This window comes from Angustibacter luteus (assembly GCF_039541115.1).
In the GTDB taxonomy this organism is placed as follows: Bacteria; Actinomycetota; Actinomycetes; order Actinomycetales; family Angustibacteraceae; genus Angustibacter; species Angustibacter luteus.
This window is the reverse complement of record NZ_BAABFP010000002.1, coordinates 113,305-342,089: the sequence shown is the minus strand read 5'-3', so window position 1 is coordinate 342,089 and position 228,785 is coordinate 113,305. Positions and strand designations below refer to the sequence as shown.

Annotated in this window: 212 protein-coding genes, 3 tRNA genes and 2 pseudogenes (2 of these 217 only partly in view); 162 read left to right on the top strand and 55 right to left on the bottom strand. The window is 72.3% G+C overall.

Going from position 1 to position 228,785, the window contains the following annotated elements:
• From ABEB17_RS01670 to ABEB17_RS01650, 5 genes are all read right to left on the bottom strand, one after another.
• Positions 1-1,135 carry the 5' portion of an ABC transporter ATP-binding protein gene (locus tag ABEB17_RS01670; RefSeq protein ID WP_345714810.1) on the bottom strand. The gene continues 917 nt to the left of window position 1, outside the view, so 1,135 of the gene's 2,052 nt are visible here — the first part of the coding sequence; its start codon is at positions 1,133-1,135; its stop codon lies beyond the left edge, outside the window.
• The gene (locus ABEB17_RS01665; protein ID WP_345714809.1) at positions 1,132-2,868 is read right to left on the bottom strand and encodes an ABC transporter ATP-binding protein; all 1,737 of its coding nucleotides are present in this window, start codon (positions 2,866-2,868) and stop codon (positions 1,132-1,134) included. The genes ABEB17_RS01670 and ABEB17_RS01665 overlap by 4 nt, the downstream gene beginning before the upstream one ends.
• Entirely contained in the window at positions 2,869-3,477 is a 609-nt protein-coding gene (locus ABEB17_RS01660; RefSeq protein WP_345714808.1) for a TetR/AcrR family transcriptional regulator, read from the bottom strand.
• 82 nt (positions 3,478-3,559) lie between these two features.
• Complete coding sequence (locus ABEB17_RS01655) at positions 3,560-4,597, bottom strand: HAMP domain-containing sensor histidine kinase (RefSeq protein WP_345714807.1); 1,038 nt, start codon at positions 4,595-4,597, stop codon at positions 3,560-3,562.
• Positions 4,594-5,358 (bottom strand): response regulator transcription factor, encoded by a 765-nt coding sequence (locus ABEB17_RS01650; protein ID WP_345714806.1) that lies wholly within the window; start codon positions 5,356-5,358, stop codon positions 4,594-4,596. Before ABEB17_RS01650 ends, ABEB17_RS01655 begins: the two co-directional genes overlap by 4 nt.
• Positions 5,359-5,403: 45 nt before the next feature.
• Here ABEB17_RS01650 and ABEB17_RS01645 point away from each other — a divergent pair, with 45 nt between their 5' ends.
• The 35 genes from ABEB17_RS01645 to ABEB17_RS01475 all read left to right on the top strand — a co-directional run bounded on the left by ABEB17_RS01645 (position 5,404) and on the right by ABEB17_RS01475 (position 40,929).
• A complete protein-coding gene (locus ABEB17_RS01645) occupies positions 5,404-6,855 on the top strand; it encodes a GuaB1 family IMP dehydrogenase-related protein (RefSeq protein WP_345714805.1) in 1,452 nt (483 codons plus the stop codon).
• 112 nt (positions 6,856-6,967) lie between these two features.
• The gene (locus ABEB17_RS01640) at positions 6,968-8,311 is read left to right on the top strand and encodes a hemolysin family protein (protein WP_345714804.1); all 1,344 of its coding nucleotides are present in this window, start codon (positions 6,968-6,970) and stop codon (positions 8,309-8,311) included.
• Entirely contained in the window at positions 8,308-9,345 is a 1,038-nt protein-coding gene (locus ABEB17_RS01635) for a hemolysin family protein (protein ID WP_345714803.1), read from the top strand. Before ABEB17_RS01640 ends, ABEB17_RS01635 begins: the two co-directional genes overlap by 4 nt.
• A gap of 269 nt (positions 9,346-9,614) precedes the next feature.
• A complete protein-coding gene (locus ABEB17_RS01630) occupies positions 9,615-10,754 on the top strand; it encodes a M15 family metallopeptidase (protein ID WP_345714802.1) in 1,140 nt (379 codons plus the stop codon).
• Positions 10,755-10,812: 58 nt separating this feature from the next.
• Positions 10,813-10,884 (top strand) — tRNA-Arg (locus tag ABEB17_RS01625).
• A 131-nt stretch (positions 10,885-11,015) separates the two neighbouring features.
• On the top strand, positions 11,016-11,453 hold the full coding sequence (locus tag ABEB17_RS01620; RefSeq protein ID WP_345714801.1) for a response regulator: 438 nt from the start codon (positions 11,016-11,018) through the stop codon (positions 11,451-11,453).
• Positions 11,454-11,500: 47 nt separating this feature from the next.
• Positions 11,501-13,147 carry an arginine--tRNA ligase gene (gene argS / locus ABEB17_RS01615; RefSeq protein ID WP_345714800.1) on the top strand — a complete coding sequence of 549 codons (1,647 nt, stop codon included), beginning with the start codon at positions 11,501-11,503 and terminating at the stop codon, positions 13,145-13,147.
• On the top strand, positions 13,147-14,568 hold the full coding sequence (gene lysA / locus ABEB17_RS01610; RefSeq protein WP_345714799.1) for a diaminopimelate decarboxylase: 1,422 nt from the start codon (positions 13,147-13,149) through the stop codon (positions 14,566-14,568). The genes argS and lysA overlap by 1 nt, the downstream gene beginning before the upstream one ends.
• A 73-nt stretch (positions 14,569-14,641) precedes the next feature.
• Positions 14,642-15,958 (top strand): homoserine dehydrogenase, encoded by a 1,317-nt coding sequence (locus tag ABEB17_RS01605; protein ID WP_345714798.1) that lies wholly within the window; start codon positions 14,642-14,644, stop codon positions 15,956-15,958.
• Positions 15,958-17,043: a threonine synthase gene (gene thrC / locus ABEB17_RS01600; protein ID WP_345714797.1), complete on the top strand. Its 1,086-nt coding sequence runs from the start codon at positions 15,958-15,960 to the stop codon at positions 17,041-17,043. The genes ABEB17_RS01605 and thrC overlap by 1 nt, the downstream gene beginning before the upstream one ends.
• 4 nt (positions 17,044-17,047) lie before the next feature.
• A complete protein-coding gene (gene thrB / locus ABEB17_RS01595) occupies positions 17,048-18,019 on the top strand; it encodes a homoserine kinase (protein WP_345714796.1) in 972 nt (323 codons plus the stop codon).
• A gap of 301 nt (positions 18,020-18,320) precedes the next feature.
• Positions 18,321-20,240 carry a transcription termination factor Rho gene (gene rho, locus ABEB17_RS01590; RefSeq protein WP_345714795.1) on the top strand — a complete coding sequence of 640 codons (1,920 nt, stop codon included), beginning with the start codon at positions 18,321-18,323 and terminating at the stop codon, positions 20,238-20,240.
• Between the two features lie 166 nt (positions 20,241-20,406).
• Positions 20,407-20,781 (top strand): response regulator transcription factor, encoded by a 375-nt coding sequence (locus tag ABEB17_RS01585; RefSeq protein ID WP_345714794.1) that lies wholly within the window; start codon positions 20,407-20,409, stop codon positions 20,779-20,781.
• Positions 20,778-21,935 carry a HEAT repeat domain-containing protein gene (locus tag ABEB17_RS01580; protein ID WP_345714793.1) on the top strand — a complete coding sequence of 386 codons (1,158 nt, stop codon included), beginning with the start codon at positions 20,778-20,780 and terminating at the stop codon, positions 21,933-21,935. Before ABEB17_RS01585 ends, ABEB17_RS01580 begins: the two co-directional genes overlap by 4 nt.
• Positions 21,932-23,419: a glycosyltransferase family 2 protein gene (locus ABEB17_RS01575; RefSeq protein ID WP_345714792.1), complete on the top strand. Its 1,488-nt coding sequence runs from the start codon at positions 21,932-21,934 to the stop codon at positions 23,417-23,419. The genes ABEB17_RS01580 and ABEB17_RS01575 overlap by 4 nt, the downstream gene beginning before the upstream one ends.
• Positions 23,416-25,512: a HAMP domain-containing sensor histidine kinase gene (locus ABEB17_RS01570; protein WP_345714791.1), complete on the top strand. Its 2,097-nt coding sequence runs from the start codon at positions 23,416-23,418 to the stop codon at positions 25,510-25,512. Before ABEB17_RS01575 ends, ABEB17_RS01570 begins: the two co-directional genes overlap by 4 nt.
• Before the next feature lie 146 nt (positions 25,513-25,658).
• Positions 25,659-25,886 carry a 50S ribosomal protein L31 gene (gene rpmE / locus ABEB17_RS01565; protein ID WP_345714790.1) on the top strand — a complete coding sequence of 76 codons (228 nt, stop codon included), beginning with the start codon at positions 25,659-25,661 and terminating at the stop codon, positions 25,884-25,886.
• Positions 25,887-25,981: 95 nt separating this feature from the next.
• A complete protein-coding gene (gene prfA, locus ABEB17_RS01560) occupies positions 25,982-27,058 on the top strand; it encodes a peptide chain release factor 1 (RefSeq protein WP_345714789.1) in 1,077 nt (358 codons plus the stop codon).
• On the top strand, positions 27,055-27,924 hold the full coding sequence (gene prmC / locus ABEB17_RS01555) for a peptide chain release factor N(5)-glutamine methyltransferase (RefSeq protein WP_345714788.1): 870 nt from the start codon (positions 27,055-27,057) through the stop codon (positions 27,922-27,924). Before prfA ends, prmC begins: the two co-directional genes overlap by 4 nt.
• 87 nt (positions 27,925-28,011) lie before the next feature.
• On the top strand, positions 28,012-28,680 hold the full coding sequence (locus ABEB17_RS01550; protein WP_425551675.1) for an L-threonylcarbamoyladenylate synthase: 669 nt from the start codon (positions 28,012-28,014) through the stop codon (positions 28,678-28,680).
• 63 nt (positions 28,681-28,743) lie between these two features.
• The gene (locus ABEB17_RS01545; protein WP_345714787.1) at positions 28,744-30,021 is read left to right on the top strand and encodes a serine hydroxymethyltransferase; all 1,278 of its coding nucleotides are present in this window, start codon (positions 28,744-28,746) and stop codon (positions 30,019-30,021) included.
• A 34-nt stretch (positions 30,022-30,055) separates the two neighbouring features.
• Entirely contained in the window at positions 30,056-31,192 is a 1,137-nt protein-coding gene (locus tag ABEB17_RS01540; RefSeq protein WP_345714786.1) for a glycosyltransferase family 4 protein, read from the top strand.
• Positions 31,193-31,276: 84 nt separating this feature from the next.
• Complete coding sequence (locus ABEB17_RS01535) at positions 31,277-31,663, top strand: hypothetical protein (protein WP_345714785.1); 387 nt, start codon at positions 31,277-31,279, stop codon at positions 31,661-31,663.
• 212 nt (positions 31,664-31,875) lie between these two features.
• Positions 31,876-32,340, top strand: coding sequence for a Cg1360 family ATP-synthase-associated protein (locus ABEB17_RS01530; RefSeq protein ID WP_345714784.1), 465 nt, complete (start codon positions 31,876-31,878; stop codon positions 32,338-32,340).
• A 24-nt stretch (positions 32,341-32,364) separates the two neighbouring features.
• Positions 32,365-32,601: a hypothetical protein gene (locus ABEB17_RS01525; RefSeq protein WP_345714783.1), complete on the top strand. Its 237-nt coding sequence runs from the start codon at positions 32,365-32,367 to the stop codon at positions 32,599-32,601.
• A 100-nt stretch (positions 32,602-32,701) separates the two neighbouring features.
• The gene (gene atpB / locus ABEB17_RS01520) at positions 32,702-33,490 is read left to right on the top strand and encodes a F0F1 ATP synthase subunit A (protein WP_345714782.1); all 789 of its coding nucleotides are present in this window, start codon (positions 32,702-32,704) and stop codon (positions 33,488-33,490) included.
• Positions 33,491-33,561: 71 nt separating this feature from the next.
• Positions 33,562-33,777: an ATP synthase F0 subunit C gene (gene atpE / locus ABEB17_RS01515; protein ID WP_378227076.1), complete on the top strand. Its 216-nt coding sequence runs from the start codon at positions 33,562-33,564 to the stop codon at positions 33,775-33,777.
• A gap of 29 nt (positions 33,778-33,806) precedes the next feature.
• Positions 33,807-34,409, top strand: coding sequence for a F0F1 ATP synthase subunit B (locus ABEB17_RS01510; RefSeq protein ID WP_345714781.1), 603 nt, complete (start codon positions 33,807-33,809; stop codon positions 34,407-34,409).
• Entirely contained in the window at positions 34,409-35,224 is an 816-nt protein-coding gene (locus ABEB17_RS01505) for a F0F1 ATP synthase subunit delta (RefSeq protein WP_345714780.1), read from the top strand. Before ABEB17_RS01510 ends, ABEB17_RS01505 begins: the two co-directional genes overlap by 1 nt.
• 76 nt (positions 35,225-35,300) lie before the next feature.
• On the top strand, positions 35,301-36,938 hold the full coding sequence (gene atpA / locus ABEB17_RS01500) for a F0F1 ATP synthase subunit alpha (RefSeq protein WP_345714779.1): 1,638 nt from the start codon (positions 35,301-35,303) through the stop codon (positions 36,936-36,938).
• Positions 36,939-36,941: 3 nt separating this feature from the next.
• Complete coding sequence (locus tag ABEB17_RS01495) at positions 36,942-37,850, top strand: F0F1 ATP synthase subunit gamma (protein WP_345714778.1); 909 nt, start codon at positions 36,942-36,944, stop codon at positions 37,848-37,850.
• 11 nt (positions 37,851-37,861) lie between these two features.
• On the top strand, positions 37,862-39,319 hold the full coding sequence (gene atpD / locus ABEB17_RS01490) for a F0F1 ATP synthase subunit beta (protein ID WP_345714777.1): 1,458 nt from the start codon (positions 37,862-37,864) through the stop codon (positions 39,317-39,319).
• A 182-nt stretch (positions 39,320-39,501) separates the two neighbouring features.
• Positions 39,502-40,119 (top strand): HIT family protein, encoded by a 618-nt coding sequence (locus tag ABEB17_RS01485; protein ID WP_345714776.1) that lies wholly within the window; start codon positions 39,502-39,504, stop codon positions 40,117-40,119.
• An 84-nt stretch (positions 40,120-40,203) separates the two neighbouring features.
• Complete coding sequence (locus tag ABEB17_RS01480; protein ID WP_345714775.1) at positions 40,204-40,473, top strand: F0F1 ATP synthase subunit epsilon; 270 nt, start codon at positions 40,204-40,206, stop codon at positions 40,471-40,473.
• Between the two features lie 12 nt (positions 40,474-40,485).
• Positions 40,486-40,929, top strand: a complete 444-nt coding sequence (locus ABEB17_RS01475) for a DUF2550 domain-containing protein (RefSeq protein WP_345714774.1) — start codon at positions 40,486-40,488, stop codon at positions 40,927-40,929.
• Positions 40,930-40,946: 17 nt separating this feature from the next.
• Here the strand turns inward: ABEB17_RS01475 and ABEB17_RS01470 are convergent, their stop codons facing one another.
• Positions 40,947-41,549, bottom strand: coding sequence for a cob(I)yrinic acid a,c-diamide adenosyltransferase (locus ABEB17_RS01470; protein WP_345714773.1), 603 nt, complete (start codon positions 41,547-41,549; stop codon positions 40,947-40,949).
• A 24-nt stretch (positions 41,550-41,573) separates the two neighbouring features.
• Between ABEB17_RS01470 and murA the strand changes: the two genes are divergently transcribed.
• On the top strand, positions 41,574-42,851 hold the full coding sequence (murA, locus tag ABEB17_RS01465; protein ID WP_345714772.1) for a UDP-N-acetylglucosamine 1-carboxyvinyltransferase: 1,278 nt from the start codon (positions 41,574-41,576) through the stop codon (positions 42,849-42,851).
• Positions 42,852-42,863: 12 nt separating this feature from the next.
• Here the strand turns inward: murA and ABEB17_RS01460 are convergent, their stop codons facing one another.
• A complete protein-coding gene (locus ABEB17_RS01460) occupies positions 42,864-43,271 on the bottom strand; it encodes a hypothetical protein (RefSeq protein ID WP_345714771.1) in 408 nt (135 codons plus the stop codon).
• Here ABEB17_RS01460 and ABEB17_RS01455 point away from each other — a divergent pair.
• The 5 genes from ABEB17_RS01455 to ABEB17_RS01435 all read left to right on the top strand — a co-directional run bounded on the left by ABEB17_RS01455 (position 43,270) and on the right by ABEB17_RS01435 (position 50,732).
• Positions 43,270-44,130, top strand: a complete 861-nt coding sequence (locus tag ABEB17_RS01455) for a 3-hydroxyacyl-CoA dehydrogenase family protein (RefSeq protein ID WP_345714770.1) — start codon at positions 43,270-43,272, stop codon at positions 44,128-44,130. The genes ABEB17_RS01460 and ABEB17_RS01455 overlap by 2 nt on opposite strands.
• 30 nt (positions 44,131-44,160) lie before the next feature.
• A complete protein-coding gene (locus ABEB17_RS01450; RefSeq protein ID WP_345714769.1) occupies positions 44,161-46,029 on the top strand; it encodes a Na+/H+ antiporter in 1,869 nt (622 codons plus the stop codon).
• Between the two features lie 7 nt (positions 46,030-46,036).
• Positions 46,037-46,855, top strand: a complete 819-nt coding sequence (locus ABEB17_RS01445) for a GNAT family N-acetyltransferase (protein ID WP_345714768.1) — start codon at positions 46,037-46,039, stop codon at positions 46,853-46,855.
• 295 nt (positions 46,856-47,150) lie between these two features.
• Positions 47,151-49,187, top strand: a complete 2,037-nt coding sequence (locus ABEB17_RS01440) for a methylmalonyl-CoA mutase family protein (RefSeq protein ID WP_345714767.1) — start codon at positions 47,151-47,153, stop codon at positions 49,185-49,187.
• A gap of 15 nt (positions 49,188-49,202) precedes the next feature.
• Positions 49,203-50,732: a helix-turn-helix domain-containing protein gene (locus tag ABEB17_RS01435; protein WP_345714766.1), complete on the top strand. Its 1,530-nt coding sequence runs from the start codon at positions 49,203-49,205 to the stop codon at positions 50,730-50,732.
• A gap of 16 nt (positions 50,733-50,748) precedes the next feature.
• On the opposite strand, the gene ABEB17_RS01430 is transcribed toward ABEB17_RS01435, so the two are convergent.
• Positions 50,749-51,900: a MalY/PatB family protein gene (locus tag ABEB17_RS01430; protein WP_345714765.1), complete on the bottom strand. Its 1,152-nt coding sequence runs from the start codon at positions 51,898-51,900 to the stop codon at positions 50,749-50,751.
• 44 nt (positions 51,901-51,944) lie between these two features.
• On the opposite strand from ABEB17_RS01430, the gene ABEB17_RS01425 reads away from it, so the two are divergent.
• Positions 51,945-53,354 carry a GNAT family N-acetyltransferase gene (locus ABEB17_RS01425; RefSeq protein WP_345714764.1) on the top strand — a complete coding sequence of 470 codons (1,410 nt, stop codon included), beginning with the start codon at positions 51,945-51,947 and terminating at the stop codon, positions 53,352-53,354.
• A complete protein-coding gene (locus ABEB17_RS01420; protein WP_345714763.1) occupies positions 53,351-53,809 on the top strand; it encodes a GNAT family N-acetyltransferase in 459 nt (152 codons plus the stop codon). Before ABEB17_RS01425 ends, ABEB17_RS01420 begins: the two co-directional genes overlap by 4 nt.
• A gap of 99 nt (positions 53,810-53,908) precedes the next feature.
• Here ABEB17_RS01420 and ABEB17_RS01415 read toward each other — a convergent pair whose 3' ends face one another.
• Entirely contained in the window at positions 53,909-54,811 is a 903-nt protein-coding gene (locus ABEB17_RS01415) for a patatin-like phospholipase family protein (protein ID WP_345714762.1), read from the bottom strand.
• Positions 54,812-54,822: 11 nt separating this feature from the next.
• The gene (locus ABEB17_RS01410; protein WP_345714761.1) at positions 54,823-55,878 is read right to left on the bottom strand and encodes a S1C family serine protease; all 1,056 of its coding nucleotides are present in this window, start codon (positions 55,876-55,878) and stop codon (positions 54,823-54,825) included.
• A gap of 108 nt (positions 55,879-55,986) precedes the next feature.
• On the opposite strand from ABEB17_RS01410, the gene ABEB17_RS01405 reads away from it, so the two are divergent.
• Positions 55,987-56,523: a hypothetical protein gene (locus tag ABEB17_RS01405; protein ID WP_345714760.1), complete on the top strand. Its 537-nt coding sequence runs from the start codon at positions 55,987-55,989 to the stop codon at positions 56,521-56,523.
• Here ABEB17_RS01405 and ABEB17_RS01400 read toward each other — a convergent pair.
• Positions 56,520-57,020: a DUF6328 family protein gene (locus ABEB17_RS01400; protein WP_345714759.1), complete on the bottom strand. Its 501-nt coding sequence runs from the start codon at positions 57,018-57,020 to the stop codon at positions 56,520-56,522. The genes ABEB17_RS01405 and ABEB17_RS01400 overlap by 4 nt on opposite strands.
• Before the next feature lie 87 nt (positions 57,021-57,107).
• Here ABEB17_RS01400 and ABEB17_RS01395 point away from each other — a divergent pair, with 87 nt between their 5' ends.
• Positions 57,108-57,560, top strand: a complete 453-nt coding sequence (locus ABEB17_RS01395) for a hypothetical protein (RefSeq protein ID WP_345714758.1) — start codon at positions 57,108-57,110, stop codon at positions 57,558-57,560.
• Positions 57,557-58,015, top strand: a complete 459-nt coding sequence (locus tag ABEB17_RS01390) for a hypothetical protein (RefSeq protein ID WP_345714757.1) — start codon at positions 57,557-57,559, stop codon at positions 58,013-58,015. The genes ABEB17_RS01395 and ABEB17_RS01390 overlap by 4 nt, the downstream gene beginning before the upstream one ends.
• Positions 58,016-58,044: 29 nt before the next feature.
• On the opposite strand, the gene ABEB17_RS01385 is transcribed toward ABEB17_RS01390, so the two are convergent.
• Both ABEB17_RS01385 and ABEB17_RS01380 read right to left on the bottom strand, forming a co-directional pair.
• Positions 58,045-59,076, bottom strand: coding sequence for a lactonase family protein (locus ABEB17_RS01385; protein ID WP_345714756.1), 1,032 nt, complete (start codon positions 59,074-59,076; stop codon positions 58,045-58,047).
• Positions 59,077-59,104: 28 nt separating this feature from the next.
• Positions 59,105-59,536 (bottom strand): organic hydroperoxide resistance protein, encoded by a 432-nt coding sequence (locus ABEB17_RS01380; RefSeq protein WP_345714755.1) that lies wholly within the window; start codon positions 59,534-59,536, stop codon positions 59,105-59,107.
• Between the two features lie 192 nt (positions 59,537-59,728).
• Here ABEB17_RS01380 and ABEB17_RS01375 point away from each other — a divergent pair, with 192 nt between their 5' ends.
• Together ABEB17_RS01375 and ABEB17_RS01370 are read left to right on the top strand one after the other, a co-directional pair.
• A complete protein-coding gene (locus ABEB17_RS01375) occupies positions 59,729-61,441 on the top strand; it encodes an ABC transporter ATP-binding protein (protein WP_345715767.1) in 1,713 nt (570 codons plus the stop codon).
• Positions 61,438-63,273, top strand: coding sequence for an ABC transporter ATP-binding protein (locus tag ABEB17_RS01370; protein ID WP_345714754.1), 1,836 nt, complete (start codon positions 61,438-61,440; stop codon positions 63,271-63,273). Before ABEB17_RS01375 ends, ABEB17_RS01370 begins: the two co-directional genes overlap by 4 nt.
• A gap of 28 nt (positions 63,274-63,301) precedes the next feature.
• Here ABEB17_RS01370 and nucS read toward each other — a convergent pair whose 3' ends face one another.
• Entirely contained in the window at positions 63,302-63,997 is a 696-nt protein-coding gene (gene nucS, locus ABEB17_RS01365; protein ID WP_345714753.1) for an endonuclease NucS, read from the bottom strand.
• A 154-nt stretch (positions 63,998-64,151) separates the two neighbouring features.
• Here nucS and ABEB17_RS01360 point away from each other — a divergent pair, with 154 nt between their 5' ends.
• Together ABEB17_RS01360 and ABEB17_RS01355 are read left to right on the top strand one after the other, a co-directional pair.
• The gene (locus ABEB17_RS01360) at positions 64,152-65,930 is read left to right on the top strand and encodes a 3-hydroxyacyl-CoA dehydrogenase family protein (protein ID WP_345714752.1); all 1,779 of its coding nucleotides are present in this window, start codon (positions 64,152-64,154) and stop codon (positions 65,928-65,930) included.
• A 52-nt stretch (positions 65,931-65,982) separates the two neighbouring features.
• Entirely contained in the window at positions 65,983-66,285 is a 303-nt protein-coding gene (locus tag ABEB17_RS01355) for a hypothetical protein (RefSeq protein ID WP_378227116.1), read from the top strand.
• A gap of 96 nt (positions 66,286-66,381) precedes the next feature.
• Here the strand turns inward: ABEB17_RS01355 and ABEB17_RS01350 are convergent, their stop codons facing one another.
• Entirely contained in the window at positions 66,382-66,762 is a 381-nt protein-coding gene (locus ABEB17_RS01350) for a DUF952 domain-containing protein (RefSeq protein ID WP_345714751.1), read from the bottom strand.
• Positions 66,763-66,800: 38 nt separating this feature from the next.
• Between ABEB17_RS01350 and ABEB17_RS01345 the strand changes: the two genes are divergently transcribed.
• Complete coding sequence (locus ABEB17_RS01345; RefSeq protein WP_345714750.1) at positions 66,801-67,574, top strand: alpha/beta hydrolase; 774 nt, start codon at positions 66,801-66,803, stop codon at positions 67,572-67,574.
• A gap of 63 nt (positions 67,575-67,637) precedes the next feature.
• Here the strand turns inward: ABEB17_RS01345 and ABEB17_RS01340 are convergent, their stop codons facing one another.
• The 3 genes from ABEB17_RS01340 to mce form a co-directional block, all read right to left on the bottom strand.
• On the bottom strand, positions 67,638-68,867 hold the full coding sequence (locus tag ABEB17_RS01340; protein ID WP_345714749.1) for an AI-2E family transporter: 1,230 nt from the start codon (positions 68,865-68,867) through the stop codon (positions 67,638-67,640).
• A 31-nt stretch (positions 68,868-68,898) separates the two neighbouring features.
• The gene (ccrA, locus tag ABEB17_RS01335) at positions 68,899-70,236 is read right to left on the bottom strand and encodes a crotonyl-CoA carboxylase/reductase (protein WP_345714748.1); all 1,338 of its coding nucleotides are present in this window, start codon (positions 70,234-70,236) and stop codon (positions 68,899-68,901) included.
• Positions 70,237-70,344: 108 nt separating this feature from the next.
• Positions 70,345-70,785, bottom strand: coding sequence for a methylmalonyl-CoA epimerase (mce, locus tag ABEB17_RS01330; RefSeq protein WP_345714747.1), 441 nt, complete (start codon positions 70,783-70,785; stop codon positions 70,345-70,347).
• Positions 70,786-70,932: 147 nt separating this feature from the next.
• Between mce and ABEB17_RS01325 the strand changes: the two genes are divergently transcribed.
• The 10 genes from ABEB17_RS01325 to ABEB17_RS01280 all read left to right on the top strand — a co-directional run bounded on the left by ABEB17_RS01325 (position 70,933) and on the right by ABEB17_RS01280 (position 84,085).
• Positions 70,933-72,144 carry an acetyl-CoA C-acetyltransferase gene (locus ABEB17_RS01325; protein ID WP_378227115.1) on the top strand — a complete coding sequence of 404 codons (1,212 nt, stop codon included), beginning with the start codon at positions 70,933-70,935 and terminating at the stop codon, positions 72,142-72,144.
• A 20-nt stretch (positions 72,145-72,164) separates the two neighbouring features.
• The gene (meaB, locus tag ABEB17_RS01320) at positions 72,165-73,145 is read left to right on the top strand and encodes a methylmalonyl Co-A mutase-associated GTPase MeaB (protein WP_345714746.1); all 981 of its coding nucleotides are present in this window, start codon (positions 72,165-72,167) and stop codon (positions 73,143-73,145) included.
• 94 nt (positions 73,146-73,239) lie between these two features.
• Positions 73,240-74,190 carry an ABC transporter ATP-binding protein gene (locus ABEB17_RS01315; RefSeq protein WP_345714745.1) on the top strand — a complete coding sequence of 317 codons (951 nt, stop codon included), beginning with the start codon at positions 73,240-73,242 and terminating at the stop codon, positions 74,188-74,190.
• Complete coding sequence (locus ABEB17_RS01310) at positions 74,187-75,314, top strand: ABC transporter permease (RefSeq protein WP_345714744.1); 1,128 nt, start codon at positions 74,187-74,189, stop codon at positions 75,312-75,314. The genes ABEB17_RS01315 and ABEB17_RS01310 overlap by 4 nt, the downstream gene beginning before the upstream one ends.
• A 10-nt stretch (positions 75,315-75,324) precedes the next feature.
• Entirely contained in the window at positions 75,325-75,630 is a 306-nt protein-coding gene (locus ABEB17_RS01305) for an MTH1187 family thiamine-binding protein (protein WP_345714743.1), read from the top strand.
• Positions 75,627-76,133 carry a GNAT family N-acetyltransferase gene (locus ABEB17_RS01300; protein ID WP_345714742.1) on the top strand — a complete coding sequence of 169 codons (507 nt, stop codon included), beginning with the start codon at positions 75,627-75,629 and terminating at the stop codon, positions 76,131-76,133. The genes ABEB17_RS01305 and ABEB17_RS01300 overlap by 4 nt, the downstream gene beginning before the upstream one ends.
• A gap of 96 nt (positions 76,134-76,229) precedes the next feature.
• Positions 76,230-79,328 (top strand): FtsX-like permease family protein, encoded by a 3,099-nt coding sequence (locus ABEB17_RS01295; protein WP_345714741.1) that lies wholly within the window; start codon positions 76,230-76,232, stop codon positions 79,326-79,328.
• Entirely contained in the window at positions 79,325-82,486 is a 3,162-nt protein-coding gene (locus ABEB17_RS01290) for an FtsX-like permease family protein (protein WP_345714740.1), read from the top strand. Before ABEB17_RS01295 ends, ABEB17_RS01290 begins: the two co-directional genes overlap by 4 nt.
• 22 nt (positions 82,487-82,508) lie before the next feature.
• A complete protein-coding gene (locus ABEB17_RS01285) occupies positions 82,509-83,357 on the top strand; it encodes an ABC transporter ATP-binding protein (RefSeq protein WP_345714739.1) in 849 nt (282 codons plus the stop codon).
• Positions 83,354-84,085: an ABC transporter ATP-binding protein gene (locus tag ABEB17_RS01280; protein ID WP_345714738.1), complete on the top strand. Its 732-nt coding sequence runs from the start codon at positions 83,354-83,356 to the stop codon at positions 84,083-84,085. The genes ABEB17_RS01285 and ABEB17_RS01280 overlap by 4 nt, the downstream gene beginning before the upstream one ends.
• A gap of 19 nt (positions 84,086-84,104) precedes the next feature.
• On the opposite strand, the gene ABEB17_RS01275 is transcribed toward ABEB17_RS01280, so the two are convergent.
• The gene (locus ABEB17_RS01275; protein WP_345714737.1) at positions 84,105-84,515 is read right to left on the bottom strand and encodes a hypothetical protein; all 411 of its coding nucleotides are present in this window, start codon (positions 84,513-84,515) and stop codon (positions 84,105-84,107) included.
• Between the two features lie 45 nt (positions 84,516-84,560).
• Here ABEB17_RS01275 and ABEB17_RS01270 point away from each other — a divergent pair, with 45 nt between their 5' ends.
• From ABEB17_RS01270 to ABEB17_RS01250, 5 genes are all read left to right on the top strand, one after another.
• Positions 84,561-85,067: a MarR family winged helix-turn-helix transcriptional regulator gene (locus ABEB17_RS01270; RefSeq protein WP_345714736.1), complete on the top strand. Its 507-nt coding sequence runs from the start codon at positions 84,561-84,563 to the stop codon at positions 85,065-85,067.
• Between the two features lie 77 nt (positions 85,068-85,144).
• A complete protein-coding gene (gene icmA / locus ABEB17_RS01265; RefSeq protein WP_345714735.1) occupies positions 85,145-86,842 on the top strand; it encodes a coenzyme B12-dependent isobutyryl-CoA mutase large subunit in 1,698 nt (565 codons plus the stop codon).
• Positions 86,843-86,985: 143 nt separating this feature from the next.
• Complete coding sequence (locus tag ABEB17_RS01260) at positions 86,986-87,717, top strand: hypothetical protein (RefSeq protein WP_345714734.1); 732 nt, start codon at positions 86,986-86,988, stop codon at positions 87,715-87,717.
• Positions 87,714-88,730 carry a DUF8094 domain-containing protein gene (locus ABEB17_RS01255; RefSeq protein ID WP_345714733.1) on the top strand — a complete coding sequence of 339 codons (1,017 nt, stop codon included), beginning with the start codon at positions 87,714-87,716 and terminating at the stop codon, positions 88,728-88,730. The genes ABEB17_RS01260 and ABEB17_RS01255 overlap by 4 nt, the downstream gene beginning before the upstream one ends.
• 22 nt (positions 88,731-88,752) lie before the next feature.
• The gene (locus ABEB17_RS01250; protein WP_345714732.1) at positions 88,753-89,742 is read left to right on the top strand and encodes a tetratricopeptide repeat protein; all 990 of its coding nucleotides are present in this window, start codon (positions 88,753-88,755) and stop codon (positions 89,740-89,742) included.
• Positions 89,743-89,832: 90 nt separating this feature from the next.
• Here the strand turns inward: ABEB17_RS01250 and pgm are convergent, their stop codons facing one another.
• The 5 genes from pgm to ABEB17_RS01225 all read right to left on the bottom strand — a co-directional run bounded on the left by pgm (position 89,833) and on the right by ABEB17_RS01225 (position 100,637).
• The gene (gene pgm, locus ABEB17_RS01245) at positions 89,833-91,482 is read right to left on the bottom strand and encodes a phosphoglucomutase (alpha-D-glucose-1,6-bisphosphate-dependent) (protein WP_345714731.1); all 1,650 of its coding nucleotides are present in this window, start codon (positions 91,480-91,482) and stop codon (positions 89,833-89,835) included.
• 43 nt (positions 91,483-91,525) lie between these two features.
• A complete protein-coding gene (locus ABEB17_RS01240; protein ID WP_345714730.1) occupies positions 91,526-93,139 on the bottom strand; it encodes a diguanylate cyclase domain-containing protein in 1,614 nt (537 codons plus the stop codon).
• Between the two features lie 61 nt (positions 93,140-93,200).
• Complete coding sequence (glgB, locus tag ABEB17_RS01235; protein WP_345714729.1) at positions 93,201-96,929, bottom strand: 1,4-alpha-glucan branching protein GlgB; 3,729 nt, start codon at positions 96,927-96,929, stop codon at positions 93,201-93,203.
• On the bottom strand, positions 96,922-98,649 hold the full coding sequence (gene treS / locus ABEB17_RS01230; RefSeq protein ID WP_345714728.1) for a maltose alpha-D-glucosyltransferase: 1,728 nt from the start codon (positions 98,647-98,649) through the stop codon (positions 96,922-96,924). Before treS ends, glgB begins: the two co-directional genes overlap by 8 nt.
• Entirely contained in the window at positions 98,649-100,637 is a 1,989-nt protein-coding gene (locus tag ABEB17_RS01225) for an alpha-1,4-glucan--maltose-1-phosphate maltosyltransferase (RefSeq protein ID WP_345714727.1), read from the bottom strand. The genes treS and ABEB17_RS01225 overlap by 1 nt, the downstream gene beginning before the upstream one ends.
• Positions 100,638-100,785: 148 nt before the next feature.
• Between ABEB17_RS01225 and glgP the strand changes: the two genes are divergently transcribed.
• Complete coding sequence (glgP, locus tag ABEB17_RS01220) at positions 100,786-103,371, top strand: alpha-glucan family phosphorylase (RefSeq protein WP_345714726.1); 2,586 nt, start codon at positions 100,786-100,788, stop codon at positions 103,369-103,371.
• Positions 103,372-103,458: 87 nt separating this feature from the next.
• Here glgP and glgX read toward each other — a convergent pair whose 3' ends face one another.
• Positions 103,459-105,600 carry a glycogen debranching protein GlgX gene (gene glgX / locus ABEB17_RS01215; protein WP_345714725.1) on the bottom strand — a complete coding sequence of 714 codons (2,142 nt, stop codon included), beginning with the start codon at positions 105,598-105,600 and terminating at the stop codon, positions 103,459-103,461.
• Positions 105,601-105,659: 59 nt separating this feature from the next.
• Between glgX and ABEB17_RS01210 the strand changes: the two genes are divergently transcribed.
• Positions 105,660-106,103, top strand: coding sequence for a nitroreductase family deazaflavin-dependent oxidoreductase (locus ABEB17_RS01210; RefSeq protein WP_345714724.1), 444 nt, complete (start codon positions 105,660-105,662; stop codon positions 106,101-106,103).
• Here the strand turns inward: ABEB17_RS01210 and ABEB17_RS01205 are convergent.
• Positions 106,100-107,338, bottom strand: coding sequence for a PrsW family glutamic-type intramembrane protease (locus ABEB17_RS01205; protein ID WP_345714723.1), 1,239 nt, complete (start codon positions 107,336-107,338; stop codon positions 106,100-106,102). The two genes, ABEB17_RS01210 and ABEB17_RS01205, sit on opposite strands and share 4 nt — an antisense overlap.
• Before the next feature lie 67 nt (positions 107,339-107,405).
• The gene (locus ABEB17_RS01200) at positions 107,406-108,371 is read right to left on the bottom strand and encodes a quinone oxidoreductase family protein (protein WP_345714722.1); all 966 of its coding nucleotides are present in this window, start codon (positions 108,369-108,371) and stop codon (positions 107,406-107,408) included.
• A 57-nt stretch (positions 108,372-108,428) separates the two neighbouring features.
• Here ABEB17_RS01200 and ABEB17_RS01195 point away from each other — a divergent pair, with 57 nt between their 5' ends.
• The 9 genes from ABEB17_RS01195 to ABEB17_RS01155 all read left to right on the top strand — a co-directional run bounded on the left by ABEB17_RS01195 (position 108,429) and on the right by ABEB17_RS01155 (position 115,968).
• Entirely contained in the window at positions 108,429-108,869 is a 441-nt protein-coding gene (locus ABEB17_RS01195) for a T3SS (YopN, CesT) and YbjN peptide-binding chaperone 1 (RefSeq protein WP_345714721.1), read from the top strand.
• Positions 108,870-108,930: 61 nt separating this feature from the next.
• On the top strand, positions 108,931-109,710 hold the full coding sequence (locus ABEB17_RS01190; protein WP_345714720.1) for an enoyl-CoA hydratase/isomerase family protein: 780 nt from the start codon (positions 108,931-108,933) through the stop codon (positions 109,708-109,710).
• Positions 109,710-110,669, top strand: coding sequence for a class I SAM-dependent methyltransferase (locus tag ABEB17_RS01185; protein WP_345714719.1), 960 nt, complete (start codon positions 109,710-109,712; stop codon positions 110,667-110,669). The genes ABEB17_RS01190 and ABEB17_RS01185 overlap by 1 nt, the downstream gene beginning before the upstream one ends.
• A 53-nt stretch (positions 110,670-110,722) precedes the next feature.
• Complete coding sequence (locus ABEB17_RS01180) at positions 110,723-111,421, top strand: acyltransferase (protein ID WP_378227119.1); 699 nt, start codon at positions 110,723-110,725, stop codon at positions 111,419-111,421.
• Positions 111,422-111,552: 131 nt separating this feature from the next.
• Positions 111,553-112,170: a DUF6318 family protein gene (locus tag ABEB17_RS01175; RefSeq protein WP_345714718.1), complete on the top strand. Its 618-nt coding sequence runs from the start codon at positions 111,553-111,555 to the stop codon at positions 112,168-112,170.
• A 437-nt stretch (positions 112,171-112,607) separates the two neighbouring features.
• Positions 112,608-113,096 carry a hypothetical protein gene (locus ABEB17_RS01170; protein WP_345714717.1) on the top strand — a complete coding sequence of 163 codons (489 nt, stop codon included), beginning with the start codon at positions 112,608-112,610 and terminating at the stop codon, positions 113,094-113,096.
• 140 nt (positions 113,097-113,236) lie between these two features.
• Complete coding sequence (locus tag ABEB17_RS01165) at positions 113,237-114,676, top strand: ferredoxin reductase family protein (protein WP_378227113.1); 1,440 nt, start codon at positions 113,237-113,239, stop codon at positions 114,674-114,676.
• Between the two features lie 39 nt (positions 114,677-114,715).
• Complete coding sequence (locus tag ABEB17_RS01160) at positions 114,716-115,186, top strand: FMN-binding protein (RefSeq protein WP_345714715.1); 471 nt, start codon at positions 114,716-114,718, stop codon at positions 115,184-115,186.
• A gap of 5 nt (positions 115,187-115,191) precedes the next feature.
• Positions 115,192-115,968, top strand: coding sequence for an FAD:protein FMN transferase (locus ABEB17_RS01155; protein ID WP_345715763.1), 777 nt, complete (start codon positions 115,192-115,194; stop codon positions 115,966-115,968).
• Positions 115,969-115,993: 25 nt separating this feature from the next.
• On the opposite strand, the gene ABEB17_RS01150 is transcribed toward ABEB17_RS01155, so the two are convergent.
• The 3 genes from ABEB17_RS01150 to ABEB17_RS01140 are packed head-to-tail and all read right to left on the bottom strand — an operon-like array spanning position 115,994 to position 119,527.
• Positions 115,994-117,193, bottom strand: coding sequence for a glycosyltransferase family 4 protein (locus tag ABEB17_RS01150; RefSeq protein ID WP_345714714.1), 1,200 nt, complete (start codon positions 117,191-117,193; stop codon positions 115,994-115,996).
• Between the two features lies 1 nt (position 117,194).
• Entirely contained in the window at positions 117,195-118,724 is a 1,530-nt protein-coding gene (locus tag ABEB17_RS01145; protein ID WP_345714713.1) for a 1,4-alpha-glucan branching protein domain-containing protein, read from the bottom strand.
• A gap of 8 nt (positions 118,725-118,732) precedes the next feature.
• Complete coding sequence (locus ABEB17_RS01140; RefSeq protein ID WP_345714712.1) at positions 118,733-119,527, bottom strand: class I SAM-dependent methyltransferase; 795 nt, start codon at positions 119,525-119,527, stop codon at positions 118,733-118,735.
• A gap of 205 nt (positions 119,528-119,732) precedes the next feature.
• Here ABEB17_RS01140 and ABEB17_RS01135 point away from each other — a divergent pair, with 205 nt between their 5' ends.
• The 12 genes from ABEB17_RS01135 to ABEB17_RS01080 all read left to right on the top strand — a co-directional run bounded on the left by ABEB17_RS01135 (position 119,733) and on the right by ABEB17_RS01080 (position 136,551).
• Positions 119,733-120,533, top strand: a complete 801-nt coding sequence (locus ABEB17_RS01135) for an electron transfer flavoprotein subunit beta/FixA family protein (RefSeq protein ID WP_345714711.1) — start codon at positions 119,733-119,735, stop codon at positions 120,531-120,533.
• A 37-nt stretch (positions 120,534-120,570) separates the two neighbouring features.
• The gene (locus tag ABEB17_RS01130; RefSeq protein WP_345714710.1) at positions 120,571-121,518 is read left to right on the top strand and encodes an electron transfer flavoprotein subunit alpha/FixB family protein; all 948 of its coding nucleotides are present in this window, start codon (positions 120,571-120,573) and stop codon (positions 121,516-121,518) included.
• Positions 121,519-121,637: 119 nt separating this feature from the next.
• Positions 121,638-122,834 carry a cysteine desulfurase family protein gene (locus ABEB17_RS01125; protein WP_345714709.1) on the top strand — a complete coding sequence of 399 codons (1,197 nt, stop codon included), beginning with the start codon at positions 121,638-121,640 and terminating at the stop codon, positions 122,832-122,834.
• On the top strand, positions 122,834-123,910 hold the full coding sequence (mnmA, locus tag ABEB17_RS01120; protein WP_345714707.1) for a tRNA 2-thiouridine(34) synthase MnmA: 1,077 nt from the start codon (positions 122,834-122,836) through the stop codon (positions 123,908-123,910). The genes ABEB17_RS01125 and mnmA overlap by 1 nt, the downstream gene beginning before the upstream one ends.
• The gene (locus tag ABEB17_RS01115) at positions 123,907-124,890 is read left to right on the top strand and encodes a uroporphyrinogen decarboxylase/cobalamine-independent methonine synthase family protein (RefSeq protein WP_345714706.1); all 984 of its coding nucleotides are present in this window, start codon (positions 123,907-123,909) and stop codon (positions 124,888-124,890) included. Before mnmA ends, ABEB17_RS01115 begins: the two co-directional genes overlap by 4 nt.
• Before the next feature lie 28 nt (positions 124,891-124,918).
• Positions 124,919-127,039 (top strand): NAD-dependent DNA ligase LigA, encoded by a 2,121-nt coding sequence (ligA, locus tag ABEB17_RS01110; RefSeq protein ID WP_345714705.1) that lies wholly within the window; start codon positions 124,919-124,921, stop codon positions 127,037-127,039.
• A 99-nt stretch (positions 127,040-127,138) separates the two neighbouring features.
• The gene (locus tag ABEB17_RS01105; protein WP_345714704.1) at positions 127,139-129,256 is read left to right on the top strand and encodes a putative bifunctional diguanylate cyclase/phosphodiesterase; all 2,118 of its coding nucleotides are present in this window, start codon (positions 127,139-127,141) and stop codon (positions 129,254-129,256) included.
• 10 nt (positions 129,257-129,266) lie between these two features.
• Positions 129,267-129,566, top strand: coding sequence for an Asp-tRNA(Asn)/Glu-tRNA(Gln) amidotransferase subunit GatC (gene gatC / locus ABEB17_RS01100; protein WP_345714703.1), 300 nt, complete (start codon positions 129,267-129,269; stop codon positions 129,564-129,566).
• Positions 129,566-131,089 carry an Asp-tRNA(Asn)/Glu-tRNA(Gln) amidotransferase subunit GatA gene (gene gatA, locus ABEB17_RS01095; protein ID WP_345714702.1) on the top strand — a complete coding sequence of 508 codons (1,524 nt, stop codon included), beginning with the start codon at positions 129,566-129,568 and terminating at the stop codon, positions 131,087-131,089. The genes gatC and gatA overlap by 1 nt, the downstream gene beginning before the upstream one ends.
• The gene (gene gatB / locus ABEB17_RS01090; protein ID WP_345714701.1) at positions 131,086-132,624 is read left to right on the top strand and encodes an Asp-tRNA(Asn)/Glu-tRNA(Gln) amidotransferase subunit GatB; all 1,539 of its coding nucleotides are present in this window, start codon (positions 131,086-131,088) and stop codon (positions 132,622-132,624) included. The genes gatA and gatB overlap by 4 nt, the downstream gene beginning before the upstream one ends.
• A 141-nt stretch (positions 132,625-132,765) precedes the next feature.
• Positions 132,766-135,027, top strand: a complete 2,262-nt coding sequence (locus ABEB17_RS01085; RefSeq protein ID WP_345714699.1) for a putative bifunctional diguanylate cyclase/phosphodiesterase — start codon at positions 132,766-132,768, stop codon at positions 135,025-135,027.
• Positions 135,028-135,036: 9 nt separating this feature from the next.
• Positions 135,037-136,551, top strand: a complete 1,515-nt coding sequence (locus tag ABEB17_RS01080; protein WP_345714698.1) for a hypothetical protein — start codon at positions 135,037-135,039, stop codon at positions 136,549-136,551.
• Positions 136,552-136,560: 9 nt separating this feature from the next.
• On the opposite strand, the gene ABEB17_RS01075 is transcribed toward ABEB17_RS01080, so the two are convergent.
• Positions 136,561-137,526 (bottom strand): PQQ-dependent sugar dehydrogenase, encoded by a 966-nt coding sequence (locus ABEB17_RS01075; RefSeq protein ID WP_345714697.1) that lies wholly within the window; start codon positions 137,524-137,526, stop codon positions 136,561-136,563.
• Between ABEB17_RS01075 and ABEB17_RS01070 the strand changes: the two genes are divergently transcribed.
• Genes ABEB17_RS01070 through ABEB17_RS01050 form a run of 5 tightly spaced genes read left to right on the top strand, consistent with a single transcriptional unit; the run spans position 137,519 to position 141,198 of the window.
• Positions 137,519-137,782, top strand: coding sequence for a hypothetical protein (locus tag ABEB17_RS01070; RefSeq protein WP_345714696.1), 264 nt, complete (start codon positions 137,519-137,521; stop codon positions 137,780-137,782). The genes ABEB17_RS01075 and ABEB17_RS01070 overlap by 8 nt on opposite strands.
• A 10-nt stretch (positions 137,783-137,792) precedes the next feature.
• Positions 137,793-138,779, top strand: a complete 987-nt coding sequence (locus tag ABEB17_RS01065) for a 2-hydroxyacid dehydrogenase (protein WP_345714695.1) — start codon at positions 137,793-137,795, stop codon at positions 138,777-138,779.
• Positions 138,776-139,879, top strand: a complete 1,104-nt coding sequence (locus ABEB17_RS01060; RefSeq protein WP_345714694.1) for a WD40/YVTN/BNR-like repeat-containing protein — start codon at positions 138,776-138,778, stop codon at positions 139,877-139,879. Before ABEB17_RS01065 ends, ABEB17_RS01060 begins: the two co-directional genes overlap by 4 nt.
• Positions 139,876-140,184, top strand: a complete 309-nt coding sequence (locus ABEB17_RS01055) for a MoaD/ThiS family protein (RefSeq protein WP_345714693.1) — start codon at positions 139,876-139,878, stop codon at positions 140,182-140,184. The genes ABEB17_RS01060 and ABEB17_RS01055 overlap by 4 nt, the downstream gene beginning before the upstream one ends.
• 24 nt (positions 140,185-140,208) lie before the next feature.
• Entirely contained in the window at positions 140,209-141,198 is a 990-nt protein-coding gene (locus ABEB17_RS01050) for an aldo/keto reductase (protein WP_345714692.1), read from the top strand.
• Between the two features lie 34 nt (positions 141,199-141,232).
• Here the strand turns inward: ABEB17_RS01050 and ABEB17_RS01045 are convergent, their stop codons facing one another.
• Positions 141,233-142,129 (bottom strand): endonuclease/exonuclease/phosphatase family protein, encoded by an 897-nt coding sequence (locus ABEB17_RS01045; protein WP_345715762.1) that lies wholly within the window; start codon positions 142,127-142,129, stop codon positions 141,233-141,235.
• A gap of 95 nt (positions 142,130-142,224) precedes the next feature.
• Positions 142,225-142,926 carry a M15 family metallopeptidase gene (locus ABEB17_RS01040; protein WP_345714691.1) on the bottom strand — a complete coding sequence of 234 codons (702 nt, stop codon included), beginning with the start codon at positions 142,924-142,926 and terminating at the stop codon, positions 142,225-142,227.
• An 87-nt stretch (positions 142,927-143,013) separates the two neighbouring features.
• Between ABEB17_RS01040 and ABEB17_RS01035 the strand changes: the two genes are divergently transcribed.
• From ABEB17_RS01035 to ABEB17_RS01005, 7 genes and pseudogenes are all read left to right on the top strand, one after another.
• Complete coding sequence (locus tag ABEB17_RS01035) at positions 143,014-143,709, top strand: response regulator transcription factor (protein WP_345714690.1); 696 nt, start codon at positions 143,014-143,016, stop codon at positions 143,707-143,709.
• Positions 143,702-144,808: a sensor histidine kinase gene (locus ABEB17_RS01030; protein WP_345714689.1), complete on the top strand. Its 1,107-nt coding sequence runs from the start codon at positions 143,702-143,704 to the stop codon at positions 144,806-144,808. The genes ABEB17_RS01035 and ABEB17_RS01030 overlap by 8 nt, the downstream gene beginning before the upstream one ends.
• 42 nt (positions 144,809-144,850) lie before the next feature.
• The gene (locus tag ABEB17_RS01025) at positions 144,851-145,321 is read left to right on the top strand and encodes a methyltransferase family protein (RefSeq protein ID WP_345714688.1); all 471 of its coding nucleotides are present in this window, start codon (positions 144,851-144,853) and stop codon (positions 145,319-145,321) included.
• Between the two features lie 69 nt (positions 145,322-145,390).
• Positions 145,391-146,035, top strand: coding sequence for a dihydrofolate reductase family protein (locus ABEB17_RS01020; RefSeq protein WP_345714687.1), 645 nt, complete (start codon positions 145,391-145,393; stop codon positions 146,033-146,035).
• A gap of 135 nt (positions 146,036-146,170) precedes the next feature.
• Complete coding sequence (locus ABEB17_RS01015; protein ID WP_345715760.1) at positions 146,171-146,761, top strand: carboxymuconolactone decarboxylase family protein; 591 nt, start codon at positions 146,171-146,173, stop codon at positions 146,759-146,761.
• Positions 146,758-147,635: pseudogene (locus ABEB17_RS01010) on the top strand (RNA polymerase sigma-70 factor). The gene ABEB17_RS01015 and the pseudogene ABEB17_RS01010 overlap by 4 nt, the downstream one beginning before the upstream one ends.
• Positions 147,636-147,740: 105 nt before the next feature.
• Complete coding sequence (locus ABEB17_RS01005) at positions 147,741-148,109, top strand: YciI family protein (RefSeq protein WP_345714686.1); 369 nt, start codon at positions 147,741-147,743, stop codon at positions 148,107-148,109.
• Positions 148,110-148,157: 48 nt separating this feature from the next.
• On the opposite strand, the gene ABEB17_RS01000 is transcribed toward ABEB17_RS01005, so the two are convergent.
• The 3 genes from ABEB17_RS01000 to ABEB17_RS00990 all read right to left on the bottom strand — a co-directional run bounded on the left by ABEB17_RS01000 (position 148,158) and on the right by ABEB17_RS00990 (position 152,186).
• On the bottom strand, positions 148,158-148,973 hold the full coding sequence (locus tag ABEB17_RS01000) for a PIG-L family deacetylase (protein WP_345715759.1): 816 nt from the start codon (positions 148,971-148,973) through the stop codon (positions 148,158-148,160).
• A 248-nt stretch (positions 148,974-149,221) separates the two neighbouring features.
• A complete protein-coding gene (locus ABEB17_RS00995; RefSeq protein WP_345714685.1) occupies positions 149,222-149,848 on the bottom strand; it encodes a dihydrofolate reductase family protein in 627 nt (208 codons plus the stop codon).
• Between the two features lie 190 nt (positions 149,849-150,038).
• Positions 150,039-152,186 carry an MMPL family transporter gene (locus ABEB17_RS00990; RefSeq protein ID WP_345714684.1) on the bottom strand — a complete coding sequence of 716 codons (2,148 nt, stop codon included), beginning with the start codon at positions 152,184-152,186 and terminating at the stop codon, positions 150,039-150,041.
• 182 nt (positions 152,187-152,368) lie between these two features.
• Here ABEB17_RS00990 and ABEB17_RS00985 point away from each other — a divergent pair, with 182 nt between their 5' ends.
• The 8 genes from ABEB17_RS00985 to ABEB17_RS00950 all read left to right on the top strand — a co-directional run bounded on the left by ABEB17_RS00985 (position 152,369) and on the right by ABEB17_RS00950 (position 164,608).
• Complete coding sequence (locus tag ABEB17_RS00985; RefSeq protein ID WP_345714683.1) at positions 152,369-153,226, top strand: MarR family winged helix-turn-helix transcriptional regulator; 858 nt, start codon at positions 152,369-152,371, stop codon at positions 153,224-153,226.
• A gap of 23 nt (positions 153,227-153,249) precedes the next feature.
• Positions 153,250-154,944 carry a dihydroxy-acid dehydratase gene (gene ilvD / locus ABEB17_RS00980; protein ID WP_345714682.1) on the top strand — a complete coding sequence of 565 codons (1,695 nt, stop codon included), beginning with the start codon at positions 153,250-153,252 and terminating at the stop codon, positions 154,942-154,944.
• 398 nt (positions 154,945-155,342) lie between these two features.
• Positions 155,343-157,103 (top strand): acetolactate synthase large subunit, encoded by a 1,761-nt coding sequence (locus tag ABEB17_RS00975; RefSeq protein ID WP_378227118.1) that lies wholly within the window; start codon positions 155,343-155,345, stop codon positions 157,101-157,103.
• A 1-nt stretch (position 157,104) separates the two neighbouring features.
• Positions 157,105-157,617: an acetolactate synthase small subunit gene (gene ilvN, locus ABEB17_RS00970; protein ID WP_345714680.1), complete on the top strand. Its 513-nt coding sequence runs from the start codon at positions 157,105-157,107 to the stop codon at positions 157,615-157,617.
• 76 nt (positions 157,618-157,693) lie between these two features.
• The gene (gene ilvC / locus ABEB17_RS00965) at positions 157,694-158,722 is read left to right on the top strand and encodes a ketol-acid reductoisomerase (RefSeq protein ID WP_345714679.1); all 1,029 of its coding nucleotides are present in this window, start codon (positions 157,694-157,696) and stop codon (positions 158,720-158,722) included.
• Positions 158,723-158,957: 235 nt separating this feature from the next.
• On the top strand, positions 158,958-159,056 hold the full coding sequence (locus tag ABEB17_RS00960) for a 3-isopropylmalate dehydrogenase (protein ID WP_345714678.1): 99 nt from the start codon (positions 158,958-158,960) through the stop codon (positions 159,054-159,056).
• A 245-nt stretch (positions 159,057-159,301) separates the two neighbouring features.
• Positions 159,302-163,417 carry a S8 family serine peptidase gene (locus tag ABEB17_RS00955; RefSeq protein WP_345715758.1) on the top strand — a complete coding sequence of 1,372 codons (4,116 nt, stop codon included), beginning with the start codon at positions 159,302-159,304 and terminating at the stop codon, positions 163,415-163,417.
• Positions 163,418-163,564: 147 nt separating this feature from the next.
• Complete coding sequence (locus ABEB17_RS00950) at positions 163,565-164,608, top strand: 3-isopropylmalate dehydrogenase (RefSeq protein ID WP_345714677.1); 1,044 nt, start codon at positions 163,565-163,567, stop codon at positions 164,606-164,608.
• A gap of 6 nt (positions 164,609-164,614) precedes the next feature.
• Here ABEB17_RS00950 and ABEB17_RS00945 read toward each other — a convergent pair whose 3' ends face one another.
• A complete protein-coding gene (locus tag ABEB17_RS00945; RefSeq protein WP_345714676.1) occupies positions 164,615-165,628 on the bottom strand; it encodes a GGDEF domain-containing protein in 1,014 nt (337 codons plus the stop codon).
• Positions 165,629-165,766: 138 nt separating this feature from the next.
• Here ABEB17_RS00945 and ABEB17_RS00940 point away from each other — a divergent pair, with 138 nt between their 5' ends.
• The 8 genes from ABEB17_RS00940 to cimA all read left to right on the top strand — a co-directional run bounded on the left by ABEB17_RS00940 (position 165,767) and on the right by cimA (position 175,309).
• Positions 165,767-166,855 carry a branched-chain amino acid aminotransferase gene (locus ABEB17_RS00940; RefSeq protein ID WP_345714675.1) on the top strand — a complete coding sequence of 363 codons (1,089 nt, stop codon included), beginning with the start codon at positions 165,767-165,769 and terminating at the stop codon, positions 166,853-166,855.
• Between the two features lie 123 nt (positions 166,856-166,978).
• Complete coding sequence (locus ABEB17_RS00935; protein ID WP_345714674.1) at positions 166,979-168,499, top strand: amino acid permease; 1,521 nt, start codon at positions 166,979-166,981, stop codon at positions 168,497-168,499.
• A 68-nt stretch (positions 168,500-168,567) separates the two neighbouring features.
• Positions 168,568-169,260, top strand: a complete 693-nt coding sequence (locus tag ABEB17_RS00930) for a FadR/GntR family transcriptional regulator (protein WP_425551677.1) — start codon at positions 168,568-168,570, stop codon at positions 169,258-169,260.
• Positions 169,261-169,282: 22 nt separating this feature from the next.
• Complete coding sequence (locus ABEB17_RS00925; protein WP_345714672.1) at positions 169,283-170,638, top strand: glutamine synthetase family protein; 1,356 nt, start codon at positions 169,283-169,285, stop codon at positions 170,636-170,638.
• 2 nt (positions 170,639-170,640) lie between these two features.
• Positions 170,641-172,029: an aldehyde dehydrogenase family protein gene (locus ABEB17_RS00920; RefSeq protein WP_345714670.1), complete on the top strand. Its 1,389-nt coding sequence runs from the start codon at positions 170,641-170,643 to the stop codon at positions 172,027-172,029.
• Positions 172,030-172,047: 18 nt separating this feature from the next.
• Positions 172,048-172,815 (top strand): 3-oxoacyl-ACP reductase, encoded by a 768-nt coding sequence (locus ABEB17_RS00915; RefSeq protein WP_345714669.1) that lies wholly within the window; start codon positions 172,048-172,050, stop codon positions 172,813-172,815.
• An 8-nt stretch (positions 172,816-172,823) separates the two neighbouring features.
• Complete coding sequence (locus tag ABEB17_RS00910; RefSeq protein ID WP_345714668.1) at positions 172,824-173,543, top strand: gamma-glutamyl-gamma-aminobutyrate hydrolase family protein; 720 nt, start codon at positions 172,824-172,826, stop codon at positions 173,541-173,543.
• Positions 173,544-173,719: 176 nt separating this feature from the next.
• Positions 173,720-175,309, top strand: a complete 1,590-nt coding sequence (gene cimA / locus ABEB17_RS00905; protein WP_345714667.1) for a citramalate synthase — start codon at positions 173,720-173,722, stop codon at positions 175,307-175,309.
• Between the two features lie 90 nt (positions 175,310-175,399).
• On the opposite strand, the gene aroQ is transcribed toward cimA, so the two are convergent.
• Positions 175,400-175,828, bottom strand: coding sequence for a type II 3-dehydroquinate dehydratase (gene aroQ / locus ABEB17_RS00900; RefSeq protein WP_345714666.1), 429 nt, complete (start codon positions 175,826-175,828; stop codon positions 175,400-175,402).
• A gap of 81 nt (positions 175,829-175,909) precedes the next feature.
• Between aroQ and ABEB17_RS00895 the strand changes: the two genes are divergently transcribed.
• Positions 175,910-176,296: a VOC family protein gene (locus tag ABEB17_RS00895; protein WP_345714665.1), complete on the top strand. Its 387-nt coding sequence runs from the start codon at positions 175,910-175,912 to the stop codon at positions 176,294-176,296.
• On the opposite strand, the gene ABEB17_RS00890 is transcribed toward ABEB17_RS00895, so the two are convergent.
• The 3 genes from ABEB17_RS00890 to ABEB17_RS00880 form a co-directional block, all read right to left on the bottom strand.
• Positions 176,293-176,646 carry a hypothetical protein gene (locus tag ABEB17_RS00890; RefSeq protein WP_345714664.1) on the bottom strand — a complete coding sequence of 118 codons (354 nt, stop codon included), beginning with the start codon at positions 176,644-176,646 and terminating at the stop codon, positions 176,293-176,295. The two genes, ABEB17_RS00895 and ABEB17_RS00890, sit on opposite strands and share 4 nt — an antisense overlap.
• A gap of 96 nt (positions 176,647-176,742) precedes the next feature.
• Positions 176,743-177,177 carry an NAD(+)--rifampin ADP-ribosyltransferase gene (arr, locus tag ABEB17_RS00885; RefSeq protein ID WP_345714663.1) on the bottom strand — a complete coding sequence of 145 codons (435 nt, stop codon included), beginning with the start codon at positions 177,175-177,177 and terminating at the stop codon, positions 176,743-176,745.
• A 107-nt stretch (positions 177,178-177,284) separates the two neighbouring features.
• On the bottom strand, positions 177,285-178,232 hold the full coding sequence (locus ABEB17_RS00880; RefSeq protein ID WP_378227109.1) for a 3-methyladenine DNA glycosylase: 948 nt from the start codon (positions 178,230-178,232) through the stop codon (positions 177,285-177,287).
• A gap of 39 nt (positions 178,233-178,271) precedes the next feature.
• On the opposite strand from ABEB17_RS00880, the gene ABEB17_RS00875 reads away from it, so the two are divergent.
• The 6 genes from ABEB17_RS00875 to ABEB17_RS00850 all read left to right on the top strand — a co-directional run bounded on the left by ABEB17_RS00875 (position 178,272) and on the right by ABEB17_RS00850 (position 182,961).
• Positions 178,272-179,051 carry a fumarylacetoacetate hydrolase family protein gene (locus tag ABEB17_RS00875; protein WP_345714662.1) on the top strand — a complete coding sequence of 260 codons (780 nt, stop codon included), beginning with the start codon at positions 178,272-178,274 and terminating at the stop codon, positions 179,049-179,051.
• 26 nt (positions 179,052-179,077) lie between these two features.
• Complete coding sequence (gene gltX, locus ABEB17_RS00870; RefSeq protein ID WP_345714661.1) at positions 179,078-180,550, top strand: glutamate--tRNA ligase; 1,473 nt, start codon at positions 179,078-179,080, stop codon at positions 180,548-180,550.
• The gene (locus tag ABEB17_RS00865; protein WP_345714660.1) at positions 180,547-181,326 is read left to right on the top strand and encodes an HAD family hydrolase; all 780 of its coding nucleotides are present in this window, start codon (positions 180,547-180,549) and stop codon (positions 181,324-181,326) included. The genes gltX and ABEB17_RS00865 overlap by 4 nt, the downstream gene beginning before the upstream one ends.
• A gap of 59 nt (positions 181,327-181,385) precedes the next feature.
• Positions 181,386-181,457: transfer RNA gene (locus ABEB17_RS00860), tRNA-Gln, on the top strand.
• A gap of 54 nt (positions 181,458-181,511) precedes the next feature.
• Positions 181,512-181,584, top strand: a tRNA-Glu gene (locus ABEB17_RS00855).
• 120 nt (positions 181,585-181,704) lie between these two features.
• On the top strand, positions 181,705-182,961 hold the full coding sequence (locus ABEB17_RS00850; RefSeq protein WP_345714659.1) for an MFS transporter: 1,257 nt from the start codon (positions 181,705-181,707) through the stop codon (positions 182,959-182,961).
• Here the strand turns inward: ABEB17_RS00850 and ABEB17_RS00845 are convergent.
• On the bottom strand, positions 182,933-183,577 hold the full coding sequence (locus tag ABEB17_RS00845; protein WP_345714658.1) for a MerR family transcriptional regulator: 645 nt from the start codon (positions 183,575-183,577) through the stop codon (positions 182,933-182,935). The genes ABEB17_RS00850 and ABEB17_RS00845 overlap by 29 nt on opposite strands.
• Positions 183,578-183,648: 71 nt before the next feature.
• On the opposite strand from ABEB17_RS00845, the pseudogene ABEB17_RS00840 reads away from it, so the two are divergent.
• Positions 183,649-184,141: pseudogene (locus ABEB17_RS00840) on the top strand (DUF4188 domain-containing protein).
• Positions 184,142-184,197: 56 nt separating this feature from the next.
• Here the strand turns inward: ABEB17_RS00840 and ABEB17_RS00835 are convergent.
• The gene (locus ABEB17_RS00835) at positions 184,198-184,914 is read right to left on the bottom strand and encodes an IclR family transcriptional regulator (RefSeq protein ID WP_345714657.1); all 717 of its coding nucleotides are present in this window, start codon (positions 184,912-184,914) and stop codon (positions 184,198-184,200) included.
• A 94-nt stretch (positions 184,915-185,008) separates the two neighbouring features.
• Here ABEB17_RS00835 and leuC point away from each other — a divergent pair, with 94 nt between their 5' ends.
• The 3 genes from leuC (at position 185,009) to ABEB17_RS00820 (ending at position 188,117) form a co-directional block, all read left to right on the top strand.
• Positions 185,009-186,403, top strand: a complete 1,395-nt coding sequence (gene leuC / locus ABEB17_RS00830) for a 3-isopropylmalate dehydratase large subunit (protein WP_345714656.1) — start codon at positions 185,009-185,011, stop codon at positions 186,401-186,403.
• Between the two features lie 14 nt (positions 186,404-186,417).
• Complete coding sequence (gene leuD / locus ABEB17_RS00825) at positions 186,418-187,011, top strand: 3-isopropylmalate dehydratase small subunit (RefSeq protein WP_345714655.1); 594 nt, start codon at positions 186,418-186,420, stop codon at positions 187,009-187,011.
• Between the two features lie 344 nt (positions 187,012-187,355).
• The gene (locus ABEB17_RS00820; RefSeq protein WP_345714654.1) at positions 187,356-188,117 is read left to right on the top strand and encodes an HU family DNA-binding protein; all 762 of its coding nucleotides are present in this window, start codon (positions 187,356-187,358) and stop codon (positions 188,115-188,117) included.
• A 75-nt stretch (positions 188,118-188,192) separates the two neighbouring features.
• Here the strand turns inward: ABEB17_RS00820 and ABEB17_RS00815 are convergent, their stop codons facing one another.
• From ABEB17_RS00815 to cofC, 4 genes are all read right to left on the bottom strand, one after another.
• On the bottom strand, positions 188,193-188,321 hold the full coding sequence (locus ABEB17_RS00815; RefSeq protein ID WP_345714653.1) for a hypothetical protein: 129 nt from the start codon (positions 188,319-188,321) through the stop codon (positions 188,193-188,195).
• A gap of 37 nt (positions 188,322-188,358) precedes the next feature.
• Positions 188,359-188,814, bottom strand: a complete 456-nt coding sequence (locus tag ABEB17_RS00810) for a DUF6325 family protein (RefSeq protein ID WP_345714652.1) — start codon at positions 188,812-188,814, stop codon at positions 188,359-188,361.
• Between the two features lie 125 nt (positions 188,815-188,939).
• The gene (locus ABEB17_RS00805) at positions 188,940-189,143 is read right to left on the bottom strand and encodes a cold-shock protein (RefSeq protein WP_345714651.1); all 204 of its coding nucleotides are present in this window, start codon (positions 189,141-189,143) and stop codon (positions 188,940-188,942) included.
• Positions 189,144-189,153: 10 nt separating this feature from the next.
• Entirely contained in the window at positions 189,154-189,885 is a 732-nt protein-coding gene (gene cofC, locus ABEB17_RS00800) for a 2-phospho-L-lactate guanylyltransferase (RefSeq protein ID WP_345714650.1), read from the bottom strand.
• A gap of 123 nt (positions 189,886-190,008) precedes the next feature.
• Here cofC and ABEB17_RS00795 point away from each other — a divergent pair, with 123 nt between their 5' ends.
• Positions 190,009-190,917 (top strand): lysophospholipid acyltransferase family protein, encoded by a 909-nt coding sequence (locus tag ABEB17_RS00795; protein ID WP_345714649.1) that lies wholly within the window; start codon positions 190,009-190,011, stop codon positions 190,915-190,917.
• Positions 190,914-191,915, top strand: coding sequence for an NAD(P)H-dependent glycerol-3-phosphate dehydrogenase (locus ABEB17_RS00790; RefSeq protein ID WP_345714648.1), 1,002 nt, complete (start codon positions 190,914-190,916; stop codon positions 191,913-191,915). Before ABEB17_RS00795 ends, ABEB17_RS00790 begins: the two co-directional genes overlap by 4 nt.
• Before the next feature lie 7 nt (positions 191,916-191,922).
• Here the strand turns inward: ABEB17_RS00790 and ABEB17_RS00785 are convergent, their stop codons facing one another.
• Positions 191,923-192,825 carry an alpha/beta fold hydrolase gene (locus tag ABEB17_RS00785; RefSeq protein ID WP_345714647.1) on the bottom strand — a complete coding sequence of 301 codons (903 nt, stop codon included), beginning with the start codon at positions 192,823-192,825 and terminating at the stop codon, positions 191,923-191,925.
• Entirely contained in the window at positions 192,822-193,961 is a 1,140-nt protein-coding gene (locus tag ABEB17_RS00780) for a trans-sulfuration enzyme family protein (RefSeq protein ID WP_345714646.1), read from the bottom strand. Before ABEB17_RS00780 ends, ABEB17_RS00785 begins: the two co-directional genes overlap by 4 nt.
• A gap of 44 nt (positions 193,962-194,005) precedes the next feature.
• Here ABEB17_RS00780 and ABEB17_RS00775 point away from each other — a divergent pair, with 44 nt between their 5' ends.
• Positions 194,006-195,160: a D-alanine--D-alanine ligase family protein gene (locus ABEB17_RS00775; RefSeq protein WP_345714645.1), complete on the top strand. Its 1,155-nt coding sequence runs from the start codon at positions 194,006-194,008 to the stop codon at positions 195,158-195,160.
• 1 nt (position 195,161) lies between these two features.
• Here ABEB17_RS00775 and ABEB17_RS00770 read toward each other — a convergent pair whose 3' ends face one another.
• Entirely contained in the window at positions 195,162-195,635 is a 474-nt protein-coding gene (locus tag ABEB17_RS00770) for a DUF3515 family protein (RefSeq protein WP_345714644.1), read from the bottom strand.
• On the bottom strand, positions 195,614-195,847 hold the full coding sequence (locus ABEB17_RS00765) for an Lrp/AsnC family transcriptional regulator (protein ID WP_345714643.1): 234 nt from the start codon (positions 195,845-195,847) through the stop codon (positions 195,614-195,616). The genes ABEB17_RS00770 and ABEB17_RS00765 overlap by 22 nt, the downstream gene beginning before the upstream one ends.
• Before the next feature lie 70 nt (positions 195,848-195,917).
• Here ABEB17_RS00765 and ABEB17_RS00760 point away from each other — a divergent pair, with 70 nt between their 5' ends.
• Positions 195,918-196,910, top strand: coding sequence for a thiamine-phosphate kinase (locus tag ABEB17_RS00760; protein ID WP_345714642.1), 993 nt, complete (start codon positions 195,918-195,920; stop codon positions 196,908-196,910).
• A gap of 198 nt (positions 196,911-197,108) precedes the next feature.
• On the opposite strand, the gene rpmB is transcribed toward ABEB17_RS00760, so the two are convergent.
• Positions 197,109-197,303: a 50S ribosomal protein L28 gene (rpmB, locus tag ABEB17_RS00755; protein WP_345714641.1), complete on the bottom strand. Its 195-nt coding sequence runs from the start codon at positions 197,301-197,303 to the stop codon at positions 197,109-197,111.
• A 181-nt stretch (positions 197,304-197,484) separates the two neighbouring features.
• Here rpmB and ABEB17_RS00750 point away from each other — a divergent pair, with 181 nt between their 5' ends.
• The 10 genes from ABEB17_RS00750 (at position 197,485) to ABEB17_RS00705 (ending at position 205,840) form a co-directional block, all read left to right on the top strand.
• The gene (locus ABEB17_RS00750; protein WP_345714640.1) at positions 197,485-199,089 is read left to right on the top strand and encodes a DAK2 domain-containing protein; all 1,605 of its coding nucleotides are present in this window, start codon (positions 197,485-197,487) and stop codon (positions 199,087-199,089) included.
• Positions 199,086-201,275 (top strand): ATP-dependent DNA helicase RecG, encoded by a 2,190-nt coding sequence (gene recG / locus ABEB17_RS00745; RefSeq protein WP_345714639.1) that lies wholly within the window; start codon positions 199,086-199,088, stop codon positions 201,273-201,275. The genes ABEB17_RS00750 and recG overlap by 4 nt, the downstream gene beginning before the upstream one ends.
• Positions 201,275-201,841 (top strand): 16S rRNA (guanine(966)-N(2))-methyltransferase RsmD, encoded by a 567-nt coding sequence (gene rsmD, locus ABEB17_RS00740; RefSeq protein ID WP_345714638.1) that lies wholly within the window; start codon positions 201,275-201,277, stop codon positions 201,839-201,841. Before recG ends, rsmD begins: the two co-directional genes overlap by 1 nt.
• A 9-nt stretch (positions 201,842-201,850) precedes the next feature.
• On the top strand, positions 201,851-202,372 hold the full coding sequence (gene coaD, locus ABEB17_RS00735; RefSeq protein ID WP_345714637.1) for a pantetheine-phosphate adenylyltransferase: 522 nt from the start codon (positions 201,851-201,853) through the stop codon (positions 202,370-202,372).
• Positions 202,373-202,388: 16 nt separating this feature from the next.
• Positions 202,389-203,045, top strand: coding sequence for a hypothetical protein (locus ABEB17_RS00730; protein WP_345714636.1), 657 nt, complete (start codon positions 202,389-202,391; stop codon positions 203,043-203,045).
• 55 nt (positions 203,046-203,100) lie between these two features.
• Positions 203,101-203,682: a YceD family protein gene (locus ABEB17_RS00725; protein WP_345715756.1), complete on the top strand. Its 582-nt coding sequence runs from the start codon at positions 203,101-203,103 to the stop codon at positions 203,680-203,682.
• Position 203,683: 1 nt separating this feature from the next.
• Entirely contained in the window at positions 203,684-203,878 is a 195-nt protein-coding gene (gene rpmF, locus ABEB17_RS00720) for a 50S ribosomal protein L32 (RefSeq protein ID WP_345714635.1), read from the top strand.
• 13 nt (positions 203,879-203,891) lie between these two features.
• Positions 203,892-204,599 (top strand): ribonuclease III, encoded by a 708-nt coding sequence (gene rnc, locus ABEB17_RS00715; protein ID WP_378227107.1) that lies wholly within the window; start codon positions 203,892-203,894, stop codon positions 204,597-204,599.
• Positions 204,592-205,503 carry a bifunctional DNA-formamidopyrimidine glycosylase/DNA-(apurinic or apyrimidinic site) lyase gene (gene mutM, locus ABEB17_RS00710; RefSeq protein ID WP_345714633.1) on the top strand — a complete coding sequence of 304 codons (912 nt, stop codon included), beginning with the start codon at positions 204,592-204,594 and terminating at the stop codon, positions 205,501-205,503. The genes rnc and mutM overlap by 8 nt, the downstream gene beginning before the upstream one ends.
• Positions 205,504-205,609: 106 nt before the next feature.
• On the top strand, positions 205,610-205,840 hold the full coding sequence (locus tag ABEB17_RS00705) for a hypothetical protein (protein ID WP_345714631.1): 231 nt from the start codon (positions 205,610-205,612) through the stop codon (positions 205,838-205,840).
• A gap of 14 nt (positions 205,841-205,854) precedes the next feature.
• Here the strand turns inward: ABEB17_RS00705 and ABEB17_RS00700 are convergent, their stop codons facing one another.
• On the bottom strand, positions 205,855-206,721 hold the full coding sequence (locus ABEB17_RS00700) for a GNAT family N-acetyltransferase (RefSeq protein WP_345714630.1): 867 nt from the start codon (positions 206,719-206,721) through the stop codon (positions 205,855-205,857).
• Positions 206,722-206,877: 156 nt separating this feature from the next.
• Between ABEB17_RS00700 and ABEB17_RS00695 the strand changes: the two genes are divergently transcribed.
• From ABEB17_RS00695 to ABEB17_RS00685, 3 genes are read left to right on the top strand one after another with little or no spacing between them, the layout of a single operon-like run.
• Entirely contained in the window at positions 206,878-207,153 is a 276-nt protein-coding gene (locus tag ABEB17_RS00695) for a hypothetical protein (protein ID WP_345714629.1), read from the top strand.
• Positions 207,153-208,520, top strand: coding sequence for a DUF4331 domain-containing protein (locus ABEB17_RS00690; RefSeq protein ID WP_345714628.1), 1,368 nt, complete (start codon positions 207,153-207,155; stop codon positions 208,518-208,520). Before ABEB17_RS00695 ends, ABEB17_RS00690 begins: the two co-directional genes overlap by 1 nt.
• Positions 208,517-208,834: a hypothetical protein gene (locus ABEB17_RS00685; protein ID WP_345714627.1), complete on the top strand. Its 318-nt coding sequence runs from the start codon at positions 208,517-208,519 to the stop codon at positions 208,832-208,834. The genes ABEB17_RS00690 and ABEB17_RS00685 overlap by 4 nt, the downstream gene beginning before the upstream one ends.
• 9 nt (positions 208,835-208,843) lie before the next feature.
• Here ABEB17_RS00685 and ABEB17_RS00680 read toward each other — a convergent pair whose 3' ends face one another.
• On the bottom strand, positions 208,844-209,044 hold the full coding sequence (locus ABEB17_RS00680; protein ID WP_345714626.1) for a hypothetical protein: 201 nt from the start codon (positions 209,042-209,044) through the stop codon (positions 208,844-208,846).
• A gap of 58 nt (positions 209,045-209,102) precedes the next feature.
• On the opposite strand from ABEB17_RS00680, the gene ABEB17_RS00675 reads away from it, so the two are divergent.
• The 8 genes from ABEB17_RS00675 (at position 209,103) to ffh (ending at position 220,684) form a co-directional block, all read left to right on the top strand.
• A complete protein-coding gene (locus ABEB17_RS00675; protein ID WP_345714625.1) occupies positions 209,103-209,396 on the top strand; it encodes an acylphosphatase in 294 nt (97 codons plus the stop codon).
• A 78-nt stretch (positions 209,397-209,474) separates the two neighbouring features.
• Complete coding sequence (gene smc / locus ABEB17_RS00670) at positions 209,475-213,065, top strand: chromosome segregation protein SMC (protein WP_345714624.1); 3,591 nt, start codon at positions 209,475-209,477, stop codon at positions 213,063-213,065.
• A gap of 86 nt (positions 213,066-213,151) precedes the next feature.
• The gene (locus tag ABEB17_RS00665) at positions 213,152-213,511 is read left to right on the top strand and encodes a hypothetical protein (protein ID WP_345714623.1); all 360 of its coding nucleotides are present in this window, start codon (positions 213,152-213,154) and stop codon (positions 213,509-213,511) included.
• A 102-nt stretch (positions 213,512-213,613) separates the two neighbouring features.
• On the top strand, positions 213,614-214,804 hold the full coding sequence (gene ftsY, locus ABEB17_RS00660) for a signal recognition particle-docking protein FtsY (RefSeq protein WP_345714622.1): 1,191 nt from the start codon (positions 213,614-213,616) through the stop codon (positions 214,802-214,804).
• A gap of 192 nt (positions 214,805-214,996) precedes the next feature.
• Entirely contained in the window at positions 214,997-216,358 is a 1,362-nt protein-coding gene (locus ABEB17_RS00655) for an ammonium transporter (RefSeq protein ID WP_345714621.1), read from the top strand.
• A complete protein-coding gene (locus ABEB17_RS00650; protein ID WP_345714620.1) occupies positions 216,355-216,693 on the top strand; it encodes a P-II family nitrogen regulator in 339 nt (112 codons plus the stop codon). Before ABEB17_RS00655 ends, ABEB17_RS00650 begins: the two co-directional genes overlap by 4 nt.
• Positions 216,694-216,721: 28 nt before the next feature.
• A complete protein-coding gene (locus tag ABEB17_RS00645; protein WP_345714619.1) occupies positions 216,722-219,070 on the top strand; it encodes a [protein-PII] uridylyltransferase in 2,349 nt (782 codons plus the stop codon).
• Between the two features lie 30 nt (positions 219,071-219,100).
• A complete protein-coding gene (ffh, locus tag ABEB17_RS00640) occupies positions 219,101-220,684 on the top strand; it encodes a signal recognition particle protein (protein WP_345714618.1) in 1,584 nt (527 codons plus the stop codon).
• A gap of 83 nt (positions 220,685-220,767) precedes the next feature.
• Here ffh and ABEB17_RS00635 read toward each other — a convergent pair whose 3' ends face one another.
• Positions 220,768-222,009 carry a glycoside hydrolase family 3 N-terminal domain-containing protein gene (locus tag ABEB17_RS00635; RefSeq protein ID WP_345714617.1) on the bottom strand — a complete coding sequence of 414 codons (1,242 nt, stop codon included), beginning with the start codon at positions 222,007-222,009 and terminating at the stop codon, positions 220,768-220,770.
• 69 nt (positions 222,010-222,078) lie between these two features.
• Between ABEB17_RS00635 and ABEB17_RS00630 the strand changes: the two genes are divergently transcribed.
• The 9 genes from ABEB17_RS00630 to lepB (ABEB17_RS00590) all read left to right on the top strand — a co-directional run.
• Entirely contained in the window at positions 222,079-223,167 is a 1,089-nt protein-coding gene (locus ABEB17_RS00630) for an amidohydrolase family protein (RefSeq protein ID WP_345714616.1), read from the top strand.
• Positions 223,161-224,285 (top strand): GNAT family N-acetyltransferase, encoded by a 1,125-nt coding sequence (locus tag ABEB17_RS00625; protein ID WP_345714615.1) that lies wholly within the window; start codon positions 223,161-223,163, stop codon positions 224,283-224,285. The genes ABEB17_RS00630 and ABEB17_RS00625 overlap by 7 nt, the downstream gene beginning before the upstream one ends.
• A 273-nt stretch (positions 224,286-224,558) precedes the next feature.
• Positions 224,559-225,104 carry a 30S ribosomal protein S16 gene (rpsP, locus tag ABEB17_RS00620; RefSeq protein WP_345715755.1) on the top strand — a complete coding sequence of 182 codons (546 nt, stop codon included), beginning with the start codon at positions 224,559-224,561 and terminating at the stop codon, positions 225,102-225,104.
• A 2-nt stretch (positions 225,105-225,106) separates the two neighbouring features.
• Entirely contained in the window at positions 225,107-225,349 is a 243-nt protein-coding gene (locus ABEB17_RS00615; protein WP_345714614.1) for an RNA-binding protein, read from the top strand.
• 100 nt (positions 225,350-225,449) lie between these two features.
• Positions 225,450-225,974, top strand: a complete 525-nt coding sequence (gene rimM, locus ABEB17_RS00610) for a ribosome maturation factor RimM (protein ID WP_345714613.1) — start codon at positions 225,450-225,452, stop codon at positions 225,972-225,974.
• Positions 225,974-226,738 (top strand): tRNA (guanosine(37)-N1)-methyltransferase TrmD, encoded by a 765-nt coding sequence (gene trmD / locus ABEB17_RS00605; RefSeq protein WP_378227105.1) that lies wholly within the window; start codon positions 225,974-225,976, stop codon positions 226,736-226,738. Before rimM ends, trmD begins: the two co-directional genes overlap by 1 nt.
• A gap of 143 nt (positions 226,739-226,881) precedes the next feature.
• A complete protein-coding gene (rplS, locus tag ABEB17_RS00600) occupies positions 226,882-227,241 on the top strand; it encodes a 50S ribosomal protein L19 (RefSeq protein WP_345714612.1) in 360 nt (119 codons plus the stop codon).
• Between the two features lie 166 nt (positions 227,242-227,407).
• Complete coding sequence (gene lepB / locus ABEB17_RS00595) at positions 227,408-228,181, top strand: signal peptidase I (RefSeq protein ID WP_345714611.1); 774 nt, start codon at positions 227,408-227,410, stop codon at positions 228,179-228,181.
• Positions 228,178-228,785, top strand: the 5' portion of a protein-coding gene (gene lepB, locus ABEB17_RS00590; protein ID WP_345714610.1) for a signal peptidase I. It continues 154 nt past the right edge of the window; only the first 608 of its 762 coding nucleotides appear in the window; its start codon is at positions 228,178-228,180; its stop codon lies off the right edge, out of view. The genes lepB (ABEB17_RS00595) and lepB (ABEB17_RS00590) overlap by 4 nt, the downstream gene beginning before the upstream one ends.

The window sequence follows — 228,785 nt, the reverse complement described above, 5'->3', positions numbered from 1 at the left end:
CCATCGAGGCCACCTGGGTCAGCGGCTGGGTGAACTGCCGCGAGTACTGGATGAACGCCTGCACGTCGCCCAGGCTCATTGCCCCGGTCGCGACCCGCAGGCCGCCGACGACGGCGATCACGACGTAGTTCAGGTTCCCGATGAACATCATCGTCGGCATGATGATGCCGGACACGAACTGCGCGCCGAAGCCCGCGTCGTGCAGCTCGGTGTTCTTGACCTCGAACTCCTGCTCGGTCTGCTCCTGCCGGCCGAACACCTTCACCAGGCTGTGGCCGGTGAACGTCTCCTCGACGATGCCGTTGAGCTCGCCCGTGCTCTTCCACTGCTGCAGGAAGTGCTTCTGGGAGCGCTTGCCGATGGCGGCGGTGACGACCATGGTGATCGGGATCGTGATCAGGGCGAGGACCGCCAGCAGGGGAGAGATCCAGATCATCATCGCCACCATCGCGACGACGGTGAGCAGCGAGGTCAGCAGCTGGCTGAGCGTCTGCTGCAGGCCCTGGGCGAGGTTGTCGATGTCGTTGGTGACCCGGCTGAGCAGCTCGCCGCGCGGCTGGTTGTCGAAGTAGGGCAGCGGCAGCCGGCCCAGCTTGTCCTCGACGTCGCTGCGCAACCGGTAGATCGTGCGGTTCACGGCGCCGGTCAGGATCCAGCCCTGCAGCCACTGCAGCACGGACGCCACGAGGTAGAGCGCCAGGACGAACAACAGCACCTGACCGAGCCGGTGGAAGTCGATGCCCTGGCCCGGCACGAGGTCCTTCATGTTGGCGACCAGGTCGGCGAAGGTGTCCTGGCCGTCGGCGCGCAGGCCGGCGACGACCTGGTCCTTGGTGGCTTCCTCGGGCAGCTGGCTGCCGATGGCTCCCGCGAAGATCAGGTCGGTCGCGTGGCCGAGGATCTTCGGGCCGATCGCGGACAGGCTCACGCTGCCGATAGCAAGGGCCAGCACCGCGGTGAGCGCGGCGCGCTGCGGGCCGAGCAGGCCGAGCAACCGCCGCGCCGAGGTGCCGAAGTCCTTCGACTTCTCGGTCGGGATACCCATCTGCATGCCGGGGCCGCGACGCGCCTGCAACCCGGGGCCGCGACGGGCCTCGGCGGCCTTCTCCTCCTCGGTCTTCACGCCCTCGCTCATGCCGCCACCTCCTGCGCGGCGCGCTGCGACTGCGCGATCTCCTGGTACGTCGGACAGGTCTGCATCAGCTCGTCGTGGGTGCCGGTGCCGACCACCCGCCCGTCCTCGAGGACGACGATCCGGTCGGCGTCGATGATCGTGGAGACCCGTTGGGCGACAACGATCACGGCCGCGTCCTGGGTCACCGGCCGCAGCGCGGCCCGCAGCCGTGCGTCGGTGGCCAGGTCGAGGGCCGAGAACGAGTCGTCGAACAGGTAGATGGACGGCTTGGCGACCAGGGCACGGGCAATGGCCAGACGCTGGCGCTGGCCGCCGGAGACGTTGGTCCCGCCTTGGGCGATGGCGGAGTCGAGGCCGTCCGGCATGGCCCGCACGAACCCGTCGGCCTGGGCGATCCGCAGGGCCGCCCAGAGGTCCTCGTCGCTCGCGTCGCGGTCGCCGTAGCGCAGGTTGCTCGCGATGGTCCCGGTGAACAGGTACGGCTTCTGCGGCACCAGCCCGATCCGGGACCACACGTCGGTGAGCGCTGCCCCCCGGACGTCGACACCGCCGATCCGCACGCTGCCGCCGGTCACGTCGTACAGCCGGGGGATCAGCGAGAGCAGGGTCGACTTCCCGGACCCGGTGCTGCCGATGATCGCCGTGGTGCTGCCGGGCTCGGCGACCAGCGAGATCCCTTGCAGCACAGCGTTCTGCGCGCCCGGGTAGTGGAACTCGACGTCGTCCAGCTCGACCCGGGTCGCGCCGTCCGGGATGGCGGTCGGGGTGGTCGGCGGGACGACCGTGGAGTCGGTCTCCAGCACCTCGGTGATGCGACCGGCCGACACCGACGCCCGCGGGATCATCATCGACATGAAGGTCGCCATCATCACCGACATCAGGATCTGCATCAGGTAGGACATGAACGCCGTCAGCTCGCCGATCTGCATGGCGCCGCTGGCCACCCGGTGGGAGCCGAACCACAGCACCGCGACGGTCGAGGCGTTGAAGGTCAGCATCACGATGGGGAAGACGAGGGCCATCAGCCGGCCGACGGCGACCGCGGTGCCGGTGTACTGGGTGTTGGCCTCGGCGAAGCGGGAGCGCTCGTGGTCCTCGCGGACGAACGCGCGGACGACCCGGATGCCGGTGATCTGCTCGCGCAGCACCCGGTTCACCCAGTCCACGGACTCCTGCATCAGCCGGAACTGCGGGATCATCCGGCGGATCACGAGGGCGACCGAGAGCCCGAGGAACGGGACGGCGACAGCGACCAGCCAGGACAGCCCGACGTCCTCGCGCAGGGCCATGAAGATGCCGCCGACCATCATGATCGGCGCCGAGACCATCATCGTGAAGCCCATGAAGGTCACGGTCTGCACCTGCGTGACGTCGTTGGTGCTGCGCGAGATCAGCGTCGGCGCCCCGAAGCGCGAGACCTCCTGCGCCGAGAAGGAGCCGACCCGGGAGAACACCGACGCCCGCAGGTCGCGGCCGAGGCCGGCGGCCGTCCGCGCGCCGAACCAGGTGGCGCAGATGGTGGCCACGATCTGCACCAGCGAGACCATCAGCATCATGCCGCCGGCCTTCAGGATGAACGCCGTGTCGCCCTTGGCCACCCCGTCGTCGATGATCTTGCCGTTGAGGCTGGGCAGGTACAGGGACGCCATGGTGGCGACCAGCTGCAGCAGCACGATCGCGGTCAGCCAGCGCCGGTAGGGCGCCAGGTAGGCGCGGGTGAGGTTGGCGAGCATTCAGTTCCCCCTCTTCAACAGGCCGTGCAGGGCGACGTCGACGATCTCCGTCGCCGTGGTCGTGGTCGGCTGCTGGTGCATGAACGGGTGCACGCTGGAGAGCGTGAGCATCCGCAGGACGGTCAGTGCCTGCGGCACCGGCACCCGCAGCGCCGAGCGGTCGGCACCGATGAGGTCCGTCATCTCGGCGTCGATGAGCTGGCTGTCCTCGCGTCGGCGCTCGGCGTAGTCGGACGACGGCCCGGCGGGCGAGGAGGGCATCGACTGCCCGCTGGTGCGCAGGGTGATCATCAGCGAGAACACCCCGCTCATGTGCGCCTGCAGCAGGTCGACCGCGGCGACGAGCCGCATCGCCAGCGGCAGTGCCCGGTCGACGTCGCGCAGCGCGGCGCGCAGCATCTCGCTGTCGAACGCCCGCTGGATGCAGTCTGCGATCAGCTCGTCCTTCGAGCCGTAGACGCGGAAGATCGTGCCCTCGGCGATGCCCGCCGCCTCGGCGATCTCACGGGTGCTGACGGCGGCGCCCTTGGCCCGCAGCAGCGGCAGCGTGGCCTCGATCAGCGCGGCGCGGCGCTGGTCGGGCGGCAGTGCGGGGGCGCGTGGACTCATGGACGAAGACAATAGATGAGTGAGCACTCACTCACAAGTGGATTTCATGCCTTAAGGCGCCCGCCGCGCTCGTCTCAGGGGGTCAGGCCACCTCGTCCAGGTCGCGCTGGGGCAGGGTCACCCGGATGTCGCAGCCGCGCTCGGACTCGGCGACCCGGATCGTGCCCTCGTGCAGGTCGATCACCCACCGGGCGATGGCCAGCCCGAGCCCGGTGCCGCCGTCCACCGCCGAGGCGCCGCCGCGGTGGAACCGGTCGAAGACGCGCCCGCGGTCGCGCGGGTCGATCCCGGGACCCTCGTCGATGACGTCCAGCTGGATCGCACCGGACGCCGCGCGGGCCCGGGCGACGACCCGGCCACCGGACGGGGAGTGCCGGGCGGCGTTGTCCAGCAGGTTCGCGAGCACCTGGTGCAGGCGGTCCCGGTCCGCCACCACGCTCAGGTCGGCCGGCTGCACGTCCACGACGTACTGCACGTCCCGTCCACCGAGCTCGGCCTCCTCGGTGCAGGTGGTGAAGAACCGCTGCAGCTCAACGGAAGCCAGGTGCAGCGGCACCGCGCCGGCCTCGACCCGGGACAGGTCCAGCAGCTGGGTGACCAGGTCGCCGAGGCGCTCGGTCTGGGCGAGTGCCGCCCGCAGCGTCGCGTCGTCCGGCGTGGTCACACCGTCCACCAGGTTCTCCAGCACCGCCCGCAGCGCGGACACCGGCGTGCGCAGCTCGTGGCTGACGTTCGCAACGAGCTCCTTGCGCTGTCGGTCGGCGTCGCCCAGGTCCTCGGCCATCCGGTTGAACGCCCGTCCCAGCTCGCCGACCTCGTCGTTGCTCGTCGCCCGGACCCGCCGGCTGTAGTCGCCGCGGGCCATCGCCTGCGCGGCCGCCGTCATCTCCCGCAGCGGCGAGGTCATGCCGCGGGCCAGCACCTGGGTCACGACGAGCGCGAAGAGCACCGACAGCGGCAGCGTGTACCGGGTGGCCAGCTCGTTGTGCAGCCCGGCCCAGACGAAGATCGCGGACGTCGAGCAGGTGGCCGCCACCAGGATGCCGAGCTTGATCTTGATGGAGCGGAACGAGTCCAGCGGCCTGAGGTCGCGGACCAGTGAGCCGGTGGTCGGTTTCACTCGTCCCCGTTCGGGTCACCGTTCGCGTCGCCGTTCGCGACACCGTCCGGCTCCACCGAGTAGCCGACCCCGTGCACCGTGCGGATCAGGCCAGGGCCGAGCTTGCGGCGCAGGGCCTTGATGTGGCTGTCGACGGTGCGGGTGCCGGACGCGTCGGCCCAGTCCCACACGTCGGCCAGCAGCGTCTCGCGGGTCAGCACCGTGCGGGGGCTGCTGGCCAGCCGGACGAGCAGGTCGAACTCGATCGGCGTCAGGTGCACCTCCTCGCCGTCCCGGCGCACCCGGCGCTCGGCGCGGTCGATCTCGACCGGGCCGAGCGTCAGGGACGACGGGCCCTCCTGGTGCGTGGCGAGGTGCTGGGCGCGGGTGACCCGGCGCAGCAGCGCGTTCACCCGGGCGACCAGCTCGCGCATCGAGAACGGCTTGGTCATGTAGTCGTCCGCGCCGACGCCCAGGCCGATCAGCATGTCGGTCTCGTCGTCCCGGGCGGTCAGCATCAGCACGGGCACCGGACGCTCCGCCTGCACCCGACGACAGACCTCCAGACCGTCGAACCCGGGCAGCATGACGTCGAGCACCATCGCGTCCGGTGGGTTGGACAGCGCCGCCTGCACCGCGGACGGACCGTCGCCGGCGACCTCGACCTCGTACCCCTCGGCCCGCAGCCGGTGCGCGACGGACAGGGCGATGGTGGGCTCGTCCTCGACCACGAGGACGCGTCGGGGCGCCGCGGGCGCGCCGACGGGCTGCTGTCCGCTCATGGCGCGACTCTACGACCACCGGTGCCTCGGGCCTATCGTGGTGGGGTGCGCTTCCTCCCCGGTCAGATCCCTCGCGGCGACCTCACCTACCACGACGTCTTCCTCGTCCCGAACCGCTCGGACGTGACCTCGCGACTGGACGTCGACCTGTCCAGCGGCGACGGCACCGGCACCACCATCCCGATCGTGGTCGCCAACATGACCGCGGTCGCCGGACGCCGGATGGCCGAGACCGTGGCCCGCCGCGGCGGCCTCGTCGTCATCCCGCAGGACATCCCGCTGCCCGTGCTGACCGAGGTGGTCGGCTGGGTGAAGGACCGCGACCCGGTGTTCGAGACCCCCCTCACGCTGACCGCCCGGGAGACCGTGCTGGACGCGCTGCACCTGATCCCCAAGCGCGCGCACGGCGCGGTCGTCGTGGTGGACGACTCCCGGCGTCCGATCGGGGTGGTCACCACCGAGGACTGCACCCGGGTCGACCGGTACACGGCGCTCGAGGACGTGATGTCCACCGAGCTCGTCGTGCTCGACGCCGCGGACCTGTCGGGCCCGGACGCGCTGCGCGCCGGGTTCGACGCCCTGCACGACGCCCGGCGCCGGTTCGCCCCGGTCGTCTCGGACGGCGTCCTGGTCGGGCTGCTGACCCGGACCGGCGCCCTGCGCTCCACCATCTACTCCCCGGCGCTGGACGACGCGGGTCGGCTGCGCATCGCCGCCGCGGTCGGCATCAACGGTGACGTCGGCGCCAAGGCCCGCGCGATCCTGGAGACCGGCGTCGACGCGCTCGTCGTGGACACCGCGCACGGCCACCAGGCCAAGATGCTCGAGGCGCTGAAGGCGGTGCGCTCGCTGGACCCGCAGGTCCCGGTCGTGGCCGGCAACGTCGTGACCGCCGAGGGCGTGCGCGACCTGGTCGCCGCCGGCGCGGACGTGGTCAAGGTCGGCGTCGGCCCGGGCGCCATGTGCACCACGCGCATGATGACGGCGGTCGGGCGACCCCAGTTCTCTGCCGTGCTGGACTGCTCCGCCGCGGCCCGCGAGCTCGGCAAGCACGTCTGGGCGGACGGCGGCGTGCGGCACCCGCGCGACGTCGCGCTGGCGCTCGCGGCCGGCGCCAGCCAGGTCATGGTGGGCTCGTGGTTCGCCGGCACCAACGAGAGCCCCGGCGACCTGATGTCGGACGCCCAGGGGCGGGAGTACAAGGAGAGCTTCGGCATGGCCTCGGCCCGCGCGGTGGCGGCCCGGACCCGCGAGGAGTCGGCGTTCGACCGGGCCCGCAAGGGACTGTTCGAGGAGGGCATCTCGAGCTCGCGGATGATGCTCGACCCCGCCCGCCCGGGGGTGGAGGACCTGCTCGACCAGATCACGTCCGGCGTGCGCAGCGCCTGCACCTACGTGGGCGCCCGGTCGCTGGAGGAGCTGCACGACAAGGCCGTGGTCGGGCTGCAGTCCAGCGCGGGCTACGACGAGGGACGACCCCTGCCGGCGGGCTGGTGAGCACCTCGCCGTCTACGCTCTCTGGGATGACGACCGTGCCGGACCAGCTGCCGGACGACCCGGACGACGAGCCTCACCATCCGGGAGCACGTGCTCCTCGGGTAGCTGCCTCGTGACCGAGTGGTTGCTGCTGCTGGCGGCCGTGGTGCTGACGATCGGCACCGCGGTGTTCGTCGCCGCCGAGTTCTCCCTGGTGACCCTCGACCGGTCCTTCGTCGAGCGCTCGGTCGCGGACGGCGACACCCGCTCGGTCGGCGTCCTCACCGCCCTGCGCAAGCTCTCGACCCAGCTGTCCGCGTGCCAGGTCGGCATCACGCTGACCACGCTGCTCGTCGGCTACCTCGCCGAACCGAGCATCGCCGCGCTCCTGCACGGTCCGCTCGAGGCGATCGGGTTGCCCGAGGGGGCGGTCGAGCCGGTGGCCGTGGGGATCGCCCTGGTGCTGGCGACCGGGTTCTCGATGGTGCTGGGCGAGCTCGTCCCCAAGAACCTGGCGATCGCCCGCCCGCTGGGCACGGCGCAGCTGATCGCCATGCCCATGCGGGTCTTCGCGCTGGTCGCCGGGCCGCTGATCACGGTGCTCAACGGCAGCGCCAACGCCCTGCTGCGGCGGGTCGGCGTCGAGCCCAAGGAGGAGCTGTCCAGCGCGCGCACGCCGCAGGAGCTCGCCTCGCTCGTGCGGCGCTCGGCCGAGGCCGGCACCCTGGACGCCTCGACCGCGCGGCTGCTCACCCGCTCGCTGGGCTTCGGTGAACGCACCGCGGAGGACGTGATGACGCCGCGGCTGCGCTGCGTCGTCGTCCAGCGCGAGGACTCGGCCGCCGACGTCGTCCGGCTCGCCCGCACGACCGGGCACTCGCGCTTCCCCGTGGTGGACGACGGGCTGGACGACGTCGTCGGCGTCGTGCACATCAAGCGGGCGGTCGCCGTGCCGCTCGAACGCCGGGCGGAGGTACCGGCCGCGGCGTTGATGTCCGAGCCCCTGATGGTGCCGGAGACGGTCCGGCTGGACCCCCTCCTCGGCCAGCTGCGCGAGCAGGGCCTGCAGCTGGCCGTCGTGGTGGACGAGTACGGCGGCACCTCCGGCGTGGTCACCCTCGAGGACGTCGTGGAGGAGATCGTCGGCGAGGTGGCCGACGAGCACGACCGCGGGCGGACGGCGGGGCGCCGGCTCTCCGACGGCTCCTGGGTGGTGCCGGGGCTGTGGCGGCCCGACGAGGTCCGTGACCGCATCGGCGCACCGGTGCCGGACGACGGTGCGTACGAGACCGTGGGCGGTTTCGTGATGGCCGCCGTCGGGCGCGTCCCGGACGTCGGTGACGTGGTCACGGTCGCGGGCTGGCGGCTGTCGGTCAGCCGGATGGACGGACGCCGGGTGGATCGCCTGCGGGTGATCCCGGCGCCGGCGGACTCGTCGTCCGACGAGGCGTCCGCGGACTCCGGGGGTGCTTCATGAGCTCCGGGACGGCGCTGCTGGTCGCGGTCGCCCTGCTGCTGGCCAACGCGTTCTTCGTCGGCGCCGAGTTCGCCGTCATGGCGGCCCGGCGCAGCCAGATCGAGGTGCTCGCGGCGGGGGGGTCGCGCCGGGCGCGCAGCACCTTGTGGGCCATGGAGCACGTGTCGGTGATGCTCGCCTGCGCCCAGCTCGGCGTGACCGTCTGCTCGTTGAGCCTGGGGGCGGTGGCCGAACCGGCGCTGGCGCACCTCATCGCCGAGCCGTTGGAGGCGCTGGGTGCCTCGCCGGCGGCCGTGCACACCGTGGCGTTCGCGATCTCGCTCGCGATCGTGGTGTACCTGCACGTGGTGATCGGCGAGATGGTGCCGAAGAACCTGGCCATCGCCGGGCCGGACCGCGCGGCCCTGGTGCTGGCGCCGCCGCTGGTCGCGCTCTCGCGCGCGCTGGCACCGGTGATCCGGCTGCTCAACGGCCTCGCCAACGGGTGCCTGCGGCTCGTGGGCGTCGAGCCGAAGGACGAGGTGACGTCGACGTTCACCGCCCAGGAGGTCTCCTCCATCGTCGCCGAGAGCCAGCGCGAGGGGCTGCTCGGGGACGCCCACGACCTGGTCACCGGTGCCCTGGAGTTCAGCCAGCGCTGCGCCCGGGACGTGGCGGTGCCGCTCGACGAGCTGGTCACCGTGAGTGGCGGTGCGACCCCCGCGGACGTGGAGCGGCTGGTTGCGCGCACCGGCTTCTCCCGGTTCGCGGTGGTGGACGGGTCCGGCGCCGTGGTCGGGTACCTGCACCTGAAGGACGTGCTGTACGCGGACGACGAGCGCTACGACCAGCCGGTGCCCGCGAAGCGGGTCCGTTCGCTGGTCACGGTCTCCTCCGCGGACGAGGTGGAGGACGTGCTCGCCACGATGCAGCGCTCGGGCGCGCACCTCGCCCGGGTCGTCGAGGACGACGAGGTCACCGGCGTGGTCTTCCTGGAGGACGTGCTGGAGGAGCTGGTGGGTGAGGTCCGGGACGAGACGCGCCGCCAGGCCTAGGTCATCTGGTTTCCATCACCAAGAGTGATGTGGTCTGCGTCACATTCCCTGCGAGTGCCCCTGTTGTGATTCACCCAAATCGCCTATGGTCGGTCGGGCGTCCCGGGCAGTTGTCCGCCCCGACAACCGCCTGGCCCCCTCCGGGTCCGTGGACGCGCTGCACCGCCGATCGATCCTGATGCAAGCCCTGATGCCCGACCCTGACACCTCGACCACTGACCAGTGGCGCGTCTCGACGCGTCCTGACGCCGACGAGCTGGAGTTCCCGCGTGCCCCCTGCCACTCGATCGACGACGGGTGACCGTCTGTTCGTCGACTGGACGTCGCAGGAGCCCGCGAGCGAGTACCGCGGACGGCGTCGCGCCCCGGGTGCAGCACCCGAGCCGACCCCGGAGACTGACCGGACGGCGGACGTCGAGGTCACCGACGTCATCGACCGGACGACGCTGGTGCACCCGGAGCCTTCCGCACCTGCCGCGCCGCAGTACCGGACCCGCGCCGAGGCGAAGGCGGCCCGGCTGGCGGAGGCGCGGCCGACCACCACGGTGCTGCCCGCGACACGCTCACGGCGCTCGGTCGCCGCACCGCCCGCCGCCCCGCAGCCAGCGTCGCGACCCTCACCCAACGTCCGGCGCGCGCCGCACAGCCGCGAGCAGCCGGCCCCGCGGACGTCTCGCCACCGCGGGCTCGCCGTGGTCGGCGCCCTGGCTGCCGTCGCCGGGCTCGGCGGTCTCGCGGTCGCCGCAGGAGCACTGCCCTCCGAGGCTGCCGGTCAGGCCGCCGCCTCGCTGGGTGCCACGACCTCGGCCTCCGGTGGCGTGCTGTCCGACAGCAGCCAGCTGAGCACCCAGCTGAGCACCCAGCAGTCGTCGTCCCGACTGGCCGGCGGGACGCTGGACAACGCGTTCCGGATGACCGCCGTCTCTCGCTCGCAGGAGCGCGGTGCCATTGCCGGCTGCAGCGGCAGGACGCCGACCCAGTCGTACTCGAACGGCCAGCTCCCGACGTCCATCCTGTGCGTGCTGCCGTGGGCGTCCCGGCACCGGCTGCGGGCCGACGCGGCGGTCCGGCTGATCCGGCTGAACGAGGTGTACCGCGGCACGTTCGGCGAGGACCTGTGCCTCACGGACTCCTACCGCTCGCTCGCCTCGCAATACAGCGTCGCCGCCCGCAAGCCGGGGCTGGCAGCGCGACCGGGCACCAGCGAGCACGGCTGGGGGCTGGCGATCGACGTCTGCGACGGTCCGGACCAGACCAGCAGCGCACGCCGCACCTGGTTCCTCGCGAACGCGCCGAAGTTCGGCTGGGACAACCCCGCGTGGGCCCGCCCGGGCACCGGCAGCCGGCCCGAGCCATGGCACTGGGAGTTCGTCGAGGGCGAGTCCAAGACGCAGTCCGGGCAGGACTAGCAGGGCAGCAGCCCGGTTCGGACTCGCTCGCGGTGGCTGGTAACCTCGTTGAGCCCGAGCCCCCGTAGCTCAGGGGATAGAGCACCGCCCTCCGGAGGCGGGGGCGCAGGTTCGAATCCTGCCGGGGGCGCTTTCAGATCGCGAGAAGGACCGACGTCCCGAGCCACCACCCGCGGCTCGGGATTCTGCATTTTGCCCCTCTCAGGACCGGGATGCTGCAACTCGCCTGGCTTGATCACGATGTCGGCCTAGTCTGAGGGAATGATGCAGCAGGGGAGGGGCCGGCGCAGGCGCTCGGTCAGCTCGCTGTCCTCCCCGCGGGTGCTGGTCTGCGACGACACCGACTCCGTGCGCTCGCTGATCGTGATGAACCTCGAGCTCGAGGGCTATGACGTCATGGAGGCGCACGACGGCCAGGAGGCGCTCGACCTGCTGAGCGACCCGACGAACGTGCTGCCGGACGTCGTCACGGTCGACGCGCTGATGCCCCGCCGGGACGGCTGGTGGACGGTCTCCATGATCCGCAGCGACCCGCGCCTGGAGCACCTCCCGGTCGTCATGGTGACCGCGTCCGTGCAGAGCCACCACCGGGCCCAGGCCGAGCAGGCCACGGTGGACGCCTTCATCGCCAAGCCCTTCGACCCCGACGAGCTCGTCGCCATCGTCGGCGTGCTGGCCTCCGCGGGCCGCGTGGGTTGAACCAGTGGGCTGAGTCAGCGGGCTGCGTGAGTCGGTAACCTTCCACGGTGACCCCCGAGCAGCTCTCCCTGGCCATCCGTGGTGTCCTGGCCGACGCCGTCACCTCCGGCGAGCTCAGTGCCGCCGTCCCCGACGAGGTCCGGGTGGAGCGCCCGCGTTCGCGTGAGCACGGCGACTGGTCGACGAACCTGGCGCTCCAGCTGGCCAAGGGGGCCGGGATCCCGCCGCGGCAGCTGGCCGAGGTGCTGGCCCGCCGGCTGCAGGAGGTCGAGGGCGTCCGCAAGGTCGACGTCGCCGGCCCCGGCTTCCTGAACATCTCGCTGGACGCCGGCGCCGCCGGTGAGCTGGCCCGCACCATCGTGGAGGCCGGGACCGCCTACGGCGAGAACACCACGCTCGCCGGTCACGTGGTGAACCTGGAGTTCGTGTCGGCGAACCCGACCGGTCCGCTGCACATCGGGCACACCCGGTGGGCGGCGCTCGGCGACTCCCTGCGCCGGCTGCTGGCCGCCAGCGGCGCGACGGTGACCAGCGAGTACTACGTCAACGACGCCGGTGCCCAGATGGAGAACTTCGCGGCGTCCGTGCTGGCCCGTGCGCGCGGCGAGGCGGTGCCCGAGAACGGCTACCCCGGCGAGTACGTCGACGGTCTCGCGAAGGTCGTGCTCGAGCAGCGGCCGGACCTGCTCGAGCTGCCCGACGACGAGGCGCTGGTCGTCGCCCGCGACCTGGGCTACCAGGCCCAGCTGGCCGAGATCCAGCAGGTGCTCGCCTCGTTCGACGTGCACTTCGACGTCTGGTTCAGCGAGCGCACGCTGCACGACGGCGGCGCGGTGGAGCAGGCCGTGGCCCGGCTGCGTGAGCAGGGGCACGTCTTCGACGCCGATGGTGCGGTGTGGCTGCGTACCACCGACTTCGGCGACGACCGGGACCGGGTGATGGTCCGGCAGGACGGCGTGCCGACCTACTTCGCCGCGGACGCGGCGTACTACCTCAGCAAGAAGGACCGCGGCTTCCCCGAGAAGGTCTACATGCTCGGCGCGGACCACCACGGCTACGTCGGGCGGCTCAAGGCCATCGCGGCCTGCGCCGGTGACGACCCGAGCGTCAACATCGAGGTGCTGATCGGCCAGCTGATCAACCTCAACGGCGCGAAGCTGTCCAAGCGCGCCGGGAACATGATCGAGATGCGCGACCTGATCGACTGGATCGGCAGCGACGCCGTCCGGTACTCCCTGGCCCGGTACCCGGCTGACTCGCCGCTCAACCTGGACGGCGAGCAGCTGCGCCAGCGCAGCAACGACAACCCCGTGTTCTACGTCCAGTACGCGCACGCCCGGATCAGCCGGATGTCCCGGCTGGCGGCCGAGGACGGCGTACGGCGCGAGGACGGCTTCGACCCGACGCTGCTGGACCACGAGACCGAGTCCGTGCTGCTGGCTACCCTGGGCGAGTTCCCGCGGGTCGTCGGTCAGGCCGCGGAGCTGCGTGAGCCGCACCGGGTGGCCCGCTACCTCGAGGAGCTCGCCGGCAAGTACCACAAGTGGTACGACGAGTGCCGGGTCCGGCCCGAGAGCGCGGACGAGGAGATCACCGACCTGCACCGCACCCGGCTCTGGGTCAACGAGGCCACCCGAACCGTGCTGGCCCGCGGCCTGGACCTGCTGGGTGTGTCCGCGCCGGAGCAGATGTAGTGCGCGCGCACGAGGCCGGTGCGCTGCACGCCGACGGGTACTTCGGCCCGTCGTGGCTGCGCCCGCCGGTCGACGTCAACGAGCTGGTGGCGCCCCTGTGGTCGCGCACGGTCCGGCGGGGCAGCAGCTGCGGCCGGCTCAAGGTCGCGGACGTCGACGTGGTCGCGATCGCGGCCCAGCACGGCACCCCCGCGTACGTGGTGGACGAAGCGGACTTCCGGGCCCGCGCCCGCGCATTCGCCACCGCCTTCGACGCCGCCTTCGCCGACCTCTGCGGCGGTGCCGACGTGTACTACGCGGGCAAGGCGTTCCTGTGCACCGAGGTCGCCCGCTGGGTGGTGCAGGAGGGCCTGAGCCTGGATACCTGCACCGGGGGCGAGCTCGCCGTAGCCCTGCGGGCGCAGGTGCCGCCGTCCCGGATCGGGCTGCACGGCAACAACAAGAGCGACGCCGAGATCGGCCGGGCGCTGGACGCCGGCATCGGCCGGATCGTCGTCGACGCACCGTCCGAGATCGACCGGGTCGCCGACCTCGCGCGCGAGCGCGGCGTGCGGGCGCCGGTGCTGCTGCGGGTGACCGTCGGGGTCGAGGCGCACACCCACTCCTACATCGCCACCGCTCACGAGGACCAGAAGTTCGGTCTGTCGCTCAGCGGCGGCCAGGCCCGGGCGGCCGTCGCGCAGGTGCTGGCCCGGCCCGAGCTCGAGCTGCGCGGCCTGCACTCGCACATCGGCTCGCAGATCTTCGACGTCCAGGGTTTCGAGATCGCGGCCCGACGGGTGCTGGGGCTGCACGCGAAGGTGGCGACCGAGCACGGGGTCGTTCTGCCCGAGCTCGACCTCGGTGGCGGGTTCGGCATCGCCTACACGACCCAGCACGACCCGTTGGCGCCGACCGACCTGGCCGGGGGACTCGCCGAGATCGTCGGCAAGGAGTGCGCGGACCTCGGGGTCGACGTCCCGCGGATCTCGGTGGAGCCCGGTCGGGCCATCGCCGGTCCGAGCACCTTCACCCTGTACTCGGTCGGCACCGTCAAGGACGTCGACCTGGACGGCGGCGGCCGGCGCCGGTACGTCGCCGTGGACGGCGGGATGAGCGACAACATCCGCACCGCCCTGTACGACGCCGACTACTCGGCGACCCTGGCGAACCGCCGCTCGGACGCCGAGCCCGTGCTCTCCCGGGTGGTCGGCAAGCACTGCGAGAGCGGCGACATCGTGGTCAAGGACGAGTTTCTGCCCTCGGACGTCGGGCCCGGCGACCTGCTCGCCGTGCCCGGCACCGGCGCCTACTGCCGGAGCATGGCCAGCCAGTACAACCACGTGCCGCGGCCCCCGGTGCTCGCGGCCCGCGACGGCCAGGTGCGGGTGCTGGTGCGGCGCGAGACCGAGGACGACCTGCTCGCCCTGGACCTCGGGTGAGTCCGGATCACGGACGTCGTTCTCACCAGGTGGGCGCACCCGGCATGATGGCGCCGTGAGTCATGATGGCGCCGTGAGTACCGCCCCTCTGCGCGTCGCGATGCTCGGCTGCGGCGTCGTCGGCACCCAGGTGGCCCGGTTGCTCACCGAGCACGCCGGCGAGCTGGCCGCCCGCTCCGGTCGCCCGCTCGAGATCGTCGGCATCGCCGTCCGCCGCACCGGCCGGGACCGCGCCGCCACCGGCGTCGCGCCCGAGCTGTTCACCACGGACGCCGAGGAGCTCGTCACCCGGGCCGACATCGTCATCGAGGTGATCGGCGGCATCGAGCCGGCCCGCACGCTGATCCTGTCCGCGATGGCGCACGGCGCTTCGGTCGTCACGGCGAACAAGGCGCTGCTCGCCCAGGACGGCCCGACGCTGTACGCGGCCGCCGACGAGCACGCGGTCGACCTGTACTTCGAGGCCGCTGTCGCCGGGGCCATCCCGCTGGTCCGTCCGGTGCGCGAGTCGCTGGCCGGCGACCGGATCAAGCGGGTGCTGGGCATCGTCAACGGCACCACCAACTACGTTCTGGACCAGATGGACACCACCGGAGCCGGGTTCGCCGAGGCCGTCGAGCAGGCGCAGGCGCTCGGCTACGCCGAGGCCGACCCGACCGCGGACGTCGAGGGCTTCGACGCCGCCGCCAAGGCCGCGATCCTCGCCTCGCTCGCGTTCCACACCCGGGTGCCCGCCTCGGCGGTGTACCGCGAGGGCATCACCGACGTCAGCGCGGCCGACGTCGCCGCGGCCCGCGAGATGGGCTGCGTGGTCAAGCTGCTGGCGATCTGCGAGCGGACGGCGGACCCGGCAGGCGGTGAGGGCGTCGCGGTGCGGGTGCACCCGGCGATGCTGCCGCGCACGCACCCCCTGGCCGGCGTCCGTGGGGCGTTCAACGCCGTCTTCGTCGAGGCCGAGGCCGCTGGCGAGCTGATGTTCTACGGGCCGGGCGCCGGCGGCGAGCCGACCGCGAGCGCGGTGCTCGGCGACGTCGTGTCCGTGGCGCGGCACCGCGTGCAGGGTGGCCGCGGGCCGGGCGAGTCGTCGTACGCCGAGCTGTCGCTGCTGCCGATGGGGAGCACCCGCACCCGCTACCACGTGAGCCTCGACGTGGCCGACCGGCCGGGGGTGCTCGCCCAGGTCGCGCTGGTGTTCGCCGACCACGAGGTGTCCATCGAGACCGTCCGCCAGCAGCTCACCCCCGGTGAGGGTGACGCCCCGCCGCGCGCCGCGCTGGTCGTGGTCACCCACCAGGCGACCGACGAGGCGCTCGCGGCGACGGTGGACGACCTGGCCAAGCTGGACGTCGTCCAGGCGGTGGCGAGCGTGATGCGGGTGGAGGGCGAGTAGTGGCACACCAGTGGCGCGGCGTCATCGAGGAGTACCGGGACCGGCTGCCGGTCGACACGGACACCCCCGTGGTGACCCTCGGCGAGGGTGGCACCCCGTTGGTGCGCGCCCGGCACCTGTCGCAGACCACCGGCTGTGAGGTGTGGCTGAAGGTCGAGGGCATGAACCCGACCGCGTCCTTCAAGGACCGCGGCATGACGATGGCCATCTCGAAGGCCGCTCAGGCCGGCGCCCGGGTGGTCATCTGCGCGTCGACCGGCAACACCTCGGCGTCCGCAGCGGCCTACGCGACGGCGGCCGGGATGACCTGCGCGGTGCTGGTGCCGGACGGCAAGATCGCGATGGGCAAGCTCAGCCAGGCCATCGCGCACGGCGCGACGCTCCTGCAGGTCGACGGCAACTTCGACGACTGCCTCACGGTGGCCCGCAAGCTCGCCGAGGCCTACCCGGTCGAGCTGGTGAACTCGGTCAACCCGTACCGGATCGAGGGGCAGAAGACCGCGGCCTTCGAGGTCGTCGACGCACTGGGCGACGCCCCCGACGTGCACTGCCTGCCGGTGGGCAACGCCGGCAACATCACGGCGTACTGGAAGGGCTACGGGGAGTACACATCGGCGTCGGCGCAGCCCGGACCGGCGACCCGCACCCCACGGATGTGGGGGTTCCAGGCCGCCGGCGCGGCGCCCATCGTGGCCGGTCACCCGATCGACGAGCCCGAGACGATCGCCACCGCCATCCGGATCGGCAACCCCGCGTCCTGGCGGCAGGCCGAGCAGGCCCGCGACGACAGCGGCGGCCGGATCGACGCCGTCACCGACGAGCAGATCCTGGCCGCGCACCGCTGGCTGTCCAGCCGGGAGGGTGTCTTCGTCGAGCCGGGCTCGGCCGCCGGGGTCGCCGGCCTGCTGGCCGTGCACGCGGCCGGTGGGCTGGAGCCCGGGCAACGCATCGTGTGCACGGTCACCGGTCACGGCCTGAAGGACCCGCAGTGGGCGCTGCGCACCGAGGACGGGTCAGAGGTGACGCCGGTCCGCGTCCCGGTCGACACCGTCTCGGTCGCGACGGCCCTCGGCCTGGAGGAGTGAGCGGGTGAGCGGGCCGCTGGATGAGCCGGTGAGCGTGCGGGTGCAGGTGTGCGCCACCAGCGCGAACCTCGGCCCGGGCTTCGACAGCCTCGGCCTTGCCCTCGGGGTGTTCGACCAGGTCGAGGTGCGGGTCGGCGGCGAGCCCGGCGTCCGCGTCACGGTGCACGGCGAGGGCGTCGGCGAGGTCTCCGACGGTGAGGACCACCTGGTCGTGCGCGCCCTGCGACGTGGTCTCGACGCGGCCGGCTGGACGCAGCCGGACTCGCTGGAGCTCGTCTGCCGCAACACGATCCCGCACGGGCGCGGGCTGGGGTCCTCGGCGGCGGCCGTCGTCGCCGGCCTGGTCGCGGCCCGGGCGCTGGCCGGACCGGGCGCCGGCTCGGGCGGGCTGGACGACGAGCAGCTGCTCTGCCTGGCCACCGAGTTCGAGGGTCACCCGGACAACGCAGCCGCCGCGCTGCTGGGTGGGCTGACCCTCGCGTGGACGGAACCGGCCGGCCCGCGGGCGGTCCGGCTCGAGCCGCGGCCGGACGTCGTCGCGGTGCTGTTGGTGCCGACCAGCCGGCTGGCCACCCACCACGCGCGGTCCGTCCTGCCCACGAGCGTCGCGCACGCGGACGCGGCGGCGAACAGCGCTCGTGCCGCGTTGCTCGTGCACGCCATGACGCAGGACCCCGACCTCCTGCTGCCTGCGACCGAGGACCGGCTGCACCAGCGGCAGCGGGCCGCAGCGATGCCGCAGACCATCGAGGTCGTCGAGGAGCTGCGAGCGCGCGGACTCGCCGCGGTGGTGTCGGGAGCCGGGCCGAGCGTTCTGGTGCTCGGGGTCGGTGACGCCGAGGCGCTGCGGACCCGCTGTGCCGCAACGGCAGCAGCCCACTGGCGGGCCCTCGCGCCGGCCCTGGTGGCGCACGGCGCGACCGTCGTTGCTGTCGGTGACGAGGCGGTTGCAGGGCCCTCGGATCGGCTCGCCTGATCGGGTGGCGGCGCGGCGTGGCGGGGGCGTGGGAAGGAACACATTCAGCAGGTGATGGTGTTACTCTGACTGCGCGTCCCCGCTCCGGCACGCTCCCCGCCTTCCGGAAGCCGACGCAGTCGCCATCCACGCCACTCCCGTCGAGGGACGGCTGAGGCGAATCCGAAATACCGCGGTCCCGAACCTGACGGGTCCGCCGTTCCCGCACGGATGACGACACCTGAGCTCTGGCAAGCAAAGCCGGCTCATTGAACTCGCTACCCGCCACAGACCGGGGGCGAACGAGGGGAGAAGGAACTTCGTGACCGAGACCACCACCCGTCCGGCTAGCGGCCTGACCGGCAAGCGGCTGCCCGAGCTGCAGGCCATGGCCGCCGAGCTGGGCATCACCGGCACCGGCAAGATGCGCAAGAGCGACCTGATCGCCGCGATCGGCGAGCGTCGCTCCGGCGGCAGCCGCCCCCCCAGTGCCAGTGGCGCGAGCGCCCCAGCCGCCCGTGACGCCAGCTCCGAGCGTGAGACCCGCCCGGCCCGGGACGAGCAGCCGACGCAGCGTGAGCAGCCGGCCCAGCGTGAGCAGTCGGCCCAGCGCCAGCCGTCCGACCAGACCAGCGCCCCGGCCGACGCGGGCCGTGAGCAGGCGTCCGCCGAGTCCGGCCAGGAGCGTCAGCAGGGCGAGCGCCAGCGCAGCGACCGTCAGCGTCAGCCGCGTCAGCAGGGCGAGCGTCAGCAGGGCGAGCGTCAGCAGGGCGAGCGTCAGCAGGGCGAGCGTCAGCAGGGCGAGCGTCAGAACCGCCAGGGTGGCCAGCCGCAGGGCCAGGCCAGCCAGCCGGCCCAGGCCGGCCAGAACGCCCAGAGCACCCAGGGCACCCAGAACACCCAGGGCGCCCAGAACACCCAGGGCACCCAGAACCCGGCCGGTCAGAACCGGTTCGACGACGACGAAGAGGGCGGCGGTCGCCGTCGCCGTGGGCGGTACCGCGACCGCAAGCGCCGCGGTGGCCGCCCCGGCGAGCTCGGCCAGGGCTACGAGGAGCCGGAGCTCACCGAGGACGACGTGCTGCTGCCGGTCGCCGGCATCGTCGACGTCCTGGACAGCTACGCCTTCATCCGGACGTCCGGCTACCTGCCGGGTCCGAACGACGTCTACGTCTCGCTCGGCCAGGTCAAGAAGAACGGCCTGCGCAAGGGCGACGCGGTCACCGGCGCCGTCCGCCAGCCCCGCGAGGGCGAGCAGCAGGGCGGGCAGGGCAACCGCAGCAAGTTCAACGCGCTGGTCCGCCTGGACACCGTGAACGGCATGACGCCGGACCAGGCCAAGACGCGGGTCGAGTTCGGCAAGCTGACCCCGCTGTACCCGCAGGAGCGACTCCGGCTGGAGACCGAGCCGGGCATCCTGACGACGCGGATCATCGACCTGGTGTCGCCGATCGGCAAGGGCCAGCGCGGCCTCATCGTCTCGCCGCCGAAGGCCGGCAAGACGCTGATCCTGCAGGCGATCGCCAACGCCGTGGCCACGAACAACCCCGAGGCCCACCTCATGGTCGTGCTCGTCGACGAGCGCCCCGAAGAGGTCACGGACATGCAGCGCACGGTCAAGGGCGAGGTCATCGCCTCGACGTTCGACCGTCCGGCCGAGGACCACACGACCGTTGCCGAGCTGGCCATCGAGCGGGCCAAGCGCCTGGTCGAGATGGGCAACGACGTGGTCGTCCTGCTCGACTCGATCACCCGCCTCGGTCGCGCGTACAACCTGGCTGCACCCGCCAGCGGGCGCATCCTGTCCGGTGGCGTGGACTCCAGCGCGCTGTACCCGCCGAAGCGCTTCTTCGGTGCCGCGCGCAACATCGAGGACGGCGGTTCGCTGACCATCCTGGCCACCGCGCTCGTCGAGACCGGCTCCAAGATGGACGAGGTCATCTTCGAGGAGTTCAAGGGCACCGGGAACATGGAGCTGCGGCTCGACCGGCGCCTCGCTGACAAGAGACTGTTCCCGGCGGTGGACGTCAACCCGTCCAGCACCCGGCGCGAAGAGATCCTGCTCGGCCGTGAGGAGCTCCAGGTCAGCTGGAAGCTGCGCCGCGTGCTGTCGGGCCTGGACTCCCAGCAGGCACTCGAGCTGCTGCTGTCCAAGCTGAAGGAGACCAGGAGCAACACCGAGTTCCTGATGCAGGTGCAGAAGACGACGCCGGTGCCCGGCAAGGGCGGCGACGACGACTGACCCGTCGCAAGCACGCAGCAGGCCCCGCGCACCCATGGGTGCGCGGGGCCTGCTGCCGTCTGCGCGCACGTGTTCACCCGTTCGGCTCAAGGTCGAGGTCTGGCTGCCGAGATAGAGCAGGACGGTCGCTGCCGCGGCCGCCCCACCTCGCCCTGGAGGCCCCCTCGTGACCACCGTGCTCGTTGCGGACGACGACCGGGACATTCGCGACCTCGTGGCCTTCAAGCTCGAGGCCGCCGGTTTCGACGTCCTGGTCTCCGGCGACGGGGACGACGCCTACGCGAGCGCGGTCCAGCACCGGCCGGACGTCGCCGTGCTGGACGTGATGATGCCCGGGTTGAGCGGCCTGCAGGTGCTGCAGCGGCTGCGCAGCCACCCCGAGATGGGCTCGACCCGGGTCATCCTGCTCACCGCGAAGGCGCAGGAGGCGGACGTCGAGTCCGGCTTCTCGATGGGCGCTGACGACTACGTGGTCAAACCGTTCAGCCCCCGCGAGCTGTTGAGCCGGGTGCAGGCGGTGCTGGCTCGCAGCTCGGCGTGAACGCGGCGGCGGCCTTCGCTGTCGGTGGACTGGCGATCGCCCTGCTCTGCGTCGCCCTCGCCGTGGCGATCGTGCTGCGCCGCGGGCTGCGTCAGCGCTCGGTGCGTCGCCGCATCGCCCTGGCCGATCCCTACCGCCCCCTGCTGGTCGCCCTCGTCGCCGACGAGGGACAGGACCCGGTGTACGTCGAGCGCCTGCTCGCCCTGGACGACCAGGTCTGGCGAGCCCTCGAGCCGGTGGTGGTGTCCATGGTCCGCAAGCTGCGCGGCGGTGCTCGCACGGCCCTGGTCGAGCTGCTGGAGCGGCGCGGCACGATCGACCGGCTGGTCAAGCGGCTGCACGGAGCCGGCGCCGTCGGTAGGGCCCGCTCGGCTGAGCTCCTGGGCCTGCTCGGCGCCCACGCCCCCCGGGAGGAGCTCGAGCACCTGCTGGAGCACGACCGGGACCCGGAGGTCCGCATCGTGGCGGCCCGCGCTCTCGGTGAGATCGGCGATCCGGCGTCCACGAAGATCCTCGTGCGCTCCGTCGCCGGGCCGCACCCCGTGCCGATGCGGATCGTGGCGCGCAGCCTGGCCCGGCTCGGCCCGGGTGCGACCCCGATCCTGGTCACCGCCATGAGCGCGCACGACCCCGCCGCCCGTGCGGTGGCCGCCGAGATCCTCGGGCTGGGCGGCGCGGTCACGGCCGTGGGGGTGCTGGCCAGCCACGCGATGCACGACCCGGACGACGACGTACGGATCCGCTGCGCCCGTGCCCTCGGCCGGATCGGCGTGCCGAGTGGTCTGACCGTGCTCGGGCGCTGCCTCGACCCGGCGGAGCCGTTCGCCCTGCGGGCCGTCGCGGCCCGGGCGATCGGCGACATCGGGGGCCGGCAGGCCGTCGAGATGCTCGAGCCGCTGCTGCTGGACGACGCCCACCTGGTCGCCAGCAACGCCGCCCGCGCCCTGGGCCGGCTGGGTGACCGCGCGGTGGAGCGCTTGCGTGAGGTCGCCGCCCGCGGCGGCCCCGGTGCGATCTACGCGGCCGAGGCGCTGGCCATGAACGAGCTCAACGCCACCGAGCCGCCCCGTGCACCGGCCGACCGCCCGACGCCGGTCGTGCCGGCGCAGGTCCAGGCGATCGCGGCCGCGATGGCCTCGGAGGCAGTCCGATGAGCGGCTTCCTGGACGCGCTGAGACCCGGGATCGTCCAGCTCCTGTCCGTGATGGACGTCGCCGTGCTCATCTACTTCCTGGCCATCAACAGCTCGTACCTGCTGCTGCTCGTGCTGGCGTCGCTGGAGTTCGCCCGCCAGCTGCGGCGGGTGCCCTTCGCCGGGTACGACGAGGCGCACGCCAGCCCGCTGACCATGCCGGTCTCGGTGATCGTGCCGGCCTGGAACGAGTCGGTCGGCATCGTCGAGTCGATCCGCGGCATGCTCTCGTTGCGCTACCCGGAGTTCGAGGTCGTGGTCGTCGACGACGGCAGCACCGACGACACCTTCGCCGCGCTGGACGCTGCGTTCGACCTGCGCCCCGTCCCGCGAGAGGTGCCGACCGACGTGCACACCAGCGGCGCGCTCATCGACGTGCACGTGTCGGCGACCTACCCGCTCGTGGTGGTGCGCAAGGAGAACGGCGGCCGGTCGGACTCCCTCAACATGGGCGTGAACGCGGCCCGCTACCCGCTGGTCTGCTTCGTCGACGCCGACTCGCTGCTGGACACGGACGCGCTCCTGCTGGTCAGCAAGCCCTTCGCGGACGACCCGGCGCGGGTGGTGGCCACCGGGGGAGTGGTGCGCGCGGTCAACGACTGCACCGTGGCCTCGGGCCGGGTGGTCGACGTGCAGATGCCGAACTCGTGGTTGCCCCGGATCCAGGCCGTCGAGTACCTGCGGGCGTTCCTGATGGGCCGCACCGGCTGGTCCCGGCTGGGGGCGCTGGCCATCATCTCCGGCGCGTTCGGCATGTTCCGGCGCGACGTCGTGGTCAGTGTCGGTGGCCTCGATGTGACCAACCTCGGTGAGGACTTCGACCTGGTCACCCGGATCCACCAGCACATGCGGCTGGCCCGCAAGGACTACCGCGTCGTGTTCGTGCCCGAGCCCGTCGTCTGGACGGAGGTGCCGCCGACCCGCAGCGTGCTGGGCCGCCAGCGCCGCCGCTGGCACCGGGGGCTGGCCCAGACGCTGTGGCGGCACCGGGACATGATCGGCAACCCGCGCTACGGCCGGATCGGGCTCGTCACGCTGCCCTACTACGTGGTCTTCGAGCTCATCGCACCGGTGATCGAGCTGTTCGGCCTGCTCGCGATGGTCGCCGGCCTGGCCGTGGGCGCCGTGAACATCCGGTTCGCGGTGCTGTTCACGCTGGTCGCCTTCGGCTACGCGTTCCTGCTCACCGTGGCCTCGGCCGCGCTGGAGGAGTTCTCCTTCCACCGCTACCGCCGCTGGCGCGACCTGCTGTGGACGGTCGCGGCCGCCGTGGCGGAGAACATCGGCTACCGCCAGCTGACCGCCTACTGGCGGCTGCAGGGACTGTGGGACGAGCTGCGGGGCAGCGGGTACGAGTGGGGCGTCATGACCCGGGTGGGCTTCACCCAGGCGGCCAAGCCCGAGCAGTCCGACCCGAGCGAGCAGCCCGAGCGGGTGGGCTCGTGAGCAGCCAGCACGACGTCACCACCCCGTCCTGGAGCATCCGCCGCCGGCTGCTCGCCGGGTTCGCCGTGGTGGGCCTGGTGGTGGTCGGCTCCGGAGTCGGCGGCCTCCTGCTGAGCCGTTCCTCGTCCGGGGCGCTGCGTGAGGTTGCCGCGGCGGAGCTGCCGCTGCAGCGCGCGAACAGCCAGATGCGGGACTCCGTGGTGCGTGCGGCCTCGGACCTGCGGGCGTACATCATCACCGGGGACCAGGCGAGCCTCACGTCGCTGGCCACCAACCGCAGCGCGTACCGGCAGGCGCTCGCCGACGCCGAGCAGGTGTGCCCGGCGGCACCGGCGTCCTGTGCACTGGTCCGGGCCCAGGACGACGACGTCCGCACGTGGTTCTCGACCATCGCCGACCCGGTGGCGCAGGGCAAGGTCAGCCGCGCCAAGGCCGACCAGCGCTACCGCGCCAACCGGTCGGTGCTGCTCTCCTTCTACGACGTCAACGACGCGCTGGCCGACCAGGTGGACCGCCGGATCGACGACTCGCTGCGGCACGCCGACCGGCGCTGGGGGATGAGCCTGTGGGTGCTGGTGGCCACCACGCTGCTGGCCGGCGTGGGGCTCGTCCTGCTGGCCTGGCTGACCGTGCACCAGGTCGTGCCGGCCCTGACCCGGCTGCGCGTCGTGCTCAGCCGGCTGGCGGCGGGCGACCTGGAGGCACGCGTCGAGCAGCGTGGTCCGCAGGAGATGCGCGCGGTGGCGACCAGCATCAACCGGCTCGCTGAGCAGAGCCTGCGGCTGCGGGACGCCGAGTTCGTCCGCGCGCAGGTGCGCGGGCTGACCCGCGACCTGGACCGCCGGATGCGTGCGCACCTGCACGGGGACGCGGTCGCGGAGGAGGTGGTCTGCGGTCTCGGGCCGATGGCCCAGGCGGACCGGGTGCACGTCCGGTTCGTCGACGGCAGCCGGATGGGGGCCGTCACCGCACAGTGGACGACGCCCGCCCTGGACACCCTGCCCCCGGAGCCGCCCGGCCCGACCCACCCGCTGGAGTCGGCCGTCGCGGTCAGCGCCCGGGGGCACCAGTCGATCGTGGTGGACGACATCGCGCTGTACCTGCAGGGCGGCAGCCAGGCGAGCGCCGCCCTGAGCACGGCCCGGGCCTACGCCGGCGTGGGGTCGATGATCGTGGCGCCCGTGATGGTCGGCAACGAGCGGATCGGCGTGCTGGTCTGCGCCCGCGCCGAGGGCCGGCGCCGGTTCGACGCCGCGGACGCCGGACTGGTGGAGAGCGTGGCCAGCGACCTGGCCCGCGCGGTCCACCACGCGCGGCTGTTCGAGCAGCAGACCTCCGTGGTGGGCCAGCTGCGCGAGCTCGACCGGACCAAGTCGGACTTCCTGTCCACCATCAGCCACGAGCTGCGGACGCCGCTGACCAGCATCGCCGGGTACGTCGAGATGATGCGCGACGGTGACGCCGGTGAGCTGCAGCCGATGCAGGACAACATGCTCGAGATCGTGGCCCGCAACACCCAGCGCCTGCGTGACCTCATCGAGGACGTGCTCACCATCTCCAGGGTCGAGTCCGGGGCGGTGCGCAGCGAGCGGCTGCCGGTCGCGCTGGCCGGTGTGGTGGAGCACGCGGTGGACTCACTGCGACCCCAGGCCGAGGCGGCCGGCGTCCTCATCGACACCTACCCGGTGCCGGTGGACGCGCTGCTGATGGCCGACCCGGGCCAGATCGAGCGGATGCTGCTCAACCTCGTGGGCAACGCGGTCAAGTTCACCCCACGGCGTGGGCGGGTCACGGTCAGCGTGGAGATCGCCCAGGACGACGTCCTGCTGCGCGTGCAGGACACCGGCATCGGCATCCCCAAGGCCGAGATCGACTCGTTGTTCACCCGGTTCTACCGGGCGTCCAACGCGACCCAGCGGCAGATCCCGGGCACCGGCCTCGGCCTGGCGATCATCTCGGGCATCGTCGCGGCGCACGGCGGTGACGTGGACGTCGACTCCGTGGAGGGCCGCGGCACCACGTTCACCGTGCGGCTGCCGCGCTGGGACGCCGACGCGGTGCCGGGCACGAACGGGTACGTCCTGCGGGTCTGAGTGGGGGAGTCGAGCAGGAATGTCCACCCCTGCTCGCTGGTTATGACTCACGTGCCAGGTCTGGCACACTGGACCGTTGGTTCCGGCTCACGCCCTCGTGCACTCCGCCTCGGGCGACCCGGCGACCGTCAACGTCAAGGAGCATCGTGAAGAAGGACATCCACCCCGAGTACATCGACACCAAGGTCACCTGCACCTGTGGCGCCGAGTTCACCACGCGCAGCACGCTGCCGTCCGGCACGATGCACGCCGACGTGTGCAGCCAGTGCCACCCGTTCTACACCGGCAAGCAGAAGCTCATGGACACCGGCGGTCGCGTCGCCCGGTTCCAGGCTCGCTACGGCAAGAAGGACGACAAGGCCGAGGCCAAGTAGCTCTTCCGCGGTGCCGGTGCCCCTCGGGGCGCCGGCACCGTCGCTTTTGCGCCCCCTCGTGATCATGCACGTTCGCCCCAGCTGAGGAGCCCCAGGTGCAGGACGCCGTCGACGCCCTCCTCGCCGAGCACGCCGAGCTCGAGCGCCGGCTCGCCGACCCGGAGGTGCACACGGACCAGCCGCTGGCCCGCCGGCTCGCCCGCCGGTACGCCGAGCTGACCCCGGTGGTCGCGGCACGGGCGGCCTGGCTGAGCGCGCGCGACGACGTCCAGGCGGCTCGTGAGCTGGCCGCCGACGACCACTCGTTCGCCGACGAGCTGCCCGCGCTGACCGAGGTCGAGCAGTCCACCGCCGACCACCTGCGCCGCCTGCTCGTGCCGCGCGACCCGGACGACGACCGCGACGTGATCCTCGAGGTCAAGGCGGGTGAGGGCGGCGAGGAGTCGGCCCTGTTCGCCGCGGACCTGCTGCGGATGTACCTGCGCTTCGCCGAGCGGTCCGGCTGGAGCACCCAGCTGCTGGACGCGACCGAGTCCGACCTCGGCGGCTACAAGGACGTGTCGGTCGCGGTGAAGGCCAAGGGCACCCCCGAGCCGGGCCATGGCGTGTGGTCGCGGCTGAAGTACGAGGGCGGCGTGCACCGGGTCCAGCGGGTGCCGGTGACCGAGTCGCAGGGACGGATCCACACCTCGGCGGCCGGTGTCCTGGTGGTGCCGGAGCCGGACGAGGAGGTCGCGCTCGAGATCGGCCCGAACGACGTCCGGATCGACGTCTTCCGCTCCTCCGGGCCCGGCGGCCAGAGCGTGAACACCACCGACTCGGCCGTGCGGATCACCCACCTGCCGACCGGTCTGGTCGTGTCGTGCCAGAACGAGAAGAGCCAGCTGCAGAACCGCGAGAGCGCGATGCGCATCCTGCGGGCCCGGCTGCACGCGCTGGCCCAGGAGCAGGCCGAGGCGGAGGCGTCCGCGGTGCGGCGCAGCCAGGTGCGCACCGTCGACCGCTCGGAGCGGATCCGCACCTACAACTTCCCCGAGAACCGGATCAGCGACCACCGCACCGGCTACAAGTCCTACAACCTGGACACCGTGCTGGACGGCGACCTGGACGCGGTCGTGCAGTCCGCGGTGGACGCCGACGAGGCCGCCCAGCTCGCCGCGATGGCCGAGTGAGCCCCACCAGCCTCGCCGACCAGCTGCGGGCGGCCACCGCGCGGCTGACCGTGGCCGGCGTGCCCAGCGCCCGGCACGACGCCGAGGTGCTGGCCGGGCACGTGCTGGGCCTGAGCCGCGCCGACGTGGCCGTGGCGGCCTTGCGCGGGGACGACGTCCGGCTCGACGAGCGGTTCGACGACCTCGTCGACGAGCGGGCGCGGCGCGTCCCGCTGCAGCACCTGACCGGGACGGCACCTTTCCGCGACCTGGAGCTGGCCGTCGGGCCGGGGGTCTTCGTGCCGCGCCCGGAGACGGAGTCGGTGGCCCAGCCGGCGATCGACGAGGCCCGGGCGCTGGTCGGGGCGGGGCGTCGTCCGGTGGTGGTCGACCTGTGCACCGGGTCCGGCGCCATCGCGCTCGCCGTGGCGACCGAGGTGCCGGGTGCGCAGGTGCACGCCGTCGAGCTGTCCGAGCAGGCGGTCGCCTGGGCCGCGGTGAACGTGGCGCGGCTCGCCCCGGCGGTCGACCTGCGGACCGGCGACGCGTCGTCCGCCTTCGACGACCTGGACGGCGCGGTCGACGTCGTGGTGAGCAACCCGCCGTACATCCCGCCGGACCAGGTGCCGGTGGACCCCGAGGTGCGCGACCACGACCCCGAGGTCGCGCTGTACGGGCTCGGGGCCGACGGCCTGCAGGTGCCGCGGGCGGTCGTGGTCGCCGCCGCGCGCCTCCTGCGCCCCGGCGGGCTGCTGGTGGTCGAGCACGCCGACGTCCAGCAGGTCGCGCTGCTGCGGACGCTGACGTCGTCCGGGCTCTGGCGGGAGGCCGCGGGGCATCCGGACCTCACCGGCACCCCGCGGCTCGTCTCGGCCCGCCGCGCCTGACCGGCACCGCCGCGCGCCGCTGACGTCCGAACGGATCGCACCTGTTGCCGCGACGCCTTCGGACGTCACGGTAGGCAGCCTGCCAGGATGTCGCTCGTGAACCGTATGGACGCCAAGACCGACACCGGGCGCACGACCGGCGCCAAGCTCGCCGCGGACGCCGTTCAGCGCGGCGAGGTCATCGTGATGCCCACCGACACCGTGTACGGCGTGGGGGCGGACGCCTTCGACCGCAACGCCGTGGCCGCTGTGCTCGCCGCGAAGGGCCGTGGGCGTGACGTCCCGCCGCCGGTGCTGGTGCCGAACCCCCGCACGTTGGACGGGCTGGCCACCGGCGTCAGCGACGCCGCCCGCGAGCTGGTCGCCGCGTTCTGGCCCGGCCCGCTCACCATCGTCTGCCGGGCCGTACCGTCGCTGGACTGGGACCTGGGGGAGACGAACGGCACCGTCGCGCTGCGCATGCCGCTGCACCGGGTGGCGCTCGCGGTGCTCGAGCTGACCGGCCCGATGGCCGTGACCAGTGCGAACCGGACCGGCGAGCCGCCGGCCACGACCGTCGACGAGGCGCAGGCCCAGCTCGGCGAGGCGGTCAGCATCTACCTGGACGGCGGCCCGAGCCCGACCGGCACCGCGTCGACCATCGTGGACGTCACCGGAGCGGTGCCCCGCGTGCTGCGGGCCGGCCCGATCCCGCTCGAGCGGTTGCGAGCGGTCGCCGGGCAGGTCGAGTCCGATCTGCCGCCCGCGGCCCAATAGAGTGATCGCGGCCACCCGCTGCGCCACGTCCACCGCACCCTCCCCATCACAGGAGAAGCCATCATGAGCGAGACGTTCTGGGGTCCCGACTTCGACGCCCTCAGCGCCCAGGATCCCGAGATCGCGGCCGTGGTGGTCGACGAGCTGGACCGGTTGCGGTCCGGCCTGCAGCTCATCGCGAGCGAGAACTTCACGTCGCCGGCGGTGCTGGCCGCGCTGGGCTCCACGCTCAGCAACAAGTACGCCGAGGGCTACCCCGGGCGGCGCTACTACGGCGGCTGCGAGGTCGTCGACCGGGCCGAGGAGCTGGGCATCGAGCGGGCCAAGGAGCTGTTCGGCGCCGAGCACGCGAACCTGCAGCCGCACTCGGGCGCCAACGCGAACATCGCCGCCTACGGCGCCTTCTGCCAGCCGGGTGACACCGTGCTGGCGATGAGCCTGCCTCACGGCGGCCACCTGACCCACGGCACCAAGGTGTCGTTCAGCGGCAAGTGGTTCAACGCCGTGCACTACGGCGTGGACGCCAAGACCGAGGACATCGACTACGACCAGGCGCGCGACCTGGCCCGCGAGCACAAGCCGAAGATGATCATCTGCGGCGGCTCGGCCATCCCGCGGCTGATCGACTTCAAGGCGTTCCGCGAGATCGCCGACGAGGTCGGCGCGATCCTGATGGTGGACGCGGCGCACTTCATCGGCCTGGTGGCCGGCAAGGCCATCCCCAGCCCGGTGCCGTACGCGGACGTCGTCACGTTCACCACGCACAAGGTGCTACGCGGGCCGCGGGGTGGGGCGCTGGTCTGCAAGGCCGAGCACGCCGCCAAGCTCGACAAGGCGGTCTTCCCGATGATGCAGGGTGGCCCGCTGATGCACGCCGTCGCGGCGAAGGCGGTCAACCTCAAGGAGTGCATGACGCCGGAGTACCAGGCCTACGCCCGCCAGGTGATCGCGAACGCGCAGGCCCTGACCAAGGGGCTCGGCGAGCACGGCATGCGCCCGGTCACCGGCGGCACCGACACGCACCTGGCGCTGCTCGACCTGGCGGAGACCGGCGTGACCGGCAAGGACGCCGAGGCCCGCTGCGACGCGGCGGGCATCGTGCTGAACAAGAACGCCATCCCCAACGACCCGCAGCCGCCGAGCATCGCCTCGGGCATCCGGGTCGGCAGCCCGTCCGTGACCACGCAGGGCATGGGCGAGGAGCAGATGACGGCGATCGCCGGGCTGATCGCCCGCGCGGTGAAGGAGACGGACGGCGACCCGCAGCACGCGGTGGCCCGCGAGGTCCGCGCCGACGTCAGCGACCTGGTGACGGCCTTCCCGGCGTACCCCCGGAGCTGACCCGGTGACCCGTCAGGCGGCCGGGGGGCGCTGAGTGCGCGAGTACCTCTTCGTCCTCCTGGTCGCGGCCGCCGTGACGTACGTGCTGACCCCGGTCGTGCGGACGCTGGCCGTCCGGCGGGGCTGGGTGACCGCCGTCCGGGACCGGGACGTGCACGCGGTGCCGATGCCGCGCCTGGGTGGGCTGGCGATCTTCGCCGGCTTCGTCGTCGCGCTGCTGGTGGCCAGCCACCTGCCGTTCCTGCACACCGTGACGCAGGACAACAGCGACCTGCAGGCGGTCCTGCTGGGCGCCACGCTCGTCGTCGCGCTGGGCATCGCCGACGACATCTGGGGTCTGGAGGCGTGGACGAAGTTCGCCGGCCAGCTGCTGGCAGCCGGGGTGATGGCGTTTCAGGGCGTGCAGATGCTGTCGCTGCCCGTCTTCGGGGTGACGTACCTGCCGACGACCGCCCTGGTCGCGATCACGGTGCTGGTCGTGGTGACCACGATGAACGCGGTGAACTTCGTGGACGGCCTGGACGGGCTGGCGGCGGGCATCACCTGCATCGCGGCGATCGGGTTCTTCGCCTACGCGTACTCGATCTCGAAGGACTACGCGACCAACGTCTTCTCGGTCGCCTCGCTGATCGCCGCGGTGCTGATCGGGTGCTGCCTGGGCTTCCTGCCGTTCAACTTCAACCCGGCGAAGATCTTCATGGGCGACACCGGGGCCATGCTGCTCGGGCTGCTGCTGTCGGCCGCGACGATCTCGCTGACCGGCAACATCGACCCGGCGGCGCTCAGCGCGGGGGACCTGCCGCCGGAGCTGCTCTACCTGTTCCCGTTGCTGATGCCCATCGCGGTGCTCGTGGTGCCGCTGCTCGACCTCGTCCTGGCGATCGTGCGACGCACGAGGGCCGGCCGCCTGCCGTGGCAACCGGACGCCCAGCACCTGCACCACCAGATGCTGGCCCTCGGCCACTCGCACGCGGGGGCGGTGCTCTCGCTCTACCTGTGGGCCGCGCTGGTGGCGTTCGGCATGGCCGCGTTGGCGCTGCTGCCGCTGCACTGGGCGGTCGTGGTGATCGTGGCGCTCTTCCTGGTGGCGGTCGCGATGACGATCTCGGGGCCGGTCAGCCGGCGCCTCAGCGCCGTGCGCCAGTCCGCGGAATCGGACACGTCGAATTAGTCGAAAAGGTCCCTTTCGTCCCCAATGTTCCCCTAGCGTGTGCGCCCGACCCGGCAACGGTGCCGGGCGGAACGGGAGGTGCACATGCGCAAGGCAGTCATGGGGTTGGCGACGGTCGGGCTGGCAGCCACGACGTTGCTGGTAGCCCCCAGCGGCGCACAGGCGGCGTCGACGTCGTGGAGCAGTAGTGGTCTGACCGGGGTGCAGGCGAGCGGCACCTGGTACGTGAGCGGCGGTCGGCTGTACGTGACCGGGCGGCTCTACGACACCGCGGGCGACAACAAGTGGGTGCGGTTGTACGTCCACTTCAAGAAGGACTGCTGCGCGCTCGTCGTGGACAACAAGAACGGGAACAACACCAGCGTGCCGTTCACGTTCAGCACGGCGAGCACCACCTCCGGGATCCGCGTGGAGGAGCTGCTGAAGTCCACCCTGGCCTCCCAGGAAGGTGGTTGGGTCACCATCCGCTGAGGCCGTCAGCACGCGGGCGGGCGCGGGGTCCCAGCGCCCGCCCCCGTGTGAACAACGTGTGAAGACGCTTGTGATAGCATTCACAAGCAGCACGGCAACGCCCCAGCTTCTGCCCGACGACCACCCCTCGAGCCGCCGAAAGGCAGGCCCCCGTGATGGCCAAGGACGACCGTCCACTCGCCACGAGCCTCGTAACCGAGGATGCTCGTCCCGTGGACGAGGGCGCCCGCATTCCTGAGGTCTCCGAGGCGGAGGCTGCGCAGACCCGTGCCCAGTTCGCCGCGATGCTTCGCACCGCGCTCGTGCCGACCCTCGTGACGGGGGTCGGGGCCGTCGTCCTCGCCGGGATCCTCGGCGGCAGCAAGGCCGCCTGGTCGGCCGCGCTGGGCGCCGCCCTCGTCGTGGTGTTCTTCTCGCTCAGCCTGCTGGTGATGCGCCAGACCGCGCACCTGCAGCCGGTCGCGGTGATGTCCGTGGTGCTCGCGACGTACACCGGCAAGATCCTCGCCCTCGGTGTCGTGATGATCGTCCTGCGCGACGCGAGCTGGCTGGACGGTCAGGCGCTGGCGCTGGCGATCATCGCGTGCACGGTCGTCTGGATCGCCTTCGAGATGCGCGCGTTCACCCGCCTGCGCATCCTGGTCGCGCCCGGCGCCGACGCGGAGGAACCCCGATGACCCGTTGCTACCGTGGAGCCCCTGATGCCCTCGCAACCCCCGCCTCCGACCCCTGCCGGGGATCCCGACGAGGTGCCGGGACTCGAGGCGCACCAGGCCTGGCGGGCGTTCGCGTACCTGTTGAGCGGTCCGCTGGTGTACGGCGGGCTGGGCTGGCTGCTGGACGGCTGGTTCGGAACCGAGTTCCTGCTGCCGGTCGGGATCGTGGGCGGGATGGGGCTGTCGCTCTACCTGATCTGGTTCCGGTACGGTACGCACTGACCCCGAGCGCATTGCGACGAGGCGCTGCTCTGCGCCCGTGCAACGGAATCGACTGTGGTCCTTGTTCTTTGACGACGTCCCCAGCTGTTGAGGAGAAGCCGTGAGCATCGTGGCGCTGGCCACCGAGGGCTCGACCTACGAGCCGCCCGGGGTCCCCGACTTCTGGCAGCCGCTGATCGGCGAGGGCGCCTTCGCCATCACCCGCGCGTCCATCGTGATCATCCTCTCGGTGGCACTCATCAGCTGGCTGCTGCTGGCCGGCACCAAGCGCATGGCAGTGGTGCCCAACCGCAAGCAGGCGGCGACCGAGGTCACCTACGGGCTGGTCCGGGACGGCGTCGGCCGCGACATCATCGGGAGCAAGGAGTTCCTGCGGTTCGTGCCGATGCTGTTCACGCTGTTCTGCCTGATCATCGTGAACAACGTCTTCAGCGTCGTGCCGTTCATCCAGTTCCCGACGATGAGCCGGGTCGCCTTCCCGGCGGCCCTGGCCGTCTTCGTCTTCGTCGTCTACCACTGGATCGGCATCCGCAAGCACGGCTTCTTCGGCTACTGGAAGTCCTTGGTGCCGCCCGGCCTGCCGGTCGCGCTGATCCCCTACATCTTCATCCTCGAGCTCATCACGGACCTGTTCACCCGGCCCGTCACGCTCGCCCTGCGACTGTTCGGCAACATGTTCGCCGGGCACCTGCTGCTGGTGCTCTTCATCGGCGGCGGCGAGTACATGATCCAGCACGGTGCGCTCGGCATCAAGATCGCCGGCATCGGGTCGCTGGGCATGGGCTTCGTGATGACGGTGTTCGAGATCCTGGTCCAGGTCCTGCAGGCCTACATCTTCACCCTGCTGACAGCCATCTACATCGCCGGCGCCCTCGCCGACGAGCACTGACGGCCGCCACAAACCACGTCCGACCCCACCCGCGGGCACCCGGCCCGAGGGACAGCGAGAAAGAGAATCACATGGAACTGACCGGCGACATCGCGATCCTCGGCTACGGCCTGTCCGCCATCGGCCCCGGTATCGGTGTTGGTCTGGTGTTCGCGGCCTACATCAACGGCGTCGCGCGTCAGCCCGAGGCCCGTGGCATGCTCCAGCCGATCGCCTTCCTGGGCTTCGCGCTCGCAGAGGCGCTGGCCATCTTCGGTCTCGCGCTCGCGTTCGTCTTCAAGGGCTGACCCGACCTCTGACTCCCTGAGGAGACACCGTGCACCTCGCAACGATCCTTGCGGCCGAGGAAGAGGGCGGCTGGGCGAACGCCTACCCGATCATCCCCCATCCCGGCGAGCTGATCTTCGGCATCATCGCCTTCGTCATCCTGTACCTCGTGGTGGCCAAGAAGGTCGTGCCGCGCCTCGAAGCCATGTACACCGAGCGCGCCGCCGCGATCGAGGGCCAGATCGAGGAGGCTGACAAGGCGAACGCCGAGGCGGCCGAGCTGCTGGAGCAGTACAAGGCGCAGCTCGCCGAGTCGCGCGCCGAGGCGAGCAGCATCCGCGAGGAGGCCCGTGCCGAGGGCGCGCAGATCCTGGCCGAGCTCAAGGCGCAGGCGCAGGCCGAGTCTGAGCGGATCACCACGTCCGCGAAGGCCCAGATCGCGGCCGAGCGTCAGCAGGCGGTCATCTCGCTGCGCGCCGAGGTGGGCACGCTGGCCACCGAGCTCGCGTCCCGCGTGGTGGGCGAGTCGCTCGAGGACGAGGCGCGTCAGCGTCGCACCGTCGAGCGCTTCCTCGCCGAGCTCGAGGCCGGTGACATCGAGCCGGTGTCGGCCGTGACCGGCGCCGACGCGGCCACCGAGCAGGAGTCCTGATGCAGGGCGTCAGCCGCGAGTCGCTCGCCACGGCCGAGGAGCAGCTCGACGCGCTCCTGGCCACGGCGGGCACGGACGGCACGGCGGTCGGCCAGGCGCTGTTCGCCGTCGTCGACCTGCTGGACGCGAACGTCTCGCTGCGCCGGGCCCTCACGGACCCGTCCAACGAGGCCGACGCGAAGGCCGGCCTGATCGGGCGACTGCTCGACGGCAAGGTCTCGGCCGACGTCGTGACCCTGCTGTCCGGCATGGCCCGCTCGCGCTGGTCGCGCGCCCGGGACCTGTCGGACTCGATCGAGAAGCTCGGCTCGTCGGCGATCATCGCCGGCGCCGAGGCGGGCGACCGGGCCGACCGCGTCGAGGACGAGCTCTTCCGGTTCGAGCGCATCGTCGACGCCGACCCCGAGCTCGCTCGGGCGCTGGCCGACCGGGCCGCTCCGGAGGCGAGCAAGTCGGCTCTCGTCGACGAGCTGATCAGCGCCAAGGCGGCCCCCGAGGCCGTCGTCCTGATCCGCCGCGCGGTGCTCAACGGTCGCGGGCAGAACCTCGACCGTGCGCTTGACGCCAACGTGCAGCTCGCCGCGACCCGTCGCGACAAGCTCGTGGCCCACGTGCGCGTGGCGCTGCCGCTCGAGGACGACCAGCGCGCCCGGCTCGCCGCCGCGCTGACCACCCTCTACGGCAAGCGCGTGCACCTCAACGTCGACGTGGACCCCAGCGTCCTCGGCGGCATCCGGGTCGAGATCGGCGACGAGGTGCTCGACGGCACCGTGTCCCGCCGGCTCGACGACGTCCGCCGGCAGCTGTCGCGCTGACGCACCACCGCTCGCGCACCACCCCAGAACCTCCCGAAGCCCGCACCACGACAGAGAACAGAAGGCAGGAACCACGATGACGGAGCTCACGATCCGCCCGGAGGAGATCCGGGCCGCCCTGGACACCTTCGTGCAGTCCTACGAGCCCGGAACGGCCGCTCGCGAAGAGGTCGGCCGCGTCAGCGAGGCCGGCGACGGCATCGCCCGCGTCGAGGGCCTGCCCTCGTGCATGGCCAACGAGCTGCTGCGCTTCGAGGACGGCACGCTGGGCCTCGCCCTGAACCTCGACGTCCGGGAGATCGGCGTCGTCGTCCTCGGTGAGTTCTCCGGCATCGAGGAGGGCCAGGAGGTCCAGCGCACCGGCGAGATCCTGTCCGTCCCGGTGGGCGACAACTTCCTCGGCCGCGTGGTGGACCCGCTGGGCACCCCGATCGACGGCCTGGGCGACATCGAGTCGACCGAGTCGCGCGCCCTCGAGCTCCAGGCGGCCTCGGTCGTCGAGCGCAAGTCGGTGCACGAGCCGCTGCAGACCGGCATCAAGGCCATCGACGCGATGACCCCGATCGGCCGCGGCCAGCGCCAGCTGATCATCGGTGACCGCCAGACCGGCAAGACCGCGGTGGCGATCGACACGATCATCAACCAGAAGGAGTTCTGGGAGTCCGGCGACCCGACCAAGCAGGTCCGCTGCATCTACGTCGCCATCGGCCAGAAGGGCTCGACGATCGCCTCCGTGCGCGGCGCGCTCGAGGAGGCCGGCGCGATGGAGTACACCACCATCGTGGCCGCCCCCGCGTCCGACCCGGCGGGCTTCAAGTACCTCGCCCCCTACACCGGCTCGGCCATCGGCCAGCACTGGATGTACGAGGGCAAGCACGTCCTGATCATCTTCGACGACCTGTCCAAGCAGGCCGAGGCCTACCGCGCCGTGTCGCTGCTGCTGCGCCGCCCGCCGGGCCGCGAGGCCTACCCGGGCGACGTCTTCTACCTGCACTCGCGGCTGCTCGAGCGCTGCGCCAAGCTCTCCGACGAGCTCGGCGCGGGCTCGATGACCGGCCTGCCGATCATCGAGACGAAGGCGAACGACGTGTCGGCCTACATCCCGACGAACGTCATCTCGATCACCGACGGCCAGATCTTCCTCGAGTCGGACCTCTTCAACGCGAACCAGCGCCCGGCGGTCAACGTCGGTGTCTCGGTCTCCCGCGTTGGCGGCGCCGCCCAGACCAAGGCGATGAAGTCGGTCTCGGGCCGCCTGAAGATCGACCTCGCGCAGTTCCGGGCCCTGGAGGCGTTCGCGCTCTTCGCCTCCGACCTGGACGCCGCGTCGCGCCAGCAGCTGTCGCGGGGCCAGCGCCTGATGGAGCTGCTCAAGCAGGGCCAGTACTCGCCGTTCCCGGTCGAGGAGCAGGTCGTCTCCGTCTGGCTCGGCACCACCGGCCAGCTCGACGACATCGCCGTGGACGACGTCCGCAAGTTCGAGCGCGAGCTGCTCGACCACCTGCGCCGCTCCAGCGACGTCCTCACCACGATCCGGGAGACCGGCAAGTTCGAGGACGACACGGCGGACAAGCTCAAGTCCGAGACGGACGCCTTCAAGAAGAGCTTCCAGACCGATGACCGCCAGCACGTGGAGGCCGGTCACGAGGAGGCCCAGGCGCTCGAGGACGAGAGCGTCGAGCAGGAGAAGATCGTCCGTCAGAAGCGCGGCTGACCTATGGGTGCACAGCAGCGGGTCTACCGCCAGCGGATCAACTCCACGACGTCGCTGAAGAAGATCTTCAGCGCGATGGAGCTCATCGCGACGTCGCGCATCGCCAAGGCGCGTGCGGCCGTTGCGGCGTCCACCCCCTACGCCAACGCGATCACCCGTGCGGTGTCCGCGGTGGCGACGTACTCCAACACCCAGCACCCGCTGATCACCGAGAAGGACGAGGTCCGCAAGGCCGCCGTCCTGCTCATCACCAGCGACCGCGGGATGGCGGGGGCCTACTCGGCCAACGTGCTGAAGGCGGGGGAGCGGCTCGGTGAGCTGCTGCGGGCCCGTGGCGTCGAGCCCGTGCCGTACGTCGTGGGGCGCAAGGGCGTCGCCTACTTCCGGTTCCGCCGGCGCGACACCGCGCAGGAGTGGACCGGGTTCAGCGAGGCCCCGCAGCACTCCGACGCCAAGGAGGTCGGCGACGTCCTGGTCGACGCCTTCCTGAAGGGGTCCGTCGAGGGCGGGGTCGACGAGATCCACATCGTCTACACGCACTTCGTCAACATGGTCACCCAGACGCCGGAGGTCATCCGCCTCCTGCCGCTGGAGGTCGTGGAGGGCGAGGAGGCCCCGGACGAGGACGACGTCCTCCCGCTGTACGAGTTCGAGCCCAACGCGGAGGCCGTGTTCGACGCCCTGCTGCCGAGCTACATCAGCAGCCGGATCTACAACTGCATGCTGCAGGCTGCTGCTTCCGAGCAGGCCGCCCGCCAGCGCGCCATGAAGTCGGCGTCGGACAACGCGTCCGACCTCATCCGCCTGTACACCCGGTTGGCCAACCAGGCCCGCCAGGCCGAGATCACCCAGGAGATCAGCGAGATCGTCGGCGGCGCCGACGCACTGGCCTCCGCCGGAGTCGAGAACTGAGAGTGAGAGACATGACTGCCACTGCCACCGACAAGGCCGCGGACGCCGGCACTGCGGGTGTCGGCCGCATCAGCCGGGTGATCGGCCCCGTCGTCGACATCGAGTTCCCGCCGGATGCCATGCCGGAGATGTACAACGCCCTCGAGATCGACTACGAGCTGACGGGTGAGTCCCGCACGCTCGTGCTCGAGGTCGCCCAGCACATCGGCGACAACATGATCCGGGCGATCGCCATGAAGCCGACCGACGGTCTGGTGCGCGGCGCTGCCGTGCGCGACACCGGCGCCGGCATCTCGGTGCCGGTCGGCGACGTCACCAAGGGCCACGTGTTCAACGTGACCGGCGACTGCGTCAACCTCAAGGAGGGCGAGGTCCTCGAGGTCACCGAGCGCTGGCCCATCCACCGCAAGGCCCCGGCGTTCGACCAGCTCGAGCCGAAGACCGAGATGTTCCAGACCGGCATCAAGGTCATCGACCTGCTGACGCCGTACGTCCTCGGCGGCAAGATCGGCCTCTTCGGTGGTGCGGGCGTCGGCAAGACGGTCCTCATCCAGGAGATGATCGCCCGCGTGGCTCGCGACCACGACGGCGTGTCGGTGTTCGCCGGCGTCGGTGAGCGCACCCGTGAGGGCAACGACCTCATCGAGGAGATGACCGAGTCCGACGTCATCGGCCAGACGGCGCTCGTCTTCGGCCAGATGGACGAGCCGCCGGGCACCCGGCTGCGCGTCGCGCTCTCGGCGCTCACGATGGCGGAGTACTTCCGCGACGTGCAGAACCAGGACGTGCTGCTCTTCATCGACAACATCTTCCGGTTCACCCAGGCCGGGTCCGAGGTGTCGACGCTGCTCGGCCGCATGCCGTCCGCGGTGGGCTACCAGCCCACCCTGGCCGACGAGATGGGCGTGCTGCAGGAGCGGATCACCTCGACGCGTGGTCACTCGATCACGTCCATGCAGGCGATCTACGTCCCGGCCGACGACTACACCGACCCGGCTCCGGCGACGACGTTCGCCCACCTGGACGCGACCACCGAGCTCTCGCGTGACATCGCCTCGCTGGGTATCTACCCCGCGGTCGACCCGCTGACCTCGACCTCGCGCATCCTGGACCCGCGGTACATCTCGCAGGAGCACTACGACACCGCGGTGCGGGTCAAGCAGATCCTCCAGCGCAACAAGGAGCTGCAGGACATCATCGCGATCCTCGGTATCGACGAGCTGTCGGAGGAGGACAAGACGCTGGTGAACCGCGCCCGTCGCATCCAGCGCTTCCTGTCGCAGAACACCTACGTGGCCAAGCAGTTCACCGGCATCGAGGGTTCCACCGTGCCGCTGGACGAGACCGTCGAGGCCTTCACCAAGATCGCGGACGGCGAGTACGACCACGTCGCCGAGCAGGCCTTCTTCATGTGCGGTGGGCTGGACGACGTCGAGCGCAACTGGGCGGACATCCAGAAGAACCTCTGATTGTTCGTGGTCCCGGCGGAGGCCGGGGGACCTGCGGTCGGCTCTCGCAAGCTCGTTGACGCCGACCTTCGGTCCCCCGGCCTCCGCCGGTTTGCCAGCCGGTCCTGCCCGGTTGACTGATCGTGTCCGGCCGCCACCCCTCCCGCGGTGATCATGCAGGTTCGCCCCGGTAGGGTCACCGGATGGCTGAGGATGCGCGGGCTTTCTACGAGCGGGTGACGGCGGGCTTCGACGCGGAGAAGCAGGCCGCCGTGGCGCGGATGACGTCGTGGGGGACCTTTCCGTTCGAGGTCGACGGGCTGCGGGTCGCGCCGTTGCAGCCGGCCGAGTTCCCCGAGGCGCCGCGGACCGGTGAGGGTGGCCGACCGTGCGGGGCCTGCGAGAAGGCGGAGCCGGGCACGGACGTCAGTGAGGTGTGGCGGGACGAGCGCTGGCGGCTCATCGCCTTCGAGCCCAGCGGTGCGCCGCTGGTGATGATGCTGCAGCCCCTGGCGCACCACGACCTGACCGACCTGCCGGACGACCTGGCCGCCGAGATGGGCCGCCTGATGGTGCACATCGGCCGGGCGGTCGAGGCGCTGCCCGGGATCGCCCGCTGCCACGTCTACCGGATCGGGGACGGCGGCGCGCACCTGCACATCTTCTTCTTCGCCCGGCCCGAGGGCTTCGGTCAGCTGCGCGGTTCGTTCCTCGTCGTGTGGGACGACCTGCTGCCGCCGTCCCCGCCGGACGAGGTCACCGCGGACGCCGCGGCCGTCGCGGCGGCGTTGGCAGCCTCGTACGGCGGAACCGTGCTGTGACGGCGACCTCATCGGGTCCACCCTGTGACCTTCCCTCGGCAAGCACCCGGTATCGTTGGGTCATCCCTGGACGGAAGGACCCCCGTGGCGCTCACCGTGGAGCTGGTTGCCGCTGACCGCAAGGTCTGGAGCGGCGAGGCGACGAACGTCGTCGCTCGGACGACGGACGGCGAGATCGGCATCCTGCCCGGTCACGCGCCTCTGCTCGGCGTACTCGTCGCCGGCGAGGTCCGGATCTCCGGCGAGGGCGAGCAGGTGACGGCCGAGGTGGACAACGGCTTCCTGTCCGTCGACCACGACCGCGTGACGATCATCGCCGACAGCGCCACCGTCGGCGCCGACCGCGGCAACTGATACGGCGCAGCGGTGGACGGCCTGATCATCCCGCTCGAGGTCGTCGGACTGCTGCTGCTCCTGGTCGTGGCCGCGGCGCTCGCCGTGGTCCTGCGCCGCCGCTGGCTCAGCCGCAAGGTCGGGACGTTCGACTGCTCGCTGCGCACCACGACGGGCGCGCACGGCAAGGGCTGGCGCCTCGGCATCGCCCGGTACGAGGCTGACCGGATCGAGTGGTACCCCGTCTTCCGGTTCGCCCTTCGCCCCCAGCAGGTGCTGCGCCGGGGCGACCTGATGGTCCAGGAGCGGCGGACCCCGGCGGGAGTCGAGGCGTTCTCGGTGATGTCCGGGTTCGTGATCGTGCGATGTCGGCGCAAGGGTGGGTACGTCGAGCTCGCGATGAGCGAGCAGTCCTACACCGGGTTCTCGTCCTGGCTCGAGGCGGCACCGCCCGGCCAGAACGTCTCGGTGGCCTGAGCCAGCGACTCCTGGCCTCAGGCAGGCGGCGTCTGCCGGCCGCCGCCCGGCTGCCACAGGACGTCGCCCCCGTGGCCGTGGTTCGCGGCCCGGGACAGGATGAACAGCAGGTCCGACAACCGGTTCAGGTAGCGGGCGGTGAGCGGGTTGACCCCGCCGTCCTCGTCGGTGCCGTAGGCCTCGATGGCCGCCCAGGTGGAGCGCTCGGCGCGCCGGGCGACCGTGCGGGCCACGTGCAGGTACGCGGCCCCCACCGTCCCGCCGGCCAGCACGAACGAGCGCAGGGTCGCCAGGGGCTCACCGAAGGAGTCGCACGCCTGCTCGAGCTCGTCCACCCAGGGCTCCTGCACCCGGAGCGGCGGGTGCTCGTACGAGGCGGCCAGGGGGGTGCAGAGGTCGGCGCCGACGTCGAACAGGTCGTTCTGGATGCGTTGCAGCAGTGTGGCCATGTCAGCCGGCAGGTCGCCGGCGGCGATGGCCACGCCGATCGCCGCGCCCGTCTCGTCGCAGTCGGCGTAGGCGACGAGGCGCGGATCCGTCTTGGCGGTGCGGCTGAAGTCGCCGAGCGCCGTGGTTCCGTCGTCGCCGGTACGGGTGTAGATGCGGGAGAGCACGACCATGACCCGCACACTAGCCTCTTGCCCGTGGACAGGTTCCGAGTGTCCGGCGGGGGACCGCTGGCCGGCGAGGTCGCCGTGGTCGGTGCGAAGAACAGCGCGCTGAAGCTGATGGCGGCTGCCCTGCTGGCAGTGGGACGCACCACGCTGACCAAGGTGCCCGACATCGTGGACGTCGCGGTGATGGCCGAGCTGCTGCGCCGGCTCGGGTGCGGGGTGGAGCACGACCCGGCGACCGGAACGGTGACCATCGACGTGCCCTCCGAACTCGGCCACCGCGCCGACTACGAGCTGGTCCGGGCGATGCGCGCCTCGATCAGCGTGCTCGGACCGCTGACCGTCCGCTGCGGCATCGCGGACGTCGCCATCCCCGGTGGCGACGCGATCGGCTCGCGTGGTCTGGACCTGCACGCCGACGGGCTCACCCGGTTGGGCGCCAACGTCCACGTCGACCACGGCTACCTGGTTGCCCAAGCCCCGAACGGGCTGGTGGGCGCGCCGATCTCGCTGGACTTCCCGTCCGTGGGCGCGACCGAGAACGTGCTCATGGCTGCCGTGCTGGCGCGCGGCACGACCGTGATCGAGAACGCTGCCCGCGAGCCGGAGATCGTCGACCTGGCCACCATGCTGGTCCGGATGGGCGCCGAGATCGAGGGCATCGGCAGCTCGACGATGGTGATCACCGGCGTCACGGCGCTGGCCCCGGTCGAGCACGAGGTGGTCGGAGACCGGATCGCCGCCGGCACGTGGATCTTCGCCGCCGCGCTGACCCGTGGTGACGTCACCGTGCGCGGGTTCGACCCGCGCCACCTCGGCTTCGTCCTGGACAAGCTGGTCGACGCCGGGGTGGTGATCGACCGGCAGGACGACGGGGTGCGGGTGACCTGCCCGCGCCGTCCGCGCGCCGTCGACGTCATGACGTTGCCCTACCCCGGCTTCCCGACGGACCTGCAGCCCTTCGCGCTGGTCTTCGACGCGCTGGCCGAGGGGTCTGCGATGGTCACCGAGAACCTGTTCGAGGCCCGGTTCCACACGGCGTCCGAGCTCGCCCGGCTCGGCGCCGACGTCCGCGTCGACGGGCACCACGCGCTGCTGCGCGGGCGGGAGCGGCTGTCCGCCGCACCGGTGGTGGGCAGCGACATCCGGGCGGCCGCCGCGCTGGTGCTGGCCGGGCTCGCGGCGGACGGCGTCACCACCGTCGAGGGGGTCAAGCACGTCGACCGCGGCTACCCGAGCTTCGACGCCGACCTGCGCGGGCTCGGTGCCGACGTCCGGCGCGAGAGCGTCGCCGACGGCGCGTTCTAGCTCACTGGGCCGCTAGCGCGGCCCGCGCAGCAGGGCGCGGGCGACCCGGGCCTCGTCCCGGAACACCATGACCCGCGGCCCCTCGGTGGTCGGGGCGAGGGTGGCGCGGACCCCTTGAGCGGCCAGCCGCGCCCGGATCAGCTCGGCCTCGGCGAAGGACGGTGGCTCGGCGACGGCCACCAGCAGCCCGTAGTCGTCCGGGCTGCCGGACCGCGGTGGTGCGGCCACCAGCGAGCTGCCGCGGCGGAACGTCCAGCGCAGCAGCACGACCAGCAGTCCGACCGCCGCGAACGCGACGACCGGGCCGTACACGAACGAGTAGCTGCCCCAGGAGGCCACCCGCCCAGTGTCGGCCAGCCGCCTACGTCGCGCCAGGGCAGCGAAGCGGTCGTCGGCGGCGCTGGCTACAGTCCTCGTCATGTCCGCACAGCAGAAGATCACCGTCATCGGTGCCGGCCTGATGGGCTCCGGCATCGCCCAGGTCAGCGCGCAGGCCGGCCACCAGGTCGTGCTCCGCGACGTCACCGACGAGGCGCTCGGCCGGGCACGCTCGGCCATCGAGGCGTCGTACGCGCGGTTCGTCGCCAAGGACCGGATGACCGCGGACGATGCGACGGCGGCGCTCGCCCGGATCACCACCACGACCGAGCTGGACGCCGCAGCGGACAGCGACCTCGTCGTCGAGGCGGTCTTCGAGAGCCTGGACGTCAAGACGGCCCTCTTCACCGACCTGGACCGCATCTGCCGGGACGGCGCGGTGCTGGCCACGAACACCTCGGCCATCCCGATCACCCAGATCGCCGCGGCGACCTCACGGCCGGAGGCGGTCGTGGGCACGCACTTCTTCTCGCCGGTGCCGATGATGCAGCTGTGCGAGCTCGTCCGCGGCTTCAAGACCAGCGACGAGACGCTGGCCAGGGCCCGCGAGTTCGCCGAGTCGGTCGGCAAGACGTGCATCGTGGTGAACCGGGACGTCGCGGGCTTCGTCACGACGCGGCTGATCGCCGCGCTGGTGGTCGAGGCGGTCAAGCTGGTCGAGAACGGCGTGGCCAGCGCGGAGGACGTCGACATCGCCTGCAAGCTCGGCTTCGGGCACGCGATGGGTCCGTTGGCCACGGCCGACCTGACTGGCGTCGACATCCTGCGCAACGCCTCCCGCAACATCTACATCGAGACCCAGGACGAGAAGTTCAACCCCCCGGAGACGCTGAACCGGATGGTCACCGCGGGCGACATCGGCCGCAAGTCCGGCCGCGGGTTCTACTCCTACGACGGCTAGACCGGTGCCGGCGAACGCAGTGGCGACCTGATGCACACCGCTCTGTCCCTGGTCGCGATCGCGATCGTCGTGGTGACCGTGGCCGGGCTGGCGCGTCGGGTCGGCGCGTCGCCGCCGCTCGTGCTGGTCGGCGTCGGGGTGCTGTGCGCCTACCTGCCGTTCATCCCCGACGTCCGGCTGGACTCCGACGTGGCCCTGGTCGGTGTGCTGCCGCCGCTGCTCTACGCGGCGGCGATCCGCACCTCGCTGGTGGACTTCCGGGCGAACCGGTCCTCGATCCTGCTGCTGTCCATCGGTGCGACGCTGTTCACCACCGCCTGCGTGGCGTTCGTCGCCTTCTGGGTCATCCCGGCTCCCTTCTCGCTGGCGGCGGCCTTCGCGCTCGGCGCGGTCGTCGCGCCGCCGGACGCGGTCGCCGCGACGTCCATCGCCCGCCGGATCGGCCTGCCGCGCCGGGTGGTCTCGATCCTCGAGGGCGAGAGCCTCGTCAACGACGCCACCGCCCTCGTCGCGCTGAACACGGCGCGCGCGGCGATCATCTCGACCATCGCCATCTGGCAGGTCGGGTTGGACTTCGTGTGGGCGTCGCTCGGCGGGGTGCTGGCCGGCGTGGTGGTCGCCCAGGTGTTCTCGTTCGTCCGTCGCCGGGTGGACGACCCGGTGATCGACACGGTGCTCTCGCTGCTGGCACCGTTCGTGGCCTACCTCGTGGGCGAGGAGCTGCATGCCTCCGGGGTGCTCTCCGTCGTCGTCACCGGGCTGCTGCTCGGGCACCGCTCGCACCTGCTGCAGTCCGGCGCCTCGCGCCTCGCCGAGGCCAGCAACTGGCGCACGATCCAGTTCCTGCTGGAGAACGCCGTGTTCCTGCTGATCGGGCTCCAGGCGCCGTTCGTGGTGCGCGAGGCCCGCGCGGAGCTCAGCGACACCACGTTGCTGGTGGTCTGCGGCGCCGTCCTGCTCGCCGTCCTGCTGTCCCGGTTCGTCTGGGTGTTCGGGGCGTACTCGGTGCGTCTTCTCCTGCGTCGTCCGGTCGACCAGGACGGCTGGACCTGGCGCTCGTCCATGCTGGTCTCGTGGGCCGGCATGCGCGGGGTGGTCACCCTGGCCGCCGTGCTCGCGCTGCCGGCGCAGACGCCGCACCGCGGGACGCTGCTGCTGGTCGCGTTCGTGGTGGTGGTCGGCACGCTGTCCCTGCAGGGGCTGACGCTGCCCGCGCTCGCGCGCTGGCTGCGGCTGCCCGGGCCGGACCCGGCCGAGGACGCGCTCGCCCAGGCCGCGCTGCTCAGCGAGGTGAGCAAGGCCGGCATCGAGCGCCTGGACAGCGAGCGCACCGCCGACGACCCCGACGACGTCGTGGAGTCGCTGCGCGGCAAGTCCGAGCAGCGGGTCGCGAGCGCCTGGGAACGGCTGGGCCGCCCGCACGAGGAGTACGAGCCGCCGACCGCGACGTACCTGCGGCTGCGGCTGGCCATGCTGGACTCCGAGCGCGCCGCGCTGATCAAGGCCCGGGACGAGGGACGCTACGACGACGAGGTGCTGCGCGCGGGCACCGCGGTGCTGGACGTCGAGGAGTCCCTGCTGGACCGGGCCGAGCTGAGCAACGAGCGGGTCGCCGAGCGACTCGCGCCCGCCCGGGCGGCCGCCGGGTGCGAGCACCTGATGTCCGCACCCACGCTGGTCAAGCCGGGCACCCCGGACGGCTGCGAGGAGTGCCTGCGGGACGGCACGACGTGGGTGCACCTGCGGCTCTGCCTGACCTGCGGGCACGTGGGCTGCTGCGACAGCTCGCCGCACCGGCACGCGGACCGGCACTACGACGAGACCTCGCACCCGGTGATGCGCAGCTTCGAGCCGCACGAGCACTGGCGCTGGTGCTACGTCGACGACCTGCTGGGATGATCGCGCGGTGACCGAGCCCGAGGTGCGAAGCGATCTGCTGCTGCGACTGGAGTCGTTCTACGACGCCGTGCCCCGCCAAGGCGCGCGGGCCGAGCTCATCGGACCGCTCGTGCTGTTCGTCCGTGAGGGTGCGGGGTGGCCGTACTACGCGCGTCCGGTGCGGCCCGACGTCCAGGTCAGCGGGGACGACGTCCGCGACGTCCTGGGGCGGATGGACGAGCTGGGGGTCCCGCACCAGCTCGAGTGGGTGAACGACCTGACCCCGTCGCTGGCCCAGGCCGTGCAGGACGCGGGCCTGACCCTGCAGCTCTGCCCGCTCATGGTGCTGGAGCCGGCGGACCTCGTCGTGCTGGACGCGCCCGGCGTCAGCGTCTCGGTGATGGACGCGGACGACCCGGACCTCGCGCTGGCGGACGCCTGCGCGCACGTGGCCTTCGGCGCGGGGATCGGCACGGCCGTGGGTGAGGGAGGCGTGGCCGAGCGGGACGCGTCGGCGGCCGAGCTGGATCCGGCGCGGGTCGAGCGGCTGCGCGCGGGCATCCGCAGCGGCGAGCAGGTGCGTGCAGTGGCCCGGACGGACGTCGGTCCGGTGGCCTCGGGTGGGTACCAGCACGCGGCCGGGGTCGCCGAGGTCGTCGGGATCGGCACGCTTCCCATCAGCCGGCGGCGGGGGATCGGTGCGGCCCTCGCCGGGGTGCTGGCTCGGGAGGCCTTTGCCCGCGGCGAGCACACCGTGTTCCTCAGCGCGCAGGACGAGGACGTGGCGCGGGTCTACGAGCGGGCCGGCTTCCGCCGCACGGGCACGTCCGGCATCGCCGAGCCCTGAGGCCCCGCCCGCCCGCCCCACCCCGCCCGCCCGCCCGGCCGCTCTCCCTGAGGTGTCGCGGCGCAACGCAGCTACGCACCTAGTGGAACTGTGTGCCGCCGCTCCAACAACACGACGTCCCCGGTGCGAGGCGGGGTTGGGACTGCGTGCCGTTACTCCATGCCTAGTGGAGCTGCGTTGCGCCGCGACCCCGGGAGGAGCCGGCGGGCGGACGTGACGACGCTCACCGGGCGCAAGCGTTCCGCCCGCGGTTACTCGCGGGTACGGTCCTAGGCGAGCCACTCGAGGAGGAGCCGTGCCTGACCGTGACCGTCCCTGGGTGATGCGCACGTACGCCGGGCACTCCAGCGCGAGCGCGTCGAACGCGCTGTACCGGCGCAACCTGGACAAGGGCCAGACCGGGCTGTCCGTCGCCTTCGACCTGCCCACCCAGACCGGCTACGACCCCGACCACGAGCTCGCCCGCGGCGAGGTCGGCAAGGTGGGGGTGCCGATCAGCCACATCGGCGACGTCCGGCAGCTCTTCGACGGCATCCCGCTGGCCACGATGAACACCTCGATGACGATCAACGCCACCGCGATGTGGCTGCTGGCGCTCTACCAGGTCGCGGCCGAGGAGCAGGCGCTCGCGGACGGGACCGACCCGGCCGAGGCGGTCCGGGCGCTGTCCGGCACGACGCAGAACGACATCATCAAGGAGTACCTGTCCCGCGGGACGTACGCGTTCCCGCCAGCGCCGAGCCTGCGGCTGATCACCGACATGATCGCCTACACGGTGTCGAGCATGCCGAAGTGGAACCCGATCAACATCTGCAGCTACCACCTGCAGGAGGCCGGTGCCACGCCGGTGCAAGAGGTCGCCTACGCGCTGTCCACCGCGGTCGCCGTCCTGGATGCGGTGCGAGACAGCGGTCAGGTGCCGCCGGACCGGTTCCCGGACGTCGTCGCGCGCATCTCGTTCTTCGTCAACGCTGGCGTGCGGTTCGTCGAGGAGATGTGCAAGATGCGCGCCTTCGTGCGGCTGTGGGACGAGCTGACCCGCGAGCGGTACGGCGTCACCGACGAGAAGGCGCGCCGGTTCCGGTACGGCGTCCAGGTCAACAGCCTGGGACTGACCGAGGCGCAGCCGGAGAACAACGTCCAGCGGATCGTGCTGGAGATGCTCGCGGTCACGTTGAGCAAGGACGCACGGGCCCGGGCAGTCCAGCTGCCGGCCTGGAACGAGGCGCTCGGGCTGCCGCGCCCGTGGGACCAGCAGTGGTCCCTGCGGATCCAGCAGGTGCTGGCCTTCGAGTCGGACCTGCTCGAGCACGACGACCTGTTCGAGGGCAGCAAGGTCGTCGAGGCGAAGGTGGCCGAGATCGTCGAGGGTGCCCGCGCCGAGATGGCCCGGGTGTCCGACCTGGGTGGGGCGGTGGCGGCGGTCGAGTCCGGCTACATGAAGTCGGCGCTGGTCGCCTCGCACTCGGCCCGGCGGGCCCGGATCGAGTCCGGCGAGGACGTCGTGGTCGGGGTCAACCGGTTCGAGTCCACCGAGCCGAACCCGCTGACCGCCGACCTCGACACGGCCATCCAGTCCGTGGACGCCGACGTCGAGTCCCGCGCCGCGGCGGCGGTGCGCGAGTGGCGGGACGAGCGGGACGCCGACCCGGCCCGCCGCGAGGCCGCAGACCAGGCGCTGCAACGGCTTCGCGCCGAGGCGGCCAGTGACGCCAACCTGTTCGAGGCGAGCCTGGAGTGCGCCCGGGCCGGGATCACCACGGGGGAGTGGGCGGGCGTCCTGCGCCAGCAGTTCGGGGAGTACCGGGCCCCCACCGGCGTGAGCGGTTCGGTCGGAGTGGGCGAGATCAACGACGAGCTCGCGGTGGTCCGGGAGGCGGTGCGGGCGGCCAGCGCGGAGCTGGGGGAGCGGCTGCGGCTGCTCGTCGGCAAGCCCGGCCTGGACGGGCACAGCAACGGCGCCGAGCAGGTGGCGGTGCGGGCGCGGGACGCCGGCTTCGAGGTGGTCTACCAGGGGATCCGGCTCACCCCCGCCGAGATCGTGGCGGCCGCGGTGGCCGAGGACGTGCACTGCGTCGGCCTGTCGGTGCTGTCCGGCTCGCACATGGCGCTGGTGCCGGCGGTGCTGGACGGCCTGCGCGAGGCCGGCGCGGGCGACGTCCCGGTCATCGTCGGCGGGATCATCCCCGAGTCCGACGAGCGGGCCCTGCGTGAGCTCGGCGTGGCCGCCGTGTTCACCCCCAAGGACTTCGGGCTGACCGCGATGATGGGGCAGATCGTCGAGGTCATCCGGGCCGCGCGGCGGGTCGACTCGCCTATATCTCACATGTGAGATACGGTCGGCGGTATGGCAGATGACTACCTGGTCCGCATCGGCGGCCTGATCCGCGACGCCCGCAAGCACCGGGGCTGGACGCAGACCCAGCTCGCCACGGAGCTCGGCACCAGCCAGAGCGCGGTCAATCGTATCGAGAAGGGCGGGCAGAACCTCAGCCTGGAGATGCTGGCCCGGATCGGCGAGGCCCTGGACTCCGAGATCGTCACCCTCGGGACGTCGGGCCCGAGCCACCTGCGGGTGGCCGGCGGGACCGAGCTGTCCGGCGAGATCGACGTCAAGACCAGCAAGAACGCCGGCGTCGCGCTGCTGTGCGCGTCGCTGCTCAACCGCGGCACGACCACGCTGCGCAAGGTGGCCCGGATCGAGGAGGTCAACCGGCTCATCGAGGTGCTGGAGTCGATCGGCGTCCAGACCCGCTGGCTGAACGCGGACAACGACCTCGAGATCGTGCCGCCCGCCGTCCTCGACCTGGCCGGTATCGACGCCGAGGCGGCCCGCCGCACCCGTTCGATCATCATGTTCCTGGGGCCGCTGATGCACCGGCTCGAGACGTTCGAGATCCCCTACGCCGGAGGCTGCGACCTCGGCACCCGCACGGTCGAGCCGCACATGACCGCGCTGCGCCCGTTCGGCCTGGAGGTCAAGGCCACCGAGGGCACGTACCACGCGCACGTCGACGCGGGCACCCAGCCGCGACGTCCCATCGTGTTGACCGAGCGCGGCGACACGGTGACCGAGAACGCGCTGCTGGCCGCTGCCGGCCACGCCGGGACGACGATCATCCGCAACGCCAGCCCGAACTACATGGTCCAGGACCTGTGCTTCTTCCTGACCGAGCTGGGTGTGCAGATCAAGGGAATCGGGACGACGACGCTCGAGGTCACCGGTGTCGCCCAGATCGACCGCGACGTCACCTACGCGCCGAGCGAGGACCCGATCGAGGCGATGAGCCTGATCACCGCGGCCATCGTGACCGGCTCCACCATCACCGTGCGGCGGGTGCCGATCGAGTTCATGGAGATCGAGCTCTCGCTGCTGGAGGAGATGGGTTTCCGGTACGAGCGCACCGAGGAGTACCTGGCGCTCAACGGCCACACCCGGTTGGTCGACATCACCACCCACCCGTCGACCCTGCGTGCGCCGCTGGACAAGATCCACCCGATGCCGTTCCCGGGTCTGAACATCGACAACCTGCCCTTCTTCGCGGTCATCGCGGCCCAGGCCACCGGCACCACGCTCCTGCACGACTGGGTCTACGAGAACCGGGCGATCTACCTGACCGAGCTCACCAAGCTCGGCGGCCAGGTCACGCTGCTGGACCCGCACCGGGTGCTCATCGAGGGCCCAACCCGTTGGCGCGCAGCGGAGATCGTCTGCCCGCCCGCGCTACGACCGGCGGTGGTCATCCTGATCGCGATGCTCGCGGCCCGCGGGACCTCGGTGCTGCGCAGCGTGTACGTGATCAACCGCGGCTACGAGGACCTCGCCGAGCGGCTCAACGCCCTCGGGGCGCAGATCGAGACGTTCCGCGACATCTGAGCGCCGTCCTGGTCGTTCAGGTCAGTCCGGCGGCGACGGCCCGCACGATCCGCTCGATGCGCTCGGGTGAGGTCCCGAGGTTGACCCGGACGTGCCCCTCGCCGCCGGGCCCGAACGATCGTCCGTCGTTGACCATCACCCGACCTCGTTGCAGCGCAACGCGTGCGGGGTCGGTATGGCCGTACGCCCGGACGTCGAGCCAGGCCAGGTACGTCGCCTCCAGCGGGCGGTGCCGGGCGTCGGGCAGGTGCTCGGCGACGGCCTCCTCGTACACGGCCCGATTCGTGGCGAGCCGCTGCACCCAGGCATCCAGCCACGGCTGGCCGCCGGCGTAGGCCGCCTGTGCCGCAACGATTCCCAGCGTCGAGGTGCTGTGGTTGTCGACCATCGGCAACGCCCGCAGTGCCTTCAGGTCCGCGGTGTCACCTGCGACGATCTGCGCGCACTTGAGGGCCGGCATGTTCCAGGCCTTCGTCGCCGACATCAGCGTGGTGGTGACCTCGGCGCCGCCGGGAAGGGTCGCGAGCGGGACGTGCACGGCGCCGGGCAGGACCAGCCCGGCGTGGATCTCGTCGCTGACCACGCGTCCCCCGTACCGGTGCACGACCTCCAGGAGGGCGACCAGCTCGTCGCGGGTGAACGCCCGTCCCCAGGGGTTGTGCGGGTTGGCGAGCAGCACGGTGCGGGCCCCGGCGGCCATCGCCGCGTCGATGCGCCCCAGGTCGAGCGTGGCGCGCTCGGCGTCGGGGTCGAGCGGGATCGTCACCAGCTCGCGCCGGGACTGCGGCACCACCTGCAGGAACGGCGGGTACGTCGGGGTCGGCACGATGACCGGCGCGTCCGCGCACAGCGTGGTCAGCGCGAGCAGGATGCCGTGCATGACGTCCACGGTGCTGACCACGGACGACGCCGGCACCTGCCAGCCCCACTGCCGCCGGGCGTAGGCGGCGAAGACCTCCGGGAGCGCGGACGACGCGTCGAACGGCGGGTAGCCGAAACCGCCGGCCGCCACGGCTGCGGCCACGGCGTCGCGCACGACGGGGTCGGGCGCGACGTCCGTCTCCGCGACCCAGGCGGGGAGCACGTCGGTGGGCGGGTAGGTCCACTTGAGCCCGCCGCGGGCTCGCAGCTCGTCGTCGGTCAGGTCCACGATGGGGGGTGCGGCCATAGCGCGATCCTGCCAGTCGGTCGGCGAGTCGATACCGTTGCCCGGTGAGCGATCTGCAGTGCCCGGCAACCGTCCTCGTCCTCCGGCACGGCCAGTCCGCCGGCAACGTCTCGCGCCGGCTGTCGTCGGCCGCCCCCGGCGGCGAGCTGACCGAGCACGGCCGACAGCAGGCCGCCGACGCCGCGGCCACCTTGGTCGACCGCAACATCGCGCGGGTCTACGCCAGCCCGCTGGTGCGGGCCCAGCAGACGGCGCAGATCGTGGCCGAGACGGTGGGCGCCGGGCCCGTGCAGCTGCTGGACGACGTCCGCGAGTTCTCCTTGGGGGAGTGCGAGGGCAGCGACACCGACGAGGACTGGGCTCGGGTGGACGGCCTGTTCGACTCCTGGTTGAACGGACACCTCGAGCACGCCCTGCCGGGCGGCGAGTCCGGGCTGGACGTGCTGGCCCGGATCAGGTCGGGCCTGGAGGCGGTCGCCGACCAGCACCGGGGCGAGACGGTGGTCGTGGTGAGTCACGGCGGGGTGATGTCGATGGCTCTGCCACTGATCGCGGGCGACGTCCGCGACGACCGGGCCCGGGGGTCGGGGGTGCCGAACTGCGGGCTGGTCGAGATGCAGGGCGACGCCGACGGCTGGAGCCTGGTCGCGTGGCCCACCCGGAGCCCGGCGCTGGGCAGCGACCCGCACCCCGGTGACCTGGCCGAGCTCGTGGACCGTGCCGACAGCGAACGCAACGAGCCGCCGCCCCTGCCACCGGACCGGCCGCCGCTGCCCGGCTCGGCCTACGCGACGGTGCGGGGCATCGCGTGCGCGAGCCTGCCGATCGCGCAGGCCTGGGCGACGCAGGCGTCGGTGACGGGCCTCGGCTTCACGCCGTCCCCCGGTGCGGTCGACGAGGTCACCGCCTGGCTGGACGACCACTCGCCCAGTGCCTGGCACCTGGTCGTCGGCGAGCACTGGGCGCCCGAGGTGGCCGCCCGGCACGGGCTGGTCGAGGTGATGCGGCACGGGGTCTGGGTCTGCGAGGAGGTCGCGGGGGAGCCCGACGTCCTCGCCGACGTCCGCGCCGAGGGGCTCACGCTGGAGCCGGCGGCAGACGTGGCCGAGTTCGTGTCCGTGTTCGGTGCGGACCTGGCGCCGATCGTCGAGGGCCAGCTCGACCTGCCCGACCGGGCCTTCCCGGTGCTGCGGCACGACGGACGCGTCGTCGGCTGCGCGCGGCTGCGCGACCTCGCCGGGACGACGTACGTCGGCGGGATCACGGTGCTGCGCGAGTTCCGCGGTCGCGGGTGGGGGCTCGCCCTTTCGGCCCTGGCCACCCGGTCCGCGCTGCAGCGGTCGCCGATCGCCTGGTTGCACTGCGAGGACACGGTGGCCGGCCTGTACGCGCGGCTCGGCTACCGCCGGGTGACCACCCACGTGCACCTCGGGCCGGCAGCGACGCAGTCGTGAGGGTCACCGACCTCCCGGCCGAGCTCCTGGACGAGTGCGCGCTCCTGTACGTCGACACCTTCGCCGCGCCGCCCTGGAACGAGTCCTGGCGGCCCGAGGATGCCCGGCAGCGGCTGGTCGACTTCCGGCGGACCCCCCGGGCCCACGGCGCCGCGGTGCTGGACGACGACGACCGCCTCCAGGGTTTCGCGATCGGGCACCTGGAGCGGAACCAGGCCGCCGACCACTTCTGCCTGCAGGAGATGTGCGTCCGCCCGGCGAGCCAGCGGGCGGGGTACGGCTCAGCCCTGCTGGGCGCGCTCGAGGAGAGGCTGCCGGGCGTCTCGCACTGGTACCTCCTGACGGCCAGGGACAGCCCAGCGGCAGCCTTCTACGCGAGGCACGGCTTCCGGCCCGCCGGGCGGATGTCGGTGTTCGTCCGCACCCCGCCAGCCAGCGCGTCGCCCCCGACCTGACGCGCCGTCACCGGGTCGTGGCGAGCCAGGCGGCGACGGCGGCGAGGCCGGGCGCGATGCGGTGAGCGCTCCCTGCTCTCCAGCTGCGTCCTCCAGCGCTCAGTGCCAGAAGTCCGAGAGCCGCTCGGCGAGTAGGCGAGCCTGGTCGTGGCCGCCTCGGGCGGCCGGCAGGCGGGTGGACGGATCCAAGGCGTTGGCGTTGAACACGTCCCCCGCGCCGGCATCGGGGAAGACGGTCTCGACCTCGCTGCCGGCGGCCCGCAGCTCGTCCACCTGGCTGCCGAGGTCCATGCCCCACGCCGCCGGCATCCGTGACCGGCCGCTGAACGGTGAGAGCACCAGCACCCGCTCGTATCCCGCGGCCAGGTCGGCGTTCTCGCTACGCCGGTAGCCGCCGTTGAGGTACTGGTTCTCGCCGATGCGGTAGGGCGTCATCGCTGAGGTGCTGGCGGCGACGGCGTCCACCAGGTCGACTCCGCTGCCCCGGTCGAACAGGACCGGTTCACCGGTGCGGGCGTCGACCGCCGGGATGAGCACCGGCTGCTGTGGCCAGTGGTGGCTGGGCAGCCGGGCGGCGACGACGTCGCGCCAGCGCGTTGGGCTGGTGCCCCCCGAAGGCTGCAGCTCGAGGGCTGCGGCGCCCAGCCGGCGGCGCATGTCGGACGCATCCTCGGCAGCAGCGATGATCGCGTTCGACCACTCCAGGTAGTCCGGTCCCGAGACCCCCGAACCAGCTCTGCGGCTCGGTGCGGCATTGCCGGTCCGACGCGCGGGAGGCACCTCGGCCAGGATGGCGGCGTACAGGTCGGCCGGCCGGGTGCCGCTGGTGACCTGGGCCGCCACCGTCGATCCGGCCGACGTCCCGATGATCAGATCGGCCTCGGTGACGTCGACCCCAGCCTCAGCCAGTCCAGCGATGAGGCCGAGCTCCCACGCATTGCCGGCCGCGCCGGCGCCGGCGAGCACCAGGGCGCGCTGGCGTGACTGGGGTGTGGTGTCCACGCGGTGCGCCGTCAGCCGGCCGGCGCCGCGAAGGTGCTGGTACCCAGGGTCAGAGAGGTCGTGGCGTCCGTGCCGTCGCGCTGGTAGCCGATGGCCACGGTGTCGCCGGGCTTCTTCGTGATCGAGATGGCCTGCAGCTGGTCGGCGCTGTGGATCCGCTGTCCGTCCAGGCTGGTGATGAGGTCGCCCTGGCGCAGACCCGCGAGCGCAGCGGCACCCCCGGGCGTCACGGCGGACACGAAGAGCGCGTCCGGGGCGATCCCCTCGTCCGCGCGCACGACCGGCACCACGGACATCCCGAAGTCGCCGTGCGTCACCTTGCCGTTGCTGATCAGCTCCTGCGCGATGCGCTGGGCGAACGCCGCCGGGATCGCGAAGCCCAGTCCGATGCTGCCGCCGACCGGGACGCCCAGCGAGTCGCTGGCCGTGGCTCCCGCGGTAGGGACCCCGACCAGCTCGCCGTTGCAGTTCGCCAGGGTGCCGCCGCTGTTGCCCGGGTTGATGGACGCGTCGGTCTGGACCGCCGAGGTGACCAGCGCGGTGGTGTCGCCGTCCGCCGGAACGCGGATCGAGCGCCCGAGGCTGCTGACGACGCCGGCCGTGAACGTGTCCGCCAGCCCGAGGGGTGCCCCGATGGCGAAGACCTGGTCCCCCACCGTCGGCGGTGAGCCGAACCGGATCGGGGTGACCGAGGACTTCGGGTCGACCTTGAGGACCGCCAGGTCGGTGTCGTTGTCGCGCCCGACGATCGTGGCCGGCAGCTGCTCGCCGTTGGGGCGCTGCACCGTGATCGTGCCGCCGCCGACGCCCGGTGAGATGACGTGGTTGTTGGTCAGGATGTGCCCGTCGGTGTCCAGGAACTCACCGGAGCCGTTGCCGGACGACGCCCCCGCGCTGACGAGGATCGTGACCACGGAGGGCATGGTCGAACGGGCGACGTCGCGCGGGTTGCACAGTGCGCTGTCCCTCGCCCGGGACCAGCCGATGCCTGCCACGAGCGCGACGACGGACACGAGGACCAGCGCGGCCACGAGGGGGAACCAGGTCGAGCGGAACAGCCTGCTCATCCTCGAACCGTAGGGCCGGCCCGCTGGTCGGACAAGGCTCACCGCGCAGGGTGGTTCCCGCGCACGTCCGGGTGGAGACTGGGATCCCCGCGCCGAGGACGGTGTCCCATGAACAAGACCCTGCTGGCAGCCCTCACCGACTCCGAGCGGTTACTCGTCGCCGACACCGAGCGCGACGCCCTCGCGGCCCTCGACGAGGACGCCGCGGTCGAGCTGCACGGGCGGATCCGACAGGCGCGCAACAAGTTCGTCGGTCAGTACCGCCGCGGCGCGAGTGCGCGGGTGCCAGCCAAGGCTGCGCGCGGAGCGGCGCGACCCGCGAACCAGCGCGCTGCGTTGAAGGCGGAGGCGTTCGAGGAGGCGCTGTCCCGGGTGAGCCGGCGGGTGAGCGTGCTCGCGGCGCAGTCGGCGAAGCAGCTGCGCGACGAGCGCATCGCGGCGGCCCGTCCCGCGACCCCCACGGCGACCAGGGCGACGGCGAAGAAGGCGACCAAGAAGCCCGCGAAGAAGGCCGCCAGCCCGGCGGCCAGGGCGTCGAAGGCGCCGGTGGGCGACCGGGCGCTGCGGTCGCCGGCGAAGCAGAAGGCCCGCGCCAGCACGCAGTCCGCAGGGGCGCGACGCCAGGCCAAGCGCGACAGTCGTTAGGGCGCCGGCGGCAGGACCCGGCGCAGCCGCAGAGGGATGACGACCCAGAAGGCGACGATCGCGACCAGCAGCGCGCTACCCGCGACGATGCCCTCCCACCGGCCCAGGACGACGGAGAAGACCAGCGTCACGACACCGGTCAGCGACAGCCCGAGCGCGCCCAGCCCCGCTCGGGCGAGGCGGTCGGCGGCGTCGACCAGCCGGTCCTTCTCGTGCCGACGGAACAGCGCCCGGTGCACTGCCACGGGCGCCACCAGCAGGATCGTCGCGACGCAGGACAGGAGGACCGTGACCAGGTAGATCCCGCGCTCGAACGGCGGCAGCCCGGCGAACCGGGCCTGGAACGGCAGCGTGAGCAGGAAACCGGCGAGGATCTGCACCCCGGTCTGGGTGACCCGAAGCTCCTGGAGCAGCTCGGTCCAGTTGCGGTCCAGGCGCTGGTCGCGCGACTCGTGGCGGTCGTCCTGCCGCCCGCCGTCGGAGTTGTGCGAGACCATCGCCCGACGGTAGCGGGGACTCTCGGCAGGAGTCGATGCTGCGACCACTGCTTGACAGCACGAAGATCGTGAAGGTAGGACGAGCGCATGCTGCGACGCCTCCTGATGGTTCTGACGGCGACGATCGTCGTCCTCTCCCTCGGTGCCCAGTCGGCCCAGGCCGCCGATGGCTATCAAGAAACCACCCCGGACAACACCGGCAACGTGTCCTGCCAGATCCTGGTCGGGGCACCGTCCTACGGTGGCTTCGGCTGCTTCCACGCGAACGGCGACTACGTGTATGTCACCGACAGTCGTCGCGACGGCAACAGCGTTGCGGTGCAGTGGAAGCTGGCCAACAGCTCACGGCACGGCCTGATCCGCAACAAGGACGGCGCAGGGCTCCTGAGCAACAATCGGGGCGTCGTCAACAAGGACTTCCCGGAGGGCGATCAGGTCGCGATGCGCGTCGGGCTGTGCAGCGTGTCGTCGACGCGGGACTGCCACGATCCCGGCGACTACGACTGGATCTCCGGCTGGCAGTGGGCGGCCGTCTCATGATCGGCCGGCTGCTCGTGGGCCTTGGCGCCGCGGGCTTGACCGTTCTGCTCTCTGCGTCGAGTGCCGCGGCAGCCGCGCTGGAGTACAACGAGACCACGCCCAAGCGGGAGAGTCCGACGTGCCAGATCCTGGTGAACGCCGCCGCCTCGGCCGGGGTCGGCTGCTTCCAGACGTACGGCGACGTGTTCTGGGTCGGTGACAGCATCGCGGACGGCCGCAGTGTTGCGGTGTACTGGAAGCTGGGAGACGACTCACGTCGCGGCCTGGTCCGCAACAAGGACGGCTCGGCGCAGGTGGTGCTGAACGGCGGGTGGGGTTACGCGAACAAGAACCTGCCGGAGGGCAAGCGTCTCGGCCTTCGACTGGGTACCTGCGACGCGCACGGCAGCGTGACCTGCCATGAGGTCGACGACTACACGTGGGTGTCCGGCTGGGTGTGGGGCTCAACCGGCTGAGACACCGGCCCGGCCCACCCTGGGGCGGCTCAGCGCACCAGGATGCAGGCGGCGCCGGGGACGTCGACCGTTCCGGCTGGTGGCCCAGGGGCGCCATCCGGGCCGAGCGGGAGCGAGGTGACGGTGCCGGACCACTGGTTGGCGGACAGCAGCCACCGCTCGTCCGGTTCCAGCGCGAGGTGGCGGGGGAACGCCCCACCGGGATGGTGCACCCCGAGGCGTCGGGCGGCCGACCCGGCGACCGCTAGACCGAGGTGGACGATGGCGTCCCGACCGGCGCCGTCGGTGTCTCGCACGCCGACGTACGCGTGGTGACCGTCGGCGGTGACGAGCACCTCCGACGGCAGCCCGGGCACGTCGAGCGGGACGACGGTGCCGACGCTGAGCCGCCCGGCGTCCGGGTCGTAGCGGCAGAGCGCGACCGCCCCGGCCAGCTCCAGGACGAGCAGGGCCGCCCGGCCCGACGGGTGGAAGGTGAGGTGGCGGGGTCCGCTGCCGGCCGGTGCGGCGGTGCGCGAGATCTCGATGAGCCGGCCGTCGTCGTCCAGCCGGTAGGTGGTGACCGAGTCGGCGCCGAGGTCGCTCACCAGCAGGTGCCGGCCGTCGGGGGACTCGCGCACCTGGTGGACGTGCGCGGCGCTCTGCCGTTCGTGCGGCCCGGAGCCGTTGTGCTGCACCAGGCCGGTGCGGCGTCCGACCCCGCCGTCATCGTCCAGCGCGAAGGCCGCGATGGTGCCCGAGGTGTACCCCGCCACGACCACGTGACCGCGGTGCACCACCAGGTGGCACGGGTCGTCGCCGGCACCCGCGCGCACGATGGTGTCCTCAGGGTCCGTCAGTGACACGGACGCGACCGTGCCACCGGTGTGCTCGGCGGCCGCGTACAGGGTGACGCCGTCGTTCGACGTCGCGATCCACGACGGATCGGTGAGCGCCACGGATCCGGTGGCGCGCAACGCCCCCGTCGTCGGGTCGAGCTCGGCCCGCACGACACCGGGCGAGCCCGTCCCCGTCGTGTAGCTGCCGATGAGCAGCTCGTGCACGTCATGGTCGGGGCTCACCCGGCGAACGCTACCCGTGTGCGGTGGCTCAGGCCGCGACGGCCTTGACGGTCACCGGGACGTTGCCGCGGGTGGCCTTCGAGTACGGGCACACCTGGTGCGCGGCGTCGGCCAGCTGCTGCGCCGTCTCCAGGTCGACGTCCGGGATGGCGATCTCCAGGTCGACCGTGATGGCGTAGCTGTCGCCCTCGGGACCGAAGCCGACGGCTGCGGTGACCAGGGAGCGGGACGTGTCGATGCCCTGCTGCTTGGCGACCAGGCCGAGGGCGCCCTGGAAGCACGCGGAGAACCCCGCGGCGAACAGCTGCTCGGGGTTGGTTCCGGTGCCTGGGCCGCCCATCTCCTTGGGGGCCGTGAGGTCGAGGTCCAGGATCCCGTCCTCGCTGGTGGCGTGGCCGCTGCGGCCGCCCGTGGCGCTGGCGCGGGCCGTGTACACGATCTTCGTGGGGGTGTTGGTCATGCAGGCGGCAGCAGCGCCGCTGTCCGATTTCTTCCCGGGATTCGCCGACGTGATCAGCGACACGGTCGAAAATCCGGTGAGCACTGTCGGCGGGGAAGCGTATAGTTACCCTAAGTGACTCCCTCCACGCTCCCACCCGAGACGGCCGCGCCCGAGCGCCCGAGCTCGGGTGCCATCGCATCCCTGTGGCGCATGCGGCCCTACGTTCGGCCCTACGCCTGGCGCATGGTGGTCATGGTGCTGGCGGCCCTGGGCGGGGTCGCGGCCAGCATCGTCGTCCCGCTGGTCACGGCCAAGGTGGTGGACGGCCCGATCGCCCACCACGACAAGGCCGGCCTGCTGCCGCTCGCGCTGCTGGCCATCGGCCTCGGCGTCGCGGAGGCCGTGCTCATCTTCATCCGCCGCTGGGTGCAGAACACCGCGACCTTGGGCATCGAGCGCCGCATGCGCGACGACCTCTACATCCACCTGCAGGCGCTGCCGCCGTCCTTCCACGACCAGTGGCAGTCCGGGCAGCTGCTGTCCCGGGCCACCTCCGACCTCTCGGCCATCCGACGGTTCACCGGCTTCGGCGTGGTCTTCCTCATCGTGAACGTGGCCACGTTCGCCACGATCATCGGGCTGCTCGTGCACAAGGACGCCCTGCTGGGCACCCTGGTCGCGGTCACGCTGCTGCCCGTCATCCCGCTGTGCGCGCGCTTCGAGCGGCGCTACCGGCGGATCTCACGCCGGGTCCAGGACCAGCAGGGGGACGTCGCCACCCAGGTCGAGGAGGCCGCGACCGGTCTGCGGGTGATCAAGGCCTTCGGGCGGCGCGAGCTGGTCGCTGGGCGCTTCGACGAGAGCGCGCGCACCCTGCGCGGCACCCAGCTCGAGCAGGCCCGGCTCCGGGCCGGCTTCGTGTCGTTCCTCGACCTGATCCCGAACGTGGCGCTGGCCCTGGTGATGCTGCTCGGCGCGTTCGCCGTGAGCTCGGGGCGGCTCACCCTGGGCGGGCTCGTCGCCTTCATCACCCTGGTGCTCCAGCTGGTCTGGCCGGTCGAGGCCCTCGGCTTCATCCTGGCCTCCGCGCAGGAGGCAGCCACTGCGGCACAACGGGTCTACGAGGTCTACGACACCGTCCCGGCCATCCGCGACGACCCGCAGGCACAGCCGCTCGAGCGAGCCCGCGGGCACGTCCGGTTCGAGGGGGTGACCTTCGCGTTCGAGGGCAGCGACGAGCCGGTGCTGGCCGGCGTCGACCTGGACGTCCGGCCCGGCGAGACGCTCGCGATCGTGGGCAGCAGCGGGTCCGGCAAGAGCACCCTCGCGATGCTCGTCCCGCGGCTGGCGGACGTCACGCAGGGGCGCGTCACGATCGACGGCCACGACGTCCGTGAGCTCACCCTGCAGTCCCTGCGCAGCGCGGTCGCGACCGCCTTCGAGGAGCCGATCCTGTTCTCTGCCAGCGTCCGCGAGAACGTGACCCTCGGGCACCCGGATGCCACCGACGCCGAGGTCGAGCAGGCGCTCGCGCTGGCCCAGGCCGACTTCGTGCACGACCTGCCGTGGGGGCTGCAGACCCGGGTGGGCGAGCAGGGCATGTCGCTGTCCGGTGGCCAGCGCCAGCGACTCGCCCTGGCCCGGGCAGTCATCGGCCGCCCCGCCGTCCTGGTGCTGGACGACCCGCTGTCCGCGCTGGACGTCGAGACCGAGCACCTCGTGGAGCGGGCCCTCGCTCGGGTGCTGTCGACCACCACCGCGATCGTCGTCGTCCACCGGCCCAGCACCGTCGCGCTCGCCGACCGGGTCGCGCTGCTGCGGGACGGTCGGGTCCAGGCGGTCGGCACGCACTCGGACCTGATGGCCACCGTGCCGGAGTACGCCGACGTCCTCGGCCAGGAGGAGGAGGTGCGCGCCTCGTGAGCACCCGCACCCCCACCCCCACGGACCAGGGCTGGCGCGGTGTCGCCGCCGAGAAGCACGACGAGGTCTCCGCGAGCGTCTCGGCGCTGCTGCAGGCCCGGACGTCGCGGCTGCTCAAGAGCGTGCTGCGCCCGCACAAGCGCGGGATCTGGCTGCTCGTCGCGCTGATCGTCGTCCAGAACCTCGCGGCGCTCGCCGGTCCGCTGCTGGTCGGGCTCGGCATCGACAAGGGGCTCCCGCCGCTCATCGACGACCAGGACGCCGGACCCATCGTCACGGTGATCGTCGCGCTGCTGCTGGCCACCGCGATCCAGATGGTGTCCCAGCGCAGCTTCCTGGTGCTCACCGCGCGGATCGGCCAGGACGTCGTCCTCGACCTGCGGCGACGGGTGTTCGACCACTTCCAGCGGCTGTCCCAGGCGTTCCACGAGGAGTACACCTCGGGGCGGGTCATCTCCCGGCAGACCTCGGACATGGACGCGATCTCGGAGTTCCTGGCCGACGGCGTCCAGGCGGTCGTGGTGGCCGGGCTGTCGATCGTCACGATCGGCATCACGATGCTGCTGCTCGACGTGCCGCTCGCGCTGGTCGGCCTGACCTCGTTCATCCCGCTGGTGGCGCTCACGGTGTGGTTCCGCCGGGAGTCGGGCAAGGCGTACCGGTCCTCGCGGGAGGCCGTCGCCCGGGTCATCGTGCAGTTCGTCGAGACGTTCGGCGGCCTGCGCGCCGTGCAGGCGTTCCGGCGGGAGCCGCGCAACGAGGAGATCTTCCTCGGCCTGAACGAGGAGTACCGGCTCACCACGAAGCGCTCGTTCGACCTGATCGCCGTCTACATGCCGGGCATCAAGCTGGTCGGCAACCTGACGATCGGCGTGGTGCTGCTGTTCGGCGGGTACCGGGTGATGGACGGGGACCTGCAGATCGGCGTGCTGACCGCGTTCCTGCTCTACCTGCGCCGGTTCTTCGACCCGCTGCAGGACCTGTCGCAGTTCTTCAACTCGTTCCAGTCCGCGACCGCCGCGCTCGAGAAGCTGGCCGGGGTGCTCGACGAGCCGCTGTCGGTCCAGGAGCCCGAGTCGGCTCGGCCGCTGCCGAAGGCCCGCGGCGACCTGCGGTTGTCAGGCGTGCAGTTCGGTTACCGCGACCGCGTGGTGCTGCCGCACCTCGACCTGCACGTGCCGGCCGGCCAGACCGTGGCCCTGGTCGGGCGTACCGGAGCGGGCAAGACCACCATCGCCCGGCTCGTCGGCCGGGTCTGGGACCCGGTGCAGGGCAGCGTCGCGCTGGACGGGATCGACCTGCACGACCTGGGGGACGCCGACCTGCACCGCGCCGTGGTCACCGTCACCCAGGAGAGCTTCCTGTTCACCGGCACGGTGGCGGACAACATCGCCTTCGGCCGGCCCGGCGCGACCCGCGAGCAGGTCGAGGCGGCCGCTCGCGAGATCGGCGCGCACGACTTCATCTCGCGGCTGCCGCAGGGCTACGACACCGACGTGGCCAAACGTGGCGGGCGGTTGTCGGCCGGGCAGCGGCAGCTGGTGTCGTTCGCCCGGGCCTTCCTGGCCGACCCCGCGGTGCTGGTGCTGGACGAGGCGACGTCCTCGCTGGACATCCCGAGCGAGCGGCTCGTCCAGCAGGCGCTGCGCACCATCCTGGCTGACCGGACGGCGATCATCATCGCCCACCGGCTGTCGACGGTGGAGATCGCCGACCGGGTGCTGGTGCTGGAGGCCGGCCGGGTCGTCGAGGACGGGACGCCGTCCGAGCTGGTCGGTGGTGGCGGCCGGTACGCGACCCTGCACCGCCAGTGGGCGGACTCGCTCGTCTGAGTCGCGATCGACTGCGCGGCAACGGCTCTCAGAAGAGCCGGGACTCCACGTCGTCGTGCCCGCGCAGCGCGGCGTAGTCGAGCGTCACGCAGCGGATGCCGCGGTCCTGGGCCAGCGTGCGGGCCTGCGGCTTGATCTCCTGCGCCGCGAAGATCCCGGTGACCGGGGCCAGGTGCGGGTCCCGGTTCATCAGCTCGAGGTAGCGGGTGAGCTGCTCGACGCCGTCGATCTCGCCGCGTCGCTTGATCTCCACCGCGATGCTGGCGCCCGCGCCGTCCCGGCAGAGGATGTCGACGGGGCCGATGGCCGTCATGTACTCGCGGCGCACCAGGCTGTACCCGTCGCCGAGCGTGGTGATCTGCTCGGCCAGCAGCTGCTGCAGGTGCGCCTCGACGCCGTCCTTGACCAGTCCCGGGTCCACGCCGAGCTCGTGCGCGGAGTCGTGCAGCACCTCGTGGATCCGGACCACCAGGCGGTCCTCGGTCTTGGCGTGCCGGACGGTCCAGAGCTGCGTGACCCCGGCGACGACGTCCGCCTCGGCGGGCTCGCCCACCTCGAGCGTGCACGGCGGGCTCATCCAGTTCAGCGGCTTGTACGAGCCGCCGTCGGAGTGCACGAGCACGCTGCCGTCCGCCTTGACCAGCAGCAGCCGGGTGGCGAGGGGGAGGTGGGCGGTGAGCCGCCCGTCGTAGTCGACGGAGCAGCGGGCAATGACCAGACGCACCGGCGCAGCGTACCCGGCGCCCCCGGCGTCCCGCGGAGGCGTCGTCCAGCGTGGCGTTCGTCACGGGACTGGGGATCGGTGCCCCGGCTCTGGGAGGATGCCTGTCGGCGGTTTCGACGGTGGAGCCGCCCGAGCAGACGGAGGAACGGACGCGATGGCGCGTGAGCTGAGCACGATCGGTGTGGTGGGCCTGGGCACGATGGGCGCCGGGATCGTGGAGGTGTTCGCCCGCAACGGGCTGGACGTCGTCGCCGTGGAGGCCGACCCGGCCGGGCTGGAGCGGGGCAAGGGCCACCTGGAGCACTCCACCGGACGCGCGGTCGCCCGCGGCAAGCTCAGCGAGGCCGAGCAGGCCGAGCTCATCGGCCGCGTCCGGTTCGCCTCCAGCCTGGAGGACCTCGCCGACTGCGACCTGGTCGTCGAGGCCGTCCCCGAGCAGCTCAACCTCAAGCGCGAGATCTTCGGCAAGCTCGACTCGATCGTGCGGGCCGACGCCATCCTGGCCACGAACACCTCGAGCCTGTCGGTCACCGAGATCTCCGTGGCCACGCACAACCCCCGCCGCGTCGTGGGCCTGCACTTCTTCAACCCGGCCCCGGTGCTGAAGTTCGTCGAGGTGATCCGCACCGTGGTCACCGAGGACGACGTCGTGGACGACGTGAAGGCGCTCGCCGCGCGGCTCGGCAAGATGCCCGTCGTGGTCGGTGACAAGGCCGGCTTCATCGCGAACGCGCTGCTGTTCGGCTACCTGAACCACGCCGTGTCGATGTTCGAGTCGCGCTACGCCACCCGCGAGGACATCGACGCCGCCATGCAGCTCGGCTGCGGCCTGCCGATGGGCCCGCTGGCCCTGATGGACCTGATCGGCCTGGACACCGCCTACGAGATCCTCGACACGATGTACAAGCAGGGCCGCGACCGGCTGCACGCCCCGAGCCCGATCCTGAAGCAGATGGTCACCGCGGGCCTGAAGGGCCGCAAGAGCGGTCAGGGCTTCTACAAGTACGCCGAGGCCGGCTCGAGCGCCGTCGTCGCGGACACCCTGACCCCCGCGGACGAGCCGGGCGAGCACGTCGCCGTGCGCTCGATCGCCTTGGTCGGGGTCGTGGGCTCGGGCACCATGGCGACCGGCATCGTCGAGGTGCTCGCCAAGGGCGGCCTGGACGTCGTCTACGTCGCGCGCAGCGCCGCCAAGGTCGACGCGGTGCGCACCGCGCTGACCAAGAGCCTGGAGAAGGCAGTCCAGCGCGGCAAGCTCGACGAGGCCGAGCGGGACGCCGCGCTCGCCCGGGTGCGCGGCACCTCGCGGCTGGAGGACCTGGCGGCGGTCGACCTCGTCGTCGAGGCGGTCGTGGAGGACCTCGGCGTCAAGCAGGCGCTGTTCGAGAACCTCGACGAGATCTGCAAGCCCGGCGCGATCCTGGCCACCACCACCTCGTCGCTGCCCGTGGTGGAGTGCGCGGCCGCGACGTCCCGTCCGGGCGACGTCGTCGGCATGCACTTCTTCAACCCCGCGCCGGTCATGAAGCTGGTCGAGGTCGTGCACACGGTGTCCACCGCGGACGACGTGGTCGCCACCGTGACGGAGCTGTGCCGGCAGATCGGCAAGCACCCCGTGAGCTGCGGTGACCGCGCCGGGTTCATCGTCAACGCGTTGCTCTTCCCGTACCTGAACGACGCGGTCAAGATGCTCGAGGCGCACTACGCGTCCGCGGACGACATCGACACCGCCATGAAGACCGGCTGCGGGTACCCGATGGGTCCGTTCGAGCTGCTGGACGTCGTCGGGCTGGACGTCTCGCACACCATCCAGCGCGAGCTGTACCTCGAGTTCCGCGAGCGCGGGTTCTCGCCGGCGCCGCTGCTCGAGCAGCTCGTCACCGCGGGCTACCTCGGCCGCAAGGTGGGCCGCGGCTTCCGCACGTACGCCTGACCCCGCGGTGATCATGCACGTTCGCCCCGCCGACGCCTGAGAGAATCACGGCGTGCCCCGCGCCAACCGCCGTCGCCGCGACGAGTCCGACCTGGACGTCGCGCGGGCGCTGGGCGGCGCGGCGCGGCGCGAGTCGCACCCGGACGGCGAGTGGTTCGTCCGCTCGGTGGCGGGGCCGTCGTCCACGAAGGCCTACCGGTGCCCCGGCTGCTCCCAGGAGGTGCCCGCCGGCCAGCCGCACGTCGTCGCCTGGCCCGCGGACGGCGCGCGCAGCGACGCGGACTCCCTCGGCGACCGACGGCACTGGCACACGCCGTGCTGGTCGCGGCGCAGCCACCGCCGTCCCGGCCGCTGACGGCAGCAGCGACGCCAGCTACTGCAGGTTTACGTCCACTTCTCGAGGGACGTTCGCCTCGAGAAGCGGGTGCTCACCCACTGAACGTGATCAACGTCAGGCGGGGCCGGTGGCGACGTCAGCGATCTGCGGGACCTCCCACGGGCCGCCGGGGGCGTGCTCCAGGCGGACGACGTCCACGACGGTCTGCGCCGGGATGACCCCGTAGACGTGCGGGAAGGGCGCGTCGGAGCCCGCGACGTGCTCCCAGATCACCTGAGCCCCCTCGTGGTCGAGCTTGTCCAGGTCGATGACGAGCAGGTCGACCTCGGCGACGTCCGCGAAGTAGCGGTCGAGCACCGGGCCGACCTGGGCCAGGGTCGAGGCGTGGATGAAGCCCTCGTCGACCAGCGAGACGCCCCGGGTCGAGACGTCGTAGCTGCCGTCGTCGTGTCCGCGGGCCCAGTCCGCCGGGAGTGCCACGTGCAGGATGCGCATGCTCGGACCTTACGCCGTCCCCGATACGCTGGGCCGCGATGAGCGAGCAGCCAGATCCGCACACCTTCCGGCAGAACATGATTCGCTCCGGGACGGTGCTGCCGGCCCGTCGCGAGGACGTCGTCCTGCACACCGCCGACGGCCTGACCCTGGTCGGTGAGCTGGCCCTGCCGCCCGAGCGCGACCCCGTCGCCACCCTCGTCACGCTGCACCCGCTGCCGACCCACGGCGGGTTCATGGACTCGCACGTCTACCGCAAGGCCTCGTACCGGCTGCCGGCGCTGGCCGACATCGCCGTGCTGCGCTTCAACCTGCGCGGCGTCAGCAGCCCGCGCGGCACCAGCCAGGGCGCCTTCGACAGCGGAGACGCCGAGCGGTACGACGTCGCGGCAGCCATCGAGTTCGCCGAGTTCCGTGAGCTGCCGCAGCCGTGGCTCGTCGGCTGGAGCTTTGGCACGGACCTCGCGCTCATGCACGGCTGCGACCCGTCGATCGTCGGTGCGATCCTGCTCAGCCCGCCCCTTCGGTACTCCGCGCCGGACGACCTGGCCCAGTGGGCGGCGTCCGGCAAACGGGTGCTCGCGCTGGTCCCCGAGCTCGACGACTACCTGCGCCCGGATGAGGCCCGCGAGCGGTTCGCGGCCATCCCGCAGGCCGAGGTCGTCGGGGTGGACGGCGCGAAGCACCTGTGGGTGGGGGAGCCGGCCGTCCGTCGGGTGCTGGACGAGATCGTCGCGCGGGTCGCGCCCGACCGCGCCCCGCTGCCGACCACGTGGGACGGCCCGCTCGGCGAGGCCCTGCACGCCGACTGACCTGCCGGCGGATCCCCGGGCCGCGGCGGGCGAACGTGCATGATCAGCGGGGTTGTGGGGGAGCTAGTGGGCTTGCTGGCGGGGGAGCAGCACCTCGCGGTAGATCAGCAGCAGCCCGGCGGCCACCGGGATCGCCATCAGGGCCCCGAGCACCCCGAGCAGGGTCCCGCCGGCCAGGGCCGCAACGACCGTGATCGCGCCAGGCACGGCCACCGTGCGGCTCATGATCCGCGGCGCGATGACGTAGTTCTCGACCTGCTGGTAGACGACGTAGTAGATCGCGACGATGACCGCGGACCGGGTCGAGTCGAAGAAGGCGACGATCACCACGATGACCGCGCCGATCGTCGCGCCGACCATGGGGATCAGCCCGAACAGCCCGACGGTCACCGCGAGCACCGCGCTGTACGGGACGCCGACGATCTTCATCATGATGTAGCTGCACACCGCGTTCAGGGTGGCGACGCCGACCTGGCCGAGGAAGTAGCCGCCGACGCGCTTGCTGATCTCCTCCGACAGGAAGGTGACCCGCTGGCGGCGGGTGCGCGGCACCATCCGGTAGACCGAGGCCTTCGCGGCCGGCAGCGACGCCGTCAGGTAGAGGGTCAGCACGAGCACGGTGAACGCGCTGAACAGGCCGGACACCACGGCCTTGCCGGCACCGAGCACGCCGCCGAACAGCGAGGTCCAGAAGTCCTTCTCGTGCAGCTGCTTCTGGATCTGGTCGAGGAAGTGGTACTGGTCGTCGAGCTTGTTCAGCTGGTCGTTGCGCTGCAGCTTGGCGACCAGGTCGGGCGCGTTGTTCGCGAGCTCGACGGCCTCCTTGACCACGGGCGGAACGAGCAGCGCGATGATCCCGACGAACAGCAGGATCACCGTGACGAACACCAGTGCCACGGACGGTCCGCGCTTGATCCCCTTGGCCTGGACGGCCTGCACCACCGGGTCGAGCCCGAGGGCGAGGAAGAGGGAGATCGCCAGTAGCGTGAGCACCGACGACAGCTGCGACACCAGGCTGAGGAGCCCCCAGCCGATCAGCGCGCCGATCGCCCCGAAGAAGCCCAGGTAGAACGGCGAGTGCCGGTTGAGCGGGGCGCCGGGCAGGCCGAACGAGCTGTCGTCGTCCGCGCCCTTCCCGCCGGCGGCCACGACGGCGGCCTCACCGACCGCGTCGCTCGCGGTCTGCACGGCCGCGGACGCCGACTCGGCGGCGTCCGCGCGGGCCGTGACCTCGCGATCGCTCACGGCGGCCGCGGGCTGGTCGTCCCCTTGGGCGTTCTTCCTGCGGATCATTGGGCTCCTCCCGTCGAAGGAGCCTAGGGGGTCAGACGTCCCGGAACCGGTTGATCAACGGCAGCAGCGCCTCGCGCCGCGCCGCGTCGCGAACGCCCATGCCCTCCTCGGGGGCCAGGCACAGCACGCCGACCTTGCCCTGGTGCAGGTTCAGGTGCACGTCGTTGGCGGCCTGGCCGACGTCGTCCAACCCGTAGACCTTGGACAGGGTCGGTTGGATCAGGCCGCGGTTGATCAGGTCGTTGGCCTCCCACGCCTCGCGGTAGTTCGCGAAGTGGGAGCCCACGATGCGCTTGAGGTTCATCCACAGGTACCGGTTGTCGTACTCGTGCATGTAGCCGGACGTCGACGCGCAGGTCACGATCGTGCCGCCCTTGCGGGCGGCGAACACGCTGGCGCCGAACGTCTCCCGGCCCGGGTGCTCGAAGACGATGTCGACGTCCCGGCCACCCGTGAGCTCGCGGATGCGCGCCCCGAAGCGACGCCACTCCTTGGGGTCCTGGGTGGTCTCGTCCTTCCAGAACGTGTAGTCCTCGGCCCGGCGGTCGATGACCAGCTCGGCGCCCATGGCATGGCAGATCTCGGCCTTCTCCGGGCTGGACACCACGCAGACCGGGGTGGCGCCGGCGGCGAGCGCCATCTGGGTGGCGTAGGAGCCGAGGCCACCGGAGGCCCCCCAGATCAGCACCGTGTCGCCGAGCTTGAGGCCGGCGCCGTTCTTGGAGATCAGCTGCCGGTAGGCGGTGGAGTTCACCAGCCCCGGGCTGGCGGCCTCCTCCCACGTCAGGTGCGCGGGCTTGGGCATCAGCTGGTTGGCCTTCACCAGGGCCAGGTGCGCGAGGCCGCCGAAGTTCGTCTCGAAGCCCCAGATCCGCTGCTCCGGGTCGAGCATCGTGTCGTTGTGGCCGTCCGGTGCCTCGAGCTCGACGGACAGGCAGTGCGCGACGACCTCGGTGCCCGGCTTCCACGTGTGCACGCCCGCGCCGGTGCGCAGGACGACGCCGGCCAGGTCCGAGCCGACCACGTGGTACGGCTGGTCGTGCTTGGCGGCCAGCGGCGACGTCCGGCCGTAGCGCTCCAGGAAGCCGAACGTCGACACCGGCTCGAAGATCGACGTCCACACGGTGTTGTAGTTGATGGCGCTGGCCATCACCGCGACCAGGGCCTCGCCCGGGCCGACCTCGGGCAGCGGCACGTCCTCGACGTGCAGGCTCTTGCGCGGGTCCTTGTCGCGGCTGGCCAGGCCCTCGAACATCGTGGCCTCGTCCTTGTGGACGGTGACCGCGCGGTAGTGGTCCGGTACCGGCAGGGCGGCGAACTCCTCGGCGGTCGTGTCACCGGCGGTGATGGCGTCAAGGATCTGCTGCACGTCGTCCTCCTGGGAGTGGCGGGGCTGGCGCCGACGTTACTGACGAGTCACCTCGAGCGGCAGGTCTGGACTCCCGATGTGAGGGACGCCACCCCGCAGCGAGCCGGGCTAGTGGGCGGCGGGCTGCACCAGCTCGACCAGCACGCCCCCGGCGTCCTTGGGGTGCACGAAGTTGACCTTGCTGCCGGCGGTGCCGCGCTTGGCGGCGTCGTAGAGCAGCCGCAGGCCGCGCTCGCGCAGCACCGCGCTCACCGCCTCGACGTCCACCACCCGGTACGCGACCTGCTGCAGACCGGGGCCGGCGCGGTCGAGGAACTTCGCGATCGTCGACTCGGGGGACAGCGGCGCCAGCAGCTGCACGCACGCGCCGGAGTCGCCGACCGCCATCATCGCCTCGCGCACGCCCTGCTCCTCGTTGACCTCCTCGTGCTGCAAGGTCATCCCGAAGGAGTCGCGGTAGAGCGCGATCGCCTCGTCGAGGTCCGGGACGGCCACCCCGACGTGGTCGATCGCGGTGAACAGCTGGCTGGGCAGGCTCGCGGCGCTCATGCCCGCAGGCTAGGCGGACGATGACCTCCGGCGCAGCGGGGGACGCCCAGGTGTGGCGAGCGCCACGGTGTCGGCGGCCGCTGCCCCGGTTAGGCTGGACGACGGCCTGACAGCGCCGTCGGCGCCGCACCTACCCGGAGGTTCCTCGTGTCCGCACAGCCCGCGTCCCCGCGCACGTCCGTCATCGTCGGTGGGGCTCGCACCCCGATGGGCCGCCTGCTGGGTTCGCTGTCCGGCTTCAGCGGGGCCGAGCTCGGCGGGTTCGCCATCAAGGGTGCGCTGGACAAGTCGGGTGTCGCCGCCGACCAGGTCGAGTACGTGATCATGGGCCAGGTGCTCACCGCGGGCGCGGGTCAGATCCCGGCCCGGCAGGCCGCGCAGAAGGCCGGCATCTCGATGAACGTGCCGGCCCTGACGATCAACAAGGTGTGCCTGTCCGGCGTCGACGCCATCGCGCTGGCCGACCAGCTGATCCGGGCCGGCGAGTTCGAGGTCGTGGTCGCCGGTGGGCAGGAGTCGATGAGCCAGGCGCCGCACCTGCTGGAGAAGTCGCGCACCGGTTTCAAGTACGGCGACGTGACGATGCGCGACCACATGGCCTACGACGGTCTGTGGGACGCATTCACCGACCAGGCGATGGGCAACCTCACCGAGTCCGCGAACACGGCCGACAACGCGTTCACCCGCGAGGAGCAGGACGCGTTCAGCGCACGCAGCCACCAGCTCGCCGCGCAGGCCTGGAAGAACGGCCTGTTCGACGACGAGGTGGTGCCGGTCGAGATCCCGCAGCGCAAGGGCGACCCGGTCGTCTTCAACAGCGACGAGGGCATCCGCGCCGACACGACCACCGAGTCGCTGTCCCGGCTGCGCCCTGCGTTCAGCAAGGACGGCACGATCACGGCCGGGTCCGCGTCGCAGATCTCGGACGGCGCGGCCGCGGTGGTCGTGATGAGCCGCGCCAAGGCCGAGGAGCTGGGGCTGAGCTGGATCGCCGAGATCGGCGCGCACGGCGTGGTGGCCGGCCCGGACTCGACCCTGCAGAGCCAGCCGGCCCGAGCGATCGCGCGGGCCTGCGAGAAGGAGGGCATCGCGCCGTCCGACCTCGACCTGGTCGAGATCAACGAGGCCTTCGCGGCGGTCGGGCTGGCCTCGACCCGTGAGCTCGGGATCGACGCCGACATCGTGAACGTCAACGGTGGCGCCATCGCGCTCGGCCACCCGATCGGCATGTCCGGCGCGCGCATCGCCCTGCACCTGGCGCTGGAGCTCGGGCGTCGCGGTGGTGGCGTCGGTGCGGCGGCCCTGTGCGGCGGCGGCGGCCAGGGCGACGCGCTCATCGTGCGCGTGCCGAAGTCCTGACCGGGTCGAAGACCACCCACGTGGCGCGCGCCGTCGACGTCCCCGCCCTGGTCGAGCAGGCCCGGGCGGGGCGTCCGCGTGCCGTCGCGCGGCTGATCTCGCTGGTCGAGGACGCCCACCCGGCGCTGCGCGAGGTGATGGCGGCGCTCGCGCCGCACACCGGGAACGCGCACGTCATCGGCATCACCGGGTCACCGGGCGTGGGGAAGTCGACGTCGACGTCCGCGCTGGTGAAGGCGTTGCGCGCCAGGGACCTGCGGATCGGCGTGCTCGCCGTGGACCCCTCGTCGCCGTTCTCCGGCGGGGCGTTGCTCGGCGACCGGGTGCGGATGCAGGACCACGCGCTCGACCCGGGGGTCTACATCCGTTCGATGGCGAGCCGTGGCCACCTCGGTGGGCTGTCCTGGGCGACCCCGCAGGCGCTGCGGGTGCTCGATGCGGCGGGCTGCGACGTCGTCCTGGTCGAGACCGTCGGGGTCGGGCAGAGCGAGGTCGAGATCGCCGCCATGGCGGACACCACGCTGGTGCTGCTGGCCCCCGGCATGGGGGACGGCATCCAGGCGGCCAAGGCCGGCATCCTCGAGGTCGGCGACGTGTTCGTGGTGAACAAGGCGGACCGGGACGGCGCGGACGCAACGGTGCGCGACATCCGCCACATGATCTCGCTCGGTGAGTCGCGCTCGCCCGGGGACTGGCGTCCGCCCGTGGTCAAGACGGTGGCCTCGCGCGAGGAGGGCATGGACGAGCTGATGGCTTCGCTCGACAAGCACCAGGCGTGGCTGGGCGAGACCGGCCACCTGAGGGAGCGCCGGCTGCGTCGGGCGGCGGACGAGATCGAGTCGATCGCGCTGGTGCAGCTGCGGGAGCGGATGGGCGACCTGCGCCACGGCCGCGGGCTGGACGAGCTCGCCGCGCAGGTCGTCGACGGGCACCAGGACCCCTACGCCGCAGCCGATTCGCTCGTCGCCGCCGTCACCTCCGATGTTGATCACGTTCAGTAGGCGTAGACCTGCTTGTCGAGGGTCGTTCGCCTCGAGAAGCGGGTGCAGACCCACTTAACGTGATCAACGGCGGGGCTCGGGTAGCGTCGCGTGCATGACGGTTCTCGGGGTGGGACAGGGGCGGACGGGGCAGCCGGGCGAGGCGAGCACAGCGATCGTGGTCGACGGGCTGGTGAAGCGGTACGGCGAGCTGACCGCCGTCGACGGTGTGTCGTTCACGGTCGGCCGCGGTGAGTTCTTCGGCATCCTCGGGCCGAACGGCGCCGGCAAGACGACGACGCTCGAGATGGTCGAGGGGCTGCGCGAGCCGGACGCCGGCACGATCCGCCTGCTGGGTGAGTCGCCCTGGCCGCGCAACCCGAAGCTGTTGCCGCGCATGGGAGTCCAGCTCCAGGCCTCCGCGTTCTTCGAGAAGCTCTCGGCACGCGAGCAGCTGCAGACGTTCGGCTCGCTCTACGGCGTCGGCGGCGCCCGGGTGGACGAGATGCTCGAGCTCGTCGGGCTCACCGACAAGGCGGCCACCCGCGAGGACAAGCTGTCCGGCGGGCAGCGCCAGCGGTTGTCCATCGCCTGCGCGCTGATCCACGACCCCGAGCTGGTGTTCTTCGACGAGCCCACCGCCGCGCTGGACCCGCAGGCCCGCCGCAACCTGTGGGACGTCCTGCGCGAGATCCAGTCGCGCGGCACCACGGTGGTCTACACGACCCACTACCTGGACGAGGCCGAGATCCTCTGCGACCGGGTGGCGATCATGGACGACGGGCGCATCCTTGCGATGGACACGCCAGCCGCGCTGGTCCGCGGGCTCGAGGCGGACACCCGGGTAGCCCTGCCGAACGGCGTGCTGAGCGAGGCCGAGGCCCAGGATCTGCCTGGGGCAGAACGGGTGCAGGCCGGCGACCTCGAGCTGGTGATGACGACCAAGCACCCGGCGACCCTGCTGCAGGCGCTCGCCGAGCGCGACCGGCTCGACGGGGTGAGCGTGCGTACCGCCACCCTGGAGGACGTCTTCCTGCACCTGACCGGACGGGAGTACCGGGCATGAGCTCATCCTCGACGACCACCGCCGAGCGCCAGCACGGCGACCCGGCCGGCGCCCCGCGGCCGACGCACACGACGTCGTCCTGGGTGTCGCTGCGCACCCTCGGCCGGGCGATGCTGCTCAGCTTCTTCCGGGACCGGATGGCGCTGTTCTTCACGTTCTTCTTCCCGCTGATGTTCCTCGTCGTCTTCGGCCTGATCTTCAACGACACCGGCAGCAGCCGCGCCACGATCGGGGTGGTCGGCAACGGTCCCCTGGTGCAGCAGCTGCCGCAGAGCGTGCTGGAGCTGCAGACCTTCCCGACCCTGGAGGCGGGGATCGAGGCGGTTCGCAAGGGCGACCTACCGGCGGTGGTCACGCAGCAGGGCGACACGCTCGTGGTGCGGTACGCGGCGAGCGACCAGGTCAAGGCCGCGACGGTGCAGGGCATCCTGAACGCCGTCGTGGACCGGTCGAACCTGGCCGCGACCGGTCAGGCGCCGAGGCTCACGATGGATGCCCAACGGGTCGAGGACGAGTCGCTGCGACCCATCCAGTTCACGACCGGCGGCATCCTCTGCTGGGGCATCGCGACGTCCGCGACGTTCGGCGCCGCCCTGACGATCGTCAGCTGGCGCAAGAAGCAGCTGCTGCGTCGGGTCCGGCTCTCGCCCGCCCCGGTGTGGACGGTGGTGGCCGCCCGGGTCGGCGTCAGCCTGGTCGTCGCGTTCGTGCAGGCAATCGTCTACGTCGGGGTCGCGCTGACCCCGCCGTTCGGGCTGAAGCTCGCGGACAGCTGGTGGCTGGCAGTGCCGATCCTGGTCTGCGGCACGCTGGCGTTCCTGTCCATCGGCCTGCTGGTCGGCTCGATCGCGAAGACCGACGAGGCGGCCAGTGCCATGGCCAACTTCATCGTGCTGCCGATGGCGTTCCTGTCCGGCACGTTCTTCGACATCTCCGCGGCACCGGGTTGGCTGCAGGCGGTCAGCCAGGCCTTCCCGTTGCGGCACATGAACGACGCGATGCTGGACGTGCTGGCCCGCGGGCTGGGCTGGACGCAGATCATCACGCCCTGCCTGATCCTGCTCGCGTTCGCGACTGCCCTGACCGCGCTGGCCACCCGGTTCTTCCGCTGGGACGACGCGTAGGGTTGCCGCCATGCTCGTTGCCTTCTCCGTCGCCCCGTCCGGCACCGGCGACTCGGTCTCCGCGGCGGTCGCCGCCGCCGTCCGCGTCGTCCGTGACTCCGGTCTGCCGCACCGCACCGACTCGATGTTCACCACCATCGAGGGGGAGTGGGACGAGTGCCTGGACGTCGTGAAGCGGGCCTGCGAGGCCGTCGGCCAGCACGGCGAGCGCGTCTCGCTGGTCCTGAAGGCGGACATCCGCCCCGGCCGGACCGGCGAGATGACCGCGAAGCTGGAGCGGCTCGAAGCGGCCATCGAGGCTGACCAGCAGCCGTGACCCGGTACGACGTCCGGCCGGCCGAGCCGGCGGACGCCGAGGTGCTCGGCGCGATCCACATCCTGATCTGGCAGCAGGCGTACGCCGGGCTGATGCCCGCCGAGTACCTCGCCGGCCTGTCGGTCCCGGGTTCGATCGAGCGCTGGCATGCGTCCCTGGCCACGACACGGCCGGGCCGGGCGACGTACGTCGGGACCGCGGACGGCGCGGTGGTGGGCTTCTGCACCGCCGGTCCGACCCGGGACGACCCGGCGGACCCCGCGCACGAGCTGTGGGTGCTCAACGTGCTGGCCGAGCACCACGGCAGCGGGCTGGCGACGCGGCTGCTGGAGGCCACGTTCGGGGCGGTCGGTATCGACGGGACGACCCCGGTGAGCCTGTGGGTGCTGCGCGGGAACGAGCGCGCCGCGGCGTTCTACCGGCGGCTCGGCTTCGCGCCGACCGAGGTGACGAAGGCGCACCCGGCGACCGGGGTCCTGGAGGAGCGTTGGGTCCGGTCGTGAGGGTCGGGGTGCATAGCCTCACGATGCGGTCACGATGCCGTCACGAAGGGCGCGCGTCGCTGGGATCTGTCGCATCCGTCGGGAAGGCTGTCTGACGTGACGGGACTGGTCGTGGCTCGACTGCGCTCCCAGCCCGGTCAAGCCGTGCTGGTCGGCGCGCTGTCCGGCGTCCTGGCGATGACGGCGGTGCTGGGGGTGGCCTACGCGCGCGCGGTCGAGGAGTCCGTCCAGCGGACCACGCTGCTGTCCGCCGCGCCGAGCGATCGCGGGGTGGCCGTCACCGCGATGTCCGACAAGCCCCCGGCACCGGACGAGCTGCTCACCGCGCTGGAGCCGCAGGTGTCGGCCGACTCCTGGCGGGCGCCGATCACCGGGGCCACCGCGCCCGGGATGGTCATCGGGGAGACCCCCGTCCTGGTGCCGGTGATGAACCGTGCGGACGTCTGCGCCCACCTGCTGATGGCCGATGGCACGTGCAGCCAGGAGGACGGCCAGGCGGTGGTGTCCCGCGCCCTGGCGTCCCGGTTGGGACTCAAGGTGGGCAGCGTCCTCCCGCTGGCGGACTCCTCGGCCGGGCAGGACAAGGCCTCCGCGGTGGTGCTGCGGCCCCGCGTGGTCGGCATCTACGCGCAGGCGCAGGACCCGGCGTCCTTCTTCTTCGGGCGGCCGCTGACCGCGACCAGCCCGGCGACCGACGTGGCGGTCGGCGACGCGGTCTTCGTCAGCTGGCCGACGCTGCGGTCCGGGGTGTGGCGCTCCTTGGAGACCACCGTCGACGTCCCGCTGGACGTGGCCGGGATCGGGCTGGACGACGAGAGCCGCGTCAAGCGCGACCTGGCTGCGCTGCAGGCGAAGGCCAGTGCGGCGTCGGCCAGCACCCAGACCCAGCTGCCGCAGCTGTTGACGGCCGCCGACCAGGCCCGGGCCGACGCCCGCGCGCCCCTGCCGCTGCTGGCGCTGCAGGCGGTGCTGCTGGCCCTCGTGGTCCTGGCCTACGTGGCGGCGGCTACCACCGAGCAGCGCCGACCCGAGGTCGCCCTGGCCCGGCTCCGCGGCCAGCTGCCCAGCCGGGCGGCCGGCCTGCTGGTGCGCGACCTGGGGGTGGTCGTCGCGGTCGGCTGCGTCCTCGGCGGCGTCGCCGGCTGGCAGCTCGCCCAGGTGGCGACCGGCCACTGGCTGGCCCCGGGGGTGCGCGTCGTCCCGGGCTGGCCGGAGGCGGTCGCCGTGCTCGCCTCGATCGTGGTCGCGGTGCTGGCCGTGGTGCTGACCGCGGTGCCGACCGTGCGCGAACCGCTGGTCACCCTGCTGCGCTCCGTGCCGCCGCGCAGCTCGGCCCTGCGGGCCGGTATCGCCGACGGCGTGGTGATCGCCCTGTGCGTCGCCGGCCTGGTCACGTTGCTCGGTGACGACGCGCAGTCGCCGACGGCTCTCATCGCGCCCGGGCTGCTCGCGCTGGCCGGCGGTCTGCTGCTGTCCCAGGCGATGGTGCCGGTCACCGCCTGGCTCGGACGTTCGTCCCTGCGAGCCGGGCGGCTCACGGTGGCGCTGGCCTGCCTGGCCGTGTCGCGTCGACCGGCGTTGCGCCGGCTCGTCGCCATCGAGACGGTCGCGGTGGCGCTGCTCGTCTTCGCCGGTGCCGCGACCGCGGTCGGCGCGGACCAGCGCGCCGATGCGGCCCGGCGCACGCTCGGCGCGCAGGTCGTGCTCGACACCAAGGAGGTCCCGCCGCAGGCCCTCGCCGACGCCGTGGCCGCGGCCGACCCGTCCGGCGCCTACGCCACCGGTGTGCTCGTGGCGCCGAGCGGGTCCGAGACCGGGACCACGACCCTGGTGGCCGACCTGGCCCGGCTGAAGCGGGTGGCCTTCTGGGACGACTCGGGGCAGGCCGGCCACGGCGCCCCCGACCTCAAGGCACTGACGCCGCAGGCCGCGGCGCCGGTGACGTTCACCGGTGACCGGCTCACCGCGGACGTCGACTTCACCGCGGAGGGATTCGAGGCCAGCGCCCAGGAGGCCGGCGGCTTCAGCACCCCGCCGGTCGGGCTGACCCGGCCGATGACCCTGACCGCCGACCTGGTGCCCGAGTCCGGAGTCGTGCAGCACGTCGAGCTGGGGCAGCTCGACAGCGGCGAGCAGCGCCTCACCGCCGCCGTGCCGTGCACCAAGGGCTGCCGGATCAGGTCCCTCGCGGCCGAGCGCGACGACTCCGACGTCGGCACGGCCAACCTCTCGCTGACCATCAAGGGCCTGACCGCCAACGGCCGGGCCGTCGACCTGCGGGCCGCCGACTCGGGCTGGGACGTCGTCAGCTTCGACGACGCCTCGCTCAAGCCGGCCGGTCAGGGACTGCACGTCGAGCAGCACAGCCTCGGCAGCTCGCTCTACCTGTACCGGCTGGACCGCCCGGTGACCCTTCCCGTGGCGGCGACCACGGGGATCTCCTCATCGCCGTACGGCTCGGCGAACTTCCTCGACACCCTGGTGCCCTCCGACCAGCTGGTCAGCGGGCCGGCAGTCACCGGCGGCGACCAGAGCTACAACGCGGTCACCCGCCTCGAGCGGCTGCCCGGCATCGCCTCGCCCGCGCTCCTGCTGGACTCGGCCTACGTGGTCGAGCGGTCCGGCGAGCTCACCGACACGGTGCGCAGCCAGGTCTGGCTCGCCGAGCAGGACGACGACCGGCAGGCGGCGCTGGTCCGCAGCCTCGGCGACCACGGCGTGCAGGTCGTGGGCGTCACCACGCTCGCCGACCTCGAGCGGGGCCTGGCCCGGCAGGGGACCGGGCTGGCCCTGCACCTGACCGAGATGGTCGGCGTGGTGGCCCTGCTGCTCGCCGCTGCGGTGCTCGCGGTCGCGGTGGCGACGTCCGGGCGGGTGCGGGCCTACGACCTGGCCGCCCTGCGCGTGGTCGGTGTCCGGTCCGGGCCGACCCGCCGGGCCGCCGTCGGCGAGCAGCTGCTGGTCGCCCTGATCGGCGTCGTGGCCGGCGTCGCGCTGGGGGCCATCGGGGCCGCACTGACGCTTTCCCGCCTCCCGGGGCAGGCCGGCCTGCCGGAACCCGACCTGTCGACCGGCTGGTCGGCCGTCCTGGCCACGGCGCTGGTCAGCGCCGCCGTCCTCGTCGCCGTCTGCTTCCTGCTCGGCGCCCGGCTGGCCAGCCAGGCCACCACCGACCTGCTGCGGGAGGGGCGATGAGTACGAAGGGCCGCCCGCAGGGTCGCCTGACCGGTTTGCGGTTGGCCGTCCGGGGGATCGGCTACCGGCGGGCCACGGCGGCGATCGTGCTCGCCCTGGCCGTGGTGGCGGCGACTGCCGCGGTGGTGGCCCCGCTGTACGCCCGGGCCGCCGAGGAGTCGATCGCCCGTGGCGCGCTGACCCACGCCGACGTCTACGCGCGCAGCGTGCACGCGGACGTGTCGGCGCAGGCGGCCGGGCCGCGCGTGTCGGGACCGAGCGTGCTCGATCCGGACGACAACCGGCGGGCCCAGTCGATGGACGACACGGTGAGCCAGCTGCAGGCGATGCTGCCGCCACCGGTGTTCGGCACGCCCGTCACGTCCCAGGTGACGCCCTCGCTGACCCGGCCCACCAAGGGCACCCAGGCCGGCGGATCGGTCGTCGTACCGCTGATGGACCGCACCGGCCTGTGCGACCACCTGCCCATCGCCAGCGGACGCTGCCCGACCGCGCTGGACGAGGTCGCGATGACCAGCCGCAGCGCCGAGCTGCTCGGGCTGAAGATCGGCGACACCTTCGACACCGGGCTCACCGACGTCCAGAACGCCGATGGATCGCAGGAGACGGCGCACCTGAAGCTGGTCGGCACCATGGCGCCGTTCGACGTGGCCGACGACTACTGGGTCGGGCTGAGCATCTTCCCCTACTACCCGATCGAGCGGCCGCACGGTCTGGGCGAGGATCCCGCGGTCACGGACTACGCCTTCCTGGCCCCCGGGGCGGCGAAGAAGCTGAACGTCGTGTCCTACTCGGTGGACGTGCCGGTGGCGCCAGGCGAGATCGACCTGGCGTCGGCGCAGCACGTCTCGGACCAGGTGATCGCGGCGCGCGACGCGCTCGGGCAGCGGCTCGTCACGGTGACGAGCCAGCTGCCGTCGCTGATCGAGGACTCGCAGCGGCGCAGCGACGTCGTGCGCGTCGCGGCCCCCCTGGCCGCGTTCCAGCTGGTGCTGCTGGCCTGGGTGATCCTGGCCCATGTCGTCAGCTCGGCGACGCAGGAGCGTGCGCCCGAGCTCGGGCTCGCCAAGCTCCGCGGGCTGACGCCGGGGCGCACGATCCGCTTCGGGCTGGCCGAGGTCGTCGTGCTCCTGCTGGTCGCGGCCCCGATCGGGACCGCGCTGGGTTGGTGGCTCGTGCACGAGGTCGTGGTGCACCTGCTGGAGCCGGGCACGACGCTCGCGCTCACCGGCTGGGTGGTGGCGTCCGTGCTGATCGGCGTGCTGGGTGGCATCGCGGCCGCGGCCGTCGCGGCCCGCGGCGTCGCTCGCGGTCACGTCGCCGACCTGCTGCGCCGGGTCCCCGGAGCCGGCCGCAGCCGGGGAGCCGGCGCCGTGGAGGGCGCCGTGCTGGCCCTCGTCGTCGCCGGCATCGTGCAGCTGTCCGTGTCCCCGGGCTCCACGCCGGGGCCCGTCGCCTCGGCCGCCCCCGGCGTGATCGCGTTGGCCAGTGCGCTGGTCGCGGCCAGGCTGCTGCGGTTCGTCAGCCGCCGCCGGACGGCCCGCGCGCTGGACCGCGGTCGGCCGTCCGCGTTGTACGGGTGGGCCGGTGTCGCACGCCGGGCCGGGACGGCGCGCACCACAGGCGTCCTGGCGGCGGCGATCTGCCTGCTGCTGGTGGGCGTCCAGGCCTGGACCGTCGCCGCCCGCGAGCGGTCGGCCCGGGCCCTGGTCGAGACCGGTGCGGCCGTCGTCCTGGACGTGCAGACCGCGACTGCGCGGGGACTGCAACCAGCCGTGGCGAAGGCGGATCCCGGTGGCACCTACGCGATGGCCGCCATGCAGCTTCCCCCGGACGAGAAGACCACCCGGGCGGTCGCCGTGGACGGCAGCCGAGCCGACGCGGTCGCGGGCTTCGCGGGCCGGGGACCGGACGACGTCGGCGCCATCATCGACCCGCGCCTGCCACCCTCCCTGACGGTCCACCCGGGCCCCATCCGGGCGGACGTCGACGTCCGCTCGGTGGACAGCCCGTCGCCGCTGCAGCTGTCGGCGACCGTGGAGACCGCCAAGGGCTGGACGGAGGTGCGGCTCGGCGACCTGTCGCCCGGCCGGCACACGCTGACCGGGACCGTGCCGGCGGCCTGCACGGTGGGCTGCCGCCTCGCCGCGATCACGGTCAGCCACCCCGGCCTGGACATCGAGACCGGCAGCGCCGACCTGACCGTGAGCCGACTCTCGGCCGGCCCGGACGCCTCGTCCCTCACCCCGCTCGACGTCGGTTTCGCCAACCGTCGCGCCTGGCGAGCACCGGTGGAGGACCTCGGGGGTGCGACGGCCGAGGTGACCCCTGGGCCCGCCCTACGGATCCAGGCTCGGACGCCGGTGGGGTTCCCGGCCCGGGTGATGCGCGGCGACGCGCCCTACCCGGCCCCGGCGCTGGTCGACGAGGAGTTCCCGGTCGGTGACGGCTCGGTCGCGATCACGGGCACCGACGGCGTCGCCACCAAGGTGAGCGGGGCCCGGCGCACCGCCTTCGTCCCAGGGGCCACGGGAACCGTCGCGATGGTCGACCTCGACGTGATGCTGCGCAGCGTCGCCTCCCCGCAGCCGACCGGCCTGCAGGTCTGGCTGTCCCGGGACGATCCCGCGGCCGAGAAGCAGCTCCGCCAGGCGCTCGCGACCGACGGCGTCGTGGTCACCGGCCGGACCTCGGCCGCGGACGCCGAAGCCGTGCTGCAGAAGGAAGGCGCGGTCCTGGCGCTGCTGCTGTTCCTGGCCTGCGGTGCGGTGGCTCTGCTGGTCGCTACCGGCGCCCAGCTCGTCGCCGCCTTCGTCGGCTCCCGGCAACGAGCGGCCGAGCTCGCCTCGCTGCGGGCCATGGGCGTGCAACGCGGGCGGCTGCGCCGGGCGCTGCTGCTGGAGAACCTGGCCGGCGTGCTGGTCGCTCTGCTCGCCGCCGCCGTTGCGGCTCTCGTGGCCGCCTACGTCGTCCTGCCGGTGCTGCCCATGGCCGACGAGGGCTCGACGGTGCTCACCCCGGACACCTCGCCGGACCCGGCCGCCCTGGTCTGGTCGCTGGTGGTGGTGCTCGTGTGGCTGACCGTGCTGGCCGTGCTGCTCGCGGTCCGGCAGCTGCGCAGCGGGACGGCGGAACGGATCCGGGAGGGCGGACGATGACTTCCACGACAGGAGCGGGTCGATGACCGGACTAGACGTGTCGGCGCACGGGCTCGTGCACATCTACCGGCTGGAGGGCAACGACGTCGTCGCCCTGTCCGGGGTGGACCTGGACATCGCCTCGGGCGAGGTCGTCGGTCTGCTCGGACCGTCCGGCTCGGGCAAGTCCACCCTGCTGAACCTGCTGGCCGGCCTGCTGCAACCGAGCGCGGGCCGACTGCGGGTCGGGGACCACGACCTCACCCGCCTCGACGAGAAGGGGCTGGCCCGGATGCGGGCCCTGGACGTCGGCATCGTCGTCCAGGGCGCGATGCGCAACCTGCTGCCCTACGCCTCGCCGGTCGACAACATCCGGTTCGCCCAGCGCGGGGCCCGCGCGGCGAAGCGGCAGGACCTCCCCGACCCGCACGAGGTGCTCGACCTCGTCGGACTGGCCGACCACGCCCGCACCTCGCTGGACCAGCTCTCACCGGGCCAGCGGCAGCGGCTCGCGGTCGCCGTCGGGCTGGCGGCGCGTCCCGGCCTGCTGCTGCTCGACGAGCCCACCAGCCAGCTCGACCACGAGGGACGCGACGAGGTGCTGGCGGCCGTCGAGGACGTCAACCGGATCATCGGCACCACGGTGGTCGCCGTGACGCACGACCCCGAGGTGGCGCAGCGGCTGCGCCGGACGGTCACCATCCGGGACGGCCGGGTCGGGGCCGAGGGCAGGCGCGGCGAGGACTTCGCCGTCGTGGGCCGAGACGGCTCGATCGCCCTGCCACCCGACATCCTGGAGGCCGTGCCGCCCGGCTCGCTGCTGCGGGTGCACCTGGAGGAGGACGGATCGGTGCGGTTGATCCTGGACGACGGCGCGGAGGGGGAGTCGTGAGCACCGAACAGGCGATGGAGCCGGGGGTCGGCGGTCCGTTGGTCGCCGAGGATCTCGCGGTCGGCTTCGACGGGCGGACGGTGCTGGACGGCGCCGGGCTGGCCGTGCGGTCGGGGCAGCTGCTGGCCGTGACCGGACCGTCGGGGGCGGGCAAGACCACGTTGCTCTGGGCGCTGGCTGGCCTGCGGGCCGCCGACTCCGGCACCGTCACGTTCGGCGGTGAGCCGGTGCAGGAGCGGGACGGCGCCGTGCGGCTCGGGATCGTCGTGGTACCGCAGGGGAACGCGCTGGCCACGGTGCTGACGGCCAGCGAGAACGTCGTGGTGCCGTTGCTGGCCGCCGGCGTCACGTCCGAGCAGGCCCGGGTCGCGGCGGCCGCCGCCTTGGAGTCGGTGGGGCTCGGCCACTCAGGGCACCAGCTGATCGAGGAGCTGTCCGGCGGGCAGCAGCAGCGGGTCGCGGTGGCTCGCGGGCTGGCCCAGCTGGGGGCGCTCAGCGGGCCGCGGGTGCTGCTGGCCGACGAGCCGACCAGCGAGCTGGACGCGGTCAACCGGGCCCGCATCGTGCAGCTGCTGCGCGACGCCGCGATCGCCGGTGCGACCGTCGTCATGGCCACCCACGACCCGGAGGCGGCCGCGGCCTGCGACGGTGAGCTGCACCTGGACGCCGGTGTGCCGCACTGGGTCCGGCCGCTGCCGGTGCTCGACGACGGCGCGGCCCTGGCCTGACGTCGGCCGCCAGCCCCGCTCAGGCCTCGGGCTCAGTACCGTCGGTCGGCTCGGCGGTGAACTCGGCGCTGATGTCCTGCCAGGTGAAGTCCTCGCGCCACCGCGGACTGCCCTCGGTGCTCGAACCTGTTGCCTGGGCCAGCTCGGACATCCAGGCGACGAAGCCGTCTGCGACGCGTTCCGCCGACAGGGTTCGCGCCATGACGTGGCGCTCCGGACCGCCGTCCCGGACCTCCAACCGAAACAGGCCGCTGGACTCGTGCAGCACCTGGATGTAGTGCTGCGGGTGGTCCAGGTTCTCCAGGACGAGGTAGCCGTCGCCGCGCGGCAGGGACAGCAGTCGACCGAGGATCTCGTCCTGGTCCGGCCCGCGCAGCAGACGGGTGCTGCTGCCGGTGAGCTTGTAGCGGCGCAGCGTCCCCTTGTTCACGGTGTCGAAGGCTACCGCTGCCGGTCGGGCGATACGGTTCCGTTCGTGCCCAAGCCGCTGCGTCTGCGCTTCGACCCCGTCGCCCGCGCCCAGCAGCTGTGGCGCGAGCGGTGGGGCGCGGACGACTCGATGGCGGCGGCGACGTCCATCATGCGGGTCCAGCAGCTGCTGATCGCCCGCTACGACGAGGCCCTGCGCGCGCACGGCCTGACCTTCGCGCGCTACGAGGCGCTGGTGCTGCTGACGTTCAGCCGCACCGGTCAGCTGCCACTGTCCAAGATCGGCGAGCGACTGATGGTGCACCCGACGTCGGTGACGAACATCGTGCAGCGGCTCGAGCAGGCAGGGCTGGTCGAGCGGACGCCGAACCCGCGGGACGGCCGAGGCACCCTGGCCGGGATCACTGCCGAGGGTCGGCGCGTCGTCCAGCTCGCGACCGGCGACCTGGTCGGGCTCGACTTCGGCCTGGAGGCACTGGACGGCGCCGAGCGCGGGCAGCTGTTCACCCTGCTGCGCAAGGTCCGTGTCGCCGCGTCCGACTTCACCGACTAACCCCCTCCCGCCGTGATCATGCACGTTCGCCCACGCCGCCGGTGGCTTTTAGTAGGACGTCCAAGTAAATTGGTCCCATGAGCGCCCACCAGGACAGCGACCCGATCGAGGCCGGACGACGCCGCTGGCAGCAGCGGTACGACGCGGCCACCGCGAGCGGGAAGGTGCGCGACGCCGACTTCAGCACCCTGTCCGGTAGCGAGGTGGCGCCGGTCTACGGCCCGCCGGACGGCGCCGTCGACCCGCGGATGGAGCGGATCGGCTGGCCGGGGGAGTTCCCGTTCACCCGCGGCCTCTACCCGACCGGGTACCGCGGCCGCACCTGGACGATCCGCCAGTTCGCCGGCTTCGGCAACGCCGAGCAGACCAACGAGCGCTACCGGATGATCCTCGGCCGCGGCGGCGGCGGGCTGTCCGTGGCGTTCGACATGCCCACCCTGATGGGACGCGACTCCGACGACCCGATGAGCCTGGGCGAGGTCGGCCACTGCGGCGTGGCCATCGACAGCGCCGTCGACATGGAGCGACTGTTCGCGGGCATCCCGCTCGGCGACGTGACGACGTCCATGACCATCAGCGGTCCCGCCGTCCCGGTGTTCTGCATGTACCTGGTCGCCGCCGAGCGGCAGGGCGTCGACCTCGGTGTCCTGGACGGCACGCTGCAGACCGACATCTTCAAGGAGTACATCGCGCAGAAGGAGTGGCTCTTCGAGCCGCAGCCGCACCTGCGCCTGATCGGCGACCTGATGGAGTACTGCGACGCCAACATCCCGGCGTACAAGCCACTCAGCGTCAGCGGGTACCACATCCGCGAGGCCGGCTCCACGGCCGCGCAGGAGCTCGCGTACACGCTCGCCGACGGCTTCGCCTACGTCGAGCTCGGGCTCTCCCGCGGCCTGGACGTGGACAGCTTCGCCCCCGGCCTGAGCTTCTTCTTCGACGCGCACGTGGACTTCTTCGAGGAGATCGCCAAGTTCCGCGCCGCCCGCCGGATCTGGGCGCGCTGGCTGCGCGACACCTACGGCGCGAAGACCGACCGCGCGCAGTGGCTGCGGTTCCACACCCAGACCGCGGGGGTCTCGCTGACCGCCCAGCAGCCCTACAACAACGTCGTGCGCACCGCCGTCGAGGCGCTCGCGGCGGTGCTCGGCGGCACCAACTCGCTGCACACCAACGCGCTCGACGAGACGCTCGCGCTGCCGACCGACGAGTCCGCCGAGATCGCGCTGCGCACCCAGCAGGTGCTGATGGACGAGACCGGCGTCACGAACGTGGCCGACCCGCTCGGCGGCAGCTGGTACGTCGAGGCACTGACCGACAGCATCGAGGCGGAGGCCGAGGCGATCTTCGCCCGGGTCCGCGACATGGGGTCGGACGGCACCATCACCAGCGGCATCCTGCGCGGTATCGAGGACGGCTGGTTCATGGCCGAGATCGCCGAGGCCGCCTTCCAGTACCAGGTGTCGCTGGAGAAGGGCGACAAGAAGGTGGTCGGCGTCAACGTGCACACCGACTCGCTCACCCACGAGCTGGAGATCCTGCGGGTCAGCCACGAGGTCGAGCGGGAGCAGGTGCGCGTGCTGGCCGAGCGCAAGGCCAACCGGGACGACGCCCTGGTCACCGCACGGCTGACCGCCATGGTCGAGGCCGCGAAGGGCACCGAGAACATGCTGCCCGCCATGCTGGACGCCGTCCGGGCCGAGGCCACGCTGGGCGAGATCTGCGGCGTGCTCAAGGAGCTGTGGGGCGACTACCGCGAGCCCGCCCGGTTCTGACCCGTCCAGTTCGGGAGGACCTGTGAGGATTCCCGTCAGGATTCGGATCAGCCGTCGGGGGCGGGTTACCCTGGGAATCTTGCCCGGGCAGCCCGCCAGCGGGTAGACACCGCCCTGAAACGAGCACGAGGAGCAGCGAGTCGATGAAGCGAGCCATCACGGGGGCCATCACCCTCGTCGGGCTCGTGCTGGTCATCCTCTCGGTGATGGGCGTCATCCTGCTCGGGTCGAACGGCACCTGGCACAGCGAGCTGAAGGTGCCCGCGGGGCGGACGGCGGTGGTCGTGCAGCCGGCCCTGGCCAGCGTCCTGGGTCCCAGGATCACCGTGCGCGCCGAGGCGGACGCTGCGAGCGACCAGCAGGTGCCGCTGTTCATCGGCCGAGCTCGCCCGGACGACGCGAGCGCCCTGGTCGAGTCGTCGGACCGGCTGCTCGTCTCAGGTCTGGACGGCGCGCGACAGCTCAGCACGGTCCACCGGAACGGCAACGACCCCTTCCCGGTGCCCGACACCGTGGACGTGTGGCAGTCCCAGGCGACCGGGACGGGTGCCGTCGAGATCGCCTACCGGGCCCGCCCAGGCGCCGAGACCGTGGTGATCGCCCGCGCTGACGGTAAGCCCCTGCCCGCTATGACGCTGCACCTCGGGTGGACCCGCGCCGTGTGGTTCTGGATCCCGGTGGCGCTGCTGCTCGCCGGCCTGGGGCTGCTGCTGCTCGGGCGCCGGCTCCGGGCGCCGACCCGACCTCGACGCATCCCGGTGGCCGTGGCCACGAGGCCGCAGTCGCCCCCCTCAGCCGGCCGACGCGGCCGCTCCAGCACCAACCAGCACGTCGGCCGCCGACGCGCCACCCCCGCCAACGGAAGTCGACGATGAACCTGCTCTCCGCACGACGCACCGGTCCGGCCCTCGCGGGCCTCGTCGGTGCCGCCGCGTTGCTCAGTGCCTGCGCCCCCGCGCAGACGGTGCTGGGCCTGCAGGCGAACACGGCGGTGATCAGCGGTCGCCCGGCGATCACCACCGAACAAGCCACCGCGGTCGCCGAGCGCGCGCTCGGCCAGGCGCAGCGCGCCGACGCGCTGCGCACGGAGGACGCGGCGCGGACGGCGTTCACCGGCCTCGCGCTGAAGACCGCGCCGCCGCGCTACGTCGTCGAGAAGGTGCTCCAGCCCGGCACGGCGAGCTCGGGCGGAGCCTTGCAACCGACGATCGACCCGTCCCGCATCGTGGTGACGGCTGGTCGGGCCTTCCCGCGCACCGTCGTCGCGGTGTGGAAGCCCGCTGGCGCGACGGTCCAGCAGATCGCCGTCCTGGACAGTCCCGACGTCCGCTCGCCGTTCCAGGTCTCGTCCCGGGTCGACCTGCTCCCCGGGATCGGGCTGCCGAAGACCGCGCCGAACACCCGGGGCGCATCGGTGCTGGCCCCCGACGTCGCCGGGCTGGCCGGCACCCCGACCGCGGTGGTCGCCGATCTGGCGAAGCTGCTCGAGACCGGCAAGGCGCAGAAGACCCCGATCGCCACCAGCTCCGTGGTGACCGCCGTCCGGACGAAGGCGGCGGCGCAGGCCAAGAGCGTCAAGGCAGTGGCCGTGTTCCAGCAGCGGCACGTCCCCGAGAAGGACGGCATGCGCGTCTTCCGCACCGCCGACGGCGGCGCCATCGTGATCGCGGCGATCGACCGGTACGACCGGTTCACCGTGCGTAAGGGGGCCGGTGTGATCAACCCGCCGCCCGCCTACCGTGCGCTCGGCGGCGGCATGAAGAAGATCACCAGGGCCGCCACGGTGAAGACCGTGCAGATGGTCGTGCTGCACGTCCCCGCCCAGGGCAAGGGCGAAGTCCAGCTGCTCGGGTTCACTGAGGATCCGGTGGCCGTCGTCGGCCGGTAGCCGTCTGACAGAATCGGTCACCATGAGCCAGCCCCCCGTCCCCCCGGCCTCGTCCATCCCGCTGCGCGGCGCCGTCGACCTCGCCGCCGTGGCGGCCCAGGCCAAGCGTCGGGAGCAGGCTGCGGCCAACGCGGCGTCGGGTGGCCCGGGCCCCGGTTCGTCGTCCGGCGTGCTCGTCGAGGCGACGGAGGAGACCTTCCAGACGCTGGTCGAGCTGTCGTTGTCAGTGCCGGTCGTGGTGGTCCTGTGGGCCAGCTACTCCGAGCAGAGCCAGCAGGTGACGCCCGTCCTGGAACGGCTGGCCGTCGAGTCGGGTGGCCGGTTCCTCGTGGCCACCGTCGAGATCGACACGAACCCCCGCCTGGCCCAGGTCTTCCAGGCGCAGGCCGTGCCCAGCGTCGTCGCCGTGATCAAGGGTCAGCCGGTGCCGCTGTTCCAGGGCGTGCTGCCCGAGGCGCAGGTCAAGGCGTACCTCGACGAGCTGCTCAAGGTGGCGGAGGCCAACGGGGTGACCGGCACCGTCCCGACCGGCGCCGCCGACCCCGGGTCGGAGGACGACGCGCAGGCCGCGCCGTCCGCCGCCGACGAGCTGGAGCCGCTGCCGCCGCTGCACCAGGAGGCCTACGACGCGATCGAGCGCGGCGACCTGGACGCGGCGGCCGCCGCCTACGAGAAGGCCCTGCTGGCCTCACCGGCGGACGACGAGGCGAAGGCCGGTCTGTCCCAGGTGAACCTGCTGCGCCGCACCGAGGGTGCCGACCTGCCGGCCGCCCGCGCCGCCGCGGCCGCTGCCCCGCAGGACCCGCAGGCGCAGATCCTGGTCGCCGACCTGGACCTGCTCGGCGGCCACGTGGAGGACGCCTTCGCCCGCCTGGTGGACGCCGTCCGGGTGACGAGCGGGGACGAGCGCAACGCCTTGCGCCTGCACCTGGTCGAGCTGTTCGAGGTCGTCGGGTCGGGTGACCCGCGCGTCGTCGCCGCCCGCCGGGCCCTCTCGTCCGCCCTCTACTGACCCCCTCCTCTTCTCCTGCCCCCCCCGCGGTGATCATGCACGTTCGCCCCGGATGGGGGCGAACGTGCATGATCACCAGGGGATTGGGGGTCAGGTGCCGAGGGCCGCGCTGACTACCTCGCGCGCGGCCTCCTGCACCTGCGCCAGGTGCTCGGGGCCGCGGAACGACTCGGCGTAGATCTTGTAGACGTCCTCGGTGCCGGACGGCCGGGCCGCGAACCACGCCGACTCCGTGGTCACCTTCAACCCGCCGATCGCCGCGTCGTTGCCCGGCGCGCGGGTCAGCTTGGCGGTGATCGGCTCACCGGCCAGCTCGGTCGCGCTCACGTCGTCCGGTGACAGCTTGGCCAGCGCCGCCTTCTGCTCGCGGCTGGCCGGAGCGTCGACCCGGGCGTAGGCGGGCTCGCCGTGCCGGGCGACGAGGTCGCGGTAGTGCTCGGACGGCGAGCGGCCGGTGACCGCGAGGATCTCGGAGGCGAGCAGGGCCAGCAGGATGCCGTCCTTGTCGGTCGTCCAGGTCGAGCCGTCGCGGCGCAGGAACGAGGCGCCGGCGCTCTCCTCGCCGCCGAAACCGACCGACCCGTCCAGCAGCCCCGGCACGAACCACTTGAAGCCGACCGGCACCTCGACCAGCGTGCGGCCCAGGTCGGCGGCCACCCGGTCGATCATGGACGACGACACCAGCGTCTTGCCTACTGCCGCAGCGGCATTCCAGCCCGAGCGCGAGCCGTACAGGTAGCCGATCGCGACGGCGAGGTAGTGGTTGGGGTTCATCAGCCCGGCGTCCGGGGTGACGATGCCGTGCCGGTCGCTGTCGGCGTCGTTGCCGGTGGCGATCTGGTACTGGTCCCGGCTGCCGATCAGGGACGCCATCGCGAACGGCGACGAGCAGTCCATCCGGATCTTGCCGTCCCAGTCGAGCGTCATGAACGACCACTGCGGGTCCACCCGCGGGTTGACGACGGTCAGGTCCAGCCCGAGTCGTTCGCCGATCGCTCCCCAGTAGCCGACGCTCGCGCCGCCCATCGGGTCAGCGCCGATCCGCACGCCGGCCTCGCGCACGGCGTCCAGGTCGAGGACGTCGGCCAGCTCGGCGACGTACGGACCCAGGAAGTCGTACGTCGTCACCGCGTCGGCGATCTCGGACGACGACGCCCGGCGCACGCCGTCCAGCCCGGCCCTCAGCAGGTCGTTGGCGCGGTCCTGGATCCAGCCGGTCGCGTCGCTGTCGGCGGGGCCGCCGTGCGGCGGGTTGTACTTGAAGCCGCCGTCGCGCGGAGGGTTGTGCGACGGCGTGATCACGATGCCGTCGACCAGCCCGCCCGAACCGCCGGCCGCGCCCCGCTCGCCGTTCAGCCGCAGGATGGCCCGGGAGACCGCGGGTGTCGGGGTGTACTCGTCGGCGCCGTCGCTGAGCACCTGCACCCCGTTGGCCACCAGCACCTCGAGCGCGGAGCGCCAGGCGGGCGCGGACAGCGCGTGGGTGTCCTTGCCGACCAGCAGGGGACCGTCGGTGCCCTGGGCCGCGCGGTACTCGCAGATGGCCTGGGTGATGGCCAGGATGTGGCCCTCGTTGAACGCGGTGTCCAGGCTGGAGCCGCGGTGACCGGAGGTGCCGAAGGCGACCCGCTGGTCCGGGTCGTCGACGTCGGGGGAGCGGTCGCCGTACGCCGCGAGCAGCGCGTCGACGTCCACCAGGTCGCTGGGCCGTGCCGGTTGGCCTGCTCGGGGATCGCTCATGGACCCATCCTGGCCGACGCGGCCCCAGATGGCGACGCGCGCGTCAGGTCGGGAGGTCGCCCAGCGGGGTGAAGGTCCGGTGCAGCAGCGCGGACGCGGCCAGTGCCAGCAGGCTGCCGACCGTGACCACGTCCAGTGCGGCGGACTTGGAGTACAGCTCGAGCAGCCAGCCGTCGTCGCCGTCCCGGCAGCCCAGCGCGACCACGTGGTGCATGGCCATCTCGCGCAGCACGGCCCGCTCGGCGGGGTCGGCCCGCGGGTCCTCGGCGCTGATCGTGAACCAGGTGTCGTGCTCGACGGCGTGCGCGGTGGCCGGGTAGGTGTCCAGCCGGAACTGCGCGTCCACCTGCAGGTCGTAGCTCTGCGTGGAGCTCATCGGCAGCCGGCGCAGGCCCATGGAGTCGGTGGTCAGCAGTCGCGGCCCGGCCAGGTCGACCTTGCTCAGCGACCACTCCTGCAGGTCCAGCGGCGCGAGCATCCGCTCGCCGAGCCAGCGCAGCTTGCCGCCGACGCTCTCGGGGGTGTCCAGGAGCAGCTCGGCGAGGTCGTTGACGACCGCGGTGACTCCAGCGGTCAGCTCCTGCGCGGGGTGCCGGCGGTCGTGCGTGCGGCGTCGGCCGCGGCGGCGCTCGGCCGCAGCGCTGCCCGCGTCCGACAGGTCGGAGGCGACGACCAGCAGCGCCCCGCGCGTCTTGGCGGCGTACTGGGCGGCGTCGGCGGTCTCGAGCGCCGTCTGGGCGCCGATCCCGGCGGTCGCGACCGCGATGCCGCAGCTGATCTCGACCGGGTGCTCCGAGGTGCTGATCGCGTGGGCCGCGGCCTCGACCAGGGTGATCGCGGTGGCCCGCTGCTCGCCCTCGAGCAGCACCACGAACTCGTCACCGCCCACCCGGGCGGTGACCGAGCCGGGCACCTGGCTCGCCCCGGCGGCGAGCGCGTCGGCCGTCGCCACGATCGCGCTGTCGCCGGCCAGGTGACCCAAGGAGTCGTTCAGGTCCTTCAGGTTGTCGATGTCGCACAGCACGACGGTGGCTCCGGGGCCGCCGTCCGCGAGCAGCTCGGCCAACGCCTCGTCCAGCACCCGCCGGTTGCCGACGCCGGTGAGCGCGTCCTCGAAGGCCATCCGGGTCATCCGCTGGATCCGCTCGGCGATCGCCACCATGGTGGCGACCTCGCCGGCCACGCTCACGGCGGCGTCCAGCTGGTCCTCAACGAGCTGCTGGTCGCGGCGGCCGACCCACAGCTCACCCCACAGCCGGTCCCCGACGGTGATCGGCACGCTGAACGCCGACTGGTTGCCGCTGACGGCCAGCAGGGCCCGGGCGTGGTCGTGCAGGTCGAGCGACGCGGTGCTGTAGCGGCACGGCACGCCGGTGAGCACGCGGCTCATCACGGCGTCGGTGGCGACCTCGTAGACCTCGTCGCGCGGGAAGCGGCGGCCCGCCTCGATTCGCGCGCCGACGTTCACCAGGGTGCGGAGCAGCCCGCGGTCACGCTCCCAGCGGGACAGCGACGCGGTGTCCGCGCCCAGGGCTCGCAGGGCGTAGTCGGCCGGCACCGCGAGCAGCTCCTCGTAGCGGGCCTCGGGCTGCAGCACGAGCTCGTGCAGGGCGCGGACCGCTTCGGCCGCGTACGCGGGAGCAGGGGTGGGGGACACGGCTGCTCCTCTCCACGGCGCCCGGTCAGTCGTCCAACCCTACGAGTCGGCTTCCCCGGGCTCAGGCTTGAGCGGGCGAGCCCAGCAGCCACACCGCACCGAGCGGCGGGATGCTGACCTCGGCGGAGGCGGGCAGACCGTGCCAGCCGTCGCCGTCCGCGTCGACGCCGCCGAGGTTGCCCACCCCCGATCCGCCGTACTCCGCCGAGTCGGTGTTGAGCACCTCCCGCCAGCGCCCCGCGAAGGGCAGCCCGATCCGGTACCCGTGGTGCGGCGTCCCGGCGAAGTTGATCACGCAGGCCAGGACGTCGTCGCCGGGCGAGGCGCCGAAGCGCAGGAAGGAGAAGACGTTCCCGGCGGCGTCGTTGGCGTCGATCCAGCGGAACCCCTCGGGGGACAGGTCCTGCGACCACAGCGCCGGGACGTCCCGGTACACGGCGTTCATGTCCCGGACCAGCGAGTGGACGCCGCGGTGCGCGGGCTGGTCCAGCAGCCACCAGTCCAGGCCGTGCGCGTCCGCCCACTCGGCCTCCTGGGCGAACTCGCTGCCCATGAACAGCAGCTGCTTGCCCGGGTGCGCCCACATGGTGGCGAGGTAGGCCCGCACGTTCGCCAGTTGCTGCCACCGGTCGCCGGGCATCTTGCGCAGCAGCGACCCCTTGCCGTGCACCACCTCGTCGTGGCTGATCGGCAGCACGAAGTTCTCGCTCCACGCGTACATCAGCGAGAACGTCATCTGGTGGTGGTGCCACTGGCGGTGGATCGACTCGTGCTGCACGTACTCCAGCGAGTCGTGCATCCAGCCCATGTTCCACTTCAGGCCGAAGCCCAGGCCACCCAGGTGCGTCGGCCGGGTCACGCCCGGCCAGGCGGTGGACTCCTCGGCGATCGTCACGATCCCCGGCGCCCGCTTGTACAGCGTCGCGTTGGTCTCCTGCAGCAGCTGGACGGCCTGCAGGTTCTCCCGGCCGCCGTACTCGTTCGGCAGCCACTCGCCGTCCTTGCGCGAGTAGTCCAGGTAGAGCATCGAGGCCACGGCGTCGACCCGCAGCCCGTCGACGTGGAACTCCTCGCACCAGTAGACCGCGTTCGCGACCAGGAAGTTGCGCACCTGGGGGCGGCCGAAGTCGAAGATGTGGGTGCCCCAGTCGGGCTGGTCACCGCGCCGCGGGTCCGGGTGCTCGTAGAGCGGCTCGCCGTCGAACCGGGCCAGCGCGAAGGCGTCCTTGGGGAAGTGCGCGGGCACCCAGTCCAGGATCACGCCGATCCCGGCCTGGTGCAGGGTGTCGACCAGGAAGCGGAAGTCGTCCGGGCTGCCGAACCGCGCGGTCGTCGCGTAGTAGCCCGTGACCTGGTAGCCCCAGGACGGCCCGTAGGGGTGCTCCATGACGGGCATGAGCTCGACGTGGGTGAACCCGGTCTCGACCACGTAGTCGGTCAGCTGCTGGGCGAGGTCGCGGTAGCTCAGACCCTGCCGCCACGAGCCCAGATGCACCTCGTACGTGCTCATCGGACCGCTGTGCGGGTCGGTCTGCGCCCGTCGCGTCATCCACGCCGCGTCGCCCCACGCGTACTCGCTCTCGGTCACGACCGAGGCGGTGGACGGCGGCGCCTCGGTGGCCCGCGCCATCGGATCGGCCTTGAGCCGTTGGACGCCGTCCGAGCCGGTGATCTCGAACTTGTAGCGGGTGCCGGCACCGACGCCGGGCACGAAGAGCTCCCACACGCCGGTCGAGCCGAGTGAGCGCATCGGGTAGCCCGCGCCGTCCCAGTGGTTGAGGTCGCCGACCAGCCGGATGCCGCGGGCGTGCGGGGCCCACACGGCGAACGACGTGCCGCTGACCTCGCCCATCTGACCGGGGTAGCGGCGCACGTGCGCGCCGAGCACGGTCCAGAGCTGCTCGTGGCGACCCTCACCGATCAGGTGCAGGTCGACCTCGCCGAGGGTGGGCAGGAACCGGTAGGGGTCGTCGGTGGGGAAGGTGGTCAGGCTGCCGTCCGCGCCGTCGTAGCTGACGTCGAGACGGTAGTCGGTGACGTCCTCGCCCGGCAGCACCCCGACGAAGACCCCGTCGTACTCGTGGGTCAGTGGCCAGCGCGAGCCGTCCGCGAGCACCGCGACCACCTCGCGGGCGTGCGGGCGCAGCGCGCGCAGCGTCAGGCCGCCGCCGTACGGGTGCAGGCCGAGGATCCCGTGCGGGTTGCCGTGCGAGCCGTGCACCAGCTCGACGAGCTCGCTGTGCGGGACCGGTCGGGGCGACCCGTCGGACTCGGTGGTGTCGGTCACAGGGTGCTCCTCAGCGGGGGGGTCGTCGGCGAGCAGCCGGTCCACGGCGGCCAGCGGGATCGGCAGCCAGGCCGGTCGGTTACCGGCTTCGTAGACCACTTCGTACAGCGCCTTGTCGAGCTCGAGGGCACGCAGCAGGTCGCTGGACTCGCGGGGGTCGTGGCCGCTCACGTCGGCGTAGCCGGTGCAGAACGCGGCCCGGCAGTCCGCCGCCCAGCGACCGGCCCGTTCGGCGGTCTCGTCGGCGGCACCGCCGACCACCAGGTGTCCGGCCGCGTAGTCGAACGACCGCAGCATCCCGGCCACGTCGCGCAGCGCCAGATCGGGGCGGGTGCGCTCGGCGAGCGGTCGCAGCGGCTCGCCCTCGAAGTCGACGACCAGCCAGCCGCGGTCCCCGCCGTCCAGCACCTGGCCCAGGTGCAGGTCGCCGTGGATCCGGTGCAGCACCGGATGGTGCTGGGGATGGCCGGCCGCTTCCAGGACGCGGCGGGCGGCGCTCTCGCGGCCGGCCAGTGCTGGTGCCTGCCGGACGGCCCAGGCCAGCCGGGCGAGCAGCGCGTCGGCCAGGGCGGCGGCCGCCTCGTCGTCCAGGGGAGTGGTCGGCATCGTCGCTGCCAGGGTGGCGTGCACCCGAGCGACGGTCGCGCCCAGCTCGCGGGCGGCGACGGTGAAGTCGACGCCGTCGGCGACGGCGTCGACGGCCTCCTGCCAGGCGTCGCGGGCACCTGGCACGAACTCCTGCACCAGCGCGAGGTGCCCCTCCAGCAGTCCGGTGGGGGAGGGCCAGCGGCCGGACAGTCGACCGAGTGGTCGCGGCACCAGGGTCGATCCGGCGTCGGCCAGCGCCGACTGGATGACCACGTCGGGGTTCGCGCCCGCGTGCAGCACCCGGAACATCTTCAGCAGCAACGGTGGGGCGAGCGTGCCGTCCGCGTGGGCCAGCTGCAGGACCACCGAGGTGTTGGACTGCTCCCCGGCCAGCACACGGCTGTCCACCAGGTGCCCCACCTGCGACGCGTCGAGGTCCTGCTGGCGGTGCCCGGTCGCCCGGCCGGTGCCCTGGGGACCATCGGAGTCGACCGAACCCTCCGACAGGACCAGGTCGAGGACGGCGCCCACGAAGACCGGGTCGTGCGGGGCGTCGTAGATGTAGCGGGGGCCGAGCGTGCTGTGCTCGGCGACTGCCACCAGGGCGTGCTCGAGACCCGGCAGCGGCTCGGCGCGGTAGGTGAGCGGGACCTGGTAGACCGTCGACCCGCTCGGCCCCGTCTCGTCTCCGGAGGTGTCGGCGACCAGCCAGGTCTCGATGCCCACCTCGCCGCCCGGGTCCTGCCAGCGCAGTCCGCCGATCCGGTTGAGCCGCGGCGTACGTCCCTTGTTCGCGTACCAGCGCTGCCGGGCCACCCAGTCGGGCAGCAGCGTGGCGAACGACGGCGTCATGGTCGCCGGGTTCGGGGTCGCCGGGTTCGGGGGAGCCGGGTTCGGGGGAGTCGGGTCAGCCACGGTCGCCCTCGCGGTTCTCCCGGGTGTCGCCCGGCGTCACGCGCAGCCAGAAGAAGTCGCGTGAGCCCAGCGACAGCAGCAGCTCGCCGTCGGAGCCGACGGCCGGGAAGCCGGACCCGCCGAAGAGGTCCTCCAGCACGTGGCCTGCGTGGTCGAGCAACCGCAGCGCGGTCCCCTGCGGGGTCTGCGCGAGGTTGTTCACGCACAGCACGACCTCCGGCGGCTCACCCTGCGAGTCGTCGTCGATGACCCGCAGGAACGCGAGGACGGCCTCGTTGGAGCTCTCGACCGGCACGTACCGTCCGACGCCGAAGACCGGGTGCCGCTTGCGGATGGCGAGCATGCCGCGGGTCCAGTGCAGGAGCGAGCTGCGGGTGGCGAGCTGGGCCTCGACGTTGACCGTGTTGTAGTGGTGCACGAGCGACTGGATCGTCGGGAGGTAGAGCTTGCCCGGGTCGGCGGACGAGAAGCCGGCGTTGCGGTCCGGCGTCCACTGCATGGGCGTCCGGACGGCGTCCCGGTCGTCCAGCCAGATGTTGTCGCCCATGCCGATCTCGTCGCCGTAGTACAGGCAGGGGCTGCCGGGCAGGGACAGCAGCAGCGCGTTGACCAGCTCGATCTCGGCCCGCGAGCCGTCCAGCAGGGTGGACAGCCGCCGCCGGATGCCGACGTTGGCGCGCATCCGCGGGTCCGGCGCGTACCAGCCGTACATGGCGGCGCGTTCCTCGGTGGTCACCATCTCGAGGGTGAGCTCGTCGTGGTTGCGCAGGAACGTGCCCCACTGGCCGTGCGCGGGCAGCTCGGGGGTGTCGGCGAGGATGTCCACGATCGGGCGGGCCGACTCGTCGCGCATGGCGTAGTAGATGCGCGGCATGACGGGGAAGTGGAACGCCATGTGGCACTCCGGCTCCTCGTCCGTGCCGAAGTACTCGACGACGTCCTTCGGCCACTGGTTGGCCTCGGCGAGCATGATCCGGCCCGGGTACTCGTCGTCGACCATCGCGCGCAGCTTGCGCAGGAAGTCGTGGGTGGCCGGGAGGTTCTCGCAGTTGGTGCCCTCCTCCTCGAACAGGTACGGGATCGCGTCCAGCCGGAACCCGTCGACCCCGAGGTCCATCCAGAACCGGACGACGTCGAACATCGCGTCCCAGACGGCCGGGTTCTCGAAGTTGAGGTCCGGCTGGTGGCTGAAGAACCGGTGCCAGAAGTACTGGCGCCGAACGGGATCGAACGTCCAGTTGCTGGTCTCGGTGTCGACGAAGATGATCCGGGCGTCCTGGAACTTCGTGTTGTCGTCGGTCCAGACGAAGAAGTCGCCGTACGGGCCGTCCGGGTCGGAGCGGCTGGCCTGGAACCACGGGTGCTGGTCGCTGGTGTGGTTCATCACGAGGTCGACGATGACCCGCAGCCCGCGGGCGTGCGCTTGGCTGACCAGCTCGGTGAAGTCGGGCATGGTGCCGAACTCCGGCAGCACCGAGCAGTAGTCCGCGATGTCGTAACCGCCGTCGCGCAACGGGGACGCGTAGAAGGGCGGCAGCCACAGGCAGTCGACACCGAGCCACTGCAGGTAGTCCAGCCGGTTGATCAGCCCGGTGAAGTCGCCCGAGCCGGAGCCGTTGGAGTCCGCGAACGCCCGGACCAGCACCTCGTAGAAGACGGCCTTCTTGTGCCAGTTGGGGTCGTGCCGCAGGCCGGGCGCCGACAGGTTCAGCCCTTCCACTACAGCCCCCTCACGTGCACGATGTGGACGGATTCGTCATGCGGGTCGAGCCGCACGTACACGTTCTCTCCCCAGTGCCAGGTCTGCTCGGTGACCAGGTCGTGAGCCGCGAAGCCGTCGTGCCAGCCCATCCCGAGCAGCGGCATGTCCAGGTGCACGTTCGTCTCGCGGATGCCGTGCGGGTCGAGGTTGGCGATGACGATGATCAGGTCCTCGCGTCCGGTAGGTGACTGGTCGGCGGTGAGCCTGCGGCTGTAGCAGATCACGTTGTCGTCGCCGGTCTGGTGGAAGTCGATGTTGCGCAGGCGTTGCAGCGCAGGGTGGGCGCGCCGGATCTCGTTCAGTCGGGTCAGCCACGCGACGAGGCTGTTCGGGTCCTTCTCCGCTGCGGCCCAGTCGCGGTGCTTGAACTCGTACTTCTCGTTGTCGATCTGCTCCTCGACGCCCGGCCGCGCCACGTTCTCGACGAGCTCGTACCCGGCGTAGATCCCGTACGTCGGAACCATGGTGGCGGCCAGGGCGGCGCGCAGCTTGAACGCGGGTCGGCCGCCGTACTGCATGTACGGCGTGAGGATGTCGTGCGTGGTCGGCCAGAAGCTGGGCCGCATGTAGTCCGCGGACTCCGCGCTGAGCTCGGTGAGGTACTCGGTGAGCTCGTCCTTGGTGTTGCGCCAGGTGAAGTACGTGTACGACTGGTGGAAGCCGACCTTGCCGAGGGTGTGCATCATGGCCGGCTTGGTGAACGCCTCGGCCAGGAAGATGACCTCGGGGTGCTCGGCGTTGACCTGGGCGATCAGCCACTCCCAGAACTGCACAGGCTTGGTGTGCGGGTTGTCGACGCGGAACAACGTGACGCCGTGCTCGACCCACGTCAGGACCACGCGCAGCACCTCGCGGTAGATGCCCTCGGGGTCGTTGTCGAAGTTCAGCGGGTAGATGTCCTGGTACTTCTTGGGCGGGTTCTCCGCGTAGGCGATCGTGCCGTCGGCGCGGGTGGTGAACCACTCGGGGTGAGCGGTGACCCACGGGTGGTCGGGGCTGCACTGCAGCGCGAGGTCCAGCGCCACCTCCAGCCCGAGCCCGCGCGCCTGCGCGACGAAGTAGTCCCAGTCCTCGAACGTGCCGAGCGTCGGCTCGATCGCGTCGTGGCCACCGTCGGGGGAGCCGATGGCGTACGGCGAGCCCGGGTCGGAGGGCAGCGGGTCGAGGGAGTTGTTGCGGCCCTTGCGGTTCGAGGTACCGATCGGGTGGACCGGCGTCACGTAGGCCACGTCGAAGCCCATGGCGGCGATCGCGGGCAGCCGCTCGGCCGCGGTGCGCAGGGTTCCGGTGCGCCAGGTCTCGGAGGCCGGGTCGTACGTCGCACCCTCCGAGCGCGGGAAGAACTCGTACCAGGCGCCGACCAGGGCCCGTTCCCGTTGCACGCGCAGCACCAGGTCGTCGCTCGCGCTCACCATCTCGCGGATCGGGGCGGCCGCCAGCGCGGCGTGCACGGCGGCGGAGGTGCCTGCCGCCAGGCGGGCCTGGGCGGGACGCTTGGTGTCACGGAGCCCCGTGACGGCGTCCTTGAGGGCCTTGGTGTGCACCGGGCCGCGTCCCTTGGCCTTCGCCGCCTGCTCGAGCAGCAGCGCGCCCTCGACGAGCATCAGCTCGGTGTCGACGTCCGCGGCGACCTTCAGCACGGCGTCGTGCTCCCACGTGCCGTACGGGTCGGACCAGCCCTCGACCCGGAAGGTCCAGTCACCCTCGACGTCCGGCACGACGTCCGTGCCCCAGATGCTGAGGCCGGGCTCGATCATCGCCATCGGACGCCGGGCGCGTTCGACCCCACTGGGGTCGACCAGCACAGCGGTGGCCGCCACCGCGTCGTGGCCCTCGCGGAACACGGTGGCGCGGATGGGAACTGCTTCGCCGACAACTGCGCGGGCGGGCCAGCGTCCGGCGTCGACCACCGGGGACACGGACAGGACGGGGATTCGACCGATCACCGGGCCGACGCTACCGAGGTACGAAGGTGGCCGCGACTCTCGGCGATCTTCATCCCGCGCTGTCCAGCATCTGAAACTCCTTGCAGTGGATTGCAAGAAGTGGACTGGAGGGGTCGGAATCCGCACCCTGGGGGTCTAGGCTTGGCCTGTGAGAGCTATCCGCCGATTCAGTGTCCGCACCGTCCTGCCCGAGGCCATCGCCCCCCTGGGCGACCTCGCGAGCAACCTGCGATGGTCCTGGCACGAGCCGACCCGTGACCTGTTCGCCGGGCTGGACCCCAAGCGCTGGAAGGCCGTCCGGCACGACCCGGTCGCCCTGCTCGGCGACCTGGGCACGGACCGGCTCGCCGAGCTGGCCGCCGACCCCGAGTTCGTCGCGCGGGTCAATGCTGCGGCCGCCGACCTGGACGCCTACCTGCACGAGCCCGGCTGGTACACCACCCACGCGGCCGAGGCCGGCGAGGCCGGTGCGCCGCGGGCCATCGCCTACTTCTCGGCGGAGTTCGGCATCACCGCGGTGCTCCCGCAGTACTCCGGCGGCCTCGGGATCCTGGCCGGCGACCACCTCAAGGCCGCGTCCGACCTCGGTGTGCCGATCGTGGGCGTGGGCCTGTTCTACAAGACCGGCTACTTCAAGCAGTCGCTCAGCCGTGAGGGCTGGCAGCAGGAGACCTACCCGGTGCTCGACCCGGACGGCCTGCCGCTCGCCCTGCTGCGCGAGGCGGACGGCACGCCGTGCCAGGTCCGTGTCGCGCTCCCCGGTGGCCGCCAGCTCGTGGCGCACGTCTGGAAGGCGCAGGTCGGCCGGGTCCCGCTGCTGCTGCTGGACTCCGACGTGCAGGCCAACGACGAGGCGGCCCGCGGCATCACCGACCGGCTCTACGGCGGGTCAGGCGAGCACCGGCTCCAGCAGGAGATGCTGCTCGGCATCGGTGGCGTCCGGGCGCTGCGGCTGTGGTCGCGGCTGACCGGAGCGCCGAACCCCGACGTCTACCACTGCAACGAGGGTCACGCCGGCTTCCTCGGCCTCGAGCGCATCCGCGAGCTCGTGCAGTCCGAGCAGCTGACGTTCGACGAGGGCCTCGAGGCGGTCCGGGCCGGCACCGTGTTCACCACGCACACGCCCGTCCCGGCGGGCATCGACCGCTTTGGCACCGACCAGATCCAGACCTACTTCGGTGGCGACAGCGCGCTGCCCGGCGTCCCGGTGGACCGGATCCTGGCGCTCGGCGCCGAGGACTACCCCGGTGGGGAGTCCGGGGTCTTCAACATGGCCGTCATGGGCCTGCGTCTCGGTGGCCGGGCCAACGGCGTCTCGCAGCTGCACGGCGAGGTCAGCCGCACGATGTTCGACGGCCTCTGGCCGGGCTTCGACGACCGCGAGGTGCCGATCACCTCGATCACCAACGGCGTGCACGCCCCGACGTGGGTGGACCACCGGGTCTTCGACCTGGCCGAGAAGCACCTCGGCACCCGGTTGGTCGCGGACGCCAACGTCTGGGACGACGTCCCGCGGGTGCCCGCCGCCGAGGTGTGGGGCGCACGGCGCGAGATGCGCGAGCAGCTCGTCCTCGAGGCGCGGCGGCGGCTGCGCTCCTCCTGGCTGCGGCGCGGGGCCAGCGGCGCCGAGCTCGGCTGGATCGAGAACGTGCTGGATCCCGACGTGCTCACCATCGGTTTCGCGCGGCGCGTCCCGACGTACAAGCGGCTCACCCTCATGCTGCGTGACCCCGACCGGCTGCGCGCCCTGCTGCTGCACCCGGAGCGGCCGATCCAGCTCGTCATCGCCGGCAAGTCGCACCCCGCCGACGACAAGGGCAAGTCGCTGATCCAGGAGATCGTGCGCTTCGCCGACGACCCCGCCGTCCGCAACCGCATCGTCTTCCTGCCCAACTACGACATCGCGATGGCGCAGTACCTCTACCCGGGCTGCGACGTCTGGCTCAACAACCCCCTGCGGCCGTTCGAGGCCTGCGGGACGTCGGGCATGAAGTCCGCGCTGAACGGCGGGCTGAACCTCTCGATCCTGGACGGCTGGTGGGACGAGTGGTTCGACGGCGAGAACGGCTGGGCCATCCCGACGGCCGACGGAGTGGAGGACCCCGAGCACCGCGACGACCTCGAGGCAGCGGCGCTCTACGACCTCATCGAGGGACAGGTCGCGCCGCGGTTCTACGCGCGCGACGAGGAGAGCGGCCTGCCGGGTCGCTGGCTCGAGATGGTCAGCCACACCCTGCGCTCGCTCGGCCCGAAGGTGCTGGCGACCCGGATGGTGCGCGACTACGTCGAGCAGCTCTACACCCCGGCTGCCCGCGCCGGGTGGGCCCTGGACGGCGACGGCCACCCGGGAGCCCGCGAGCTGGCCGCCTGGAAGCAGCGGGTCCGGGCGTCCTGGTCCGGCGTACGGGTGGACCACGTGGAGTCGTCCGGGGTGAGTGACGCGCCGCAGGTCGGCGACGTGCTGTCGGTGCAGGGCTTCGTCTCGCTCGACGGGCTCGACGCCAGCGACGTCCAGGTGCAGGTCGTGCACGGGCGCGTGTCGTACCAGGACGAGCTCACCGACACCCAGGTCGTCACGCTGCACCACGCGGAGTCCTACGAAGGTGGCCGGCACCGGTTCGAGGGCGACATCAAGCTCGCCCGCACCGGGGCGTTCGGCTACACCGTGCGGGTGCTGCCCGCGCACGCCGGGCTGGCCAGCCCCACCGAGCTGGGCCTGGTCGTCAACGCCTGACCACGGCACCGCAGATGTTCCGCTATCCGGGCCCGTCCGTGGCTCATTACCCCGGATAGCGCGACATCTGCGTACGGGTGGCCGGGGCTACGGGGTCGCGGCGTACAGGCGGGTGGACAGCCCGCCGACCTGCTGGACGCCGGACAGGCCCCGTTCCGGGTCGCCCGGGCGCTCCCAGGTGCTGTCCCACAGCAAGTCGTAGGACGTCGCCCAGGGCTCCCCGGGCAGCGTGACCTCGAGGTCGGCCGGGGCGCCGTTCAGCACGAGCAGGAGCGAGCGGTCGCCCGTGGCCCGGCCTTGCAGGAATGCCTGCAGCACACGGGTTCTCGGGTCGTGCCAGTGCGAGTCGTCCATGACCGAGCCGTCGGCAGCGAACCAGCCGAGGTCCAGGGTGCCGTCCTCGTGGCGCGGACGTCCGCCGAAGAACTGCCGCTGGCGCAGGGCCGGGTGCTCGCGCCGCAGCCGCAGCAGGTGGGTGGTGGTGGCGAGCAGGTCCTGCTGCCAGTCCGCCAGGTCCCAGTTGAGCCAGCTCACCAGGTCGTCGCGGCTGTAGGCGTTGTTGTTGCCCCGCTGCGTCCGCCCCAGCTCGTCGCCCGCCGCGAGCATCGGCACGCCGGTCGACAGCAGCAGGGTGCCGAGCAGGTTCCGCACCGAGCGCCGCCGGCGCGCCAGCAGGTCGGCGTCGGCGGTCGTCCCCTCGACCCCGTGGTTCCAGGACCGGTTGTCGTCGTGGCCGTCCCGGTTCCCCTCGCCGTTGTCCTGGTTGTGCTTGTGCTCGTAGGCGGTGGTGTCGGCCAAGGTGAAGCCGTCGTGCGCGGCCACGTAGTTCACCGACGCCAGCGGCCCGCGGTCGCCGACCCCGAACAGGTCCTGCGATCCACTCAGCCGGGTCGCCAGCTCGCGGACGCCGTGCCCGGCCTCACCGCGTCCGGCGCGCGCCGCATCGGCCAGCCAGAAGCTGCGCACGGTGTCCCGGTACCGGTCGTTCCACTCCGCCATCGGCGGTGGGAACTGTCCCGTCCGCCAGCCGTGCGGTCCGACGTCCCAAGGCTCGGCGATCAGCTTCACCTGGGACAGAACGGGATCGGAGCGCATGGCGACCAGGAACGGGTGGTCGGGGTCGTAGCCGTCGTCCCTACCCCGGGCCAGCGTCGTCGCCAGGTCGAAGCGGAACCCGTCGACGTGGCACTCCTGCACCCAGTAGCGCAACGAGTCCAAGGTGAGCTGCACGACGCGCTGGTGCCGGAAGTCGAGCGAGTTGCCGCAGCCGGTGACGTCGACGTCGCGGCCGTTGTCGTCGAGCCGGTAGTACGCGCTGTTGTCCAGGCCGCGCAGAGACAGCGTCGCGCCGTCCCGCCCCTGCTCGCAGGTGTGGTTGTAGACCACGTCGAGGACGACCTCGAGGCCGGCCTGGTGCAGCAGCCGCACCATGCCCTTGAACTCGGCGAGCACCCCGGCCGGGTCGCTCGCGCTGGAGTACGCGGCGTGCGGGGCGAAGAAGCCCAAGGTGTTGTAGCCCCAGTAGTTCGTCGCATGTCGTTGCGCGAGAGCGGGTTCGTGGGTGAAGGCGTGCACCGGCAGCAGCTCGACCGTGGTCACGCCGAGGCGGGTCAGGTGCTCGATGGTGGCCGGGTGCGCGAGCCCGGCGTACGTCCCGCGCAGGTGGTACGGGACGCCGGGCTGCAGCCGGGTGAGGCCGCGCACGTGGGCCTCGTACAGCACGGTCTGCGACCACGGCACGGCCGGCGGGCGGTCGTCACCCCAGTCGAACCCGTCGGACAGCACGACCCCCCGCGGTACGAACGCCGCCGAGTCGTGCGCGTCGCGGACCTCGTGGTCCCCGGCCAGGTCGTCACCGACCACGTGGCCGAACACCTCCGGACGCCAGGTGACGTCGCCGGTGATGCCACGCACGTACGGGTCGAGCAGCAGCTTGTCCGCGTTGTAGCGCAGGCCACGCGCGGGATCCCAGGGGCCGTGCGCGCGCAGCCCGTACGCCGTCCCCGCGGTCAGGTCGGGCACGTGGCCGAAGTGCACGCCGTGCGCCCGCGCGGTGAGCTCGACGCGCCGCTCGGCCGCGCCCGGGCCGGACCCGTCGAACAGGCAGAGCTCCACGGCGTCCGCGCGGCCGGCGTACACCGCGACGTCCGCGCCGCCGCCCGCGTGATCGGGCCGCAGCCGGACGCCGAGCGGTGGGGGCGTCTCGGACTGCCGAGGTGGCTCACTCATCCGGGCAGTCTGTCGCACCCGCGCGGAATCGTCGTCGGCGCGGCGGTGTTGGCTCGGACATGGCACTCCAGGGAACGTACGTACCGAGCCCGAGCAAGCACGCCCGTGACCAGGTGGAGGAGTTCGAGCGCACCGACGGCGCCGAGGCCAACACCATGCGCGGGGTGCCGATCATCGTGCTGACCAGTCGCGGCGCCAAGACCGGGAACCTGCGCAAGACACCACTGATGCGCGTCGAGCACGAGGGCCGCTACGCCGTCGTCGCGTCCAAGGGCGGCGCGCCCGAGCACCCCGTCTGGTACTACAACCTCGCCGCCGATGGCCGCGTCGAGCTGCAGGACGGCGCAGACCGTCAGGAGTACGTCGCCCGCGAGCTGGACGGCGCGGAGCGGGCGACCTGGTGGGAGCGCTCGGTCGCGGTGTGGCCGGACTACGCGAGCTACCAGACCAAGACGGACCGGCTGATCCCGGTGTTCCTGCTGGAGCCGGTGGCCGCCGGCTAGAACGAGCGGTGGGCTCCGGGGGAGCCCTCCCTGGCCGGCAGCTCAGCGGCCGGCAGGTCAGCGAGCGGCAGCTCAGCGAGCGGCAGCTCAGCGGGCGGCAGCTCAGCGGGCGGCAGTTCTCCGTGCGGGAGCTCCGCTACCGGGCCGACGGCCAGGTCCTGCACGATCGCGTCGCCGGCCCGGACGTACCCGACGAACAGCAGCACGATCAGCACGGCGGTGGCCGTGCCCACCCATCCGCCGGACCAGCGGTCGTAGACGCCGTGCAGCACCGCGGCGATGGCGACCCCGACCCCCACCAGCTGCCAGCGCTGGTCCGGCCGCCACCAGGCGAGCCCGATGAAGTAGGCCGACACCGCGGCGCAGCAGCCGTGGAAGAGCCCGTCGGCCAGGAGCCGCCAGATGATCAGGGTGGTCGCGGTGCCGGATCCTCCGCCGACCAGCTGGTACAACGACGAGTACCCGACGGCCTCGATGACGCCGAACGTCAGACCAGACACGGCGCCCATGAACAGGTACATCCGCGTCGTCCACGACGGCTTGGCGAGCAGCATGAAGAGCACGACGGGCAACGCCTTCGCGACCTCCTCGGGCACGCCGACGCCGAAGATCGCCCAGAGCACGTGGTCCAGGTCGGGGGACAGTGCGCGCTCGAGGGCGACGGCCAGTGCGGTGCCCAGCACCGCGACGGTGCCGACGACCTTGACGACGAGCCAGCGGCTGACCGGTTCGGGCCGCACCAGCAGGTGGATCGCCAGCCCCCACATCATCGCGAAGTAGATCGCGAAGCCCCATGCGGCGTGCGAGAAGTCCGGGTCGTCCGCGGTCACCTGCAGCAGCACGAACGGGGCGGTGGCGAAGACCAGGAACCAGGCCGACAGCCCACGGACCGTGAGCAGGTGGCTCCACAGCAGCCGCAGCGGGGTCAGCGCGGACAGCGAGACCTCAGGAAGGGCGGCCCTGGGCGGCCGGACGCCGCGGGTCGCGCGACCTGCCGGGGCCGGGGGCCCGGCCAGGGCGGGAGACGGTGCTCGTCGTGGAGCGACCGGCCGCGCGGTCTGCTGCTGGTGAGTCAGGGACGGGCGGCGCGCCTCCATCGCCGCCTGCTCCCACGGGGGGAGCGGGGCGCCCAGCCGGGCTTGCGGCTGGTCGGGGGCGAAGGCGATCAAGGAGCCGCAGGTCGGGCAGGAGCGGGCGCTCGCGGCGAGGTCGGACCGGCACGCGGGACAGGTCATGGGCAATGCTCCCTTTCAGGACGTCAGGAGCAGTTCGACGTCCCGGAGCGGTGCCTTGATGCGTCATTCAGGTGACGAGGACGATCTTCCCCGGTGCGTGGTGACCCATGAGCGTACGGTGCGCCGCCGCGACGTCCGCGAGTGCGAACTCCGCCGCCACGAGCACCCGGAGCCGGCCCTGACCGGCCTGCTCGAGCAGGGTGGCTCGGGCTGGCATCCGGATCTGCTCGCCGGGGTCCGCCCCGGGTCCGCCGCCCAGCAGGGTGATCCCCAGCTCGGCCCCTCGGCCGAACGCGGCGATGGTGGCGATCCGCTGGCGGTCCGCGACGAGCTCGAGCGAGACGTCGACCGCCTCGTCGGTGCCGACGGTGTCGATCGCGGCGTCCACCCCGGACGGCGCCAGCGCGCGCACCCGGTCGGCCAGGCCGGCGCCGTACGTGACCGGCTCGGCCCCGAGCTCGCGCAGCAGGTCGTGGCCGCTCTCGCCAGCGGTGCCGATCACCCGAGCCCCGGCGTCGACCGCGAGCTGCACGGCCATCAGCCCGACCCCGCCGGTGGCACCGTGCACCAGCACCGTGTCGCCGTCGCGCACCGCGGTGGCGACGACCGTGTGGGTGGCCGTGCCGCCCGTCAGCAGGAGGCCTGCGGCCTGCGCCCAGGTCAGCGACGCGGGCTTGGGCAGCACCGCCGACGCCGGGACGACGATCCGCTCGGCGTAGGCGCCCGACGTCCGGAACACCACCACCTCGTCACCCACCGCGACCGGCCCGACCGGGCCGGTCGCGTCGGGACCGACGGCCGTGACCACCCCGGACGCCTCGAAGCCGAGCCGCATCGGCAGCTTCGCCGGGTCCCTGCCCCAGGTGCCGTTGTACGCCTTGACGTCCGCCGGGTTGGTGCCGGCCGCGCGAACGTCGACGGCGACGTGCCCGGGCCCGGGCTCCGGGACGTCGACCTCGACCAGCTCGAGCACCTCCGGCGCTCCGTAGGCGGTGGCGACGACGGCGCGGGTGGCTCGGCTGGCTGGGCTCATGTCGGCGCCAACCAGCCGACCCGTCGGGGCATTCCGTTCGCGACTACCGTGGAGCCCATGACCGACCCGACCTCGTTGCCCGACTTCCCGCCGTCCCCGAACGAGCGCCCGCTGCGCGGCCGGGTGCTCGACGTCCTGCTGGACGAGGGCTACCGGCCGGACATCGACGACGACGGTGACGTCGCGGTCAAGGTCCAGGGGCAGCAGCTCTACCTGCGCTGCACCGAGGGTGACTTCACGGTGCTGAGGGTCTTCGGCCAGTGGCGGCTGGACGACGTCGTCGGTGACGAGCTGGCCCGGCTGCGCGCCTGCAACTCGGTCTCGTCCCGGCTCTCGGTCGCCAAGACGACCCTGGGGGACGGGATCCTGGTGGTCTCGGCCGACCACCTGGTGACCACCGCGACGCCGCTGCAGATGGTCGTGACGTCCTCCCTCGAGCTGGTCCTGACCGCGGTGAACCTCTGGCACGAGAGCCTGCGCGAGATCACCGAGGGGTAGCGCCGGGCTAGGCTCCCTGCGACCAGCGGCACGACGTACGAGATTCCAGGAGGTGGCACCCGTGGCGGAGTTCGTCCGGCTCGAGGTCGACGGCGGTATCGGCACGATCAGGCTCGAGCGACCCCCGATGAACGCGCTCAACGCCCAGGTGCAGGAGGAGATCCGTGCTGCCGCGGTGGAGGCCGGCGAGCGGCGCGACGTCTCGGCGGTCATCGTCTACGGAGGCGAGAAGGTCTTCGCGGCCGGCGCCGACATCAAGCAGATGCAGCAGATGACGTACACCGACATGGTCGACCGCTCGGGCGCGTTGCAGTCGTCGCTGAGCGCGGTGGCGCGGATCCCCAAGCCCACCGTCGCGGCCATCACCGGCTACGCACTGGGTGGCGGCCTCGAGCTCGCGCTGTGCTGCGACTTCCGGGTCTGCGGCGACAACGCCAAGGTCGGCCAGCCCGAGATCCTGCTCGGCATCATCCCCGGAGCCGGTGGGACGCAACGACTTCCGCGCCTGGTCGGGCCGGCCAAGGCGAAGGACCTGATCTTCAGCGGGCGGTTCGTCGACGCCGCCGAGGCGCTCGCGATCGGCCTCGTCGACCAGGTCGTCGCGCCGGACGACGTGTACTCGGCGGCGCGCACGATGGTGGGCCGGTACGTGGGCGGCCCGGCGTACGCGCTGCGCGCGGCGAAGGAGGCCATCGACCGCGGTCTGGAGTCCGACCTCGACACCGGGCTGGAGATCGAGCGGCTGCAGTTCGCGGCACTGTTCGCGACGCAGGACCGGGCCGAGGGCATGCGCTCGTTCGTCGAGGACGGCCCGGGCAAGGCGACGTTCGAGGGCAAGTGATGAACGAGCCGGGCCCGACGGCCAACCCGCACGCCAGCGCGGCCGAGGTCGAGCAGGCCTGGACGGACACCAAGCTCGCCCAGGTGCTCTACCACGACTGGGAGGCGGGCTCGTACGACGAGAAGTGGTCCATCTCGTTCGACGAGCGCTGCATCGACTACGCGCGAGACCGGTTCGTGGCGGTCGCAGGGGCCACCGGCTGGCCGTACGCCAAGGCGCTCGAGGTGGGCGCCGGCACCGGATTCTTCTCGCTCAACCTGAAGCAGGCCGGCGTGCTCGACGAGGTGCACGTCACCGATCTGTCACCGGGGATGGTGGCGGCCGCGCAGCGCAACGCCGAGCGGCTGGGTTTCACGGTCGAGGGGCGGGTCGCGGACGCCGAGCGGCTGCCCTACGACGACGACACGTTCGACGTCGTCGTCGGTCACGCCGTGATCCACCACATCCCGGACGTCGAGCTCGCCTTCCGCGAGATGCTGCGCGTGCTGCGGCCGGGCGGCCGGTTCGTGATCGCCGGCGAGCCCACCCGGATCGGCAACTGGTACGCCCGCCACCTCGGCCGTCTCACCTGGGAGGCGACGACCCGGATCACCCACCTGAAGCCGTTGCAGGACAAGTGGTCCCGGTCGAAGGAGGAGCTGGACGAGTCGTCCCGTGCCGCCGCCCTCGAGTGGGTGGTCGACCTGCACACCTTCGACCCGGACGAGCTCGCCCGCACCGTGCTGCGAGCCGGCGCGGTCGACGTCCGCACGGTCACCGAGGAGCTCACTGCTGCCGTCGTGGGCTGGCCGATCCGCACCTTCGAGGCTGCCGTGAACCCGGAGCGGCTGGGTTGGGGGTGGGCCCGCTTCGCCTTCGGGTCCTGGCAGCGGCTCGGGGCGGTCGACCGCGCGTTGAGCCGGGTCGTGCCCGACCGGTTCTTCTACAACGTGGCCGTCACGGGCACGAAGCCGGGCTGAGCACCGTCGTGCGGACCAGCTGGCCGGTGCCGGGCGGCGTTCTCGGGGCGTGGATGGTGCGGTTGCGAGACGGTCGCGACCCCCGGCAGGCCCGGTACCTGACGAGTGACACCGTGCGATGGGTGATGCGGCACAAGGCTTTCACCCCCTGGTACCTGGTGCGCTACTGGCGGCTGCTCCTGCTGCGCGTGCGCCAGCCGCACGTGGTGACCCGAGGGATGGTGTTCCTCGGCCGGCGCGTCGAGCTGCACGCCCGGCCCGGCTACGGCCGGCTGGTCCTCGGCGAGTGGGTGCACCTGGGGGACGGGAACGTCCTGCGCGCCCACGAAGGCACCCTGAGCATCGGTGACAAGTGCGTGCTGGGGCGGGACAACACGATCAACTGCTACCTGGACGTCGAGCTCGGCGCCGCGACGCTGGTGGCCGACTGGGTCTACGTGTGCGACTTCGACCACGTCACCGAGGACGTCAACGTGCCGATCAAGGACCAGGGCATCGTGAAGTCGCCGGTCCGGATCGGCCCGGGTGCGTGGATCGGCGTCAAGGCCAGCGTGCTGCGCGGGACGACGCTCGGCGCCGGCTGCGTCGTCGCCGCGCACGCCGTCGCTCGCGGGGAGTACCCGGCGGGGTCGGTCGTGGCGGGGATCCCGGGGCGCGTCGTGCGCGACCGTCAGGCGGCGTACGACGCGGGGCGGGACAAGCGGGAGGCGCTCGCGGACATGGCGCGCAAGCACCGGGCTGCCGGCGCCTGACGGCAGCCCCGCCTGCGCCGATCGTGGCAACGGCGCATCGCCGGCGGTGCGAGGTTGCCACGATCCGGGGTTGTCCACAGATCTCGCGAGATGCGCGCCGCGTTTGCCCCGTTTTGGGTAGGGTCGCGGTCATGATCATCAAGGGGTGGGTGGCGGCAGCCGCCGTGGTCGTGGGGTTGGGGCTGGCGGGGTGCTCGGGCGGCGGGGAGGTGGCGGCTCGGCCGTCGCATCACACACCGACAGCCGAGCCGGGCGGGTCGGCCTCGTCGGCGGGGTCCGCGACAGCGTCGCCGAGCGGGACGTCGTCAGTCGATGCCGCGTACGCCAAGGTGCCCAAGGCCGCCCGAGCGCACACCTACGCGGCCGCCCAAGCCTTCGCGGAGTTCTATGTGGGGCAGTTCAATCTGGCGTGGGCCAAGCCCGATCCCGACGCGATCCGGCCTTACGCCGCAAGCCGGTGCAAGAGCTGTGCTGCATACGCACAGACCGCCTCCGAGTTGGTTCGCGACCACCAGCGTGTCGACGGAGACGTCGTGACTATCCGGGCGTCCTCGTGGATGCCGGAGTCGACCATGCGCACTGCGCTGGTTCGCATCGTCAACGTGCAGGAAGCGCGAAAGGTGCTCGACGCAACTGGGCGAACCGCATGGACGATCAAGCGCGAACCCAACGAGCAGGAGTTCGAGGTCGGCTGGGACAACGGGCGCTGGCTGATCAATGAAGTCAGGTACGTCGAGGTGAAGCGTTGATGCGACGACAGGCTCTCCGCTGGGCCAGCGCCTTCCTCGTTGCCGTGACTGCCCTGACTTTGATCGCCTCGCCTGCCGAGGCACGCCCTCACTGTGGGGGCATCGCCTGTAGCAAGACGACAGGTGGGGTCCGAGTCGATGTCCGAACCAGATCCTCATCGAAATCGCATTCTTCTGCACGGGGCAATCACCCCCGGTCAGTCGAAGCTCGCCTGCTCGCGTGGGACGTGGTTCGGTCGCCGGGTTGTCCGGGGAATGATCCGAACCGTGGCGTCGAGAGCTTCGACATGGCGTGTGCGTACATGACGACATCGTGTGCGAGCCATGGGGATGGCGGGTGGGTGCTCTGGACCTGGCGGCGACCGTTGGATGCCGCTGGCCGGGCCAAGGGTCCGTGGGTGCGGACGGGTTCGGAGTGTCGGTCGCCGGGGGAGGCGATGAAGGCGGCGCGGCCGGGGGTGACGCAGGCGATGTTGCGGCGGGCGTTCGCCCGGTTGGCGTTCGCCAAGCCGATCACCTACGTCCAGCCCGAGGGGAACATCACGTTGGTGAACCTGCCGACGTACTACCAGGTCCGCTGGCCGGCCACCGGCTACCAGCCCGGTGAGGTCGCCACCATCACCCTGCTCGGGCGCACCGTGCAGATCCGCCCCCAGGCCAGCACCTACACCTACGACTTCGGCGACGGCCACCACCAGGGCCCCACCGCCAACCCCGGCGGGACCTACCCGCGGGGCACGATCCGGCACACCTACCTGGACCACGGCCACGCCGACGTGCACGTCCAAGCCGCCTACACCGGCCAGTACCGACTACCCGGCGACACCTGGCAGGACATCGACCTCACCGTCCCCATCACCGGCCCACCCGTCGACGTCCAGATCAAACAAGCCCACGCCGTCCTCCTCGACCACTCGACCGGATAGTCGGCCACCACCCGGTAACCCGCTCCGCCGGTGCTTCGTACGGTCGCTCCAGTCCGCTCTCAGGAAAGTCCCAGAAGGGCCGTGCACGATCGACCCACGACGGCTCGCAGCAGGCGCGCCGCGAGGGAAGGCGGGCCACGATGACCATGACGTCTCGCCACCGACCTCTGCCCGCGCTGGCCGCCCCCGTCAGCCCCCCGGTCGCCCAGCCCACGCCGCTGCGACCCTCGGCCACGCAGCCGTGGCACCGGGACGTCATCGGCCTGCTGACCTGGGCGAGCGTCCTGGTCGTCGTGGCGCTGTGGGTATCCGATGGGCAACTGCAAGAGCTGGGCGGTTGGGCGTCTGGGGTGAACAGCATCGGCCGGCTCGCCGGGCTGGTGTCCGCCGACCTGCTGCTCATCCAGGTGCTGCTGATGGCTCGGCTCCCGTTGGTGGAGCGCACCTACGGTCAGGACGAGCTCGCTCGTCGGCACCGGCTGGTCGGGTTCACCTCGCTGAACCTCATGGTCGTGCACATCCTGCTGATCACGCTCGGCTACGCGTCCCAGGACGGCAAGAACCCCTTCGCCGAGCTGTGGGACCTGGTCGTCGACTACCCGGGGATGCTGCTGGCCGCGGCGGCGACGGTGCTGCTGGTCATGGTCGCCGTCACCAGCATCAAGCGTTCCCGTCGAAAGCTGCGCTACGAGTCCTGGCACCTGCTGCACCTCTACGCCTACCTCGGCGTAGGCCTGGCGCTGCCCCACCAGCTGTGGACCGGTGAGGACTTCCTGACCCACTGGTTCGCCACGGTCTACTGGTGGTCGCTGTGGATCGCCGCTGCCGCCGCGATCCTGGTGTTCCGGGTCGGTCTTCCGATCTACCGGACGGTGCGCCACGACCTGCGGGTCGCCTCCGTCGTCGAGGAAGGCCCCGGCATCATCTCCGTCACGATGACCGGACGTCACCTGCACCGGCTGCCCGTCGCCGCCGGCCAGTTCCTCATCTGGCGATTCCTGTCTGGCCCGGGCCGCACCCGTGGACACCCGTACTCGCTCTCCGCGGCGCCGACCGGCAGCTCTCTGCGGATCACGGTGAAGGACCTCGGCGACGACAGCGGCGCGCTGCGGCACATCCGCCCGGGCAGCCGGGTGGCCATCGAAGGCCCGTTCGGCCGGTTGCACCCAGGTGTCCGGACCCGCCGCAAGGTGACCCTGCTGGCCAGTGGCATCGGCGTCACCCCGCTTCGCGGGCTGCTCGAGGCCCTGCCGCAAGACCCGGGCGACGTGACGCTCGTGTACCGGGCCAGCAGCGAGCAGGACGTCGTGTTCCGGCGCGAGATCGAGCTGCTCTCCGCCGCGACCGGTGCTCGCGTGGTCTTCGTGCTGGGGAACCGGATCGCCGACCGATCGACCTGGTTGCCGCAGTACGCGGCCCACCTGTCCGACGTCGAGGCGCTGGTGCGCTTGGTTCCCGACATCGCCGAGCACGACGTGTACGTCTGCGGCGCACAGGGCTGGGTGGACTCCATGAAAGCCGCGGCGCTGGACGCCGGGGTGCCGCAGCGACACATCCACGAAGAACGCTTCAGCTGGTGACGAGGAGATAGACCCGTGCGACGCATCACCTTCGCCCTGATGAGCACCGTGACCGCCCTGGTCCTGCTGTTCAGCTACCACACCAGCACGAGCTCGCAGCTGTCCGCGGCTCCGCAGGCGGCCGCCCACGCCGGCACCTCGTCATCCGGCACCTCGTCATCCGGCACCTCGTCCTCTGGGGACACGTCGACGTCGGGTGACTCCTCGTCGAGTGGGTCGTCGTCCGACAGCGGCACGACCGTCTACACGGGCGACTCGGTGGACACCCGCTGGGGACCGGTGCAGGTCGCGATCACGGTGTCGGGCGGCAAGATCACGAAGGCGGACGCCGTCGTCTACCCGACCGAGAACCCCCGCGACCAGGAGATCAACTCCTACGCCGTCCCGCAGCTGAACTCCGAGGCGGTGCAGAGCCAGAGCGGCAGCATCGACGCCGTCAGCGGCGCGACCGTGACGAGCGACGGCTACATCCAGTCGCTGCAGTCGGCGATCGACCAGGCAAACCTGTGACGACCATGCTGCCGGAAGGGGTGGAGCAGCCCCGGCAGGCCTTCGTGCAGCAGGTGATGGGGCTGCCGGTCAGCGTGCACGTGCGCGGTCCGCAAGCCCGGGGCGACGAGGTCGCGGCGGCGGTCGAGGCGTTCTTCGCCGCGCTGCGCGACGACGACGCCCGGTTCAGCACGTGGCGACCGGACAGTCCGGTGAGCCGGATCCGCCGGGGCGACCTGACCCTCGCGGACGCCGAGCCACGGGTTCGTGAGGTCGCCGCCCTCTGCGAGGAGGCTGCGCGCCGAACGGACGGGGCCTTCTCGGCCTGGCTGCCGGGCCCCGACGGCGTCCCCACCTTCGACCCGACCGGCCTGGTCAAGGGCTGGGCCGTGGAGCAGGCGTTCGACGAGCTGCGGAACCGGGTGGCCGAGGGAGAACCGCACGACCTGCTGGTGTCCGCCGGCGGCGACGTCGTCGTGGCCTGCGCCCGCACCGACACCCCGGACTGGACGATCGGCATCGAGGACCCTCAGGACCGTAGCCGGGTCCTGCGCACGGTCGGCCTTCGACGAGGGGCGGTCGCGACGTCCGGGACGGCGGCTCGCGGGCAGCACGTCATCGACCCGGCCAGTGGGGCGCCGCCGTCGGGCCTGCTGTCGGCGACCGTGATCGGCCCAGACCTGACCTGGGCCGACGTGTACGCCACCGCCGCGTTCGTCCGCGGTGCGCAGGCGCAGGAGTGGATCGCGACGCTCCCGGATCACGTCGCGGTGCTGGTGGGAGCCGACGGAGCGGTTCAGTAGCGGCGTCCAACGGCACAACCGCGGCCTAGCTCGTCGGCCGCCCGGCCCCGCGATAGACGGACTCGACGCAGCGGGCGACCCGCTCCCAGGTGCGCTCCGCGGCGGCCAGCTGGCCGGCGGCTGCCAACCCTTGCGTCCCAAGGGGATCGGCGAGCAGGTCACCGAGGATCGCGGCCAGGTGGTCGACGTCCCCGGGCGCGAACGACCGGCCCGTGACGGCGTCCTGGACGGTGTCGGCCAGCCCACCGACCGCGGTGGCGACCACGGCCGCGCCGCTGGCCTGAGCCTCCAACGCGATCAGACCGAACGGTTCGTACCGGCTCGGCACGACGACTGCGTCCGCGGCCGCGAGCAACGCGGCCAGCTGGGGCGGGTCGAGCCGACCGGCGAACAGGACGTCGGCGCCCACCTCGTCGCCCAGGGCCACCAGGGTCGGTTGGTACGAGCCGGCACCGGCCAGCACCACCCGCACCGGGCCGGCGGCCCGGGTCAGCCCGGGGACGGCGCGCAACAGGGTGGAGAAGCCCTTCTCCCATTCGAGTCGGCCGGCCGCGACCAGGAGTGATCGGTCCGGCGAGAACCGTTGCCGCGCAACGGCCCGGACCTCGGGGTCGACCCGCCAGGCTGGTGCGTCGACCGCGCCGGGGACGACCGTGAGGTCACGAGGGTCCCGCCCGAGGTGGGCAACCTCGTCGACCATCGCCGCCGAGCAGACCGTCACCGCGTCGGCGACGTGGACCGCGGTGCGCTCCGTCTCGTCGATCGCCCGGGCCAGCGCGGTGTCCAGCCGGCCGAACCGCCGACCCCGCTCAGTGGCGTGCACCGTCAGCACCATCGGCACCGCCATGGCGTGGGCGGCGCCCCGGCCGCTGCTCCCGGTCATCCAGTCGTGCGCGTGCACCACGTCGGCCTGCTGCCGCAGAGCGAGGTGCAGCAGCTCGCCCGCCAGGGCGCCGACCGCGTCCAGCACCTCGTTCTTGGCCTCGGGCGCGATCGGGCCCGGCAGTCGCTTCGGCACCGGGACGCGCAGCACCCGCACCCCTTCGGCGGTCTCCTCGTCTGCCGCACTACCCGGGCCTGGCGAGGCGAAGAGGTCGGCTCCCGGCGCGATCACCGTGACGTCGTGCCCGGCGGCGGCCTGGGCGCGAGCCAGCCCGTGCACGTACCGGCCCAGACCGCCGTGCACGAAGGGTGGGTACTCGAAGGTCAGGTGCAGGATCCGCATCTCAACCTCCCTGTGCCGCAAGGATCCTGGCGTCCAGGTCGCCGAAGGGCCCATCGACCTCGCGCTGTCGACGTGACTCGTCCTGCGCCCCTGGGTCGCGACGCTGGACGAGCTCGGCCAGCCGGTGGAACGCCGCGCGGTGCTCGTCGGCCCGCCGCCAGGCGTAGTCCGCCGCCTGGTCCCGGCTGACCATGAACGCCCAGTCGCTGGACAGTGTCAGCAGCGCCTGGCGGGCCAGCTGGTCGAGGTCCGGGCGGCGCACGAGCAGGCGGCCGGCGCGCGCCTCTTCGCCCACGACGTCCAGCAGCCGGCGCTGCACCCAGAAACCCTCGTCCACCAACGGTTTCACCATCGGACCGTCCCACACCCGGAAGTCCTTTCCCGCCCCCCACGACCCGGCTGGCAGGGCGACGTCACCCCGCGCCGCCCCCGCCTCGAGGGCGCCGCGCAGCGTCGTGAGCCGCACTCCGGCCTCGGGGAGCAGTCGGAGCACTCGTCGCAGAAAGGCCGGACCCTCGTGCCACCAGTGGCCGAACAGCTCGGTGTCGTAGGCGGCGACGACCAGGCCTGGTTGCCCGTCGCGGTCGGCGACCTCCCGCAGCCGGTCGCGGACCCGGCGCACGAAGTCCTGCGCGTCCCGCTCGACGGCGGCCACCGCGCGCGCCGGCTCGTAGAGCGCCTTCGCGTCAGAAGGCACTCCGGCGCCGGTGACCCGGTACGGGTGCAGGCCGCTCGCGTGGTCGATGGCGTGGAAGTCCCGGTAGTCCGCGCCGGTGGGGTACCCGGTGCGCGAGCTCCAGATCCGGTCCGTGACCGTCAGGTCCCGACCGAACACGGCGACTCCGCTGCCGCGCACCGTCCACGCGGCTGAGGTGGGCCGCCCGCCTGCGGCGAGCGTCACCTCGTCGGCGAGGAAGTGGCTGACCCCGGCGGCGGCGTAGAGCTGCTCCAGGCCAGGGGAGTAGCCGCACTCCGGCGCCCAGATGCCGCCACCGAACCCGCCGAACCGCGCCCGCGCGTCGTCCAGCCCGGCGCTCAGGGCGAACCGGCCGACCCGGTCGTCCAGCAGTGGCAGGAACGGGTGGGTGGCCGGACCGCCGAGCAGCTCGATCACTCCGGCGTCGGCCAACGAGCGCAGCACCGGGCTGCCGCCGGCCCGCCAGCGGGTCGCCAGCGACCGGGCCGCCTGGGCACCCGCGAGGAACTCGCGCGATGCCAGCTCACGCCAGCGCGGGTCGGTCCGCGTGCTGAGCTCGGCCGCCCTCGCCTGCCACATCCCGACCCACGTCTCGGTGGCGGCCAGGCACCCAGGGTCGTCCAGCTGCGCGGCCAGCACCGGGGTCACGCCGAGCGTCAGGACGTCGCGTCGTCCCTCGTCGGCCAGCTCGTCCAGCAGTCGCGTCAGCGGCAGGTACGACGACGCCCACGCCTGGTGCAGCCACTCCTCGCCGACGGGCCAGCGGCCGTGGTGGGCCAGCCAGGGCAGGTGGCTGTGCAGGACGAGGGCGAAGGCGCCGACCGGATCGCTCATCGGCCTGCTCATCGCTGCCCCGCGATCACCAGCAGGTCGAGCGCGTCGTCGTCCGCGGGTCCGATCTCGAAGTCCTCGGCCCGGACGGCCCGGACGGCGTCCGCCAGGTCGTCCGGCCACCGCTCGGGCGGCGTGGCGAGCTGGGCCGCCGGGAACGAGGCGAACCGCGCGTCGAGCGCGCGCAGCCTGGGGCCTCGCTGCACGCCGAGTCGCTGCACCGGCCCGAACCCGGCGCCGACCAACCGGGCCAGCTCCTCGTCGTCGTACTCGCGCACGTGGAAGGCGTTCGTCGGCCGCTCGCCGCGGCCGAGTCCGGGGGAGAAGGTGAGCCGGTTCGGGGTCGACACGGCAAGCAGGCCGCCGGGCCGCAGCACCCGGCGCAGGTCGGCGACGAGCTCGTGCGGCGTCCAGATGTGCTCGATGACCTGCAGGCTGACCGCCGCGTCCACGCTCGCGTCCGCGAGCGGCAGCCGGACGACGTTGCCGCGCAGCACGTCCCGCCCGTAGGTCGCGGCCGCGTGCCGCACCGTCACGGCGTCGTAGTCGAGCCCGACGACCCGCGACCCGCCGGCGGCGAGCTCGTCCAGCCCATACCCCTCGCCGCAGCCCGCCTCGAGCGTGATCGTGGCAACGTCGGTCGCCAGGGCGGCCCTGGTTGCCACGATCTCGGCGGCGACGTACCGGTACGCCGCGAGGTGCCGGGCGAACCAGTACTGCTCGTGCCAGATCCCCGGTGCGGTGCGCTCGCCGGTGAGGGTCAACGGGGTCGCCGGTACTCGGACGTCGTCGTGGATCGCGCTCACCCCTCTCGGCTCCAGTGTGACCGGGCTCACCGGCCGTCCGCTTGCCCGAAAACTACTCGCCGGTAACATCGTGCACTGGTGACCAAGCGGACCGGTGACGTCCCTGATGGACGCGACTGGCAGGCTAGGTCCCCGACGAGCGGGACGACCCGGTCCCCTCCCGGCAGGCGCCGGTTGAGCTGCAAGTGGAGGTCGAGACCCGACCATGAACATCGTCGTGTGCGTGAAGTACGTGCCGGACGCGCAAGCGGACCGGACGTTCGAGGACGCCGACCACACCACTGACCGCGTCGGCGTCGACGGACGGCTCTCCGAGCTGGACGAGTACGCCGTCGAGGAGGCGCTGAAGATCGTCGAGGCCGGTGGCGGCGAGGGTGACCAGGTCACCGTGCTGACCGTGGGTCCCGAGTCCGCCGCCGAGGCCGTGAAGAAGTCGCTGCAGATGGGCGCCCACGCGGGCGTGCACGTCAGCGACGACGCGATCGCCGGCTCAGACGCCGCCGCCACGTCACTGGTGCTGGCCAAGGCGATCGAGAAGCTCGGCACCGAGACCAAGGTCGACCTCGTGCTGACCGGCATGGCCTCCACCGACGGCACCATGAGCGTCGTCCCGGCGATGCTCGCCGAGCGCCTCGGCCTGCCGCAGGTCACCTACGCCAGCGAGGTCACCGTCTCCGGTGACTCGGTCACCATCCGCCGCGACGGTGACGCCTCGACGCAGACGATCACCTCGAGCCTGCCGGCCGTGGTCAGCGTCACCGACCAGATCAACGAGCCGCGCTACCCCTCGTTCAAGGGGATCATGGCCGCCAAGAAGAAGCCGGTACAGGCGTGGGGGATCGGCGACCTCGGCATCGACGCCGGCGACGTCGGTCTGGCCGCCGCCTGGACGACGGTCGAGTCCGTCACGGCGCGGCCGCCGCGTGAGGCGGGCCAGGTCGTCACCGACGAGGGCGAGGGCGGCGCGAAGCTCGCCGAGTTCCTGGTGTCCCGCAAGTTCGTCTGACCGTCCCGTCCTGACCTGACTTCCAAGGAGAAGCCTGATGAGCGAAGTTCTCGTGCTCGTCGACCACGTCGACGGGGCAGTCCGCAAGACCACCACCGAGCTGCTGACGATCGCCCGCCAGTTCGGCGAGCCGTCCGCGGTGTTCGTGGGCAGCGGCTTCGACGCCGCGAAGGACACGCTGGCCGAGTTCGGGGCGGCGAAGGTCTACCGCATCGAGTCCGCCGACGTGAGCGACCACCTGGTGGCCCCGACCGCCGAGGCGCTGGCCCAGCTGGTCGAGCGCACCTCGCCGGCCGCCGTCCTGATCGCCTCGAACGCCGAGGGCAAGGAGATCGCGGCCCGGCTGTCCATCAAGACCGGCTCCGGCCTGATCACCGATGCCGTGGCCGTCGCTGCCGACCTGACCACCACCCAGTCGGTCTTCGCCGGCTCGTACACCGTGCAGGCCAAGGTCACCACCGGCACACCGATCATCACGGTCAAGCCCAACTCGGCCACCCCGGAGGCCGCTCCGGCCGCCGCGGCCGACGAGGCCTTCGAGCCCACGATCTCCGACGCCGCCAGGGCCGCGAAGATCACCGAGCGCAAGCCGCGCGAGAAGACCGGCCGTCCCGACCTCACCGAGGCCGCGATCGTGGTCTCCGGCGGTCGCGGCACCAACGGTGACTTCGGGCCGGTCGAGGCTTTCGCCGACGCCCTCGGTGCCGCCGTGGGCGCGAGCCGCGCGGCCGTCGACGCCGGCTGGTACCCGCACGCCAACCAGGTCGGCCAGACCGGCAAGACCGTCTCGCCGCAGCTGTACGTCGCCAACGGCATCTCCGGCGCCATCCAGCACCGGGCCGGCATGCAGACCTCCAAGACGATCGTCGCCGTGAACAAGGACGAGGAGGCGCCGATCTTCGAGCTCGTCGACTTCGGCGTCGTGGGCGACCTGTTCACCGTGCTGCCCCAGGCCACCGAGGCGATCGAGAAGTCCAAGGGCTGAAGAGCCACCGCACCTTTCCGCCACTCAGGCCGCTTTCCGTACCCGGGGAGCGGCCTGAGCGGCGGAAACCGGCTTGAGCGGCGGAAACGGGGGGTGGGGGTGGCGCCTAGACTGGCCCGGTGAGTGTCTACCTCGACCACGCGGCGACCACGCCGATGCTGCCCGAGGCCATCGAGGCGATGGTCGGCGAGCTGTCCGTGGTCGGAAACCCGTCGTCCCTGCACACCGCAGGTCGGCGGGCCCGGCGCGTCGTCGAGGAGTCCCGCGAGCAGCTCGCGCAGGCCGTCGGCGCCAGCCCCAGCGAGGTGGTCTTCACCTCCGGTGGCACCGAGGCCGACAACCTCGCGGTCAAGGGCACCTACCGCGCCCGCCGCGCCGCTGACCCGCGCCGGCGCCGTGTGCTGGTCAGCGCCATCGAGCACCACGCGGTGCTGGACACCGCCCAGGCGCTCGCGGACGACGAAGGCGCCGAGGTCGTGCTGCTGCCGGTCGACGCGAAGGGCCGGGTGCAGCCGGACGCCGTGCGCTCGCTGATCGAGGCCGACCCGCAGTCCGTCGCGCTGGTCAGCGTCATGTGGGCCAACAACGAGGTCGGCACCCTGCAGCCGATCGCCGAGATCGTCGAGATCGCCCACCGGCACGGCATCCCGGTGCACTCCGACGCCGTGCAGGCGGTCGGCAAGGTGCCGGTCGACTTCGCGCGCAGCGGCCTGGACCTGATGAGCATCACCGGCCACAAGCTCGGCGGCCCGGTCGGCGTCGGCGCGCTGGTCGCCGTCCGCGGTGCCGAGCTGTCGCCGCTGGTGCACGGCGGCGGCCAGGAGCGCCAGGTGCGCAGCGGCACCCTCGACGAACCCGCGATCCGGTCCTTCGCGGTTGCCGCCGCGCTCGCCGTCGAGCGACTGGCCGGCACCCGGGTGCGGCTGACCGCGCTGCGCGAGGCGCTGGTCGCCGGGATCCGCGGGCACGTCCCGGACGTCGTCGTGCACGGCGACCCGGACCCGGCGGGCCGCCTGCCCGGCCTGGTGAACCTGTCGTTCCTCGGCTGCGACGGCGACTCGCTGCTCTACCTGCTGGACGCCCAGGGCGTCGAGTGCTCGACCGGCTCGGCCTGCCAGGCCGGCGTACCGCAGCCCAGCCACGTGCTCGTCGCCATGGGTGTGCCGGACGCCGAGGTCCGTTCCGCGCTGCGCCTCTCGCTCGGGCACACCTCCACGGAGGCCGACGTGGCCGCCGTCGTCGAGGCCCTGCCCGCGGCGGTGGACCGGGCTCGCGGCGCGGGTGCCGTCGCGGCTGCCTCGGTGGCGGCGCGCTGATGAAGGTCCTGGCCGCGATGAGCGGCGGCGTCGACTCCGCGGTCGCGGCCGCCCGCGCCGTGGACGCCGGGCACGACGTCGTCGGCGTGCACCTGGCCCTGTCCCGCAACCCGGCCACGCTGCGGACCGGGGCGCGCGGTTGCTGCACCGCCGAGGACGCCCACGACGCCCGGCGCGCGGCCGACGTCCTCGGCATCCCGTTCTACGTCTGGGACCTGTCCGAGCAGTTCACCGAGTCAGTGGTGGACGACTTCGTGGCCGAGTACGAGGCCGGCCGCACGCCCAACCCGTGCCTGCGCTGCAACGAGAAGATCAAGTTCTCGGCCCTGCTCGACAAGGCCGTGGCGCTCGGCTTCGACGCGCTCTGCACCGGGCACTACGCGCAGGTCCGCGACGGCGACGACGGCCGCGAGCTGCACCGCGCGGTCGACCACGGCAAGGACCAGTCCTACGTGCTGGGCGTGCTGACCGCCGCCCAGCTCTCCCGCGCGCTGTTCCCGTTGGGGGACACCGACAAGCACGACGTGCGCGCCGAGGCTGCGAGCCGTGGCCTGGCCGTCGCCGACAAGCCCGACAGCCACGACATCTGCTTCATCGCGGACGGCGACACCCGCGGCTGGCTCGAGCAGCGGCTCGGCGCACAGCCGGGCCGGATCACCGACGAGGCCGGCGAGGTGCTCGGCGAGCACCAGGGCGCGTACGGCTTCACGGTCGGGCAGCGCAAGGGGCTCTCGATCGGCCACCCCGCGCCCGACGGCCGCCCCCGCTACGTCCTGGACATCCAGCCCGTCACCAACACCGTCGTCGTCGGCCCGGCCGAGGCGCTCGACGTCCGCGTCGTGCTGGGTGAGCGCCCACGCTGGTGCGGGCCCGCGCCGGTCGGCCCGGTCGAGGTGAGCGCCCAGGTGCGGGCGCACGGGGACGCCGTCCCCGCGGTCGCCGAGGCGGCCGCAGACGGTGCGGTCCGGGTCGAGCTGCGCCAGCCGATCCGCGGCGTTGCGGCCGGCCAGGCCGTCGTCCTCTACCGCGGCACCCGGGTGCTCGGCTCGGCCACGATCACGGCCACCTCCCGGTGACCGCGACCGGGATCGGCTCCTGGCCCGGCACCGACGTCGCGGAGGCGCTCGCCGTCGTCCGCGGGGAGCTGCCCGACCTGCCGTACCTGCCCGAGCTGCCGTCCCGCGGCCCGGGCGCCGACATGATCGGACGCGCCGCCGCGCGCCTGGTCAGCATGCCGATCGACCTCCAGCCCGGCGGCTGGCGGCTGGTCGACCGGCCGGGCCGCGACCAGGCCCGCGCGGACGCGTTCTGGCGTGAGGACCTGGACCGGATGGCCTACGCCTTCGACGGCTACACCGGGCCCCTCAAGGTGCAGCTGGCCGGTCCGTGGACCCTCGCCTCGACCGTCTGGCTGCCCCGGGGCGAGCGGGCGGTCGTCGACCGCGGCGCCACCCGGGACCTGGTCGAGTCGATGGCGCAGACGGTGCGCGAGCTGGTGGCGGACGTCGTCCGGCTGGTGCCGGGCGCCACCGCGGTCGTGCAGCTGGACGAGCCTGCGCTCCCGGCCGTGCTCGAGGGGCGGGTGCCGACGGCGTCCGGCTTCGGACGACTGCGCGCGGTCGCTCCGGCTGAGGCGCAGCAAGGGCTGACGACGGTGCTGACCGCGGCGCACGAGGCCGGCGCACGGACCGCGGTGCACTGCTGTGCGCCCGACGTCCCGATCGCGCTCCTGCGGGACGCCGGCGCACAGGCGCTCGCGCTGGACGTCACCCTGCTCGGCCCCAGTGGCTGGGAGTCCGTGGCGGCGTCCGTCGAGGCCGGCACCCGGCTGTGGGCGGGTCTGGTGCCCACACTCGGTGAGGTCCCCGCGGCGTCCGAGCTGGCCGGCCGGCTGGCCCGCTGGTGGCACGACGTGGGGCTGCCCGTCGTCGATCTCGCAGACGTCGTGGTGACGCCGACCTGCGGGTTGGCCGGGGCGAGCCCGCCCGGCGCCCGAGCCGCGCTGGTGCGCTCGCGCGAGACCGCCCGCGAGCTGGCCGAGCGCGCGCAGGGCTGACCAGCCGCTGTCGGTGCTGCGGTGCAGAATGTGGCAGGTGAGCGACGCTGAGCTGAGCACCCCCGACCAGGCATCGTCCGTCGAGCTGGCGGAGGTCCCGGACGACGCGCGTCACCGCTGGACCGACCTGGCCGAGCAGATCAACGGGCACCGCTTCGCCTACTACATCCGTGAGCAGCCCACGGTCAGCGATGGCGAGTTCGACCGGCTGCTGCACGAGCTCGAGGCGCTGGAGGAGCAGTACCCCGGCCTGCGGACGCCGGACAGCCCCAGCCAGGTGGTGGGCGGCACGTTCTCCACGGACTTCGCCGCGGTCGACCACCTCGAGCGGCTGCTCAGCCTCGACAACGTGTTCAGCGTCGACGAGCTGCGGGCCTGGATGGAGCGGGCCACCCAGGCGGCCGGCACCACCGTGACCTGGCTGTGCGAGCTGAAGATCGACGGCCTGGCGATCGACCTGGTCTACGAGGACGGGCGGCTGGTGCGCGCGGCGACCCGTGGCGACGGGCGCACGGGCGAGGACGTGACGCTGAACGTCCGCACGCTGCGGGACGTGCCGAGCCAGCTGAGCGGGGACGACGTCCCCGAGCTGGTCGAGGTGCGCGGTGAGATCTTCTTCCCGACCGCCGGCTTCGCCGAGCTCAACGCCGGGCTGGTCGAGGCGGGCAAGGCGCCGTTCGCCAACCCGCGCAACGCTGCCTCAGGATCGTTGCGGCAGAAGGACCCCAAGGTCACCGCCTCGCGGCCGCTGCACCTGCTGGTCCATGGCATCGGGGCCCGGCGCGGCTTCGACGCCCAGGGGATCGACCTCACCCGGCAGTCCCAGGCGTACGAGCTGCTCGGCGGCTGGGGGTTGCCGGTGAGCGACCGTGCGAAGGTGCTCGAGTCCGTGGACGACGTGCTGGGCTTCGTCGAGTACTTCGGCGAGCACCGGCACGACCTCGAGCACGACATCGACGGCATCGTGGTCAAGATCGACGAGCTCGCCGTGCAGCGCCGGCTCGGGTCGACCAGCCGTGCGCCGCGCTGGGCCATCGCCTTCAAGTACCCGCCGGAAGAGGTCACCACCAAGCTGCTGGACATCCGGGTCAACGTCGGGCGGACCGGCCGGGTGACGCCGTTCGCGGTCATGGAGCCGGTCCTGGTGTCCGGGTCGACGGTCGAGATGGCCACGCTGCACAACGCCGACGAGGTTCGCCGCAAGGGGGTGCTCATCGGCGACACCGTGGTCCTGCGCAAGGCGGGGGACGTGATCCCGGAGGTGCTCGGCCCGGTCATCGACCTGCGCCCGGACGACGCCCGTGAGTTCGTGATGCCCACGCACTGCCCGTCGTGCGGCACCGAGCTGGCGGCCCAGCGCGAGGGCGACGTCGACATCCGCTGCCCGAACTCCCGCTCGTGCCCGGCCCAGCTGCGCGAGCGGCTGTTCCACGTCGCCTCGCGCGGTGCCTTCGACATCGAGGCCATGGGGTTCGAGGCGGCCCAGTCCCTGCTGGACGCCGGGGTGGTGCAGGACGAGGGGGACCTGTTCGGGTTGAGCGAGCAGCAGCTCAGCGCGGTCCCGCTGTTCACCCGCAAGGACGGCGAGCTGTCCGCCAACGGGGGCAAGCTGCTCGCGAACCTCGAGAAGGCCAAGGCCCAGCCGCTGTGGCGGGTGATCGTGGCGCTGTCGATCCGGCACGTCGGGCCGACCGCGGCGCGCGCGCTGGCCACCGAGCTGGGCAGCCTCGACGCGATCCGCTCGGCCGCCCAGGACGAGCTCGCCGCGGTGGACGGCGTCGGGCCGGTGATCGCCGAGGCGGTCGTCGAGTGGTTCGGCGTCGACTGGCACCGGGCGGTCGTCGACAAGTGGGCGGCGGCCGGCGTCCGGATGGCGGACGAGCGCGACGAGTCGGTACCGCGCACCTTGGAGGGGCTCACCCTGGTCGTGACCGGGTCACTCGAGGGGATCAGCCGGGACGAGGCGAGGGAGGCGATCCTCGCCCGTGGCGGCAAGGCGTCTGGCTCGGTGTCGAAGAAGACGTCCTTCGTCGTGGTGGGCGAGAACCCGGGCAGCAAGCACGACAAGGCGGTTCAGCTCGGTGTCCCCGTGCTTGACGAGGCCGGTTTCCGGCGGCTGCTGGACGAGGGTCCGGACGCCGTGAGCTGAGTCGGGCCGCACCACGAGGCCGGGCCGCGCCGAACCGCCGAACCGCCGAACAGAACAAACATTCAAGAACGCTCCTGTTGTGCCGATCACGCTAGGGACGTGACGTCTGCGCGCCGCCCGTCCGCGGCGCACACCCAGGGAGCGAGGCCGTACGTGAGTGGTGCCGACGAGGCCCGGAACCACGTGCGTTCAGCACCCCGGCCACGCCTGCTCGCCGCGTTCCTGGGGAGCGTGATCGCGGCGGGCCTCGGCCTCGTGGTCTTCTCGGTCAGCACCGTCAGCCTCGACGACATCACTGCGATGGACTCGGGCCAGGTGCTGGCCCTGGCCACCTGCCTCGTGCTGATCGTGCTCGGCGAGATCCGCCCCGTGATGGGCTCGTCGATGGCCGACCCGCTCGGGGTCACGCTGTCGACCACGTTCGTGTTCCCGGTGCTGCTGCACTTCGGCCTGGTGCCTGCCGTGATCCTGCACACGATCGCCACGCTGCTGGCCGGCCTGGTCGCGCGCAAGGCGATGATCCGCAACCTGTTCAACGTCGCCCAGTACGCGCTCAGCGTGGGCGCGGGTTGGCTCGTGCTGGCGGCCGCCGGGATCCGGCCCACGCTCAGCGACACCTGGACCCCCTCGACGCTGAGCGACCTGCTGCTGATCGTCGTGGTGGGTGCCGCGAGCTTCGTGGTCAACGACTTCCTGGTCGCCACCGCGATCGGCCTGATGGCGGGGATCTCACCCTGGACGCAGTTCCGGTCCGACCTGCGCTTCCAGGCGACGGTGTCGGCGGCCCAGTTCGGGCTGGCCCCGCTGGTCGCCGTGCTGATGGAGTACGCCCCGGCGTTCGTGGCGCTGACCGTCGTCCCGATGTACGCGATCCACAAGAGCGCGGCCGCGTCGGTCCGCAGCGAGCACCAGGCCCAGCACGACGACTTGACCGGCCTGGCGAACCGCAAGCGGCTCATCGAGCAGGCCACCGAGGCGATCAACGACGCGCTGCGCACCGGTGAGCCCTGCGCCCTGTTCCTGCTGGACCTGGACCGGTTCAAGGAGGTCAACGACGTCCTCGGGCACCCCGTGGGCGACGAGGTGCTGCGCCGGGTGGCCCGCCGTCTCGAGGGCGCCCTGCGCCCGGACGACCTCGTGGCCCGGCTCGGCGGCGACGAGTTCGCCGTGCTGGCCCGCCGGGTCCGGGACGCCGAGGCAGCCGTCACCATCGCGGAGCGGGTCCGGGCGGCGCTGGACGCCGAGCTGGTCATCGACGGACAGCTCATCGACCTCGAGGGCAGCATCGGGGTCGCCCTGGTGCCCGACCACGCGACCGAGTACGAGGTGCTGTTCTCCCGCGCCGACGTCGCCATGTACCTGGCCAAGGCCGACCGCACCGGGGTCGAGGTCTACGACTCCGCGCGCGACGTGAACTCGACGTCCCGGATCGGCCTCATCAGCGGCCTGCGCAACGCCATCGAGCAGGGCGAGATCGAGCTGCACTACCAGCCCAAGGCGAGCCTGGCCGACCAGACCGTGACCGGCGTCGAGGCGCTCGTCCGCTGGAACCACCCGACTCGCGGGCTGGTGCCGCCGGACGAGTTCATCCCGGTCGCCGAGCAGTCCGGTCTGATGCACCGGCTGACCGACGTCGTGCTGGACCTCGCCCTGACCCAGGTCGCGAAGTGGCAGGACCAGGGCATGACGGTGCCGGTCGCGGTCAACGTCTCGTTCCGCGACCTGCTCGACCAGACGATGCCGACCCGGCTGGCCGGGACGCTCGAGCGGCACGGGCTGGCTCCCGAGCTGCTCACCCTCGAGATCACCGAGCGGGTGCTGACCGCCGACATGGACCGCGCCCGGATCACGCTGCAGGCGCTGTGCGACCTCGGGGTCCGCCTCTCACTGGACGACTTCGGCACCGGCTGGTCGTCGCTGCGGCTGCTGCGCGAGCTGCCGCTCGCCGAGATCAAGATCGACCGCAGCTTCGTCAGCCGCGCCGCCGTGGTCGAGGAGGACGCCGTCGTCGTCCGGGCCACCACCCGGCTCGCGCACGGCCTGGGCATGCACGTCGTCGCCGAGGGCATCGAGACCGCCGTGGCGTGGCAGGCCATCAAGGACATGAACTGCGACACCGCCCAGGGCTGGCACCTGGCGCGCCCCATGCCGAGCGGGCGGGCCACCGAGTGGTTGTCCGAGCGGCTGCTGGGAAGGGTCCCGGTCGGCCACCCCTAGACTGGCGGCCATGTCCGAACCACTGTCCCGCGAGGACGTCGCGCACCTGGCCAGGCTGGCCCGCATCGAGGCCACGGACGTCGAGCTCGACCGCTTGGTCGGTGAGCTCGGCGTGATCCTGGACTCGGTCGCCCGGGTCGGCGAGGTCGCCGCGGACGACGTCCCGCCGATGTCGCACCCGCTGCCGCTGACCAACGTGACCCGGCCGGACGAGCCCGTGCCGAGCCTGACGCCGCAGGACGCGCTGTCCGGCGCGCCGGACAGCGAGCTGGGCCGGTTCCGGGTCCCGCGGATCCTGGAGGAGGACTGATGGCGGGCGTGGACGGCGACCTGACCCGGCGCACCGCGAGCGAGCTGGCGCAGGCGCTGGGCGCCGGCGAGGTCAGCGCGGTCGAGGTGACGAGGGCGCACCTGGAGCGGATCGACGGCGTGGACGGCGCGGTGCACGCGTTCCTGCACGTCGCGCACGACGAGGCGCTGGCCTTCGCCCGTGGGGTCGACGAGCGCCGCGCGGCGGGGGACCAGCTGCACCCGCTGGCCGGCGTCCCGGTCGCGGTCAAGGACGTCGTCGCCACCCGAGGTCTGCCCACGACGGCCGGCTCCCGGCTGCTCGAGGGCTGGGTCCCGCCGTACGACGCGACCCTCGTCGAGCGGCTGAAGGCCGCCGGACTGGTCGTCCTCGGCAAGACCAACATGGACGAGTTCGCGATGGGTAGCTCCACCGAGCACTCCGCGTTCGGCCCGACGCACAACCCGTGGGACCTCAGCCGCATCCCCGGTGGATCGGGCGGTGGCTCGGCCGCCGCGGTGGCCGCGTTCGAGGCGCCGCTCGCGATCGGCACCGACACGGGCGGCTCGATCCGCCAGCCGGCCGCCGTGACCGGCACCGTCGGGGTCAAGCCGACGTACGGCGGGGTGTCCCGCTACGGGTTGATCGCGCTGGCGAGCAGCCTGGACCAGGCCGGCCCGTGCACCCGTACGGTGCTGGACGCCGCACTGCTGCACGAGGTGATCGGCGGGCACGACCCGCGCGACTCCACCAGCATCGACGCGCCGGCGCCGTCCGCCGTCGAGTGGGCCCGTCGAGCTGACGTCAAGGGCGTCAAGGTCGGCGTGATCCGTGAGCTGGGTGGCGAGGGCTACCAGGCCGGCGTCCGCCAGCGGTTCGACGAGGCGGTGGCCCTGCTCACCGACGCGGGCGCCGAGGTCGTCGAGGTCTCCTGCCCGCACTTCGAGTACGCGCTCGCCGCGTACTACCTGATCCTGCCGAGCGAGGCGAGCAGCAACCTCGCCAAGTTCGACGCCATGCGGTACGGCCTGCGGGTGCTGCCCGAGGGCGTGGACGCGCCCACGGCCGAGCAGGTCATGGCGGCCACTCGCGATGCCGGCTTCGGCGACGAGGCCAAGCGCCGCATCATCCTGGGCACCTATGCCCTGTCCAGCGGCTACTACGACGCCTACTACGGCCAGGCGCAGAAGGTGCGCACGCTGATCGCGCGCGACTTCGAGGCCGCGTTCCAGCAGGCCGACGTGCTCATCTCGCCGACCGCGCCCACCACGGCGTTCAAGCTCGGCGAGAAGCTCGACGACCCGCTGGCGATGTACCTGAACGACGTGGCGACCATCCCGGCGAACCTGGCGGGGGTGCCCGGCATGTCGCTGCCGGTGGGGCTGGCGCCCGAGAACGGCCTGCCCGTCGGCGTCCAGCTGCTCGCCCCGGCGACCAAGGACGAGCGGCTGTACGGCGTGGGCGCCGCGTTGGAGGCGCTGCTCACCGAGCGCTGGGGCGGCCCCCTGCTCGCCCAGGCCCCCGAGCTGGAGGTGCTGGCATGACCACTCACGCGAACGCCCGGGTCGAGGACGTCCTGGACTACGACGAGGTGCTCGAGCAGTTCGACCCCGTGCTGGGTCTCGAGGTGCACGTGGAGCTGTCCACCCGCACGAAGATGTTCTGCGGGTGCGGCACCGCGTTCGGAGCCGAGCCGAACACCCAGGTCTGTCCGGTGTGCCTCGGCCTTCCCGGCGCCCTCCCGGTGGTGAACGCGTCCGCGGTGGAGTCGGCGATCCGGATCGGTCTGGCGCTGCACTGCGACATCACCCCGTGGGGCCGGTTCGCCCGGAAGAACTACTTCTACCCGGACATGCCGAAGAACTTCCAGACCTCGCAGTACGACGAGCCGATCGCCACCAACGGCTACCTCGACGTCGAGCTGGACGACGGCTCCACCTACCGCGTGCAGATCGAGCGCGCCCACATGGAGGAGGACACCGGCAAGTCGCTGCACGTCGGCGGCTCCACCGGGCGCATCCACGGCGCGGACTACTCCCTGGTCGACTACAACCGGGCGGGTATCCCGCTCATCGAGATCGTCACCAAGCCGCTGGCGGGTACGGGGGAGCGCGCGCCCGAGGTCGCCCGCGCCTACGTGGCGGCCCTGCGCGACCTGCTGCGGGCCCTGGACGTCAGCGACGTCCGGATGGAGCAGGGCTCGCTGCGCTGCGACGCGAACGTCTCCCTGCGGCCCAAGGCGCAGGACCCCTCCGCCCAGGACTCCGTGCCACTGGGCACCCGCACCGAGACCAAGAACGTGAACTCGCTGCGCAGCGTCGAGCGCGCCGTCCGGTACGAGATCACCCGGCAGGGTGCCCGGTTGCTCGCCGGTGAGCGGATCGTCCAGGAGACGCGCCACTGGCAGGAGAACGACGGCGTCACCACGTCCGGGCGGGAGAAGTCCGACGCCGAGGACTACCGGTACTTCCCCGAGCCCGACCTGGTGCCGGTCGCGCCGGACGCCGACTGGGTCGAGCGGCTGCGTGGCACGCTGCCCGAGCCGCCGGCCGAGCGCCGCAAGCGGCTGCAGCAGGACTGGGGCTTCACCGACCTGGAGATGCGCGACCTGGTGAACGCGTCGGCCACCGAGCTGGTCGAGGCCACCGTGGCCGAGGGGGCGGCGCCGTCCGCGGCCCGCAAGTGGTGGTCCGGCGAGCTGGCCCGGCGGGCGAACGCCGACGGCGTCGAGCTCGGGGCCCTGCCGGTCACCCCGGCGGACGTCGCCGAGCTGGCCGCGCTCGTCGAGGCGGGGCGGATCAACGACACGATCGCCCGTCAGGTGCTCGAGGGCGTGCTCGCCGGCGAGGGGTCGCCCGAGCAGGTGGTGAGTGCTCGCGGCCTCGAGGTCGTCTCGGACGACGGGGCGCTGGGTGCCGCCGTCGACCGCGCGATCGAGGCCAACCCGGACGTCGCGCAGAAGATCCGGGACGGCAAGGTGGCCGCCGCCGGCGCGCTGATCGGCGCCGTGATGAAGGAGATGCGCGGCCAGGCGGATGCCGGGCGCGTCCGCGAGCTCGTCCTGGAACGGCTCAGCTGACCGGCCGACCGCCCGAGCGGCCCGGCCGACCCGGGCCCGAGATCGAGACCGGGCCGATCTCCGATTCAGATCAGGGCCCGACAGGCCGATAGCAAGAGGGTGAGCAAGCAGGGGATGAGGGTGCGGCTTCGCCGTGCCGTCATGCTCGGGTCCGGACTCGCCTTCGCCCTGCTGCTCCTCGGGCTGGCCCTGACCCCCGTCGACCGCGGGGTGGTCGTCACGCTCGGGGCGGTCTTCTCGGGGGTCGTCGCCGCCGTGGTCGGCGCCGTCGTCTGCCTGAAGGCGGGTCGGGGAAACCGCCTGCTGCGCCTGGCCGCGGTGCTGATCGGCGCCGCCATGATGGTCTGGGCGGCCGGCCAGTTCCTGATCGGCTACGCCTCGTCGACCGGAACGCCGCACTACCCGACGGCCGGCGACAAGCTCTCCCTGGTCGCTGCGCCCCTCGCCGTCAGCGGCCTGGTGCTCGCGATGCGACCCACGTCCCTGCGCACGCACTGGCTGAGGATGCTCGCCGACGCCCTGCTGCTCAGCAGCGCGACAGCGATGCTGCTCTGGCGGGTGACCCTCTACCCGGTGCTGGCCACCGACGGCTTCGGCGTCGACGCGTACATCGGCCTGGTGACCGTGCTGGTCGAGGCCTACCTGTGCGCCCTGCTGCTCCTCGGCTGGCTGCGCGACCTGGACCTCGGGCTCGGTCTGGTCCTCGTCGGCTTCGTGCTCTACGTCGCGGCGGACCAGTTCACCATGCTCCAGGCCGTGCAGGGTCACGCGTGGCCCGTGGTCGCCGCGGCACTGTGGTGCCTGGCCTGGCCACTCATCGGCGAGGGCTTCATCACGTTCCGTCCGGCGATGAGCGACGACGACGGCCGCAGCTCGGAGACCCGGGTCGCGGTCGCGACCACGCTCGTCGGCTTCACCGCCCTGGTCGGTGCCCTGGTGCACATCGCCATCCGGCCCACCATCGACCCGGTGACCGTCTCCCTGTCGATCCTGGTGGTCGCCGCGTACGCCCTGCGTGAGCTGTACGGCGGGATCCAGCGGGGTCGGCTGCTCGGTGTGCTGACGGACCAGGCCATGCACGACCCGCTCACCGGCCTCGGCAACCGTCGCGCCATGCAGGCCGGTCTGGCCCGCCTCGCCGCGGAGCCGGCCGGCGCCGTCCTGACCCTGGACCTGGACGGCTTCAAGGAGGTCAACGACCTGCTCGGCCACGGCCTCGGTGACCAGCTGCTGGTCGCGGTCGCCGAACGTATCCGCGACGCCATGCCCGGCAACGCCGAGGCGTACCGGGTCGGCGGCGACGAGTTCGTCGTCCTGGTGCCCGGCGAGCAGGAATGCAGCACGGCCGTCGCCGAGGCGCTGCTGGCCGGGGTCCGCCGGGCGACCGAGTCGCTGCCCGAGGCCGACGTCGCCGGGGTGTCCGCGAGCGTCGGGGTGGCCCGCTGGTCGCAGGACGACGACGAGTCGGCGCACGACGCGGTGCGGCCCCGCGACCCGGCAGAGCGGGCGGCGCTGGCGATCCTGGAGTCCGGGGTCGCGCTGCACGCCGCGAAGGAGTCCGGTCGGGACCGCGTCGAGAGCTACGACGGCCCGGTGGCCGCCCGCCACCGGCGCGGCCTGGACGTCGAGCGCCGCCTGCGCATCGCCCTGGCCAAGGGTGATCTCGACGTGCACTACCAGCCCATCCTCGCGCTGGACACCGGTCGGGTCGTCAGCGTCGAGGCGCTGGCCCGTTGGACGGACCCCGTGCTCGGCCGGGTCGGACCTGACGAGTTCATCGCGGTCGCCGAGCGGTCGGCGCTGATCGGCGAGCTCGGTTCCTACGTGCTGAACCGCGCGGTCGGAGACGTGCGGGGCCTGTCCGAGCAGTACCCGGACCTGCGGGTCGCGGTGAACGTCTCGCCGATCCAGCTGCGGGCGGCCGCGTTTGCCGACCACGTCGCGGTGCTCGTCGCCCGGCACGGCCTGGCGCCGCAGCGGCTGGTCATCGAGGTGACCGAGTCGCTGTTCGTCTCGGACGACGGTGTGGGCCTGCGCAACCTGCAGCGCCTGCGGCGACGGGGCATCGAGGTCGCGATCGACGACTTCGGCAGCGGCTACTCGTCGCTGAACTACCTGAGCCGGCTGCCGGCGTCCATCCTGAAGGTCGACCAGGTGCTCACCCGGTCGATCGCCGAGGACCCGCGGTCGCTGTCCGTGCTCCGCGCCGTCGTCGAGCTCGGGCGCTCGCTGCCCATGCAGGTCGTCGCCGAGGGCATCGAGACCCAGGAGATGCACGACATCGTGCGGGGCTTCGGACAGTGCCTGGGCCAGGGCTGGCTCTACAGCGCGGCGGTCCCGCTGGACCAGCTGCCCGACGCCATCACCGCGATCCAGGCCCGCGAGACCATCGCGACGGCCTAGGTTCGTCAGATGCAGCTCGGGCACCTGGCGTACAAGCAGTTCAACGCGACTCTCCTCCTGGCGGTCCTGGCCGCCGTGCTGCCGTCTGCCGTCCTGGCGTCGGCGGTCCCCGCGCAGGCGGCCCTGCAGAGCTCCTGCTCGCAGGACGCCCACCGGTACGGGACTCCCGACGTCGACGGCGACGTCGTGCCCGACGTCGTGGTGGGTGTACCGAGCGGCGTCGTCGACGGGATCAGCGCGGGCGCCGTGGACCTGCGGCTCTCGCACGCCGGGACCCAACGCGTCGGCCCGGCGTCGTTCGCCGGGATGCCGGCCGTCCGCGGTGACGAGTTCGGTGCCCACGTGGCCCGGATCTGGATGGACCAGGACTTCTGCGCCGACCTGGCGATCGCGGCGCCCGGTTCCGGCGGGGGCCGTGGTGCGGTGGTGCTGGCCGAGGGCGGTGCCAACGGACTTCAGGCAGCGAGCGCCCAGCGACTCGTCGGTCGATCCGCGGGGGAGCGGTTCGGCTCTGCTCTCGCGGCAACGCGCTCGGACCTCGGGATGGACCTGTTCGTCGGTGCTCCTGACCGGACGGTGTCCGGCAAGGCCGGCGCTGGCGCCGTCGACCACTACCTGGTGCCGGGGGGCGGTGCCGCGAGCTACCTCGGCTCGATCACGCAGGACACGGCCGGCGTCCCGGGCGTGGCCGAGGTGGGGGACCACTTCGGTGCGACGTTGGCCGTGAACGGTGTGAACGGGCTGGCGGTCGGAGCACCGGACGAGGCCACGGGCGCAGCCAGGAGCGCGGGTGTGGTGACCCTGCTGCAGGTGTCGCCCGGTACGGCGCGGATCGAGGCGGCCCACCAGTTGGCCCAGGGCTACGAGCACACGCCCGGTCTCGCGGAGTCGGGTGACCGTTTCGGTGCGGCGCTGACCTGGACGGGCAGCGCCTTCGTCGTGGGTAGCCCTGGAGAGGCGGTGGGCCGCGCGGCCGCGGCGGGCATGGTCCAGGCGTTCGCTGACATCTCGATCGACAACCCGTCCCGGCTGGTCACCACCATCACGCAGGACAGCGCGGGCATCCCGGGGACGGTGGAGGCCGGGGACCAGTTCGGGGCATCCCTCGCTGCCCTGTACGGGGGTTGGTGCTCGGGGGAGACGGTCGCGGTTGGTTCCCCGGGCGAGGACGTCGGCTCGACGCGCGACGCGGGCAGTGTCACCGTGGTGCAGGACCGCGCCCCGGGTCGGAGCACGTGTGAGCGGGTGTACGTCCAGGGTTCCGGTGGGCTGGGCGGCGCCGCCGAGACCGGCGACCTGGTCGGAGCCTCCCTGGCTACTCAGGACTCGGGTGCCGAGGACGATCCCGGTCCGACCCGCCTCGTGGTCGGGGTGCCGGGGGAGGGCGTCGGGTCAGCCGCTCACGCCGGCGGCATCACCGTGCTCACCCCTGTCAACGTCGGCACCTCCGCGACCAGCTACGGCGACACGGCGGGCCGGGTGTACGGCGCGCGGTACGGCCAGTCGTTGCTCGTCGATCGCTGAGCAGCGGGATCAGCGCAGCGTGAGCCGGACGAGGCGGTCGTCGTCCGCGGTGGGGTCGCCGCGCGAGCGGTTGCTGGTCAGCACAAGCAGTGAACCGTCGGGGTCGAACGACGCCGCACGCAACCGCCCGTAGCGACCGGCGAGCAGGGCCACGGGGCGCCCGACGCTCCCGTCGGCGGCCAGCGGCACCCGCCACAGTCGCTGCCCGCGCAGGGCGGCCAGCCACACGGCGCCGCGACCCACCGCGATCCCGCTGGGCGACGCGTCGTCGGTGCGCCAGACGGCGAGGGGGCGGGTGAAACCGCGGGCGACGTCCGCCGCGGTCCCCATGCCCTCGACGTCCGGCCACCCGTAGTCGCGCCCCGGCAGGATGCGGTTGAGCTCGTCCCAGGTGTCCTGACCGAACTCGCTGGCGTACATCCGGCCCTCGTCGTCCCAGCCGATGCCTTGCACGTTGCGGTGGCCGTACGACCAGACTCGAGTGCCGAACGGGTTGCCCGGCGCCGCCGCACCGGTCGGCGTGACGCGCAGGATCTTGCCGCCGAGACTGCTCTTGTCCTGCGCCCGGGAGGTCTGGCCGCCGTCCCCGGTGGTGACGTAGAGCATCCCGTCCGGCCCGAACGCCAGCCGGCCGCCGTTGTGGTTCGACGCCTTCGGGATGCCGGACACCAGCACCGTCGGCCGACCCAACCGCCCGCCGGAGTAGGGCATCGAGACGACCCGGTTGTCGTCCGGCGCCGTCAGGTAGGCGTACAGCGTGCCCTGGTCGCCGGGGCGGAAGGTGATCCCCAGCAGACCGCCCTCGCCGTCGGGTCGCACGCCCGGCACCCGCCCGCCGGGTCCGGTTGCCGGCACGTCGGTGACGTGGCCGTCACCGGTGACCAGGACGACCTTCGCCTGCTCGCGCAGGCTCACGAGGTGCGAGCCGTCGTCCAGCCGGGCGATCGCCCAGGGCACGTCCAGGTCGGTGGCCACGACCTTCGCCGCTGCCACCTCCGTCGCGGGTCCGGCGGACGGTGTGGACGTCGAGGACGTCGAGGACGTCGAGGTGGAGGTGCTGGACGTGGAGCCGCTGGCGGTCGTCGCGCTGGGTGAGCCGGCCGAGGGGGTCGCGGTCGCGCCGCCGTCGGCGGAGGAACAGGCGGCAAGCAGCAGCGCGGCACCGAGGGCGACAGGGGCTGCGGAGCGCATGGACCAGTCTTGCGCGTGCGCCGTCGTCGCGCTCGTCTAGCGTGAGGCAGGTGGATGAGCCGTGGGTCGTGACACTGCCGGAGCAGATGTTCGTGGACGGGTTGGGTGCGCCGCCGGACGGCGTGCGCGTGCGCCTGTGGGATCTGACCGGTCCGCCCGAGCGGCCGGACGAGATCTCCGTCGTCGTCCCGCCCTACATGGACACCGGCGACTGGGGCGACCTGTTCGCCGGTCTGCCCCACCTCAAGCTGGTGCAGACCCTCACGGCGGGGTACGAGTCCGTGCAGCCGATGCTGCCGGACGGCGTGGCGCTGGCGAACGCCGTCGGCGTGCACGACACGTCCACCGCCGAGCTCGCCGTCACCCTCGCGGCCGCCGTGCTGCGCGGCCTGCCCGACTTCGTGCGGGCCGCCGACGCCGGCCGGTGGCGTCCGCAGCGACGGCGTTCGCTGGCCGACCGGCGGGTGCTGGTGGTCGGCTTCGGCGGTGTCGGGCGGGCGGTGGCGAGCCGCCTGCTGGCGTTCGAGGCGCAGGTCACTGCGGTGGCGTCGCGGGCTCGCACCCCCCGCCCCGAGGAGTCCGCGCTCGGCGTCGAGCACGTGCACGGCGTCGACGAGCTGGCCCGGCTGCTGCCGGAGCACGACGTCGTCGTGCTCACGGTGCCGCTGGACGACGCCACCCGGGGCCTGGTCGACGCGCAGTTCCTCGCGGCCCTGCCGGACGACGCGGTGCTGGTGAACGTGGCGCGCGGGGCGGTCGTCGACACGGACGCGCTGCTCGCCGAGCTGCGTACCGGGCGGCTCACCGCGGGGCTGGACGTGACGGACCCCGAGCCCCTGCCGGACGGTCACCCGCTGTGGTCGGCGCCCGGCGTCCTGATCAGCCCGCACGTGGGCGGCGCCACCAGTGCCTTCCCGCCGCGCGCGTGCCGCATGCTCGCGGACCAGCTCGGCCGGCTCTCGACGGGGGAGCCGCTGCGCGGCATCGTGGTTGCGGGGCGGTACGGCGATGAGTTCGGAGGAGGATCGCGGTCATGAGTGGCATGGAGACCTCGGTGGTGGTGGCGATCGGAACGCGCAAGGGGCTGTGGCTCGCCCGCAGCGACGACCGCGAGAGCTGGAAGGTGGACGGCCCGCTGCTGCTGGCCACCGAGGTGCCCTCGGTGGCGATCGACACCCGGGAGGGGACGACGCGGCTGCTCGTCGGCGCCCGCTCGGAGCACTGGGGTCCGACCGTGCAGCAGAGCGAGGACTTCGGGCAGACCTGGACGGAGCACGAGGGCGGCGCGATCGTGTTCCCCGAGGGCGGCGACGCCTCCCTCGAACGGGTCTGGCAGATCCACCCGGACACCGCGGCCCGCCCGGGCGTGGTGTGGGCAGGCTGCGAGCCGACCTCGTTGTGGCGCAGCGCGGACGGCGGGCGCAGCTTCTCGCTGGTGACCGGGCTGTGGGACCACCCGCACCGGCCCCAGTGGTGGCCGGGATTCGGCGGCGCAGCCGTGCACACCGTCGTCCCGCACCCCACCGACGACAGCAACGTCGTCGTCGCGATGAGCACCGGCGGCGTCTACTCGACGACGGACGGCGGCGACACCTGGCACCCGCACAACGTCGGGATCAAGGTCTCGCACATGCCGGACCCGTACCCGGAGTTCGGCCAGTGCGTGCACAAGGTCGCCCCGGCCGGGACCGACGGGCTGCGCATGTACGCGCAGAACCACCACGGCGTGTACCGCTCGGACGACGGCGGTGGCAGCTGGACGTCCATCGCCGAGGGGCTGCCGGCCGACTTCGGCTTCGTCGCCCTAGGACATCCCAGGGACGCCGACTCGGCCTGGGTCGTGCCGCTCGTCGCGGACGGCGAACGCGTACCGCCGCAGGGGCAGCTGCGGGTGCAGCGCACCCGGGACGGCGGGCGCAGCTGGACCCCGAGCGAGGCCGGGCTACCCGACGACTGCTGGGTGACGCCGCTGCGCGACGCGGCCTGCGTGGACGAGCTGGACCCCGTGGGCGTCTACGTGGGCACCCGGGCCGGCAGCGTCTACGCCAGCGCCGACGAGGGTCGCACCTTCACCACGGTCGCCGAGAACCTGCCGGACGTGCTGTGCGTGCGGGCCGCTGTCGTGGTCGAGGCGTGAGTGGCAGTGACGGGCTGACCATGCAGGTCGACGTGCTGCTGCCCGGGGTGCTGCGCGAGCACGCCGGGGGAGCGGACGAGCTGCGGCTGACGCTGCCGGACGACTGCGACGTCACCGGTGCCGTCGCCGTGATGGCCCAGGAGTGGCCGGCGCTCGGACGCCGCCTGCGGGACGAGACCGGTGCCCTGCGCCGGCACGTGAACCTGTTCGTCGACGGTGACGACGTCCGCGCGTTGCAGGGACCGCGCACGGTGCTGCGCAACGGCTCCGTGCTGCACGTGCTGCCGTCCGTGGCCGGAGGCTGATGCCCCTGAGCGTAAGGTCGACCCATGGTCAATCGAACTCTTGCCAACGGACTCACCGTGTCGCCCATCGGTCTGGGGTGCATGGGCATCAGCCAGAGCTTCGGTCCCTCGCCGGAGCGCCCGGCCATGGTGGCCTTCCTGCGCGATGCGGTCGAACACGGCATCACGCTCTTCGACACAGCCGAGGTCTACGGGCCGTACGCGAACGAGGACATCGTCGGGGAGGCCCTCGAGCCGGTTCGCGACCAGGTCGCCATCGCGACGAAGTTCGGTTTCGCGTTCGACGCGGACGGCCAGCAGAGCGGGGTCAGCAGCCGGCCCGAGAACATCCGCGCCGCCGTCGACGGTTCGTTGCGACGTCTGCGCACCGACGTCATCGACCTGCTCTACCAGCACCGGGTCGATCCTGAGGTGCCCATCGAGGACGTCGCCGGCACGGTCAAGGAGCTCATCAGCGCCGGCAAGGTCCGCCACTTCGGCCTGTCCGAGGCTGGGCCCACCACGATCCGTCGCGCCCACGCCGTCCAGCCCGTCACGGCACTGCAGAGCGAGTACTCCCTGTTCTGGCGCGAGCCCGAGGAGTCGGTGCTGGACACGGTCGAGGAGCTCGGCATCGGGTTCGTCCCGTTCAGCCCCCTCGGCCGAGGCCTGCTCACGGGGCAGGTCACCCGTGAGACGACCTTCGGCGAGGGCGACATCCGCGCGACGTTGCCGCGGTTCACACCCGAGGCGCTCGCCAACAACCTCGACCTCGTGGACAAGGTCACCGCCATCGCTGCCCGGCTGAACGCCACCCCCGGGCAGGTCGCCCTGGCGTGGCTGCTGGCCCAGAAGCCGTGGATCGTGCCCATCCCCGGTACGCGACGTCTCGAGCGTCTCGACGAGAACCTCGCCGCCGCCGATCTCGACCTCGCCCCGGAGGACCTCGCCGAGCTGACGGGGGCCTCCGACACCGTCACCGTGCAAGGGGACCGCTACCCGGCAGCCATGCAGGCCATGGTCGACCGATCCTGACGGGGTCCGGTCGCCGGCATCTCGGTGGCGCCGCTCACCAGCTGATGCCGGCCGCGACCGGCCGGTGGTCGCTTCCGGTGGCGGGCAGCACCCACGACCTGTCCGGCTCGACGCCGCGGACCAGGATGTGGTCGATCCGGGCCACGGGGGACGTCGCGGGCCAGCTGAAGCCGAAGCCGTCGCCGGCCGCGTCCTGGGCCGAGCGCAGGCGCGAGGTGAGGTCAGCGAAGGCGCGATCGTCCAGGGTGCCGTTCAGGTCGCCGAGGAGCACCACCCGCTCGTTCCGCTCGGCGGCGAGGGCCGCGCCGAGCGTGCGGACGCCCGCGTCCCGCTGGGCGGTCCAGAACCCGTTGCGGGGGAACACCCTGACGGAGCCCAGGTGGGCCACGTACACCGCCAGCAGCCCGTGACGCGTCGTCACCGTGGTGCGCAGCGCGCGGCTTGAATCCATCCCGATGGTGACCGGCCGGGTGTCCGACAGTGGCAGCCTGCTCCACAGCCCGACGGTGCCCTGCACCGTGTGGTACCGGTAGGTCTTCGCCAGCTCCTGCTCGTACGCGCCGGTGGCCTGCGGGGTCAGCTCCTCGAGCGCGAGGACGTCGGCGCCGGCGGCGGCCAGGTCACGCGCGGTGCCGACCGGGTCGGGGTTGTCGGCTCCGACGTTGTGGCTGACCACCGTGAGATCGCTGCCTGGATGTGACTTGTCGATCATCAGGCCGCCGAAGAGGTTGAGCCACACCGCGATCGGCAGGAGCAGCGCGATCGCCGCGGAGGCGGAGCGGCGCCAGGCTGCGGCCACCAGCAGGAGCGGGATGACCAGCCCGAACCACGGGAGGAACGTCTCCAACAGGCTCCCGACGTTCCCTATCCGGTTGGGGACCTGAGCGTGCAGCGCCATGAACAGCGCGAGCAGCAGCGACAGGGCCGCCAGCGGCCGGCCTCGCCTCCAGGCGCCGGGCCCCGGGCCGGCCCCGCCGGCCCCGCTGGTCCGCGCCTTGGCTGGCGTCCGGGGTGCGTCCACCTGGGTCACTGCTGCATCCTCGGGTCCTGGGTGGGGTCGGCGTACCGACGCGGGCAGCCACCGTTGATCGCGGCGGGGCGCAGCTCGTAGTGCCAGGGCTCGTTGCGGTAGATCGGGCACAGCCCGTACCCGGCGCCGTGTCTGGCCAGCCACGTCGCGGCACTGCTGGGCCCGATGTCGACCGCTTCCCCGGAGACGTGCGCGGACGTGTTGGCGGTGGCCACCCAGCGGGCGGCCTCCTTGCGAGAGCCGTACTTCGAGACCGCCTCGTCGAGCAGCTGCTCCTGGTACGCCGCGGAACGCCAGCCGCTGTTGACGGAGAGCTCGACGCCGTCGTCCGCGGCTTCCCTGGCGGCCCGGCGCAGGGCCTTGAGCAGGTCCGGGTCGAGGTTGGCCACAGCGGGGACCGCGTCATCGAACACGGTCACGCCGTGGCGGACGACGCCGTCGGCCACCCCGACCGCACTTCGGCGGTCGCTGCCAGGAGGACGTGAGGGCGCGGCCGCTGCCGCCGAGCGCGTCAAGGACGCGGCGGGGGCCGAGTGGACGGCGGGTGCCGGGCCGGTCGTGGCGGCGGAGGCCGTGGAGCCTTGGGTCAGGTGGCCGAGGGTCGCCGTGATCCCTGCGGTGACGGCGACCAGGGACGCGACCAGCAGCCAGCGCAAACGGCGAGTCGACGTCCGCGCTGATAGTGGGGTTCGAGTCATGCGGCCAGTCAAGGCGGCGTGGTGTTGCCAGCACGTATGGCGTTTTCGATACGCCGACGATATGGACTGGCTCCCTAGGATCGGGACATGCGTGTACTGATCCTCGAGGACGAGCCGCTGCTGGCGGGGGCTGTCCGCGATGGGTTGCGGCTGGAGGCGATCGCCGCAGACATCGCCGGTGACGGAGCCACCGCGCTCGAGCTGTTGGGGGTCAACGCGTACGACATCGCCGTCCTGGACCGGGATGTCCCCGGGCCCTCCGGCGACGAGGTCGCCAAGCGCATCATCGCGTCCGGCAGCGGCATGCCGATTCTCATGCTCACCGCGGCCGACCGACTGGACGACAAGGCCTCGGGGTTCGAGCTCGGCGCCGACGACTACCTCACCAAACCGTTCGCGCTCCAGGAGCTCGTGCTCCGGCTCAGGGCGCTGGACCGCAGGCGCGCGCACAACCGGCCGCCGGTGCGGGAGATCGCCGGTCTGCGGGTGGACCCGTTCCGCCGCGAGGTCTTCCGCGACGGCCGCTACGTCGCCCTCACCCGCAAGCAGTTCGCCGTACTCGAGGTCCTCGTCGCCGCGGAGGGCGGTGTGGTCAGTGCCGAGGCCCTTCTGGAACGCGCCTGGGACGAGAACGCCGACCCCTTTACGAACGCTGTGCGCATCACCGTCTCGGCACTGCGCAAGCGGCTCGGCGAGCCCGCGATCATCAGCACCGTGCCCGGCGTCGGCTACCGCATCGACCCGCAACCAGGCGCCGAGGCCGCGGGGACCGGGGATGGCTAGGGCGCCCGGACTGAGCGTCCGCCTCAAGCTGACGCTCAGCTATGCCGCGTTCCTGATGATCGCGGGCACCTTGCTGCTCGCCACCGTGTGGGTGTTCCTCCTGCGGTACGTGCCCAGTCGGGCGGCCTTCGGGCCGGGTCCCTTCAGCCCCAGCCGGTCCGACCTCCAGGAGGCCTTCGCGCCGAGGGCGGCCCAGGCGCTGGCGTTCCTGCTCGTGTTCGGTCTCCTCGGGGGATGGCTGCTCGCCGGGCGGATGCTGGCGCCCTTGACCCGCATCACCGATGCCACCCGCATCGCCGCCACCGGATCGCTGTCGCACCGGATCCGGCTCGAAGGCCGCAACGACGAGTTCCACGAGCTCGCCGACGCCTTCGACGCGATGCTCGCGCGGCTCGAGGTGCAGGTCGCCGAGCAGCAGCGCTTCGCCGCGAACGCGTCCCACGAGCTCCGCACCCCGTTGACGATCACGCAGACCCTCCTCGAGGTGGCGAGCAAGGACCCCGACCGCGACACCGCGGAGCTGCTTGACCGCCTGCACGCCGTCAACACCCGAGCGATCGACCTCACCCAGGCCCTGCTCCTGCTCAGCCGAGCCGACCAGCGAGCCTTCACCCCAGAGCACGCCGACCTCTCCCTGCTGGCTGAAGAGGCCACCGAGACGCTGCTGCCCTTCGCCGAGAAGCACGACGTCACCATCGAGACGTCCGGTGACGTGGCCCCCACCGCGGGCTCACCGGCGCTGCTGCTGCAGATGGTCTCGAACCTCGTGCACAACGCGATCGTGCACAACCTGGCTGAGCGCGGTGCCGTGTGGGTGGGCACGAGCGTCCACCCGCGCACGGTGGTGCTCGTCGTGGAGAACACCGGCGAGAGGCTCCCGCCCGGCCTGGCTTCGACCCTCACCGAACCCTTTCAGCGGGGCACCGAACGCATCCACACCGATCACGCCGGCGTCGGTCTCGGTCTGGCGATCGTCAAGACCATCGTGCACGCCCACGACGGAGCACTCACCCTGACCCCGCGCTCCGCCGGGGGCATGCGTGTCACCGTCGAGCTGCCGAGACAGCCGGGCGTGCCGACGCCCCACACTCGGGCGTGATGAAACGCGCTGCCGAGCGCCGCCGTCCGGAACACTGAGGGCATGGGACACGAGTCCGGAGAGGCCGTCGCGTTCCGGCTCTGGCCGCCGGTCGCGATCGGGGCACCCCTGCTCGCCGGCGGACTGGCCACCCTGGCCTGGGGTGATCCGGTTGACCTCGGTGGGTGGCGGGTCCCGCTCGGCTGGGCGCTCGTGCTGCTGTTCGCCGGGTGGAACGGCTGGGCGCTCTGGTTGTTCCGTCGACACGAGACGGGGCTGCTACCAGGGCAGGCGACGCACGCCATGATCGAGGAGGGGCCGTACCGCCTCTCGCGCAACCCGTTGTACGTCGGTCTGCTCGCGCTCTACCTGGGTCTGGCCCTGCTGGCACCCACCCTGTGGGGCATCGTGCTGTTCCCGGTGGCCGTCCTCCTGGTCCGCTGGGGTGCGATCCGCCCCGAGGAGCGGTTCCTGCACCAGCGGTTCGGGACACCGTACGACGAGTACGCCCGGCGGGTGCGGCGCTGGCTGTGAGCGCACGCCCCGACGACCACGACGAACACGACCACCACGACGACCACGACCACGACTCGAGGAGCAGCAGTGACGCAGATGGTGCGGGTACACAACTTCATGGTGTCCAGCGACGGGTTCGCCGCCGGTGAGGGCCAGAGCCTCGAACGTCCGTTCGGCCATGCCGACCCGGCTGCCCTCTCCAGCTGGGCCGGGGCCACCGCGAGCTGGCCCAACCGGACCGACGCCGGCGGCAGCCGCGGGCTGGACGACTACCTGGTCCGGGACTTCCACCGCAACATCGGCGCCGAGATCATGGGACGCAACAAGTTCGGCCCCCAGCGCGGCCCGTGGGTGGACGACGGGTGGCAGGGCTGGTGGGGCGACGAACCGCCGTTCCACACCCCGGTGTTCGTCATGACCCACCACGTGCGGCCGTCCCTGACGTTGTCCGACACGACCTTCCACTTCGTGAGCGGCGACCCCGCGTCCGTGCTGCGGCTCGCCCTCGACGCCGCCGACGGGAAGGACGTCCGGCTCGGCGGCGGCGCCAACACGGTGCGACAGTTCTTGGACGCAGGGCTCATCGACACCCTCCACGTGGCGGTCGCCCCGCTGGAGCTCGGCGCCGGCTCCCGGCTGTGGGTGTCTCCCGACGAGCTCCTCGACCGCTACCACTGCGACGTCGTACCCAGCTCCAGCGGCGTCGTCCACCACCTGTTCTGGCGTGACTGACCCCAGTCACCCGGTGGCTGGGACGGCACCCGGACCGGTGCGCTCCAGCGCTGATGTCACATCGGCGACCCGGGCGGTGTCTTCATGGCTGTGTCGACCAACCCGGCCGGCACAGCCAGCGACCCGGGAGCAGACATGGACCACACGACCCGCATCCCCCCAGCCGAGATCACCGGTGTCAAGGGCGCGCTGATCAAGCGCATGATCCAGAAGAAGCTGGGCCAGGTGCCGACGTCGCTAGGCGTCTACTGGCACAACCCCCAGGTGCTCTTCGCCACCTCCGCGCTCGGTGGCAGGCTGCAGAAGTGGGACGCCTGCGACGAGGGCCTGAAGTCCTTGGCCCACATGGCGGTCGCGTCCCTGGTCGGCTGCACGTGGTGCCTGGACTTCAACTACTTCGAGGCCCGGAACAAGGGGCTCGACGTGGACAAGGCACGTGAGGTCCCACGGTGGCGGGAGGTGGACGTGTTCACGTCCGTGGAGCGTGACGTCCTGGAGTACGCGGAGGCGATGACCCAGACCCCGCCGACCGTGACCGACGAGCAGGTGGCCCGCCTGCTCGCCCAGCTGGGGCCGGCCGGAGTGGTCGAGCTCACCTCGGTGATCGCGTTCGCGAACCTGACCACGCGGGGCAACGTGGCGCTCGGCATCGAGTCGGACGGGTTCGCTGCCGCGTGCGGCCTGAAGCCGCTGGCCGAGCGGCCGGGAGTAGCGTCCGCGTCATGAGCGAGGACCCCTTCGTCGCCCACCGGAGCCTGCTGTTCACCGTCGCCTACGAGATGCTCGGCTCGGCCGCCGACGCCGAGGACGTGGTGCAGGAGACGTGGCTGCGGTGGGCGGCCCTGGCCGACGCGGAGCGCGGCGAGGTGCGGGACCCCCGGGCGTACCTCGTGCGGATCGTGACCCGCCTGTGCCTCAACCGGTTTCGCACCCTCGCGCGGCAGCGCGAGGAGTACGTGGCGAGTGGTTGCCCGAGCCGGTGATGACCAGCCCGGACGTCGCCGAGGACGTCGAGCTCGCCGAGAGCGTGTCGATTGCCATGCTGGCCGTGCTCGAGACGCTGGTCCCGACCGAGCGCGCGGTCTTCGTGCTCCGCGAGGTGTTCGACGTGCCGTACGGCGAGATCGCCGAGGCGCTGGACAAGACGCCAGCGGCGGTGCGCCAGATCGCGACGCGGGCGCGCAAGCACGTCGCCGCGCGTCGGCCTCGTATGTCGGTGAGCCGCAGTGAGCAGGAACAGGTCGTCGCGCGGTTCCTCGCCGCGCTGACCAGCGGTGACGTGCCGGGTCTGCTCGCCGTGATGGCTCCCGACGTCCTCGTCGTGGGCGACGGCGGCGGGCTGGCCCCCACGATCCCGAAGCCGGTCCGAGGGGCCGCGAGGCTCGCGCCGGTGATGGCCGGCTTCGCGGAGGCCGCGCCCGGTGCCCGAGCCTTCCTCGTCGATCTCAACGGCAGCATCGCGGCGCGCATCGACCCCGGCGGTGAGAACGACACGGCTGTGTCCTTCGTCATCGAGGGCGGCCGGATCACCCAGATCTACGCGATGCGCAATCCGCACAAGCTCGAGCGCCTGGGTGAGGTGGCCGAGCTGCGTCGGTGACGACTGGTGGAACATCTGCGGCAGGATCGTGTCGGATCCGCCCCTCGCCGTTCGTGGGGTAGGTGAACGCGGACCACAGGGTCCGCCCAACGAGGAGGAGCGGTCATGCCGGAGTACCTCTTGTACTTCAACCAGCAGTGGGTTGGCGAGCACACCGAGGAGTGGTTCCGAGGGCGCGGACCGCTCGCGAAGGCGGTGATCGCCGAGATGAAGGCGGCCGGCGTGTACGTCTTCGCCGGGGGGCTGGAGGAGGAGGACGGTCCGGTCTACACCGCCGACAGCACCAGCGGCAGCTTGGTGGTCACCGACGGCCCGTACGTCGAGACCAAGGAGTTCCTGGGCGGCTTCGCCGTGGTCGACGTCGCGGACGACGAGGCGGCCACGATGTGGGGTGGCAAGATCGCGCAGGCTTGTGGGTGGCCCCACGAGATTCGTCGGTTCAAGCCGCAGCCCCAGGCCGAGACGCAGACCTGACCGAGAGCGGTCGGCGGTCGACGGTCACGTCCGCGCGGTCTCCCAGGCTCAGCGCAGTCCGGCGAAGAGGTCGTCCTCCGGGAGTGGGCTGTCGGTGTGGTCCTGCACGCGCACGAACGTCTCGGTACTCATCAGCTGCGAGAAGCGCTCCAGGCCCATCCGCAGGAAGGCGATGTTCTCCGTCTGGCTGGCGTGGGCGGCCAGCGCCTCGTACTTCTGGCGAGCGAACGGAGCGGTGTCGACCCACGTCGAGATCTGGTCGTCCGGCAAGCCGAAGTCGTCGGGCAGCTCGTCCCCCTGCCCCTCCGCCGCAGCCTCGGCGAGCTCCGGCTCGAACTCTCGGAAGATCCGGAACATCTCCTCCAGACCCGAGCGCGGTGCCGTCGTCCAGTACACCTTGGCCCGGATACCACTCTCGGCCACCGCAGCCATCGTCACCCGATGGGCCTGGATGTGGTCGGGGTGACCGTAGAAGCCGTTCTCGTCGTAGGTGACCACCACGTCGGGCCGGTAGTGCAGCATGAGGCCGCTGAGCCGGGCGGCCGCCTCGGCCACGGGAGTGGTCCAGAACGATCCCGGCGCGTCGTTGGTGGACCAGCCGACCATTCCTGAGTCGGCGTAGTCCAGGAGCTCGAGATCGCTGACCTGCAGCAACCGGCAGCTCTCCTCGAGCTCGAGGCGACGGGCGTCCGCGACGGCGGCCGGCTCGTGCCCGGGCTCGCCCGGCTTGACGCCGCCGGGGCCGTCCCCGCAACGGCCGTCCGTACAGGTCACCAACACGGTCCGGATGCCTTCGCTGGCGTACCGAGCCAGCACACCGCCGGTCCCGGTCGCCTCGTCATCGGGGTGGGCGTGGACCGCCATCAGGGTCAGCTGGCGTGGCTCGTGCACGGAAGTCGACACGCTCGATGACCCTCTCGCTGGAACGTCGGGACGGGGACGACACTGCCACAAGGTCGCAGCGCACGGACGACGGGGCCGGTCAGCGACTGAGGAGCACCGTCATCACGCAGAGCAGGACCAGGGCTCCGAACGCGAGCACGTGGGCACGCCCAGCATGCATCGGATGTTCGTCGAGCGTGAGCGGGTTCATCGCGACCAGCCCCTCGAACCTACTGCGACCCGTCGGTGACGGGCCGGCCCGCGCTCCCGCGAACCGGGTAGCGCAGGTGCGTCACGCCGACGCCCTGGATCACGGTCGGCGTGCCCAGGACGGCTGGCGTGCCGGCGAGGTGGTCGAAGAGGCGCACTCCGGCACCGAGGAGCACGGCCGTCAGGTCGATGTTGAGCTCGTCGAGGAGTCCGGCGTTCAGGCACTGCTGGATGGTGTCGGCGCCGTGGACCCCGACGGACCTCCCGGCGGCAGCGGCCTTGGCCTGCGCCACCGCGCTCTCGATGCCGTCGGTCACGAAGCTGACCGTCGAGTCGGGGCGCGGCCATCCGGTGGGCACATGGTGGGTCAGCACGAAGGCCGGGCCCCACGCGTGGTTTCCGCCCCAGCCCTGCGCGACGTCGAAGGTGCGCCGACCGGTGAGCACCGCGCCGAGCCGGGAGGTGAGGGCGTCGAAGTGCTCGGCGCTGGGCTCGGACATGGTGAACGTCATCGGGTCCGACCCGCCGGTGCGGATCTCGACGTCACCCGAGCTGACGTACCAGTCGAACACCTCGGCCACCCCGTCGTCGGGGTCGGCGACGTACCCGTCGAGGGACATGGACATGATGGCGACGACCTTGGACATCGGCGTTCCTTACGAGGGGACCTTCGGTACGGCGACCGACCGCGGCCGCCGCTCACCTGTACGACGAACGGGTCGCATCGGATCCGACAGGACCGTCGCCGCGCGAGCCACCAGCCCCGCACCTGACCCGATCGTGGCAACCTCGCATCACGGGCGATGCGAGGTTGCCACGTCTCGTGGACGACGTCCCTCACACCGAGACGGGGGCGGGCTCCTCGTCGGGCTCGGCGACGGCCCGCTCCGGCCGCAACGGCGACGGCTCGACCCGCAGGATCTTCGCCAGGCCGGCGGGTAGCCACCAGTTGTACGCGCCGAAGAGACTCACCAGCGCCGGCACCAGCAGGGCCCGGACGATCGTGGCGTCGATCAGGATGCCGACACCCAGCGCCGTGCCCATCACCTTGATGTCGGTGCCGGGCGACGACGCGAGCGCGGCGAAGGCGAAGAACAGGATCAGCGCGGCCGACGTCACCAGGCGACCGGTCCGGGCCAGCCCGACGACGACCGCTTCGTTCGTGTTCCCGCAGGCGTCGTACTCCTCGCGCATCCGGGCCAGGATGAACACCTCGTAGTCCATCGACAGCCCGAACAGGAACGCGAAGATGATCACCGGGAGCCAGAACGTCAGGGCGCCGGTGGCAGAGATGTTGAAGACGGCCTGCGAACCGTGGCCCATCTGCCAGAACCAGGTGATGGCACCGAACACGGCAGCCAGCGACAGCAGGTTCAGCAGGACGGCCTTGATCGGCAGCAGCACCGAGCGGAACGTGCGCATCAGCAGCACGAACGTGATCAGCGCGATCAGCGCCATGACGTAGGGGAACTTGTCGTAGACGGCACTGAAGTAGTCGCCGACCGTGGCCCCGGCTCCCGTGATCCCCACGTCGCCGTCGACCACACCCTCGACCGCGCTGCGGACCTCGTCGACCACCTTGTTGCTCGAGCTGTCGACGGTCTCCTTCGTCGGGATGACGTCGACGACCCCCAGCGTCGGTGCGTCCCCACCGACGACGGCGAACTGCACACCGTCCACCTTGGCGGCCGCATCGGCGGCCGCCTGCGCCTGGTCCGGTGGCACCAGCACCACGATGGGCGTGGTCACGCCGGACTCGATCCCGCCGGCCCGCAGCGTCGCCAAGGTGTCGTACGCCGGGCCGTTGCTGGCCAGCGACTCGATCCCGGCCTGGCCGATCTTCAGCGAGAAGACCGGGGCGATCAGCAGGCCCAGGATGAGCGTGGCGACCCCGGCGGCGATCCAGCGACGGCGCACGATGAGCTTGGCCCAGGCGGTCCAGGCCTTGCTCGCGGTGCCCTCGTGGCGGATGCGCGGCCAGTCCACCCGCGGCCCGATGGTGGTCAGCATCGCCGGCAGGAGCGTCAGCACGACGGCCACGCTGACCAGCGGGATGAGCATGCCGCCGACGCCCATGCTGCGCAGGAACGGCACCGGCACGACGACCAGCGCGACCAGGCTGATCGCCACGGTCACGCCGGAGGCGAGGACCGCGTGCCCGGCCGTCTTCATGGCGATGATGACCGCCGTCTCGTTGTCGTGACCGTGCGCACGTTCCTCCCGCCAGCGCGACACCACCAGCAGCGAGTAGTCGATCGCGACGCCCAGGCCGATCAGCGCGATGAGGAACTGCACCACGAAGCTGACGTCGCTGAACGTCGTCAGTCCCAGCACGAGCAGGAACGTCGTCAGGATCGAGACGGCGGCGATCACCAACGGCAGGAGGGCCAGGAAGGACGCGAAGACGAAGATCAGCACGACCAGCGCGCCCAGCGCACCGAACATCGTCTCGGCCAGGACGCTCGGCCCCTCGTTGCTGCTGTTGCCCGCCGACAGCAGCCCGTACGACGTCACCCCCGTCGTGAACCCGCTCGCCTTCGCCGCCTGCTCCAGGGCGGGTCGAAGGTTGGCCTCCGGACCGGGTGCGAAGGACGTCGGCTGCGGACCCTGCATCAGCGCGAACGTCGTGCGGTGGTCGTCCGAGACGAACGCCGGGTCTCCCGTGCTGGCCAGGTCGACCAGCCGGACCTTGGGGAAGACCGCTCCGGCGTCGGTGAAGATCTTGGCGATCTGGTCCTTGTTCGCCTCGACGGTCTGCCCCTCGGGCACGGTCACGACCGCGATGAACGTGTCGTACGAGCTGGTGCCGTAGGCCTCGACCAGGTGCTTCTCGGCAGTGTCGCCCGGCTGCCCGGGCAGGGAGAAGTCGATGCCGAGGCGGTCCGGCACCTTGCCTGCGGCGAAACCGCCGGCCAGGAAGAGCACGAGCCACAGCCCGAAGACGATGCGACGATGCCTGATGACGAGGCGGGCTAGACGCTCCACGGTGGTCCCCCAGCGACGTGACGTGCCTCGGCCGGGAGCCGGCCTGGGCGATGAGTGCAACGTAGGATGCAGAGAGTGGATCGTCAACTAGGTTAACCATTAATCAGGTGAACCCCTGAGCCGCCTCAGGGTCAACCCTGGGATCCACGACGGATCGACGACGCGCGTCCCGAGGAGGTGCCGTGGCTGGGCCGCAGCGACGCGACCTGCGCACGTACACCGGCTTCCTGCTGCGCCGGGCCTACGTCGCCACGGTCGGCGTCGAGGCGAGCTGTCTGGGGGACGACGCCCGGATGCGGGAGGTCGCCGTGCTGTTCATCCTCGACGAGCACGGGGCGCTCTCCCAGCGGGAGGTCGCCGAGCTGACCCACATCTCGCCGACCGTGATGGTCGGCCTGGTCGACTCGCTCGGCGCTCGCGGCTGGGTGGTGCGCGAGCGCAAGGTCGAGGACCGCCGGTCCTACGCGTTGCGGCTGACCGGGGCGGGCCGGGCGGCGCTGCGCCGCGCCACCCGCGACCTGGACCGCAGCGAGCGCCGGCTGACCGCCGACCTGAGCGAGGACGAGGTGGCCCGGCTTCGCCGGCACCTGAGCGTGCTGCTGGGCGACGACCCCGCCCTGCAGGTCACCGCCTTGGCGGAGCGCGTCGGCTACCTGGTGCGGCACGCGCACCGGCGCAGCCGTGAGCGAGCCCAGGCGGCGCTGCGCCAGTTCGACCTGCACCCACGCAACTTCGGTCTGCTGTCGGTCGTCGGACGCGACGAGCCGTGTTCACAGAGCCACCTGGCGGCCGTTCTCGGCGTCAGCGACCCGGCCGTCCTGCCCGCCCTGGAGGCGCTGGAGACGCGCGGCCTGCTGACCCGGGAGCGCAACGCGGACGACCGCCGGATCAGTGACGTCCGGCTGACCGCCGAAGGTCGCGAGCTGCTGGACGGTGCGCAGGCCCAGGCCGACGCGATGCAGGCCGACATCGTGCAGCGACTGGGGGTGGAGGCGAACGACGACCTGCGCGGCCTCCTCGCCCGCATCGTCAACGGTTGACGGCGAGTCCTAGACTCCGGCTCATGACCACCCCGGACATCAAGCCCCGCAGTCGCGACGTCACCGACGGCCTGGAGAAGGCCGCCGCCCGCGGCATGCTGCGCGCGGTCGGCATGGGCGACGACGACTTCGCCAAGCCGCAGATCGGCGTCGCCAGCAGCTGGAACGAGATCACCCCGTGCAACCTGTCGCTGCAGCGGCTGGCGGTGGCGGTGAAGGAGGGCGTGCACGCGGCCGGCGGCTACCCGTTGGAGTTCGGCACGATCTCGGTGTCCGACGGCATCTCCATGGGCCACGAGGGCATGCACTACTCGCTGGTGTCCCGCGAGGTGATCGCGGACAGCGTCGAGACGGTGATGCAGGCGGAGCGGCTGGACGGCTCGGTCCTGCTGGCCGGCTGCGACAAGTCGTTGCCGGGCATGCTGATGGCCGCGGCCCGGCTGGACCTGTCGAGCGTGTTCCTCTACGCCGGGTCGATCCTGCCGGGGATCGCGAAGCTGTCCGACGGCAGCGAGCGCGAGGTCACGATCATCGACGCGTTCGAGGCCGTGGGAGCGTGCGCTCGCGGGCTGATCCCGCGTTCCGACGTCGACGCCATCGAGCGTGCGATCTGCCCCGGCGAAGGGGCCTGCGGTGGCATGTACACCGCGAACACCATGGCGAGTGCGGCCGAGGCGCTCGGCATGTCGCTGCCGGGCAGCGCCGCGCCGCCGGCCGTCGACCGTCGGCGCGACGGGTACGCGCGGCGCTCCGGCGTGGCCGCGGTCGAGATGCTGCGGCAGGGCATCACGGCCCGCCAGATCATGACCAAGGAGGCCTTCGAGAACGCGATCGCGGTGGTGATGGCCTTCGGTGGCTCGACCAACGCGGTGCTGCACCTGCTGGCGATCGCGCACGAGGCGCACGTCGACCTGTCCCTGGACGACTTCCGCCGGATCGGTGCCCGCGTGCCGCACCTGGCGAACGTGAAGCCGTTCGGGCAGTACGTGATGAAGGACGTCGACCACGTCGGCGGCGTGCCCGTCGTGATGCGGGCGCTGCTCGACGCCGGCCTGCTGCACGGGGACGTGCTGACGGTCACCGGCCGCACCATGGCCGAGAACCTCGCCGAGATCGCGCCGCCGGACGTCGACGGCAAGGTGCTACGGGCGATGTCCGAGCCGATCCACCGCACCGGCGGAATCACGATCCTGGCGGGTTCGCTGGCTCCCGAGGGCGCCGTGGTGAAGTCGGCCGGTTTCGACGAGGACGTCTTCGAGGGCACGGCGCGGGTCTTCGACGGCGAGCGGGCCGCGATGGACGCCGTGTCCGACGGCACGCTCACCGCAGGCGACGTGTGCGTCATCCGGTACGAGGGCCCGAAGGGCGGCCCGGGGATGCGCGAGATGCTCGCGGTGACCGGGGCGATCAAGGGCGCCGGTCTGGGCAAGGACGTGCTGCTGCTCACCGACGGCCGGTTCAGCGGCGGCACGACCGGGCTGTGCGTCGGGCACGTGGCACCCGAGGCGGTGGACGGCGGACCGATCGCGTTCGTCCGGGACGGCGACCGGATCCGCCTGGACGTCAGCGCCGGCACGCTGGACCTGCTGGTGGACGACGCCGAGATGGGGGAGCGTCGTACGGGCTGGTCCGCGCCGGCGCCCAAGCACCAGCGCGGCGTCCTGGCGAAGTACTCGAAGCTGGTCGGCTCGGCGGCCCGCGGCGCCGTCTGCGACTGACCCCCGCTTCCGCCACCCAACCCGGTTTCCGCCACCCAAGCCGGTTTTCCGGCCGGAAATGCGGTGTGGACGGCGGAAAGCGGGCTGGGTGGCGGAAGCGGGGGTGTTCGGTGGGTGGGATGCTGGTCCATATAGCGAGACGAAGAGGTGGCTCGGTTGACGTGGCGGCAGGTGCGGACGAGGGTGGACGCATGCTGTCGTCGCTCGTACTCAGGCGGCGCGCCGTCTGAGGGCCTCAAGAGCCCAGCGGACTGCGCGCAACCCCTCGGTGTGCCCATTCGGGCCGGGGGGTTTTTTCGTCCCTTCGAACGGAACTAGGTGAGGTCGTGAACGCAAGCGGTGATACCGCCCCGGGTGACACCGGGCGGTCCGCCAGCCCCGCGGACGTCGCGGGAACGCTGTCCCGGGGGCGTCAGCCCATGACCGGCGCGCAGAGCCTGGTGCGCTCGCTCGAGAAGGCCGGGGTCGAGATCGTCTTCGGCATCCCGGGCGGGGCGATCCTGCCGGCCTACGACCCTCTGCTGGACTCGGCGTCGGTCCGGCACATCCTGGTCCGCCACGAGCAGGGCGCCGGGCACGCCGCCCAGGGGTACGCCGCCGCCACCGGCAAGGTCGGCGTCTGCATGGCGACGTCCGGCCCGGGCGCCACGAACCTCGTCACCCCGATCGCCGACGCCTACATGGACTCGGTGCCGATGGTCGCGATCACCGGCCAGGTCGCCTCCGCGGCGATCGGCACGGATGCCTTCCAGGAGGCCGACATCCGCGGCATCACGATGCCGATCACCAAGCACAACTACCTCGTGACGGACCCGGACCAGATCCCGCAGGCCATCGCCGAGGCGTTCCACATCGCCGGCACAGGACGTCCCGGACCGGTGCTGGTCGACATCAGCAAGGACGCCCTGCAGGCGATGACGCACTTCAGCTGGCCGGACCGGGTCGACCTGCCCGGGTACCGACCGGTGACCCGACCGCACGGCAAGCAGGTGCGCGAGGCCGCCCGGCTCATCACCGAGGCGAGCCGGCCGGTGCTGTACGTCGGCGGTGGCGTCGTCCGGTCCGGGGCCAGTCCCGAGCTGCGCAGGCTGGTCGACGACACGAACATCCCGGTCGTCACCACGCTGATGGCCCGCGGTGCGTTGCCCGACAGCCACCCCGCCAACCTGGGGATGCCCGGGATGCACGGCACCGTCGCCGCGGTGACCGCGCTGCAGCGCAGCGACCTGATCATCAGCTTGGGCGCCCGGTTCGACGACCGGGTGACCGGTCAGCTGTCCACGTTCGCGCCGCACGCCAAGGTGATCCACGCCGACATCGACCCGGCCGAGATCGGGAAGAACCGACTGGCGGACGTCCCGATCGTGGGCGATGCGCGCGAGGTCATCCGCGAGCTCGTGGCCGTCCTGGCGACCGAGCGCGCCGAGGGTCGCACCGGCGACTACGCCGCCTGGTGGCGCGAGGTCGACGGGTGGCGCGAGACGTACCCGCTGGGCTACGCCGAGCCGGACGACGGCACGCTCGCTCCGCAGCACGTGATCAGCCGCATCGGAGCGATCAGCGGGCCGGACACGATCTTCACGGCCGGTGTCGGCCAGCACCAGATGTGGGCCGCGCAGTTCATCTCCTACGAGCAGCCGGGCACCTGGATCAACTCCGGTGGCCTGGGCACCATGGGGTTCGCCGTCCCCGCCGCCATGGGCGCCAAGGCGGGTCGGCCGGAGCGCACGGTCTGGGCCATCGACGGCGACGGCTGCTTCCAGATGACCAACCAGGAGCTCGCCACCTGCACGATCAACGAGATCCCGATCAAGGTGGCGGTGATCAACAACTCGAGCCTGGGCATGGTGCGGCAGTGGCAGACCCTGTTCTACGAGGGGCGCTACAGCAACACGGACCTGCACACCGGGTCCGCGCGGCGGATCCCGGACTTCGTCAAGATGGCCGACGCCTACGGCTGCGCCGGCCTGCGGTGCGAGCGCCCCGAGGACGTCGACGCCACGATCGAGGAGGCCATGGCCATCAACGACCGTCCCGTCGTCGTCGACTTCGTGGTGCACCGGGACGCGATGGTGTGGCCGATGGTGCCCGCCGGGGTCAGCAACGACCTGATCCAGCACGCCCGGGGCATGAGCCCCGTCTGGGACCGGGAGGACTGAGATGTCGAAGCACACGCTGTCGGTGCTGGTCGAGGACCGCCCCGGCGTCCTGGCCCGGATCGCGGGACTCTTCTCGCGGCGCGGGTTCAACATCGACTCGCTCGCGGTCGGTCCCACCGAGCACCCGGACATCTCCCGGATGACCGTGGTGGTCGACGTCGAGGAGCTCCCGCTGGAGCAGGTGACCAAGCAGCTCAACAAGCTCGTCGAGGTCATCAAGGTCGTCGAGCTCGAAGGCCCGGCATCGGTCCAGCGCGAGCTGCTGCTGGTGAAGGTGCGGGCCGACATGCAGACCCGCTCGCACGTGCTGGAGACGGTGCAGCTGTTCCGCGCCAAGGTCGTCGACGTGTCCACCGACGCCGTGACCATCGAGGCCACCGGCAACGCCGAGAAGCTCGCCGCGCTGCTGCGGGTGCTGGAACCCTTCGGCATCCGCGAGCTCGTGCAGTCCGGCATGGTCGCCGTCGGACGCGGACCGCGCAGCATGAGCGACCGGGCGCTGCGCACCGCCTGACCCTCGCCAACCACCCAAACGTCCACCCGAACCCGTTGTCCTGCAACTGATCGCCATCTCATAAGGAGCGCCCACCGTGGCCGACATGTACTACGACGCCGACGCCGACCTGTCTGCCCTGTCCGACCGCAAGGTCGCGGTCATCGGCTACGGCAGCCAGGGCCATGCCCACGCGCTCAACCTGCGCGACAGCGGGATCGACGTCCGGGTGGGTCTGCCCGAGGGCAGCCGCAGCCGGGCCAAGGCCGAGGCCGAGGGACTGCGGGTGGTCGACCCGGCCACCGCCGCCAGCGAGGCGTCGGTGATCGTCGTGCTCACCCCGGACCACGTGCAGCGGCACGTCTACACCGAGTCGATCGAGCCGCACCTGCAGGACGGCGACGCGCTGCTGTTCGGACACGGCTTCAACATCCGGTTCGGCTACATCAAGGCCCCGCTGGGGGTCGACGTCGTCATGGTCGCGCCGAAGGGCCCCGGCCACCTGGTGCGCCGCGAGTACACCGACGGTCGAGGAGTCCCGGTGCTGGTCGCCGTCGAGCACGACGCCAGCGGGGGAGCCTGGCCGCTCACCCTCGCCTACGCGAAGGCGCTCGGCGGCCTGCGCGCCGGCGGCATCAAGACGACCTTCACCGAGGAGACCGAGACCGACCTGTTCGGCGAGCAGGCCGTGCTGTGCGGCGGCGTCTCGCGGCTGGTGCAGCAGGGCTTCGAGGTGCTCACCGAGGCCGGCTACCAGCCCGAGGTCGCGTACTTCGAGTGCCTGCACGAGCTCAAGCTGATCGTCGACCTGATGTACGAGGGCGGGATCGCCAAGCAGCGCTGGAGCGTCTCGGACACCGCCGAGTACGGCGACTACGTCTCGGGCCCGCGGGTCATCGACGACTCGGTCAAGCAGCGCATGGTCGAGGTGCTCTCCGACATCACCGACGGCACGTTCGCCGCCCGGTTCATCGCCGACCAGGACGCCGGCGCGCCCGAGTTCGCCGCGCTGCGCGCCCAGGGCGAGCAGCACCCCATCGAGGCGACCGGGCGAGAGCTGCGCGGGCTGATGGCCTGGGTCAAGTCCAGCGACGACGACTACACCGAGGGCACGGCCGCTCGCTGACACATCCTGGGACGAACGTCTCAAGGTGTGGGAAGACGTGGTCGATTAGATGGACGTCCGAGTAATCTACGAGGACGTCCGAGGATCTCGAAGCCGGTCTCACCCGGCGTCCGCAGGGACTCGAACCGATCGCGGTGGACCATCCTTCACCACCGCGTGGTGCAGGCCAGGACTCGACGGTGACCCCGTCTCCTCTGGCCAGCGCCTTCCGGACGCGGTAGCCGCGCCCCCAGACGTGAGTGAAGGAAGCATCATGAGCGAGGCCGAGGAGTACGCCCGCCGGGCGCTGCAGGAGTCGATGGACCTGCGTGACCAGGGTCACAGCGACGACTGAGCACGCGGGCAGGACAGATCGACCTGAGGGTCATCCGGGGTTCCGGGTGGCCCTCAAGTCGTCTCCAGGGCCGGTCGATCACAATCTGTGCAGCATTTGGGTGATTCCTTTCCCCACGGGCGGGTTGAGGCCCTAGGTTTCCTGCTGCGCGGACAGACCGGGTGGGGGACGTGGGTCTCCTCCAGGCGCGGACACGATCTGGCGTCGACGGTGGATGAACCGCACAAGAGGAGACATCGGTGACGATGCACGCCCAGGGGCCGCGACGCGTTCGCGGCCTCTTTCCTGTGGTCGCGGGGAGTGCCGTCCTGGCGCTCGCCGCAGCCGCTCTCGGCGCCGCGCCCGCCATGGCCGCGACGTCCACCCCGTCCACGACCGCCCTGTCCGCTCAGCACGGCAAGGCGCTGACCCGGGCCCAGCTGGCCAAGCGGCTCAAGCAGGTCAAGTCCGCGCCGTCCAGCAAGGACGCGACGTCGGCCAAGCCGTTCGCCCTCGACCGGGGCAAGAGCCGGGTCGACGGTGATCTGGCGGATGCCAAGGGCACCGTCACCGTGATGCTGGAGCTGGACGCCACCCCGGCCGTCAAGAGCTACGCGCTGAACCGGTCGCGGGGCGCGAGCGCCGCTCGTGACGCCGGGCGCTCCCAGGCCGCGACGGTCCGCCGGGCGCAGAGCACGGTGCTGACCCAGATCAGCCGTCCGGCCACCAAGGCGCGGGCCATCTACCGCGTGCAGAACGCCTACTCCGGGGTCGCCGTCGTCACCGACGCCTCCCGGCTGCAGGCGCTGTCCGAGATCCCGGGCGTCAAGGCCATCCACCAGATGACCCTGAAGACGATCTCCAACTCGTCGTCCGTGCCGCTGATCGGCGCTCCCGCCGCCTGGACGGCGACGTCGCAGACCGGCCAGGGCGTCAAGGTCGGCATCATCGACACCGGCATCGACTACACCCACAAGGACTTCGGCGGGTCCGGCGACGTTGCCGACTACCACGCCGCCCAGAACGGCTCCCAGGCCGGCTGGACGGGGACGCCGAAGGTCAAGGGCGGGTACGACTTCGCCGGCGACGACTACGACCCGGGCAACACCGCCAACCCTGGCCACGACGTCCCGGTCCCCGACTCCAACCCGCTGGACTGCAACGGCCACGGCTCGCACGTGGCCGGCACCGCGGCCGGGTTCGGCGTGACCACCGCGGGCGCGACGTACGCGGGCTCCTACAACGCGTCCGTCCCGGCCAGCACCTTCAGCATCGGCCCGGGCGTCGCGCCGCAGGCCGACCTGTACGCGCTGCGCGTGTTCGGCTGCGAGGGCTCGACCAACCTGGTCACCCCCGCGCTGGACTGGGCGGCGGACCCGAACGGTGACGGCAACTTCGCCGACCACCTCGACGTGGTCAACATGTCCCTGGGCTCGAGCTACGGCTCGCCCCAGGACCCGGACGCGGTCGCCTCGAACAACTTGGTCGACATCGGCACCATGGTCGTCGCCTCGATCGGCAACAGCGGCGACGTGTACGAGGTCGGCGGCTCGCCGGGCAACGCCACCAAGGTTCTCGCCGTAGCCGCCTCCGACGACGGCAACGACGTCGTGGACGGCCTCAAGATCGACGAGCCCGCGGGCATCGAGCCGGCGAGCACCGTGGACGGCGACCAGGACAACGTCTTCGCGGCGCTGAAGTCGGTCGCCTACGACTGGGCGACCAAGCCCGGGGTCACCGACACCCAGGTCGTCAAGGTCGGCGACTGGACCAAGGCCCCGTCCCCGACCAACAACACCGACGGCTGCACCGCTTACACGCCGTCGGAGCAGACGGCCATCGCGGGCAAGATCGTGCTGCAGTTCTGGACCGATGGCACCGACCGTCGCTGTGGGTCCGTGGGGCGTTCGCAGAACGCCCGGAACGGTGGTGCGGCCGCCGCCATCTTCGGCAACGACCAGAACTCCTTCTCGGCCGGCGTCACCGGTGACGCCACGATCCCGGCGATGATCACGGTCAAGCAGGCCACTGACGCGCTGGTCAAGGCGCTCGACCTGGGCACCACGGTCAAGGCCACCATGACCAACGCGCTGCGCAACAGCGTGCAGATCATCACGCCCGGTGCGGTGGACCAGATCGCCTCGTTCTCCTCGCGGGGTATCGGCATGGCCGGCAACGTGAAGCCGGACGTCGCGGCGCCCGGGGTCACCACCTTCTCGGCCGCCGTCGGCACGGGCAGCGAGGGCGTCGCCGAGAGCGGCACCTCGATGGCGTCGCCGCACGTCACCGGTGAGGCTGCGCTGGTCCGCCAGGCGCACCCGACCTGGTCCGTCGAGCAGGTCAAGGCCGCGATCATGAACACGGCCACCCAGGACGTCTACACCGGCGCCGGTCACACCGGTGACGTGTACGGGCCGGAGCGGGTGGGTGCGGGCCGGGTCAAGGTCGACAAGGCCGTGGCCACGACGACCCTGGCCTACGTCAAGGGCGACCCGGGCGCGGTCAGCGTGTCCTTCGGGCCGATCGCGGCCGTGGGCACGACCACCCGCACCAAGACGGTGACCATCCAGAACACCGGCGGTGCGACGGCGACCTACTCGCTGGCCTACAAGGCAGCGGTGGCGGCGTCCGGCGTGACCTACTCGGTGTCGCCGAGCTCGGTCAGCGTCCCGGCGGGTTCGTCGACGGACGTCACGGTCACCCTGCTCATCGACGCGGCCCAGCTGCGTCACACGCAGGACCCCACGACGGACGGCGACCCGCTCGGCACGGGCCTGCAGCGCTCGTACCGGACGGACGCCAGCGGTCGCCTGGTGCTCACCGCGACCGGCGCTACGCCGGCGGGGACGCTCCGGGTGCCGGTCTGGTCCGCTCCGCGGCCGGCCTCGGCCATGGCGGCGCAGTCGTCGGTCACGCTGAACGGCACCGGCACCGTGCAGACCGGTGAGGCCGGTCTGCTGGGTCGGTCCCTGTTCCAGGGCCGCGACGCGGGGGCCTACATCTCCACGGCCAGCGCGTTCCAGCTGCAGACGTCGAGCCCGAAGCTCGCCGACTGCAACGGCACTCCCGCTGACGACTGCGTGTCGTACCCCGACGAGCGAGGGGCCGACCTGCGGTACGTCGGCTCGGCGTCCGACGCACCGGTGTACATCGACTCCGGGCTCGACCCGTACAAGGCGTACGCGGACTCGGCCAGCTGCCAGACGGAGAGCCCCAACCCCGACTGCCTCGTGCCGCCGGCGATGGTGAACTTCGCCGTCAGCAGCTGGGGACCGTGGCGCACCGCTGCGGGTCAGATCGAGTTCCAGGTCTACATCGACGGTGACGGGGACGGCGTCGAGGACGCCGTCACGTACAACAGCCGGCTCACGACGGCGACGGACGACTTCGACTACTTCGTGACGACGACGATCGACCTGCACACGGGCGACGTCATCGACCAGCAGCTGGTCAACGGGGTGGACGGCTCGCTGGAGACGGGGCTGTTCAACTCGGACTCGATGATCATGCCGGTGGCGCTGCACGCGCTGAAGGACGCCGGTCTGATCAGCCGCAACGAGCCGATCCGGTACGCGGTCGTCTCGTTCAGTGCGGGTACGTCGCTGACGGACGGCACGGACTGGATGACGCTCTCCGTGCTCTCGCCGGGGCTGAGCGCCTCGGGTGACAGCGGGTTCTCGACGCTGAACACCGACAACGAGGACGAGTGGTTCGACGTCCGTCGGGACGCCACCACGGCAGCCACGGACAAGCCGCTCGGCCTGCTGCTCCTGCACCACCTGAACGCCGACGGCGCTCGGGCGCAGGTGGTCTCCGTCCGCACCGGGACGACGACGAGGCTGACGAGCTCGGCGACGTCGTTCACGTACGGCGCTCGTCCGACGCTGACCGCGACGGTGACGCCGCGGGCAGCTGCGGGCACCCCGACCGGCACGGTGACCTTCAAGGACGGCAGCAAGGTGCTCGGCACCCGCACGCTGGCGGCCGGCAAGGCGACGTTCCAGGTGCCGGTGCTCGGCCGGGGCACGCACTCCCTGGTGGCCACCTACGGCGGGGACACGCAGAACGTCGCGAGCACCTCGGCGGTGGTGAAGGTCACGGTCAAGGGCGTCGCCAGCGCGACGAAGCTGGCGGTCAACGACCGGGACTTCAGCCACGGCTACCGCCCGACGCTGACGGCCACGGTCACCACGACCGCGACCGGCACGGTCACCTTCCGGGACGGCAGCAAGGTGATCGGCTCGGCGACCATCAGCAAGGGCAAGGCGGTGCTGAAGGCACCGGTGCTGGCGAAGGGCACGCACTCGCTCAAGGCCACCTACAACGGCTCGAGCAAGTACAACCCGTCGACGTCCTCGGCGGTGTCGGTCCGCGTGCGCTGACCCGCTCGCGCTGACCGTCCCGGCACAGCGACCCTGCCCCCGTCACCCTCTGGTGGCGGGGGCAGGGTCGTCTCGGGGCGACCAGAGGCGTTCCGCCTCGTGAGATGAAATGGTTCGCATCGTGGGACGCGCGATATCCTGCCGACCATGACGACGACGTACTCGCTGGCAGTCATCGGCGGCGACGGCATCGGTCCCGAGGTGGTCGCCGAAGGGCTCCGCGTGCTGGACGCCGTGACCGGGTCGGGCGGACCGGCGTTCGAGCGCACCGACTACGACCTGGGGGCCCGCCGCTGGCAGGCGACCGGCGAGACCCTGCCGGACTCGGTGCTGGACGAGGTCCGCGGGCACGACGCCATCCTGCTCGGCGCGATCGGCGACCCCAGCGTGCCCAGCGGCGTGCTCGAGCGGGGGCTGCTGCTACGGCTGCGGTTCGAGCTCGACCAGTACGTGAACCTGCGCCCCAGCCGGCTCTTCCCGGGCGCCGTGACGCCGCTGGCCGATCCGGGCGAGATCGACTTCGTCGTCGTCCGGGAGGGCACCGAGGGCCCGTACACGGGCAACGGCGGCGCGCTGCGGGTCGGCACGCCGCACGAGGTCGCGACCGAGGTGAGCGTCAACACGGCGTTCGGCGTCGAGCGCGTCGTCCGGGACGCCTTCGCCCGGGCGCAGGCCCGGCCGCGCCGCCAGCTGACCCTGGTGCACAAGCACAACGTGCTGACCTACGCCGGGCACCTGTGGCGACGGACCGTCGAGACGGTGGGCGAGGAGTTCCCGGACGTCGCCACCGACTACCTGCACGTCGACGCGGCGACGATCTTCCTGGTCACCGACCCGGCGCGGTTCGACGTCGTCGTGACCGACAACCTGTTCGGCGACATCATCACCGACCTCGCGGCAGCCGTGACCGGCGGGATCGGGCTGGCGGCGAGCGGCAACGTCAACCCCGACCGCACGGCGCCGAGCATGTTCGAGCCCGTGCACGGCTCCGCGCCCGACATCGCGGGGCAGGGACTGGCCGACCCCACCGCCACCGTGCTGTCCGTCGGGATGCTGCTCGAGCACCTGGGCGAGCCGGCGTACGCCGGTCGCGTGCAGGACGCTGTGGCGAAGGACCTGGCGAACCGCAGTGGCGAGCGGCGGGGGACCCGTGAGGTGGGCGAGGCCCTGGCGGCCCTGGTGGCCGGCTAGCGGGTCTCAGACCCGGACGTTCAGCCGCTCGGCGAGCCGCACGCAGTTGCGGCCGGCGTCCTTGGCGGCGTACAGCGCGATGTCCGCCCGCTTCAGCAGGTCGTCCAGCTCGGCGTCCGCCTCCGGCGCCGTCGACACCCCGGCGGACATCGTGACGCCCAGGCCGCCCAGCGGGCTGGCGGAGACGTCGGCGACGAGTCGTTCGGCCACGGTTGCTGCGGCGCCGAGGTCCTCGCCCGGCAGCAGCACGAGGAACTCCTCGCCGCCGATCCGGTACACCAGGTCGAACGTCCGCAGGGTCTTGCGCATCCGGTACGCGGCCTCCCGCAGGACGACGTCGCCGCGGTCGTGTCCGTGCTGGTCGTTGACCTGCTTGAAGTGGTCCAGGTCGCAGAGCACGAGGGAGACCGGCGCACCGAGCACCCGGGCCTGGGCGGCGGCCTCGGCGTAGCGTCCGGCGAGCGCCTTGCGGTTGAACAGTCCGGTGAGCTGGTCGACCACGGCGTCGCCGCGGGACTGCATCTCCGCGGTGAGCAGGGTCAGCGAGAGCGCGGCCAGACCGACCATCAGCGAGGCGTAGCAGGTCAGGTTCAGCCAGGCGGGCGCGGCGGGAACGTCGGGCAACGCGGCGGCACCGAGGACCGCGGCGGCGGCGATGCCGAACGAGCAGATCAGGCCGTAGACCGCCACCCGCAGCCGGAACCGGGCCGCGAGCATCAGGGTGGGGATGCTCAGGAACGGCAGGTACGGGCTGATGGCCCCGCCGGTGAGCATGGCAACCGCTCCGAAGAGCACCATGAGGACGACGATGCTGACCACCGAGACCCGGGGCGGGTCGAACCGGTGCTCGGGCAGCCGCTCGAGCACGAGGAGCGTGAGGAGCCCGGCCAGGACGACGGGGACGACGGCCCAGGTGTAGGTGGGGGCGCCGACGAGGATGACCAGGCTGATCACCAGGCCCTGGACGCGGCGCGCCGTGGCCACCCGCTCGTTCATGTCCGCGAAGCGCGCACGCTCCATCTCCGTTCGGCACAGCCAACGGCTCGACGCGACGCTGCGTCCCTCGGAATCGTGGTTCTCCACAGGGCACTTATCGGACTGACAACGATGGGTCTTGAGCCCTGCACACCCCCTTCGCGGGTGCGGTAGCGTCCGAACATGCTCGAGTTCTCCTTGACCCCCGCCACGAGCCCGCGCCCAGAGTCCGAGCGTGCTCAGATCCTGTCGTCGCCTGGCTTCGGCAAGCACTTCACGGACCACATGGTGACGGTGACCTGGACGCCGGCCGACGGCTGGCACGACGCCCAGGTCAAGCCCTACGGCCCGATCCAGCTCGACCCCTCCGCCGCGGTGCTGCACTACGCGCAGGAGATCTTCGAGGGGATGAAGGCCTACCGGCACGCCGACGGGTCGATCTGGGCGTTCCGTCCCGATCAGAACGCCGCCCGGTTCCAGCGCTCGGCCCGCCGACTGGCTCTGCCCGAGCTGCCCGCCGAGGACTTCCTCGAGGCGGTGCGGTCGCTGGTGTCCGCGGACGCCGACTGGGTGCCGGAGCCGTCCGGCGGCGAGGCGAGCCTGTACCTGCGGCCGTTCATGTTCGCCTCCGAGGCGTTCCTGGGCGTGCGGCCGGCGGCCGAGATCACGTTCTGCGTCATCGCGTCCCCGGCCGGTCCCTACTTTGCCGGCGGGGTCAAGCCGGTGCGGATCTGGCTGTCCAGCGAGTACACCCGCTCGGCGCCCGGCGGCACCGGCGCAGCGAAGTGCGGCGGCAACTACGCGGCCAGCCTGGCGGCGCAGGTCGAGGCCATCGAGCGCGGCTGCGACCAGGTCTGCTTCCTCGACGCGGTCGAGCGCAAGTGGGTCGAGGAGCTCGGCGGGATGAACCTCTACTTCGTGCAGGACGACGGCACCGTGGTCACCCCGGAGCTGACCGGCACGATCCTCGAGGGCGTCACCCGGGACTCGATCCTGACCCTGCTGGACGACGCCGGACACAAGGTGGACGAGCGCCGGATCTCCATCGACGAGTGGCGTGAGGGTGCGGCGTCCGGCCGGATCCGCGAGGTCTTCGCCTGCGGGACGGCCGCGGTCGTGACCCCGGTCGGCCTGCTGGCCGAGCCCGACGGCGAGACCGTGATCGGCGGCGGCGAGACCGGGCCGGTGACGGCGTCGGTGCGGGCCGCCCTGCTGGACCTGCAGTACGGCCGGTCCGCCGACGACCGCGGCTGGATGCACCGCCTGGTCTGAGCTGTGCGGACCTGCAAAGGTCCGGGAGCAAACCATTGACGCCGCTGTCGTGCGAGGAGCAAGATCCAGTGCTCTAGTGACTGGGCCCTCCCTGGTCTGGTCCCCGTTCTTTGGGATGGGCACATGGCTGACAGCGTGCTGGACCACGACGGCCTGGACGACGACTCGCGGGCGCTCGCCGAGCTGGGGTACAAGCAGGAGCTGCATCGGGGGATGTCGGGCTTCTCGAACTTCGCCGTCTCGTTCTCGATCATCTCGGTGCTCGCCGGGTGCATCACCTCGTACCTGATCGCGATGAACGCAGGGGGGCCGATCGCGATCACCATCGGCTGGCCGCTCGTCGGCCTGTTTGTGCTGTGCGTCGCGCTCGCGATGGCCGAGGTGTGCTCGGTCTACCCGACCGCCGGCGGCCTGTACTACTGGGCGGGGCGGCTGGCCAAGAACAACAAGGCTGTCTGGGCCTGGTACGTCGGCTGGTTCAACTTCATGGGCGAGGTCGCCGTCACCGCCGCTATCGACTACGGCGCCGCGGTGACCTGGATGGCCCTGCTCAACCTCGTGTTCGGGGTGAGTGTCTCGCTCAACAGCACGTTCGTCGCCTTCGTGGTCATCATCCTGCTGCACGGGCTGCTGAACACCTTCGGTGTGAACCTGGTCAAGCTGCTGTGCAGCATCAGCGCCTGGTGGCACCTGGCCGGTGTCGCGATCATCGTGGCCGTGCTCGTTTTCGTGCCGGACCAGCACCAGTCGCTGTCCTGGACGTTCACCCACTACGAGAACCACACCGGGTGGAGCGCACCGATCTACGTGTTCCTGATCGGCCTGCTGATGGCCCAGTACACCTACACCGGCTACGACGCCTCGGCGCACGTGGCGGAGGAGACCAGGGGAGCCTCGATCTCGGCGCCCAAGGGCCTGGTGTCCAGCGTCTGGGTCTCGATCCTGGCGGGCTGGGTGCTGCTGGTCGCCGTCACGGCAGCGATCCAGAGCTACGAGGGCGCGCGCACCAGCGCCACCGGACTGCCCCCGGCACAGATCTTCATCGACGCGGCCGGCCGGCACACCGGTGAGTTCCTGCTGGCGATCTGCGCGGTCGCGCAGTTCTTCTGCGGGATGGCCTCGGTCACGGCCAACTCGCGGATGTCCTTCGCGTTCAGCCGGGACAACGCGTTGCCGGGCTCGCGGCTGTGGGCGAAGGTCAACCCGCGCACCGGCACGCCGACGAACTCGATCTGGCTGTGCGTGACCTGCTCCATCGTGCTGGCACTGCCGGCCCTGCACAGCGTCGTGGCGTACCTCGCCGTCACGTCGATCGCGGTCATCGGGCTGTACATCGCCTACGTCGTGCCGGTGTTCCTGCGCCGCCGCAACCCGGACTTCGCGCCTGGTCCGTGGAGCCTCGGCAAGTGGAGCGCGCCGATCGGTTGGATCGCGGTCGTCTGGGTCTGCTTCATCGTGATCCTGTTCATGCTGCCGCCCGTGTCACCGGTGAACAGCCTCAGCTTCAACTACGCGCCCGTGGCGGTGGCCGTCGTCCTGGTCTTCGCGACGGTCACGTGGTTCGCCGGCGGTCGCAAGCACTTCATGAAGGACGTCCCGGGCGGGCACGACACCAAGGCCGCCACGGAGATCTTCGGGTCGTGACACCCGCCGGGCAGGGGACAGGGGGTGTCGGCGCGGAGCCGTCCGCGCACCGGTTGCCGCAAGCAGTGCTGCGACCGGTGCGCGACGGTAACGCGTTCGAGGCGACCGTCGAGCAGCTGGCCACCAGCGTGCGGCTCGGGGTGTTCGCGCCCGGGCAGCACCTGCCGCCCGAGCGCGAGCTCGCCGAGACGCTCGGGGTGAGCCGCTCGACGCTGCGCGAGGCCATCGCCGCGCTGCGCGACGCGGGCATGGTGCAGACCCGGCGCGGTCGGGGCGGCGGCACGGTGGTGATCTACCGCGGCCCGGACCCGGCGTCCACGCCCGAGGCGTTGCGCGGCATGGACTCCGCGCAGATCCGGGACGCGCTGGACTACCGCCGGGTGGTCGAGCCCGGGGCCGCGGCGCTGGCCGCGTCCCGCGAGCTGAGCGCCGACCAGCGGCAGTGGCTGGTCGCCAGCCGGGTTGCCGTCGAGCAGGCGGCGGACGTGGCCGAGCACCGGCAGGCGGACTCGCGGCTGCACCTTGCCCTGGCGACCGTGTCGGGCTCGGACCTGCTCGTCGCGGCGGTCACCCAGGTGCAGGCCATGGTGCACGACATGCTCACTGCCATCCCGGTCCTGGCCACCAACATCGGCCACTCCAACGCCCAGCACCGTGCGGTGGTGGACGCGGTGCTGTCCGGCGACCCCCAGGGTGCCAGGCTGGCCATGGAGCAGCACTGCGACGCGACGTCCGCGCTGCTGCGTGGTCTGCTGGCCTGAGCGAACGCCCGAGAGGAGCACCATGACGCCCACCCCGACCCTGACCATCGGCGAGCTGCGCCGGCGGGTGAGCAACGGCGACGTGGACACCGTGGCCGTGGTGTTCACCGACATGCAGGGACGCCTGCAGGGCAAGCGGATCCACGCGCCGTTCTTCCTGGACACCGTGCTCGAGCACGGCACCGAGGGCTGCAACTACCTGCTGGCCGTGGATGTCGACATGAACACCGTCGACGGCTACGCGATCAGCTCCTGGAGCACCGGCTACGGCGACATGGAGTTCGTGCTGGACATGTCCACCCTGCGCCTGACGCCGTGGGTGCCGGGCTCGGCCATGGTGCAGTGCGACCTGGCCTGGATCGACGGCGGTCCGGTCGAGCAGTCCCCGCGGCGGGTGCTGCGGCGACAGGTCGAGCGGGCCGACGACCTCGGCTACGCCGCACTGGCGGGCACTGAGCTGGAGTTGATGGTCTACGACACGACGTACGAGCAGGCCTGGGACGGCGCGTACCGCAACCTCACGCCGGCCAACCGGTACAACGTGGACTACTCGATCCTCGGCGGCACCCGGGTCGAGCCGCTGCTGCGCGACATCCGCCGGAACATGGACGCCGCCGGGCTGACCGTCGAGTCGGCCAAGGGGGAGTGCAACCTGGGCCAGCACGAGATCGCCTTCCGGTACGACGACGTGCTGCGCACCTCCGACAACCACAGCGTCTACAAGACCGGCGCGAAGGAGATCGCGGCCCTGCACGGCAAGTCCTTGACGTTCATGGCCAAGTTCGACGAGCGCGAGGGCAACTCGTGCCACATCCACATGAGCCTGCGCGGCACCGACGGGGCCATCGTGTTCGACGAGGGCTCCGGCCCGACCGAGGTGTTCGAGCAGTTCGTCGCGGGGGTGCTGGCGACGCTGCCCGAGCTGACGCTCTTCTACGCGCCGAACATCAACTCCTACAAGCGGTTCGCGCCCGGTTCGTTCGCGCCGACCACCGCGGCCTGGGGTCGGGACAACCGCACCTGCTCGCTGCGCGTCGTCGGCCACGGCGCCGGCCTGCGGCTGGAGAACCGGCTCCCCGGCGGCGACGTCAACCCGTACCTGGCCACCGCTGCGATGCTGGCCGGCGGGCTGCACGGCATCGAGAACGGGCTCGAGCTGGAGCCGGCGTTCGAGGGCAACGCCTACGCCTCGGACAAGCCCAAGGTGCCCTCCACCCTGCGGGCTGCGCGCGAGCTCTTCGACGCCTCTGCGGTGGCCCGGTCGGCCTTCGGCGACGACGTCGTCGACCACTACCTCAACGCGGCGGACGTCGAGCTCGCCGCCTTCGACGCGGCGGTGACCGACTGGGAGCGCTTCCGCGGGTTCGAGAGGCTGTGACGATGTCGCAGGCCCTGCACACCAGCCACGACGTCCTGGACCCGGCCACCGAGGCCCTGGTCGAGACCGTCGCCCTCGTCGACGTCGAGCAGACCGACCGCGCGATCGAGTCGGCGGCCGCGGCGCAGCGGACCTGGGCGCGCCTGGCGCCAGCCGACCGCGGCCGGCTGCTGCGCCGGTTCGCCGAGGTGGTGGACGCCCACGTCGAGGAGCTCGCCCGGCTCGAGGTGCGCGGGGCGGGCCACACGTTGGGCAACGCGCGCTGGGAGGCGGGCAACGTCCGGGACGTGCTGGCCTACTACAGCGCGGCGCCGGAGCGGCTGTTCGGACGGCAGATCCCGGTCGCCGACGGCCTCGACGTCACGTTCAAGGAGCCGCTCGGCGTCGTCGGCGTGATCGTGCCCTGGAACTTCCCGATGCCGATCGCCGGCTGGGGGTTCGCGCCCGCGCTGGCGGCCGGCAACGCCGTCGTCCTGAAGCCCGCCGAGCTGACCCCGCTGACTGCCATCCGGCTGGGCGAGCTCGCGCTCGAGGCCGGCCTGCCCGAGCACGTGCTCACGATCCTGCCTGGCCAGGGCTCGGTGGTGGGGGAGCGGTTCGTCACGAACCCGTTGGTGCGCAAGGTCTGCTTCACCGGCTCCACCGCCGTCGGGCAGCGGATCATGCGCGGCGCTGCCGACCAGGTCAAGCGGGTCACCCTCGAGCTGGGCGGCAAGTCCGCGAACGTCGTGTTCGCGGACGCCGACCTCGAGCGGGCCGCCGCGACCGCGCCGTACGCGGTGTTCGACAACGCCGGCCAGGACTGCTGCGCCCGCAGCCGGATCCTGGTGCAGCGCAGCGTGTTCGACCAGTTCATGGCGCTGTTCGAGACCGCCGTGCACGGGGTCCGGGTGATGGACCCGTCGTCCGAGGACGCCGAGATGGGTCCGCTGATCAGCGCCGGCCAGCGCGAGCGGGTCCGTTCGTTCGTCGAGGGCGCGAGCGAGTCCGTCGACGTCCTCTTCCGGGGATCGGCACCGGAGGGTGCGGGCTACTGGTACCCGCCGACAGTCGTCCAGCCGCGGTCGGTGCAGGACGCCGTGTGGCGCGAGGAGGTGTTCGGGCCCGTCGTCGCGGTGCTCCCGTTCGAGGACGATGGTGACGCGGTCGCGATGGCCAACGACACCGCCTACGGGCTGTCCGGGTCGATCTGGACCCGGGACGTGGGCCGGGCGCTGCGCGTCGCCCGCGGCATCGAGGCCGGCAACCTCTCGGTGAACTCGCACTCGTCCGTGCGGTACTCCACGCCGTTCGGTGGCTTCAAGCAGTCCGGCCTGGGACGCGAGCTGGGGCCGGACGCCCTGGACTCGTTCACCGAGGTCAAGAACGTGTTCATCGCGACGAACGACTGAGGCATGGGGAGGACGACGATGGCAGGGCGGTTGGCAGGGAGGGTCTGCGTGGTCACCGGCGGGTGCAGCGGCATCGGTCTGGCCACGGTGCGCCGGTTCGCCCAGGAGGGCGCGCGGGTGGTCATCGGCGACTTGGACGATGCCCGGGGACGCGAGGTCGCGGAGGAGGTCGAGGGCCTCTACCGGCACTGCGACGTCACGGACGCGGACCAGGTCGACGCGCTGTTCCGGGCCGCGAAGGACACCTACGGCAGCGTGGACGTCGCGTTCAACAACGCGGGCATCTCGCCGCCGGACGACGACTCGATCCTGGACACCGGGATCGAGGCCTGGCGCCGGGTGCAGGACGTGAACCTCACGTCGGTGTACCTGTGCTGCAAGGCCGCGCTGCCCTACATGCTCGAGCAGGGCAAGGGCTCGATCATCAACACGGCGTCGTTCGTGGCGGTGATGGGGGCGGCCACCTCGCAGATCTCCTACACCGCGAGCAAGGGCGGCGTGCTGTCGATGTCCCGCGAGCTGGGGGTGCAGTTCGCCCGGCAGGGCGTGCGGGTCAACGCGCTGTGCCCGGGCCCGGTGAACACCCCGCTGCTGCAGGAGCTGTTCGCCAAGGATCCCGAGCGCGCCGCGCGGCGCCTGGTGCACATCCCGCTCGGCCGGTTCGCCGAGCCCGACGAGATGGCCGCCGCCGTGGCCTTCCTGGCCAGCGACGACTCGAGCTTCATCACCGCGTCGCAGTTCATGGTGGACGGCGGGATCAGCGGCGCGTACGTGACGCCGTTGTGAGGACCACCGTGAGGCCGCTCGTCGGACTCACCTGCTACGCCGAGCCGGCGTCCTGGGGGGTCTGGCGCGACGTCCCGGCGGTGCTGGTGCCGCAGGCCTACGTCGACGCCCTGCGGGCCGCCGGGGCTCGCGTGCTCCTCGTCCCCCCGGAGCGCGACCTCGCGGACGGCGCCGCGCGGGAGCTGGTCGACGTCCTGGACGCGCTGGTCGTGGCCGGCGGGGCCGATGTGGACCCGGCTCGCTACGGCGAGCCGCCGCACGCGGTGCTGCAACCACCGCGCCCCGACCGGGACGACGCCGAGGTAGCGCTCGTCCGGGCGGCGGTCGAGGCGGACCTGCCGTTGCTGGGCATCTGCCGCGGCATGCAGGTGATGGCGGTCGCCGCCGGCGGTGCGCTCGAGCAGCACCTGCCGGACCGGCTCGGACACGACGACCACTCGCCGGCACCGGGACGGTACGGCGAGCACGGCGTCCGGACGGCGGACGGCTCGCGGCTGCGGACTGTGCTCGGGGAGCGGCTGACGGTGCCGACGTACCACCACCAGGGCGTCGCCAGCCATCCCGGCTACGAGCCCACGGCGTGGGCGGACGACGGTGTGCTGGAAGGTATCGAGGCAGCGGGCGCACGGTGGCGGATCGGCGTCCAGTGGCACCCTGAGGTGGGCTCGGACCCGCGGCTGTTCCGGGCCCTGGTCACGGCGGCCGGTCCAGATGGCGAGATTGGGTAGTCAAGGTGTGGGACGAGTGCGACGATGGCCGGGCTATGCCGACCAGGTGGATCATTACGTGAGGCGCGCCGCCGGACGCTCGAGTCCGACGACGCGCCAGACCTCCCGTGCCCGGGGGGTCTTTTTCGTTGTCAGACTGGTTCGGTACGCACCGCACATGAGAGAGCAGGACGACCGTGACGCTCAGCAGCGACTTCCACGTCTACGACACGACACTGCGCGACGGGGCCCAGCAGGAGGGGCTCGCGCTGTCCGTGCACGACAAGCTGGCGATCGCTGCGCACCTGGATGACCTGGGGGTCGGCTTCATCGAGGGTGGGTGGCCCGGGGCGATCCCCAAGGACACCGAGTTCTTCGCCCTCGCCGCGCAGCGGCTCTCGCTGCGCAACGCCGTGCTCGCCGCGTTCGGCGCGACCCGCCGTCCGGGCGGTACAGCAGCGACGGACCCCCAGGTCAGGGCATTGCTCGACTCGCAGGCGCCGGTGGTGACCCTGGTCGCGAAGAGCCACGTGCGGCACGTCGAGTACGCGCTGCGCACGACGCCGGCCGAGAACCTCGAGATGATCCGGGACACGGTCTCGTTCCTGGCCGGCGAGGGTCGACGCGTGGTGCTCGACGCCGAGCACTTCTTCGACGGCTACCAGGACGACCCGAAGTACGCGCTCGAGGTGGTGCGGCTCGCCGCCGAGGCCGGGGCCGAGGTCATCACCCTCTGCGACACCAACGGTGGGATGCTGCCCCCGCAGGTCGCCGACACGGTGCACGAGGTGCTCTCGACGTCCGGTGCCCGGCTGGGGATCCACTGCCACAACGACACCGGCTGCGCCGTCGCCAACTCCCTCGCCGCCGTCGAGGCCGGTGCCACGCACGTGCAGGGCACCCTGAACGGCTACGGCGAGCGGACCGGCAACGCGGACCTCGTGACGGTGGTCGCGAACCTGGTGATCAAGCAGGGCCTGCCGGTCCTGGACCCGTTGCGGCTCAAGGAAGCCACCCGGATCGCGCACGCGATCAGCGAGATCACCAACGTCGTTCCCTACTCGCGCCAGCCCTACGTCGGGGCCAGTGCGTTCGCGCACAAGGCCGGCCTGCACGCCAGCGCGCTGCGGATCGACCCGGACCTCTACCAGCACACCGACCCCACCCAGGTCGGCAACGACATGCGCACGCTGGTCTCGGAGATGGCCGGCCGCGCGTCCATCGAGCTCAAGGGACGCGAGCTCGGCTACGACCTGTCCGGCCAGGACGAGCTGCTCGCCCGGGTCACCGAGAGGGTCAAGGCGTTGGAGGCGCAGGGCTACACGTTCGACGCCGCCGACGCCTCGTTCGAGCTGCTCCTGCGCGCCGAGGTCGACGGCGAGCGGGCGCGCTACTTCGACGTCGAGAGCTGGCGGGTCATCACCGACGCCCGCGGCGACGCGACGGCGACCTCGGAGGCCACCGTGAAGGTGACCGCGGCAGGCCGCCGGGTGGTCGCGACGGGGGAGGGCAACGGTCCGGTCAACGCCCTGGATCACGCGCTGCGCGAGGCGTTGTCACCGGCCTACCCCGAGCTGCGCAAGCTGCAGCTCATCGACTTCCGGGTGCGCATCCTGGACGCCGCGCACGGGTCGGACGCCGTGACCCGGGTGCTGATCGAGACCTCCGACGGGTCGTCGTCCTGGGAGACGGTCGGCGTGGCCGCGAACATCGTCGAGGCGTCCTGGGAGGCGCTGGTCGACTCGATCTCCTACGGCCTGATGCGCCAGGCCATCGCCCCCCGCTGACCGCTTCCCCACCCGCAGATGTCCCGACATCCGGGGTCAAACCCACGCGGTAGCCCCAGATAGCGGGACACGTGCGGGGCGGCGGGGAGGTCAGGCGCGGCCGGCGAGCCAGCGGATGGCGGCCGGGTAGCCGTCGACGCCGAGCCCCGCGATGACCGCCGTGGCCACGGGTGAGACGTACGAGTGCCGGCGGAACTCCTCGCGGGCGTGCACGTTGCTGATGTGCACCTCGACCATCGGCCCGGTCAGCCCGGCGCACGCATCCCGAAGGGCGACGGAGGTGTGCGTCCAGCCCCCGGGGTTGAGCACCACGGCGGCACCCGAGTCGGCGGCCTCATGCAGCCAGCCGAGCATCTCGTGCTCAGCGTCGGTCTGGCGCACCTCGACCTCGGCCCGGACCGCCTCGCCGGCCTGCTCGCACAGCGTGACCAGCTGCTCGTACGTCGTGGTGCCGTAGACGGCCGGCTCGCGGGTGCCGAGCCGACCGAGGTTGGGACCGTTGAGCACCAGGATCTGCACCCGGCGAGCCTAGCGTGCAGAGATCGCGGGCACCGCTGACCCTGGATTGCGCGGGGCGGCGTCCACGGCCATGGTGGAGGCATGTCGGAACTGACCCCGTACATCGCCGTGGACGACGCGCCCCGGGCGATCGACTGGTACGTCGAGCACCTGGGTGCCGTGGTCACCTACGAGCCGATCGTGATGCCGGACGGGCGCATCGGGCACGTGGAGCTCGAGATCGACGGTGCTCGCTGGATGATGAGCGACGCGCACCCCGAGCTGAACGTCGAGGCCCCCTTGCCGGGCCGAGGCGCGGCGATCACGTTGCACCTGACCGTGCCCGACGTGGACGCACTGGCCGAGCGGGCCAGCAACGGTGGTGCGCTGCTCGACCGTGGCCCCGAGGACGGTGGCATCGGCCGGATCGCCGTCATCCGCGACCCGTTCGGGCACCGCTGGTTCCTCAACCAACCGGCCGACGGCTAGGAGCTCGCGCGGCTGCCCTCCGGTGGCGTCGACGTGCCATCGGCCCAGACCTCGACGAGCGCGACCAGCCGCCCGTCGCGGCTCTCGCCGAACGAGGCGACCCAGTGCTCCTCGCTGTCGTCGAAGACGCGCGTGCGGGTGACCTCGCGGTCCCCGTCGCGGACGAGCTCGACGACCTCGGCCCGCCAGCGGCCAGGGTAGTCAGCGTTGAACCGGACGAAGCCGTCCGCGTCGAACTCCTCGCCGGTGTGCGCGAACCGGGCGCGGAAGTCGTCGTCCAGCAGCGCGCGCAGCCCCACCCAGTCGGCCGCGTCGATCAGCTGCCAGAACGTCCGCATCACCTCAGTCATGCGCCCATGCTGCCGCCTCACGGGCCCCGGCGTGCCGGCGAGCGCGTGCTCCTGGTCAGCGACCAGGACCCGGCGCGACGAGGAGGCGGCCCGCCGTCAGTCCTCGATCCGCGCTGCGCCCTTCCGCTGCAACGCATCGAGACCGTCCCGCATGGCCTGGACCTTCTCAGCCGAGTGACCCACCCAGTCGACGAGCTCGGCCACCACGCGCAGCGGTTCGCGGCTGCGGAAGGACTGAGTCGGGTTCCCGGGGAACTTCTTGTCCGTGACGTTGGGGTCGTCCTCGAACTCGCCGGTCGGCTCCACCACGTAGATGCGCCCGCGACCTGCCCCGGCCGCGAGCTCGGCGCCCCAGGTGGCGGCGTCGAGGGTCTTGGTGAAGTACACGTAGTTCATCACCCGGCCGACCTCGAAGTTCGACTCACGGCCGGGCACCAGCATCGCGCCGACCGCGAGGTCCGCCTTCGTGCCGTGCAGGTAACCACCAGCCTCGTAGGCCTCGAAGGGCACGGGCTCCCTCACGCCGCTCATCCACCGGACTGTAGTTCCCCGGGAAGTCCGCCACGGCTGGGCTGACCCGCTCGGCCATCAACGACTGAGCTGGCAGGCCGTCGCGGCGACCGGTGTTCGGGGGACTGTCAGAGGGCGGAACCGGTCCGGTCGCCTCGCGTCAACGAGCGGCAGGCGTCGAGCACGTCGGCGCGCAGGACCCGCCCGCGGTCCGCGAGCGCTCGCTGGGCCTGGACGTACTCGACCCGCCCCGCAGGCTCCTCGATCCGGATGGGCTCTAGACCGAGCTGCCGCAGGTCGTACGGCGATGCGCGCATGTCCACCTCCCTGGCGTCACGTGCCAATGCGAAGCCGGCTGCGACCAGTGACGACGGCATGGCCGGCAGGAGCTTGCTGGTCCACTTGTAGAGGTCCATGGTGGCGTGCAGGCAGCCCGGCTGCTCGAGCATGATCTGGTCAGCGCGGCTGGGCTGCAACGAGTTCAGTGGCCGCGCCGATGGTGTGAAGAAGCGGAACGCGTCGAAGTGCGAGCAGCGCACCGGGTGGGCCTCGACCACCGCGTCGGTGCCGGCCGCGCCCAGCCGCAACGGCCAGTCCTCGTGCCGCTGCTCACCCTCGGCCAGTCCGTAGGCCATCGCCCACTCGTGCAGGCCGAAGCATCCCAGCTGGGCTGGCCGCGACGCCGTGGCCGACAGCAGCGCCGTCACGAAGTCGGTCGTCGCGCCGCGGTCGGCGAGGAACCCCTCGACGTCCACCGTGACCCCGCGGGCCGTCGTCCCGTCGTCCAGCCGCACGTCGCGCTCGACGTACCAGCGCCAGTCCAGGCGTTCGGTCGCCGCGTCGCCGAGCAGGACGACGCCGGCGCCCGGGTGCCAGCGCGCGAGCTGACCTGGCCGGAGCGAGTAGTAGGTGAACAGGAAGTCCTCGACCGGGTGCTTCTCGCCGCGGGACGCCCGATCGAGCCGGGGCGCCGTCCACTCCGCGACCAGGGCCTGGTGCGCGGCCTGCTCCGCGAGCCACCCGTGCTCCGGGAGGGCCGGGAGCTGGGCGGGCTGGAGCCGGGCGGTCGAGGGCACGGCTCCAGGCTACGCAGGTCGCCGGGTAGCCTCGCTGACGTGCGCATCGCGAGATACACCACCGGCGAGGACCCCACCTACGGCGTGGTCGAGGAGGACGACGGCCAGCTGGTCGTGCTGGAGGTCCAGGGGGACCCGCTGCACCAGCCTGTCGTGTTCACCGGCGTCCGGACCCGGCTGGACGACGTCCGCCTGCTCGCGCCGGTGATCCCGCGCAGCAAGGTGATCGGCATCGGCAAGAACTACGCCGACCACGCGGCCGAGATGGGCGGCGAGGCACCGGCCGAGCCGCTGATGTTCCTCAAGCCCAACACGTCGGTGATCGGGCCGGGCGACCCCATCGTGCTGCCCCGGCAGTCGCAGAACGTGCACTACGAGGGCGAGCTGGCGGTCGTGATCAGCCGGATCTGCAAGGACGTCCCGCTCGAGCGCGTCCAGGACGTCATCTACGGCTACACGTGCGCGAACGACGTCACCGCCCGCGACCTGCAGAAGAGCGACGGCCAGTGGTCCCGGGCCAAGGGCTTCGACACGTTCTGCCCGCTGGGCCCGTGGATCGTCACCGACCTGGCCGCCGGCGACCTCGCGCTGACCACCCGCCGCGACGGCGAGACCGTGCAGGACGGCCGGACCAGCCAGATGGTGCACGACATCGCGTCCCTGGTCGTGCACGCCTCGGCCGCCTTCACGCTGCTCCCCGGCGACGTCATCCTGACCGGGACGCCGGCCGGTGTCGGCCCGATCGTGGCCGGTCAGCGCGTCGAGGTCGAGATCGAGGGCATCGGGACCCTGTCCAACCCGGTCGTCGCCCGCGACTGAACGCCCGCAATAGGCTGGGGAGCATCATGAGCGAAACCCTCGGACCCGTCCGCCTGCGCGTCGCACCGTCCCCGACCGGTGACCCGCACGTCGGGACGGCGTACATGTCGTTGTTCAACCTGGCCTTCGTGCGTCAGCAGGGCGGTCAGTTCGTGCTCCGGGTGGAGGACACGGACCGGGCGCGCTACCGCGAGGACAGCGAGCAGCAGCTGTACGACACGCTCACCTGGCTCGGCCTGCCCTGGGACGAGGGACCCGACAAGGGCGGCCCGTTCGCGCCGTACCGGCAGTCCGAGCGGCTGGACACCTACCGTCCGTACGTCGACCAGCTGCTCGAGGCCGGTCACGCCTACCACTGCTGGTGCTCCGCCGAGCGGCTGCAGCAGATGCGCGAGGCGCAGCAGGCCGCCAAGCTGCCGACCGGCTACGACCGGCTCTGCTACGGCAAGACCCGTGAGGAGCGGGCGGCGTTGCCGGGCTTCAGTGACGTCCCCGTCGTCCGCATGCTCATCCCGGACGACGCGCCGCTGACCTTCACCGACGTCATCCGGGGTGAGGTGAACGCGCCCCGCCCGGACGACCAGGTCATCCTCAAGGCCGACGGCTTCCCGACCTACCACCTGGCCGTCGTGGTGGACGACCACCTGATGGGCATCACCCACGTGGTCCGCGGCGAGGAGTGGATCAGCTCCACCCCCAAGCATGTGCTGCTCTACGGGTGGCTGGGCCTGGAGATGCCGAAGTTCGCGCACATGCCGTTGCTGCGCAACGCGAACAAGTCGAAGATCAGCAAGCGCAAGAACCCGGCCGCCCGGCTCACCTGGTTCATCGAGCAGGGTTACCTGCCCGAAGCGCTGCGCAACTTCCTGGCGCTGCTGGGCTACTCGATGCCCGGCGGCGAGGAGGTGTTCTCGTTCGACGACATGGTCGAGCACTTCGACTGGCAGCGGGTGAACACGGTCGGCCCGGTGTTCGACGTCGACAAGCTGGACTGGCTGAACGGGCACTACATCCGCAGCATCGAGGAGTCCGACCTGGCCGGCCGACTGGTGGACCGGTTGGTCCTGGACGGCGTCATCACCGGTGATCCGACGGACGCGCAGCGCGCCCTGGTCGCCGCGGCGACCCCGTTGGTGCAGACCCGCATGGTGCGCCTGAACGAGGCCCCCGGGATGATCGGCTTCCTGCTCACCACCGACGCCGACCTGGTCGTCGAGGACGATGCCCTCGCGTCGTTGAAGGACGATGCCGCCACGGTGCTGGAGGCCAGCGTCACGGCGCTGGAACCGTTGCAGGAGTGGACGACGACGGCGATCGAGGCCGCGTTGCGCGCTTCTCTCGTCGACGGGCTCGGGATCAAGCCGAAGTTCGCGTTCGGCCCGTTGCGGGTCGCGGTGACGGGACGCCGCGTCTCGCCCCCGCTGTTCGAGTCGATGGAGATCCTGGGCCGCGACTCGAGCCTGGCCCGGTTGCGAGCCCTGCGCGCGCGACTGGCGTGAGCGCGCTGCGCGCCGGCCTGGACGGCGTCCTGCTGGACATCGACGACACCCTCGTCGACACGCACGCCAGCTTCCGGGCGGGGATGGCCGCGGTCGCGTCCGACTACCTGCCTCACCTGCAGGACGACGGTCCGCAGCTGGCGCTGGCGCACTGGCACGCCGACGAGCGCGGCTTCTACCCGCGGTTCGTCGCGGGTGACATCGACTTCCTCCAGCAGCGGCGTCTGCGGGCCGAGGCGATGCAGCAGGACCTCGGCGGGCCGGCCCTGGACGACGCCTCGTTCGAGCGCTGGAACGCGATCTACGACTCGGCGTTCCGGCAGGCGTGGGTGGCGTTGCCCGGCGCGGTGGAGCTGCTGCACGCACTGACGGCGTCGGGGGTGCCGTTCGGCGCGGTCACCAACCACGTGGTGGGGTACCAGCGGGACAAGCTCGAACGCACCGGGCTGTCGCAGCTGCGGATCGTGGTGGGCACCGACACCCTCGGGGTGGGCAAGCCGGAGCGGGCGGTCTTCCGGCACGCGTGCGCGCTGATCGGCTGCGAGCCGGACCGCACCGTCTATGTCGGGAACGACCTCGCGGTCGACGCGGAGGGTGCGCTGGACGCCGGGCTGCAGGCGGTCTGGCTGGACCGCGGGATCGACCACCGGGGCGCCGGATCCACCGTCGCGCCGCCGCCCGCGGCCGGGGTGAGCGTGCTGCACGATCTCGGCGAGCTGTTCCGGTGGCTGGGGCTGGCCGCAGCCGATTTGGGGCCGGGCGCTGCCGACCGCTAGTATCGGCGGTCGGGTCACGACCGGCCGGTGGTTCGCCACCAGCGGGCGTGATACCCCCTTGGGGTATGGTGTAATTGGCAGCACGACTGATTCTGGTTCAGTTAGTCTAGGTTCGAGTCCTGGTACCCCAGCGAGACGGTTCGACCGGCAGGCCCGGTAGGATCTCTCCAGCACCAACCAGCTAGGGCCCCGTTGTGTAGCGGCCTAGCACGCCGCCCTCTCAAGGCGGTAGCGCGGGTTCGAATCCCGTCGGGGCTACGTTTGCAGGCAGTGTCGACGAAGACCCTCGTCCGTTCGGGCGAGGGTCTTCGCCGTTCCAGGATCCGGGACGCGCCGCCGTCCGGGATGAACCGTCCACGACCGGAGGTTCCCACCCTCGTGACCCGCACCGCCACCGCTGCCACCACGGCCGGGCCCGCCTTCACCGGCAGCGCCGCGGCCTTCGTTGCGCTGGCCGCGGGCGGCTTCGCCATCGGGACCACCGAGTTCGTGACCATGGGGCTGCTGCCGCAGATCGCGCAGGGCATGGACGTGTCGATCCCGGCCGCGGGGCGGATCATCTCGGCGTACGCGCTGGGCGTCGTGGTCGGCGCACCACTGCTGGCAGTGCTCACCGCCCGCGTGTCCCGGACCAGGCTGCTGCTGGTGCTGATGGCCGCGTTCACGGTGGGCAACGTCGCGTCCGCACTCGCCCCGAACTACCCGGCCCTGATGATCGCCCGCTTCCTGACCGGGCTGCCGCACGGGGCCTACTTCGGCATCGCCGCGCTGGTGGCCGCCTCGATGGCCGAGCCGGGACGACGAGGCCGCGCCGTGGTGCTTCCCATGCTCGGACTGACGGCCGCGAACGTCTTCGGCGTCCCGGCGTCGGCGTTCCTCGGCGAGCAGTACGGCTGGCGTTCGGCCTACTGGTTCGTGGCAGCGGTCGGCGTCATCACGATGGTGCTGGTGTGGCTCCGCGTGCCGTTCGTCGCGGCGCTGGAGGGCGCCGCGCCGCGCGAGGAGCTGCGTGCGCTGGCCAAGCCGCAGGTGTGGCTGACGCTGATGATCGGCGCGGTCGGCTTCGGCGGGATGTTCGCCGTGTACAGCTACATCGCGCCGATCCTGACGCACACGTCCGGCTGGTCGACCTCCGCGGTCCCGATCGCGCTGGCCACGTTCGGCATCGGTATGACCTTCGGCACCCTGGCCGGCGGTCGGCTGGCCGACTGGTCGGTGCCTCGGGCGCTGCTGCTGGGCTTCGCCGCCACCCTGGTCACGCTGCTCGCGTTCCCGTTCGCGGCCCGCTCGACCTGGGGCGTCGCCGTCGAGGTGCTGATGCTCGGGTTCGTCACGTCGGCGACGGTGGGTGCGCTGCAGCTGCGGTTGATGGACGTCGCGGGCTCGGGCGCTGCCTCGCTCGGCGCCTCGCTGAACCACTCTTCGCTGAACCTGGCCAACGCCTCGGGCGCGTTCTTCGGCGGCATCGTCATCGATGCGGGCTACGGCTGGACGTCGCCGGCGCTGGTCGGATCCGCGATGGCCGCGACCGGTCTCGTGCTCTCCGCGATCAGCGTGCTGGCCCAGCGCCGCTCTCGTCGACGCCGGGCGTTCGAGGCGCACGAGGCTAGCGAGCTGAGCGGCGCGGCGGCGTAGCCCTCGCGCGCCCGTAGCGGGCCCCGCTGACGTCCTCGTGGGCGAGCCGGCGCAGCGCGAGCAGCAGTGGCTCGTACAGCAGCGTGCCCAGGACGACGTGCCGACCGGCCTCGGCCGGCGACGTCCGGGGGAGTCCGTCGAGGTCCGCCTCGGCCACGGCGTGCGCGGCGCGGGCGTAGACCGCGAGTCGCTCGGGTCCGACGTCCAGCCCGGCGTCGGCCAGGGCCTCTGTCGCCCGCTGCAGCTGGGCCAGGGCCGGGGTGTGCTCGTCCACCTGCCAGCCGAGGTCCGCCAGCAGCGCTCGGGCGTCGGCCACGTGCGTGATGGGGACTCCGGTCGGCCCCGCGACGGCCGCGCCGTGCGCGATGCCGAGGACGTCGTGCCAGGACTCGGGTGGGTCGTCGAGCCGCGTGACGACGTCCCGGACCTGGGCCAGCGAGAGGCCGGCGACGTCGACCAGGGCACGGATCAGCCGCAGCCGGGCGACGTGGTCGTCGTCGTAGCGGGCCTGGGTCTGCGAGGTCGTCTGGCCCTGGGGGAGCAGGCCCTCGCGCAGGTAGTACTTGATGGTGGGCACGGACACCCCGCTGGCCGCTGACAACGCCGAGATCCGCACCTGGCCTCCAAACCCCTTGACGACTGGAACGGACAGTAGCACTATCCAATATTGGGAAGTGGGGCTATCCAATGGAGGACGTCATGGCGGTACGAGCGGGACAGTGGACGGACGGGCACGACGGCGAGGTGGTCGTCTTCCTGATCGGCATGACGGTCAACCGCTTCTGGCGGTTGGACAAGTGGTGGCCGGTCTTCACGGCGATGCCCCGGATGCTCGCCGAGCTGAGCAAGGACGCCGACAGCGGGCTGCTCGGCTACCGGCTGGTGCTCGGCGGCCGCGGCCCCAGCGTCGTCCAGTACTGGTCGAGCACCGAGAAGCTGCTCTCCTACGCGCACGACACGGAGCGCGAGCACCGCAAGGCCTGGCGCGCCTTCAACCCAGCGCGCGCGCAAGGGCGCCGGTGCGGTCGGCATCTGGCACGAGACCTATGCGGTGCCCGCGGGCGCGCACGAGACGATCTACGGGAACACCCCGGCGATGGGCCTGGCCGCCGCCACGTCGGCCACCCAGATCGGGCCGCGCACCGAGACCGCGAGCCAGCGACTCGGCGGCGGTGCCTGAGTGGGTGCGGCCAGGTGGTCGTGATCACAGCCGCCTCGCCGCACCCAGCCGTGCACTCAGCTGGCGCGGCGCAGGACCTCGGTGAGCTTGTGCGCGCCGGCGATGACGGACGGCGCGTGCAACCGGCCGGGCTGACGGGACAGCCGCTCGATCGGGCCGCTGATCGACACCGCGGCGACGACCCGCCCGGACGGCCCGCGTACCGGGGCGGACACCGACGCGACGCCGGTCTCGCGCTCGCCGACGCTCTGCGCCCACCCTCGGCGGCGGACGCCGGACAGCGCGGTCGCGCTGAACTTCGCACCCTGCAGGCCGCGGTGCAGCCGGTCCGGCTCCTCCCAGGCGAGCAGCACCTGGGCCGCGGAACCGGCGTGCATCGACAGCGAGCTGCCGACGGGGATGGAGTCGCGCAGGCCGACCGGGCGCTCAGCGGCGGCCACGCAGATCCGCTGGTCGCCCTGACGGCGGAACAGCTGCGCGCTCTCGCCGGTGTGGTCGCGCAGGGCGGCGAGCACCGGACCGGCCGCGGCGAGCAGCCGGTCCTCGCCAGCGGCTGAGGCGAGCTCGGCCATCCGCGGGCCCAGCACGAAGCGGCCCTGCATGTCCCGGGCCACCAGGCGGTGGTACTCCAGCGCGACGGCCAGCCGGTGGGCCGTCGGGCGGGCGAGCCCGGTGGCGGCGACGAGCTGGGCGAGGGTCGACGGGCCGGCCTCCAGGGCGCTGAGAACGATGGCGGCCTTGTCCAGCACGCCGACTCCGCTAGAGTTGTCCATGCCTCGATATTGCCGTCTCAAGTCCTGAGATGCAAGTACCGGCTCGCCGAAGCCGGAGACACCCGCCGAGGCGCTGAACGGAAGGAAGGTCGACATGGGCCGCACGCTGGCCGAGAAGGTCTGGGACGCGCACGTCGTGCGCCGCGCCGAAGGCGAGCCCGACCTGCTCTACATCGACCTGCACCTGCTGCACGAGGTGACCAGCCCGCAGGCGTTCGACGGGTTGCGGCTCACGGGGCGCACCGTTCGCCGGCCCGACCTGACGATCGCCACCGAGGACCACAACGTCCCGACCGAGCCCGGACCGATCACCGACCCGGTGTCCCGCACCCAGGTCGAGACGTTGCGCCGCAACTGCGCCGAGTTCGGCGTGCGGCTGCACCCCATGGGTGACGTGGACCAGGGCATCGTGCACGTGATCGGCCCGCAGCTCGGCCTGACCCAGCCCGGCGTCACCATCGTCTGCGGCGACTCGCACACCTCCACCCACGGCGCGTTCGGCGCCCTCGCGTTCGGCATCGGGACCAGCGAGGTCGAGCACGTGCTGGCCACCCAGACGCTGCCGCTGAAGCCGTTCCAGACGATGGCCATCACGGTCGAGGGGACGCTGCCGGACGACGTCACCGCCAAGGACCTGATCCTGGCGGTCATCGCGCGGATCGGTACCGGCGGTGGCCAGGGCTACGTCCTGGAGTACCGCGGCGAGGCCATCCGCGCGCTGTCGATGGAAGCGCGGATGACGATCTGCAACATGTCCATCGAGGCCGGCGCCCGCGCCGGGATGATCGCGCCGGACGAGACCACGTTCGAGTACCTGCAGGGACGCCCGCACGCGCCGTCCGGTCAGGACTGGGACGACGCGGTGACCGCCTGGTCGCAGCTGGCGACGGACGACGACGCGACCTTCGACCACGAGGTGGTCATCGACGCGCGCGAGCTCGCCCCGTTCGTGACGTGGGGCACCAACCCCGGGCAGGGTCTACCGCTGAGCGCGAGCGTGCCCGAGCCGGCGCTCATCGTGGACGAGCAGGAGCGCACCGGCGCCGAGCGCGCTCTGGCGTACATGGGGCTGGAGCCCGGCACCCCGTTGCGCGACATCTCCGTTGACACGGTGTTCGTCGGCTCGTGCACGAACGGCCGTATCGAGGACCTGCGCGCCGCGGCCGAGGTCATCAAGGGGCGCCACGTGAAGGACGGCGTGCGCATGCTCGTCGTGCCGGGGTCGGCGCGGGTGCGCCTGCAGGCGGAGAGCGAGGGTCTCGACCAGGTCTTCGAGGCGGCGGGTGCCGACTGGCGGCTCGCCGGCTGCTCGATGTGCCTGGGCATGAACCCGGACCAGCTGGCCCCCGGCGAACGCAGCGCCTCCACCTCCAACCGCAACTTCGAGGGACGGCAGGGCAAGGGCGGTCGAACCCACCTCGTCTCGCCCGTCGTCGCCGCCGCGACCGCGGTGCGCGGCACCCTCTCGTCCCCCGCCGACCTGGACTGAACGGACCCCACGACATGGAAGCCTTCACGACCCACACCGGAGTCGGCGTCCCGTTGCGCCGCAGCAACGTCGACACCGACCAGATCATCCCGGCCGTCTACCTCAAGCGGGTCACCCGCACCGGCTTCGAGGACGGCCTGTTCGCGGCCTGGCGGAACGACGAGACGTTCATCCTCAACGTGCCCGCCTTCCGGTCCGGCAGCGTGCTGGTCGCCGGACCGGACTTCGGCACCGGGTCGTCCCGCGAGCATGCCGTCTGGGCGCTCATGAACTACGGCTTCCGGGTCGTCATCAGCTCGCGCTTCGCCGACATCTTCCGCGGCAACTCGGGCAAGCAGGGGTTGTTGACCGCCCAGGTCGGGCAGGGCGACGTCGAGCTGCTCTGGAAGCTGCTGGAGAACGAACCGGGCACCGAGGTCACCGTCGACCTGGTGTCGAAGACGGTTCGCGCGGGCGACATCCAGTGCCCGTTCCAGGTGGACGACTACACGCGCTGGCGGCTGCTGGAGGGCCTCGACGACATCTCGTTGACGCTCGGACACGAGGACGCCATCAAGAATTTCGAGAAGTCCCGGCCGGCCTACCTGCCGACCACGGTCAGCGGCTGATCCACCACCCCCCGACCCCGGTTCGAGCCCGTCCGCAGGTGCGGACGGGCTCGAACCATGTCGTGGGAAAGTATTGTGCTGCAACGACTTCGGCCCATCGGTGAGGTCGAGGCGGGGACCAGAGGTCGACCAGTGCCGTGGCTCGTCACCAGCCCTCCGGCGCAGCCCTGAAGAGGGGCAGATCGGCCCGGAGTGCTTGCGACACAAGCGTTGGCAGCGGGTCAGGTGTTGGACGCGCGCCCCACATGGTCCTACCGTCGTCAACGAACCGGGCGTCGGCTCGGCGCTAAGTGCACCAGCTGGGCTGAGGGGCCCGGCACACCATCTCCAAGAGGGGAACCGCAGTGAACAAGGGACAGCTGGTCGACGCACTCGAGTCTCGGCTCGGCAGCAAGAAGGCCGCCGCCGAGGCTCTCGAGGCCGTCGTCGACACGATCACCGTCACCGTCGCCAAGGGCGAGAAGGTCGCCATCACGGGCTTCGGCACGTTCGAGAAGGCCGCTCGCGCCGCTCGGACCGGCCGCAACCCGCGCACCGGTCAGGCCGTGCGCATCAAGAAGACCTCGGTGCCGCGTTTCCGTGCCGGCACCGCGTTCAAGGAGGTCACCTCCGACGCCAAGGCGCTGAAGGCGTTCACCGCGGCCGCAGCCGGCCGGGCCGCCTCCGCCACGACGAAGGTCGCCTCCTCTGTCGCCGGTGCCGCGAGCACCGCGAAGAAGGCCGCCGCGCCGGCGAAGAAGGCCGCCGCCAAGAAGGCTGCACCGGCCAAGAAGGCCGCGCCGGCGAAGAAGGCCGCCGCCAAGAAGGCAGCACCGGCCAAGAAGGCCGCTCCGGCGAAGAAGGTCACCGCCAAGAAGACCACCAAGGCCGCACCGGCCAAGAAGGCGGTCACGAAGAAGGCGGCACCGGCGAAGAAGGTCACCGCCAAGAAGACCACCAAGGCCGCACCGGCCAAGAAGGCGGTCACGAAGAAGGCGGCACCGGCCAAGAAGGCTGCGGTCACGAAGACGACCGCCAAGAAGGCCGCACCGGCGAAGAAGGCCGCACCCGCGAAGAAGGCGACGGCGAAGAAGACCACCGCCAAGCGCGCGGCGAAGAAGGCCTGACGCTCGTCGGCTCGTCAGCTCGGCCCGGCCCGCTCCACGGAGCAGGCCGGGCCGAGCTGCGTCAGGCGTTCGCGCTCAGATGCGGCGGCGGCGACGTCCGGGGGTGATGGCGGCGCCGACGACGGCCGCCTTGGCGATCGGCGCCGGGCCGGGCGTCACGGCCTTGGCGACGACCGCGGCCTTGGCGACCGGCGCGTGGACCACGCCGACCCGTCCTACGCGTGCTGGCCGAAGCGGCATGTCAGGCTCCCGTCGTCTCGAGTGCGTCGTCCGCCTCGATGGCGGCGATGATGGCCTGCATGGGGATGCGGCCGTTGGCGATCAGCTGGCCACCGGCGCGGCGGGCGGCCGACGCGAACGGTGCGGCCCACAGGTTCTCGTAGACGATGACGCCGGCCGTGGAGCCCGGGTCCATGGCCGCGGCCAGGTTGACGATGTCGTCCTCGGCCAGCAGCTCGGCCAGCTCCGCCTCGAGCTTGCGCAGCTCACCCAGGTCGACGTCCTCCGCCTCCACGGCGTCGATCGAGCCGTCGTCGTTCTTCGCCAGGATGATCAGGTCGATGACGCGGATCGTGCCCGCGTCGACCAGGGCGAGCAGCTCCGTGGCCATCTCACCCGTGAAGTTGGAGGCGCCGGCCGGGAACTCCACGATCACGAAGTCCACCGGGCCCAGCTCGTCCAACGATTCGTCCGCCATGGCTGACCCTTTCGATTGGGTACCGAGGCGCGACTCGTCCGCTGGTGGCCCCGGTGACTCCCGAGCCTGCCGCCGCGCGCGCGGGCCGTCGTCACCCCCAGCGGGTAGGAGGGGCCAGCCGCTCGCTAGACGCCGACGATCCGCAGCGCGGTGACCCGGAGCGCGCCATCCTGCGTGGACACGTCGACGGTGAGTCGCTGGCCGGGTCGCAGGAGGCGCAGCCCACTGCCCCAGAAGGCCTCCGCTGGGAACGGCACGCGGCGTCCGTCGTCGAGCAGCACCGAACCGGCGCCGGTGGCGTCGTCGAACTCGTGCACCGATCCCTGCATGGCGGACAGGCTAGTGCCCGCTGTCACCCGGCAGCGCAGTGTCACCCGGCAGCGCAGTCTCACCCGGCAGCGCAGTGTCACCCAGCAGCGCGCTCGTGCGCGCGCCGACGCCGAGCTGCACGGCCGCCTGCAGGTCGGCCTCGGTGTCGACGTCCCGACGCAGCCGGGGCAGGTCGAGCGCGAGGACGACGGCACCGAGGTCCTGGTGCCGAGCCGCCGAGCCGGCGCCGAAGGCGTGCCGCAGCGGGACGCCGGGCGCTGCGGTCAGCAGCACCGTGCCCGATCCGTCCTGGTCCGGCACCACGGCGCTCGGGTGCCCCTGCGCGGTCAGGAGCGCGGCGGTGAGGTCCGCACCCCGTAGGGCCGGGACGTCGGCGAGGAGCGCGGCGACTGCTCCGTCGGGCCGGTCCCTACGCGCCAGCTGGACGCCGGCCTCGACCGCGGCGCCCAGCCCCTGCCCGGGGTCGGCGAGTACCTCCACCGTGCCCCTTCCTGCGCCGAGGGTGCCGTCGGCGGCGAGGTCGCGACCGGCGGCGGCGACCACCGGATCGGAGGTCACGAGGACGACGGCACCGACAGCGGCGCTGGCCAGGACCGCCTCGACCGAGTCGATCGCGATGGCCCGCGCGAGGGCGGCGCGTTCGACGTGCTGGGGAGCGCGCAGCCGGCTCTTGCCGTGTTCGGCCCGCTGGACGGGCAGCACCACGGTCCACGACCAGGTGGGGGTGGTGGGGCCGGGCACCACCCGATGGTCGCAGTCGCCGCGCGTGCGCTCGACAACACCCCCTGGGCCCGCGAGGATGCGGGCTCGGCACACTGGATGGCCCGTGCGCCGGCAGGGGGCCGGTTCGACGAAGGAGCGTGGGTGTCCCATCGGGAGCTGAGCGGTGCCTACCGTTTCGCGGCCGGCGTGCTGCGCCCGGTGTTCACCGCCATCACCCGGCGCGACTGGCGGGGGGCCGAGCACCTGCCGGCGACCGGCGGGTTCGTCGTCTGCTCCAACCACATGTCCTACCTGGACCCGGTCACGTTCGCGCACTTCCTCTACGACTCCGGGCACCCGCCCTACTTCCTCGGCAAGGAGGAGGTCTTCCAGGTGCCGTTCGTCGGCTGGGTGCTGCGCTCGGCCGACCAGATCCCGGTGCACCGCGAGTCCGGCGACGCCGCCGCGGCGTTCACCTCCGCAGTCGAGGCCGTCCGGGCCGGCAAGTGCCTGGCCCTCTTCCCCGAGGCGACCCTCACCCGTGAGCCCGACCTGTGGCCGATGCTGGGCAAGACGGGGGCGGCCCGGCTGGCGCTGACCACCGGCTGCCCGCTCGTGCCGGTGGCGCAGTGGGGCGTGCAGGAGATGCTGATGCCGTACGCGAAGCGCGTCCACCTGCTGCCCCGCAAGACGGTGCACGTGCTCGCCGGGCCTCCGGTGGACCTCGATGACCTGCGCGAACGCCCGCTGGACGCCGACGTCCTGGCCGAGGCCACCGAGCGTGTCATGCACGACATCACCGCCCTGCTCGAGCAGCTGCGGGGGGAGAGCGCCCCGGCCGTCCGGTACGACCCGCGCGAGCACGGCCAGTCGCGCACCGGTAACCCGGCGAAGGCCAAGGAGATCGCCGCGAAACGAGCCCGGCAGGCCGGGCGGGCCGCGGAGCAGGCCGGGCGAGCCGCGGAGCAGGCGGCGCGCCGCGCGGCCAGGGCAGCCAAGGACAGGGCGGCCAAGGACAGGGCACCAGGACGCGGCGGTGGGCCGCAGGGACCGGACGGGGGAACGACATGACGCGATGCGCCGTCCTGGGGACCGGCAGCTGGGGGACCGCCTTCGCGCTGGTGCTCGCCGACGCCGGCAGCGAGGTGACCATGTGGGGTCGCCGAGCCGAGCTGACCGAGCAGATCACCACCGAGCACCGCAACGGCGACTACCTGCCGGACGTGCTGCTGCCCGAGTCCATCTGGGCGACCACGGACGCCGCCGAGGCGATGCGGGACGCGGACGTCGTCGTGCTGGCCCTGCCGTCGCAGACGATCCGTGAGCACCTGCAGCGGTGGGCCGACCTCATCCCGGCGCAGGCCGCCGTGGTCTCCCTGATGAAGGGCGTCGAGCTCGGGACCACCCGGCGGATGAGCGAGGTCATCGCCGAGGCCGGTGGCGTCGAGCCCCGGCGGGTGGTTGTCGTGTCAGGGCCCAACCTGGCGCCCGAGATCGCCCAGCGGCAGCCCGCGGCCAGCGTGGTGGCCTGCACCGACCACGACGTCGCGGACCTGGTGGCGCACGCCTGCGCCACCCCGGCGTTCCGGCCCTACACCGCCACGGACGTCGTCGGCACCGAGCTGGGCGGCGCCGTGAAGAACGTCATCGGGCTGGCCGTCGGGATGGCCGAGGGGATGGGGCTGGGAGACAACACGAAGGCCACCATCGTGACCCGCGGGCTCGCCGAGACCGCTCGGCTGGGGGAGGCGTTGGGCGCGGATCCCGCCACCTTCGCCGGGCTGGCCGGGGTCGGCGACCTCATCGCCACCTGCATGTCGCCGCTGTCCCGCAACCGGACCTTCGGGGTGCAGCTCGGTCAGGGACGCAGCGTGCAGGAGGTGATCGCGGCGACCCGGCAGACCGCCGAGGGCGTGAAGTCCTGCCAGTCGATCCTGGACCTGGCGCGGGCCAACGACGTGGACATGCCGATCACGGAGGGCGTCGTGGCTGTGGTCCACCACGGCTTGGCGCCCGACGAGATGGGACGTCGGCTGCTGTCCCGGGCGCGCAAGGCCGAGGCCGACTGAGGCCGGCTCACCAGCGGTCGAGCAACCAGCCGTGCACGGCGTCGACCCCGGCCAGCAGGGACAGGTGACCGGCGTCCGGGTCGATCGAGCGGCTCGCCCCGGGAACGGTCTCGGCCAGCCACTCGCCGTGCGCGACGGGGACCATCAGGTCCTGCCCTCCGGCCACGACCAGCAGCGGCGCCTGCACGTCGGCGAGGTCGAAGCCCCAGTCCTGCACGAACGCGAGGTCGTCGTCCAGCCAGCCGTCGTGGCCCTGGGCGAGTGCGGCGACGGCGCTGTCGTGCAGCCAGGTGCCGATCCCGCCGCGCAGGGCCACGAGGTCCGCCGGCGGCAGCAGGCTGGCCATGCCCTCGGCGAGCGTCTCCGGCGTGGCGGCGAGCATCATGGCGCGCCCCAGCTCGAGCACCGGCACCAGCTCGTCCGGCCCGGCTGCGGCAGCCGAGAACTCCACCACGTTGTCGTCGCCCATGCCGCCCAGCCAGTCCAGGCCGGCCGCGTCGTGCGGGGCGACCCCGGCGACAGTGGCTACCGCGGCCACCCGGTCGCCGAGCCGAGCGGCGCAGGCCAACGCGTGCGGGCCGCCGCCGGAGGCGCCGGAGGTCAGGAACCGGTCCAGCCCCAGCGCGTCGGCGACCGTGGCCGCGTCGCTCGCGGCATCCGCCACCCGGCGTCCGGCCTGACGGCTGGAGCCGCCGTAGCCGGGCCGGTCGTAGCCGACGAGCCGGATGCCGCGGGCTCGGGCTGCGGCCAGCTGCGAGCCGAGCAGCAGCGCGGACTGCGGCGTGCCGTGGTGCAGCAGCAGCGGAACCCGCTCGTCGCCCGGCTCACCGTCGTCGTGCACGTGCAGGACCCGGCCGTCGGGCGTGACGACGTCCAGCTGCCGGACCTCGCCGGTGGGCGGGCGGGTCATGCGTCCGACCCCCGCAGGGCCTGGTCGAGGTCGGCCCACAGGTCCTCGACGTCCTCGACACCGACGGACAGCCGCAGCAGGTCGACCGGGACGTCGTCGGGCTCCAAGGGGTGCCGGCGGCGACGTTCCAGCGTGGACTCGACTCCGCCGAGGCTCGTCGCGTGCACCCACAACCGGGTGCCGGCGGCGACCCGCTCGGCGCGGTCGGCGTCGCCGCCGACCTCGACGGCGACGATCGAACCGAAGCCCAGCATCTGCTTGCGGGCCCGATCGTGGCCGGGGTCCTGCGGGAGTGAGGGGTGCCGCACCCGCGACACCACCGGGTGCTCCTGCAGACGACGCGCCAGCTCGGTGGCATTGGCCTGGGCGCGCTCCACCCGCAGGGCCAGCGTCCGCAGGCCGCGCAGGGCGAGCCAGACCTCCGAGGGCCCGGCGATGCTGCCGGACAGTCGGCGGTGGGCGCGCAGCCGCTCGTGCAGCGCGCGGCCGGCCTCGTCGTCCCGGGTCACCGTCGCCCCGAGGATCACGTCGGAGTGCCCGGACAGGTACTTGGTCACCGAGTGCACGACGACGTCCGCGCCGTGCTCGAGCGGGCGCTGCCCGAGCGGGGTCGCGAACGTGTTGTCGACCACCACGAGGACTCCGGACTGGCGAGCCGCGGCGAGCAGCCCGGGCAGGTCCGCGACGTCCAAGAGCGGGTTCGTCGGCGTCTCGACTATGAGCATCGCGGCGCCGGGCAGCAGTGCGACGACCGCGTCGGTGTCCGTGAGGTCCACCTCGCGCAGCACCAGCCGCCCCCGCTCGGCCGCCTCGCGCAGCAGTGCCGTCGTCCCGGTGTAGGCGCTCGTCGGCGCCACGACCGTGCCACCGTCCGGCACCAGCGACACCGCAGCCGCGACGGCCGCCATCCCCGCCGAGTAGACGAGCGCGGCGCCGCCCTCGAGGGCGCCCAGCGCGGTCTCGAACGCGTCCCAGGTGGGGTTTCCGGTGCGCCCGTAGTCGTACGGGCCGTCCGCGCCGTAGGTCGAGGTGAGCCAGACCGGCTCGTTCATCGCCGAACCCGGCCCCGCCGGGGGGCGGCCGGCGGACACCGCCAGGGTCGCGGGCGAGTACTGCGGCGTCGGCTGGTCGGTCACGGGGGAAAGGCTAGCCGCCCGCCGCCGGGTAAGGTCGGTCGGCGATGACCGACGACACCAGCTCCCAGCCGAGCCAGCAGCCCAGCACCACCCCGCCGCGACGGCCGAGGGTGGCCGTCGTGTTCGGCGGCCGGTCCAGCGAGCACGCGATCAGCTGCATGACGGCGGCCGGTGTGCTGCGCGCACTCGACCGCGACCGGTACGACGTCGTCCCCGTGGGCATCGCCCAGGACGGGCGCTGGGTGCTGGCCGCGGACGACCCGGCGGCGCTCGAGGCCCACGGCCACGAGCTGCCCGAGGTCGACACCAGCGGGCCCGGCGTCGTGGTGCCGACCAGCACCACCGACCGTGCGCTGGTCGCGCTGCGGCCCGGCGAGGTGCCGGCCACGCTCGGCGACGTGGACGTCGTGTTCCCGTTGCTGCACGGGCCGTTCGGCGAGGACGGCACGCTGCAAGGTCTGCTCGAGCTGGGCGACGTGCCCTACGTGGGCTCGGGGGTCCTGGCGTCCGCCGCGGGCATGGACAAGCACTACATGAAGGTCCTGCTGGCCGGGCACGGGTTGCCGATCGGCCCCTACGAGGTCATCACGCCACGGCAGTGGGTCGGGGACCGCGACGCCGTGCTGGAGCGGGTGCAACGCCTCGGGTTCCCGCTGTTCGTCAAGCCGGCCCGGGCCGGGTCGAGCATGGGCGTGTCCAAGGTGGATGACGTCGCCGGGCTGGTTCCCGCGATCGAAGCCGCCCGTGAGCACGACCCCAAGGTCGTCGTCGAGGCCGCCATCGTCGGCCGGGAGCTGGAGTGCGGGGTGCTCCAGGACCTCGACGGAACGCCGCGGGCCAGCGCGCTCGGCGAGATCGAGGTGGTGTCCGGCCACGCGTTCTACGACTTCGAGGCCAAGTACATCGACTCCGGCAACGTCCGGCTCAGCGCGCCCGCCGACGTGCCGGACGACGTCCGCGACCGCGTGCAGGAGCTCTCGGTGCAGGCGTTCGACGTGATGGGCTGCGAGGGGCTGGCCCGCGTCGACGTGTTCTGGACCAGCGACGGCGACGTCGTGGTCAACGAGATCAACACGATGCCCGGGTTCACCCCGCACTCGATGTACCCGCAGCTGTGGGCCGTGTCCGGCGTCGACTACCCGGCCCTGGTGGACCGGCTCATCCAGCTCGCCCTGCGCCGACCCACCGGCCTGCGCTGAGTCAGCTGCAGCGGCGCCCGCCCTGCGGCAGGGTCGCCGCGACGCCCGACAGCGGCGGCAGCAGCAGCGGCTCGGGCGCGTAGTGCTTCGGGACGAGCACCTGCACGGCCGGGTCGCGCCCGTAGGTGGTGAACGACGTCCCGTCGGCGAGCGGGTGCGCCACCCAGTCGACGCCGTTCACGTCGAGGCACTCGTCGGTGGTCGGTCCGGGCGGTGCGACGCCGCAGCGCCAGATGACCGCGGGGTCACCCCAGGCCGCGACGGCCGGGGAGTCCGACGTCGTCTCGACCCGGTCCTGCCCGTGGACCTGGCTCGGCAGCCGCGCGGCCATCGCCGCGCAGGCCGGATCGGCCGCGTTCGCCGGCGCTGTGACGGACAGCGGCCGGCCGGTCCACCACCAGGTGAGCGCCACGGCGACCAGGGCCGCCGCGGCGAGCAGCGAGAGGGCGAGGATCAGACGTGGACGACGGTGCACGTCAGCGTGCGGGTGATGCCGGCGACGTCCTGGATCTTGGCGATCACGAGCTTGCCCAGCTCGTCCACGTTGCGGGCCTCGACCCGCGCGATGACGTCGTAGGGGCCGGTGACGTCCTCGGCGAGGGTGACGCCGGAGATGCCGGCGATCGTCTCGGCGACCGTGGCGGCCTTGCCGACCTCGGTCTGGATGAGGATGTAGGCCTGCACCACCACCGCGTCCTCCAGGGGGTTCGTGCGGTGCCCACTGCCCCGCGTCGAAGCGAACGCTACCGTGCCCGACGTGCCAGTTGACGATTCGGGCCCGTCCCGTCTTTCCGACGTGGGGGAGGACGGCCTGCTGCGGCTGATCTTCCCGCGCCTGCCGGTCGCCGCCGCCACCCTGCTCGGGCCCGGCGACGACACCGCGGTGGTGGCCGCGCCGGATGGGCGGGTGGTGGCCACGACCGACGTGCTGGTCGAGGGCCGGGACTTCCGCCGGGACTGGTCCAGCGCACCAGACGTCGGCTGGAAGGCGGCCGCCCAGAACTTGGCGGACGTCGCCGCGATGGGGGCGGTGCCGACCGCGCTGCTGGTCGGGTTGGTCGCGCCGCCGGAGCTCGAGGTGGCCTGGGCGCTGGGGCTGGCCGACGGGCTGGCCGCTGCCTGCGCCGGGACGGGCGCGGGGGTGGTGGGCGGCGACCTGTCCTCCGGACCGGTGATCGTGGTGTCGGTGACCGCCCTGGGCGACCTGCAGGGCCGTGCCCCGGTGCTGCGGTCCGGTGCGCGCCCGGGGGACGTGGTGGCCGTCGCCGGGGCCCTCGGCCGGTCCGGCGCCGGCTGGGAGCTGCTCGAGCTCGGGCGCGGCGACGTGGCCCCCGAGCTCGTGGCGGCGCACCGACGCCCGACCCCGCCCTACGCCGCCGGGGTGGCAGCGGCCGTCGCGGGGGCGACGTCCATGCTCGACGTCAGTGATGGGCTCGTGCGCGACCTGGGCCGGGTGGCCCGGGCGAGCGGTGTCACCATCGACCTGGACTGGAACCTGGCGGCGGACGCCTTCGCCCGCCCCCTGTGGCCGGCCAACACCGCGCTCGGGCGACCGGAGACGGATGCGATGCGCTGGGTGCTCGGCGGGGGCGAGGACCACGCGCTCGCGGCGACCTTCCCCCCTGGCGTCGAGCCCCCGGTCGGTTTCGTGCCGGTCGGCGAGGTGCTGCCGCGGGTCATCGGGCGACCGGACGTCCTGCTGGACGGCGAGCCGCTCGACACCCTCGGCTGGGACCACTTCCGCCCCTGACCCCACCCCACCCCCGCCGTGATCATGCACGTTCGCCCACCCGGGTGCTGCGGGCCGGGGCGAACGTGCATGATCACGGCGGAGGGGTGGGCCGCCCGGTGGGGCGAACGTGCATGATCACGGCGGGTGGTGGGGCAAACAGGTCGAGGGCCGGCCCCCGATGCGGGGACCGGCCCTCGGCCGTACGAGCTCAGCAGGTCAGCGAGTGACCTTGCCCGCCTTCAGGCAGGACGTGCACACGTTCAGACGCTTCGGCGTCACACCGGCCGCGCCGACCTTGGCGCGCACGCGCTGGATGTTCGGGTTCCAGCGACGCTTGGTCCGACGGTGCGAGTGCGAGATGGAATGACCGAAACCCGGCCCCTTGCCGCAGACGTCGCAGTTGGCAGCCACGGGTGTTCTCCTGATCACTGGTTCTGTCGGTGGTCCGCGCGCCAGCCGCAGGAACGCACGTGATGTGCGAGCGGGACGCGCGAAAGTGCCCGAGCCTTCGGGCAGCCGATACAGCGTATCCGACAGCGGGCCACTAGCCCAAACCGGCGGTGCCGGGCAGGCGGCAGGCTAGCCTTCCACCGTGCTCGACCACCTGGACGCCCGCGCGGCCCGACGCTGGGGGATCGTCGCGCTGGAGCACCTCGGGGACCGCCGGGACGAGATCGACGGGTTGAACGTCTTCCCGGTCCCGGACGGCGACACCGGCACCAACATGTACCTGACCGTCGAGGCCGCCGTGGCCGCGGTCGAGGAGCTCCCGGACGGCGCGGACCTGGCCGCGGTCGCCGACGCCTTCGCCCGCGGCGCCCTGCTCGGTGCGCGCGGCAACTCCGGCGTCATCCTCAGCCAGCTGCTGCGGGGCTGGGCGGACGTGCTGACCGAGCGCCCGGACGGCGGCGCCGACACCGTTCGAGCCGCGATGGGACGGGCCACCGACCAGGCGTACGCCGCCGTCGGGCGCCCGGTCGAGGGGACCATGCTCACCGTCGTGCGGGCCGCCAGCGACGCCGCCCAGGACTACCCGGACGCGGATCCGGCGGGCGCCGTCGAGCACGCGCTCAGTGCGGCCCGCGCCGCCCTGGCCGCCACCACCGAGCAGCTCGAGCCGCTCAGCCGCGCCGGTGTCGTGGACGCCGGCGCGCTGGGTGTCGTGGTGCTGCTCGAGGCGCTCGCCGGCACGCTGTCCGGGCGTCGGATGGTGCGCCAGCGCCCACGACCGACCGGCGGGCGCAGCGCCGCCGAGAGCTGCGGCGACCTCGAGGCCGGCGGACCCGCGCACGAGGTGATGTACCTGCTGGACGCCGAGCACGAGGCCGTCCCCGCACTTCGCGCCGCACTCGACGGGCTCGGCGACGCCGTGGTCGTCGTCGGCGGCGCCGGGCTGTGGAACGTCCACGTGCACACCGACGACGTCGGAGCGGCGATCGAGGCCGGGATGGCCGCCGGACGACCGCACCGCATCCGGGTCACCACCTTCGCCGCCCAGCGGGAGCGACGCGCGCTCGCGACCGGCGCGAGCGCAGGGCTCGCCGTGGTGGCCGGCGCGGCCGGGCCAGGGCTGGCCCGGCTGTTCGAGGAGTGCGGCGCCACCGTCGTGCACAGCGGACCGGGCCGGCGCGCCTCGACGGCCGAGCTGCTCGACGCCGTCCGGGCTGCCGGTGCCCCCTCGGTCGTGCTGCTGCCCAACGACCCCGACACCCTGGCCGCCGCGAACGCGGCGGCCTCCGCGGCCCGGGATGAGGGCGTGCAGGTGGCGGTGCTGCCCACCCGCGCCGCGGTGCAGGGGCTGGCCGCGATCGCCGTGCACGACCCGAGCGGTTCTGCCGGCGAGGACCTGGTGCGGATGGCCGCCGCGGCGGCCGCGACGAGGCACGGCGGCGTGACGGTCGCGACCCGCGACGCCCTGACGTCGGCCGGCTGGTGCCGGGTCGGCGACGGGCTCGGGCTGGTGGACGGCGACGTCGTCGAGGTCGGCGCCGACCTGGCCCAGGTGGCCCGGGCGGTGCTGTCCCGGCTGCTGTCCGCGGGCGGCGAGCTGCTGACCGTCGTGACCGGGAACGACCCGACGTCCAGCCGCCTCGCGCAGGCGGTCGTCGACGAGGTCCGGGCCACCCGCCGCGACATCGAGGTCAGCGTGGTGGACGGCGGGCAGCAGGGCTATCCGCTCCTGCTGGGGCTCGAGTGAACGAGCTCGACGTCCCGGTGGGGCGCCGGGTGGGCGCCAAGGCGGCGGCCGCGCTGGAGAAGCAGTTCGGCATCCGCACGGTCGGCCAGCTGCTGCGGCACTACCCGCGGCGCTACCTCGAGCGCGGCGAGCTGACCGACCTGTCCAGCCTCGCGCTGGACGAGCACGTCACCGTGCTGGCCCAGGTGACCGAGGTCACGGTGCACTCCATGCGCAACCGCACCGGAGCCCGGGTGCAGGTCCGCATCGGAGACGGCCGGGGCACGCTCGACCTGGTGTTCTTCGCTGCCAAGCAGTGGTCAGCGCAGAAGTACGAGCGCGAGCTCGCAGTCGGCACCGTCGGGCTGTTCAGCGGCAAGGTCGGGCTCTACTCGGGGCACCGTCAGCTCGCCCACCCCGTGTACGACGTCCTCCCGGACGCCGACGAGGACGCCGCGGCGGCGCTCGCCGAGAAGCCGATCCCGATCTACCCCGCGGGCGCGGGCATCCAGTCCTGGCAGGTGCGCAACGCGATCGCGCCGATCGTGGCCGTGCTGCCGCCGTTGCCGGAGCCGCTGCCGCCGGAGGTGCGCGAGCGCCGCGAGCTGATCGGCATCGACGAGGCCGTGCGGTCGGTGCACGACCCAGCGACCCTGTCCGAAGCCATGACGGCGCGCGCCCGGCTGACGTTCGAGGAGGCCTTCGTCCTGCAGGCTGCGCTCCTGCGCCGGCGGGCGGCGCTCGCGGAGCTGGCGACCACGCCGCGGCTGCCGCGGGCCGATGGCCTGCTGTCCACCTTCGACGCCCGCCTGCCGTTCAGCCTGACGGCCGGTCAGCAGCGGGTGGGGGAGCAGGTGGCCGCCGACCTCGCCGGCTCGGCGCCGATGCACCGGTTGCTGCAGGGGGAGGTGGGCTCCGGCAAGACGCTGGTGGCGCTGCGGGCCATGCTCACGGTCGTCGACTCCGGCGGGCAGGCGGCGCTCCTCGCGCCGACCGAGGTGCTGGCCGTCCAGCACCACCGATCGATCACCACGATGCTGGGCGACCTCGCGGAGGCGGGCATGCTCGGCGGCGCCGACGTGTCGACCCGGGTCGCCCTGCTGACCGGGTCGCAGAGCACCCAGGTGCGCCGCCGGATGCTGCTCGAGGCGGCCAGCGGCGAGGCGGGCATCGTGGTCGGAACACACGCCCTCCTGCAGCAGCACGTGCAGTTCGCCGACCTCGGTCTCGTCGTCGTCGACGAGCAGCACCGGTTCGGGGTCGAGCAGCGGGATGCGTTGCGCGCCAAGGGCTCCACGCCGCCGCACCTGCTGGTCATGACGGCCACACCGATCCCGCGCACGGTGGCGATGACCGTGTTCGGCGACCTGGAGACCTCCACCCTGGACGAGCTGCCCCCCGGTCGTTCGCCGGTCACCACGCACGTCGTGCCGGGGGACCACCCGACCTGGATGGCGCGCACCTGGCAGCGGGTCCGCGAGGAGGTGTCCGGCGGCCACCAGGCGTTCGTGGTGTGCCCGCGGATCGGCGGCGGCGAGACCGACGACGACCTGGCGCCGGTCGGCGGCGAGGACGAGCCGGCGCCGCGCCGCCCGCCGCTGGCCGTGCTCGACGTGATCGAGTCGCTGCGCGCCGAGCCCGCGTTGGCCGGGCTGCGGGTCGAGCTGCTGCACGGACGGCTTCCCGTCGAGGAGCGCGAGGCGACCATGGCGGCGTTCGCGGCCGGCCAGGTCGACGTGCTGGTGGCCACGACCGTGATCGAGGTCGGGGTCGACGTCCCGAACGCGACCGCGATGGTGGTGCTGGACGCCGACCGGTTCGGCATCTCCCAGCTGCACCAGCTGCGCGGCCGGATCGGCCGCGGGTCGGCGCCCGGCCTGGCGCTGCTGGTCACCGAGGCGCCCGCGGACTCCCCGGCGCGCGAGCGGTTGGACGCCGTCGCGGCGACGACCGACGGGTTCGCGCTGTCCCGCGTCGACCTCGAGCAGCGCCGCGAGGGTGACGTGCTCGGCGCGGCGCAGTCCGGCTTCCGGTCGTCGCTGCGGCTGCTGCGGGTGCTGCGCGACGAGGACGTCATCGTGATGGCCCGCGAGGACGCTCAGCAGGTCGTGGACGCCGATCCCGACCTGTCCGAGCACCCGGCCCTGGCGGCGGCCATCGACGACCTCGTCGGCGGCGACCGCGAGGACTACCTGGAGCGCGGCTGATGACGCGCATCATCGCCGGGGTGGCCCGCGGGCGGCGGCTGCAGGTGCCCGCCGGCCGGGACACCCGGCCGACCAGCGACCGGGTCCGCGAGGCGCTGTTCAGCCGGCTCGAGCACCACCGCGTGCTGGGCGGCGCCGCGGTGCTCGACCTGTACGCGGGCTCGGGCGCGCTCGGCCTGGAGGCGCTCAGTCGCGGGGCCGCCAGCGCGGTGCTGGTGGAGAGCGACCGAGCGACGGCGGCCCTGGTCCGGCGCAACGCCGAGACACTCGGGCTGAACGGCGCCAGCGTGCTGGCCGCACCGGTGGCCCGGGTGCTCGCCCGGCCGGGCTCGCCGGTCGACCTGGTGCTGGCCGACCCGCCCTACCCGCTGGGCGAGGACGACCTGGCCGCGGTGCTCGGGTTGCTCGTGACGAACGGGTGGTTGGCCGAGGCGGCGGTGGTCGTGGTCGAGCGGTCCGCGCGCAGCCCCGAGCCGGCCTGGCCGACCGGGCTGGTGCTCAGCGACGAGCGCAGCTACGGCGAGACGCGGCTCTGGTTCGCCGACCCGGGCCGTCCTGCGCGGTAGGTTCGGCGCGTGCAGCCAGACCTGAGCGCGCCGAGCGCCCCCACCGGGCGTCGCTGCGTCGTCCCGGGGTCCTACGACCCGGTCACCAACGGTCACCTGGACGTCGTCGCGCGCGCGGCCGCACTGTTCGACGAGGTGGTGGTCGCCGTCCTGCACAACCCGGACAAGGGCGGCGCATTCGAGGTCGAGCACCGCCTGGAGCTGCTTCGCGCGAGCCTGGGCGACGCGCCTGGGGTGTCCGTGCAGGCGTTCGGGGGCCGGCTGCTGGTGGACGTCTGCCGCGACCTCGGGGCGGCGCACGTCGTGAAGGGCCTGCGCAGCGGCGCGGACCTGGAGTACGAGCGGCCGATGGCGCTGATGAACCGGCACCTGAGCGGGCTGGAGACCGTGTTCGTCATGGCGGATCCGCGCTGGCAGCACGTGTCGAGCACGCTGGTTCGCCAGGTCAGCGCTTACGGTGGCGACGTGTCCGGACTGGTGCCCGACGTCGTCCGTGACGCTCTGGTGGCCCGGCGCGAGGCCCAACGCTGAGCGAGAGGAAGTGGCAGTGGACGTTCACGGCAAGCTCGACGAGGTGACCCAGTACGTCGAGGAGGCGCGGGCGATGCCGATGTCGGCGTCCGCCCTGGTCAACCGCGCCGAGCTGCTCGCCCTGCTGGACGACCTGCGCGAGCTGCTGCCCGAGGAGCTGCACCACGCGGACCTGCTGCTGTCCGACCGCGATGCGGTCGTCAACCAGGGCCGCGAGGAGGCAGAGCAGCTGCTGGCCCGCGCCCAGGAGGAGCACGACCGGCTGGTCGAGGAGACCGAGGTCGTCACGGCCGCCCGAGCCCGCGCCGCCCAGGTCCAGACCCAGGCCCAGGCCGAGGCGACCCGGCTGCTCACCGAGGCCGACGACTACGTGGACCGCAAGCTCGGCGAGTTCGAGGTGACCCTGGACAAGCTCGTGCAGCAGGTCCAGCGGGGGCGCCAGCACCTGTCCGAGCGGGTGGCCGCCGACCGGGCGCACGGGCTCACCGCGGACGCCGACCTGGCCAGCGTGCAGCAGGACCCCACGGACGACGGCGCGGACGAGCGCACGGACGACCACCGGGACCAGCGCAGGGGCGACGGCAGGGGCGATGGCATGGGCGACGGGCCGGCGGCGTGGCCCGAGCCGGACCAGGACCTGCTGAGCGGCGGACGCGACGAGTTGGGCCGCTGAGCGCTCGTCCGGTAGCCTGGTACGTCGGCCCTGACCGGCCGGAACTGACATCTTCCTGGAGCTCGCGATTTCCCTCGATCCCCGTGCGCCACTCGTGCTCGACGTCCATGAGCTCGGTCGACGCCCGGGATCGATGATCACGAACTCCCGTGAGGTGCCGGCTCCGGCAGAGATGGGCACCGACGTCATCGGTTTCACCGAAGGTGCGCCCCTGTGGCTGGACCTGCGGCTGGAGTCGGTGATGGAGGGGGTCCTCGTGACCGGCACGGTCCGCGGCAGCGCGACCGGGGAGTGCATTCGGTGCCTCACCGACCTCGAGCAGGAGCTCGAGGTCCCGGTGACGGAGCTGTTCGCCTACCCGGGCAAGCAGCCTCCGGAGGATGTCGATGAGGACGACGTGCGCGAGCTGGAAGGCGATCTGATCGACTTCGAGCCCGTGCTCAGGGACGCTGTGGTGCCTGCGCTGCCGTTCCAACCGGTGTGTCGGGCCGACTGTCCGGGACTGTGCTCCGAGTGCGGAGCGCGCCTGGCGGACGACCCGAACCACCACCACGACGTGGTCGACCCCCGGTGGGCCGCGTTGCAAGGGCTGGCCCCGACCGCGGGCGAGCCGACCGACGACGAGGAAGAGAACTGACGTGGCTGTCCCGAAGCGGAAGACGTCGCGATCCAACACCCGGTCCCGCCGGGCGAACTGGAAGACGTCCGCGGTCACGCTGTCCGCGTGCCCGCAGTGCCGTGAGCCGAAGCAGCCGCACGTGGCCTGCCCGAGCTGTGGCACCTACGCCGGCCGGCACTACGCCGCTGCCGAGCGCACCGAGCACCAGGGCTGATCACCACCCCCGGGTGGCCCGCCCTGCTGACGCCGCCGACCTGCAGACCGTTCTTGGTCTGCAGGTCGATGCCGGTTTGCTCGAGCGGGCGCTGACCCACCGCAGCTTCGCCTACGAGAACGGCGGGCTGCCCACCAACGAGCGCCTGGAGTTCCTCGGGGACTCGGTGCTCGGCCTGGTGGTCACGGACACGCTCTACCGCACGCACCCCGACCTGCCCGAGGGGCAGCTCGCGAAGCTGCGCGCCTCGGTGGTCAACATGCGCGCGCTGGCCGGTGTCGGGCGCACGCTCGGCCTCGGCCAGTACGTGCACCTGGGGCGCGGCGAGGAGAGCACGGGCGGCCGGGACAAGGCCTCGATCCTGGCCGACACCGTCGAGGCCGTGCTCGGCGCGGTCTACCTGGACGGCGGGATGGCGGCGGCAGCCGCGCTGGTCCACCGGTTGATCGACCCGCTGCTCGAGCAGGCCGCCCAGCTGGGCGCGGGCCTGGACTGGAAGACCAGCCTGCAGGAGATGACGTCCAGCGCCGGCCTCGGCGTGCCCGAGTACGTCATCGCCGAAGAGGGCCCCGACCACGCGAAGACCTTCACGGCCCAGGCCCGGGTGGCTGGTGAGGTGCTCGGCGACGGCACCGGGCGCAGCAAGAAGGAGGCCGAGCAGCAGGCGGCCGCTACGGCCTGGAGCACGCTGCACGAGCGGCACCCGGACGCGGGTGCCTGAGCTCCCCGAGGTCGAGGTCGTCCGGCGCGGCGTCGAGCGGCACGCCGTCGGACGCACGGTCGAGCGGGTCGTCGTCCACCACCCCCGCGCGGTGCGCCGGCACCTGCCCGGCGCGGCCGACCTGCAGTCCCGGCTGGCCGGTCGGCGACTGGTGGCGGCCCGCCGCCGCGGCAAGTACCTGTGGTTCGACCTGGACGGCGAGCCGGCACCCGACGAGGCCCTCGTCGTCCACCTGGGGATGAGCGGGCAGGTGCTCGTCCACGAGTCGGGCACGAGCCCGGACGTCCCGCGGCACCCGCACCTGCGGGTCGAGCTGTCCTTCACCGACGGCGGCCCGGACCTGCGCTTCGTCGACCAGCGGACGTTCGGCGGCATGGCCCTCGAGCCGCTGGTGCCGGTCGCGCCGGGTCCGTCGGTGAGCGCCGACGAGACGGTGCCGGCGTCCGTCGCGCACATCGCCCGCGACCCGCTCGACCCGGCGTACGACCTCGACGCGGTCGTCGAGGCGTTGCGGCGCAAGGACACCGGCCTCAAGCGGGCGCTGCTCGACCAGACGCTCGTCTCGGGCATCGGCAACATCTACGCCGACGAGGCGCTCTGGCGGGCCCAGCTGCACGGGGCCCGCTCGACCCGCACCCTGCGTCGGGCCGAGGCCCGCCGGGTGCTCGAGGCCGCCGCGCAGGTGATGGCCGAGGCGCTCGGCCAGGGCGGGACGTCGTTCGACGCGCTGTACGTGAACGTCAACGGTGAGAGCGGCTACTTCGACCGGTCGCTGGCCGCGTACGGCCAGGTCGGCGAGCCCTGCCCGCGGTGCGGCACGCCGATCCGCCGGGACGCCTTCATGAACCGCTCCAGCTACTCCTGCCCGCACTGCCAGCCGAGGCCGCGCAACGCGCACTGGTGAGGCACCGGGCGGGAGACTCCGTATCAGGACGTCGGGTGCCGGGCTCTGTCTGGGCAGTGGCTCCCGCATCCCGCGGCGGGCCGTGAGCTCCTCGGAGATGAGCCCGATGGCTTCCCTGCACCCCGTCAGCGTGATCGCCCAGCAGCTGTTCAAGAACGACGCGCAGCGCCAGTACCAGCGGCCGGCCGTCACCACCCGGCGCACCCAGCCCTCACCGTTCGCCGCACCCGACCGGGCCGTCGTGCCGCAGGTCAGCCACTCGCCGGCCCGCCGCAGCTGGCGCAGCCGGCTGGCGCACCTCGTCGTCCACCCGGTCAGTACCGTCCGCAGCCACTGACTGCTGGTGGAGCGTCAGGCTGGTCGGTAGCTGCGCCACTCCCGGTCGACCACGAGCCCGATATCCAGGTAGAGGCGCAGCGCGTCGGGGTTCTGCGCCGACACCCCGAGCCCGAGCCGCTGCGCGCCGGCGTCCACCTGGCGACGTAGCGCCTCCAGCAGCAGGGCGCGTCCCAGCCCGCGGCCGCGGTCCGGGGCCGGCACGGCCAGCTGGGACACCCAGCCGGTGCCGTCCGAGAACGTCCGGCCCAGCGCGACGCCGACGAGCCGGTCTCCCTCCAGCGCGAGGACCTGTTGGTCGCGCGGCACGTCCTCGCCCAGGAACAGCCCGAGCCACTCCTGCAGGTCCCGCTCGCCGTGCCCCGGGATCTGGGCCCACCCCGCCTGCCGGTAGATGAGGTCGTGCGCCGCGGCGGCGTCGTCCGGTCCCAGCGGTGCGGTCCGCACCCCCTCGGGCCAGGTCGGTTCGGCCAGCTGCCAGTCCGGGGTGACCTCGCGCAGCAGCTCGAACGAGGAGAGCTGGTAGACCCACCCGTCGGCCTGCAGGGCGGCCTCCTGCTGGTCGTCGGTCGACAGCACCTCCACCACCTGCGCCCCGCCGGCCCGCAGCCAGCCGAGCAGGTCGGCGTACACGGCCCCCGGCTCGAGCCCGGGATCCACCGTCAGGTGCGAGTCATTGCCCCACCACCACGCCGCCGCCACCGGGGTGCCGTCCTCGTCCAGCACCAGCCGGCTGCACTCGTCGAGCGGGTCCACCCGGTCGAAGGACAGCCGCAGCTCGGACTCGTCGTGCTCCGGAGCGCCGAACCAGTGCGTGTCCCACCGACCCTGCAGAGCAGTCAGGGCCGGGACGTCGTCCAGCGTGGCCGGTCGGGTGCGCATCCTGGTGAGCCTAGGCGTCCTCGACCGGCGCGGGAACCGGGTCCAGCACCCGGACGCACGCGACCAGATCCGGACCCATCCGCACGGCCGACTGCTCCGAACGGGTGATGCGGCGCCGTCCGACGCCGTCACTGCAGAGCAGACCGGGGAAGCACCATGAACGAGCACACCCGCAGGACGTTTCTCATCGGCACCGGCGCCGCCGCCGCGGTCGGCACCGCGGCCGCCGCCGGCGCAGCACCGGCGACCGCCGTCGCCGGCCCCGACGCGGACCCGAGCTCCACGCGACCGCCCGGCTCGTCGACGCCCGGACCGGTCGTCGCCTACGTCTCCGACGCCGACTCCGGCCAGGTCACCGTCATGCGCGGTGACGACGAGGTCGTGCTCACCGACCACGACCTGGCTCGCCGACTGACGGGTCAGGTGCGCTGATGTCCTCGCACCGCGAAGCGCCCGAGATCAGCAAGGACCCGGTCGCCGACTCGAGCGACCTGTACGCGTTCGTCGACCCGGAGCAGCCGCGGATGGTCACCATCCTGGCCAACTACGTGCCGTTGCAGGACCCGGCCGGGGGTCCCAACTTCTTCGAGTTCGGGGACGACGTGCGCTACGCGATCCACGTCAGCAACGGCGGCGACGCCCGCACCGACCTCACCTTCGCGCTCGAGTTCACGACGCACGTGCGCAACCGGAACACGTTCCTCTACAACACCGGACCGGTGGACTCGCTGGACAGCCCGAACCTCAACCGGTACCAGACGTACACGCTGACCCGTGAGGCGCACGGCCGGCGCACCGTCCTGGCGAAGGACGTGCCGGTGGCGCCGGCCAACGTGGGCCCACGCAGCATGCCGGCATACCGGGACCTGTCCCGGGCGGCGATCCGCAGCCTGCCCGGCGGCGGCACCGTGTTCGCCGGTCCCCGCGCCGACGGGTTCTACGTCGACCTCGGCTCGGTGTTCGACCTCCTCGCGCTGCGCCCGTTCCAGAACCTGCACCGGTTCCGGTCCCCGGCGGCCAAGTCGGTCAACACCCTGGCGGGGCTGAACGTGCACACCATCGCGCTCCGGCTGCCGATCTCGTCGCTCACCCGGGACGGCAGCACGCCGCGCGAGGTGAACGACGCGCGCTCGGTGATCGGGGTCTACACCTCGGCGAGCCGGCGCCGCGCCCGCCTGCTGGACGACAACCCCGCGCACGACCGCTCGCACGGGTCCTGGCAGCAGGTCTCGCGGCTCGGCAACCCGCTGTTCAACGAGGTGCTGGTGCCGATGGTGCGCAAGGACGCCTGGAACCGCAGCGACCCCGAGCACGACCGCAACTTCGCCCAGGGCGTGCTGCAGCCGGAGGTCTCTGCGCTGCTGCCGGTGCTCTACCCGGACGTGTTCCCGAGGCTGGCGGCCTACACCAAGCCGCGGGCCGACCTGGCCGCGATCCTGCTCACCGGTCTGCCGTCGGGCGTGGTCGACGGGCTGCAGACGTTCACGGGGACCCGGCAGGCCGACCTGCTGCGGCTCAACGTGGCCATCCGTCCGTCGGCCAAGCCGTCGCCGCTGGGAGTGCTGGGCGGCGACCTGGCCGGCTTCCCGAACGGACGGCGTCCGATCGACGACGTGTTCACCATCGAGCTGCGCGCGCTGGCCGGCCTGACGATCCCGCTGGTCGATCCGGCCTTCACGCCGGACGACGCCGCGGGGCTGGTCACCGACCAGCTGGAGACCCCGACCTTCAAGTCCTCGTTCCCGTACCTGGCGACGCCGCACGACGGCTACAGCGCGCACACGGCGGCCGCGTCATGAGCGGCGAGCACTCGCACACCGCGGGCGCCGGGCAGGGTCCGGTGGCTGTCGAGGTCGGCCACGGCGTGGGTGCCCTGCTGCTGTGGACCGGCCCTGAGATGGACGGCGCCGAGCTGGACATCACCCCGGCCGAGGGCGGTCGCCGTCGGCACGTCGCCGTGCTGCCCCGCGACATGGGCGGGCGCACCGTGTACGCCGCGGTGTACCCCGTCCTGGCCCCCGGTCGGTACGTGCTCTGGGACGAGGACGGCGTCGCGCACCAGGAGGTGGACGTCGCCGACGGCGTCATCACGCACGCGCACTGGACGGTCTGAGCCCGCCGGTCAGCCGCGCAGGTCCTGGACGCCGGGCGGGATCGACCCGTCGAGGTCGCGCGGGGTCCAGGCCTGCGAGCGGTCCCACTGGGACCCGCAGCCGGTGCAGGCCAGCCGGGGGAGCCGGGTCGTCTGCTCGACGGGCAGCCAGTGGCAGCGGCTCTGGCAGGGCTCCTGCGCGAGCGGTCCTGGGTGCGGTGTCGGGCTCATCCTGGCCATCGTCGCAGCGGCCGGCGAGGTCGGCGCGGCGCGGCGCTACCGTGGCGCGATGCCCTCCGACGACGTCCGGCTCAGTGCCTTCGTGCGAGGCAGCGTGCAGGGCGTGGGGTTCCGCTGGTGGACCCGGGCCCGGGCGCTCGAGCTGGGCCTGGTCGGCTTCGCCAGCAACCTGCCGGACGGTCGGGTCCAGGTGGTCGCCGAGGGACCGCGCCCGGCCTGCGAGCGGCTGCTGGCGCTGCTCGGTGAGCAGCCGTCTTCCCTGCGCCGTCCGGGTGAGGTCACCGGGGTCACCGACCAGTGGTCCGCGGCGCGCCCCGGGACGATCGGGTTCGTGGAGCGGTGAGGGGGTTAGGCTGACGGGCACTTCCCCGTACCGCACGACCCAGATCCAGCACCACAGTCGGCCAGGAGCGAGCGCCCGGTGTATCTCAAGAGCCTCACCCTGCGGGGATTCAAGTCCTTCGCGTCCGCCACGACGCTGAACCTCGAACCGGGGATCACCTGCGTCGTGGGCCCGAACGGCTCCGGCAAGTCGAACGTCGTCGACGCCCTGTCCTGGGTGATGGGCGAGCAGGGGGCCAAGAGCCTGCGCGGCGGCAAGATGGAGGACGTCATCTTCGCCGGCACCTCGGGGCGTCCGCCGCTGGGCCGGGCCGAGGTCAGCCTGACCATCGACAACACCGACGGTGCCCTGCCGATCGAGTACTCCGAGGTGACCATCTCGCGGACGATGTTCCGCGGCGGCGGCTCCGAGTACACGATCAACGGCACGGCGTGCCGGCTGCTGGACGTCCAGGAGCTGCTGTCGGACTCGGGCATCGGCCGCGAGATGCACGTCATCGTCGGGCAGGGCCAGCTGGACGCCGTGCTGCGCGCCACGCCCGAGGAGCGACGCGGGTTCATCGAGGAGGCCGCCGGCGTCCTGAAGCACCGCAAGCGCAAGGAGAAGGCGCTTCGCAAGCTCGAGGCGATGCAGGCGAACCTGACCCGGGTCAGCGACCTGACGTCGGAGATCCGGCGCCAGCTCGGGCCGCTGGGCCGCCAGGCCGAGGTGGCCCGCAAGGCGGTCGTGGTGCAGACCGACCTGCGCGACGCGCGGCTGCGGCTGCTCGCCGACGACCTGGTGCAGCTGACCGGCACGCTCGAGGCCGAGGTGGCCGACGAGACCGCGTTGCGGGCCCGCCGGGCCGAGGTCGAGCATGTGCTGGGCCAGGCCCGCGAGCGGGTGTCCCACCTCGAGCAGGTCAGCCAGGCCGAGGCGCCGACCCTGGCCCGTGCGCAGGAGACCTGGTACCGGCTGTCCAGCCTGCGCGAGCGGCTGCGCTCCACCGAGGGCGTGGCCCGTGAGCGGCTGCGGCTGCTGGCCAGCGACACCGACGCCGGCCAGCCCAGCGGACGCGATCCCGAGCAGCTGGCCGCCCAGGCGGGCGAGCTGCGTGAGCAGGAGCGGGCGCTGGGCGACGAGATCGCCGGCCACCGCGAGGTGCTCACCGCGGCGGTCGAGGAGCGGGCGGGGCTCGAGCAGGCGCTCGCCCAGGCACAGAAGGAGCTGGCGGTGCGCCAGCGCGCTGCGGCCGACCGTCGCGAGGGCCTGGCCCGGCTGTCCGGCCAGGTAGCCGCCCGGCGCAGCCGGATCGAGGCCGCGCAGGCTGAGGTCGGGCGGCTCTCCGAGGCCACCGCCGAGGCGCAGGCCCGAGGGGCGGACGCAGAGCGCGAGTTCACCGCGCTCGAGGGTCAGGTCGCTGGCGTGGAGCGTGGCGAGCAGGGACTGGACGCCGAGCACGAGCAGGCCAGCGCGACGCTCGAGCGCGCCGAGGCCGAGGTCGAGCGGCTGCGCGACGCCGAGCGGGTCGCCGAGCGCGAGCGCGCCACCTGGACGGCCCGCCGCGAGGCGCTCGAGCTCGGTCTGGCCCGCAAGGACGGCGGCGGCGAGCTGCTGGCCGCCAGCGACCAGCTGTCCGGGGTGCTGGGCTCGGTCGCCACGCTGCTGACCGTCGAGGCGGGCCACGAGCAGGCCGTGGCCGCCGCGCTCGGTGCCGCCGCGGATGCGGTGGCCGTGGACTCGTTGGACACTGCCGTCTCCGCCCTGCGGATGCTGCGCAGCAAGGACGCCGGGCAGGCCGGCCTCGTGGTCGGTGCCGGGCACCCGAGCGGCGCCGTGCCGCCGGCCGACGACCCGAGCCGCTGGCCCGCGCTGCCGGGCGGTGCCCGCTGGGCCCGCGAGCTCGTCCAGGCCCCCGAGTCGGTCCGCGCGTCGCTGGAGCAGCTGCTGCGCCGGGTCGCGGTCGTGCCCGACCTCGACGCGGCGACCGCGCTGGTCCGGGCGCTGCCGGACTGCACCGCGGTGACCGCGGACGGCGACGTGCTCGCTCCCGGACTCGTGCGGGGTGGGTCGGCCAGTGCGCCGAGCCTGCTCGAGGTGCAGGCCGCCGCCGACGAGGCCGGTGACAACGCCGCGTCGGCCACCCGCCGCGCCGAGCAGGCCCGGTTCGCCCTCGCCGCGGCCCAGCAGTCCGCGCAGGACGCGCTCGACCGGGTGGAGGCAGCGCTGGAGCGGCTGCACGACTCCGACGCCCAGCACGCCGCCGTGGCCGAGCGGCTGGGGCAGCTCGGTGCCGCCGTTCGCTCCGCGCACGCGGAGGCCGAGCGGTCCCGGCGCGCAGCGGAGACCGCCGCGCAGGCGCTGGACGCCGACCGGGCGGCGCTGGCCGAGCTGGAGCAGCGGCTCGCCGCGGCCGAGCAGGAGCCCGAGCTGGAGGGCGAGCCGTCCAGCGCTGAGCGGGACCGCCTCGACGCGGCGTCCAGCGCTGCCCGCGCTGCGGAGACCGAGGCCCGGCTCGCCCTGCGCACCGCCGAGGAACGGGGCCGGGCGGTGACCGCGCGGGCCGAGGCGCTGGAGCAGGCGGTCCGCGAGGAGCACCAGGCTCGCGAGCGCGCCGCGCAGCGGCTGGCCCGTCGCCAGCGCGAGGCGGAGGTCGCGCACGCCGTCCAGGTGGCCGCGACGTACACCCACGACCTGCTCAGCCGTTCGCTGGACGTGGCGACGCGGGAGCGCGACGCCGCGCAGACCGCGCGCTCGCACCGCGAGGCGGAGCTGGCCGACGTGCGCGGGCAGCTGCGCCAGCGCGAGGACGAGCTGCGCGAGCTGACGGACTCGGTGCACAAGGACGAGGTCGCGCGCACGCAGCAGCGGCTGCGCATCGAGACGCTGCAGGCCAAGGCCGTCGAGGAGCTCGGCATCGACCCCGACGTGCTGGTCGAGGAGTACGGGCCGCACCAGCTGGTGCCGCCGTCCGTCCCGGTCCCCGGTGACCCGGAGCCCGAGACGGCGCCGGAGCCGGCCCCCTACGTGCGCGAGCAGCAGGAGAAGCGGCTGCGCAAGGCCGAGCGCGCGCTGGCCCTGCTCGGCCGGGTGAACCCGCTGGCGCTGGAGGAGTACTCGGCCCTGGAGGAGCGGCACAAGTTCCTCACCGAGCAGCTCGCCGACCTCGGTCGCAGCCGCACCGACCTGATGGACATCGTCAAGGAGGTCGACCAGCGGGTCGAGCAGGTCTTCACGGCGGCCTACCACGACACCGCGGCGCAGTTCGAACGCGTCTTCGCCCGGCTCTTTCCCGGTGGTGAGGGCCGGCTGGTGCTGACCGACCCCGACGACATGCTCACCACCGGGATCGAGGTCGAGGCGCGCCCGCCGGGCAAGAAGGTCAAGCGGCTCTCGCTGCTGTCCGGTGGGGAGCGCTCGCTGACGGCGGTGGCGCTGCTCGTCGCGATCTTCAAGGCTCGACCGAGCCCGTTCTACGTGATGGACGAGGTGGAGGCCGCCCTCGACGACACCAACCTGGGCCGGCTGATCGTGATCATGGAGGAGCTGCGCGAGTCCAGCCAGCTGATCGTGATCACCCATCAGAAGCGGACGATGGAGGTCGCCGACGCGCTGTACGGCGTCACGATGCGTGGTGACGGTGTGACCACTGTGGTGAGCCAACGCCTGCGCGAGGCCAGCAGCGCCTGATTCGGCTCACTCAGTGTGACCGATGTCGCGTGCCCCCCAGCGCGTGGCGATTTGGCCGATCCGCCCGTGTGCGGCACGGTAGAGGCATGACTGTGGTGATCGTCGGCATGCTCGTCGCGCTGCTCATCTCGGCCGTCGTGGTCGCGCTCGTCGCGATCCCGGCCCGCCGCGAGGGCCGCGAGGTGCTGTCCCGCGAGGGCGAGCAGCTCGTCCAGGCAGCCTTCGACAAGACGGTGGACGCCGTGGGCGTGGCTCGCGACAAGGTCGGTGACCTGGCCGACCGGCTGCCGGTGCCCAGCCGCACGGAGGACCAACCCGCCGCGGTCCACACCGCCGTCCACACCGCCGTCCACACCGCCGTCCCCGCCGCTGCCCCGCCGGCGATCGACCTGCGCGAGCAGCTCGACCAGCAGCCGGACGTCGCCGCGCAGCACCGCGCCTCCTGACGCGCCCTCACCCCCCTGCGTCCGAACCGTTCGCGGCTACAGGTGCCATCCGTTCGGACGCGAGCGGCGAGCTGACGGGGGCGTCTGCGAGGATCGCTCCTCGTGGACCCGTTGACCCTCATCATCGTCCTGGCCGTTGCGATCGCCGTTCTCGCCGGGGCCGGCCTCGCCCTGCTGCGCGGCCGCGGCGGCAAGGCCCCGCAGGCACCGTCCGCGCCCCGGCCCGGCACGGACTACGCGCCCGGCGTCGGTGACGACGCCACCCCGCCGCGGGACGCGCCGAAGCGCAGCGTGCAGGACGTCGACGTCCTGGACCGGGAGCCGGAGCTGGGCGACGAGCTCGAGGCGCTGCCGCCCATCGAGCACCCGGACGAGCCCCGCGGCCGCCTGCACCGGTTGCGCGCTCGCCTGGCCCGGTCCAACACGGCCCTCGGTCACGGCCTGCTCGCGCTGCTGTCCCGCGACACGATCGACGAGCAGACCTGGGACGAGGTCGAGGAGACCCTGCTGGCCGCCGACCTCGGCGTCGGACCGACCACCGAGCTGGTCGCGCGGCTGCGCACCCACGTCAAGGTGGACGGCGTCGCCGACCCCGCCGGACTGCGCGCGGCCCTGCGCACCGAGCTGGTCGCCCTGGTCGACCCGACGATGGACCGTGAGCTCGCCGTCGGCGGCGGTCTCGGCCGGCCGGCCGTCGTCCTGGTCGTCGGGGTCAACGGCACCGGCAAGACCACCACGGTCGGCAAGCTCGCCCGCGTGCTCGTCGCACAGGACAAGGACGTCGTCCTCGGCGCGGCCGACACGTTCCGCGCCGCCGCGGCGGACCAGCTGGAGACCTGGGGGGCGCGGGTCGGGGTGCCGACCATCCGCTCGGACCGGGACGGCGCGGACCCCGCCGCGGTGGCGTTCGACGCCGTCAACGCGGGTATCGAGGCCGAGGCGGACGTCGTCCTGATCGACACCGCGGGACGGCTGCAGAACAAGGCCGGCCTGATGGACGAGCTCGGCAAGGTCAAGCGCGTCATCGAGAAGCGCTCCCCGGTCGACGAGGTGCTGCTGGTGCTGGACGCCACCACCGGCCAGAACGGGATGCGCCAGGCCAAGGTGTTCAGCGAGGTCGTGAACATCACCGGGATCGTGCTGACCAAGCTGGACGGCACCGCCAAGGGCGGCATCGTCGTCGCCGTGCAGCGCGAGCTGGGCGTGCCGGTGAAGCTGGTCGGGCTGGGTGAGGGGCCGGACGACCTGGCACCCTTCGACGCCGAGGAGTTCGTCGACGCGCTGCTCGCCTGAGCCGTCACACGCACGTCACCGCGCGCAACAGGGGATTCACACGAAGGGGGACTTCGTCACATCCCCGTAACGCAGCGCAGGTGTGGGCGAAACAGGGCTTCAGCAGGCTGACGCAGGTCAGGCGCGCCCGTCGTGCCACCGACGCCACCTCGACCGGCAAGCTGCTGCCGGCCCGATCTGCACGGAGGTCCCATGGACACCGGTGACACCGCGTGGCTCATGACCAGCGCCGCCCTGGTGCTGGCCATGACCGCTCCCGGTCTGGCGCTCTTCTACGGCGGCATGGTCCGCACGAAGAGCGTTCTCAACATGATGATGATGAGCTACGGCGCGCTCGGCCTGATCAGCGTGCTGTGGGTCATGTTCGGCTACTCGATGGCCTTCGGCAACGACATCTTCCACGGCCTCGTCGGCTCGCCGACCGAGTTCTTCGGGCTCAAGGGGCTGATCGGCACCGGCACCGGTGACGACCTGGGCGTCGCGACGCACCTCGTCGGCACCATCCCGGCCCCGGTGTTCGTCGGCTTCCAGGCGGTCTTCGCGGTCATCACGGTCGCCCTGATCTCGGGTGCCATCGCGGACCGCGCGAAGTTCGGCGCCTGGATGACCTTCGCCGCCATCTGGGGCACGATCGTGTACTTCCCGGTCGCGCACTGGGTGTTCGCGTTCGACGGCGTCACCGCCGGCCCCGACTCCAAGGGCGGCTGGATCGCCAACCAGCTCAAGGCGATCGACTTCGCCGGTGGAACCGCGGTGCACATCAACGCCGGCGCTGCCGGCCTGGCGCTGGCCTTCGTGCTGGGCAAGCGGCTCGGCTGGCCCAAGGAGCCCATCCGCCCGCACAACCTGACGCTGGTCATGATCGGTGCCGGGCTGCTGTGGTTCGGCTGGTTCGGCTTCAACGCCGGCTCCGCCGTCGCCGCCAACGGCACCGCCGGTGTGGCCTGGATCAACACGTTCGTCGCCACCGGTGCCGCGATGCTGGGCTGGCTGCTCGTGGAGAAGATCCGGGACGGCCACTCCACCAGCCTCGGTGCGGCGTCCGGTGTGGTCGCGGGCCTGGTCGGCATCACGCCGTCCTGCTCCTCGGTCAACCCGGTCGGCGCGATCATCCTCGGCTTCGTGACCGCGGTCGCCTGTGCGCTCGCCGTCGGGCTGAAGTTCCGCTTCGGCTTCGACGACAGCCTCGACGTCGTCGGCGTGCACCTGGTCGGCGGTCTCGTCGGCACCCTGCTGGTGGGCTTCCTGGCCACCGACGTGGCCCCGGCCGGCGTCAACGGCCTGTTCTACGGCGGCGGTGTCGACCAGCTGTGGCGCCAGGCCGTCGGTGCGGGTGCGGTGCTGGTGTACTCGTTCGTGCTGGCCTACATCATCGGCACGATCATCGACAAGACCATGGGCTTCCGTCTCGACGAGGAGTCCGAGTCGATGGGGATCGACAGCGTCGTGCACGCTGAGACCGCGTACGACCTCACGCCCGTGGGTGGCGGCGGCTTCCGGCCCTCGGTCGGCAGCGCATCGGCAGCACGTTCCGACTCGGAGGTGACCGCATGAAGCTCGTCACAGCCATCATCAAGCCGCACAAGCTCGATGACGTGAAGAGTGCCCTGGAGTCCTTCGGGGTGCAGGGCATGACCGTCAGCGAGGCCAGCGGGTACGGCCGTCAGCGTGGGCACACCGAGGTCTACCGGGGGGCCGAGTACACGGTCGACCTGGTGCCCAAGGTGCGGCTGGAGGTCCTGGTGGACGACGGTGAGGCCGCCGACGTGGTCGAGGTGCTCGTCAAGAGTGCCCAGACCGGTCGGATCGGTGACGGCAAGGTGTGGACGACGCCGGTGGATGACGTCGCTCGGGTTCGCACCGGCGAGCACGGCCTCGACGCGATCTGAGGTTCGTGCCGTGCCGAGGGGGGGACTGGTGCGTGACCTGCGCGCCGAGCGTCTGACGTCGGCGGCCCGTTCCCCGTCGTGGCACAGCCACGACGGGGCGGGTCGCCGGCAGGCGCTCACCGAGCTGGTGGACGGGTGGCTCTGCGACCTGTGGGCCAGCGCGACCGAGGGCAGCCCGGCCGCGGAGGCGGGAGTCGCCCTCACCGCGGTGGGGTCGCTGGCCCGCGGCGAGGCCGGGCCGGCGTCCGACCTCGACCTGGTGCTGCTGCACGACGGGCACACGCTGTCCATGGGTGAGGTGGCCGAGCTCGCCGAGCGCATCTGGTACCCGGTGTGGGACGCCGGGGTGAAGCTCGACCACTCCGTCCGGACGCCGGCCCAGTGCCGGGACGTGGGTGGACACGACCTGGCCGCCGGGGTGGGACTGCTCGACCTCCGGGTCGTGGCCGGTGACCCGGAGCTCGTCGCGGCCACCCGCAGCCGGCTGCTGGACGACTGGCGGGGTGCCGCTCGACGCCGGCTGCCCGAGCTGCTGCGGGCCCTCGAGGAGCGGGCCGAGCGGTTCGGCGAGGCCATGTTCCTGCTCGAACCCGATCTGAAGGAGAGCCGCGGCGGGTTGCGTGACGTCACCCTTCTCCGCGCGCTCTCGGCGTCCTGGCTGGCCGACCGGCCGCACGCGCCGGTGGACGACGCCCAGCGGGTGCTGCTCGACGTCCGGGACGCTCTTCAGGTGGTGACCGGACGGGCCACCGACACGCTCGTGCTCGCCGAGCAGGACACCGTCGCCGGGCTCGTCGGCGCGGACGACGCGGACGACCTGCTGACCCGCGTCTCGGGCGCCGCCCGGACCATCTCGTACGCCGTGGACATCACCGTGCGCCGGGCCCGGCAGGCCGTGCCGACCCGGCGGCTGCGCCGCGGCCCGCGCCGTCCCCAGCTGCGCCCTCTCGGCCACGGGCTCGTCGAGCACGACGGCGAGCTGGTGCTCGGCGCCGGCGTCCGCCCGAGCCAGGACCCGGTGCTCGCGCTGCGCGCCGCCGCCACCGCGGCCCAGCACGCGCTGCCGCTCTCGCCGGTCACCGTGACCCACCTGGCGGCCGACGCCGCGCCCCTGCCCGAGCCGTGGCCCGCACCGGCCCGCGAGGCGTTCCTCGAGCTGCTCGGGTCGGGACCCGCGCTGGTCCAGGTGTGGGAGGCGCTCGACCTCGCAGGTGTGGTGCAGCAGTGGGTGCCCGGCTGGGCCGGGGTGCGCTCGCGACCCCAGCGCAACGCCGTGCACCGGCACACCGTCGACCGGCACCTGGTCGAGACGGTCGTCGAGTGCGGGCGGTCCCTGCGCGACGTCGACCGGCCGGACCTGCTGCTGGTGGCCGGCCTGCTGCACGACCTCGGCAAGCTGCCGGGAGCGGCGGACCACAGCGCAACCGGCGCGCCGCTGGCGCGCAAGGCCGCCGCCCACCTCGGCTTCGCGCCGGGCGACGTCGACGTCATCGAACGACTGGTGCGCGAGCACCTCACGCTGGTGGACCTCGCCACCCGCCGCGACCCCGACGACCCCCGCACGGTCGAGGCCGTGGTGGCCGCCGTCGACGGGCGCTCCGACGTGTTGGACCTGCTGCGGGCCCTCACCGAGGCCGACGCGATCGCCGCCGGCCCCGCCGCCTGGAGCGCCTGGCGAGCCCGGCTGGTCGACGACCTGGTCTCGCGGGCCCGGTCCGTGCTGACCGGCGCCGGGGTCCCGGAGCCGGCGCCGTTGACCGAGCGCGAGGGCGAGCTCCTCGAGCGGGTGCGCGCGGACGGTGCGCCGCTGGTGGACGTCGACCAGGTGGACGGCATGCACGTGGTCACCGTCGTCTCCAGGGATCGGCTCGGCCTGTTCGGCGACGTCGCGGGGCTGCTCGCCTCGCACGGGCTGTCGGTCCGCTCGGCGCTGGTCCGTACCGTCGACGAGATCGCGGTGGACAGCTGGTGGGTCACGGCCCCCTACGGCGACCTGCCGCCGGTGACCACGCTGACCCTGGCGCTGCGCCGGATGGCCGACGGTGACCAGAGCGTGCTGGACCGGTTGCGCCGCCGCGACTCCGCCTACGTCCAGCCGCGGCACGTGCCGGCACAGCCGCGGGTCGTGCTGGTGCCCGGGGCCTCCGAGCACGCGACCGTCGTCGAGGTGCGGGCCGCGGACCGGCCCGGACTGCTGCACGCGCTCGGTCACGCGCTCGCGGCGGCCGGGGTCGACGTCCGGTCGGCGCACGTCGCCACCCACGCCGGTCAGGCGGTCGACACGCTCTACCTGGCCGAGGCCGGCAAGGGTCAGCTCGACCCTCCGCGGGTGGCCCGGGTGGTCGCCGCGCTGGTCGATGCGGCCGAGGTGCGCTGACCGGCCCTCCGGTCACGTAGGCTTGACCCCGTGTTTGCGACCCTCTCCGACCGCCTGACCGCGACGTTCAAGAACCTGCGCGGCAAGGGGCGGCTGTCCGAAGCCGATGTGGCTGCCACGGTGCGCGAGATCCGCACCGCCCTGCTGGAGGCGGACGTCGCGCTGCCCGTGGTGAAGCAGTTCACCGAGGCGGTCCGTGAGCGGGCGCTCGGGGCGGAGGTCAGCGGTGCGCTGAACCCGGCCCAGCAGGTCGTCAAGATCGTCAACGACGAGCTCGTTGCGGTGCTCGGCGGCCAGACCCGGCGCATCCAGTACGCCAAGAACCCGCCGACCGTGATCATGCTCGCGGGTCTGCAGGGTGCGGGTAAGACGACCCTGGCCGGCAAGCTCGCGCTGAGCCTGCGCTCGGAGGGCCACACCCCGCTGCTCGTCGCGGCCGACCTCCAGCGCCCCAACGCGGTGACCCAGCTGCAGGTCGTCGGCGAGCGGGCCGGCGTCCCGGTGTTCGCGCCCGAGAAGGGCAACCAGGGCAGCGACCCCGACGCCACCGGTCTCGGCGACCCGGTGAAGGTGTCCCGCGACGGTGTGGCCGAGGCGGCCGCGCGCCAGCACGACGTCGTCATCATCGACACCGCCGGCCGTCTCGGCATCGACACGGTGCTCATGCAGCAGGCCGCCGACATCCGCACGGCCGTGCAGCCCGACGAGGTGCTGTTCGTCATCGACGCGATGATCGGCCAGGACGCGGTGAACACCGCGCACGCCTTCCTCGAGGGCGTGGACTTCACCGGCGTCGTCCTCACCAAGCTGGACGGCGACGCCCGCGGTGGCGCCGCGCTGTCCGTCGCCACGGTGACGGGTCGACCGATCATGTTCGCCAGCACCGGCGAGAAGCTCGAGGACTTCGAGGTCTTCCACCCGGACCGGATGGCCAGCCGCATCCTCGACATGGGCGACGTCATGACGCTCATCGAGCAGGCCGAGAAGGCGTTCGACGCCGACCAGGCCCAGAAGATGGCGCGCAAGTTCGTCGACGAGGAGGAGTTCACGTTCGACGACTTCCTCGCGCAGATGCAGGCCGTCAAGCAGATGGGCTCGCTCAAGAAGATGCTCGGCATGATGCCCGGCATGGCCCAGATGAAGGAGCAGCTCGACAACATCGACGAGCGCGAGTTCGACCGGGTCGAGGCCATGGTGCAGTCGATGACGCCGTACGAGCGTCAGCACCCCAAGGTCATCAACGGCTCGCGCCGGGCCCGCATCGCGCGCGGGTCGGGCCGGTCCGTCTCGGACGTCAACGAGCTGCTCACCCGGCTCACCGAGGCGCAGAAGATGATGAAGCAGATGCGCCGCGGCATGGGTGGCGTCCCGGGCATGGGCAACATGCCGGGGATGGGCCCGGGTCGCAAGGCCAAGGGCAAGGCGCCGCAGCGCAAGAAGGGCAAGAGCGGCAACCCCGCCAAGCGCGCGGAGCAGGAGCGGGCGGCGTCGCAGAAGGCGGTCGAGGCCCGCGAGAGCGCCATCGGCTCGTCGTTCGGCACCCCGGCCCCCGAGGCCGAGCAGCCGGCGCTGGGCAAGCTGCCCGCCGGCTTCGAGAAGTTCCTCGGCACCTGACCCCCGCACCATTCGCGCTTGACGTGGTTTTCGGGCCTCCATAGCCACGTGTAGCGCGAATGGTGCGTGGAGGGGGCGTCGGGCTAGGGGAGCAGGCCGGCGTCGTCCTTCGCGCGCAGCACCCGCAGGGCGGCGGCGTCGACCTGGTCCCGGAATCCCTTGCTCTGCTTGGCCTTCGCCACGAGTGCCCTGGCCATCGGCGCGGCCAGCGCGGGCGTCACGGTGAGGACGACGTCCCCGCCGGCCGCGACGAACTGCACGGCCCGCGAGCCGGGGCTCCAGCGCTGCACGGCCCCGGCGGCCCCGAGGTCGTCGCTGATCACGACGCCGTCGAAGCCGAGCGTTCCGCGCAGCAGCGTCGTGATGACGGCGCGCGAGAAGCACGCCGGGTGCGCGGCGTCGATGCGCGGGTAGGCGGCGTTGGAGATCATCACGAACGGCGCCCCCGCGTCCACCGCGGCGCGGAACGGCTGCAGCGACGGGCTGCTCGCCGTCGTCACCGAGTCCGTCACCCGCGAAGCGGTGTCGGTGTTCGCACGCACCAGCCCGAGACCAGGGAAGTGCTTCGGCACCACGGCGATCCCGGCGTCCCGCATGCCGGCGTCGTAGGCGACCACGGCCCGCGAGACCGCGGACGGCGTGTGCCCCAGCTCGCGGTGGAAGCGGCCGATGGGCGGGTTGGCGGTGCCCAGGCTCGCCGGCACGGTGTCCGCGACCGGGCCGAGCGTCACGTCCACCCCGGCGCGGCGCAGCTGCCGGCCCCAGGTCTCGGCCCTGGCCTGCAGCTGCGCGGCCGACCAGCCGCCCTGCGTCGTGCCGGTCGGGATCTGCGAGAAGCCCGAGCCGGACAGCACCTGGACGTCGCCGCCCTCCTGGTCGGTGGCGACGAACAGCCGCACCCCGCCGGTCGCCCTGCTCGTCGCCTTGCGTTGCAGCGCAGCGGTGGTGGCCGCCGTCCCGGCGACTCCGCGGGTGCTGCGGCCGGTGAGCATCACGTTGCCGACGTGCTGCTCGCTGATCGCCGCGCGGGCCGTGCCGCCGGTGCCAGTGGCCGGGGTGCCGACCATCACGAGCTGGCCCACCCGCTGCGCCAACGACATCGTCGCGAGGGCGCGCTCGGCGGCGTCCGGCGTCGGGGTCGGGGTGGACGTCGCGCCGTCGGTGGCTGTGGTCGGTGCAGACGTCGTCGACGACGTGGCGCTCGGGGACGAGGTGCTGGAGGACGACGGGGTGTCGCCGGTCTTTGCGTCGTCGGACCCGGCGCCCGTGCACGACGCAACGGCGGCGAGCAGGACGACCGTCGCTGCCACCAGGTTCGGACGCACCTCGTCAGGCTACGTCGGTGCGGCGCCCTCGGCAGGTGGACGAAGCAGCCCCCAACTAGGGTGGCGCGCATGTCCGACGACGTGCTGCACCTGACCGGTCCGGTGCTCGTCGGCCCGCTCGAGGAGCGCGAGCAGGCGTGGGTGGTGGGGGGTCGGCTGACCTTCGACGTGCCGCAGGCGAGCGGCGCCGACGTCGTCCGGGTCGACGGGTGGGTGCTGCCCGGCCTGGTGGACGCCCACTGCCATGTCGGTCTGGACGCGCACGGCGCCGTGGACGACGCGACCTCGCGCGCCCAGGCCGAGGCGGACCGCGACGCGGGCACGCTGCTGATCCGGGACGCCGGCAGCCCGGCGGACACCCGCTGGGTCGACGACGAGCCGGACCTGCCGCGGATCATCCGAGCGGGTCGGCACATCGCCCGCCCCCGCCGGTACATCCGCAACTTCGCCTGGGAGGTCGAGCCCGACCAGCTCGTCGAGCAGGTCCGGGCCGAGGCGAGGGCGGGGGACGGCTGGGTCAAGCTCGTCGGGGACTGGATCGACCGGGACACCGGCGACCTCGCGCCGTGCTGGCCGGCGGACGTGCTCGCCGCGGCCATGGCCGCCGCCCACGAAGACGGGGCGCGGGTCACCGCGCACTGCTTCGGCGAGGACTGCCTGCCGGACCTCATCGCCGCCGGCATCGACTGCATCGAGCACGCCTGCGGCCTCACCGCCGACACCGTCGCGGCCGCCGTGGCGCGCGACGTCGCCATCGTTCCCACGCTGGTCAACATCGCGACGTTCCCGTCGATCGCGGACAGCGGGGAGGCCAAGTTCCCCACGTACGCGCGGCACATGCGCGACCTGCACTCCCGGCGGTACGACACCGTGCGCTCGGCGTTCGAGGAGGGCGTGCGGGTGTACTGCGGCACGGACGCCGGCGGCTCACTGCCGCACGGGTTGGTGGCCCAGGAGGTCGCCGAGCTGCACGCCGCCGGGCTGCCCCGGCTGGACGCGCTCGCGGCCGCGACGTGGGCGGCCCGCGACTGGCTGGGTCGCGAAGGCCTGGTCGAGGGCGCCAGTGCCGACCTCGTGGTCTACCCCGCCGACCCGCGCGAGGAGCTCGCCGTGCTGGGGCAGCCGAGCGCCGTCGTCCTGCGTGGACGCACGTGCTGAGCGCTCGCGGCGAGCGGGTGCACGTGCGTCCGGTCGCGCCGCAGGACGTCGAGCCGTTCCGCGCCGCCGTCGCCGCGTCCAACGAGCGGATCAGCCGCTGGAACCCGGTCGACGCCGAGCGGATCCAGCTCGACCTGGCCGATCAGTCGCCCACCCGCCGGACGCTGATGATCGTGGCCAACGACCCCGGGGGAGCGCACGGCCTGGTCGGCCGGGTGAACGTGTCCAACCTGGTCCGCGGCACCTTCCAGTCCGCGTCCATGGGGTACGACGCCTACGACCCGTACGCCGGGCGCGGGCTGTTCCGGGAGGGTCTCGGTCTCGTCGTGGACCTGGCGTTCCGGTCCCAGGACGAGGGCGGGCTGGGCCTGCACCGGATCGAGGCGAACGTGCAGCCGGCCAACAGCCGATCCGCGGGGGTGCTGCGGTCGCTGGGGTTCCGGCACGAGGGCGAGACCCCACGGATGCTCTGGCTGAACGGTCCGGGCGGGCACGCCTGGCGCGGTCACGAGCGGTACGCCGTGACGATCGAGGAGTGGCCAGCGACGCCGTACGCCCCGCACCGCCGGGCCCGCCGGGTGGTCCTGGTCAACGGCCTGCCGGGGTCCGGCAAGACGACGCTGGCCGGCGCGCTGGCCGAGGAGCTGGCGCTGCCCCTGTTGTCGAAGGACCTGGTGAAGGAGGCGGTCGGCGACCGGCTCCCGCCGGGGGACGCGGCCCGGCTCGGCGGATCGAGCTCGCTGCTGGGCGCGGGGTCGATCGAGGCGGTGTGGGCCTTGCTGGCCGGCTGCCCGTCCGGGGCGGTCGTGGAGAACTGGTGGGCGCGTGAGTACGTCGACCTGGCGCTGACCGGCTTGCACTCGGCCGGCGTCAACCCGGAATCGGCTGTGGAGGTCTGGTGCGATGTCCCCGCGGCCGTGGCGCGCCAGCGGTACGAGACGCGCACCAGATCCGTCGTCCACGGGCCCTCGCTCGACCTTCCGTGGTGGGACGGGCCGGCACCCGCCGCCGCTGCGCCGCTGGCGTTGGGGCCGGTCGTGCGATTCGACACCCGCCCCGCGCTGAGCCGGGCCGCCGTCGCGCGGCTCGCCCTCGACGTCCGCGCCCTCACCCCCTGACCCACGCTTCCGCCACTCAGTCCGGTTTCCGCCGCTCAGTCCGGTCTTCGAGGCTGGGATCCGGTTCGAGCGGCGGAAACCGGACTGAGCGGCGGAAGCGGGTGGGTGCGTGGTCGTGGGCGGGGCCAGGATCTGGCAGAATGGTCCGCCGTACCCGGTGGTGACGGCCCCTCTCTCCGTCTCGCACCGTGTCCCGAGCGCCACGGCACCCGAGAACCCCCACCCGGGAGCCCGCCGCGCCACCCACTGCAGATTCAGGAGTTGACCACACCCGTGGCCGTCAAGATCCGTCTCAAGCGCCTGGGCAAGATCCGGGCCCCGTACTACCGCGTCGTCGTCGCCGACTCGCGCACCAAGCGTGATGGTCGTTCGATCGAGGAGATCGGCAAGTACCACCCCACCCACGACCCGTCGGTCATCGAGATCGACTCGGAGCGGGCGCAGTACTGGCTCGGTGTCGGCGCGCAGCCGACCGAGCAGGTGCTCGTGCTGCTCAAGATCACCGGTGACTGGCAGAAGTTCAAGGGCCTGCCGGGCGCCGAGGGCACCCTGCGCGTCGCCGAGGCGAAGCCGTCGCGTGACGAGCTGTTCAACGCTGCTGCGAAGCAGTCCGCGGACGAGCCCAAGGAGGGCGCGACCACGGCCAAGGCCAAGAAGAGCGCCAAGAAGGCCGAGGAGCCGAAGGCTGAGGAGCCCAAGGCTGAGGCCGACGAGGTCAAGGCTGAGGAGCCGAAGGCTGACGAGGCCAAGGCCGACGAGGTCAAGGCTGAGGAGCCCAAGGCCGACGAGGCCGCGACCGGCGACAGCACCGAGGCCTGAGCGTGCTCGAGAACGCGCTCGACCACCTCGTCCGCGGCATCGTCGAGCACCCGGACGACGTCGTCGTCCGTCGGCACGACGGCCGCCGCGGCGAGATGCTCGAGGTTCGCGTGCACCCGGACGACCTCGGTCGGGTCATCGGCCGCGCCGGCCGCACGGCCAGCGCATTGCGCACCGTCGTCGGGGCGCTCGCGAACGGCCGCTCGATCCGGGTCGACATCGTCGACACCGACCGGGTCCGCTAGACCGTACGGCGTGCGTCCGAGGATCCTGGCCTGACCGGCCGGGACCTCGGACGTCGTCGTTTGCGCACCCAGCACGGGTGCACCACCAACGGGAGTGAGCATGGAGCGCGTCGTCGGCCGGATCGGCCGGGCCCACGGGCTGCGTGGCGAGGTGACCGTCGAGGTGCGCACCGACGTCCCCGAGGAGCGATTCGTCCCCGGCGCGGTGTTCGTCACCGATCCCGCGGCGGCCGGGCCGCTGACCCTCGCCGACGTGCACGAGCACAGCGGCACGCTGCTCCTGCGGTTCGAGCAGAGCACCGACCGGACGTCGGCCGAGGGGTTGCGCGGGGTGATGCTGCTGGTCAGCACGCCGGCCTCGGACGAGGACGACGCCTGGTACGAGGACGAGCTGGTCGGGCTGCGGGTGCGCAGCCCGCAGGGTGAGGACCTCGGCGAGGTGGCGCGGCTCGACACCGGCGGCGCGCAGGACCTGCTCGTGGTGCGCCGCGCGGACGGCCCGAACGTGCTCGTCCCGTTCGTGCACGCCCTGGTACCGGAGGTCGACGTGCCCGGCGGCTTCGTCGTCGTCGACCCGCCCGGCGGGCTCTTCGACCCGGAGAACGCGATCGAGGACCAGCGCTGATGCGGGTCGACGTCGTCAGCATCTTCCCGGCGTACCTGGAGCCGCTGCAACTGTCCCTGATCGGCAAGGCGCGCGAGCAGGCGCTGCTCGACCTGGCCGTGCACGACCTGCGGGACTTCACCCACGACCGGCACCGGACCGTGGACGACACCCCGTACGGCGGGGGACCGGGCATGGTCATGCGTCCCGAGCCGTGGGGCGCTGCGCTCGACCACGTCGAGGCGGCCGGTCGCACGGCGCTGGACCGGCCCGACGCCTCGCCGTACCTGCTGGTGCCCAGCCCGTCCGGCACCCCGTTCACCCAGGCGATGGCGCACCAGCTCGCGGACGAGCCGTGGCTCGCGTTCGCCTGCGGCCGGTACGAGGGCATCGACGAGCGGGTCGTCGAGGACGCCGCGAGCCGCTGGCGGGTCACCCCGATCAGCCTCGGCGACTACGTGCTGAACGGCGGCGAGGTGGCCGTGCTGGCGATCGTCGAGGCCGTCGCCCGATTGCTGCCTGGCGTCGTGGGCAACGCGGAGAGCCTGGTCGAGGAGAGCCACGAGGACGGCCTGCTGGAGTACCCCGTCTACACCAAGCCCGCGTCCTGGCGGGGTCGGGACGTGCCCGACGTCCTGCTGTCCGGGCACCACGGCGCGATCGCCCGGTGGCGGCACGAGCAGCGACTCGCGCGCACCGCGTCCAGGCGTCCTGACCTGCTGGACCCGTCCGCGCGGATCAGCCCGCCGCCCAACCCGGACCCGGGACGCTCGATTTCAGGCTGAACCCCCTGCTGTGGCAGACTGGGCAGTCGCGCCACGTACCGGCCGCGTCCCCGCCACGGGGGTGACGCACGCCGATCGGGTGGCGACCTCAGACCAACCGAAGTCGTGGGTGACCCGTGGCACCTGCGAGAAAGTGAAGAGCCATGCACATCCTCGACTCACTCGACGCCGCCAGCCTGCGCGACGACGTCCCCGACTTCCGCCCCGGTGACACCCTCAAGGTGCACGTGAAGGTCGTCGAGGGCAGCCGCTCGCGCGTCCAGGTCTTCCAGGGCGCGGTCATCCGCCGGCAGGGCGACGGGGTGCGTGAGACCTTCACCGTCCGCAAGGTCAGCTTCGGCGTGGGTGTCGAGCGCACCTTCCCGCTGCACTCCCCGGTCCTCGACAAGATCGAGGTCGTCACCCGTGGTGACGTGCGCCGCGCGAAGCTGTACTACCTGCGCGACCTGCGCGGCAAGGCCGCCAAGATCAAGGAGAAGCGCGAGACCCCGGTCACGCGTTGATCCTCACGGATCTGCTCTCCGGCACCGCCCGGGTCCGCTTCAAGCGGCCCGGGCGGTGCCGTGTCCGGACTGGCACGACCCGCCCCCGTCCCCTCCCCAGCGCGGCACCCAGCCCGGCACCCGACGCGCCGTCGTCGGACCCGGCCCGCGAGATAGGCTCGTGCTGATGGACGTTGCCCGAGGCGACGCGGCCTCGGCCGCTCCTGCTGCCGAACCTGCCGACACCTCCGCTGACCCGACGGAGGTCGCGCCGTCGTCCCGCGGGCCGTTCGGTGGGCGGCTGCACAGCGGCAACCGCGCGTGGTGGCAGGAGCTGCCCACGCTGATTATTGCCGCGCTGCTCGTCACGCTCATCGTGCGGACCTTCCTGGTGCAGGCGTTCTACATCCCGTCCGGCTCGATGGAGCCGACGCTGATGGTCGGCGACCGGGTGCTGGTCTCGAAGCTGTCCTACCGGGTGGGCGAGATCCAGCGCGGCGACGTCATCGTCTTCGACGGCACGGACTCGTTCGCCGGCTCGGGCGAGGTCGAGCCCGCCCACGGCGTCGTGGCCAAGGTCGTGCGCGGCATCGGCTCGTTCTTCGGCGTCTCCGCGTCCGAGAAGGACTTCACCAAGCGCGTCATCGGCCTGCCCGGTGACCACGTCGTCTGCTGCGACGCCGCCGGCCGGGTCAGCGTGAACGGCGTCGGCGTCGAGGAGCCGTACGTGATGGAGGGCGACGCCCCCAGCGCCAGCCCGTTCGACGTCGTCGTCCCGCCGGGTCGCCTCTGGGTCATGGGGGACCACCGCAGCGACTCCGCGGACTCCCGCTCGCACCTGGGGGACCCGGGTGGCGGGACGGTCCCAGTCGACCGGGTCATCGGCAAGATCGTGCTGCGGTTCTGGCCGCTCAGCCACTTCGGCGGGCTGGACGACGGGACGTCGGTGAGCGGGAAATGAGCACCCCTCCCGAGCAGGCGGACGCGTCCGACCAGCCTGAGTCCTCAGACCAGCCACAGACCCGCCGCGAGGCGCTCGGCGAGCCGCGGCACCGCCCGCGCAAGCAGGCCACCGGCCCCATGGCGCTGCTGCGCGAGACCGTCATCGTCGTCGTGATCGCCCTCGGGCTGTCCCTGCTCATCAAGACGTTCCTGGTGCAGGCGTTCTACATCCCGTCGGAGTCCATGGAGGACACGCTCCAGGTGGGCGACCGGGTCATCGTGAGCAAGCTGACCCCCGGACCGTTCGACCTCAAGCACGGCGATGTCGTGGTCTTCGTCGACCCGAACGACTGGCTCGAGCAGCAGCCGCCAGCCGCGCCGGCGGGGCCGGTGCGCAAGGCACTGACCTTCGTGGGCCTGCTGCCCAACGACTCCGGCAACCACCTGATCAAGCGCATCATCGGCCTACCCGGCGACCACGTCGTGTGCTGTGATGCGCAGGGCCGGGTCAGCGTGAACGACGTCCCGCTCGACGAGCCGTACCTCAAGCCGGGCTCGGAGCCGTCGCAGGACCCGTTCGATGCCACGGTCCCGGCGAACAGCCTGTGGGTGATGGGCGACAA

Excerpts from the sequence above, each read along its gene's own strand:
- ABEB17_RS01665 (WP_345714809.1), bottom strand. The coding sequence starts at position 2,868 with ATGCTCGCCAACCTCACCCGCGCCTACCTGGCGCCCTACCGGCGCTGG.
- ABEB17_RS01660 (WP_345714808.1), bottom strand. The coding sequence starts at position 3,477 with ATGAGTCCACGCGCCCCCGCACTGCCGCCCGACCAGCGCCGCGCCGCG.
- ABEB17_RS01650 (WP_345714806.1), bottom strand. The coding sequence starts at position 5,358 with ATGAGCGGACAGCAGCCCGTCGGCGCGCCCGCGGCGCCCCGACGCGTC.
- ABEB17_RS01635 (WP_345714803.1), top strand. The coding sequence starts at position 8,308 with ATGAGCTCCGGGACGGCGCTGCTGGTCGCGGTCGCCCTGCTGCTGGCC.
- ABEB17_RS01620 (WP_345714801.1), top strand. The coding sequence starts at position 11,016 with ATGATGCAGCAGGGGAGGGGCCGGCGCAGGCGCTCGGTCAGCTCGCTG.
- ABEB17_RS01575 (WP_345714792.1), top strand. The coding sequence starts at position 21,932 with ATGAGCGGCTTCCTGGACGCGCTGAGACCCGGGATCGTCCAGCTCCTG.
- ABEB17_RS01550 (WP_425551675.1), top strand. The coding sequence starts at position 28,012 with ATGTCGCTCGTGAACCGTATGGACGCCAAGACCGACACCGGGCGCACG.
- ABEB17_RS01545 (WP_345714787.1), top strand. The coding sequence starts at position 28,744 with ATGAGCGAGACGTTCTGGGGTCCCGACTTCGACGCCCTCAGCGCCCAG.
- ABEB17_RS01535 (WP_345714785.1), top strand. The coding sequence starts at position 31,277 with ATGCGCAAGGCAGTCATGGGGTTGGCGACGGTCGGGCTGGCAGCCACG.
- ABEB17_RS01525 (WP_345714783.1), top strand. The coding sequence starts at position 32,365 with ATGCCCTCGCAACCCCCGCCTCCGACCCCTGCCGGGGATCCCGACGAG.
- atpE (WP_378227076.1), top strand. The coding sequence starts at position 33,562 with ATGGAACTGACCGGCGACATCGCGATCCTCGGCTACGGCCTGTCCGCC.
- ABEB17_RS01505 (WP_345714780.1), top strand. The coding sequence starts at position 34,409 with ATGCAGGGCGTCAGCCGCGAGTCGCTCGCCACGGCCGAGGAGCAGCTC.
- atpA (WP_345714779.1), top strand. The coding sequence starts at position 35,301 with ATGACGGAGCTCACGATCCGCCCGGAGGAGATCCGGGCCGCCCTGGAC.
- ABEB17_RS01495 (WP_345714778.1), top strand. The coding sequence starts at position 36,942 with ATGGGTGCACAGCAGCGGGTCTACCGCCAGCGGATCAACTCCACGACG.
- atpD (WP_345714777.1), top strand. The coding sequence starts at position 37,862 with ATGACTGCCACTGCCACCGACAAGGCCGCGGACGCCGGCACTGCGGGT.
- ABEB17_RS01485 (WP_345714776.1), top strand. The coding sequence starts at position 39,502 with ATGGCTGAGGATGCGCGGGCTTTCTACGAGCGGGTGACGGCGGGCTTC.
- ABEB17_RS01470 (WP_345714773.1), bottom strand. The coding sequence starts at position 41,549 with ATGGTCGTGCTCTCCCGCATCTACACCCGTACCGGCGACGACGGAACC.
- ABEB17_RS01455 (WP_345714770.1), top strand. The coding sequence starts at position 43,270 with ATGTCCGCACAGCAGAAGATCACCGTCATCGGTGCCGGCCTGATGGGC.
- ABEB17_RS01460 (WP_345714771.1), bottom strand. The coding sequence starts at position 43,271 with ATGACGAGGACTGTAGCCAGCGCCGCCGACGACCGCTTCGCTGCCCTG.
- ABEB17_RS01450 (WP_345714769.1), top strand. The coding sequence starts at position 44,161 with ATGCACACCGCTCTGTCCCTGGTCGCGATCGCGATCGTCGTGGTGACC.
- ABEB17_RS01435 (WP_345714766.1), top strand. The coding sequence starts at position 49,203 with ATGGCAGATGACTACCTGGTCCGCATCGGCGGCCTGATCCGCGACGCC.
- ABEB17_RS01430 (WP_345714765.1), bottom strand. The coding sequence starts at position 51,900 with ATGGCCGCACCCCCCATCGTGGACCTGACCGACGACGAGCTGCGAGCC.
- ABEB17_RS01410 (WP_345714761.1), bottom strand. The coding sequence starts at position 55,878 with ATGAGCAGGCTGTTCCGCTCGACCTGGTTCCCCCTCGTGGCCGCGCTG.
- ABEB17_RS01405 (WP_345714760.1), top strand. The coding sequence starts at position 55,987 with ATGAACAAGACCCTGCTGGCAGCCCTCACCGACTCCGAGCGGTTACTC.
- ABEB17_RS01400 (WP_345714759.1), bottom strand. The coding sequence starts at position 57,020 with ATGGTCTCGCACAACTCCGACGGCGGGCGGCAGGACGACCGCCACGAG.
- ABEB17_RS01395 (WP_345714758.1), top strand. The coding sequence starts at position 57,108 with ATGCTGCGACGCCTCCTGATGGTTCTGACGGCGACGATCGTCGTCCTC.
- ABEB17_RS01390 (WP_345714757.1), top strand. The coding sequence starts at position 57,557 with ATGATCGGCCGGCTGCTCGTGGGCCTTGGCGCCGCGGGCTTGACCGTT.
- ABEB17_RS01380 (WP_345714755.1), bottom strand. The coding sequence starts at position 59,536 with ATGACCAACACCCCCACGAAGATCGTGTACACGGCCCGCGCCAGCGCC.
- ABEB17_RS01375 (WP_345715767.1), top strand. The coding sequence starts at position 59,729 with ATGCGGCCCTACGTTCGGCCCTACGCCTGGCGCATGGTGGTCATGGTG.
- ABEB17_RS01360 (WP_345714752.1), top strand. The coding sequence starts at position 64,152 with ATGGCGCGTGAGCTGAGCACGATCGGTGTGGTGGGCCTGGGCACGATG.
- ABEB17_RS01350 (WP_345714751.1), bottom strand. The coding sequence starts at position 66,762 with ATGCGCATCCTGCACGTGGCACTCCCGGCGGACTGGGCCCGCGGACAC.
- ABEB17_RS01345 (WP_345714750.1), top strand. The coding sequence starts at position 66,801 with ATGAGCGAGCAGCCAGATCCGCACACCTTCCGGCAGAACATGATTCGC.
- ABEB17_RS01340 (WP_345714749.1), bottom strand. The coding sequence starts at position 68,867 with ATGATCCGCAGGAAGAACGCCCAAGGGGACGACCAGCCCGCGGCCGCC.
- mce (WP_345714747.1), bottom strand. The coding sequence starts at position 70,785 with ATGAGCGCCGCGAGCCTGCCCAGCCAGCTGTTCACCGCGATCGACCAC.
- ABEB17_RS01315 (WP_345714745.1), top strand. The coding sequence starts at position 73,240 with ATGACGGTTCTCGGGGTGGGACAGGGGCGGACGGGGCAGCCGGGCGAG.
- ABEB17_RS01310 (WP_345714744.1), top strand. The coding sequence starts at position 74,187 with ATGAGCTCATCCTCGACGACCACCGCCGAGCGCCAGCACGGCGACCCG.
- ABEB17_RS01305 (WP_345714743.1), top strand. The coding sequence starts at position 75,325 with ATGCTCGTTGCCTTCTCCGTCGCCCCGTCCGGCACCGGCGACTCGGTC.
- ABEB17_RS01290 (WP_345714740.1), top strand. The coding sequence starts at position 79,325 with ATGAGTACGAAGGGCCGCCCGCAGGGTCGCCTGACCGGTTTGCGGTTG.
- ABEB17_RS01285 (WP_345714739.1), top strand. The coding sequence starts at position 82,509 with ATGACCGGACTAGACGTGTCGGCGCACGGGCTCGTGCACATCTACCGG.
- icmA (WP_345714735.1), top strand. The coding sequence starts at position 85,145 with ATGAGCGCCCACCAGGACAGCGACCCGATCGAGGCCGGACGACGCCGC.
- ABEB17_RS01260 (WP_345714734.1), top strand. The coding sequence starts at position 86,986 with ATGAAGCGAGCCATCACGGGGGCCATCACCCTCGTCGGGCTCGTGCTG.
- ABEB17_RS01255 (WP_345714733.1), top strand. The coding sequence starts at position 87,714 with ATGAACCTGCTCTCCGCACGACGCACCGGTCCGGCCCTCGCGGGCCTC.
- ABEB17_RS01250 (WP_345714732.1), top strand. The coding sequence starts at position 88,753 with ATGAGCCAGCCCCCCGTCCCCCCGGCCTCGTCCATCCCGCTGCGCGGC.
- pgm (WP_345714731.1), bottom strand. The coding sequence starts at position 91,482 with ATGAGCGATCCCCGAGCAGGCCAACCGGCACGGCCCAGCGACCTGGTG.
- glgX (WP_345714725.1), bottom strand. The coding sequence starts at position 105,600 with ATGAGTGAGCCACCTCGGCAGTCCGAGACGCCCCCACCGCTCGGCGTC.
- ABEB17_RS01210 (WP_345714724.1), top strand. The coding sequence starts at position 105,660 with ATGGCACTCCAGGGAACGTACGTACCGAGCCCGAGCAAGCACGCCCGT.
- ABEB17_RS01205 (WP_345714723.1), bottom strand. The coding sequence starts at position 107,338 with ATGACCTGTCCCGCGTGCCGGTCCGACCTCGCCGCGAGCGCCCGCTCC.
- ABEB17_RS01200 (WP_345714722.1), bottom strand. The coding sequence starts at position 108,371 with ATGAGCCCAGCCAGCCGAGCCACCCGCGCCGTCGTCGCCACCGCCTAC.
- ABEB17_RS01195 (WP_345714721.1), top strand. The coding sequence starts at position 108,429 with ATGACCGACCCGACCTCGTTGCCCGACTTCCCGCCGTCCCCGAACGAG.
- ABEB17_RS01185 (WP_345714719.1), top strand. The coding sequence starts at position 109,710 with ATGAACGAGCCGGGCCCGACGGCCAACCCGCACGCCAGCGCGGCCGAG.
- ABEB17_RS01180 (WP_378227119.1), top strand. The coding sequence starts at position 110,723 with ATGGTGCGGTTGCGAGACGGTCGCGACCCCCGGCAGGCCCGGTACCTG.
- ABEB17_RS01175 (WP_345714718.1), top strand. The coding sequence starts at position 111,553 with ATGATCATCAAGGGGTGGGTGGCGGCAGCCGCCGTGGTCGTGGGGTTG.
- ABEB17_RS01170 (WP_345714717.1), top strand. The coding sequence starts at position 112,608 with ATGAAGGCGGCGCGGCCGGGGGTGACGCAGGCGATGTTGCGGCGGGCG.
- ABEB17_RS01165 (WP_378227113.1), top strand. The coding sequence starts at position 113,237 with ATGACCATGACGTCTCGCCACCGACCTCTGCCCGCGCTGGCCGCCCCC.
- ABEB17_RS01160 (WP_345714715.1), top strand. The coding sequence starts at position 114,716 with ATGAGCACCGTGACCGCCCTGGTCCTGCTGTTCAGCTACCACACCAGC.
- ABEB17_RS01155 (WP_345715763.1), top strand. The coding sequence starts at position 115,192 with ATGCTGCCGGAAGGGGTGGAGCAGCCCCGGCAGGCCTTCGTGCAGCAG.
- ABEB17_RS01150 (WP_345714714.1), bottom strand. The coding sequence starts at position 117,193 with ATGCGGATCCTGCACCTGACCTTCGAGTACCCACCCTTCGTGCACGGC.
- ABEB17_RS01145 (WP_345714713.1), bottom strand. The coding sequence starts at position 118,724 with ATGAGCGATCCGGTCGGCGCCTTCGCCCTCGTCCTGCACAGCCACCTG.
- ABEB17_RS01135 (WP_345714711.1), top strand. The coding sequence starts at position 119,733 with ATGAACATCGTCGTGTGCGTGAAGTACGTGCCGGACGCGCAAGCGGAC.
- ABEB17_RS01130 (WP_345714710.1), top strand. The coding sequence starts at position 120,571 with ATGAGCGAAGTTCTCGTGCTCGTCGACCACGTCGACGGGGCAGTCCGC.
- mnmA (WP_345714707.1), top strand. The coding sequence starts at position 122,834 with ATGAAGGTCCTGGCCGCGATGAGCGGCGGCGTCGACTCCGCGGTCGCG.
- ligA (WP_345714705.1), top strand. The coding sequence starts at position 124,919 with ATGTGGCAGGTGAGCGACGCTGAGCTGAGCACCCCCGACCAGGCATCG.
- gatC (WP_345714703.1), top strand. The coding sequence starts at position 129,267 with ATGTCCGAACCACTGTCCCGCGAGGACGTCGCGCACCTGGCCAGGCTG.
- gatA (WP_345714702.1), top strand. The coding sequence starts at position 129,566 with ATGGCGGGCGTGGACGGCGACCTGACCCGGCGCACCGCGAGCGAGCTG.
- gatB (WP_345714701.1), top strand. The coding sequence starts at position 131,086 with ATGACCACTCACGCGAACGCCCGGGTCGAGGACGTCCTGGACTACGAC.
- ABEB17_RS01085 (WP_345714699.1), top strand. The coding sequence starts at position 132,766 with ATGCTCGGGTCCGGACTCGCCTTCGCCCTGCTGCTCCTCGGGCTGGCC.
- ABEB17_RS01080 (WP_345714698.1), top strand. The coding sequence starts at position 135,037 with ATGCAGCTCGGGCACCTGGCGTACAAGCAGTTCAACGCGACTCTCCTC.
- ABEB17_RS01060 (WP_345714694.1), top strand. The coding sequence starts at position 138,776 with ATGAGTGGCATGGAGACCTCGGTGGTGGTGGCGATCGGAACGCGCAAG.
- ABEB17_RS01050 (WP_345714692.1), top strand. The coding sequence starts at position 140,209 with ATGGTCAATCGAACTCTTGCCAACGGACTCACCGTGTCGCCCATCGGT.
- ABEB17_RS01040 (WP_345714691.1), bottom strand. The coding sequence starts at position 142,926 with ATGACTCGAACCCCACTATCAGCGCGGACGTCGACTCGCCGTTTGCGC.
- ABEB17_RS01035 (WP_345714690.1), top strand. The coding sequence starts at position 143,014 with ATGCGTGTACTGATCCTCGAGGACGAGCCGCTGCTGGCGGGGGCTGTC.
- ABEB17_RS01030 (WP_345714689.1), top strand. The coding sequence starts at position 143,702 with ATGGCTAGGGCGCCCGGACTGAGCGTCCGCCTCAAGCTGACGCTCAGC.
- ABEB17_RS01025 (WP_345714688.1), top strand. The coding sequence starts at position 144,851 with ATGGGACACGAGTCCGGAGAGGCCGTCGCGTTCCGGCTCTGGCCGCCG.
- ABEB17_RS01015 (WP_345715760.1), top strand. The coding sequence starts at position 146,171 with ATGGACCACACGACCCGCATCCCCCCAGCCGAGATCACCGGTGTCAAG.
- ABEB17_RS01005 (WP_345714686.1), top strand. The coding sequence starts at position 147,741 with ATGCCGGAGTACCTCTTGTACTTCAACCAGCAGTGGGTTGGCGAGCAC.
- ABEB17_RS01000 (WP_345715759.1), bottom strand. The coding sequence starts at position 148,973 with ATGGCGGTCCACGCCCACCCCGATGACGAGGCGACCGGGACCGGCGGT.
- ABEB17_RS00995 (WP_345714685.1), bottom strand. The coding sequence starts at position 149,848 with ATGTCCAAGGTCGTCGCCATCATGTCCATGTCCCTCGACGGGTACGTC.
- ilvD (WP_345714682.1), top strand. The coding sequence starts at position 153,250 with ATGACCACCCCGGACATCAAGCCCCGCAGTCGCGACGTCACCGACGGC.
- ilvN (WP_345714680.1), top strand. The coding sequence starts at position 157,105 with ATGTCGAAGCACACGCTGTCGGTGCTGGTCGAGGACCGCCCCGGCGTC.
- ABEB17_RS00955 (WP_345715758.1), top strand. The coding sequence starts at position 159,302 with ATGCACGCCCAGGGGCCGCGACGCGTTCGCGGCCTCTTTCCTGTGGTC.
- ABEB17_RS00950 (WP_345714677.1), top strand. The coding sequence starts at position 163,565 with ATGACGACGACGTACTCGCTGGCAGTCATCGGCGGCGACGGCATCGGT.
- ABEB17_RS00945 (WP_345714676.1), bottom strand. The coding sequence starts at position 165,628 with ATGGAGCGTGCGCGCTTCGCGGACATGAACGAGCGGGTGGCCACGGCG.
- ABEB17_RS00940 (WP_345714675.1), top strand. The coding sequence starts at position 165,767 with ATGCTCGAGTTCTCCTTGACCCCCGCCACGAGCCCGCGCCCAGAGTCC.
- ABEB17_RS00935 (WP_345714674.1), top strand. The coding sequence starts at position 166,979 with ATGGCTGACAGCGTGCTGGACCACGACGGCCTGGACGACGACTCGCGG.
- ABEB17_RS00925 (WP_345714672.1), top strand. The coding sequence starts at position 169,283 with ATGACGCCCACCCCGACCCTGACCATCGGCGAGCTGCGCCGGCGGGTG.
- ABEB17_RS00920 (WP_345714670.1), top strand. The coding sequence starts at position 170,641 with ATGTCGCAGGCCCTGCACACCAGCCACGACGTCCTGGACCCGGCCACC.
- ABEB17_RS00915 (WP_345714669.1), top strand. The coding sequence starts at position 172,048 with ATGGCAGGGCGGTTGGCAGGGAGGGTCTGCGTGGTCACCGGCGGGTGC.
- ABEB17_RS00895 (WP_345714665.1), top strand. The coding sequence starts at position 175,910 with ATGTCGGAACTGACCCCGTACATCGCCGTGGACGACGCGCCCCGGGCG.
- ABEB17_RS00890 (WP_345714664.1), bottom strand. The coding sequence starts at position 176,646 with ATGACTGAGGTGATGCGGACGTTCTGGCAGCTGATCGACGCGGCCGAC.
- arr (WP_345714663.1), bottom strand. The coding sequence starts at position 177,177 with ATGAGCGGCGTGAGGGAGCCCGTGCCCTTCGAGGCCTACGAGGCTGGT.
- gltX (WP_345714661.1), top strand. The coding sequence starts at position 179,078 with ATGAGCGAAACCCTCGGACCCGTCCGCCTGCGCGTCGCACCGTCCCCG.
- ABEB17_RS00835 (WP_345714657.1), bottom strand. The coding sequence starts at position 184,914 with ATGGACAACTCTAGCGGAGTCGGCGTGCTGGACAAGGCCGCCATCGTT.
- leuC (WP_345714656.1), top strand. The coding sequence starts at position 185,009 with ATGGGCCGCACGCTGGCCGAGAAGGTCTGGGACGCGCACGTCGTGCGC.
- leuD (WP_345714655.1), top strand. The coding sequence starts at position 186,418 with ATGGAAGCCTTCACGACCCACACCGGAGTCGGCGTCCCGTTGCGCCGC.
- ABEB17_RS00810 (WP_345714652.1), bottom strand. The coding sequence starts at position 188,814 with ATGGCGGACGAATCGTTGGACGAGCTGGGCCCGGTGGACTTCGTGATC.
- ABEB17_RS00805 (WP_345714651.1), bottom strand. The coding sequence starts at position 189,143 with ATGCAGGGATCGGTGCACGAGTTCGACGACGCCACCGGCGCCGGTTCG.
- ABEB17_RS00790 (WP_345714648.1), top strand. The coding sequence starts at position 190,914 with ATGACGCGATGCGCCGTCCTGGGGACCGGCAGCTGGGGGACCGCCTTC.
- ABEB17_RS00785 (WP_345714647.1), bottom strand. The coding sequence starts at position 192,825 with ATGACCCGCCCGCCCACCGGCGAGGTCCGGCAGCTGGACGTCGTCACG.
- ABEB17_RS00775 (WP_345714645.1), top strand. The coding sequence starts at position 194,006 with ATGACCGACGACACCAGCTCCCAGCCGAGCCAGCAGCCCAGCACCACC.
- rsmD (WP_345714638.1), top strand. The coding sequence starts at position 201,275 with ATGACGCGCATCATCGCCGGGGTGGCCCGCGGGCGGCGGCTGCAGGTG.
- ABEB17_RS00705 (WP_345714631.1), top strand. The coding sequence starts at position 205,610 with ATGGCTTCCCTGCACCCCGTCAGCGTGATCGCCCAGCAGCTGTTCAAG.
- ABEB17_RS00700 (WP_345714630.1), bottom strand. The coding sequence starts at position 206,721 with ATGCGCACCCGACCGGCCACGCTGGACGACGTCCCGGCCCTGACTGCT.
- ABEB17_RS00695 (WP_345714629.1), top strand. The coding sequence starts at position 206,878 with ATGAACGAGCACACCCGCAGGACGTTTCTCATCGGCACCGGCGCCGCC.
- ABEB17_RS00690 (WP_345714628.1), top strand. The coding sequence starts at position 207,153 with ATGTCCTCGCACCGCGAAGCGCCCGAGATCAGCAAGGACCCGGTCGCC.
- ABEB17_RS00685 (WP_345714627.1), top strand. The coding sequence starts at position 208,517 with ATGAGCGGCGAGCACTCGCACACCGCGGGCGCCGGGCAGGGTCCGGTG.
- ABEB17_RS00680 (WP_345714626.1), bottom strand. The coding sequence starts at position 209,044 with ATGAGCCCGACACCGCACCCAGGACCGCTCGCGCAGGAGCCCTGCCAG.
- ABEB17_RS00675 (WP_345714625.1), top strand. The coding sequence starts at position 209,103 with ATGCCCTCCGACGACGTCCGGCTCAGTGCCTTCGTGCGAGGCAGCGTG.
- ABEB17_RS00665 (WP_345714623.1), top strand. The coding sequence starts at position 213,152 with ATGACTGTGGTGATCGTCGGCATGCTCGTCGCGCTGCTCATCTCGGCC.
- ABEB17_RS00655 (WP_345714621.1), top strand. The coding sequence starts at position 214,997 with ATGGACACCGGTGACACCGCGTGGCTCATGACCAGCGCCGCCCTGGTG.
- ABEB17_RS00650 (WP_345714620.1), top strand. The coding sequence starts at position 216,355 with ATGAAGCTCGTCACAGCCATCATCAAGCCGCACAAGCTCGATGACGTG.
- ABEB17_RS00630 (WP_345714616.1), top strand. The coding sequence starts at position 222,079 with ATGTCCGACGACGTGCTGCACCTGACCGGTCCGGTGCTCGTCGGCCCG.
- rimM (WP_345714613.1), top strand. The coding sequence starts at position 225,450 with ATGGAGCGCGTCGTCGGCCGGATCGGCCGGGCCCACGGGCTGCGTGGC.
- trmD (WP_378227105.1), top strand. The coding sequence starts at position 225,974 with ATGCGGGTCGACGTCGTCAGCATCTTCCCGGCGTACCTGGAGCCGCTG.
- rplS (WP_345714612.1), top strand. The coding sequence starts at position 226,882 with ATGCACATCCTCGACTCACTCGACGCCGCCAGCCTGCGCGACGACGTC.
- lepB (WP_345714611.1), top strand. The coding sequence starts at position 227,408 with ATGGACGTTGCCCGAGGCGACGCGGCCTCGGCCGCTCCTGCTGCCGAA.